Below are 230,686 nucleotides of genomic sequence, written 5' to 3'. Positions count from 1 at the left end.
GATTGGTATTTTTCAGCTACCGGGCGCTAATGCTTTGCAAGTGGCTGAAGACGTGCGAAAAACAGTGGCCAAAATGGCTCAAAAATTTCCTCCCGGTTTACAATACTCAATCCCATTCGATACAACCATATTTGTTAAAGCCTCTGTTGATGAAGTCTATAAAACTCTCTTTGAGGCCGGCATTCTCGTTCTTATTGTCATTTTAATTTTTTTGCAGAATTTCCGTGCCACGTTGGTGCCCGCCACAACCGTTCCTGTGACGATTATTGGTACTTTTATCGCCATGCTCTTTCTCGGTTTCAGCATTAACTTACTCACTTTATTTGCCCTGGTATTGGCTATTGGGATTGTAGTGGATGATGCCATTGTCATCGTCGAGGGGGTTACTCAGCATATTGAGCGTGGTTTAGCTCCTAAGGAAGCTTCCATTCAAGCCATGCGAGAGTTGTTTGGCCCTATTCTTGGCATTACTTTGGTTTTGATGGCTGTCTTTGTGCCCGCAGGCTTTATGCCGGGATTAACGGGTTCAATGTATGCGCAATTTGCTTTGGTGATTGCGGCAACGGCGTTCATTAGTGCTATCAATGCCATGACTTTAAAACCCACTCAATGCGCTTTGTGGTTAAAGCCAATCGACAAACACAGGAAAAAAAATGTGGTTTATCGTAGCTTTGATCGGTTCTACAATCCACTTGAAGCGACTTATATTCGCTTTATCGAGAGGCTAGTCCATCGAAGTGCTTTAGTATGTGTCGTTGGCATAACCTTAGTTGTTTTAGCCATTTATGGCTTAAGTCGTATTCCTACAGGATTTATTCCCATTGAAGATCAAGGCTACTTAATCATGAATGTTCTTCTACCCGATGGTGCCACTTTAAATCGGACGGAGGGTGTTCTCAATCAACTCAATGAACAAGTATCCAAGGTCGATGGCGTTGAAAATGTCATTGCCATTAATGGAATCTCACTTCTGGACAATAATAGCAGTCTCGCCAATGCGGGCATTTTATACGTCATGTTTAAAGATTGGAGTGTGCGAGGCAAATCTGAAGATCTGTTATCGTTATACAATAAACTTAATGACATTGCTTTGAAAACTATCAATGCCAAGGTCTTAGTCGTCGTACCGCCGCCAATTCAAGGCTTAGGTTTATCTGGTGGATTCCAAATGCAGGTGGAATTGCAGGATGGTTCTTTTGACTATCAAAAATTGCAAGCCGTTACTGATCAATTGGTCAGTCATGGCAACCAGCAGCAAGGTTTACAAAAGTTAATGACTTCTTTTCGAGCTTCGGTACCTCAAGTGGCTGCCCCGATTAATCGTAGCAAAGCGGAATCTTTAGGGGTGATGGTCGGTGATGCTTTTGATGCTTTGCAAACTTATTTGGGCTCATCTTATGTCAATCTGTTTACCAAATTTGGTCAGGTTTTTCAGGTTTATGTACAAGCTGAACCTGATTCCCGCATGACGATGGATGATGTGCGTAATTACTATGTGAAGAATCAATCCGGCGAAATGGTTCCTCTTGGAACGCTGACTGACATAAGCCCGGCATTGGGCCCTGCCATCATTTCTTTATACAATTTGTATCCTTCCAGCAGCATTAATGGAGCAGCGGCCGAGGGCTATAGTTCGGGACAAGCCATTACAGGCATGGAGAATTTGGCAAAACAGTTGCTGCCTTCAGGAATGTCTTATGAGTGGACTAGTACTGCTTACCAGGAAAAGCTTGCTGGTAATTTAAGCTATTTTATTTTTTTATTGTCTTTGGTTTTGGTTTACATGATTTTGTCAGGACAGTATGAAAATTGGCTAACGCCTGCAGCCATCCTTTTAAGTGTGCCCTTGGCATTAATTGGGACAGTACTTGCCCTTTCAGCCCTTGGTCTCGCAAATAACATGTACACTCAAATTGGCTTATTGCTGCTCATTGCATTGGCCGCCAAGAATGCCATTTTGATTGTTGAGGTCGCTCGTGAAGAGCGGCTGTTTCATAATAAATCCATCATTGAGTCCGCTGTTTTAGGGGCTAAAACTCGTTTTCGTCCAATTTTGATGACGTCATTTGCATTTATTATGGGAGTACTCCCACTGGTATTTGCCACAGGGGCAGGGGCTAATGCGAGACGCTCAATTGGAATTGCTGTTTGCAGCGGAATGTTAGCTTCAACTTGCCTCGCCATGTTGTTTGTTCCATCCTTTTATGTGGTCATTCAAACTTGGCAGGAACAACGGCAGTCAAAAAAAGCCAGGAGAAAGCTAGTTGAAAGCTCGGCTTCTCCGGAAAGCTGAACACTTTAATAATTCGATGAGAAGATTGATTTACTGTTAAGTTCAAGTTCCTCATTAAATCCAATTGCACTCTCAATGGGTGACTTGACAAACTCTTCACGGTGCATGGTTCTCAACAGGCTATGGTTGCCTAAATGTTTAAGGGAAATCACAATCCGGTTCTGGCGGGGGTCGTATTCAAAAATGACTTGGCCATAATTCTTTTTGTCATTAGAAAATTTTAAATGGGTAAGTTGTTTTAGTTGCTCCTCCATTTGGTGAAGTTCGACAAAGGCTTTATCAAGAGCGGTTTGATTTTGCCTGTATTCACCTTTTACCAGGTACTCGTTGAAACGATCTTTTCCATATTGTTGAATGAATTGCTCTACAAGTGGGCTGATAACTTCTTGATCGAACTGCTTGATTGCCTTCACAGAGTTTCTTTGGGCATTAGCGGCTAATATGCCTTCTTCCGTTTCAACTAGAAGTGAACCGGTTATGCTATCAAACTGTACTGCGCCGGTCACAGCTTTAAGCTTAACATTAAAGTCAAGAATGGAGGCGTAAACTTTGGCCGCAAAACTGCTAGCCCAATCTATCTCCCCTGGATGGAGCAAGTGATTCTTTTCATGCTCCTGACTTCTTGCCCCATAGCAAATACTAAGGGTTAAATTGAAACGTTGCTTACCGGAATCCATGATCAGAATATGTTTAATAAATTCTGCCAGTTGCTGAGCACTCAGTAATTTATGGGTTTTAAACACGTCTGTCTCATCAGATTCTGCATAGCAAAATTCAGTATCCTCTTTTTTCCCATGAGCAGCAATAATGATTTTATCATTCCCTTTTCGATGTTTAAGCCAAGCCTGCAGAGTTTTTAAGTCCTGCTTATTTAATGAGAAATGACTTGTTTTACCGTATTCAAGGGCCGATTGCATCAATTGCAACATAGTTACTTTGGGTTTCTTGATCAAAAAAGAAGGTTTATGTTTTCTCGCCAAAGCTTCGGATGATTGTTTACCCAAAACTTCAGGGTCAGCAAGATTAATGAATAAGATTTTCACGACATGGACTACTTGATACGACGATATTCAAGAATTATAGGAAGGCTATATTAAAGAAACCTTAAAAGAGGGAAAATTTTCGGCCTAAGAGAGTAAAAAATTGACTGTCCACTGTGCCAAAATCCTATCGTCGGCATTAAGTTTGAGCGAATTTAATCCCATTTCAGCTTTTTCTTTTCCCAAAAATTGCTGCCGCTGTTCGATTAGAGCTTTGGAATAAGCTTTTGTGAATTCGGGATGCCCTTGAACGGTTAACAGATTGTGCTTGACTTGCAACATATAAAACGGACAAAACGCACTGCCTGCAATAACCTCAGCTCCGAAAGGCAGTTCGATTACTTGATCTTGATGGCTAACCAACAAATGAAATTGCTCTTGCTGTGGAGTCATCCACGGTTTTGGGCGAAGCACTTGATTCACGGACATCCCAATACCCCAACCATTGGGTGAGCGTAAGACTTTACCACCTAGGGCTTTGGCAATCAGTTGATGACCAAAACAAATGCCAATGATTTTTTTACCAAGATCATGAAACTCTCTCACCACATTTTCCAGTTGTGCAATCCATGGATGACCGTCATTTACCCCATGACGACTGCCGCTTATCAAGTAAGCATCAGCTTCATTTGGGTCGGTAGGCAATTGTTCTTTAATAGCCTCGTAAGTGATGAAACTAAAATCCATTTTTGCTTGTTGAAGCCAATTCGAAAACATTTGAGGATAATTGCCATGTTGATGAACGAATTGCTCCTGCACGTGATCACACTGTAAGAGGCCTATTTTCATGATTCATGCCCAGGGATTAAAATCCCAAGGTTCAGATGTGAATGAAGCAAGTTCTCTTGCAGGGTCAATTGCATTCTCCTCTGATGGCTGCATTGAGGATGGTTTGGAAATGAAATTCATCTAAAGCCAGCGGATTAGTAGCTGCAGAAGGATCCGCAACAGCCATTTTGGCAATTCGCACTACCTGTCGTTCATCAATTTGAATTTCACTTAGAGAATGCTCAATTTTGAGTTGTTGCCGCAGGCTTAAAATCCACTGAAGAACATCATCAAAGCCATTTCCCAATTGCAGGTAAGAGGCGAGCCTTGAAATATTTTCTTCAATAGCAGGGCGATTGGCCAACAACACATATGGCATAAGAATGGCATTTAAACGTCCATGGTGGGCATCGTAGACTGCTCCCAATGGATGGGCGAGGGCATGCATTGCACCCAAGCCACGTTGAAAGGCAGTGGCACCCATCATAGAGGCAACCAGCATTTGGCTGCGAGCCTCTAAATTATGCCCGTCGTTGACCACTTCAGGCAGGGAATGTTTAATTAAGCGGATTCCTTCCATAGCAATTGCTTCAGCCATTGGATGATAACCAGGCGCACAGTAAGCTTCAAGGCAATGAGATAGGGCATCCATTCCGGTTGCCGCGGTGATGTTGGCGGGTAAATCGAGAGTTAACTCCGGATCTAAAATGACGAGGCTTGGCAGCATTTTGGGATGAAAAATGATTTTTTTCACCTGTTGATGGGAGTCAGTAATCACTGAGGCACGTCCCACCTCAGATCCGGTGCCTGCAGTGGTTGGCAAGGCAATTACTTTGGCGATGTGAGCTACCTTGGCTTTAGTCCAATTATCCCCCCGATCTTCAAAGTCCCATATGGAACCTTTTTGTGCCACCATAAAGGCAATGGCTTTGGCCGCATCCAAAGCAGAGCCTCCGCCTAAGGCAATGATGCCATCATGCTGTTGTTTATGGTAAAGGTCTACGCCATTCATTACGTTTTCGGCGGTGGGATTGGCTTTTACATCATGAAATACATCCATGTTTAACCCTACAGCTGAACAACTGTCCAATATATTGAAAGTCATCGGCAAGGTGGCAAGAAATGAATCGGTAACCAGCAAGGGCTTTCTCATTCCAAAATCCACACAGGCTAATCCTAATTCCTTGGCACGTCCTGCACCAACCCGTATGGTGGTGGGGTAATTCCAGTTTGCCTGTAAAGAAGTAGCCATCATTGCTCCTTAACTGATGATTTTGATGTGAAAGGATTTGGGTCTTGTAAGGGTTTCATAACCCAAATTCGATAAACTACAGCCGCGACCTGAGTTTTTAACACCTACCCAGGCAAGGGACGGGTCAAGGTAATCGCAACGATTGATGAAAAACGTCCCGGTTTGCAGCTCCTCGCCCAGGCGAATGCCGGCATCAATATCTTGTGTAAAGATTGCTGCTGTTAATCCAAAAGCACTGTCGTTCATAAGCTCAATGGCTTTTTCATCACTGTCAACCGGCATGATGCCAACGACTGGGCCAAATGTTTCCTCTGTCATTATTCGCATTTGATGATGAACTTGGGTTAAAATTTGTGGCGCTAGATAAGCAGTGCCCGGCTGGTCCATAGGAAATTCTAAAGGGTCGATATGGGCAATAGCTCCTGCTGCAATAGCTTCCTGAATTTGTCCGCGCACCCATTGCGCCGCCGATGGGCGTACGAGAGGGCCGAGTGTAGTTTCGAAATTATCAGGCCTCCCCAATTTATACTGTTTTACAAGGGATACTGCTTTTTCAACAAATGGCTCATACAATTCTTGATGGACATAAATGCGTTCAATGGCACAACAAGATTGTCCAGAATTAAAAAAAGCACCATCAATGGCAGTTTCTACCGCGTAATCCAGATTGGCATCTGCGCGCACGTAGGCAGGGTCTTTTCCCCCCAACTCAAGCCCGACAGAAAGAAAGCGCCCGGCGGTTGCTTTTTCTACCATGATGCCGCCTGACATTGATCCTGTAAATGAAACGTGATGAATGTCTTCACTTGCGAGGATCGTTTCCACATCAGCATGCTTTAAATGCAAATATTGAAAAACACCCTCGGGTAAACCCGCATGTTGAAATGCTTCAGCGAAGCGCTCTGCAACCAACGGGGTTTGCGCAGAATGCTTAAGAAGCACAACATTGCCGGCCATAATGGCGGGGATGATGGCATTTACCGCAGTTAAATAAGGATAATTCCAGGGAGCTATGATAAAACTTATCCCTAATGGTTCGCGCTGAATAAAGCGTAAAAAGCCTTCTTTTTTAGGCAGTTTAATGGGGGCTAGCGCTGATTTGGCGGCGGCTATCATGTATCGCCCCCGCTCCTCAAGGCCTTTCAGTTCAGAACTTGCGTAACGGATTGGACGTCCCATTTGCCAGCTGATTTCAATAGCGATTTCATCCTGATGCGCCATAAGAAAATCAATGGCTCGATGGCAAAGTCTTTCTCGTTCTTCAATGGAAGTTTTGCCCCAGGGTTTAAGTGCCTTTTGAGCCTTACTCAAGGCCCATTTGATTTCTGAAACCTTGGCAAAAGGACGCTCCAAATATAGAGAATTATCAATCGGAGAAAAAGTTTGCAGTAGTTGATCCATAGTTTAGTTTCATTTAAATGATTTCAAAATAACGATCCAATTCCCAATCGCTGACATGACGACGAAACTCACGCTCTTCCCATTCACGGGAAGCTACAAAATGATTGACAAACTCTTCACCGAACAATGAATGAGCTATCTTTGAGTGTTTTAAGCGCTGTGAAGCTTCCCAAAGAGTTCTGGGTAGGGCTAATTCCTCATCGTGTTGCTGCACATAGGAATTGCCTTGTGTTTGAGGGGAGGGTTCTAATTCCTGTTCAATCCCATATAGTCCTGAACCCAAGGCAGCCGCAAGTGCAAGATAGGGATTTGCATCAGCAGAACCAAGACGGTGTTCGATGCGTTGTGATTTGTCACTTCCGGGAATAACGCGCAATGCGGTGGTACGGTTTTCCACCCCCCAAGTAGCCTCTGTGGGTGCCCAAAAACCAGGAATTAAGCGCTTGTAGCTGTTTATCGTGGGTGAAATCAAGGCAAGAAATTCAGGCATCAATTTTTGCTGTCCCGCTAAAAAATGCCGTTGAATGGTGCTCATATTAAAAGAGTTTGCAGGATCATAAAAAGCTGAACCTGAGCCATCTTTGTACTGAAGTGAAGCATGAATATGGCCGCTTTGACCAGGATAATGCGAAGACCATTTAGCCATGAAAGTCGCCATCATATTATTACGTTGGGCAAGCACTTTCATAAACGTTTTGAACAAAGCCGCTTTATCGGCTGCTTTCTCGGCTTTGTCCACAGTAATGGCGGCTTCAATCACACCAGGCCCCGTTTCAGCATGTAGACCTTCGATGGGGAAATCCATGACTTCACCCATATCTAAAATAGCGTGGTAAAGCTCGGCATAAACGCTATTGCGAAGAATTGAATAGCCAAAAAAATCCGGAGTGATGGGCTTTAAATCATGAAATCTTTTTTGACGAATACTCTGGGGAGTTTCATCAAAGAGAAAAAATTCATATTCGAATGCGGCATGAGCTTCAAAGCCCATGGCAGCGGCTTTCTCAATGACTCGCCGCAACACAGCACGAGGACATATGGCTTCAGCACTTCCAGCAAATTCAGCCATAAAAAGCAATTGATTGTCTTCAAAAGGGAGTTCTCGACAGCTGTGGGGTATAATACGAACGGAAGTGTCCGGATAGCCGGTATGCCAACCGGTGTAGCGGCTATTGTCATACAATTTGTCTTTGGTATCCCAACCTAAAATTACATCGCAAAAAGTAAAACCTTGTTCTAAGGCTGAAAAGAATTTGCTACGACTCATGTATTTGCCAAGCATGACGCCATCCATGTCAAAAATTCCTACCTTGACGTGGGTTAAATTGCGTTCTTCAACAATTTGCCTGGCATCCTGTGCAGTAAAGACTTCTCGAGGGTTGAGCATTTGCAATTCCTTTGCATGATTAGATCAAAGATAATATCCCAGATTTCATCCAGGGATCCACTGCCTTTAGATGCAATTTGTTGTACAAGGGCTAAAGCTTCTATTTTAATCATTCTTATAATTAGCTAAGATGCAAACACCACAACCATGAGTCCGATTATCTGGACGTTCAAGGAGTTGCAGAAGTGCAGGGCAAGAATGAGATACTGAATACACAGCTTACAACCTTTACTATTGAAAATAACCAGAAGCTTGCAGAACTTAAAAGAAGTTTTCTCTTTTACATGAAGCAGGAGCCTAAAGGGAAGGGCTTACTAGGCCAGACGTTAACCTTTGTCCAACTGACCCATTCAGTGGAAGTTCAGCAACTTGAAAAAGATGTAGAAGGGGCTAGAAGCTGGAAGTCCATGCGTGCTGCATACAGCAAATTAGTAGAAAAAACAGTGGAATATGGCAAGGCCTTTGAGGCGACAGTACTGCAATTCTCAGTTGATGACCCCGAAAGCTATAAACGATTTGAACTGGCTGTGACGCATTATTTTAGGGCACTTGATGCCTGCCAAAATGCTCAGGAAGCTCTGGGTAAAAAATTAGAACAACAAGTTAAAAAAAATGATTTTGAGGAAAAACACCGGGATTTAGCTAAGGAAGTAACAGTCCTTACAACCCGTATTCAATCTTTTCAAAAGCAACTCGAAGAATTTACGCTTCATCTCATAGAAATACAGATGGAACAGCCCAAAGAGGGACGAAGGATTCCTTTGCAAGCCGCACTGCAAAACCTTAAAAAGGGTTATGAACGGGCTTATGATAATTCTTATGGCCTCAGTGGTTTTTGGAGATGGCTAAAAAATTTATTTCAAAAAAGCGATCGCATGCAGGAAATCAATTTTCTGGCGACACTTTCCGCTTTGCCTGATTGTTGTGATCCCGTCCGATACCAAGCAATGGCTTTGGTTCATAATAAGATCATTGAATCTGAATCTTTTGGTGGAGGCAGTAAGCTTAAGCAAATATTGGCCAATCTAAGTGGCATCCAACTTTCATATAATAAATCGGATCCCACCTTGGCCATTTTTCTGGATAAACATCAAGAATTGTATGGTCAAATGCCTGTAAGTTTGCAAGAGTATTACAATTCTCATCGAGGCGAATACAATCAAAAAGGGAGTGTGAGTTTTTTAAACTACGCGGTATAGAGTTTTTATCCGGATTTTTCGAAACCAATTACCTCCAGGGTAAGGGCAATTTGATGGGCGTAGGATTCTAAAAATTGAATCTGCTCTGGAGTAAAATAGTGTTTGTCGTTGGGTGTAATTTTTAAAACGGCAACTGGGTTTCGTAAGCCAATTAAAGGAAGATATAAAGCCTTGGCATCGGCTAATGTTTCGGTTGCAAATCCAGCCATTTCACCCATATCAAGCACCCACTTGGCAATGCTATATTCCTTCTCGTCTAAAGATTTCGTTTCAATGCCCCGAGTTGAGTAGCACTGGAAATGTCGGTTTTGAGGTATCAAAGCCAAAATTTGACTGTTAAAGAGATCTTCCATAGCTTTCAAGCCAATGCTCAACGCTTCTTCTACGCGGTGAACACTAGTCATTTGGCGGCTTAAAGCTAACAGGCCTGAGGTTTGATGTTGTAAAGTTCGGGCACTGGTGGCTTGCCGGCGAATGCGAATGGCGAGTTGGCTTATGATTTGAGTAATTAACAGCATAATCAGCAAGGTAAAGAAATACTGGACATCAGCAATGCTAAAACTGTAAAAAGGTGGAACGAAAAAAAATTTATAGGCCAGAACGCTTAAAATTGAACTGAATAAGGCAGGGCCAGCCTGACCAAAAAGAGCAATGATTGTGACCCCGAGGACATAAATCATGATGAGATTGCTGGCATGCAAATAGGGAAAAATTAAAAAATTAATGAAGGTTGCAAGAGCAATAATTACTAAAGGAATGCGATAGTTTTTCAACTTAAAAGGAGGCTTGGTTTTGACTTGGCGCCTTAATTTTAAACGGCCTAATTTACCCGTCATGACATAGATATCAAGCTCGCCACTTTCGCGAACCATTTCATCGGCTAAATTGCGAAAAAATAAATCTCGCCAGCGATTACGGATTGTTTTCCAAACCATGATTTGGGTCACATTTTTTTCTCGGGCAAAAGTCATGATTTCCTGAACGACATCAAATCCGGCTAAAACGGCTGTTTCAGCCCCCAACTGCTCAGCAAGACGTAAATTTTGAATTGCTAAAGGTAATATCTGTTCCTGTGCTTTAATGCTCGGCGTGGCCACATGTACGGCTATCCACTTGGCTTTTAAACTGACTGCCATTCTTTTGGCTGCTCGGATTAATTTTAGGGATTCACGTCCCGGGCCTATACAAACCAGAATTTTGCTCTTGGTTGGCCAAATGTGTTTGATCCCCTGAATTTCTCGGTAATTAAGCATTTGTTGGCCGACGTAATCAGCACTGATGCGAAGAGCCAATTCACGAAGAGCGGTTAAATTGCCTTTGCGGAAGAATCTTTCAATTGCAATTTTAGCTTGCTTGGGAACATACACTTTACCTTCCTGTAGCCGTTTAATTAACTCCTCTGGTGGTAGATCAATCAGTTCGATGCTGTCTGCCATTTCAAGCATTGAATCAGGCACGGTTTCTGTTATGCGCGTATTTACAATTTGTGCGACATCATTATTTAGGCTTTCAATGTGTTGAATATTAAGAGTGCTGTAAACATCAATGCCTCTATTAAGAAGCTCTTTGATGTCTTGCCAGCGTTTATTATGACGAAGACCGGGAGCATTGCTATGAGCCATTTCATCCACCAGAATCAACTCTGGATGACGAATCAGGGCGGAATCGAGATCAAATTCTTTTAGCTCTTTTCCATGGTAGAGAATATGTTGACGCGGTAGGATTTCCAGTTTTTTAAGGAGTTGTTCCGTTTCTGTCCGGCCATGGCATTCGACAATCCCTACAAGAACATCAACACCTCTTGCTTGAGCAGCTTGTGCATCGCTAAGCATGGCATAGGTCTTTCCGACACCAGCTGCTGCCCCAAGATAAATTTTTAACCTACCCTGCTGGCTTTTTATTGCCTCTTGCTGAATCTGTTTAAGGATTTTATCTGGATTGAGCCGTTGGCTGTGCATGCCTTTCTCCCAGCTCATCAAGAGCAAGATTCAATTGCAAAACATTAACCCGCGGTTCACCAAGAAATTCCAACCATCGTGCTGCCGTTTGCTTATCAACTAACTGTTGCAATTCTTGTTCCGAAACTCCTCTGGCCTTAGCAACACGGTGAATTTGATAATAAGCAGCCAGAGGGCTGATGTCTGGGTCGAGTCCACTTCCAGAAGCCGTGACTAAATCAACGGGGATTAAGTCCGTAGATAAAGCGCTTTGTTGCATGTGCCTAACTCTTAAATCGATTGTTTTAAGAAACTCAGGATTGGATGGGGCCATATTGGAACCAGAGGAATTTGCTGCATTGTAAGGAAAGGGAGCTGTGGCAGAAGGTCGACTCCAGAAATAGTGTGGGGCGTTAAATGTTTGCCCCAGCAAAGCAGAACCTACAATCTGGCCGTTTTTTTCAACTAGGCTGCCATTGGCCCGCCAAGGGAAGAAAATCTGGGCAATTGCTGTGACTAAAAGGGGATAAAAGATTCCCGTGAGTGTTGTTAAAAATAACAGCGCTAAAAGAGCGGATTTCAGCTGTTTAAAAAATTCCCTGATCATATTATTCCATTGGAGATTAATTTATTTGTCGCATCAGTGTTCATAATTGAACCAGACCAAATCAGGTTAAGCTTAAGGCTGCAATCAGTATCAGGTCTATTAGTTTTATTCCAATAAAAGGAACGATTAATCCTCCCAAGCCATAAATTAACACATTTCTTCTTAGCAAATGAATCGCTGAGAATCTTTGAGATTTAACACCGCGAAGGGCAAGCGGAATTAAGAAAATAATAATCAGGGCATTAAATATTACCGCCGAGAGAATGGCTGTTTCGGGTGTAGCAAGATTCATAATATTTAAGGCGTTCAAAGCCGGATAAGTGGTCGCAAAAGCAGCTGGTAAGATGGCAAAATATTTTGCAACATCATTGGCAATGCTGAAAGTGGTCAAAGCACCACGGGTAATGAGTAACTGCTTTCCAATTTCTACGACCTCCAGCAATTTGGTGGGGTTGGAATCGAGGTCGATTAAGTTACCCGCTTCTTTAGCCGCTTGGGTTCCTGTGTTCATCGCAACAGCCACATCGGCTTGTGCCAGGGCTGGAGCATCATTTGTGCCATCTCCAGTCATGGCAACCAAGCGTCCTTCCGCTTGCAGCTTACGAATCAATGCTAATTTATCTTCAGGTTTCGCATTGGCTAAAAAATCATCCACGCCTGCCTCAGCCGCAATGGCTGCAGCCGTTAGAGGATTGTCCCCTGTAACCATGATGGTTTTAATTCCCATGTGACGAAGCTGCATGAACCGTTCTCGAATACCCCCCTTGATGATGTCTTTTAAACGGATAACCCCAAGCACGGTTTTGCTCTCAACAACGACGAGAGCGGTTTCCCCATTCTGCGAAACTCTTTCGACCTGTTTCCTAACTGATTCATTTAAAGAGCTGCCCAATTGATTGAGATAAGTTTCAACGGCTTCGGCTGCGCCCTTAATGATTTCGCGATCAGGTAGTCTAACGCCGCTCATTCTGGTTTGCGCTGTAAAAGGAATAAAACTGGCTCCCAATTCATGCAGGGGCCTCCCTCTTAAGCCATATTTTTCTTTTGCTAAAATGGCGATGCTTCTACCCTCAGGCGTTTCATCAGCCAGAGACGACAACTGTGCGGCATCGGCTAATCTTTCAATGCTTATTCCTTCGGCAGGAATAAATTCCGTCGCGTGGCGATTTCCCAAAGTAATTGTCCCTGTTTTATCGAGAATTAAAGTATCGATGTCTCCGGCAGCCTCAACCGCTCGTCCTGAAAATGCGATCACATTGGCTTGAATCATCCGATCCATGCCTGCTATTCCAATGGCTGATAGCAAGGCGCCAATCGTTGTGGGTGCCAGACAAACAAACAAGGCAGCCAATTTTGGAATGCTGATTACACTGCCTGAGCCCGTTGCTTGTACACTAAAAATAGAGTAGGGAAGTAGGGTAGCACAAACAAGTAAAAACACGATTGTCAGTGCTGACAACAGGATAGTTAAAGCCAATTCATTGGGTGTTTTTTGACGTTTTGCACCTTCTACAAGAGAAATCATTCGATCTAGAAAGGTTTCTCCTGGATTGGTAGTAATACGAATGATTAGCCAGTCGGATATCACTTGTGTTCCGCCTGTGACTGCGTTGCGGTCACCACCACTTTCACGAATTACGGGAGCACTTTCTCCGGTGATTGCGCTTTCATTGACAGAGGCAACCCCTTCAATGACTTCCCCATCGCCAGGGATTAAATCTCCAGCCTCTACTAAAACTACATCATCCATCCTTAGGGCTTCAGATTTAACGACTGTAATGCGAGCATTTTTCATTGGTTTTGATAATTTTTTGGCATAAATATCATGTCTTGCTTCACGAAGAGATTGTGCTTGTGCTTTACCTCGACCTTCAGCCATGGCTTCAGCAAAATTAGCAAATAAAATGGTAAACCAAAGCCAAAGTGCAATCCCCAAAATGAATGAAGTGGAGTCTTCAGTATCTCCCCTTAATGCCCGGATAAAAGTGAGCGTAGTGAGAATTGCACCCACATAAACAGCAAACATCACAGGATTCCGAATTTGGTGGTGGGGGATAATTTTCGAAATGAGTTCCCTATTGCTGATTTAAGAATCGCAAAATCCCATAGTGACGTCTTAGTGGCCATAGCGGCTCCAAAGCAAAAGATGCTCAACAATCGGGCCTAATGCCAGGGCGGGTAGAAACGAGAGAGCTCCTAAAACAATAGTGATGGCCACCAGTAAAATAATAAAAAGAATGCTATTGGTTGGGAGGGTTCCAGAACCTGTTGGCACAATTTTCTTAGACGCTATCGAGCCGGCGATGGCAAGAATGGGAATAGCAATCCAATACCTTGAGATAAGCATGGCAATTGACCCGCAGATGTTGTAAAACGCAGTATTTGCATTTAAACCTGCAAATGCACTGCCATTGTTGTTTCCCATGGAAGTAAAGGCATAGAGTATTTCTGAAAAGGCATGTGCTCCAGGATTGGCCGTTGCTCTCAGCGCCACAGGGGTCAGGCAAGCTATGGCGGTAAAAATTAGCACGATAAGAGGCATAATCAAAACCACCAGCGCCGCCATCTTCATCTCAAAAACTTCAATTTTTTTTCCCAAATATTCGGGGCTTCTCCCGACCATCAAACCTGCAACAAAAACGCTTATAATAACCAGCATTAACATGCCATATAAACCGGAACCGACGCCGCCAAAAGCCACTTCACCTAAATGCATCATCCACAGCAATGCTAATCCGCCTAAAGGAGTGAAGGAGTCATGCATGGCATTAACCGAACCGTTAGATGCAGCGGTTGTGGCTGTTGCCCAAATTGCCGAATTGATGATGCCAAAACGAACTTCTTTACCTTCCATATTGCCGCCAGAGCTTAAATTGTCCTTGGGAGTTTGCTCAATGCGTAGTGGTTGAAAGGCAGGGTTCCCTTTTTGTTCCTCCGCAATGACCAGGAAGACTGCAGGAATAAATAAAATCAACATTGCGCTTAAAATAGCCCAACCTTGCGTTTTATCTTTGATCATCACCCCAAAGGTGTAGCAGAGAGCTGCTGGAATTAACAGGATAGCCAGCATCTCAAGAAAATTGGTTAGGGGATTGGGATTTTCGAAGGGATGGGACGAATTGCTGTTAAAAAAACCTCCACCATTTGTTCCTAATTGTTTGATGGCCACTTGCGAAGCAACAGGGCCTCCTGGGATAAGACTTGATTGCTGGATGGCTGTTTTTTGGACATTGGTATTGGGTTGGCCATTGGTGGAATTTGCAAACACTGGGCCTTCCGAGAGGGATTGCAGGGGATGGATGGTCTTATAGGGGTTAAAATTCTGGATGACGCCTTGTGAGCAAAGTATAACTGCAAAAATTAGAGACAGCGGTAGAAGGATGTATAGAATACTTCGGATTAAATCGACCCAAAAATTACCCAAATTTTCAGTCTGTGTCCGGCTAAAGCCGCGAATCAACGCTATCATTAAAGCCATGCCTGATGCGGGGGAGGCGAAATTTTGTACCGCAAGAGCAATCATTTGAGTGAAATAGCTTAAGCTTTTTTCTCCCGCATAAGCTTGCCAATTGCTGTTGCTGCTAAAACTAACTGCAATGTTAAGGGACAATTCAGGAGGAACATTAGGGAAGTGTTGAGGATTTAAAGGAAGGTAGGCCTGCAACCTCAGGATTAAATAAACGAACAACAAACTCAGAAAATTGAAAGCCAACATGGCATAGAGATAAGTGCGCCAATTCATTTCTTGTTCTGCATTTATCAAGCAGCACCGATACAAGAATCGCTCAAAAGGTCTTAAAATTGTATTTAATCCGCAAGGTTCATCAGCATAAACAGCGGCCATGTAACAGCCTAAAGGCTTAACGAGTAAAAAAAGAATTAAAAGATAAAAGAGAAGTTGGCCAATACCAAGGGTTGTCATTCAGAATCCATTCAAAAATCAAAATAATTCAGGTTTAAACAGCACTACAAACAAATAAACCAATAACAACAGTGCAATGATTCCACAAACCAGATAAAACGCCATTAATCACTCCTTGATAGGGCGTCAAGACATTTAATTAGTCCAAGGCTCAACGCATAAAAGGCAAAAGCTAAGAGGATCACCAGAAAGTCCATGCATCATCCCTTGAGCTTGGAGTTGTTCTTATGAAATTCTATTGTATCTTTTTTTAAAAGCAAAGTATTGTTAATAAAGCATCTATTCTTATAAATAAATGCTAGTTTATGGCTGGTTAACGGTTAAAAATTTTAATTGGACAGGGAACATGGGAAGCAATAAATGTATGAAGGCAATGCTGAAAAAATAATTAAGTTTACCCCGAGTCTATTTAAGACCTTGCTGGTTTTATTAATCATCCTCCCCATCATTAGTATGAGCATGGGGTTTGATTTAGGGCTGATTACCCACTCTCATATCCGACAAAGTCTTTACCTGGCTTTGTATCAATGGTCGATTGCACTCATTGCTGTAGTCATCCTATTGCTGTCAACCATTGATTATTTGTTGAGCAAAAATAATCTGATGTGGGTGCTTGGAACATCTTTTCTGTTCTCTGCTTACTTTTATATGTCTTCCATATTATGGAATACCTGGGTATATCAAAGTCTTTTAGACGCAGAAAACGTGCATGCCTATATTTGGCTTTTTGCAAACAGCCTAACGGGTGGTTTGCTTATAAGTGGGATGTTATTCCCCAAGGGAAGCAGCCAAAACAATATTCAAATTATTTTACTGATTTTACTTCTTCCGCTCAGTGAATATTTTTTAATAACTTTACTGCATGCGAGTCATCTATTTCCGATCATTGTTTTTCCTGAACACTTTATAAAAAATCCAACTGGATTCATTAATTTTGCTGTTCACATCAGTTTAATTTTAACAATTTTCTTTAAAAAAGTTTGCCAAAATCTAATTGCCAGAGGGATGGTTTATTACGCCTGGGGCCAGTGCATTATGTCTTTATACGTTACTTTCGGACTGGTCCGCCATTATGAAAGCAATTACTTTGGTTCCTTGTTTTTGCAATTATGCAGTTACCTTATGATTTTGTTTGCTTTAATATCTCGTTATGCGGCCAGTTATGCTCAGGCATTAAAAACCCAAGAAAACATACGCCAAGAAAAAGATAAATTTAAACAATTGGCTTCGCGAGATCATTTAACGAACCTCCACAATCGACGTGCTTTTGAAGAGACCGCTGAACGCCTGCTTGCGCTTTCCAAGCGACATCAGCGTCGTTCTGCCCTGTTGTTTTTAGACATTGATAATTTCAAAACCATAAATGATCAAATAAACCATGAAGCAGGAGATGAGGTTCTAAGGCAGATGGCAAATCGACTGAAGTGTCTTTTTCGTCAGGAAGACGTTTGTGCCAGATTGGGAGGTGACGAATTTGCTATTTTTATTCCCGAAATAATTAATGCGGCTTCTGTGAACCAAATCATCAGTAAATTAATGAAGCAATTATCCTATCCTTATTTTCTTGATGGTACCCAATTATCCGTAACGGTGAGCCTTGGCGTTGCCTTATATCCTGAAGACGGCGATTGCCTGCAAAGCCTGTTACAAAAAGCGGATGAGGCCATGTATCGAGTCAAATTAAAAGGCAAAAAAGGCTTTGCCTTTTACTCAGAAATTCATTGAGCTCTAATTTTGGAATTTGATCTCTAGTCTTTTAAAGGAATTTTTTTTCTTTAAGTCCTTCAATAGCAAGCGGCGAAAAGCTAAGTAATCCACTTCTAAAGCATGACGGGTATTTTGTTTATAATGGCTCTGCGTGTGCTTCAGTTCCTTTTTTATCTTATATGCTAAACGATTCGGACGCGCTAATTGCCCCGAAATGATTTTAGCGGCCATTTGCGATTGATAATCAGCAAGCGGCCAAATACAACCTTGCGGTTGCACGAGACCAATAAAAAATAAATTATCAAAATCGGGGTGAATCATTTTTCGATACAGTGGAATGTGAGTAATACTGCTGTAATCAATTAATTCTTTATTGAAGAAGGGAAAACTTATTTTGTATCCAGTGGCAAAAATAACTGCATCGAAATCATCTTGCTTGCCATCCACAAAATGGACAGTCTTTCCTTCAAAACGCTCAATTCCCCTTCTTGGATGAATTTTTCCATGCCTTATGAAATAAAGCAGTTCTGAATTGATCGTGGGATGGATTTCCAATGGTTTGCAACTTGGTTTTTGCAATTTATATTTTGGATAGCGCCCCTGCAGAATGCGAATGGCACCTTTTGCTAAATGTTGTTTTAACCAAAGGGGAATCCAGTTGATCTTGGAAAAAAGGATGTCAGTGGGCTTACCAAAAATAAATTTTGGGAAAATATGTTGGCCCCTGCGCATACTGATGCACGTTTTTGGTGAAATCCTTGCGATTTCCACGGCAATGTCACAAGCCGAATTGCCCCCGCCCACGACCAACACTCGTTTATCTTTAAATGGAGCTGCTCTTTTGTATTGATGAGCATGAAGGATTTCACCTGAAAATTGACCTGAATAAGAGGGAAATAAGGGATCCCAATGATGGCCGTTTGCTACCATAAGGTGATCAAAGATTTCTTCATGCACACCTTGCTCGTCGTGGTAAATGACCTGCCACTGCTTTGATGAGCAGGGATTAACTGCTTCAACCAGAGAGTTGAATTTTATAAAGGGTAAAATGCCAAAATGTTGTGCGTAGTCTTCAAAATACTTTAAAACTTGGCTGTGCGAGGGGTAGTCAGGGTAATCACCAGGCATGGGAAAATCTTCAAACTGAGACATGCGTTTGGAGCTGATGATGTGGGTGGTTTCATAGACACTGGAATGCTCGTTGCCCTCAGCAAATGCCCAGTTTCCTCCAAGCCTTGAGTTTTTTTCAAATACGGTGAATTGATGGACTCCTTCCTGAAGTAAGTTTTTGGCCGCTGCCAGGCCACAAGGACCTGCGCCGATGATGCAAACTCTTGTTGCTTTACGGGCTGATGAATTCATGATCACACAATTGTTGCAGAACGAAGTTCTTAGTTGATCCCTAGCTGTGCATCCTGGTCTTGCTCAGTGACTCAGTATGTTTCTGGTTAGGTTTATTAATCACTGCCAATACATTTTCAAGCATAATTTTCTGAATTTCTTTATGCTTGTCAATGGTAAAATGATTGACGTAGATGCCTTTTAGTTGGGAGACATCAAAATTGTTGATGTAGGTAAATTCCGGATCCTCAGCTTTCACTTTTAAGCCACTTAGCATGGGGACATATGCCGGTTTGTAGAGATTGAGCACATATTTAACATTAGGCGGAACTTTTACAGGGGAAACTGCATCGACTGTGATGAGCAAATCAACAGGAATATGGGCCTTATAGAGGTTTTTTGCGACTTTTATTTGTTCATTAGCGCCTAGGGAGTGGCCAATTAAAACAATGGGGCCTTCAAGGCTCTTATCCTTGCGATGTTGGATAATGTGATCGCTTAATTTATTGGCTTTATACCAAATTGTGCTGGCAGTTCGAACTCTGTATTGATTATCGAGTGTATTTTCAAGGCGGTTCATCCCGGTGCTAAAAATGCCTCCTATACCACGCATGGTGTATACTTGGCCTTTCTTGTACTTAACTCCAAGTTTATTTTCTGGTGGTGTTTGCGAAGCCAAATCCATACAACCAGCTGGAATAATGCTTAGCAATAGCAAGAAAACAGCAAGAATTGATTTTATTGTGAGCTGGCTTAAGGAGAGCATTTTTTATTTTTATTAGGCTTAGTCTTTTGAAATTCTACCTAAAATTTTTAAATACGTAAAACGACAAACAAGTTTGAAAGCTTGTCTATTCAATATTGTCTTTGCGGGAGACAATTTGCTAAAATAATGACTCTCAAAATGAGCAAGGATTAATATGGCTTTTTATTTGTTTCCAACTGAAATGTATGGGCGGTTTAAACAATATACGGCAATTTATAAGGGTTTATTTAAAAAGGAAGCAGAAGACATCAAGCCACTGGAAGACTCGTATGCTCTATATACTCACTGCACAAGGAGGTATTTCGGATTAGGGGCTCTATTGCGCTTCATTCCTGGCACCAACGCTTATAAAGCCAGCCAGCAGTTTTGCGACAAACTGGATTACTATCTTCAAAAGGCGAAGAAGGATTTAAACGATAAGACCTCTCTGGACAACAATTATTTTATTGAAACGTATAAAAAGATCTTTCAGGCTGGTCTTTCATCCTATTTTAGCTTCTCAACAGGTTTTTATAACTTCCTATTATCAACCATGGTGACCTTCCAAAGTGTGGGAGATACTCGCTGGGCCACCACTAATGGTGGATATTTAAAAAGCTTGTTTGCGCAAGCGCCTGTTATGATAACTCTATTCAAATTAGAAAATGGTGCATTTAAATTAAAACCAAAGGCTTTGCAAAGTTTAATCTGGTTGCTGTTTAATCCTTTGAGTTTGCTGCTAAATACGATTTCATTTATACGATATGGTTTGAATGCTCTTATTGATGTGGGAGCTCATTCAAACTCCTCATTATACCTAAAAATTTCTCGTGGACTTCTCAAAATTTTAGTCGATCTCATAGCTGCAATTGCTTATACCATCACCAGTTTAGTCAAGGTGATTGTTGATATCCCGATGCTATTGTTCATTCGACCTGTTCTTCATATAGTGTTTCATGTTGGTGAGTCTATTGCTGATACTATCCAACATAGAAATGAGAAAACCTTAATTCTTCCGCTTAGTGAGTTTCAAGATGCAAGAATGTTGAGGCGGCAGGCGAAAGGAAAGGAAAATATTGAGGCAGTAAGTAAACCTGAAAGTTATAAAACGGTCTATATGGGTATCAGTAAACAAGCGAGCTATGATGAGCATGGCAGCACGGGACAACTGATTGCTATTCGTGCTTCAAGCAAAAAAATTAAACAGACTGAGGGCTTATTACAGGTCATGAGTATGTTTCCTAAACAGCGGGATGATGAACCCTATCAGCAACAAGCGGTTGAGCAAGCTAAAATAGTGTTGGGATTGTCTTAGTCTATAATTGGAAGTTAGATTAAATATTTTTAGGAAATTAACTCCAGGAGAGGATGGGATGTCGGCTCAAGTCATTTTGAAAATGGGGAATCCAAGGCTTGCAAAACCATCTTCTCCGCTTGTCAATTTTGAACAACAAGGCCTGGATTACCCTAATCTTGCAAATCTGCTTAAAGACATGGAAGACAGCATGCATGAACACTGCGGCGTAGGAATTGCAGCTCCACAAATTGGCTGCAATATGCGCGTCATCATGTATGGTTTTGAAACAAATCCCCGTTATCCTAATGAAGGGCCGGTTCCTTTTACCATATTAATTAATCCCGTCATTGAAGCGTGTAGTAAGGAAACGGATGATGCATGGGAAGGTTGCCTAAGCGTTCCCGGATTAAGAGGTCTGGTTCCCCGTCCTAATTGGATTAAATACAAGGCTTTTGATCCATATGGAAACTCAATAGAAGGTATGGCTCAAGGCTTTCATGCAAGAATTATTCAGCATGAATGTGATCATTTGGATGGTGTTCTATTTCCTCAGCGCATTAAGAACCTGAAATTTTTTGGTTATGAGGATGAACTTAATATTTCCCTAATTTAAATTTGCTACTGTTTAATAAGGAAGCAATGGCTCGGATGGAACCGATCTTGAGTACTGTGGGTCGGAGTCTAGATGATCGCAAATGAGACAATAGAAAGTTGGATTAATGGCATAGGCAATTATGAATTGCAAAAAGACAGTCCCCAGGAACAAGTTGATGTGGGCTTTGCCATTGATCATTACCTAACAGCTGATGCTCAAAGAAAATTATATGCCGATTGCCATGAAGATCCTGAGCCTATGCAAGCCCGTGAGGCGTTTATTCGCTTTATTGCTACCAAATACCAAAATGTTAAACGCGATGAATCCCTGAAGGAAAAGACGGTTGATTTAGAAGCTTTCCTTGGAAAGGAAGGTCTTAAACTTTACAAAGCTGCGGTCGAAGAAGAGGGCAAAAGTAAGGCGTTTCGTGATGCCGTCTTTTTTAAATCCTTAAAACATTTCCCAGGAAAAAAATGGTCCAAAAGATTAATTTTATGGGTGGGTGGTCCTTCCAGTTCAGGTAAAACCTATGGTGCCAAAGGTGCTATTGAACACATGGACCGAGATATTTTGCAAAAAACGGATCAAGACGGAGGCAATGATGTTGTTTCCGTGGATGGTAGTTTTGAACGTGAAATTTCGCAAACACGGCAAATGGCTTTGCAATTTGCCCTGGCAGTTGGCTATAAAGGGATTCAAAACCTCCATGAGCACAGTAAAGCTCTCGTTGTTAAAAATCATGTCAAAAATGCGGCTTTAGAAGATGGACGATTGAGTTTGGTTATTCCGGATACGTTTGTCCGCTCCCCAGGTGGTGTAAAAGCAGATTTTGAAACCTATGAGAAATTAGATGCTGTCCAGGCATTTGCCGAAGTAAGAGAGGAGAAAGGTTTTCGCGATCGCTTTCAAACCTCCGTTAAAAAAATGGGGGATTCACGAGCCTGGAACAGCAAAGCATTCAACCCCGAACAGATTTCTTTGAATAATCGTGCAATCGGATGTGAATCTAAAGTTTATCAAGGTTCCTATTTTAAACTCGGCTTAAATGGCACTAAGCTGTTTAAAACCTATTATAAATACCGTAGCCGAGACAAAATCAATTTAACCATCATGAATGATCTGATTTATCTTGTGAGAGATGATAAAAATGGTTGGCGAGAGTGTGAATATCACGATAATCTGGACGCTAAACATGAGGGTGTGGATTTCCTGCGCATGACTGCGAGGGCCTATAATTACTGGAAAGCTAATCATGCCAATGAGCCTTTGGATCAGTGGTATAGCAAACATGGTAAAAGTCGACAAACTTTAACTCAGCAAGTAATCACCTGCAAAAAGAACCAAAAATATTTCAAACATTCTGCTTTATGGAATTTGCTAAATTTCAATGGCATACGTCCCAATTTCTTTAGTAATAAAGCTGAAAACAAGCGACGACTGCAACATCAAATTTCAGTGAATGAAGAAAGCATTGAAGCGCTTGAAAAAGAAATTGCCAAAATGAAAGATCTAGGCAAAGCAGAATCCCTGCAAAAGAAATTAAAACAATATCAATTGTTACAAAGAAACTTAAAGAGTTCTTTAGAGCAGGAAAATACAAAATCAGCAAAGCCAGCTCTGGAAAACATTATACAAAATTCTCCAGAGTTTATCCCTTATGTTGATGGTTATGTAGATATTCTCGCTGAAGAAAAAAAGGAACTATTAGAAGCGGACCAGTTCCCCATTGCCCAACCCAAGCCTGCGGTGATGGCCTCTGATTCCAGGGATACGGGCGAGTTCTTAGCTCCTGCTTTGGAAAAGAATAAAAGCCGCGTGCATTACGTCGATATTACCTCGGGAACCTCTCCCAGGGCGATGTTTATTGAGGAAAAATTTCGTGATCAAACGACTGGGGTTAAATTAACCGCCGTTGAGAAATCAGTTGCCCACGATCCAGAGTCCTTGTTTGAATATGCCTTGGTGATGGCAAGCCGTATGTTGCTCAGTCTAAATAAAGCACCTTCTTTGAAGGAACCTGTCCTACTTTTTGGTGGCGATAAAAAATTGCTGCCCTATTTATGGACTGCCTTAGTAGTTTTAGGTGAAAAATCAGCTCTTATGAAATTTGGCATCAAAGAGATTGCCATTGTTACCCCCTGTTTTTCCGCCGCACAAGAAATGCTAAACAAAAAAGAATTTAAGACAACATCCCTTCACGAAACGTTTTTTAAAGATCACGAAGATTTCGTCAATGCCAAAGCAAAGGAGCTGGATCATTTGCTGCGTTTGAAAGCGGATCCAGAAGCGCAGTTGAGTTTTCTGGGAGAAGGGCTTGCTCAAGCGACGCGACAGGCTTGGGGCGGTTAATCATTAGGATGAGAACTCAATTGTTTAAAAATTTGCTGAGTTCCGTGCAAAACACATCCACTTCTGTTTCAGTATTGTAATAATGTACGGAAGCACGAACGACAGCGGGTAAGTTTCGCTTAACCATATCCAGCCTGGAGTACTCTTGTAACGACAGAGACACATTCATTCGTTTCTTTCTCAAAAAATCTTGAATTTCCGCAGGAGATTTTTGCGTCGAACTAAAGCTGACAATTCCACATTGTTTCTGACCTAAATCATGAATTTTCACGCCTTTAAGATTCAGCAAGGTTTCGCGAAGCCGCTTGGCTAATTGCTGAATTCTAGCAAAAGTGGCTTCCAGATTTAGCGTCAACGCATATTGAATGGCTTCAGTTAAGCCAATTTTAGCAGCTACATTTTGTTCCCAAGTCTCAAAACGAAGGGCACTGGGTTCTAAAATATAGGCTTTATCGGAAATCCATTTAGCCGCATGGAGATCAACAAAGGGAGGACTGCACTGTTCAATAATGTTTCTGTTTGCATACAAAAAACCAGTGCCTCGGGGACCCCGTAAATACTTGCGACCTGTCGCACATAGAAAATCACAACCGATCTTCTTAACATCAATGGGCATTTGGCCAATGGACTGCGTGGCATCTAACAAAAAAGGAATCCTGGCTGCATTGGCGAGTTGCCCAACTTCTTCAGCCGGATTGACTAGCCCGCCTTGTGTCGGGACGTGTGTAATGGCAATCAATTTAACTTGCTTATTGATCTTCTTTGTTAAATCCGATACATCCAATTGACCACTGTCATCGTTTTCAATGACGTCAATGATGGCCCCGCTCTGCTTGGCTTGATGCAAAAAGGCTAGATAATTGCTGGCATATTCCGCCCTGGATGTTAATATCTTGTCTCCTGGATGAAATTTGAAGCTGTAAAAGGCCATATCCCAGGCTCGAGTTGCATTGTCCACAAATGCAATTTCCTCATGATCGCAATGAATCAACTGTGCAGCAACACGATAGAATTGTTTGAGCTTATCGGCAACGAGTGCCGCTGCTTCATAGCCTCCAACGTTTAATTCCAAGTCAAGATGGTTTTTAACCGCTTCAACAACTGTTTTCGTCGGTAATGCCGAGCCGGCATTATTAAAATGCAGAACTTGTAAGCATCCAGGCGTATCTTGTCTGAGTTGTTCGATGTTTAATTGGTTCATCAAAATAGCCTTGGCTAATGTATTCTTCGAAAGGATTGAGCAATATCTCGGCTTAAACGTGTAACATTTGAATTGACACTGCTGACTAATGATTCGACATTGATGATTTGAACCTTCTGACAATAATAAATGTTTTGTTTACTTATAAGATCATGGTCACTGTAAATGAGGTATTCAGCACGTAAAACACTATTTCCTTGAAAATCAATATCCAATTGAGTAATTTCAACCTGCAAGTGATAATTTGGTCTGAATTGATTGTCCCAGGGTAGGCTTTCAACGACTGCACCTGGAAGAAGAGTGCTGATATTGGTTTCAATGACTCTGCTAATGTTTTTGTTTAATGCTTCCGCCCATTGATGGAACTCCTCCATTTTCATGCGGTAAGGGGTAAAATGAATCATCAACTGTGGTCTTTCCACATAACCGGGGGTGCTGACTTCATCTATTCCAATGCGCAGTTCGCGATAGGGATGATGGTTTTCTTTGGCTGGGGGAATGGGGTTCAATACATAAAATTGAGCTTCTTTGCTCCGCCCGCAGCCCAAAAGGATAAAACAAAGACTGATTAATGCGACAAGTTTGCTCATGTTCACCGTTTACCTCGCAGCAAGGATTCCGGATAACGTGAAAGATAATCCGCCAAATTTTGAGTCGAATAAGCTGCATTGGATATTTGCTTCAAACTTAAATTGAGGTAGGCAATGACCCCAGGAACACTCTGATTTAAGTTTTGGGTGAACTGATCAATGCTTTGGGCCATTCTTTCTGCCGCTGCTATGCTGTCCCTTACCTCTTTTGAACGAACCAAGGCACTGATGTCTTCAAAAGTCTTTTTGGCAGCCTTTAACGCTTCATCCAGGGTTGTGTACTTTTCTATAGTATTTTGAGTTGGAAAGATTGGATAACCGTGATAGTAAGTTTGCTTAAATGTACGTGGGGATGAAGACTGAATCAATTCAACCTCAGCGACTCCGGTTATAAAATTGGGTTTGCTAATGTTGGCAACATATCCATTATTGATCAGGAGGTGAATGGGATCTTGGCTAAAGCCAAAGGTTTTCTCAACAAAGAATTGCACGTACACTGGAATACGAACTTGATTTCTTGCTTTGTTTTCTGTGATCTCAATCACCTTTACTTCACCAATTTTGACCCCTCGATAAGTTACAGGTGCGCTGGCTACCAAGCCTTTCAATGACCCCTTGAAAAACATGACAAAAGTTTGCACTTGCGAACGTTTATATTCTTCATAAAAAAAAGCGGCGCCCAGTAGCATCAAGCACAAGGCGCCTACTACAAAAACACCGACTAGAATGTAGAATCGTTCATGCCGCATTGTTATCCCTAAATCATAAAAGTAATGTACACACTGGCTATCACAAGCCAGAATGAACCTCGTGTCAAAATCCTGGAGACTGCTTTTCTCAGTGAGAGTTGCCTGATGGCAGCTTCATAATAATAATAGCCAGCTGTAAAACTCACAACGAGGCATAATATCAAAGTCTTAAACGCGCAATACATCAAATCAAATATTGTGGTTGAACTCGTTGCGTGGAGCAGGAATTCGTGAATACTGAAACCCAATACATGATGAAAGCTTAAATAAAAACTCAGTAAAATAACAGTGATGGCATAGGTGTATAACAGTAAAGAGGTTACATTCATTCCTGTAATAATTGGCCAGACATGATCTAAAATTACTTCTTCGGGAGTTTGTCTGTGCCTGCGCAGTCTGGTGTTAATTAGGTGTAGGGCCGCTTGCACGCAGAGAATAAAGCCCAAAATAAGAGGAAGTACTTCATGAGTAATGACATTCTGGGCAACCGGTAATGCCTTGTGATGCAAGTGAAAGGGGGCGAGGAGATAGTAGGCGGTTTGTGAAACTGAAAGACCAATTAATGCGCAAAGTAGCATCAGTGGAAGTACTAATCGCGCTCCAGAATAATACATAATTTCAACCATATTATTCCAGGTAATGGAAAGCTCTCCAAATAACACATCTTTTAAGCTATGAAATAAATGGCCAAAAAAACGAAAAACCAGAACTTGAGAATGAAGAAATTTTACAATGTGTAGGCCCAGGCGACGGAAGACATACATATTTAATCCTTTAAGAATACTGATGCTCGTTAGCATCGATTCTTCTTGTGCCGCTGAATAATCGGCTCTCTATGACCTAAATTCCTGAATTTACAGGATATCATGTTGATTGTTGAATTTATAGTTACAGCTCTTGATTAAAAAATACCCTAAATGGTCTTGTTTGGGGTATTATGTCCTATATTTACATATGTTAAGCAGTTTTGTATTAGGTGTATCCATGAGCGTGCTTTTTGATCAGGCTTGCAAAGCATTGGATGAGGATCCCAAGTCTCTTAATGAGTTTTTGAGTGAAACCACTTTCAGCAAAGTAGAAAAACAGACCCTGTGCTTAATTGCGGTCAAGGGCTATTGGCCAAACATCTATACTATTCCTGAAGAGTTAATTTACGATGACTTAATCATCGCCTGCCTCGAGCAGTCGTTTAGTTACGTTGAAGAAATGTCACCTGGGCATTTGACTCCTAAAATTATAGATGTGGTTAAGGAAAGGGTGCAAGAACTTGAGTTTCTTCCCTATTGGCTGCGGACGCCGGACATTTGTTTGAATGCTGTTAAAAAAAATTGGCAAAATGTTTCCATGGTACCGGGAGGCATGCTTTATGAAGAAGTTCATATTGAAGCCGTGAACAAAAACTGGCGGGCCTTTTTCTATTTAAAACAGGAAGCAAAGGATAATCCTTTAGTAATTGCCGCCTTCAAACAAAGCTGGACTCAGTTGAATTTGGTACTTCCAGAACCTTTTTCACCGCAAAATATACATTCATTTGCCATTGAACAGGATGCAAGCTTGCTGGAGTGGATACCGCCTGAATTTTGCAACCCTGAATTATTTATTCATGCAGTAAAGAAAAACCCTGAACACCTGAGATATGTGCCAAGAGGGATGATGTTTAAGGTCGGTGTGGAGTGGGTTAAAAGTGAAGCAATAGCTATTGGGTATCTTCCCTCTGCCTTAAGGCAAAAAATAATTGATGCTATTGGCCCGGAAGAACTTCTTCTGAAGGACTTTATGGTTGCACCTTTGCTGTTTGAATACGAAGCCTATCATCTCATAATTGAACAACTCTTGGCGCGGTGCGAACATTTGGTAGTGACAAAACCTCAAGCCCTGCAAGAAGATGCCGAGATTCGCGATTCCTATCTTGTTTATGCCAATGCCTCAAAACGTGTAGGCAAGACTTTGCACGTAGATGTCAATTTTCTGTCAAACTGTCTGGATTTATTAGCGACCAATAAGAATTTAAACCTGGTTGTCTTAGGTCATGATCCGTTTTTTGTTGGACAAAGAAAACTGGGGGGCTTGTCAAATCTGGAAATTGTACAGACTCTGAAGTCTAATGCGAACATCAGTCGATTAACTTTACTGACTTGTAATTCTGCCAAGGCGAATTTACTGGACAAAGAAAAAGAAATTAATCAGCGGCTAATTGCAAGAAGAAGTCAGAACAAACCCTCGGGAGTGGTTGCACTCATACTGATGTCTTCTTTACCTGAAAACGGCCACTATGAAAAAATATATGAATCGCTAAATTGTGAGGAAATGTTTGTCTGGGTTCAGGAAACCAGCAATCAAGTGCTGTTGTTTCAAAATAAAAGAGGGGACCAACTCCAAAGAATACTGTCGGATGAAGAGAGTAAAAAATTGCAAAGGGCCATCTACCCCAATGGAAAGAAAATTCCATTTCCGAAAAAAGAAGGGACTTTGACTTGCATACGAGGACGTGAAGAGAAACTCTCACAAAAAGAGTACATTGCCTTAACCAGAATCATTACTCAGGAAAAACCCTACAGCAAGACTCATTCTGAATACCGAAACAATAAACTAATCTATTGCTTTTTTAATAATGTTCAAATCGATGAAGGGGAATATAAAAAATTAAAGCCCTGTCTTTTGAAGGACATCATTGATTTGCTGCATTTAGCGAAGCTTTCCCAAACCGTCCACGTAAAAGCTTATAACAATGTTTTACATGTGCATACTCAGGAAAAACGGTTCGTTTCTGCTGTAAAAACCGCCAACTATGAGAGGGATTACAAAGAAAAAAACCGTTCTCTTTTTTTTAGCGGAATAAAAGGTAGTGTAAACACCGATGCTTTGGACGCGGAAATGGATAAAATGGTTAACAAGATTCTAGAAAGAGCAGGAGATATTTCCCCGAACCCTTCTCAGGAGGAGGAGCCATCGCAGGTCAAAGCAATTACTTACAAAATTAAAGCAGAAAGAGGAACTTAGTAAAAGTTTTTGCTAAAATGTCTTTTTTTCTTAATAAATCGTTAAGTTTTCGCTGGCATCATTCCATTTTCTTTTGACTGAGCACTATATGGATTCTTTAGAAGTCGCTAACTTTCTTATACCAGGCTATCACATCTTGTCAGTTAAACGGAAAAATGCCTTTATAACAAGCGAAGCTGGAAAGAAATTTACTGAGGCTGTGCAAAACATTACGGACGTCTGGAAGCGATACAAAGATTCCAGTCCCTGGTGGCGCCCCTTTATAGTTGACATCGAAACGGATTTAAAAAGAATTAAAGAAAATGCGGAAGCCACTCGAGCGGCATTGTTAGAACTAATAAAAGACAGCCCGGAATATCGAGAGGTTGTCGCTCAAATTTATCTCAAAGTATTGCCGCAAATTTGTCCAAATTTTGGCTTGCTAAACAGGGAAGAGCAATTGCAGCTTTCAAGGATGGATATATGCGAATCTTTGCAGCAGCTAGTTATCATTGAACAGCAAATTGGTGAAGTCAAATCTGAAATGTTCCAGCAGCAGGGAATGTATAGCCGTAGCTCTGAATCCTTGTTAGACAAACTTGAAGAGCTTCAACAGAAAAAAACAAGGTTCACTCATCATTGGCGAGAAATGTTTGCCACTTGTGAAGAAACAAGAGCATTGAGAGCGAGCATCGCTGAACAGCTTGAAAGAAAAAGAATTCTGAGTGCGGAAAAAAGAAAACAGCGTCTACAAACCCGTGCAGGAAAATTGGCAAAATTCTTTACATCCCGGGCCTCAGAGCAGTTAAGTACCCAGTTAATACAAGGTTATTCCAATGAATTGGAAAAACAACAGCCTAATTTCCGGGAACTGGAAAAGGAAGTTCTTGGTAACTTTATATTCCGCATTTTTCAGGATTCAACCAACCTGCCGTTTAATTATCTGGACCTCGAAGATTTGAATTTGCTGGTAGCCTACAGCTTGGCTGAACAGGTGCTAACTGATTTTGAGGCAAGATCGGGTGGAAAATTTAATCTCGATGGATGGTTAGAGTACTATGCACAGGAACTAAATAGAGTTTTGGAAGAGTCACTGAAAGGACGAAGGGTTTTGCGCTGGAAAAAATTGCAAACGGTGGCTCAGGGGCAAACAGAAATTCTTGGATCATTGTCTTATCTTTTTAAAAATGGAGCGACCGAACGATTTAAAGAGTTCATGAACAGACTGAGTGATGCCCATGCTTTCATTCAAGCTACAGGGTTTTCCACACAAAATGAGAGTTCATTTCTGGCAATTTTAGATCTTTATAACTATGGTCGCACCGCGAATCAAATTAAAGAAGGCAAAGATATTTTAACGAGCCTACTCAGTCCTTTTCGGCCTTTGTATGAGGAATATTACAACATTGCTCATTACGAGAAAGACCCCGTTTTGAAGATAGTAAGAACGGTTATGCCTCTAATCATCGTTTCTTTAATGATTGTGCTGGTTGCGGCATTGCTGTCTTCAATTGTCATTCCTGAAATTGCTTTTATTGTGATTTTAATTCCCACCATACTCCTTGGTTTAGCCCTGGCCAGTAAGTATGTGACGGTTAAGGAGGGCCTCTATAAGGAAGTGAGAGAGTCCTACTATGGTGGTGCTTTTGAAATTCCTGAATATCAAGTGAATGCGCGAATGATTCATAGTTTTGGTGGGGAAGAACCGGCAAAAACTGTTCGTAAAATTTACATTCAGGAGTTGCAACGTTGCGATGCCCTTGAGCGCTCTTTTCATGAGCGCCATGGCTTGCTGACGAACGATGAGCTAGAAGCCCGAAAAGCCAATTTGCTTTTAAGGCACACTTTGGCACTGGAATGGTATGATATTCATGATAATGTGGATAGCCTAGGTTGCGACAAAGTACCGCAAATTGCGTTTAACCGTCTCTTGGAGATAGGTAGACGTGATTATCAGAATTTCGAGGATGCTTTAGCTGAGGAGTTCCCGAAACTTCACCAACAAGTCAGAGACATTATTAGAGAGATAAAAGAAAGCTTATCTTCTGAAGAAGCCTCCCGAGAACAAGAAGAACGACCACAGGAAGAAGCCCCAGTGACCAGTGCCGGCACTCAGGAAACTACTCGGATGAATCATTTCAGAAGCAATTATGCGCCAACTTTATTCAAGCCTGTGAAATCGCTGGCATGTCATGAAAGGCTTAAAACTCTTGTTGCTTCTGCAGAAACGGTTGGTATGGCCATCTAGATGTGCAGCAGCTGGGATTCCTGCGTTGGCATGGGTTCCATTTGAATTAAAGTCTGTCTTATCCCCACCTCCGTGCAAGGCTTAGGGGATTTCCCTTTTATGCTTGGGTTATTTTCTGGCTGCGCCGCCTTTTGCGAAGAAGGGTTCGAGTTAGACAGTTGGGATAAGGCCGGTGAGACTTGAGGCTCGATTCTATGGTCCTTTTCATACTCTTGTTTAATGAATCTTAATTCCTCTTGTAAGATAGCTCTCGCCCTGGATTCATTCGCCTTTAAGAAAAAGCGTTTAAGAGTATAAACCAGACAAATTGCGCTGACTGCTGCAATCGTTAGAATCAATCCAGGGGGCAAAAAACACCAGGCAGCCATAATGCCAAGCAACAAGAGGGAAGAGGCTAGATTAATTAGCAAAGCATTTCTATGTTTATTAAATCCATACACGTGTCGTGCATAGGCTTGATGCTCGAGCATTTTGGTGCTTTCGTGAATTTTAAGGCGATTGTGAAACCTGAAATACTCTTGGCCAATATTAAACAGTTCTTTAATAACATCCATCCCGGAGGCCATAACGGATAATACAGCGACTAAGGGTGGCATTGGAGCTGCAATCATTATCCATAGAACATAAGCTGCACAATTAATACCCGCCCCAAGCAATAAAAAGATACTGTCCTGGTTTCTTTTGAACAATTTCCGCTTGGAATCGGTTTGGTTTTGCACCAAAAGAAAAACAGTGCTCAGGACGGTAAATGAGAATCCTAAAACAGGTAAACCAATAACTGAGGTTAATATTTCTTCAAGCCATTGCAGTAGGGGGGCAAGCGGAGGTGAAAATAGAAGGGCGGCTAAGACAATAATTCCTCCAATTGCTGCAAGTAACCAGGGCAGAAACCTTTTCCATGTTTTTCTTTTTATTAACTCCAAGATGTAGTCAATCTGTGGATGACCCTCGCGATTGAGTTTCTGTAAAAGCTTGTACATGCTCAAACTGAGATATTGCTGCCATTGAGCCTCAGGTATGTTTAAATTTCTGAGTATATCTTTAGTTTTTCTTTCAAGCTCAGGATTTTTAAGAATAATAATATGGTGATAATTGCGTTTTAACTCATAAGATCTTTCGCTGTAATATTCAAAGTGGGCTTTGAGGAGATGTGAATCAGCCCCGCTTAAATATTCCAGAATACAGCTCAAATCGTCGCTTAAAGTAGCCAATTTAAAACTTTGCCAAGTGAAATGCCGCAATTATAGAAAGACAAACTTAATGAATTATTAAGAAATTTCAATGCTGTATCATTTTATCGAACAGCTGAGCCACTATTTAACCAATTCTTTTAAAGTTTGCAAGTGGTCGGCTTCATGGGCGGGCTTATCCCAACGAATACGGTTAATGCGTGGGAAACGCAAGGCCACTCCCGATTTATGGCGGCTAGACCAGTTCACGGCATCAAAAGCAATCTCGAAAACCAAAGCTTTTTCAACTTCGCGAACAGAACCGAATTTTTGCAAGGTATGATGGCGAATCCATTTATCCAATTGATACAGTTCTTCATCTGTAAATCCAAAATAGGCTTTGCCGATGGGTAGAAGCATTCCATCCTGCCATAAACCAAAAGTGTAATCCGAGTAGAATGAAGAACGCTTTCCATGACCTCTTTGAGCATACATTAAAACCGCATCGATTAAATGCGGATCACGCTTCCATTTATACCACTGGCCTACAGGTCTACCCGCTATGTATGCACTGTCTTTACGTTTTAACATAAGTCCTTCAACGGCAATGTGTTGTTGGGCAAGGACAGTCTCCTTTAACTGCATAAGGCTTTGACTTTGCTCATAGGGGAGGAGCTCTGAAAGCATCATATTGCCGGGATTCGCCGCTGCGAACCAGATTTCTAGATGCTTACGTCGCTCTCTAAGAGGCAAAGCTCGCAAATCCTGTCCATTTAATTTAAGAATGTCATACAAGATAATAGCTGCCGGTTGTTCCTCTAATAATTTTTTACTCGGCTTTTTGCGATTTAATCGTTTTTGCAAATCATTAAAGCTGCCAATGGCATCCGCTCCCTGGATGACCAGTTCCCCATCCAAAACAATTTGACTATTGACCTCAGCTAAAGCATCAGGAAAAGAACCGCTAATCTCATCTCCGGTTCGAGAATATAAAGCCTTTCCTTGGGGAGTAGAGACGACTTGCACGCGAATGCCATCATACTTGTGTTCAACAAAAAATTTATCGGGAGTGATAAGCGCCAAATCTTTTTCCTTGAGTGGATGGGACAACATGACGGGGTGAAAAGAAGGGGTTAAGGAAGTATTGGGAAGGGTTTGCTTCCCTTCCAGCCAGGCAAATAATTCAATATAAGGAGGTTTTAAACTGTGCCAAACGTGTTCAATTTCCTTGAGGTCTGTTTGCCCATATTGAGCCAAGGCCTTTTTTAGAAAACGTGCTGATACTCCTATTCGAAGGCTACCTGTCCCTAGTTTCAACAAAGTCCAGCGTTCTATCGCATTGCTGCAATTGAGCAATTCAATTAAGTAGGTCGCCATAGAATTAGGGGGTAATCGTGCAAAGCTATGAATTATTTCACTTAAGCTGGGTAAATGGTGAGATTTAAAATCAGGCTCAGGCCAAAGAAGGGCGATTGTTTCGGATAAATCGCCGACGTAATCGCAGGAAAGTCCAAAAAGGTAGGGATCAATTCGCCCATCAATGAGCTCACGAATCAGTGAACGTTTAAAAGTGGGGAATTCTAAAGTATCGGCCAAAATGGCTACTGCATACCCTCGCTCCGGATCAGGGGTCGTTCTGAAAAATTCTTGTAATAAATCAAGCTTAGCTAAATGGCTGTAAGTAAAATAGAGACGATCCAATAAAATGGCAAACTCCTTCATTTCAATCTTCGTCCTCTTCATAACCGAGCAAATGCAAAGCCTTAGCCCGGTAACCTTTTCGTTGAGTCTGATAGACTAATGCTTCTTCCAAACCATGGGTTATCCAAATTTCCTGGGGGGCAATGTCGTCAATAGTCTGCAACAATTGGGGCCAATCAGCATGGTCGGAAATAATAAGGGGTAAGTCGACGTTTTTTTGCTTGGCACGTGCTCGAATCTGCATCCATCCGGAGGCATAAGCCTTAATCACTTCCCCAAAACGTCTTGTCCAACGATCATGCAATGCATTCGGTGGACAAAGAATGATTTTACCAGCTGACTCTTTGGCATTTAGAACATTGGCAGGTCTTAAATCTCCCAACTCAATACCAAGGGATTCATACAGCTCACACATTTTGATTAGAGCTCCATGCAGGTAAATAGGTTCTGTGTAATTGAGCAGGCGAAGGGATTTTATCAACCTTTGACATTTGCCAAGAGGGTATACAGCAATCAAATGTCCTATAGGAAAGTCATTCAGCGATTGAAATAACTTTGCTAGTTCATCTTCAATAGCAGGCTGCACGAAAATTGGTAAAGCAAAAGTCGCCTCGCTGATAAAAACATCACAGGGCATTGTTTCAAATTCCGTGCAGGTCGGATCAAACCGACGTTTGTAATCGCCAGAGTAAATGACGCGATTACCTAAATAATCCATTACAATTTGAGCGCTGCCAAGAACATGTCCGGCAGGAAGAAAGGAAATCTGGACCTGATTAATGGTCAAGGGTTGGCGATAGGGCAGGCTTTGTCCTTGCTCGAAACAGTTTTCTCCATATCGCAACCGCATAATCGCAAGGCTTTCACGGGTTGCCAAGATTTTTTTATGCCCGGGTCGCCCATGATCGCTATGAGCATGACTTATGATGGCAGTATGAACGGGGCTAAGGGGGTCAATATAGAAATCTCCGGGGATGCAATAAAGACCCTCGGATTTAATGGCAAACCATTGATGTGCTTTTAACATAAGCAGTTTACAAAGCCTTTACAGGATTAATCAGTTTAATGTTGCCATGCGCTTTCATTTTTTTCCTCATAATCATCCAGAGCCTTAATTAATCCCAGCAATACTTCAGCACTGGTTTCAAACATCGCTTTACACTGGGGGTCATTAATTTTTTTAATGTCTTCGCGAAGATGATCCACGTTTTCTTTAAAGCGTTGGCGCATGTTATGGATGTGATGAATGGGATTTGAGGTGTCCATAATGCCTCCTGCCAGAATTATTACTTTTATTAATTATAGTACTGAGGATTTTGGACTTGGAAACAGCTAATTTCTTTTTAGTAATTTTTGTAAATCCGGCCAGCGATAGCTATTGATGACATCATGGGCTTCAAGCCAGCCTCGACGCCCTTGAAAAATGCCCATTTGCATAAAATTTAATTCATGAGTACTGTGAGCGTCACTGGAAATGGCTATCTTTACCCCTCTAATTTTTGCTAATTTACAGTACACATCATTAATATCCAGACGATAGGGTTGCGCATTTAATTCTATAAAACAACCATTCTCCTTGGCGGCACAAAAAATTCGTTCAAAATCAATTGAATAAGGAGGGCGTGACTTAATTAAACGACCCGTGGCATGCCCCAAAATATTAAAATAGGGGTTGTCCATTGCTCTTAAAATCCGTTCGGTTTGTTTTTGCTCGTTGAGGCGAAACAGCGAATGAATAGAGCAGACAACGACATCAAGCTCCTTCAGCACATTGTTGGATAAATCCAGTGAACCGTCCTCAAGAATATCCACTTCAATGGATTTAAGAATCAGAAAACCATTCATTTTATGATTTAAGCGATCAATTTGGCGAATTTGCGCAAGCAAACGCTTTTCATCAAGACCATTGGTCATAGCCAGTCGTTTGGAGTGATCAGTGATGGCTAAGTACTCATAGCCGCGTTCAAACGCTGCGTTGGCCATGGCTTCCAGGCTTTCCTTGCCATCCGTTTCATTGGTATGGGAGTGTAAATCCCCCTTAATGTCTGCTAATTCGATCAAGCTGGGCAGATTGAGTGTTTTTGCCGCGTCAATTTCATGCAGTCCTTCGCGAAGCTCAGGTTCAATATAGGGTAAATTTAAATGCTTATAGATCTCTGCCTCTGTTTTTTGGGCGACTGCTTTCCCTGCTTTGAAAAGTCCTTGTGGATTTAAATTAAATGTTTGCTCTTTTGCGAGTTTCTCCAATTGTCTCAAGTGATGAGAATTACCTGTTGCATACAATAAATTGGCACCTAGAAGATCAAGTCCCGCAAAGTTAAAGATGGCATTTATACCGCACCAAAGGTTGACTTTGATGCAGTTTTTTTCCCGTGAAAGAAGATGAATCACTTGTGGAAAATTCAATATTTCCTCAATGACTCCTTCAGCCTGTTGGCTGCAGATGATAAAATGTAGCTGTTCAACCACTTCACAGCGGCGGCGAAAATCGCCGCAGCAGAGGACAAAATCAACTTCTTTGAGACTCAACAAACGGTCCTGCAGCAAAGTTACCACAGGAAGGGCATGATATAATCTTAGGAACTGCTTAGGATTTACCGGATTTTTTAGGTAATTTTTTATACGCTCGATGATCGCTTGGCTAAGCCAGGCCAATTCATTTAATCGACCTTCTTTAAAAGCGCTGAGCAACTCTTCGGCGCTATAAATGTTAAATTTTTTGTTCAGGATTTCGACTCTTTTTTTGCCTAATCCTGGAAGACTTGGGAGTTCATTAATGTTTTTGGTTGCTTGCTCTTTTAAACGTGGAAGTGTATTTTCAAAAAAAATTTGTTTGATGACAGAAGCAATTCCTTCACCTATCCAGGGAATGGACGTGAGTTTGAAGTTTTCATTGCTAAGCAGTTCAGACAGGTTGCTGGATAAAGCCATCACGGAGCGAGCCGCTCGACGATAGGCGCGAACTCGATAAGGGTTACTGCCAGAGGCTTCCAACAAATCGGAATATTGATACAGTTTTTCAGCGATTTCCTTATTGGTCTTATCCATGGCGATTGTTTATGAGATAACTCTCCTATAAGTATAATACTCACATCATTTTGCCTCAGGGTTTTCAGGTGGGTAATAAATTTGGATTGGGCGATGATTGCGATTGACCACAGCAAACGAAGTCAGTTTATGCTTGTTAGCGGTATTTTCATTCATAATGTGGTAAACCGGAATATGGCGAATTATTTCTGCATCGGCTATTAAAGACCGGTGGCAGCGCCAAGGAACCGCCTCGGCGCACATTATGGCAGGTGTTTTACTATCGGCTATCAAGGTATTTAATTCTTTGAGGGCAGCAAAAAATTCCTTGGTTTGCATGTAATCGGCATATCCTCTAAAACTGGCGTTGTGCCAACCTGTATTGATTGAATTTTTGCTGCCAGGACGCAAACCACCAAGGTTAAGCATATGGGTATATTGGATTCCTACTTTCCTCAGGGAGGATGCAAGTTCGTTTTTATTAAACCATGGCACATGTCGCGATTTCGGAACAGTGCGTACGTCCACTAAATGACTGATTTCATAACTCTGCAGGAGTTTAAGGAATTCATCCAGTGTTCGATTCGAATGACCAATGCTGTAAAGTCGTTTACTCATGGCAAATTTCCCTAAATTGCATCCCAGCTGATGATTTCGGCTTGAGCCTAATTAGCGTTTGAGTTAATTCTTTCTCCAATAACAGCCTGTTTTTCTCCAACTAATTCAGCAACTTGAAGCAGGAATTCCCTCTGTTTTAACATTTCCATCCCTGATTATTATTAATCATATACGAAGTGGGTGAATAATAATCTATTTGATCTTAATTAAAACCATGCAAACATCAAATCAACCAAGCTGTTCTTAAGCATTGTCAAAAAATTGAAGCTATATTTAAAAGAGAAAAAATAGGAGAAGTCAGAGGGAAGAAATGCAATTGGAAGCTTTTCAATACCTGGATGGTAGCGGCTGGAGCCTTAAATCTTTTCCGGATCTGGATTCTGAGAATACTCTGATCCTTGTTTTTGCCGCCCCAGAATTTGCCAGGAATGCAAAACCAATCCAAGAATTGCATCAGGCTTATCCAAAAGCAAAATTAATTGGTTGCTCAAGTGCTGGGGAAATTTTTGGACCCCATATATTTGATAAAAGCTTGTCGGTAGTCGTAATAAAATTTCAGCATACTGCAATTCAAATTGCAAAAGCCGAAGTAAAAACCATTGATGACTCCTTTTCTGCGGGGAAATCCATAACACAACAATTGATGGCTGATGATATAAAGAGCATTTTTGTTTTATCAGAAGGCTTAAACGTCAATGGCTCTGAGCTGGTTAATGGTTTAAATGCACCTTTTAACAGTGGAGAAAAACCGCTCATTACTGGAGGATTGGCTGGGGACGGCAGCCGTTTTAAAGACACCTGGACCATTTTTAATGGTGAACTCTTTAGCAATCATGTCGTTGCTGTAGCATTTTATGGCTCGCGTATTCACGTCGGCCATGGTTCGAAAGGCGGTTGGGATATTTTTGGCCCTGCCAGGAGAATTACTCGTTCTGAACGAAATATTCTTTATGAACTCGACAGTCAACCCGCCTTGGCATTATACAAAGAATATCTTGGGGAACGCGCTTCCGAATTGCCGGCGTCAGGACTTCTCTATCCTTTAGCAATTCAGGATATGAACAGCGAGGACAGAGTGTCCCTGGTGAGAACCATTTTAGGGATTGATGAGGAAAAACAAGCGCTTATTTTTGCCGGCGATATACCCACTGGTTATTACGCAAAACTAATGAGGGCCAATTTTGATAGACTCATCACAAGCGCTAATGAAGCTGGCGAGCTGGCGACTGAAAGCTTATTAGATGTTGATGAAAATGAAAAAAAACCATTTCTGGCTCTAAGCATTAGTTGCGTCGGGCGACGTCTGCTTTTGGGTGAGCGCACTGAGGAAGAAACAGAATCAACATTGGAAGCCCTTCCTTCAAAAGCTATCCAAGTGGGTTTTTATTCTTATGGAGAATTGTCTCCTTACGGTTTGGGAGATTGCAAACTGCATAACCAGACTATGACATTAACGACCTATTTTGAATCTTAGAAGAAAGCAATGGAAAACCAATATCATAAACTTCTACTCAGGCAGCTTGCCCGGGCTGAAACAAAACCTGATGAACTGCCTGACAGTTTAGACAAATGGCAGGCTTTTCTTTTTAGGATTAACAAAACTTATCAAGAGGCTGATCAGGAGCGTTACCTGCTTGAGCGGTCAATGGAAATATCATCTCGAGAAATGATGGTTTTGAATGAGAAACTGGAGCGTGCCCAACATGTGGCTCGCCTTTGTTACTGGCTTTACTCATCTGAACATGATGAGATTATCTGGTCCAGGGAAATCCATAGTTTAATTAAACTGGATTCAATGAAGACGCAAACGTTTGTCGAATTTTTAAAATTAGTACATCCGGATGATAGGGCAAAATTGCAAAAATTAGTCATTAAGGCATTAAGGGACAGGGTTAACTATACCTATGAAATGCGCTTGCTGGATACTTCCGGGCAATATCAGTGGTTTCGGACCATTGCAGAATGCCAGGGTGAGGGTAACCAATTATCAGGGGTATTAATCGACATTGATCGCGATAAGAAAAATGAAGAAAAAATTAAGGAATTAAGTCAGAAATTATTGATGACAGCCCATCGAGCAGGCATGTCGGAAATTGCCACTTCCGTCTTGCATAACATTGGCAATATTTTAAACAGCCTAAACATCTCCTTAAATATGCTTAAGGATAGTTTCCTCGAATCTTATTACTTAAAGTTGTTCAAAGTCATTGAAATGATTCGAAACAATCAACAAAACCTAGTGCAATTCTTGATGGAAGATCCTAAAGGGAAACTTATAGCAGAATACTTAATTGCCTTAGGTGAGGTGCTGGTAAAGGAGCGAAATAAAAATCTTGAAGAACTAACCAGCATTGAAGACGACTTGCAACACATTAAAGATATTGTTTCGATGCAACAAACTTTCAGTGGCGTTTCCGGGGTAATTGAAAAAATTTACATACCGGAATTGATTGAAACCGCTCTGCAAATCACTGCTAATCCAGGTAAAGATAAATTAATTCATTTTGAAAAAAACTTCATGGTTTCTTAGTTTGTCTTTGCTGATAAATCGAAGTTGCTGCAGATTTTAGTCAATATTATCCAAAACGCTAAAGATGCCGTTCATGAATCAACCAATAAAGATAAAAAAATTAAATTCGAAGTGAAACCAGAGAGTAAAAGTCATATTAAAATTCAAATCAGTGACAATGGGATTGGAATTTCCCCTGAAAATCTTGAACGGATTTTTGCCTTCGGGTTTACCACAAAACCTCACGGCCATGGTTTTGGGTTACACAGCTGTGCTCTGGCTGCAAAAGAAATGAACGGTTCTTTAAAAGCGGACAGTAAGGGGCCGAAAGAGGGCGCTATATTCATCTTAACTTTGCCTGCTAAAACGAAATCTGGGAGGGTTTTGCATGAGTGAGCTCGCACTTAAAATCATGATCATTGATGACAATCCAGCCATACATCAGGATTTTATTAAGGTACTCACCGCATCTTCAGAATCCAAAGTCTTTAATGATTTGGATAAACAGTTATTTGGTGAAAACAATGAAACTGCTGAGCAGGATCTGCTACCCGAATTTGAGATTGATACAGCTGATCAAGGCAAAGAAGGTGTTGAGAAAATTAAAAATGCAGCTCAACAAGGTAAACCTTATGCCCTGGCTTTTGTAGACATCCGCATGCCTCCAGGCTGGGATGGCTTAGAGACCATTAAACATATGTGGGAGATTGATAAAGAGATTCAGGTTGTGATTTGCACCGCCTATTCGGATTACTCCTGGGAAGAAACAGTACAGAAGTTGGGTGTAAGTGATAATTTATTGGTTTTGAAAAAGCCTTTTGACAAAGTGGCTGTACGACAACTTGCCTGTGCCTTAACTCGTAAGTGGCTTTTAGCCAAAGAATCTAAAAAACACACCGAAGCTTTAAAACAAATTGTGGCTGAGCAAACCCAATCCCTAAAACAGTCTTTATCTTTGCTTCGTGCCACGATTGAATCTTCGACAGACGGTATTCTGGTGGTTGATTTAGAGCAAAACATCGTTGATTACAATAAGCAATTTACTAAAATCTGGGAAATACCCAAGGTTATTTTAAAAGCAAAAAAAGAAAATTTGCTTTTCGAATATATGTTGGAAAAATTAAGGGCACCAGAGGAATTCCAGGGGCTCGTTGACCGTTTGCATGAAAAGATCAATGAAAGCAGCATTCAGGTTGTAAAATTTCGACAAGATAAAATAATTGAATGTTATTCTCAGCCTCATCGCATCAACAAGATAACAGTAGGGCGGGTTTGGAGCTTTCGTGACATTACTGAACGCGCTTATCTTGAAAAGGAATTGGAGCATCAAGCTACTCATGACTCATTAACTGACCTACCGAATCGAGTGTTACTCCATGACCGCATCCATCACTCCATTGCAACTGCCTCACGACAACAAAATTGCTTTGCTATTTTATTTTTTGACCTGGATCGTTTTAAATTAATCAATGACAGTTTGGGTCATGAATTCGGCGATAAGGTGCTGCTTGATGTCGCAAAACGATTATCCAATTCTTTACGGGCACAAGATACTTTGGCAAGAATTGGAGGGGATGAATTTGTCATGCTTATTCCTGATTTGGCAAAGGGAGAAGATGTTGTCACCCTTGCCCAAAAAATAATTAATTCTTTCAGCGAACCTTTTTTGGTGGAAGGACATGAGTTTATCCTCACAACCAGCATGGGCATCAGTATTTATCCGAATGATGCCAGAGATAACAATAGTCTTTTGAAAAATGCTGATTTGGCGATGTATCAGGCTAAAGAGCAAGGAGGAAATCAGTTTAAGTTTTATACCCCCGAACTGAATCAGCTGAGCAATATGCAGCTCGAACGTGAATCAGAATTGCGCCACGCCATTGCCAATCAGGAATTTTTTTTAGTCTATCAGCCACAGTTTGATATGCAAACGCATCAATTGCTCGGTATGGAAGCATTAATTCGCTGGCAACATCCAAAAAAGGGAGTGATACTGCCCATGGAGTTTATTCCAATTGCAGAAGCCTCAGGGCTTATTATTCCGTTAGGGGAGTGGGTCATTCGTGAAGCTTGCCATCAGATGAGGAAGTGGCAGAAGAAAAGACTCCCTTATGGTCGAGTTGCGGTAAATGTAGCCACGCAGCAATTGCGTCAAGCCAATTTTGCCCAAACTGTAAAATCGATTTTGCAGGAACATCATTTAAATCCTGAATCGTTAGAAATAGAGGTGACCGAAAATGTAGTGATTACCAATCCTGATGTTCAAAGAATGATTCAGGAGCTGAATAAAATTGGCGTCAAGATTGTGCTGGATGACTTTGGTACCGGTACTTCTAGTTTAAATTATTTGAAACAAATTCACATTGATAGATTAAAGATAGATCAATCCTTCGTCAAAAATATCGCCCAATGCCGGAGTGATGAGGTGATCATTGAGGCCATTATTGCCATGTCTCGCAGTCTTAATTTCAAAGTTTTAGCTGAGGGGGTAGAAAAAAAACAGCAAATGAAATATCTGAAAAATCACCGCTGCGATGAGGTTCAAGGTTATTTTTTAAGTAAACCACTTCCATTAGGCCAGATAGAAAAACTGCTGAAAGACATCGCTTCTGATAAAAATAAAGTGAATAATAGTAAACATTCTCCCAAGTTAAATGATGATTGATGAATTACCCCATCCTGGAAACTGTTCTCATTGTCCTTTTAACTGTTCTTTTAGTGAATATTGCTTTCCGTTTATTTCGGTTACCTTTAATCCTGGGTTATCTGGTGGTGGGTATTTTAGTGGGTCCTCACTCATTTGGCTGGATTCCTGATTCAAAAGCCATTAATTCTCTGTCTGAATTTGGTGTCGTATTTCTAATGTTTACGGTGGGTTTGGAATTTTCCTTTACCAAGCTGCTGGCTTTAAAATATGCGGTGTTTGTTCTCGGTGTTTTGCAGGTTTTACTAAGCATTCTCATCACTGCTGCAATTGGTTTAGGATTAACTTTATCCTTCATGCAATCCATTGCCCTAGGTTGCGTGGTAGCCATGTCTTCCACTGCTTTGGTGGTAAAATTACTTAATGAAGATTTTCAGATTCATACCAAGTACGGTTCAACAGCTATAGGTATTTTATTATTTCAGGATTTGGCTGTAATCCCAATTTTGGTCATCATTTCCAGCCTGACAAGTCATTATTTGGGAGCCCTATACTATTTTCTGCTCATAGCTCTGGGCAAAGCTGTAATTGCCATTGCGGTTATCCTTAGTATTGGCCGTTGGTTGTTAAGACCCTTATTTCATACGATTGCGGCTACCCGCATGACTGAGTTGTTTAGTTTAAGTGTATTGTTTGTCGCCATTGGTTCAGCATGGATTACTGCCAGGTTAGGCATGACTTTAGCTCTGGGTGCTTTTCTAAGTGGCCTTATGTTGGGTGAAACGCAATTTCGCCATCAAATTAAGCAGGAAATTCGTCCGTTTCGCGATGTGCTTTTAGGTTTATTTTTTGTTTCCATTGGCATGTTGGCTGACTTAAGAAACTGGATTGATGCGTGGTTTTGGATTGTGCTGCTGCTGTCTGCCTTGATGTTCGGTAAGACCATGCTAGTTGTTTTATTATGCCGTCTATCCGGTTTCGATGGGTACAATGCAATACGTACAGGAATTGTTTTAGGGCAGGGAGGGGAGTTTGGCTTTGCAATATTGAGCCTGGCTTTGACAAGTCATCTGCTTCCAGTGGATTATGGTCAAGTGGTGCTTGCTTCTTTGATCATTTCTTTCGCCTTCGCTCCTTTTATGATTCGCCACAACCAACAGATAGCCCAATGGTTTTTACCGAGCGCTTCCGCCTGGAATCAAGAAGAAACTGGTTATGAACTTAAACAACTCACCGCAAAGCTAAATAACCATGTGATTATTTGTGGTTTTGGGCGTGTGGGGCAAAATTTAGCTTATTTTTTAAATCGAATGGGTATCCCTTATGTGGCTTTCGATTTGGATCCAAGCATCGTTCACAATGCCACACTAGCGGGAGAATCAGTCATTTATGGCAACGTCACCCATCCTGAGCTTCTCACTGCAGCACAACCACAAAAAGCGGCGGCTGTGGTCATCAGTTTTGATGACGTGCAAACCTCTCTAAACCTCTTGCATCAGCTAAAGCAGTTCAAAATACCTATCTTAGTCAGATGCAAGGACGAAGCGGAATTTGCAATACTACGCGACAAGGGAGCTACACGAATTGTTACGGAAGTGTTTGAAGAAAGCCTGACATTGGTGAATTACCTGCTGCAAATTCTGCACATACCAAAAGAAAAAATTCAGCATGTCATTCAGCATGCGCGTGCAAATAATTATAAAATTATGTCCCACTTTTACCCAGGTTCATTTTTAAATGAGATGGGGGGCGGATTAATCTATGAGCATTTACGACCAGTATATCTTCCTGAACAAGCTTATGCCATTGCTCGGAGCATTGATGAATTGAATTTATCTAAAATAGAGGTTGTTGCGATCCGTCGAGAAAACCTTCACTTAAAGCCACAGTCAGACACAAGACTGCAAGCGGGGGATACATTAATCTTATACGGTTTACCAGATTATCTTGATGAAGCCGAAGCGATTCTTTTGCAAGGCTAATTCCAAATGACAGATTTGACAAGCGGATTGGCAACCGTTACAAATGGAAAATAACATTTTAAGTCGGCAATTATGGAATATAAAGATTACTACAAAATAATGGGACTTGATCGTAATGCCAGTCAAGAAGACATCAAGCGGGCTTATCGCAAATTGGCGCGCAAATATCATCCTGATGTCAGCAAAGAAGTAGGTGCCGAAGAAAAATTTAAAGAATTGGGTGAGGCCTATGAAGTATTGAAAGACAAGGAAAAGCGCGCCAAATATGATCGTTATGGACAATATTGGCAGCAACAAGGACAAGCTCGCCAGAGCCCTCCGGGCCAAGAACAGTATCAACAGTTTCATCCTGAAGATATGGCAGGTTTTGAGGATTTCTTAAATAGCATTTTTCGTGAGCGCTTTCATCAGGATAACACTTCTTCATTTTTTGATCAGGGAGAAGACATACATGCCAAGATTAATATCAATTTAGAAGACAGTTATCATGGCGCGGAGAAGACTCTGCAGCTGCAAACTCCTGTCGTGGACCAACGGGGCCAAGTACATTATGAACCGCGTGTCGTAAAAATAAAAATACCGAAAGGAATCGGCAATAAACAACAAATTCGATTAAAGGGCCAGGGTGGAAAAGGTCCCCACCAATCAGGTGATTTATACATTGAAGTGAACTTCAATCACCACCCTTGGTTTCATCTGCATAAGAAAGATATTCATTTGCAGCTACCGATTTCTCCCTGGGAAGCCGCTTTAGGGACTACGGTCAAGGTTCCAACCCTGGGTGGAGTGGTTAATTTAAAAATTCCGAAACTTTCACAGTCCGGTAAAAAAATGAGGTTAAAAGGTCGAGGGTTACCAGGTAACCCACCCGGAGATCAATACATTATATTGCAGATAGTAATTGAGCAAGTTGAAAATGAGCAGGCAAATCAGCTCTATGAACAATTGGCTTCTGTGAGTAAATTTAATCCAAGGGCGCATTTGGGAGTAAGTAATGACTAGGGAAAATAAAGAGTCAGGGGTTTTAGAAGGTGAGGATTTTTTCTACTTGTCATTACAACAAGTTAGTTGTTCTTTTGGAGTTTCCGAAAAAATAATTTTTGATATCCTTGATGAAGGAATTGTCGAAACTCAATTCAATGAAAACAAGGAGTTGCAATTTGATAGTGAAGCCATTGGCAGAATCCGCATGGTTTTGCGTTTGCATCAGGACTTAGGGGTGAACTTCCCTGGTGCTGCTTTAGCGTTGCAATTGCTGCAAGAAATTGAACGTTTGGAAAATTTACTTAGTCAGAAATAGGAGAAATAATGAGAAAACATGTGCAAATCGTGCTACTTGCTTTAATTGGTCTTATTTTGGTGGGCTGCAGCTTTACTAATGGCAGACCTGTTTTTACTCCCCGTCTTTCTGATGACGCCATTACAACATCAGTGCATCAAGCTTTTGTGAATAATCGAATTTTGAGCGATGCTCCTGTCCATGTTGAAACTCATCAAGGAAACGTTGTGTTAAGCGGTTATGTAAAAACGATCCGTCAAAGCGACACAGCCGCTGATGTAGCTGCTAAAGTTCCAGGTGTCAAATTCGTGCAAAATAATATCATCGTTAGAAAATAACTAAATTGAAATTGCATATTTTCGCAGTTCGTTCAGTTTATTCCGTAAAATTTGCGGAATAAACTGCACTGAAATTGGATGTATTATTTCTTTTTAGCAACAACTTTGAAGTGTACTTTCACATCGTCCTTCACTTCTTCAGTACTGGCCCAATCTCCTTGGCCTACTCCAAAAGTACTACGCTTTATGGTGGTATCTCCTTCTACAGTGGCTTTGTCGCCTGACAGTTGTTCCAGTTTAAAAGTTAATTTGACTGGGGCAGATTTATCGCGAATGTTTAACATGCCATCGGCTTCATAAACATTCTGCCCCAGTTTATTAAATTGATTTGCCTTAAATTCTGCTTTAGGGAACTTGGCTATGTTAAACCAATCTGCTGTTACCAAGGTGTCTTTTAGCTCGGCGTAAGAGGTGAATAAAGACGCCATATCTACAATAATATCTATACTTCCGGTTTTATAATCATCAGGATCAGCTATAATTTTTCCTGAAAATCGCTTAAATTCCCCCGAGACAGGAGCATTATTCTGTACTGCGGTAAAGGTCAATTTGCTTTCGGAAGGAATGATTTCCCACTCCGACAGCGCCGCATGACTGAAGAAAGAGTGCATGAAGAAGATAGAAAAAAGAAAACATTTCATTAGTTTATTTGTATTCATTAAAGCATTCTCCGTAAAATATCGTCTTTATCTATAAAATGATGCTTAAGAGCTGCTGCCGTATGTAAAACAATAAACGCGATTAAGCCATAAGCCAGATACTCATGAATTTCCTCAAATAAGGCCCTGGCGTTTTCATCGGGGGCAAGCAGATTGGGTAAAGTGAACAAACCAAAGAATGAAGCTGGTAATCCAGCCGCTGAAGTGATAGCCCACCCGCTTAAAGGCAAGGCCAACATGAAGACATAAAAAACCCAATGAACCGTTTTGGCTGCAATTCTCTCCCAAGTGGGCAAAAGAAGGCCTGGAGGAACATTCATTAAACGCCAAAATATTCTGATAATGGCTAATCCCAGCACTAAAAAACCATATTCCTTATGCCACCCATACCATTTTAGCTTTTGCAGGCTTATCGGCAGGTTTGTCATGTAAAAACCCATGATTAACAAAGCGATTATTAAGCCAGCAATCAGCCAGTGAAGGCTGATGCTAACCAGGCCATACCGCTCATTGCTGTTTCGGAGTTTCATGATTTTGCATCGATTGATTGTTAGTGTCGTCCGCCTTGTAAGCTTCCGCCTGAATATCTATATCCACTTCATCACCCAAATTGGGTAAAAAAGCACGCATGCCAAAATCGGAACGCTTTATTTTGGCGGTGGCTGAGAAGCCGACGGTTATTCGATCATTAATAGGATTTTTTCCTGCTTTGTTGAACGTTACATTCAAAGTGACGGGTTTGGAAATGCCGCGAAGATTAAGGACACCTTCCACTTTGGCTGAATTTTTTGACAGAACTGCAATTTTATTACTCACAAACGTGGCCATGGGATAATTTTTAACGTCGAAAAACAACTTGTCTTTTAAATGCTTATCCAACTCAGGTATACCGGTGATCACATCAGCGACATTAACTCTTGCTTCGACTTTACTGTTTTCAGGGTGCTCCTGATCCAGCAGCAAAGTCCCACTTGCATACCATTTGCCTGTTTGAGTGGAAAATCCTAAATGTTGAATACGCCAAGCCACATAGCTGTGTTGATTGTCAAGGATGAATTTTTCTGCTGCAGCTGCTGCTGCATAGGAACACCATGTGCAAGCAATTAACAGGATGAAGACGAATGAACGGCTCAATTTCCTTATCATAATAGCTCCAGAGGTAGAGTTACTGATTAATCATTGGTTATTTTTTTGCGGTCAGTTGACCGCCTACCAAGCGCTCACAAATGCCTTTAGGAAGAAAAATAAAAGCGTCTGCTTGGTTGTCTTTTGTTGATGAACCCGCACAAGAGGAAGTTGCCGTAGCACAATCATTCATCCCAGCTTTAACAACTCCATAGCATTTCTCCGTTGCCTGGTTATCTTGTTGTTCATTGGCTTGCAAAGCTTGTGTGGTTGTTAACATTAAAAAAGAAGTCATCGCTGCAACAACTAATTTATCTGTTTTACTCATTTGTTCCGTCCTTGAAAGTTATTCGTGATAATAATCCCGATTGTATCCAGCCCTTAAGCAGCGAAGCCGCCCGAAGGCCAACTTCTTCCTCTGCCATCCATTCGTTTAATCCAGCACAAATTTCAGCAAAATTAGCGCCTTTGACCAAGGCATTCAAGGCCCAACTTTCATCTTCTGCCAAGCAATAAAAACGGCTGCTGTAATTATGGCGCCAGATGACCCAAGTCGTCGATTCATTCTTTTTCTGAACTGGTTCTGGTTGTTTATTATTAGCAATAGCTTGCCAAATAGCTACTGTATTCCAAGCAAATTTCAGGAGATGCAGGGACGGATGGGGGGAAAATGTCATCTCAGCCCAGTGTTCCGGCTGAATGGCAGTCATGTGATCAATGGAGAGGACGGAAGCGTCAGTCGCATCAAAAGCAAGATTTAGCTGCCACTCAAATTGTGCAAGTTCGACCCAATGCGGCTGAGTGCTGCTGCATTCAGCCAAGTGAGTGCTTAAACAATCACCATACCAGCGAATGGAACGAAAGAAAGATGGATAGGCATCAATGTAGGAATGCGCTAATTGCAAAAATTGCTCATCACCGAAGTACTGACGGCAAACAGGATAGTTGCTGCTCAGACATTCTATTAACCGGCTTCGGTAAGCGTCACGGTATATGTCCAGACGTTGTGTGACCGTAATCATCCCTGAGTCAACAATAGCCTGGCTTAGAGCTAATTTTTCGCCGGTCATTAAATAAGCTTGAAAGGATTCTTGCAGACGTCCTAATTCGTTCATAATGCGGGCTCTTTGGCTAAAAAGGCGGTGGCAATCTCTTTGGCCTGGTTAAGTTCTGCAATCAGCTCATTTAAAGATGGAATGTTATCATCTCGTTCAATCATGGTAGAAATGACTCCGAAATATTGCAAAGATTGCGCATAAAGCTGCCAAACTTCCTGGCATACTGGAGCATCGTGCGTGTCAATAATGTAGTCACCATAATTTGAATGTCCGGCCAAATGAATTTGCGCTACTCGCTGTCGCGGTACTCCTCGCAGATAATCAAGGGGATTAAACTGGTGGTTAACCGAGCTCACGTATATGTTATTAACATCCAATAGCAAATGGCAGTCTGCCTGTTCGGCAATTTCTGCAATAAATTCCCATTCAGTCATTTCTGATTCATGAAAGCTTAAATAGCTGGAAACGTTTTCAATTAGAATGGGTCTGCCTAAGTAGTCTTGAACACTTCGAATTCTTGGGATGATGTGGTCGATTGCTTCCTCGGTATAAGGAACGGGAAGAAGATCATGCATATTTAAACCATTAATCCCTGTCCAGCAAAGATGATCCGAAATCCATTTTGCTTCAATACGATTTGCCAGCTCTTTTACTTGCCTTAAATACTCCCAGTCTAAAGGGTCTTTGCTGGCGATAGATAGAGAAACCCCATGCATCACTAAAGGATAATCCTGACGAATTTTATCAAGGTAGTAGAGCGGCTTACCGCCTGGAATTAAATAGTTTTCAGTTATTATTTCAAACCATTCTACGGCTGGGTTTTGTTGCACAATTTCTTCATAGTGCTCAGGCCGTAACCCAAGTCCAAAACCCAAGAAAGGCAATTTACCGTTTTCAAGTGAAGTCGTCATTTAGATTAATGGATTAGCCAGACATCGTCTGGCTAATCTCTCCTAATTATTGTGAGGAGCTGTCGGAATTGTCTGAACTGCTGCTGTTGTCGGAGTTATCAGAGTGATCGGAATGATCAGTCACAACAGTACCACCGGCTTTCTGGCACTCGTCCTTGGTCATCATGCTGATGCCTTGGCCTTTGCAAGAATTTTGACCTTTGCAGGAGTTGGTGGCGGTTTTACAAGCACTTTGACCTTTGCAAGAATTTACGCCTTTGCATTGGACTGTTTGTGCATCAGAAGATGCTTCAGAAGCATAAACAGGAGCAATAGCGAACATTGCTGCAGCACCCACAGCTAATGCTGCGCCAGTTAATTTGATTTTGTTCATAACAATTCCTTCGTTTAATGATAACCTAGATTGAACCAGTTAATGGTCCCCAGCGTGAATAGTGTAGAGACGAAAAATTCTCACTGTCAAGCGGCATTTAACAATTTTTATATTGTATACCAATAAGTTAAGATCATGACCAGAGTACTAGCATCCTGGTATATCAGGGCCGGGAAATCCACTCTCGCAAGCTTGCTTGCCTGAGAACTAATTCGATGCTTATCTCTTGGGATGATTTTGACGAAATCTTGAAAGCTCCGCTTGATTATGTTGAATGGTATAAGAGAGGCCAAGAATACTCTCAATCGGAATATGATAAATTGACTTATGTCTTAGCTGAACTTAAAACTCAAAATGAGGTGACTCATCCTGTTAACCAGTAATTCTTAAGACCTACTCCCTTTATTAGGAAGACTGCATCAGCAAATGGGTCAGTTTATTCACATTTGCTTTCATATTTCTGTGCCGTTGGATGTTTCCTTAAGGAGGCGAATGTTGCGCGACTACCACAAAAAGATGAAGCACAAGAAGATATACTGACTGAATTGAAGTTTTACTTAAAGCAGGCAAGAGCTTTATTCTTTGACGACGATCTGAAGCGCGACTCCGACTTCATTTTTAGCGGTCTTATGGATTTAGATAGACGGCTCATGCTGCTTAAGTATTGTTTACTCATTTGAATAAGAGTTACCAACACTGCTTTTAAATTCTTCGATGACAAACTCAGACAAATCGTGATGAATTTTTGTGTGTAGCTCGTCCCTCGAATACCGTTTTCTTTCCTGCTTAAAGAAAGTGTTTTTGCGTTCTTCAGGCTTTGTTGTATTTGATAATTCTATTATCTTGTCGATAAATTCATGTAAAGCCGGGAATTCGAATTTTTTATCTACTGATTCTTCAAAACAGCTAATCACATCGGCAATTTCTTGCTTAAGTTCAAAAGATTGTTTATGAAAATAAAGGTAACCTGTGATTAAATTATGGCAAAACAAGTTGAGGAGTTTAATTTTATCCATCACTTGTGGCTGACTTTGAAAGCTGTCTTTATACAGGTCAAATTTATTGGTGCCAACTGCATAGTCATACACACCATAAAGATGCCTATCGGTGAATTCACGTATTTCATTCTCCTTGACGGAGGAGTTTTTATTTTCGATTAAGAAAACAGACAAATTTTGCGCATGAATTCTCCTTTTCATACCTGCATCAAATACTTCATCCGCCTCATTTCTCAATTCAACAGGATGGGCTGCGCCCCCTATGAAAATGCAAAATACATCTTTCTCATCGATCAGTGAATTGATAAGGGAAGAAAACACTTCGTTAGGCTTGCGTATCCGATCCGCACTTCGCTGGAACTTTTCCATTCCACGAACAAGCTCCATCGGATCTTTGTAATCTGCATCCGTTTTATTGCAAAAAGGGTTGCTAATCACGTTTTCACAACCCATAACTTTAATTCCATGGTTAATGGCTGCCAAAATCACCGTGTATAAATTAATAGACACTTCTGATTTTTGTAATCCTGCAACTGACTTTAAAGGGTTTGAATGCTCTTGCTGTGCCTTGGCGAAAGCTTTGGCCATTTTATGATTATCCTCTTGGTTGAGGGCTTCGAAAAGCAATACCACTTTGCGTTTGGAGTGGCTTAATAAGTCAATATTAGCCAGAATGGCCTCATAACTGGGACTAACTCCATGTATTTCCCCAATCAGCAGGGCTGAGGTTTCTGGGTTATTCAAAGAAGTCTTAAGAAGGTTTCTAAAGGTTTTTGGTTTGTCAGAGGAAATTTGTCTGACAAGGTAATGACGGGTGACTGCCATAAGTTACAACTAAAGTACAACTAATGAATATATTTTGGACAATTTTTATAAAAATACAAGCTAATTTTTGAGCTGTATTGCTAAAAGCCAGCCAAAGAGCTGGCATTAATAGCTAAATCGGCAGTGTTTATTGATAGACAGCGAGTGCTGCTTGAATCGCTGGCCTTTCGGCAAGTGTTTGATACCATTTAATTAAGTTGGGAAACTGCTTGCCATCCAAGGGGCTTTGATAGAATTGTTCATAGCAATAAAGCCAGGGCCAAATAGCCATATCCGCAATGCTGTAATCCTCCAGTGCAATATGCTTATGTTTTGTTAATTGCTTATCCATAACCCCCATAAGTCGCTGAACTTCGTCGCCATACCGCTTCCGGGCATACGGCACTGGTTCAGGAGCATAACGATGGAAATGCCCATATTGACCAAACATTGGCCCAATATGGGCGGCTTGAAAAAAACACCATTGCAGAACCGTAAATTTCTCTTTTCGCTTTATGGGTAAAAACTGCTGATGTTTTTCTGCAAGATATTGCAGAATGGCCACACTTTCAAATAGATGAAAATCATCTTCCTCATCATAAAGAGCGGGTATTTTATTATTCGGGGAAATGGCTAAAAATTCGGGTTTAAATTGCTCCCCTTCAAAAATATTCACCAGCTTGATTTCATAAGTGGATTTAATTTCCTCAAGCATGATTGTGGGCTTAATGCCGTTTGGGGTTTTAAACGAATATAAAATATACATGGTGACCTCCTGTCAATTTTTGTGGGAATTCTGTATTATAAATGCAAGACGTTTCTTGCCCGCTAACCGATAGAAATCAGCATTCGACTTTAGACGGCATGTGGAGTAATCCAGCCCATGCTGAATGCTAAGAACAAGAATAAAAATAAAAGTAAAGATAACCCAATACGCCAAGTTAGTGCTTTGACCGTCCGTTTGGTTTTGCCTTCATCACGCACCAGAAAAATCAGGCTGCTACCTAAGGCAATGAGAATAATTAACATTACGATCAAGATAATGGCTTTGGTAAACATTTGTTATACTCCGCGAGCAAAAAATTGAAAATCGTACAGCTATTTTTGACAAAAGATAAAAAGATGTTGAGTTTAACCTGTTTCAATTACCGTTTCACGCCCAATTGGAAAATGTTTTTACTGACCATGTGTGCCATGTTCCTATTCACGCGTTTAGGATTTTGGCAGTTGCAACGCGGTTATGAGAAAAAGGACATTTTAAGTGCTGAAGCGCGCTTGGGTTCAGTCGCTCCCGTACCCTGGAATGAGCATAGCCCACTTCCCAAACAAGGGCAAAGAATTTTAGTCACCGGTACTTTATTAAATGAAACGTTTTTACTGGATAATCAATTTTATAAGCATCAGTTTGGCTATGACATTTTAAATCCTTTAGAACTTTCCTCAGGGGATGTAATTTTAATTGACCGAGGATGGATTGACGGTGATCTAACCAGACAAAAATTTCCCGAGGTGGTTATTCCCTCAGGAAACATAACTCTTCATGGAAGCGCTTATTTTCCCTCTGCAAAAAACTGGGTTCTTGGCCAAGTAATTGAAAAAAAGCAAGCCTCGCTCAGTATTATTGAGCGAATTGAAACGAAGACAATCAGCCAGGTTTTGCATAAAAATGTCTATCCGTTTATCATTCGCATGGGCAAAGAACAGGCAAACGGCTATGTGCGTGATTGGACGGTCGTCAGTATGACCCCTCAGCGTCATTATGCTTATGCTTTTCAATGGTTTGCCATGGCTTTTGTCACTTTAGTGCTTTTCGTTGCTTTAAATTTGAAGAAAACACATGAACACAGTAAAGCGTAACTATCTTATTTTATTCTTGTTGCTGTTGCTATTTGCTGCTCCTGGTCTGATAGCTTACATTTGCTACAGCCATCCGCAGTGGCTTGGTAGCACCCAAACGAATAAAGGTGAATTGCTGACACCACCGCCCAAATTTTTAGCCATGAGTCAAAATGCCAAATGGCGGTTGATTTTTTGGAATCCTGGAGATTGCAGCAGCGAGTGCATGATGCAGTTGGATAAAGTTGCTCGCATCCGTCTGGCTCTGGGCCGTCGGCTATACCAAGTGGAGCAATGGCTAATTTTAGATGAACAGGCTGCCGCTTTAAGTCCTCAGTTTGCAAGTACCCTGAAGGAGCAAGACATTGCAGTTTTACGCTTGAATGCAAAAAGCAAAACAGAAATGGCCATGCTTGAATCAGAGGCAAAAATCTTCATTGCCAATCCGGATGATTATCTTGTTCTGGCTTATAAAGCCAATGCCAAACCGGATGACATATTTCATGATCTCAAACATTTATTAAGTCTGGACAAGAGAAATGCTTAATCCTGTACAAGGAAAATTCATACGCTTAGTGGTTACAGTTGCAGTTGTATTGGCTTTATTTGTTGTAATGCTTGGGGCTTATACTCGATTAACCGATGCAGGCTTGGGTTGCCCGGATTGGCCAGGCTGCTATGGGCATATGGTATTACCAAAAGATCAGCAAAAACTGCAGTCAGCACAATATACTTTCCCCCAAATTCCACTTGAAACCCGGAAAGCATGGACCGAGATGGCTCATCGTTATGCCGCGGGAAGTCTGGCACTACTTATTTTTATTATTGCAGGCTATGCTTTTTGGCCGCGGAATCCTCAAGACAGATTCCCCTGGCAACTGCCTTTAGTCTTATTCATTCTAGTCTTTTTTCAAGCCGCTCTTGGAATGTGGACGGTTACCTTGAAATTATTGCCCGTGGTGGTAATGGGGCACTTGCTGGGTGGCATTTTGATTTTCTCTTGTTTGGCGCGCTTGCGCTTGCAATTAAGTTTTGTTCGTCCCCTTGCCCTTCCGCAGTGGCGTTTCTGGCTAGCTTTGGGGGTAGCAATCGTCTTTATTCAGATAGCTTTGGGAGGATGGGTGAGCTCCAATTATGCTGGCCTAGCCTGCATTGGCTTTCCCCAATGCAATGGGCAATGGTTGCCGCCTTTGCATTTTGCGCAAGGATTTAATTTATTTTCTCCTGTTGGGGAAAATTACCAAGGGGGATTATTGGATAATGACATCAGAATGACTATCCAATACATTCATCGTTTAGGAGCAATGATTACGGCTGCTTATGTATTTTGCATTGCCATCCTATCCGCTTTTAAAGTGAGAAAAACAAGTTTTAGGGTTTTTGCAATCCTGGCCATACTGCTTGTTTTAATTCAATTTACATTGGGTGTGCTGAATGTCATTTATTTACTGCCTTTAGGAATTGCCGTGGCTCATAATGGGGTAGCGGCTTTGTTGCTGGCGACCATGCTGATGATGCTCTACCTCACTCAAGGGAGACCTGCTAATGCCTGCTGCAACTGAGTCAAGTTATCACTTAAACTGGCGTGATTACCTAGAGCTTTGCAAACCACGGGTCGTAGCACTAATGTTATTAACCGTCATTGTCGGTATGTATTTAGCTACGCCTCATTGGATTCCGCTCTCTCTCCTACTGCCTTCACTTACAGGCATTGGCCTTTGCGCAGGAAGTGCAGCTGCCATTAATCATTTGGTGGATAAACGCATTGATTCCATCATGGCGCGAACCAGAAAAAGACCCATTGCCCAAGGTCGTGTTTCTGTAAAACAAGCGCTTTATTTTGCAAGCCTGATTGGTGGCTTGGGTTTGATGGTTTTAATTGTTTTTGTAAATAGCCTCACTGCAGTGCTGACTTTTATTAGTCTTATTGGTTATGCCGGTATTTATACCGGTTATTTAAAACGTGCTACTCCGCAAAATATTGTAATTGGTGGTTTAGCTGGAGCTGCACCGCCCATGTTAGGCTGGACAGCCGTTACCAATCAATTGGACCCACAAGCTTTATTGTTGGTTTTAATTATTTTCACCTGGACTCCACCTCATTTTTGGGCTTTGGCCATTTATCGATTTGAAGAATATAAAAACGCTGAAATCCCTATGCTTCCTGTGACCCATGGTATTGCTTTTACCAAATTGAATATTCTCCTATACAGCATTTTATTACTGGTAGTCAGTCTTTTGCCTGTTATTGTGGGTATGAGCGGTAAGTTGTATCTGATTGGCGCTCTAGTGTTAGGAGGGCGTTTTCTCTACTGGGCAGTAGTTTTATGGCGTAGGGAGCAGGCAGTCTTTGCCATGAGAACATTTCGTTTTTCTATTGTTTATTTAATGTCGCTATTTGCCTTTTTATTGGTTGATCATTATTTTTAAGGGGATCATATGTATATTGCCAAAATGAATCGACTAACGTTAGTAATGGGTTTTGTATTAGCCATTGTGGCTATTGCCGGAGGAATAGCCCTGGCTCAACATTTATCATCCAAAAAGAAGATTGATCCAAGTCAATTTAATGGAACTTTCCTGGAGGTTCCCCGCGAAATGAATGAATTTTCCCTCGTGGGCATCGATAATCAACCCTTTAATAACCAGAGCCTGCAAGGTCAATGGACGATGATTTTTTTTGGCTTTACCAACTGTGGCTATTTATGTCCAACCACAATGGCTGAATTGGGCAAAATGCAGCGTATCCTGGAGGAAAAGGGTGTACAGCCCTTGCCAAGAGTGGTCATGATTTCAATCGATCCTGAAAGAGACAGTTTGGAGAAATTGCATAAATACGTTAAGGCGTTCAATCCTCGTTTTTATGGTGCTCGTGGTTCTGATGAAATGATTAAGCAAATGACTCGTGAACTTGGGATTGCTTACAGTAAAATTGCGATGCCTAACAGCAGTGATCCTAAAAGTTATGATGTTCAACATAGTGGTGCAGTAATGCTATTTAATCCTCAAGGTGAACTGAATGCGTTCTTTACAACTCCTCATCAGGCGAATTTATTGGCAAAAGATTACCTACAGTTAATTTCTTAAGATTCAATAAGGATAAAGGTATCTGGACTGAAGGATACTTTTATCTAATTTAAGCTTGATGATGAGGCATAGATTTTTTCTTTTAGACTCAACAAAGCTCAAATTTTGAGCTAGGCTTTTCTATATCAAAAATAATAATTTAAGGAAAACCGGATTCATGAAAATTGCGATTTTATCTACTAATCCTCAACTTTATTCACATCAACGGCTCAAAGCAGCCGGAGAGGAGGCAGGTCATGAAATCCACATGATTAATCCTTTGTATTGTTATTTGAATGTTGCGACTTCAAACCCGCAAGTCCATTATCGTGGTGGTCATGCATTACCTAAATACGATGCGGTTATACCCAGAATTGGTGCATCCTTGACTTTTTATGGCACAGCCTTATTACGCCATATGGAAACAATGGGTATTTACACTCTGAATGAGTCCATTGCCATCTCGCGTTCGCGGGATAAATTTCGTGCTCTCCAATTACTGGCTCGTAAGGGCATCCCTTTACCCAGAACCAGTTTTGCACTCTCGCCCGATGATACAGAAGATTTAATTCATATGGTGGGGGGTGCTCCTTTAGTGATTAAGTTGTTGGAAGGTACACAAGGGAAGGGTGTTATATTGGCGGACAGTCATCAATCAGCGGTCAGTATTATCAATGCTTTTAAGGAAATGTCTACCAACATTCTGGTGCAAGAGTTCATTGAAGAATCAAGGGGCACTGACATTCGCTGTTTTGTCATTGGTGATAAAGTGGTTGCAGCAATAAAACGCCAGGCCAAGGAGGGGGAGTTTCGGGCGAACGTTCATCAAGGCGGCAAAGCCATAAAGGTAAAATTGTCTCCACAAGAGCGTGCAATTGCGGTGGCAGCAGCAAAAACCATGGGCTTAAAAGTCGCCGGAGTGGATTTGATTCGCTCCAATCATGGTCCTTTAGTGCTGGAAATTAACTCCTCTCCCGGTTTGGAAGGAATAGAGAAAGCAACACACATCAATATTGCAGCTAAAATTATACAATATATAGAAAAACATGCTAAACCCAAGACAATACATCAACGGTTCCAAGGATGAAAACAAGGCCAGCAATTAAAATCGCTAATGAAACAGTCAAGGCCGGAGAGGCGCGCTGCGTTAAACTCTCACTGGCTATGTTGTATACATCAGCAGCCATTGATATACCAGTTTATGTTTTTCATGGTAAAAAAGAAGGGCCTATTCTTTTTGTGACAGCTGCCATCCATGGAGACGAGATTAATGGGGTTGAGATTATTCGACGGTTGCACCACAACCCGAGAATAAAACGCTTACGTGGCACCTTAATTACAATCCCGGTAGTGAACGTTTATGGTTTTTTCTTGCATTCTCGCTATCTTCCTGATCGCCGCGATCTAAACCGCCAATTTCCAGGACGAGAAAAGGGCTCCATGGCATCTAAGCTTGCCAATTTAATCATGACGGAAATTGTCGAGCATTCAACTCATGGGATTGATCTTCACACGGGTGCGATTCATCGCTCCAATTATCCACAAACTCGATTTAGTCATCAGTGTGCGCAGTCGGCGAAACTAGCGGAAGCATTTGATGCTCCTTTGAGGGTAGCTGCAACCATGCGTGACGGCTCCCTGCGAGAAGCCACAGACAATTTGAATATTCCAATGATAATATATGAAGCCGGCGAAGCCTTGCGGTTTGATGAGTTTTCCATACGCATGGGTGTGCGTGGAGTATTGAATGTAATGACTTACCTCGAAATGTTTTCCCCTTCAATGCGTAAGGTTAGGAGAAGAAAAAAAGAGTTCATTTCTGCCATTGCAGAGTCAACCTTTTGGGTTCGAGCCCCTGAAAGCGGAGTAATGATCAGAACACAGGCTTTGGGAGAAAAGGTTGAAAAGGGAGAAATACTTTGTGTTATTGTCGACCCGCTGGGTGATAGTGAAACCAAAATTAAATCCCCCTGCAACGGAGTAATCATTGGAAAAACCAACATTCCTCTGGTCAATGAGGGGGATGCTATTTTTCATCTTGCTGTTTTTGAGAATTATGAAGAATTGCAATTGCCTGCTGAGGACATTGATGATTGGGATTAGGCTCTGGTCTTTTTCTGTTTCTGTTCACTCTTACCAGTCAACCAATCAGCACTAACTTCCAATTCTTCAGCTATTACGGTTAACAACTTACTGTCGGGTACGACCACACCATTCAAAAAAGCCTCTGCTTTGAATTTGGGAATTTTAACCAATTTGGCAAAAGCTTCAATTCGCTCTTCACTACGAGGCGGAACACCAATATTGTCGAGCTCTCGATTTAGACGCTCAGAAAATTGTTTGTTAGGCATGGCCACCTCAAATGATGTTTGGTTTTTATTTCTATAGCATAATTATATTTTTTTGCAAATTTTGTAAATAATCAAGGGGCTATAATTTTTCAAAAAAGAATTTATTAAGCTTGCTGCCCGCTTAGTATTTCGGCAAGGCCACTGACCCAGAGCTCATTTTCATTGAGTGAGGGGATAAGGGTTAGTTCTGAACCACCGAGGCGCTGCCATTGTTCTTTGGCACGAATGCCGATTTCCTCGAGGGTTTCAAGGCAATCAGTTACAAAAGAGGGGCAAGTAACGGCCACACGTTTGATGCCTTTTTGAATTAATTGCGGCAAAAATACATCCGTGTAGGGTTGTAGCCAAGCGGCTTTCCCAAGACGAGATTGAAATGCAACTGCATAGTCAGCTTCGTTTAAATTAAGCTGCTGTGCTAAGGCTTTGGTGGTCATATAACATTGAGCCCTGTAGCAAGTTTGATTGGCTGGGTTGATCTCTGGGCAGCTTCCGGCACATATGGATGAACAACCGTTATGAATAAGATGTCGTTCGGGAATACCATGATAGCTAAACAGTAAGTAGTCATGATCGGCTAGATAAGGTCGTATGAGAGCCGCTTGTGCTTTAATGAATGCGGGCTGTTGGTAAAAATCGCGAATGATGCGTAAATGGGGGAGAGTTTTTTTTGGCAGAAGAAGTTCCAATACTTTTTCAATCGCAGAACCGGTTGCTGCCGAAGAATATTGGGGAAATAAAGGCAGAACACTTAAGTGCTCATAAGTTTTTACTTCCTCTAACGCTTCTTGGATAGAAGGCCTGCCATAGCGCATTCCAAGAATCACTTTGTAATTTTCCCCTAACTTCTCTTGTAATTTTTCTTGAAGGCGAATGCTATGGACAAGAAGGGGAGACCCACCCTCATACCAGATGCTTTGATAAGCATGTGCTGATTGTTTAGGCTTAAAAGGTAAAATGAGGCCATATAGCAAAGCATAACGAAGAGGCGCTGGTAAATCGATTACTCTTTTGTCAGCAAGGAATTCTCTTAAATACCGTCTGACCGAAGTCTTATCAAAATTATCTGGGGTACCAAGATTAATAAGCAGAACTGCTTTTTTCATCATAAAACATCAGGACCAAAGGGGTCATAAAAACGACACAGCAGCAAAAGCTGCTGTATTACTGGTAAAGTTTAAGCGTTTGTTTCTTCACTGACTAATGCGATTACATTTGAAGCATGCAAACCACGATCACCTTTTTCGAGATCATAGCTAACTTGCTGTCCAGGAACAAGCGTCTTATAGCCTGTGCCACTGATCGCCGAGAAATGAACAAACACGTCTTCACCGCCACCTTCTGGTATAATAAACCCCCATCCTTTGGCGTTATTAAACCACTTGACTTCGCCGATAGCCATAACATCCCTCCTTTTGCTAAAGCCTATCAATCGTCAACAGCTTAAAGCGGTTGAGCAATTGCATTCATCCCTAAATGACAATTGTAAACCCAATTTTTCGGGTTATTTCAACATATCTTAAAACCAGGATAAGTCTCAATAGTTTTTTATAAAAAAATAGAATTCTTTACCTGGTGAATCAATAATTTTGCACTTTTTAACAAAGAAAGCAAATCTCAGAATGAATTTATTTTTGTTCTTCCTGTTAAAATGAATCCTGCTTACAATAAGTTTCAAGTCATTATTTTGAATAAAAATGAGTTTCCAAGTCGATAGTCGCATTCAGGAGAGTAGTTTTTTCTTAGTGGATTGGCCTTTATCTCGCCTGTTTCTGAAAAACAACAGCCATTTCCCCTGGTTGATTCTGGTTCCACGGGAAAAAAACATAACAGAAATCCATCAATTATCCTCAGAGAATCGCAGGCAATTAATGGATGAGATCACTGAGGCTTCCAGGGTATTACAGGCTTATTTTAACCCTCATAAGTTGAATGTAGGTTCATTAGGGAATATCGTTGCCCAGCTTCACATTCACGTTGTAGGTCGTTTCGAAGCGGATTTGGCATGGCCCCATGGAATTTGGCAACCCTTAGAAAAAGAGCAGGTTTATTCGCCTGGGGTTGCCGCTCAATTAATTAATGATTTACGTGATGTGGCCAGTTATTCGAACTGGGGAAGTGGTTTTTGATTTGGGAATATTTCTTCTAAAGACACAGAAAAACCATCTTCCCGAACAATCCGGGCATGTTTTCTCTGCAATTGCCTTGGCTCTTCGACACCACAAGAATGGCAAATTATTGCTACCTCATGAGCCATATTATTGGCATAATGAAATACACGTTCAGCCTTGTCTTCGACGACTAATCCTCGCTGAAGTCGGGGATTGTGTGTTGTTACACCCGTTGGGCAAGTATTCTTATGACATTGCATGGCTTGAATACAACCTAGTGCGAACATAAATCCACGAGCAGAATTGACGAAATCAGCGCCGGCGCAAAGAGCCCAACAAACGCCAGAGGGGGTTATTAGTTTACCACTGGCAATGACTCGTATCCTTTGGCGCAAATTGTACATGACTAAAATGTCTACCAATCTGGGCAAAGATTCTTGTATGGGAATACCCATGTAATCCATGAGCCCCTGAGGTGAAGCACCTGTGCCACCATCGGCACTATCTAAAGTGATGAAATCCGGGGCATACTTAATCCCTCGCTTATGCACGGCTTCACACAAATCATAAACCCAGTCATAGCTACCCAGTACAAATTTGCAGCCAACGGGTTTACCGGTTACTTCGCGTACGTGTTCAATGGCATCAAGCAAATCTTCAACATTGCTGATATCGATATGCCTGTTAGGGCTGATGGAATCTACACCTGGGAGAATGCCTCGGATTTTGGCAATCTCTTCGGTTACTTTAACCCCAGGAAGAAGGCCGCCTTTCCCAGGCTTCGCTCCCTGGCTCAGTTTAATCTCAAACATTTTTATGCAATCCAGGGCTGCCAATTCACGTAACCTGTCATCAGACAAATGTCCTTCCGCATCGCGAAAACCATATTTTGCTGTCCCAATTTGCGCCACAATGTCACAGCCGGCCTCCAAGTGATAGGGAGAAACTCCACCTTCCCCCGTATTTAGCCAGCAGCCGGCTTTTTTTGCCCCTTGAGCTAAGGCGCGAATTGCCGGTTTGGATATGGCTCCATAGCTCATGGCTGAAATATTAAAGATATGGGTGGAAGAATAAGGATGTCTGCTATAAGGTCCAATGACCATGGGCTGCATCGGAGCTTCATCGGTAGCCAAGGGTGGAAAGGGGGCACTGACAAAATACACCGTGCCGGTGTCGTGGAGAGGACGAGTAGAACCGAAACCTATGGTGGTATCGACGTTTTTTGCTGCGCGATAAACCCAGGAGCGATCAGCACGATTAAATGGCATTTCCTCGCGATCATTGGCAAAGAAATATTGTCTAAAAAAATCACCGAGAAATTCAAAGAAATAACGAAAATGTCCGATAACGGGGAAATTGCGCAGTACCGCATGCTTTCTTTGCGATCTATCCCAAAGATAAACAGAAAGGACTAATGTTACCAGAGCGACAATAAGAAGCAAAAGAACGAGCTCATCAACTTCCATCGCACGTAAAAAAAAGACGTCTTTCTTTCTAAGTACAATCGTTTCCACAATAAAATCCTATGCAAGCGCTAAACCAATTAATTATTAATGATGGCATAATGTGAGTCAGAAATCATGCAAGGGGCCGCAATGGCAGAAAACCTATCCATTCATTCTAGTCTATAATAATTTTTTTTTGCACGAATGATTTAGTGAGGTGATTTCTTGCAATGGCCAGCATCCAAGGAGATTACTAACGTCATTTATTGTTGTTCTGACCTAAGGAATTTGCACCACCCCGCGAGGGGTAAGCTCAGGCGCAAAATATGGTTTAAAAATAAGAATACTAGATGTGTTATTGTTCAAAACCCTTGTTTTAACAGTTAAGAAAACACAATCCACAGGAGCTTGGATGTTTTTTTTATTTGAACTCTGTTAAAGATTTAATTGGTATATACTTATAGTAACTAAATTGTGTGTGAGGGGGTGTGCCATGACAACTAATTCCTCATTGGCGAATCACCTATTGATAGCCATGCCCTCACTGATTGATCCTAATTTTAATCGAGCGGTCGTTTACATTTGTGAACACCATGTTCAAGGTACTGTAGGATTAATCATAAATCGACCAATGCAATACCCCCTGGGCCTGGTGTTTGAGCAGATGCAAATTGAGCCTGCACGTAGCGAGCAAAACCAAAAACCGCTTTTATTTGGTGGACCAGTGCAACCAGAACGCGGGTTTGTTATTCACAGGCCGATTGGCGTATGGCGCTCAAGCTTGGCGTTGCGCGACGACGTGACTGTAACCACTTCCAATGATATCATCCATGCCATCGCAGCTGATAAAGGACCAAAGGATGTTTTGGTTACATTAGGCTATTGTGGTTGGGGTGAAAATCAATTGGAAGAAGAGGTTATGAACAACAGTTGGTTAGTATGTCCATACACACCCGAACTGTTGTACGAGGTTCCTTTTGCTGAACGTTGGGAATACGCCGGCTCACTCATTGGTGTTAAGATGAGCCAAATGACTGCCGCTGCAGGACATGCTTAAGAACAAAGTTTACGCTGGAGTTTTTGAATGCCGAAAGATGTGTATTTAGGGTTTGATTTTGGCTATAAACGCATAGGCGTTGCAGTTGGCCAGAAAATTACCTCCAGTGCACGTCCTTTAACTACTTTGCAAGCAAGAGAAGGAGTCCCAAATTGGGATTTGGTAAACAAGTTAATCCAGGAGTGGCGTCCTGAAGCTTTAATTGTTGGTTTGCCCAGGTGTATCGATGACAGCGAGCAGTATACTACAGCCGCTTCACGGGAATTTGCAGCAGAGTTAGCTCAACGTTTTTCTCTACCGACTCATCTGGTTGATGAAAGATTGTCAACAGTTGAAGCAAGGGCGCAGTTGTTTGCAGAAGGTGGATATCGTAAAATCAAACAATCTCAGGTCGATAGCTTTGCTGCTTGTATTATTTTAGAGCAATGGCTGCAACATCCGCATGAAGACACATGAATCACTTTCTAGAAATTAGTCAATGCTCCAAGCAGTACATTGAACAACTGCTGCATCGGGCACTTCAATTTAAACAGACTAAGGTTTATCCTGATTACTCCTCACACACCGTGGCCAATTTATTTTATGAAAACAGCACCCGGACTCGTGTGAGCTTTGAATTAGCTGCAAAAAAACTGGGATTAACTGTAATTAATCTTGATTTACAAAGTTCTTCTGAAGCCAAAGGCGAAATTATTGAGGATACATTGCAAACTTTAATTGCAATGGGAATTGATCTCTTCGTAATTAGGCATAGCCTTGATGGCCTCCCTCAAGACCTGGCGAAAAACTTAGCAGATAATGTGCATCTCATCAATGCTGGTGACGGTAAGCATGCGCACCCGAGTCAGGCTATGCTCGATTTAATGACTATTTATGAGCAAAAACCCAATCTAGCAGAGCTAAAAGTTGCCATTGTCGGCAATCTTCGTCACTCTCGAGTAGCCAACTCTCTTCAATGTCTTTGTTCTGTTCTAGGTATCAATGATGTGCGGTTGATTGCCCCAGACATTTGGCAACCTCTAACTGTTCATCATGGCCGAGTGAGCAATTCTTTGGAGGAAGGTCTGAATGATGCTGATGTCGTCATCGGCTTAAGAGTTCAGAAGGAGCGCCTGCAGCAGAATGAAGAAATAAACTTGGAAACCTACCGCAAGCTTTATGCGCTAACCCAAGACAGCCTTAAATACGCGAAGCCCAATGCAATGATTATGCATCCCGGGCCTCTCAACCGCGGTGTTGAAATTGACAGCGATGTTGCGGATGGATCACAATCATTTATTTTGCAGCAAGTGAGCAATGGCGTGTTTATGAGAATGGCCATAATCGAAAGCTTAATTCAATCGCTTCCATAACGTTAAGGAAGGTCTTCACAAAGGAGTTGTGACCATGGGTGATAAAAAGCCGCTTGTTGTAATTACAGGAGCCAGCGAAGGGATTGGCCGTGCATTGGCCGGGAAATTTGCCGAAACAGGCCATCCTTGTCTTCTTATCAGCCGTCATATTCAACCCCTGCCCGAATTAAAAAACTATGAAGTCACCTATGCCCAGCTTGATGTCTGTGACTATGAACAATTTAAGACGGCTGTTTTGCAGGCTGAAAGCCGCTATGGTAAAACGGAATGCCTTATCAATAATGCGGGACTTATCCATGTTGGCGAATTTAGGGATATGCCGATTGAAAAAGCTCATTATGAAATGGATGTATTGCTCAAGGGAGTGGTAAACGGCATAAAAATTGTTCTCTCCGATATGTCTGCCAGGAAATCGGGAACAATCATAAACATCAGTTCGATTGGCGATAGAAAACCCGCAGCGCAGGGCGTTATTTATCACGCCAGTAAACACGCAGTCCGTTCAATAAGTGAAAGTTTGCAGATGGCAGAAGCAAAAAATCATGTTAGGGTGATGAATATTGCTCCCGGCCTAATTAAAACCAATATCCATGCTAAAATGGGAATTAGCTTCGAAAAATATTGCGAATTATTAGGCAATCCGAGTTTTATCATGCCAGAAGAGCTCGCTGAAATCATTATGTTTTGCTGGCGCTTGCCTCAAAGAATATGCATTCGTGATCTGGTGGTTATGCCTAGCGATTGCGATTATTAGTTTCTAAGGCTTCGTTGCTCTTCACCAGTTAAATCATTCTCAATGGATTGCGATGATCTTTCACTGGCAGCAGCAGAAAACAAAGTTTTTACGGTGCTGAACTTACTGGGCGCCCGAGCTGGTTCAATAATTTTTTCGAAGGAAGGAAATTCAATCTCATCGGCGGAAGGCTCTATTTTGGCATCAGCTATAATTGCTCTCACTGCGGAATGATTCTCTTGCTCCCTAAAATGCGATATGGCTCCATCCACTGCTTGATTGAAGGCCACTTTCATTTCTTCAAGTTCTTGTTTGGCTATAAAGGCATTCTCAACTTTTTGCACCCTTTCTGTTTTAAAGAAAGAACTGAATTGCGCAAGCCAGTTTAAAAGTCGATTCAATAAGCCATCATTGATTCTAATTATCTCATCTACTTCCTGGCCATATCGGTCTATGGCAGCAAGCTGATCATGAAGGCGTTGTACGTGCTCATACAATTGATGGTATTCCTCAAGAAGTTTCATTTTACCGTCAATATCTTGCTGAATTGCCGTGAATTCTTCAGCTGTAGCATGAACAATGGTCTCTGCAAGCCTGCTCTGTTGTTGCTCACTTGCTTCATCACCCAAGTAATCAGCCAGGGACTTACTTAATAAGGCTAAAGCTCGTTGCTTATCGCTTAAGTTCCTGTTGGCTGCTGCTAATTTGTCCTGTAATTGGGTAATAGCGCTAGGAGCACAGTCTAATGCAGCCTTTGTACAGACACTCTCCCAGGAATCAGGTAAATATTGTCTGGCAGTTTGCAATCGTTCCTCTGATACCAGGTAAGAACTGACGTAAGATAGCAAACGACCGGTTACCCTTACCGGAAATTGATAATTAGAATTTTCCAAATTGTTAACATTGCTAATCAAATCTTTTGCTGCCTCAGTACTGATTAACGCTTTATAACCATTAGGATTTTCATGCTTTAGTTCAGAGAAATATTGCTTGTTCGCTTTCAGGGATTCTTGAAAGCGTTGTGCATCGGCAATACTGTTTGTAAGCGTTTTTACCTGGGTTTGGGCTTCCTCAGCTATTCTGCGCGCCTCCATGAGAGCTGCAAATTGCGTTTTAAGGATATTTAATTCGCTAATGACATTGTGAACACGCTCTGAAATGGAAATTTCACTGGGTTGCAGCATCCTTAAAATATGTTCATTCACATGTTCAACAAGAGGTTTAGGAGCTTCGCTCACCTCTTCTTCGGAAATAATTTCAGGCTGGCTTTGAATCTGGGGGGAAGCCACAGAAGCGTTAATTTCTGCATTAAGTGGAGGAATATTGTGTTCTTGCAAGACGCTATTTTCTTCTCTACTGGATTCAACAACGAGATTCCCTGTGCCTTCATGTAAGCTTTCTTGCATTTGGCCTTGAGAGTCCTGGCCTTGTTTAATGGCATGACTCAGGGCTTCTGCAGTGTGTTTAATCTTGCCTAGCAGGGCATCTGTATCCACATAACCGGCAAATGAGCTGTAATCTTTTTGAACTTTTTTCTGGATGATTTTTATAGTCAAATACAAGTCCAGACAGAGCTGTAATGCTTGTTTTGGATTAGTCCCGCTATGCTGTGCTAACCAGCTTTCAGTTAAGCCAAGAAGCGCTGTTATTTGACTTTGTGCAAGGGGTATCTTCCACATGGATAGGTCTTTGTAGAACCAACCCAGGATTTTACTGGATTCCTCTATTAATCGGGCTTCCGACCCTTCTTTATTTGCAAGCTGTTCAAGATAATAGTCCAGGCTGAGTTTACCAAAGAGAATGGCTCCCATAGTTCTTTTTTGGTATTTTTCCCAGGTATTGAAATCTTCTTCATGGATGTCTAATAGTTGACTGATGTCCTCAACCTTATCCATATGTTTGTCAAGCAACAAGGCTGTAGCAATATAGGCATTTTCTTTTTCGGCAATACTTTTCCCGCGCCACTTTTCAAAAAAGGCTTTAAAGTGCGCTTCTCTTTTACTGGGGATTTCCGAGCCAGGCATTGCAGACCCTATACACTCTAATTTTACTGATGGCTTAATTATAGCTTTAAAAGCTTAACTTTATATTAACAATTTGTATAAAATAATCACCTAATTTAAGGCATGGTTAAATTTTGTTTAAAAGAGAATGCAAACTGCAAAGCTTTAAGGTTTACGTTTGGTTCATTGTTCATATCCGCTATTGTCCTGGCTACCTTTAACAAGCGATGATAGCTTCGGGCCGATAATTTTAACCGGCTTAAGGCTGAGGCTAAAAACAATTCTTCTTCTTTACCAAGAGCGCAAACCAGCTCGCATTCTTTGGGATGCAGTTGCGAATTCAAACAGTTTTGCCGCGTTTGCTGTATTTCGCGAATATGAGTTACACGGTCACGAATTTTGGGGCTTAGACATTCTGGAATCCCATTGTTTTTAATCAGTTCTTCCTGCGGGAGTGCTTGCACATTTATGTGCATATCAATTCTATCAAGAAGAGGGGCGGACAACTTGGAGATATAACGATTAATTCGCTCCGGTGTGCATATGCAGTTGGCTTGCGAATTACCCCACTGGCCACAAGGGCAGGGATTCATGGCGGCAATCAGTTGAAATTGCGCGGGAAATTCCATCTGCATGGCCGCACGGGAAATTGAAACGCTCCCTGATTCCAATGGTTGCCTTAATGTTTCCAAAACATGCTTGTGAAACTCGGGTAATTCATCAAGAAATAGCACGCCATGATGCGCCAGAGAAATCTCCCCGGGTTTCGGTGGATTACCTCCTCCAACCAATGCTACAGGGGAGGCAGTATGATGTGGGGAGCGAAAAGGAGGGCGCTTCCAGTTTTTAAAATCATAGCGGCTGCCGCGAATGGAGTTTATGGCTGCACATTCCAAAGCCTGGACATCATTTAACTCAGGCAGAAGTGTACTGAAGCGCTTGGCCAGCATGGTTTTACCGCTGCCAGGTGGTCCGCTTAGTAAAACGCTATGGCCACCACAGGCGGCGATCTCCATGGCTTGTTTTGCATGCTGTTGCCCTTTAATGTCAGACCAATCCAGTTTTTCCTCATGGGTTTGGCAAGAGGGTCTTGGGGACAATTTCCCTAAGGGGCTGTCTTGACATAAATAGCTGCAGACTTCGCGCAAAGTACAAGCTGATAAAACGCCAGCATAGCCCACTAATGAGGCTTCATCGGCATTGGCTGCTGAAATGATGAGTTTTTGTTCGTCTCGACACGTCGCCAATACAATGGGGATAATGGCCGGAACTGCTCTTAATTCACCACTTAAAGCCAATTCGGCTATGAACTCATGTGAAGCTAATTTTTGCAGGGGTATTTGGCCGGAGGCAGCCAATATGCCGATAGCGATCGGTAAATCAAAGCCGCTTCCTGATTTAGGTAAATCAGCTGGGGCTAGATTGACGATAATTTTGCGGCATGGAAATTCAAACTGACTGTTAATGATGGCACTGCGAACGCGATCCTTGCTTTCTTTCACCGCGGCTTCGGCAAGGCCAACAATGGTAAAGCCGGGTAAGCCATTGGACAAATGCACTTCTACAGAAACAGGTTGGGCATAAATACCCAATGCACTGCGCGTCTTGCTCACAGCGAGATTCATCTATCTTCCTGAATGGATTGGACTTTTATGGGAAGCTATTCTACGCTGTTTAAACCAATTGACCAGTGCTTATTTAATTTTTTTGTGTTCGGCGCTTAGCCTGTCAATTTCCAGTTGCAAATGGTCCAATTTTTCACGTGTCCTGGCCAGCACCTTCGTTTGCACATCAAATTCTTCCCGAGTCACCAGATCAAGTCGCGAAAAAGCGGATTGGAGAACTTCTTTGAATTTTTGTTGAATCTCTTTTTCAAAGTTTTGTAGACTTGTCGGTAGTGTGGCAAAGAGTTTTCTAGCTAAATCGTCAAAATGTTTTGTGTCAAACATGCAAGTCTCCTGCGTGTTTTGTTTTACATGGCCACAGTCTAACAAAAGTTAATGCTCTCAGTCATGTGTTTATCTGAGACAATTGAGGAATCATTATGAAAATGCTCACAGCGATAATCAAGCCCTTCAAATTAGACGATGTACATGAAGCGCTTATGGAAATTGGTGTGCCAGGAATTACTATTTCAGAAACGCGAGGTTTTGGGCGTCAAAAAGGGCATACAGAACTCTATCGCGGGGCGGAATACGTAGTGGATTTTTTACCCAAAATAAAAATTGAATTGGCTTTAGCTGATGATATGGTTGAGCGAGCCATTGATGCAATTTGTAAGGCCGCCTACACAGGAAAGATTGGGGATGGTAAAATTTTCGTATACGAATTGGAGCAGGCCATCCGCATTCGAACTGGGGAAGTTGGTGAAGAAGCGCTGTAAGTTTTTCCGAGGAGCATGGTTGTGGTTAAGGGGTAATGGTGAATCAGGAAGCGATTGATGCAGTAATTACCTGGGTAGATGGACATGATGAGCAGCACAGGCAAAAAGTAGAGCACTTTCTCAATCTCACAGGTCTAAGTAGAAATGACGAAGCGGCCCTTCCCACTCGGTTTAATCAACAGGGAGAAATTGATTATTGCCTTCGTTCACTGCTCTTTTTCGCCCCTTGGTTAAGAACCATTCACATTGTCACAGACAGCCAAACCCCTTCAATATACAAACAGGTGTCTGGCACCTGTTTGGCAAAAAAAATTAAGATTATTGATCATCAGGAAATATTTCCTGATGATGAGAAGTATTTGCCAACTTTTAATAGCTTGTCCATTGAGTCGGTTCTTTGGCGCATTCCAAACCTTACAAATTCTTTTATTTATTTAAATGATGATTGTTCTCTTATTCGACCAATAAACAAGAGCGATTTTTTTAGAGAAAACCGTGTTGTCCTACGTGGCGAATGGAAGATCCAAACAGAAAGAAAATGGCGGTCGCGCATTAAAAATTGTCTTCCAATATTATCTTGCGCTGAAAAACTTAATGAGCATCGGCGGCTGCAAGAGAATAGCGCAAAAATGGCGGGTTTTAATAAGCGCTTTTTTCATTTGCCTCATATTCCTTTTGCACTTAAAAGGGATGTCTTTGAGCAATTTTTTTTAAAACATCCACACTTGTTGACGAGTAATATTTCCTATAAATTCAGAAACGCCAAGCAATTTTGGCCTATTTCCCTGCTTATGCATTTAGAACTGCAAAATAAGCCGATAATTTTGGACAAAACACTTAAGGCAATAACAGTAAATGGCGCCTGTCATTCATTAGACAAAATCAAAAAAAGGTTATCGCAAGCAGATAAAAAGAAGGATGTGGCTTTCATTTGCATGCAAAGCATCGATGTGGCCAATCAAGAAGCCCAAAAATGGATGTTCAATTGGCTGGAACAAAGAATACCCAGTTTGGAATTCTTAGCTGATCATTACAAAAGCTTGTAAGTTCCTTTTCTAAACAACAAATAGGCATCCCCTTGTCGAAATTTTAATGTTTCGGAAGGAAATTTCTTTTGCAACATCTCCTTTTTTAAATGATGACCCAACCACACGATTGATTGGACTTGTGCATAGCGATAGCTGCTTTTATCCGTCGTGACTTGCAATGTAAACGCATGTTGATAGGAAGCGGGTAATTTTATGCGAATCATATTTAGAGCTTCAGGGATAGTAGGTTTATGAGTGATGAATACTAATTGTGCTTTCCCGATTGTATGGGATTGGTTTGGAATGAAAACGGCAATGGATTCCTGATTTAATTGTTTTGCCAATGCAATGGCAAGGGCAAATATTTTTTTTCTTGATAAAATTTGCAAAGGCGAGGAATAAAAGATTTGGGAGTTTTCTGCCGTTTGTTGTTTTTTATTAGCAAAATAGTATGCTCCCAGTCGATTTTTAAGCTCTCCTTGCTCCATATGCTGTGCTTGCAAAACTTCTATTGCTTCTCTTTCGAGGTTGATTTGTTCTTTGCCTTTTAGGCGTTCATAGGCTTTGGTAAAGTTGATGGTTCCCTGATTATTGGAATAAAAAAATTCAACGGCAGAATGTTTGGCAAAGACATCAGAGTCTGCAGATAACCATAGGCTGAAAGACAGCAATAATTGTAATAATGGATGCTTCATGGTTTGAATGCAGGCAATCAGTTGCTTAAATGATTAACAATAAAATTCCATTCGTTCTCCGCCACAGGCAAAACTGACAAACGATTGCCTTTGCGTAAGAGCAACATGTTTTCCAATTCTGGGTATTGCCTTAAGTTATCCAGAGAAATTGGTTGTTGGAATTTTCTCTTGAATTGGATATCAACCATATACCAGCGTGGATTGTCTTGAGTACTTTTGGGGTCAGGATGCTCGCTGTCGGGATCAAGAGCAGTGTAATCCGGGTAAGCTTCGCGCACAACCTCAGCAATGCCGACGATAGCAGGGGGGGTGCAATTGGAATGATAAAACAATACCTGATCACCTAGGCTCATTTCATTAAGCATAAAATTTCGCGCCTGATAGTTACGGACACCATCCCATTGAGTCGTTTGATTAGGTGCTTTTTTTAAATCATCAATGCTAAAACAATTGGGTTCTGATTTCATCAACCAAAAACGAGTCATTTTTTACTCCAATAAATTGCATTAGGGGTTACAACAGCCGATAAGGGAATATCCCAAGCTTGAGGCTCAATATAAAACATATGCTGAAACTCATAAGCGACGCCTATTAGCAGCGGGTGGGATTCATTTTCTAAAGTGCGATCATAATAGCCGGCACCCATTCCCAAGCGGGTGCAACGATCGTCAAAAGCCAGCAAGGGCATAAAGATAATATCTAAATCTCCAATGGCTATTGATTTATCCCGGGAGACCGCGGGTTCAGGAATACCGAAGCGATTTTCAATAAAGGATGTGGCTGGTGTGGCTGGTAAAAAGGACAATGTATTGTTTTCATTGAGAACTGGAAAGTAACAATATTTCCCATGCGACGAGGCCGAACGCCATAAGCCTCTTAAATCAATTTCCCCTTTTACCGGTTTGTAGAGACCAATATTTTTTGCGTAACGATACTCATCCAATGTACTGATGTGTTTGGAAACTTGAGCCGAGGCAATTTGTTGGTAATCGGAAGATAAATTTGCACGAATTTGTTTTAAGCTGCGTCTTAAGGCAAGTCTAAAACGGTTAGTCATTGGTTTATATCTCAGTTCTACTTTAAGCCCAAGTTATACTAGTTTACTCGCCTTGTTTAGAAAAGAATTTTTTTTTCTAATAAATCTAGTCATGATTGCAAAAATAAGGTATATAGCTGTCGAATTACACAGATGCTTTGGGGTTGATTTAAGGCCAGCCTTAACGGCATGAAATGACGGACTAACCTAAGAGAAATGGGTATGAGTGATATATTTGATGATGACGAAGATTTAGATGAAATTGAGCCCTTCGTAGATCCCGAGGAAGAATTAATCAACGCCGAGTCTGGTGAAAGCTCTACTTTGAGTGCTCGAAGGCGCCTTGAAAAAATGCTCGAAGAAAAAGAATTGATGGCGCAATTACGAGATGAGCTTGATGATTTTGCTGATGATTAATTCTTAATGACCCCGCTCATTTTTACTAATAGAAATGGGCAGGCTCTTATTCCTATGGATGACCGGATTCTCCTGGGGGAAGGCCTTTTTGAAACTTTGCGCATAGCGCATGCTAAACCTTGTTATCCCAAATTGCATTGGCAACGAATCAAGCAGGCGGCGCAATTTTTAAATATTCAGTTCGATGTTTCATTTGAATTATGGTTGGCAAAACTCCTGGAGTGCATCCAGATTCATCGACTCCAACATGGAGGGATAAAAGTTACTTTAAGCGGGGGTAGCGCACCTCGGGGGTTGACGCAATCCAGCGAGCAGCCACGATTAATATTTGATGCTTTTCAATATGCAAAAAATGCAAAAGCTCTGAAATTGATCAGTGCTCCCTGGCTTAGGGATAGCAATAATCCCATCTACCGCATCAAATCCATGTGTTACCTGGAAGCCGTTTTAGCTAGACGAGAGGCTGAAAAACAAGGGGCGGATGATGTGGTATTTTTTAATCTGGATAAACATGCCACAGAGACCTCAATAGCTAATCTTTTCCTCATTAAACAAAATCAAATTTTCACCCCCAGTCTCGAAAGTGGCGTGCTAAATGGCATAATCAGGCAGCGCTTACTAGCACTTAGTAAGGCAAATGCTATTGCACATTTTGAGTGTGAGTTAGACAAGATTCACATTGAACAAGCCGATGCCATTTTTATCTGCAATTCTTTACAGGGAATTCGCAATGTTGAGAGCTTTAACGAATGTTGCTTCAGGCTTGATCACCCATTGATTAATCTGATGCAAGATCTGTTGGCTAAGGACAGTTATGCCTAGGATCCTAGTCCATTTTCATTCGCTTATTTTGGTAATGTCGAACCAGCTTGAAAAGCATCACACCAATAATTAAAAAAACCAATAGTAAGATCCCTGAGCTTTTATATAAAGTATTTTGTTGCATCAAAACACCCATGCCGGCATAGCCGCAATAGGTGTATACAATTTCGGCCGGAGTTAAAAAAATCAAAGTGGTGATGAGATAATGACTGAATTTAATCCCTGTCAATCCTAAACCATAATTGACCAAGTTAAATGGAATAATGGGCACCAGACGAAGTAAGGCTACGAATTGCCAACCATTGTTTTCAACACCAAGAATGAGTTTGTTCATTCGTGGCCCTCTTTTTCCAGAGAACCAGTCGGTGGCCAGATGACGACTAATAAGGAAGGCCAAGGCCGCACCAAAACTTGCACCAATCAAATTTAATAGTGTTCCAAATGTGGGTCCAAATAAGGCACCACCTGTTAAAGTTAAAACCATGGTGGGTAAAAGTAGAATAGTAGCTATTCCGTAGATTACGATGAATAAAAATGGGGCAAGCCAGCCTAGATGCTTGATAGCATTCAAAATAGAGGGCGCATTTTGTTGAAAAAGATAAGCGCTAGCAATGAAGGCAGCAATAGCCAGTGCTGTACAGAATACTCTCATTAAAAACTATAGGTTAGCGGCATGCTCATCACTTTATTACAGACTATGTGTTTGAGCAAGCTGCATTGATTCAAGTGGCTAAAGCTTGAGGGGAGGGGCTAAGAATTAGCTTGCCCCTTTGCATAGCTTTCAGGAGCGCTTTCCTGAGGCTCTTTAGAAATTTGTGAACCAATTTGGGAGTTTTCCGCAAGAGGGGAAAAGAAGGTGGTCAGGTTGTGCACGGATGCAGGGCTATTTAGCTTAGATAAAGCTTTATTCCATGCAAAAAGCTGTTCTTCTTTTAAAAAACTCGATAAATATTCATTTAAAAATGCTTGTGCATCTGCGTAGTGTGAAGAAGATCTGTTATCGGTTTGCTCAACAAACAAAGCAAAGTAACAAACGGCTTCTTGTGAAAGTTCCTTAAGTTCCTGCAGGCGCTGTTCATAGTCTATTTTTGAACTTGCCTGATTCAAGTCATTTTGCCTTTCTTTGGCTTGTTTATGCAATTCTTTCGCAACTTCCAGGGGATTAGCTTCTGTTGATAGCTCAAGCTTATCAATCCTGGGTTTCACTTCTTCTAGGGACCAGTGAAAACTTCGTTTATGCAGCTCGCGAAGTTCAATTTCCCAGAGCTTGATAAGAACATCCCTGGCGCAGGTCTCTTTAAATGTAGGTAATAAATCGTATAAGGCAGAGGCAATTTGTGTTGGAGTGAGATCTGAACGTTTCAAGAAATGGTAAAAAAGGGATAAAGCTTCTTGATTGCATTCATTTTCAATATTCAAGTCATAACGAAGGTTGGCTTCATAGGCTTGTTTTACAAGTTGATGAACTTTATTAAACAAATCTTCAGTATTCTCTTGCGGAATTGCCGAGTCAGACCAAAGTTTCAGAATCTCTTCATTATAATAATGCGGTGGATTTTTAAACAATGCTTCAATGGGAGGTAAGAGTTCGGGTTGCACTGCTTTGATTCTCGAAAAAATCCAATCCATTTCATAAGGCTTGGGATCTTTCATATAATCCTTCAAGATCTCTCGTGCTTTTACAAAACCTAGTCGTTTGCCCTCGCTCATGGCGCCATTAATTAAAATTTCAGTGGCACAGCGCTCAGCGCGTTGATAAAGACTGGGTACTTTGGACCCATAAGAGTAAGGGGAAACGAGAGCATCACAGGCAGACGGTTCTTCAAAAAATTTATGGGAAGACTGTTTCCAAGTTCCAGTGATGTTAGTAGTTAAAAATTGTAAAACCAAATAGGCAATGCTTTTTGGAAACCAATCTTGCCTTTTGTCATGGGTTATTGCGGATTTCAAGGTAATTGCTAATTGCTCAGTGGCCAATCTGGCGATCTGTCGAAGCAGGGTGGAAGAACTAGGATTTAGGTAAGTAAAGATATCTTCTACAAGAGTCAGTGGGTTGTCGTAGTCTTTTGATTTAAATCTTGTCTGGTCCATTGTTGCTTCAAGCATTGGCAAGATTTTCTCTTTCACTTTTAAATGTGATTTATAGAGGGCATTAACCTCTCCTGAAGTATTGATTAGAGATTGAAATTGATTCTCATCAGTAACCAGAACAGCAATAAGATACAGTAACTCATAAAGCGTAGCATTAATGGGGTCTTCCTTAATCTCTCCCCTTGGTGCAACGAATTGGTCAAGCAAAGCTCGAGTCATGTAATAGGATTCAAAATATTCATGGGGTTGAGTGAAATCCTCAGTTCTCTCCTCCCTATGAAGATTGTAAAAAAAGCTCAGGCAGACTTGGGGAGCTTTATCAAATAGCTCCTCAAGATATTGGCGGTAATGTTCAGGTGCCAAGCGGTATTTTATTGCCTCAAGTCGCTTAAGGGCAATTTGGAGTTCGGCAATTTGGAGTTCATATAAGTCAGGATGTGGTCTTAAGCCGGTTTCCAGCTTTGCCAATGTACTTATACGATTGCTTACATCAAGTAAAGCTTCGGGAGAATCAGAAAACAGGGCTTGCTCAAAATCCTCATCCTTATCCAGCTTGAAGTCCTGGCTATCCCCGCTTTCTCTCTCAGCCAATTCAGCAGGATTTAAAATAACGAGTCTTCCAGGAGGTGTTTTAGTCAAAACTTGGCGTAATTTAGATCCTGCCATAGGATTTTCTTTTATAAAGCCTAAGTACAATAAAAAATTCCAAAACCAATCAAAGTGTGAGGTCCAACTCCAACCTTGATCATGTTCATCGCCTAACAAAGCATTCCTTTTTTTATTAAAATTGTAGAGGCATTGGTAGGGAAGCTTCTCATTATCGGAAAGTAAATCCAGTAATTCTTTTTTTAAGACCGTTCTGTCCGTTATTGTTTGCTCAAGCTCGCGCTTCCAAAATCTAATTTGCAGGCTGTCATGATTGTATCGGAGCATGTTTGACCCAAAAGTAAAAAATTCATTCAACTAAATCTTAACTCAAATTCCTTTGCCCAATCGTTAAGATATTGTAAGTTTTTGCATCAACTCTTTAGAGAAATAATTGAGTTAACAATAAATTGGGTTTTTTATGATGTTTTTTGCTTGTCATTTATTGCAATTTCAGGCAGATTAAAAGTTAGTGGTTATTTTTAAGCCGTCATGACTTCGTAAAATCAACGGTAAAAAATAAACCCTTAATAAAGCCTTAATTTTAATTTGTTAAGCTTCAAGCTAAGAATTGATTGCCGGAGGCTGTTATGGCAAATAGCACGAACCACATACTGGCGAAATTGAACCACTTAAGTTCCGTCGCTAAAAGCAAAGAGGTTGAACAAAAAACCTCTCCTGTCGCTGCGAAAGAAGTTATTGCCCCGAGTTCAACTACCGGATTGTCTTTTTCAGATCTCGTGAATGATTGTCTCACTAAGAAAGACAAGCATGATTATACGCCGCAATCTTAAGTTTTTTTCTTACAATTTTTATCTAGAGTCGCATAGGCTCTAGCTGTCTCTTGAATTCTCATTTCTGAACGATATACTGTTAATATATCAATCAAGTAGTTGAGGTGAGGTTTGTATGGCTGCTGGAGGCTTCGCTGACACCGCGCACTGGCGCGATTCCGCAAGAAGTGCTCGTTTTTTTATGGTTGATGCGCGTGCAGCATTCCCAATCTTCCTTTTTTTAATGCACATTCGCGTGTGGACTGGCATTCTGGTTTTGATTTCTGCCGTTTTTTTTGGAATCATTGAACATTATGGATTTACTGTGCCAGTATTCTTAAGATGGTTAAGAAGTTTTTTTGCAGGCCCTCTTAAAAGTTCTCAACCCTGGTGGCGCTGATGGATATAGATATACGTAAGGGCATGGCATTGATCGCTGCCAATATGAACGCCAAGTTTTATTTGAATGATCGTTTCGTGAGTTTTGAAGAAGTGTTTGCCGACACTGGATTATTGCCTGCAATTGCCAGACGGGCCGATCAGCTCTGTTCTCTTTGCTTAGGGTATGGGTTAGGTGTTACTTTTGATGAGGCCGAAAATGCAATGTTAGGCATTAGGGTGGTGTTTGACGAAGTTACTCCCAATTCCTTAAGACTGCTTTGTATGACCGATGTTTTAAATGAATTGATTCAAGGAGGGCCTAGTCGTGACTACACTCCCCTTGATGAGTTAATGTATGACTAGTAATTTGTAAAGAAAGTGCAAGTTTGCGCTTTCTTAAGTTTTTCTTAAGCTTATGAATGATAACCTACATTCATGAAAGCAGTAGTGGAGTAAAAACAAATGGCTAATATCCCTAAATCAACAGCAAGTTTGCTGCGTAATTTCGGAATCTTGGGGGGAGCTCATAAAGTAGCAACAACTGAAACCTTGCAAAATATCATTACTTCCTTGCAAGGGCTGGAATCCAAAGTTGCTGGTATTTGTGGATATAACTCTGCTGCACACAATTTAGAGGCCCAAAGGAATCTTGCAGATCTAATTGGAAAAATGCAAAACATCTCCACAAAACATCATGAAGCAGAGCAAGAAGAAATCCATTCTTCTACTTCAATTCAAAGTGCTCCTTAACCTCATTTAATAAACACAGTATGAATAGTATTCAACGTTTATGGTTGAATACTGTTATACTCTTTCTTATTTATCCCGTTATTTGCCAGCTTATGGTGTTAAGATTTTCTTTATGAAAGACAGATTAACAGAAGAACAAACTCAAGCCATTTTACAAGCTTTGGATGAGGCAATTGCCAAAGGTCCTTGGGAAGAATCCAACTTTTTGCGGGTGATCGGAAAAAATCTGCGGGAAATTCGCCAGAACTTTGCCAATCAGTTAGGGTTAAGTAACCAACATGAGGTGCAAAGCAAGAACGCCGATGCCCAAAATCAAAAGGAGCGGACCGGCCAGCAAGAAGTGTATATTAGTCTTTATTCAATGGATGGCAATACTTTACAAACTTGGGAACGCATTTTGGCCAATCTACCAAGGCAGATGATCTCTCGGCCCATCTATGAAAATGAGCAAGATGTAATAAATCATATAAAATCAAAAACAAACAGGGTAAATGAGGCTTATGTAGCAGCCTATGTCAGTAAAAGTGATATTCTAGAGGTGGCTGCGGACAAAATTTCAAGGGACAAGTTTGGCCGACCTCTTCTGTCCCTTAAAGACAGAAGCCTGAATCTGGACAACATTACCCGCTTCGTTCATATGTCAGGAACTTATCATTATACGAAAGGTCGATTAATAAAAAACACAACAAGCGGTGAAGGATAGTCGCAGCTGAATCAAACTGCGTATATACTTTTTTAATAGATGAGTTAGTCAATTTTAAGTAAGCGCATGGCACAACAACCACAGCAACAGGGTAGCGGTGATAACTCGATGGCTCCAGTGTGGATCATGGTCCTACTGTTTTTCACGCTGTTCTTTATTTGGAAATTAGGTCATCAATACATTGTCTCTTTTATTTTTTACCTGAATGTATTGCAGGCGAAACTAATTTCGTTCTTTGTTACCAGCCCTGATCTCGAAAGCAAAGTCTATTTAATGCAGACCATTGACCCAGCTACTGTTAACTGGGATCAATTCATTGAATTAACGCGCAGCGTTGGGGATTATATTCGCTACCCCATTGTAGTGCTGCTGGTATTCCTTTCCATCCTCCTGTATCGCTCAAATGTAACTCTTCGATTCAGAAGGGCCCATAACATGAAGACATTACGTGCACAAGAGCAGCATAATTGGCTGGCCATCATGCCGATTATTAAAGAAGATTTGGTGAGCATGGATATTAATAAAGGCCCCTGGGCCATGGCTCTATCTCCCATGGAGTTTGCTCGAAAATACAAATTGCTCAAAAAAGATGATGCCTTACTGGATAATCCAGTACCCGGTCAGGAAATGACAGCAGGAATTCGCAAAGGAGATGCTAAACGAGTCTTTACCTTACAACTCGGACCTTACTGGGATGGTTTTGAAAGATGCCCTCCACAAGCTTATGCACTCGCTGCAGCGTTCATGGCTCGCATGAATCGTGATAGAGGTTCTGCCAGTTTGATAATGGAATCACTGGATAAATCTTATGCAGCGGGAAAAATGGATTATTCTGTTGCTAAAGCAATTCTTAAGAAATATCAAAATGCTGAAAATGTGCAGGAAATTTTAAGTAAACATGCCTATCTTTTAACAGTGATGGCTTCTCTGCTTGAAGCTGCAAGGGAAGATGGAGTGGTACCAAGCTCAGAATTTTTATGGTTAAAGCCCATTGATCGCCGATTATGGTATATGCTTAATTGTGTGGGGCGCCAAACACCCTTTGTTGAGGTGGCTGGGCCTTTTGCTCATTGGCGTGCCGAAAAAGTTATGGGCAGACGCTCCTTAGTCCCCATGATAGATGAAGCCATTAAAGCATTGGAAGTTGCGGTGAAAGAAGTCAAATTAACACCCAAAGAGTTGCAGGAGTTAGAGCCATGATGCGTGGTATTGAGTCACGTCACGAAATTGACCCAACTCAGCTTTTGCGGGATACACGCACGCTGGGTCAACGTTTTGCGGATTTTTTTTCCGACACAACAAACGTGTCAATTGTCCTGGTGTCTCTGGCGGCTGTCTCCTATTATTTATCCGAAGTTTCAACATTAATGTTGGTTGTTGGGGCTCTGATTTTTCTTTATACCTATTCCTGTAAACAAAAATTGCCTTTTCGCCTGCCTAAAATTGCCAAGGTGAAAGACTACAATGACTTAAAACCTGGAATTGGTACTCCGAATACCGCGAGAGGCATTGCATTCTTTGGCAATGACCGGAAAACAAAAGAGGAACTGTGGTTTGCTAACGACGACTTAAGAACCCATGCTCTTATTTTTGGATCTACGGGTAGCGGTAAAACGGAAACCTTAGTTTCCCTAGCCTACAATGCCCTGGTTCAAGCTAGTGGTTTTATTTATGTAGATGGTAAAGGGGACAACTCTCTTTATGCCAAAGTTTTCTCAATGGTGCGCAGCATGGGCCGAGAAGACGATTTATTGCTCATCAATTTCATGACTGGTGCACGTGATATTGTGGGTCCTCAGGAAAGGCGCTTATCCAATACCCTAAACCCATTCTGCCAAGGCTCTTCTAGCATGCTTACTCAGCTTGTGGTCAGCCTGATGGGATCTTCAAATCAATCGTCAGACGGCGATATGTGGAAAGGGCGTGCCATCAGTTTCGTTGAAGCATTGATGAAATTATTGGTTTACATGCGTGATGAGGGGGCGCTTCTTCTTGATGCCAATACCATACGAAACTATTTTGATTTAGGCCGCCTCGAATCCATCGTGCTCGACAAAGTTTTTCCTCGAGATGAACAGGAAGCGGTGAATATAGAATCGGTGCCTAAATTAATCACCGATCCACTTCGAAATTATTTATTTAACTTGCCTGGTTATAATAAAGAGAAGAAAGGAAAACAAGTTTCACAAGTGCTGGAGCAACATGGTTTTATCACCATGCAGCTGGTTCGCGTCTTTTCATCTTTAGCTGATACCTACGGTCATATTATCCGTACTAATTTGGCCGAGGTGGATTTTAAAGACGTGGTACTCAATCGACGAATCCTTGTTGTGCTTCTACCTGCTTTGGAAAAATCCCCTGATGAATTATCCAACTTGGGAAAAGTCATTGTCTCTTCTCTAAAAGCCATGATGGCCGCAGGTTTGGGTGACCAGGTGGAAGGTGATTACCGAGATGTGATTGAGCGCAAGCCCACCAACTCGCCAACTCCTTATATGTGCATCCTGGATGAATATGGTTATTATGCGGTTCAGGGCTTTGCAGTGGTTCCTGCACAGGCACGTTCTCTGGGCTTCTCAGCCATATTTGCCGGGCAGGATTTGCCTGCTTTCCAAAAAGCATCCAAGGAAGAAGCTGCATCTATCGGTGCCAACACCAATATAAAAATTTGCATGAAGCTAGAAGACCCAACAGAAACCTGGGATTTCTTCACCAAAACAGCTGGGGAAGCTTATGTAACGAAGGTTGACTCATTCCAGACAAAAGAAACCAGTGTGGCAAACAGTTATCTGGATACAAAAAGTTCATCTTTTGAAAAACGGGCTCGTATCGACTTATTGGATTTGAAGGAGCAAACGGAAGGTGAGGCTCACATTTTCTTTAAATCTAAAATTGTTCGTGCGCGAATGTTCTATGCTAATCCAAAACCCGTTAAACAATTAAAGCTGAACCAATTTTTGAAGGTAGAGCCACCACCTGATGACTATTTAATGAAGCTGCAAAAGCAGTTATCGGGCTTCCAAAAGATTCTTGAAAGTGGTGATCTGAGCATTAACAAACTCGTTGAGACTGAGGAAATAAATTTAATCACCAAAGCCTTGCACGAGTCCAATATTCGCGAACCGATTGAACGCGGCGTGGCTGCTCTGTTGGCCTTTCATGGTCATAATGAACCGCCCCCTCTGGAAGAATTGGTTGAGGAAGAAGAGGAAGGGGCATTAACGATTTTTGCCAAACTTCGTCATTCAGCCAATGGTCTGCCAATACTGGTAAAAGACGTCGAGCAATTCTCGCAACCGCTATTACCTATTAATGAAACAAGAAATTACTTATCCACTATCGAGCGTGCTTCCGGGGCAAAAGATAAATACGCCGGTACGGTAGCCAATGAATTAATAAAAGACTTTCAAATGGCAACCAGTTATCCGCCTCAGGAAAGAGATGAAATTTCTTCTTCAGATTTGACGCAATTGATTAATACTTTGTCTGATAATATTGCAAGAGAACGAGAAAAGGCCCAATCCAAATCCTCTGAGGAATTATAAGGTAATTTTGCATTCCTAATTTCAAGGATTTGCTTCTTTTTATTCTCGAGCAGCTCGCACTCCAAAGACATAGACCTGGTTAAGACTATTCAAGTCTAAATTCAGGTCTGAATCACGCCTTTACTGTTCCTTAACCATCTAAACCACAGGAAATTACAAGAACATCTTGTAACGCGATGATTTGTATGTTTTTATTTGTTGGAGTTAAAAATCTAATTATTAAGAGGCTTCAGGTGAAACATTCGCGTCATCGCTTAATCAGTTTCTCTTTATTTTATGTTGCTTTATTGGCCTCACTTTTACTACAGGGCTGCCATAGGAGGCAGTATTTCGCTCCTGTCGGCGAGGATCCGCAGTTGCCCCGAAAAGTAGAAGGTGCTTCAGACAAAGCAGTTATTGGTTTGCAGAAGCGATTAAGCAAATGTGGGGCAAAAGTCATTACCATTGGTTCCGATTATTTAATCTCAATCCCTTCTGCCGCTTTATTTGCTGATCAATCTCCGAGATTAACTTGGCAGTCTTATGGTGTACTAAACAATGTGGTGTTATTTTTAAAACAATTTCGCAAGGTTGCCATTACGGTGACCAGCTACAGCAGCAAATACATTTCACCAAAACGCGAGCATGCCTTAACACTCGCAAGATCAAGGGCAGTAGGCGATTACCTTTGGTCTCAAGGGATTGATAGTCGTTTCATCTTTACAGTTGGGCTTGGCAGTGATAAACCTATTATGGCTTGGGCCGATGGCGGCGACAAATCACCCAATTCACGTATAGAGATTACGTTTAGAGATGCAATTATTTAGGTGGCGATGCAATGAGTCGAGAGGCTTGGAATAATATTATACAGTCTAAAGGATTTTATATCCGTAGCTACCGTAAAGGATTAACCTGGGTTATTCTATCGCTTGGCGTTAATTTAATTTTACTTCTTTCAATTTATTACGTGCATTTTAATGAACCAGAACCTGATTATTATGCAACGAGTGGGATTGCTCCGCCTGTAAAACTGACCTCACTCAATGAAAGAAATTATTCAAGTAATTATTTGCTTCCACCCGATCCTGTTGATGAAGACATGACGAGGGTCATACCGCAATAATCGAGGACATTATGGCTGAAGATGCTTTGACAACTGTGGCAATTAGAAACACGTTTTACCGTGATAGCCAACGGAAAGTGATGCTTGCTCTTTTGATTTCGGTCATACTGAATTTCATTTTGTCTTCTTTACTGTTTTATTTATTAACGCATCCTCCTGCTCCTAAATATTTTGCTACAAGCATTAATGGCCGTATTACACCTTTATACCCACTTAATGAGCCAAACCAATCCGATTCCGCCATTTTACAATGGGCAAACCAGGCTGCGATTGCTGCCTTTACTTACAATTTCGTGAATTATCGTGAGGAACTGCAAGCTTCTTCAGGTTTTTTCACAGCAGAGGGTTGGACTCAGTTTCTAAATGCATTGCAGGAATCCAACAACCTGGATGCAGTGAAGGCCAAAAAATTAATTGTTTCCGCTGTGGCTACTCGGGCACCAATCATTTTGCAGAAAGGCATTCTTAATGGCAGATATTCATGGCGTGTTCAAATGCCAATATTAGTCACCTATCAAAGTGCTAGTGAATTTTCCCAACAAAATAACGTCGTCACCATGTTAATAACCCGGGTGTCCACATTGAATTCACCTCGCGGTATTGGTATAGCTCAATTTGTTGTAGGTCCAGCTACTGGTGGGATAAGTTGATGAATAAAAATAATAAAACTTCAATTCTAAAGATTTTTATTTGTGTTTTTTTTATTCAAATTATTCCAGGTGCTTGTTTTGCAACTGATCAATCCGATTCGGCACAACAGGCATTACAGCAATTGCGGCTTTTACAGCAAAAATTATCTCAGGGGAATAATACTCAGGCTCCAGCTGGACAGGCACCAGCCAATGCCGTTCCAGCAAGTCCAGCAGTACAAGCGGCTGCGGCTAATAATCCGCCACCCAGACCACCTGCGCCTCAAGCGCCACCACCGGCTGAGAACAACGCAGCTCCAGTGATGACTCAGGCAGATAATGAATTAATTGACAGCCAAGCTTTTGAAACAGTAACAAGACAACTGTTTCCGCTAACACCTGAGCAAATCATGAGATTGAAACAAATTTATCATGCCTCTGAATACGCTCAGGCCGCAAGTGCTGGCACGCCGCCTAAGCCAACCGCTACTTCCCAGTTTGTAAATTTATCACCTGGCTCAACTCCACCTGTCATCCGCTTGTCTCAAGGATTTGTGTCCTCGTTGGTTTTTCTCGACTCCACAGGAGCACCTTGGCCAATCAGTGCTTATGATTTAGGCGATCCCTCTTCCTTTAATATCCAATGGGATAAAACTAGCAATACCCTAATGATCCAGTCTCTCAAACTGTATACTTACGGGAATTTGGCTGTGAGACTGCGTGGATTAAATACTCCCGTGATGCTCACATTGATTCCAGGTCAAAAGGCTGTGGATTATCGCGTTGATTTGCGAGTACAGGGATTAGGACCCAATGCAAAGGTAATGCCAATGGAAGAGGGAATTCCTCCTAGCGCAAGTGATATTTTATTACATGTATTAGACGGAGTACCCCCTCCCGGTAGCCAACGTTTGACAGTAAGTGGCGGCGACGCTCGAGCCTGGTTATTAAACGAGAAAATGTATGTCAGGACAAACCTCACTGTTTTATCACCAGGTTGGATAGGCAGCATGACCAGTGCGGACGGAATGCACGCTTATGAAATGCAAAAATCCCCAGTTTTATTGGTTTCTTGGCATGGGAAGGTCATGCAGCTTAAGGTAGAAGGGTTATAATCAAATGGCAGGTAGAAAAGACAATCTTAAGGCACTCTTTACCAACACACGCTCACGAGTAATTATTATTTTTACTGCGGTTTTGCTGATTGTGGCTGTAGTTGTTGGCGTGATTAAATTGCGTTCCTCCTCTCAGGTAGGTCCCGGTGCCGAGGCAACAGTTGCCGGTGTGCCCGGATCGATACAATCCATTCCTGGTGGTTTAAATCCCACTGCTCAATATGCAAAATTACAACAAGAACAAAATGTTAGCCAAGCCCAGTCAGCCCTTAAAACCGGAGGGAGCGCTATTCCGACCATCATTCGCTCACAAGCTTTGGGAGAAGGCGTGCAAGCGGTAGGTCCCCAAGGTGGAGAAGGCGGTGTTGGTTTTGCAACCTTAGCACGAGAAGATGAAGCAGGGGCACAGCGAAGCCTCTGGATTCAATCCCTACAAAGCAACAACTGCAATAAAGCGACGATGAATTCTGTGATGACCCAAGGCGCTACTATTACTGATTTGAAGGCAGCTTGTTCTTGCACTCAATTGCACGCAAATGGCTATCAACTGCAAGAATTGCAACAAGTATGCTCTTGTAAGGAATTACGTGCTGCAGGCTTTAACTCAAGGCAGCTTAAGGAAGCCGGTTTCAGTGCTGGGCGATTACGGTTATGCGGCTTTGACGCTTGTGAATTACGCAATGCCGGTTTTACCGCTCAGCAGATGAAAGATGGTGGCTTTACTGATGGAGAATTAAAGGGTGCGGGTTTTTCGGATAATGAAATTGCCCAAGCAAGTGGCCTACCTAATGGTATAAGCGATGCGGATGTGCGCAAAGCTGGATGTCAGGTGGATGCATTAAAACGTTTACGTGCGCAAGGTGTTTCAGCAGCTGCTATTCGCCGTATAAGTGGCTGCTCTGCTGAACAATTGAAGGCTGCAGGTTATACTGCACAAGATTTAAAAAATGCAGGATTTAGTGCTGCTGACCTTATTCGTGCCGGGTTTAGCCCTGCTGATCTGAGGAGGGCAGGTTTTAGTGCCAGGGATTTGCTAAATGCAGGGCTGACTCCTGAACAATTAAGTCAGGCTGGTTATACTCCTGCCGAAATCGCGACTGCTGAAGCAGAGTTACCTCCTGGCATAACTCCGGCTGATATCAAAGCAGCAGGATGTGATGTTGAAGCTTTAAAAAAGGAACGTTTAGCTGGAGTCAGCGCTAAGTTGATTCGTCAATATGCAGGTTGTAGCGCGCAAGCTTTAAAGGCTGCAGGTTTTACGGATCAAGATTTGGCAAATGCTGGCTTTACACCGGCGCAAATTGCTGCAGCCGCGGATGATAATAGTATTCGGGCTGCAGGTTGTGATCCTAATAAATTAAAAGTTTTGCTTGCTCAAGGTGTTACAGCCAAGAGGATTCGTGCTTTGAATGGTTGTTCTGCTGCTGCCTTGAAAGCTGCTGGCTTTAGTGCGGCTGCACTGAAAGACGCCGGTTTTTCTGATGCCGATTTAGCTAATGCTGGCTTCACTCCTGCACAAATTGCTGCCGCAAATCCTCTCATAGATGCCATTCGTGCAGCAGGTTGCGATCCTAACAAGTTAAGAGCGTTAAGATTGCAAGGAGTTTCAGCCAGTCAAATACGTGATTTGAATGGATGCAGCCTGGATGCGTTAAAGGCTGCTGGCTTTGATGCCAAATCTCTATCAGATGCCGGATTTACACCGGAACAGCTTTTAGCGGCTGGTTTTAGCCCGGATCAATTGCGTCAAGCTGGTATAACTACCGCGGCACTTGCTGCCGGAAGGACCGCCGATTGCAGTGTTGCCTCTCTAAGAGCTGCACGTGCGGCTGGTGTTTCCGCGGCAACGATAAAGCAGACACTCGGCTGCAGTGCTGCTGCCATGAAAGCAGCAGGTTATACGGCAGCAGAATTAAGAGCCGCAGGCTTTACTGCAGCAGAATTAAAAAATGCTGGCTTTAGTGCTGCTGATCTCAAAGCTGCTGGTTTTAGTGCAAGAGAATTGAGAGATGCAGGTTTCAGTGCTGCAGACCTTAAAAATGCTGGTTTTTCTGCTGCGGAATTGAAGGACGCAGGGTTTAGTGCTACTGATCTTAAAAATGCAGGCTTTAGTGCCAGTCAATTAAAAGCTGCCGGTTTTAGCGCTAAAGATTTGAAAGAGGCTGGTTTCAGTGCAACTGACCTTCGCCAGGCCGGTTATTCGGCAAAGGATTTAAAAGATGCAGGCTTCAATCAGGATGAATTAAAACAGGCAGGGTTTAGCGATGCTGAGCTTCAAAATGCCGGTTTTCCTCCTTCTCAAGTCGCCAGTTTGCAACAAGCTTCGGCTGGATCAGTAACCCCCTCGGCAGTTCCAGCTATCCCTTCAGTTCCTGGCGCGGAAAATCCTGCCAATCTGGCTGCAACAGAAGCCGCCAATGCCAGGCAATTGCAGTCCATCCTTGATCGACAAAACCGCCAGCTGGCGGATCAACGATATCAACAAAAAATACAACAACGAGTAAGTCAGATGATGGGTACTGCGAATCAATCCTTGCAAGCCTGGCAGAAAGTGGCGGTTCAAACCTATGCTTCTGGTAACGAACCGAAAGAAGAAAAGGCTGCAGCCGCAACGGTTACAACTACAGAACAGCAAACCACTACAACAGTACAGGCAACAAACCCAGGCGGCGGCGGACCGGCTGCGCAAAGAGCTATTATTAAAACTGGAGATGTTCTTTTTGCAGTAATGGATACTTCAGTCAATAGTGATGAACCAGGACCTATCTTAGCTACTATTGTTTCTGGCAAGCTTAAAGGAGCTAAGTTAATCGGAAGTTTTAATCTTCCAAGCAATGCCGACAAAATGGTCATAAGCTTTAATACCATGTCTGTTCCTGGGGCTCCGAAAACAACATCAATCAGCGCCTATGCCATTGATCCAAATACAGCAAGAACAGCACTTGCAAGCAGAGTGGATCACCATTATCTTTTGCGCTATGGCTCCTTGTTTGCCTCTTCTTTCCTGGAAGGATTCGGAAATGCTTTCCAATCAGCGAACACAACGGTGACGATTGGAGGAACAGGCGGTGGTGATAACATTACCGTCCAGAATGGCATTGGGCGTTCAGCTTTGCAAAATGCTGTCATTGGGTTGGCAACAGTCGGTAAAAGCTGGGGACAGGTTGCACAGCAACAATTTAGTACACCCACAACGGTGGAAGTTTATGCAGGCACTGGCTTGGGTATACTATTTACTCAAGACGTAACCTCATTTTAAAAACTAATGAGTAGGTAAGAAATGGCAGAAGATGACATTAATGAATACAACGAAGAGTATCACTTTTCGGATTTAGATGCTCTTGAACCTGAGCCTGGTGCTGAAGAAAGGGTTTCCACCACAACAGTTGAGAAGAGACAAACCAGTACAAATTTAAGACGTAATGCCATTATTGCCATTGTGGTTATTGTGCTCTTGATGCTTGCTTATAAATTTCTAGGGCCATTGTTCACCAAGAAGCCGCCGTCGGATCTTGTGCCTCCGATGAACACAACAGCTCAACCCATCACGCCAGCACCGACTGTAACAGATATTCCACCTGTTACTCAGCCCGCTGCACAGCCAGTACAGGAGCAAACGACCACTACTGTTTCTACTCAGTCATCGCCTGCTAATATCAGTAGTAATGAATTATCACAAATTAACCAGAGGCTATCTACCCTGGAGGCGAATCAACAGAATCTCCGTTCAGAAATGGACTCGTTAAACAATCAATTAGCCACTGTAAATTCCAATATTAATCAACTAGCTGATAAAATGGCTCAGCTTAACCAAACTTTTACAATTTTAGTCTCAAGAGTTGAACAACAATCCAAAGAACTGACTATACTATCAGTACGAGCTAAACCCAAAGTGGTGAAGCGCGTTGTGATAAAAACACCTCCGCCGCCAACCTATTTTATTCAAGCCGTGATTCCTGGGCGTGCTTGGTTAATTGCACAAAACGGGTCTACAATTACCGTAAGAGAAGGGACACGGGTTGCCGGTTATGGTGTTGTTAAGCTGATAGATTCTAGACAAGGAAGGGTCATCACTAGTTCTGGCAGAGTGATCAGATTTAGTCAGCAAGATAGTTGAGGCGCTTATGTCTGGTGGAAATAATGGCAATTCTGTAATCACTTGGCTTACAAACCAAGCCGATGTTTTAAATAATATTGCTAATAATCTTTTGCCAGTTGAAAGACTTGTGACAGGTGCGGCTTATCTGATTGGATTGGCATTTGCCTTTAAAGCCATCTACAGCTTAAAAACTTACGGCGAATCCAGAACGATGATGTCGAGCAATACAAGTATTAAGGAACCTTTAGCCTATTTATTAGTGGCGGGGGTATTTATTTGGTTTCCAACGGGTTTGGCAATCCTGTTACAGACTACTTTTGGTTCGTCTAATATATTGGCTTACGCTCCCGTAAATAGCAACAATCAGGCTATTACGGCTGTTTTTGGTAGTGGAAGCACGATAGGCAGACCACTTGCCATCATTATACAAACCATTGGTGTGATTGCATTTGTTCGCGGATGGGTATTAATTGCGCGCTCGGCTTCTCAAGGTCAACCACCAGGAGGTACAGGGAAAGGACTAATGCACGTTTTCGGGGGGATTTTAGCTATGAACGTTGTAGCAACGCTTCAAATCATCAATAATACGCTTTATGGTACAAGTTAATCGTTTTTAATAGGAGAAATGTAAGTGAATATGCCCTTAAATCTAAAGCAAAATGCTAAGCAGCTGCTTATGTTTATTGCTTGTTTGACTTTGATGATATTTGCAGGAGAAGCGCTTGCTGGAGGCAAAACGTTGGGAAATATGGCATCCAGTATCACTGGCTCATTTACAAGCATTGCCAAATTGATTACTGCAGGCTCCTACCTTGCGGGTCTAGGTTTTTCAATCGGTGCCATTATGAAATTTAAGCAACATAAGGATAACCCCACACAAATTCCAATTGGAACCCCAATTGCGTTGGTTTTTATTGCTGCTGCCTTGCTTTTCCTACCTTCCATTTTAGGTGTAGCAGGACAGACCATGTTTGGTGAAAGTGGTTCAGTAGCAGGTCCGTCTGGAACAATCTTTGGTAGTTCTTAATTGTTTTGGGGTACAAATCAGGAAGACATTAGGCCTTCCTGATTTTTTATGTGTATTTTTCTAGGGGCGAGTAGCAGTAAATGGCAGGAAAGCAAGAACGTGGCTCTTTAAAACTCATCGCCAGCCCTGGCTCCTGGCGCTTGTATTCGGCCAGAAAAGCGGATGAACGTTTTAAAACCTTTGAGTTGAAAGTATTTCAAAGGGATCGCTACACTTGTCAATTTTGCGGTTTTCAGGCGAAATTATTTCAGGAAGTGGTGAATCTGGATTATGATTTCACGAACAACCGCATGGCTAATTTGGCTACAGCCTGCTGCTTTTGCGCCCAATGTTTTTTTGTTGAATCCGTGGGGGTTGGTGGATACGGAGGCGGGACTCTAATCTATCTTCCGGAACTTACTCAACCTGAATTAAATAGTTTATGTCATGTGCTCTTTTGCGCGATTACCAATGACACAGGGTATAAGAGTAGCGCCCAAAACATATACCGAAGTTTTAAATTTCGTTCACAAATTGTTGAAGAGAAATATGGAGAGGGTACCAGTGACCCAGCAATATTTGGGCAATTAATCATTGATTCGGGGGTAACTCCCGAAGTCGCGGATAGCTTATTTCAGAACATACGACTATTGCCGTCTAGAGCTAAATTCCGCAAACAAATAGAACGATGGGCAGCGAGTGCCCTAGAGGAAATTACCGAGAATAAGTAACCAGTGTTGGCCGTAAATACTTGCCAACTGATGTAAATACACTGAATTCATTCTCATTTGGCAATGATGAGCTACAGTTACACTAAGGTTTCATTATTCTCATTCAAGTGTAAATAGTAGGAAATGACATGGCAAAATGGGTAGAGTCATTTTTTGAAGGGGTTGATACCTTCTTCGCCTGGTTAAGTACTTCGCTAAAGCAAACGACTGAATCCTATTGTGATTTAGAAACGGCAGACAGTCCAACGGTGCTTGTCAATCACGATGGTAGTTTATTATCAATTTTAAAGATCGAGGGGATTACTGCTCTTGCCGGAAGCGAAGAATTCGAACGCCTCGTTGAAGGCTTAAGTAATGCATTCCAAGCAGCTATGGGAAGGCCTGGTCATGCCTTGCAGGTTTATTTCAGCCACGATAAGCAAAATATAAAAAAGGTAATACAGGACATTTATGCTCCGGCCGAGTCAACTGCGAAAAGACTGGAGTTGAGCCTTGATGATCTCTTTAACGAACGGGTTAATTTCCTGGCTCAATATTGCGCTGAAGAACGAGTGTTTTTTGTTTTATACACGCGTCCATATAACTTGGCTCAAGATCAATTAAAGACAGCCAATAAAGCAAAAATGAAGATGCTTAAGGACATGAAAGCCCCTCCTTTTAAAAACACTCAAACGGTGTATGCGGCAATACCTGAGCTGCGTGATACCCATGATGCTTATGTTCGTTCCATAATGAATGATCTTGAATCCCTAAATATTTTTGCCCGATTAATGGAAGTGCATGATGCTGTTCATGCAATTCGAATGACTGCCGACCCTGATTTCACCGCCGATGACTGGAAAGCAACTTTACCCGGTGATCGTATAATTCCCCGCGAAATCAATGGCTTTGACGGAGATGCTTCTGATCTATTATGGCCCTCTCTATCCAAGCAAGTGATTCCTCGAGATGCAGAGGCCCTGGATTTGAGAACGGTTCGCGTAGGAAATAAAATTTATTCTTCCGTTTTCATTGATCTGTTTCCCAAAGACTTGCGCCCGTTTGTTAATCTATTTTCTCGTATTCTTCCTTCACACATTCCGTGGCGAATTTCGTTTCTGGCGGAAAGTGAAGGATTAAATACCCTCAAACTCAAAGGATTGCTGGCTGCAATTTTGAGTTTTTCATCCGCTCAAAATCGCCTAATTAGCGATTCGGTTAATTTGCTTAAATACTTACAGTTAAATACTGACGATGCCATAGTGAGACTTCGCGTTGTGGCTACCACTTGGGCCCCTGAAGATCAAATTCCAGTTTTAAGACGCCGTAGTTCCGAATTGGTAAAAGCCATTCAAGGATGGGGCTCGACAGATGTTTCAGAAATTTGTGGGGATCCCTTTGCCGGATTTGTTTCCAGCATGCTTGCAACCACGCTTCGAAGCGCTGCTGTGCCTTCCGTTGCCCCTTTGTCTCATATTATCGGTATGTTGCCAATTACCCGACCTGCTTCTCCTTGGGAGCAAGGTGCGCTGTTGTTTCGTACCCCGGATGGTAAACCTTGGCCGTTTCAACCCGGGTCAACACAACAGACAACATGGATTGATCTAGTCTATGCCCGTCCTGGTTCTGGTAAATCCGTATTGTCCAATGCCTTGAATTTAGCCCTATGTCTTTCTGGAGGATTAACACGCTTACCCAGGATTGCAATTATTGATATCGGACCATCAAGCAGTGGGCTTATTTCTTTGCTTAAAGAAGCCCTGCCTGCTTCCAAACGGCATTTGGTGGCTTATCACCGATTAAGAATGACTCCTGATTATTCAATTAATCCTTTTGATACCCAATTAGGTTGTCGCTACCCCACCGCATTGGAGCGCTCTTTCCTGGTTAATTTTCTAACTCTGCTGACTACTCCTTTAGGAGCTGCTAAACCCTATGATGGTATGGCCGATTTAGCGGGTATGGTGGTGGATGAACTCTATAAAAGCTTGGCAGACGAATACAATCCTACCCCCTATGCACCTGGAGTAGAGGAATTTATCGACAGTATTCTCGAGGAGATCGGTTTTGTCAGAGACTCGAAATCCACTTGGTGGGAAGTTACTGATGCATTGTATTCAGCAGGGTTTGCCCATGAAGCCATGCTTGCACAACGTTATGCCATGCCTTTGCTGGCGGATGCCGCATCCATTTGCCGAACTCCTTCCATTGAAGACTTGTATGAAAAAGTTACCGCCCCCACAGGGGAATCATTAATTAATGCGTTTTCACGAATGATTTCCGCAGCAGTCAGGGAATATCCAATTCTGTCGAGGGTCACAGCGTTTGACATCGGTGATGCCCGTGTTGTGTCTTTGGATTTGGATGAAGTGGCTAAGAGTGGTGGGGATGCAGCCGACCGCCAAACCGCTGTCATGTATATGCTTGCCCGCTACGTGTTGGCGCGTCATTATTACTTAACTGAGGAAAGTTTAGGCAATATCCCTGAGCAATATCAGGAATATCATAGGGACCGTATCCAGGAAATCAGAGAGGATCCCAAACGTATTGTTTATGACGAATTCCATAGAACTTCAAAATCTGCAGCAGTTCGAGATCAAGTTATTATCGACATGCGGGAAGGTCGTAAATGGAAGGTTCAAATTGCCTTGCTTTCACAATCCGTTGAGGACTTTGATGCAATTATGATTGATTTTAGTACGGCTATTTACGTCATGGATGCTGGTCCGTCACAAGCGGTGGAAAAGACAAGCCAAATTTTTGGTTTATCTAATACTGCGAAAACCGCATTGAGAACAAGGGTACATGGACCTCGTCAAGGGGGGGCAACGTTTCTTGTGCAATATGCCACGAAAAATGGGGTAAACGTTCAGCTGTTAACGTTAACTCTGGGTCCTGTTGAATTGTGGGCATTTAGTACTACTGCAGAAGACGCAACGGTGCGTAATCAATTGTATCGTCATTTGGGTCCAGCTGAAGCACGAAGGCTGCTAGCTTCCTTATTTCCAAATGGTTCCGTGGCAAAAGAAATTGAAATGCGTCTGGGATCCATGAAGCAAGGGACTGGGCTCATCGAAGAAGATGCCAAAGAGAGTGTTATCGAGCAATTAGTCGATGACATTCTAAATGCTTACGCCAAAGATCCAAACGTTAAAATGTTGGCTAAGGTTCATTGATGGTTATCTTCAAGCAACAGCCTTTAAGTTATAGCGATTGCCATAAGCAGCTCCAATCGTGCTGACATGAGGTAATTAAAGATTCGAATGTTGCACCGACCGCTATGGTAGGAGCCAATCTATGGATGCATTGCGTAATCAACGTCCCGACCCCGATGCTTTGCTGGCCAAAGTTAAGAACCAGGAGGCTCATGCATCCAGGGGGAAGTTAAGAATTTATTTCGGGGCTTGTGCTGGGGTCGGTAAAACTTACGCAATGCTTACTGAAGCCCGAAAATTAAAAATTGAGGGTTTTGATGTGGTGGTCGGTCTTCTCGAAACGCATGGCCGAAAAGAAACGGATCTTCTTCTTTCCGGTCTTCCAGTTTTACCTCGTAAAACAATTTCCTATCATGGTAAACCCATGCTGGAGTTTGATATCGATGCCGCACTCACAAGAAAGCCGCAACTGATTTTAGTGGATGAGTTAGCCCATTCCAATCTGCCAGGTTCAAGACATCCAAAACGCTGGCAAGACGTTCAGGAGCTACTCGAAGCAGGCATTGACGTATTTACAACGTTAAATGTGCAACATCTTGAAAGCTTAAATGATATTGTTGGTGGTATTACCAACATCCGCATTTCAGAAACCATCCCTGATACTATTTTTGAGCAAGCAGATGAAGTGGTTTTGGTGGATATAACCGCCGATGATTTGTTGCTTCGCTTAAAAGCAGGAAAAGTCTATCAAGGACCTCATGGGGAACTTGCTCAGAAAAATTTTTTCCGTAAAGGCAATTTAATTGCTCTACGCGAATTGGCTTTACGACGCACTGCTGAGAGACTTGAAGAGGATGTCCAAGCCTATCGTATTGAACAATCCATTAACAAAATTTGGAAAACGGATACGGCTTTGTTGGCTTGCATCGGTGAACACCCTGGAGCGGAATACGTTGTTCGCAGTACGGCTCGTTTAGCCAGTCAGCTCAATGCAGAATGGCATGCTATTCATGTTGAAACACCTGAATTGGTTCGTTTGCCACCCAACAAAAAACAGCACGCTCTTAAAGCCTTGAAATTAGCAGAAGAATTAGGCGCGACCACAGCCATCCTAACGGGTAGTGAGATTGCAGCTTCCATTATTTCCTACGCGAAAAATCAAAATTTCTCTAAAATTGTTCTTGGGCGAAGCCGTCCTGCATGGTTGGGCCGAAAATCCGTAAGTTGGCTGATTGCGCAATATGCTCCCGATTTTGATGTACTAATATTAGGTCATGTGCCGTCCAAAGAATCGAAGCCCTCGTCCAATTTAAGCCAGCTCAATATCAAAATAAAAAAGACAGGTCATGGCATCAACCGCTTCCTCATGGCTATTGCGGTGCCGTTGATAACTGCCTTGATTGCTAAAATAGTTCAACCTCTATTGAGTTCGTTTAATGTAGTGCTGCTCTTTTTACCTGGAATCATCTGGGTCAGTATACGTTTAGGGCGAGCGCCAGCGCTGCTTTCCTACGTGCTAATGATATTGTTGCTCGCTACCTATTTTATCCCTCTTAGCTACTCTTTATTGATTCATGATTGGCAGCAACTCATTTTATTAGGACTTTTTTTTGCTCTTTCCTTCCTCGCAGGGCACTTAACTGCGAATTTACGTTATCAAATCTTTGCTGCCGCGCAACGTGAGGCTCGAATGTATGTCCTGTATAAGTTTGCCAAGGAATTATCAGGAGCTTTGCAAGTTGAATCCATTTTAAAATCAACCAGCGTCTATATTCAGAGCGCGTTTAATGTGCGGGTCAGATTGCTGCTTCCTGACGAAGAGGGGCTTCTTAAGTTGCCTGTGGAGAATGATGTTTTATTGGCGGATGAAATGAAAGGCCTGGATTTGGGTATTGCGCAATGGGCTTTTGATCATGAGGAACCAGCAGGATTAGGGACTGATACCCTCCCAGGTAATAATTTCTTTTATTTGCCACTTGTTGCACCCATGCGAACTCGTGGTTTACTGGTGATTAAACCCAATGAAATGGATTGGTTAAAAGCGCCAGAAGAAAGGCAGAGGTTAAATACATTTGCGGCTCTAGCTGCTATAGCCCTGGAACGAGTTCATTTTATACAAATTGCTCAAGAAGCTTTAGTACAAATGGAATCAGAGAGAATAAGAAACTCTCTTTTAACGAGTTTATCTCGTGACTTGCAATCGCCACTTGACTCACTACGAAATTTAGCTGAGTCCTTAGTGAAATCGGATTCCATGTTGACCCCTTTCCAACAGGAATTGGCTCAATCCCTAAAAAGAGAAATTGCTCACCTGGCTGATTTGGTCAGTAACTTGTTGGATATGGCACGCATTAAAAGTGGGGAATTGAAATTAAATCTAGAATGGCGAAGCATCAATGAAATTATTGGCAAAGCTACACAAAATAATTCCTCTCATCCAACACCAGGGATAGAAACACAGATCCCTCAAGAATTACCTTTGCTTTACTTAGATAGTGTTCTCATAGAAAGAGTCATTAGCCTAGTGCTCGATAATGCTTGTAAATACTTCAAACCAGAAACCACATTAATTTTGGAAGTCACGAGAGATAATGACTATCTGCACATTATGGTATATGACAAAAAACCCGAACTTTCGAATGGAGAATCGAAATTGATTCTCGAGCATTTTAGGCAAGGATTTCGAGTTGATTTAGACATTGCCCTTTGTGGGGCCATTGTTGAAGCCCATGGAGGGAATGTTCGTTTAGGACACTCACCAGTAGGGGGAACCGCCGTTATCCTGTCCATACCTCTAAAACCCGCTCCCCAGTTTGTTATGGAGGCCATGAAAAACTGATTAATCTTTACTCAGAGAATAACAGTTGTTATCATGAGAGTTATGAAAGCCCTAATGAAAATGCTCCACTGCATGGTTATTTTGAGTTTGGTTTTATTTTCAATAAAACCATTGTTTAACTATAGTCATCAAAAGGCCACTACATCACCCAGCCAATATACAACGTCAAACAAATGTTCAGGCAGAACCCCAACGACTGTTTCCTACTGCCAAAATTCAAGCTGCTACACTTTGATTGAAAATAAACTGTTACAGAATCTTTATTTGCTTATCCTTACCGGTTTTTTGGTTTTTACATACAAGAATTTTGTTTCTTGTTTACCGAACTCTCGTCTGTTTAGACCCCCAATCCGTCTTTGTTAATGCAGTTATTTTATTGACCTAATGTATCAATGCTTTTGAAGAACTCTAATGCAGTTTATTCATTGCCAAGAGATTAGGTTGTATTGAACTTGATTAATAAGGAATTAAAATGAAACATTTTAAGGGTCTTATCGCGGTTTTTTTTGTCTTAATGAGTATTTCTCATGCAGGATGGTCTTTTTCACTTGGATTTGAAAGTTCAAATCCTGGCACAATTATAAATCTGATTCAAAATTATAATGCCTTTGTTTATTTGGCTTTATTTTTTGGTTTGGGCATTATGTTAGCGTTCACCCCTTGTGTATTGCCGATGGTGCCTATTTTATCAGGAATCATTGTAGGACAGCGTTCATTATCTGGCACTCAGGCGGTTAAACTATCCATCAGCTATGTGTTAGGTATGGCGGTTACTTATGCAACGGCTGGATTGCTCGCAGGCTATATGGGGAGTACCGTCCAAACACTGCTGCAACAGCCCATTGTCATTATTGCCTTTTCTTGTCTGTTCTTGCTAATGGCTATTTCAATGTGGGGTTTTTTCGATCTACGGCTTCCCAATGCCCTCAATAACCGATTGCAAATTTTATGTCGGCGTAATAATAAACCAAATTATGCTTCCGTAGCATTGATGGGTATTATTTCAACTCTGGTGGTATCACCTTGCGTGACTGCCCCACTAATCGCTGTTCTTTCTTACATCGCTCAAAGCGGCCAAGCCATGAAGGGAGGGTTGATTTTATTTGTTATGGCATTGGGGATGGGATTGCCGTTGATATTGGTTGGCGCAGGCCATGGTTCCTTGCTGCCCAAAGTAGGACCATGGATGACAAACATCAAAAGGTTTTTTGCGCTCATCATGATAGCTATGGCCATATGGATGTTAGGGCGCATACTGCCTGAGTCACTTACACAACTTTTGTGGGCAGGACTCCTCATTATTGGCAGCATTAGTCTAGGTACTTTGAAAACAGCTTCTACTAAGTCAGGCCATTTACTAAAGGGTTTTGGCGTTTTGCTGATTATAAGTGGAGCTATTATTGGCTATTCAGCAGTACCAATGATTAATACAAGCATGGCCTCGCCAAAAGCACCTTTTATTAAAGTTGATAATTTGCAAGACATAGAAAAACAGATAATTGCTGCCAAGCAGCAAGGTAAACCCGTTTTTCTGGAATTTTATGCAAGTTGGTGCAGCGATTGCCAAGAAATGGAGACCAAGGTATTTAACCAGTCAACTGTTGCTCAGGCGATGAATGGTTTGGTGAATTTGAAAGTAAACATCGGTGATAACACGGCAGAAGTTGCCCGGATTAAAAAAGCTTTTGCAATCTATGGCACGCCTACCATGTTATTTTATAACAACAAAGGAGAAGCCTTACCCAAGCTGAGTCTTGTAGGTTATGTTAATAAACAAACACTTCTTGAGGCACTAGATCAGGTGAAGCTCTCCTAAGGAAATGAGTCCACCCGGGGATTGGGTCCCCGGGTGATTGGCATTGAAGCAGCTGTGATAGATGACAGCCAAAATCGGGTTTCGCTTAACCCGTAACCGTTTCCTTCAATATAAAACCGGTCAAAATTCCTGGGCTGAAAGGGTTGATTTGATTTTGGGTTTTAAGTAAATAACGTCCAGAGTTGCCATTGACTTCAAACAGGATTTGCAAGCTTGCACTGTCTTCGCTATCAACCAAAACATTTACCTTTTGCAGCATTTTGAAAAATGCCCAAGGGCCTGTTTCTTCCAATTCAAAGTGATTGCCTTCGATGGAGTCCAAACGCAACTTGGCATCGCTCACAGGCCAGCTAAATTGCGTCAGTGATTCAGTGCTTTGATTATCCGTCAAAGTGGTTTTACCCAATGTTAGTTGCAGATTCGCGACAACTGGATCGAGGTTAATTTTTTGTAAGCTGAACTCAATTTTGCTCTTTTCTGCATCGGGAGTAAAAAACATATTGGTGATTACGTTTGCTCTTATTAGCTCATTGGTTAGATCGTTGGAAATGGGCATCACATAACCATTCACTTCCTTAGGTTGCCATTGCGGAGTGGAAGTATCCAGGAATGGTTTTAAATAATTGGCGACAAAACCATTTAACGTGCCATGTGGTGAAAAGAAATGATCGAAGTCATTAAGGCTGACTTCAATATTTTTTGAAGCATCAAGTGGGTATCGATTGGCAATGCTGTTTTGATATTCTTCGAAAACTATTTGTTGCCATTGGCGATTTATATATTGCTTACTTTCATTGATAAAAATAAACCAGGTATCATCCGCCACTTGTTTCACCCAGCTGGCAACCGGTTCAGGCAACTGTCGAGCTTTTTGATACAAGGTGCTTAGAGCGTCAGAAGAAGAACCGCCCTGGAAGCGGGCTTTTGTCAAATTAAAGGCGGTTTTACCTTGATCATTGACTAAAGACAGAGTAGTAAGGAATTTTTCCAACTCGTTGACGTCTTGATTTAGATCGTTGACAGCTGTGCCGCTGAGTAAATTCAGATTGGTAAATTCATTGGCAATTTTTTGATTGAATAAAGCCGAGTTTTCATTCGGATCAGGAGCAGTTTGCTTTTGAATCAGGTTGACCAGTTGTGACAAAGCATTACTGCGATGCAGCTCCTGGGTTAACTGGCGGCCTTGTTGATAATCTTGATAGTGTAATGGTTTTGTTCGACGTACGAAATTTTGCCACCAAGTTAAATACTCAAAGCAATAAGCTTGTTCAAGTTGTGCATGAAGTTCATTCAAATCCTGTCGAGCCAAAACCCAATTTTCACGTTGTAGTTGCGCTGCAATGCCTGGTAAGGATGCAATGACGGTCTTAAATCCTTCCTTGCTAAAGTAAGCGGGAATTTCCCGCGCTGCTAAATCAAACCCCTGGACGTTAATGGTTTGTTTGCTGCTTGGGAAATTATGTTTAGCCAGTGTGTAGTATAAATAAGTTGCAGGGAGGGCATTTAAGTAATTACGGGCATCTAAAACCAATTGACGATTGATTGCTATGGGCTGCATAGGTTGTCTAAGTGCGTGCTGGAGCAGAATCAAGCGTTTGTGCATGCTGTGTTCTTGATGATTGGCTTTCCAGTAGTCCTGAAACCAATGGGTTACTTCGGCTTCGGAAAAATATTGAGGCTCACCAAGCATCAAATAGATTTTCAATGCTTGATAACGAGCGGTTTGTGTTTGAGCAGGATCAAGTATCACATGTTCAACCGCAGACAATAATTCTGGTAAAAAATCTTCTTGCAGACGATGCTTGCTGTTGTTATACAATTGACTCTTTAATTGCTCAACGGAAGCTACAGAAAGAATGCTGTTGGGAATTTGTTGCAGCCTATTCACGGCTCGCGATAGATGATAAAGAGCAGAGGTTTTATCATTAGCCTGACCCAGGAAGGTTTCATAGGTAATAAGCTCCTTGCTGGCTTCATCCAATAGCCTTGATGTCTTAACGTGTTGTTTCACTACCCAGATGAGGGAGAGACTTAAGATACCTGCCCCCAAACCCAATAAACATTTTTGCGTGATGCTCGTTTGGGCAGTAAATCGCTTGGTTTGCTCTTGAAATGCATGAATGGCGCCCTCAATAAAATAAGCACGATAATTATTCGATTGCGGGAATTTATCCTGGACGCTCAGTGCATACTCGTGCTGAATTTTTTTATTCAACTTATCAACGGTCAAGCCACCTTGCTCGGCGCTGGTGAAATAAATGGCTTGAATACGGAACAATTGAACGGACAAATTTTGAATGATGCTTTGTATGGGAACTCGCAAGCTTGCCAACTGCAATGGAAATTCGCGAATGAGTGTTCGCTTAACCGTAGAGCGTGCAGGATGCAGTTTGTTAATAGTCTGTTGACTAAGTACTTCCAGCATTTGATCAAATTTATAGCGGTAATAATCAAGAAATTTATTTCTCTGAACGACGGTGCTTAAGGAAAAGCCCAACGGCTTGTTCAGATCAGTTAAGTGATCCGCTTGAAAGAAATCACAAAAACCTGACAAAGCATCGAGTTTGCTAAGAACAATTGCCACATCGACGGTGTATCCTAGGGCTTGGCCAAAACGTTCTAACAATTGCGCATGCGACTTGCAATGCTGGATGAGCTGCACGGGCTCTGTAAGTAATAATTCACTGCCATCCACACAAAGCATAAGACCAGTAATTCTAACGGTCTTATGGCAACGGTTTAGCTGTTTTAGGCTGTGATCCAGAAGTCTATCACTTTGATTAATCCAGGATTCACCAAGCTCGAGAATAACGCCATTTTGATTGTAGTAAAACTGAGCATTTACTTCTGTTTCTAACGGGTAGTGGTTAAGCTTTGTCTGGCGAAGTAAAGCGGATTTTCCCTGATGGGTTTTTCCTGTGAGAATAATAAAAGAGATGGCATTGTGTTGAGGTTTTAAATAACCAAGAATTTTATTCAATGCCCCACACAGGCTGTTTAAAGAGGTGTCCATCAGTCGTCCAGTCTAGCCGTTACGGTATGCCCAAATTGGACAAGTTTAGCTTGTTTTTCCAGGAGAAAATAGCTAATAAAATAGCCACCAGCCAAGATTGCCAAAGCAAGGAGGGAACCGGCAATTAATGGTTTATAATTTTTTGGGAAAGCATCCACTGTTTTAAAAGGCCGAAACAATTGGTGCGACTTGTTAACCCGATGCTGTTTGATTAATTCATATAATTCTTCAATTAAATTATCAAGAACTTGCCGGCCATCGGCTCGACCATGCTGCTCGCCCTCAAACCCTGTGATTAGGCAATAATAGGCTAGCTCAATTAAATCGAGATATTGGTTAGGCCTTTCCTTAATGTATTGGATAATATCGAAAAAACGTTTCTCAGGTCCAATCTCATCCTGTGACGAAGGCGTAAAAGCCTGAAATTCCGCTATCTTTCCATAAAGCCTTAGATAATTTTTACCGAGTAATTCGTCAATTGTTGCACAAAGAAGATAATGAGCAAGGGCATCCAATTCTTCACCGTAAGTCTTGCTATCAAGACGGCTATGAAAGGCACGTAACTCATGTTCAATGTTTTCGCGAATGCTGTTTATAGGGGGAAGAGAAGGGGTTAAGTACAATCGCTCTAATAAAGACAGCAATGGCCCGGCGGCAGCAACCAAAGGGTTGGTTGTAGAAGGAGCAATAAATAATTTAGAGCGAAAATAACCCTGAGGCATTTGCTGGGGGCCAGATAATGACAGTCGGTTCACAATAGAGGCCGAAAAGCGTTCGGCTGTCATGGCTTCACTCCAATATTTTTGAGTTTGACTTCTTTATTATTGACTCAAACCGTGGCCAATAGGGAGCATTGGCTGAGGTCGAGACTTCGAGCTAAAGATAATACGTTATCTAAAAAGTCTTGTCGATAACTGTTGGTAAAGGCAGAAAAGATTAGGTCAGTTTGTCATCCAATGTGTTCAGCTATTGTTTAGGAATAACTGACGAAAAATGTCGAAGTAGCCAATCTTCACCAAGAAAGGCTAAACAATCTTTTAAGAAATCAGCAAGTTCTTCCTCGTCAAGTACATGTTCGAGGCCGAAAGGTTCAATATGATGATGGAAATAGCCTTCAAAATAGAGTTTGCAAAATTCTACGTAATCCTTAGTGTGGAGAATAAAAGCATGCCACATGTCATCAAGAGGCAAAAGGGGGCCAAACAGAAAGCTGTCACGACCTCGATTTTTTCTGTAGAGATTGATCCACATCCAGCCTAACAAATCTGTGAAAATGGATTCGGCCTTTTGCAGGGAGACTGAGTAGCGTTGGCAATAATATTGAATGACTCGCTCATTTTGGTAAGCCAACAAATTGGGCAGTGGAGGTAATTTCATTATCCGCAACAAGCTTTCGTTAAGGACTTATTGGTTAAAGCAAGTACAATTTTACAAATCAGTTCTTCTTTGGACATCAATAGTCTCCCCAAAATGATAGGGCTGTCTATTTCAACAGGGTTTTAAACAAGAATCAATATTTTTTTATTCTAAAAAGACTAGCAGCATTGCAATGGATCAACTCTCTTAGACCTCACGGAGAACTTAATATTTTTAGTATGGCTGGCCACCAGGAACGGGTTAAAAATGTATAAGTCCCAATAATGATAAATGCATTCGCACAAGCAAGTAAACTGCCCGTAACATACTGATATAGGCCATGCAGAGATTGAGATTTACTCCTGACCATCAGCTCAATAACAACTAGATTAGGTAGATAGAAGAAAAAGGCCATAAATAGGTCAAAAGATCCATGAAAGTCTTTAGTATGTCCCCACCCATTGGTAAAAAAGAACCAAAATCCATAATCCATACGATAGAGCCAGGATGCTATTGCCAGTGAGAAAAGCCTTAGCGCCCAAATGCGATGTTTTGAAAACTCACACTGTTTGGCAAATCGCAGGGTTTGCAAGGCGGTGATAATCATCAAAATTCCGTAGCCGGCAAAACCGATGTCCATCACATAGCCACCTATCGTTCCGTGAGTAAAAATAAAAATCAGACCACCTATACCTGCTAGCAGTGATGCAGTGATATATGTTTTGCCAAACAGACGATGGAGCCACGGGAATTTTAGGCGTAATGGATGTGAGAATTGGATGAATCCTAGTATCAGGATAATACTTCCTGCAAGGAAATGAAGTGAAATCCCAGCAGTTGATAGCATTCCATTTGCATCATAGAGCTCGGGCAGTTTTTGATTCCACTCAAGTCCTTTACCTAGAAGCGCATTTCCCAGATAAAAAATAAAAATATATAAACCAAACAGAAACAAACTGCCCCAAACGGTTATCATAATAGCCGATACGTTAAAGCGCATCCAAGTATTCAGATCAGGAGAATGGGGATGGGTTGTTGAAATTTGGTTGATAATGATCTCCTCATACATCGAAAAAATAGTGAGCAATCCTATCAAATCTCTCATAAAAAGAAGATCTGAGTTTAGGCCAAAACTGTTACTACCTCAAATTCCCGTATGGATGTAAACAGGAGATTGAGAAGATACAATTGAGCGGCATAAAGATTAGTTATTTGAATTTCCAAGACGCATGAGTATTAATTAAGCTCTGTACAATTCATCCATCAAGATCCTTCTAACCAATTTTCCATAACGGAGGCTAAAATTTCAGGATTTTCCAACGGTACATAATGGGCAGAGTTGGGAATAATTCGGATCTCGGCTTTAGGAATTTCCGCCAGCATCAAGGCTTGCCTTTGAATGTTTATATTTTTATCTTTCTCTCCACGAATTAATAAAGTAGGGCAACTGACTTCATTTAAACGATTGAATTGATTTTCACAATGCATTAAGGCCTTTAATTGTTTGATGGCAACTTGAGGCCCTTCTTTTCGCATCATGGCGCATAACTGCCTTTTTAAATGAGGGTTCGTTTTGTTCTCAGGAGAGACGTCCACTTCATAATCTTTATTTATAAAGGTTTCGAATTCGCCTTGGGTAATTTGTTGGATATAACCCGAAAACAACTCTTTTGTTGAGTGCTTTAAATGTCCCGGAGCTGAGGAAATCAAGATTAATTTATTGCAGTATTTAGCCATTCCAAAATACATAGACAGAGCAATCCATGCGCCCATTGAAAAACCAATTAATATAACATCCTGCTGAATCGTGAGAGAGTATTGTTGAGCAAATTTTCCGATATCCTCACAAGTACTTACATTAAGTATTTGGATGTCGTAATTATTTTTAAACTCATGCAACAAGGGTTGCCATAAAGCTTCATTTCCGAGCAAACCAGGTATAAAGATTATTTTCTTCATATTGTTATGGATAACAGTGCGCCAAAAGCAATTATAGTCTGATCAGAAGCATACAAAACAAATCAGAAATCCGTGAACCCAATAATGAAACTTAAATCTGATTGTAGGAGATGCTCTAAAACTACAAATGTCATTATGAGCTCCTTTCTTTTAAAGTAAAACCCTTAGTTTTTAAGCTATTGGAGGCTGGAAGAGATTCCCCGGCCGTATGGATAAAATTGATCCGCTTAATGATGATGCAGCTGTTTTTTCGGAATGGCAACTTTATACCATTAGGTGAATTTTTATCTTGAGAAAAGTAACGCTTCACTCCACCTTTTGGCCACTTGGTTTGGAGCTGATTTTTGCCGGGTTAAGGTTGTTGGTGATGCGAGATACGGTTGTGTCCACTCGTCTTTGAAGCATGATTTCAACCATGACCGTTTCGTTGGGGTGAAGGATTTTGTTTATATCAGCCAGCGAGGAGTGAAAATCAAGTTCCTTATAATAGGCAAGGGCTTGAGCACTGGCTTCAGGACGCGCTTTAATACGAAAACCCAGTTTACTTTGCATTATTGGCGTATTAATTCCCGCTTCCATAATGTCGTAGTCCAGATAATAAGTGAGCTTTCCCCGATTATATTGATTTCGCTGTCGGTCTCCAAAGAATCCCGTGGGAAGCGCAAATTCACTGTATTTTGGGCCTGCAGTCAAATAGAGATCATAATCGTCAAGATGATTGCCGCGATCATCAATCAGGCGAAATGTAATCATAGAATAGCGATTGGTTATGTATTCTCGCTGATGGATCAATGTCTCCACTATTTCCCTTTGCTCTTTTTTCTGGGTTTCTTGAGTGAGCTTATCAAGCTCTTTTGCCAATGCATTATACGATTGACGATTCTTGACTTTAAGGCAGCGCAAGACCCATATAGCTGTGGGGTGGGTGGCTGCGTTATCCATAGTGATACTGCGGATAATTCCCATTCTTTTACCCGAATGCGAGCATCCAGGTAAAATACCAAATGCCATTGGCTTGGTTCTTGTCATTTTTGCGACAATAAGATTTTCCCCATTGTGCCCCACCTGATGTAACTTTAATCGACTGTAATTCATATTCGCAGATGCCACACGCACGACACCATCTGATCCGGCTTCTCCGGTGTAAGAATTGAGAGCATCATATAGTTGGCGATCTATTTTCTGACCTGTAAGTACAAAGGAATAGATGCCATTCGCAGTGCAATCATAATCAAGCCAACTTTCATTAAGTTCCCAACTCATGTCACTTCCGAGCTCAAGCCAATCCAGTACAAGCTGACCTGGTTCAATCCCTTCAAAAAAACTTTTGATACGACCTAGCCTGGATTTTCCCAGTTGAGCAAGTGCAGAACCGTGGTTTGGGGGAGCCAACATAATAAGATGGCTCAATGGACATTTGGCCAGATTATTCTTGAAATACAAATCCATCCATTTACGAATAATGGGCCCACCGGCTGAATGAGTGATGCAAGCAAAGCGCTCCCCATCTTTTAACTTATCAGCAATTTCGTCACGGATTGCATGGTCAAATGCACGAGCTATATCATCAACTCTTACCGAATCATCAAAGCTGATATAGTGGCCAAGATAAATATTGCCCACTTTAATATCCAGTCTTCCGTCTTTGCACTGACTTTCAAGCCATTGTGGCAGCTGTCCATAAGTATTGGTATGGGTGACGCTCCAACCATGAACGAAAATAACTATCATGAGTTTTGACCAGCAAGAGACATGAAATCGAAGGTATTGGATTATTTTACAAGAACATAGCCAAGTCAAATGGGAGTCAAAAATGATTTGTGGCTGGGATGAAATATTCGTAATTGGCCGCAGGCTTAATATACTTGGCCGTTCCTACTCAGGCTCAGATAAACATTTGGTGCTCAACCTGTTTGCCGGCAAGCACCAAATGGTCGTGCAAAAAATTTCAATTAGATATTTAAAGCATGATTTTTCAAAGTGGCAATTTTTTTATCGATTAATTGCAGGGAAGTGGTTTCACGCCAAGTACCCCAAAAATTATTGCGATGTTCAGAAAATAGCTTCAACTCTTTTGCCTGCTCTAACATAGAAATTTTGGCACTAAAATCAGGCTCAAGATCGACCTCCATAAACAAACGTTCACGAGCTTTATTGCGAAATAATTCGAGTGTATCAATCCATGTGCTCGTATTTTTAATGCCAAAGAACCGGTCGAAATTTGGATTTCTGTGACTGTTGAGTGCTTCAACCGTTCTAACCTGTTCATACAGATCAATGAATTCCTCAATGGTCAGATTAGCCTTGTTGATTTGTTTTAATAATTCCTGTTGTTTTTTCGTTTTTGTAGATTCTAAGTGGATGGCTTGAACAATCTGATCCGCTCTAGTTGATTCAAGACGACCACAGCTGATTCTAAAAGGAAGCTTCATTGCTTTAATCTGCATCGCTAAAGCTTCAAACTGTACCTGAGGCTCCTTGCCTTTAATGTCTTGCAAATTCGCACAAAAGGAGGCATCAAGGTTGTTAACCTGCAGATGCAGCAATAAGGATGCAAACTGGCGCTTTTGCTTTAAATCCACTTGCTGGTACCAGCCAAACATCTTTTCAACAATAAGAGTCAAGTTATTAATCTCAATTTCACCATAGACTTTTGATCTCTTCGCAGTTAAAGCATATAGATCATGATATAACTCAAGCATGGGCACCAGGCACTCCGCAACAATGCGCTTGTCTTTAGGATCGATTACTTCTTTATCGCTCGGGTCTTTTACAAACTCTCCGCCAGTAGTCGCCGTAAGGAACAATTTAGGGGCATAGATGATCATGGCTGCAGCCGCAGATTTATGCCCTTCATTTCGGTTTAAAAAATGGATCAACTGAGATTGTGTTGTGGGGCACAAACGGGCAAAAGCCATATTGGTTGCTTCGACAAAAAAAGCCGTCCTCTTATCATAACTGCCTTGGCTTGAAATGAAGCGATTGCCTTTTTCATCCACTTCCGTTTTAAATAAATGACAGCGCAAGGTCTGGGCAATGCGTGTTAGGGCAAGAACAGCGGGGGTTCCTGCACGATCTTCGGTTCGCAAAATTTCTGGTATGGCTTGAGACAATTTAGCCCGGTAAAGTTTAAAGGCGGTGACGCTCGCTTCGGCTGGTGCAACTTGCTGCGCCACTTCTTTTAATGTTTGGTATAACAGATCTATTTTTAAGTGAATTTCAGGGCTGTTACCGGTGATACTCACTGAAGAGTCCAGCGGGGCTGCACCAAAAATATCATAGCAATGATGAGCAAAAACGAGATCGGCCAATTTTGGATCGCTATGATAAGCTTCAAAAAATAAATCAAGTCCTCGTTTAATTCCTTCAAAGGGTATTTCGCCTTGAATGGTCTGCGCGATGTTGATCTCATCACATAAAGTCAGTAATTGATCACAAAGACTTAAAATTTCTTTATCAAAATCTTCTGGAGCGGGTCCACCAAATAATAGAAATTCAGTGGGTGAGCAATGGTAGTGCGTTGAGCCGCATAAAGCATATACAACTAAAGCCTCATCATGATCAACAAAACCATTGGCCTTATTAAATTCTTCCTCTGATGTTTCGGCAATAAGCTCTTTGTTTTCTGTAACTTTGAAAAAATTCTTATCTATTCTTATTAAAAAATTCCCGTCTTTATCTGCTTTAACGGCTTTTTTAATGACATCACCTTTACCAGCATCATGTAAGGCTAAATGCAGCATAAAGGCCATTTTTTGCTTGGGGTTGTGGTTGCTTAAGCCAAGCATAGCCTTGTAGTCATCACTCATTCCGGATTGACCTTTAGGGAAAGCAGAGGTCAGATTCCCCAGGAGTGTAGATTGAGCATACATTAAACTGTTGCCGGTGCGTTTAAACTCTAAACCAAGCTGGCCATTTTGCTTTAGCAATTCCCTTGCTCTTTCATTAGGCATTAACGATGAGCGGAAGCAGTGAAATAAAAATGTGGCCAAGGGTTTTTTATCTTCTTTTGATTTGGTTAGAGCTTCATTGAATTCGGGTAAAAGGTATTCAGCTGGTGTCACTTGCATGGCTTGCATGTATTCAGCAAAATCTTTCAGCCATTTGAAATGTATTTCTTCTAATGGCTGGCCATTTTCAGCCCATTTAATAAGGACCTCTAACAGGCTAATAAGGAAATTGGCCTGCTGCGGAGTGAATTTGGCTAATGAATAATGGTTTGCTTGACTGCCAAGAACATAAGACCGATCGCTGGATAATTCGTTTTGGGTTTGCAGCGCCAGTTGTTGCTGTAATTCTTTTAGGCAAAGGAGGTTCCATTTCTGTTGGATCTCAAGCTCTACACCCTGTACTCGCGTTACATCAGGTGCCACTTCCTTTTTAAGGTCAAAAAGCTCGGCCTTAAGGGACAAAATGCTTTTGTAATCAGCGAGTAATTTCGGCTGCTTATCTTCAGATAATGCTTCTATGGCTAAAACATTCAGCAGGGAGGTGAAGAAAACAACATCCAATTCTTTCCCATAGGTAAACTGCTGGTCCTCTGTGCCAATGGTCTTATCATGCGCTTGTTCAGGTACCGAAGCATCGATTAAAACCGCTGTATCCTCTTGCACGACTCTCATGCGAACCTGATTGGCTGGAATGGATTCAATGCTGGTGAATAACATCTCAGGACAAAGTTGGGGTAAATTAAGTGAATTGAAATGGCCATCAGCCAACAAGGTGGATAAAGTCGCAACGGCATCATGAGGCCAAAAGCTCTTGTATTTGGATTGTTTAAGAAAAGAAGTTATGGAAGACAGCAACGGCTCGGCCAATTCCCCGGCATAAAGGGCATAAGCGCGTGCCATAACATCTAAATTACTAAACCAGCTGTTTTGGTCAAATTTGGGTAGATTTCGTGTGGTACCTGATAAAACATGAAATGTTGAAGGGATTTGACTTAACGTAGAGATGACTGAAAACGCTTTTTCCACTTCAGTGCTGCGTTCATTGTAAGCGAGTGTTTTAAGTTCCTTGGTTTGTTCGACATATTCGGTCGCGGAATAGGGTTTATTCAATCCCATGGTCACTATTTTTAAGTTTGGACGTTCCTTGACGGGGATTAATTCTAACAGTTCACTTAATGCATCAAATGAAGAAATATTGATTAATCTTGCACCGTCTCGGGTAATAGACAAAAGAGGTTCCAACCATTGGCTGGCATTGTCTGGAGATGGAAGTTCGGCAAATGCCGGATTGATGTTTATAGAGCCGAAATAATCCTGCATTTCCCGGTTAGGATAAAACGCTTCACTTTTAGATGTTTCATCATAAAAGGTTTGCTGAACTTCATTAAAATGGTAATGACTCGTTTTTGGCCCAGCAATAATGCGAGGATATGCTTCCGTAGGCAATTTAAATTGGGTTTTTAACTGCTCAATCTGTTTGTGTAGATATAAAGCTCTAAGGCCGAACTTAGCATTTGGTTTTTGTACTGCCTTTTCATCACAGGGGATTTCGTCAGTTGTGACCAGGATGATTTCTGTATCGATTGGCAAAAGGGCTGAAACTTTGGCCTGCATCAGCAGGTGGAGGGTTGCAATTAAATCATCACCATCTTTTCCTGGATCGGTAAAAAAGATTATGGAATTGTTCACTTAAGATCTCCCTGTCGTAATTAAGTGCGGATTTCTACCATAGTTTTAATTAGAAATACAGAGTGACTAAATTAATTAAATAAATTCTATATATTGATTACATAAGAATAATTGATTTTACTTATCGGAGATTTTCTCCTAAAGTGAAAACGAAAGAGAACAAAAATTTGGAGAATCTTATGATTAGCGTAGGTAGCAAATTTCCTGAATTCCAATTAAAGGCAACGGTCAGTACTGAAATTCAAAAGGAATTTGAAGTTATTTCCGACAACAGTTACGTGGGTAAGTGGTTGGTGCTGTTTTTTTGGCCCAAGGATTTTACTTTCGTCTGCCCAACCGAAATTTCAGAGTTTGGCAAATTAAACGATCAATTTAATGAACGTGATGCTCAAATTTTGGGTGCTAGCATCGATAGCGAATTCGTTCATTTGGCTTGGCGAAAGCAGCACCCTGAATTGCATGATCTCCCTTTTCCTATGTTATCAGACATTAAACGAGAATTGAGTCAAGCTTTGGGTATCATCGATGAACAAGAAGGCGTTGCTCAACGGGCTACTTTCATCATTGATCCTGAAGGAATTACCCGCTTTGTTATGGTGACTGATTTGAATGTTGGCCGCAATCCACAGGAGGTCTTGCGCGTTCTCGACGCTTTGCAAACGGGTGAACTTTGTCAATGCAACTGGAAAAAGGGAGAGGAAACAATCAAAGTGGCATAGACGTGAGTCAAGGATTAGCAATGAGCTAACGTCTTGAAACCTATTCAAGACGTTACTTCAAAGCCTTAGCCGTGAATTATGAAGGAATTAAACCGCTTCCAGAATGGCAGCAACACCCATGCCGCCAGCGGTGCATATGGAAATTAAGCCTCTGCCTTTTCCAGCTTGATGCAAAACCTTGGCAAGACTGCTTACAATGCGGGCACCTGTGGCAGCAAAAGGGTGACCTAAAGCTAAACTCCCCCCTTTAATGTTCATCTTTTGGCGATCAATCTGCCCCAAAGGGTGGTCGAGATGAAGCACTCGTTTGCAATACTCTTCAGATTCCCAAGCTTTTAAAGTGCAAAGGACCTGACCAGCAAATGCTTCATGAATTTCATAAAAATCAAAATCCTGAAGAGACAGTTGGTTTCGCTGCAATAATTGACTAACAGCAATTGTTGGTGCCATCAATAATCCTTCACCGTGAACAAAGTCAACGGCTGCCACCTGAGCATCGACAAACCGGGCTAAAATAGGAAGATGAAATTGATTGGCTTTATCTTCACTGACTAGATAAACAGCGGCTGAGCCATCGGTCAAAGGGGTACTGTTACCGGCTGTTAATGTACCTTTGCCGCTTCTATCAAAAGCAGGTTTTAGTTTGGCTAATTGTTCAATATTAGTATCAGGTCTAAGAATGGTATCCCGTTTTAAACCCAGGTAATCAAAAACCAAATCATCATAGAATCCTTCTTCATAGGCCCGCCAAGCTTTTTGATGACTGTGCAAGGCAAGCTCATCCTGATCTTTACGGGAAATATTCCAGTCTTTCACCATTTTTTCAGTATGCTCACCCATGGAAAGGCCTGTTCTCGGTTCCACAACGGCAGGAAATTCTGGTTTGAAGTCTTTGAATCGAAATGAAAGTAATGTTTTAAATTTCTCCAGAACACCCTTGCTTTGTTTGGTGCGCAGCAATTTTTGTGTGAAGTTGTTGGGGAACATCACTGGAACATCACTGTTTGTGTCTACCCCACCGGCAATGCCGTCTTCCATTTGAAAATTGGCAATTTTAAGCGCAATTTGCAGGGTTGTCTCCAGGCTGGTGCCGCACGCTCGTTGTAAAGTATAGGCGGGTGTATGGGGATTGAGCTTACTGCCAAGCACAGCTTCTCTTGCCAAATTCCAGTTAAAGGGACTATTAATAACAGCGCCTAAGCCAACATCTCCTACGATTTTTCCAGCAAGTTGCATTTTGTCTACGAGCGCCTGCAGCGAAGCGATCAGCAGATCCTGGGTCGAAATGCTTTGGTATCTAGTCATGGATTTAACAAAAGGGGTGCGGATTCCTCCTGCAATATACACTGGCCTTGTTTTCATAGTTGTCCTTATGATGACGAAACGTCTAAAGAGGTAATCACCTGATAACCAACCAGCATCAGGTGAATGAAAATGATTCCACGACCTAAATCAATTTACAACCATACTTTTCATCAATATCTAATTTCAAGCTTTTCAGGTCGCTCCCGCTCATCGTTTGTTACTTTAAATAATAGGCACATGATGTCTGAGCGTGAGTAAATCCGGCGAGGATTTTCTTTTGGAAAGGTTCCATGGCTAAAAAAAGTCTGATGGAATTTTGGATTGTCTGGATCACCGAATTCAAATACGACAGCTTGTTGGCCATAAGCAACTTGCAATTGCAGTGCAATATAAGCCTCCAGGATTTCAGTTTGTAAGCCGTTTAAATCTTTCCTATCGAAGCGGCCCGAAACAAGATAAACCTGTAAAAAATCTTTCTTTTGACAAAGATATCCCGCATAAAAAACAGAACCATCGTAATCCAATTCGGGTAATGCCAATGAAGGATGACCATAACGGTCTTCCCAGTTAATAAATTGATAAAGAGCAGGGTTAAATACTTGCTTTAATCCTTCATAGCCATATTCACGTTCATAGGCATTTTTAACTCCTGTGACCAGTAAAAAATCCCCCCTCAGCAACCAAATGCGTTTTTCATTCAACTTCAAAGGTTTTGTTATCATTTGGATGTTTTCAAAGGCTGGATTAATTGATTTCTCATTGTCATAGAAGTATTTGGGCTTGATAAGAGGAATGTTTGAGGAAAGATAATGTTCAACCGTTGTAAGATTGAGTTGGTTAATGGCCAGTTGGCCAATTTCTTTTAGGAGGTGCTCATTATAAATTCTCATTTCTTTACTGGCTGGAAACGCAATGTCTCTAAAAAAAAGGGCTGAATCTTGCTCATCCTGTTTTCCAGGAAGAGTATCGTAAAATATGACTTCTTGCTTTCCGTAAGCATGAATAAATTTTGAGCTTAAAAAGGCTTCTAAAATCAGGACTTGCTCTGTGGAAAGGGGCTCAATGCTTTCAACGGTTCGACCCACTCGACTGAAGCGTCCACAGGATAAAAATACCTCAAGATAATGAGCTCGCTGGCAAATAAAGCCTGCATACCAAACTTTGTTCTCATGATTGTCTTCACCTTCCCAAAGGGAGAGGCGGCCAAGGCTATCAAAGCAGTTGCTGTGCAGCGTGCCCTGTAATTCTTGGCAGTCATAGTCCCGGGAAATGTTATTAATGCCCAATGCGATAACAAAATCACTTCTTAATACAAAGGTTCTTTTATCGTTCAAGGCTAGAGGGGACACGGAGTCTTTGAGGGCTTGAAAGGCCGGTTTGATTCCTTCTTCCTCTGCATAGGAGTGTTTAGGCCCAACGGGCGGAATATAACTCTGAATGTAACATTTAAATACAAACTCAAGAGAGGGTCGGTCAGCAAGGGCTGATAATTTCATGATGGATACTCTTTATTCACAAAAAATTTTTCGACAGCAAAGATTGGATCATCAATGCTGTGATGTAATGAAGCGCTTTGAAGTAGGCCTGAACACTGGTATTGGGAAGAGAAGAACGATTTAGCGCTAATTAACTTCTGCGCGACCCAACCTTGAAAACAGTGTCCAGGCTGAGCATCTTGTTGAGTTTTAAAGCGGTGTGATTCATAGCGTTTATTTCTACATACGACAAGAACAACAAGAAATAATAATGAGCAGTATGTCTCTAAAATAATTAAATTGCAATGAAATTCTAACCATTACAGGCCCTATCTTTTGTAAATCAAAAAATGTGTGAGCCAAAGAGTGCAGGTCAATTTCCCTGAATGAGTTTGGCCTCAGCATCTTTTTTCATCACAATGATGGTGATGCGGCGGTTGCCAGGATTAAGAGGATTTTTTTTGTCGAGTAAAACCGTTGAGGCATATCCAGTAATTTGGACGACTTTATCTTCTGACATGCCAAATTTAATGAGTGCACGACGAGCAGTATTTGCTCTTTGGGTGGAGAGTTCCCAATTGCTTTGCGTTAGATCCTCGGGGTTATGATAGGGATGGGCATCCGTGTGTCCCTGAATGCTTATTTTGTTAGGTACACCATTTATAATGGTGGCAATCTTTGCAAGAATTTGCAAAAGATTGGGGTCAATTTCATCGCTACCAATGTCAAACATGGGTTTGTTTTTATTATCAATTAACTGAATTCTTAAACCTTCGGAAACTTCATCAATGAGTAATTGTTTTTGCAAATCAGCCAAAACGGGATCTTTGGCTATGGCCGTCATAATATCCGCTTTTAATTGCTGTAATTGCTTGGCCTCCACATTTTGCTGACCTTGATTGCCGGTCGCAACTTGGCCATCCTTTTTTTTCATATCCTGACCTCCACCCTGGATTGTTTTGGTCCGTGCCCCCATGCTGTCTCCACCAATCAGTGCGATCTTTAGCGGTTGTTTAAAATAATCGGCCAGACCATCTTTTTGTGCTTTGTTTAATGATGCTAAAAGCCACATGAGTAAAAAGAAAGCCATCATTGCGGTAACAAAATCCGCATAAGCTATTTTCCAAGAGCCCCCATGGTGCTTATGCTGTTGCTTTTTGACTTTTTTTATTACAACTTGATTACTTGATTTATTGGGCATGAGTCATCTCAAGCTGCTTCTTGTTTGGGAACTTTTATATTCTCGTTGAGCTCGTTAAAAGACGGTCTTGCTGTCGAAAATAGAACTTTTCGTCCAAATTCCGTGGCAATAATGGGAGGATAGTTGTGTGCGCTGGCTATAAGCGTGACTTTGATGCAGTTAAGAATCAATAAAAAATCATTTCCTTTTTGTTCTAAGGCGGTTGCTAAAGGACCAATAAAACCATAGCCTAATAAAATCCCGAGAAAAGTTCCAACCAAAGCTTGGGCAACAAGAACCCCAAGTTCTGCTGGAGGAAGGTTAATGGATTCCATGGAGTGAACCACGCCAAGAACGGCGGCCACAATACCGAAAGCCGGCATGCCATCCGCCAATCGGGTTATGGCATTTACCGGAATCGATTCTTCTTGATGATAGGTTTCTATCTCACTATCCATTAGCAACTCCAATTGGAAAGGCTGCATGTTAGAAGTAATCATCAAGCGAAGATAATCACATAAAAATTCAATGATATGGGGTTTGGCCAAGATTTGTGGATACTCTTTAAAAATCGGGCTGTTTTCGGGATCTTCAATGTCATTTTCAAGAGACATAAACCCTTCTTGACGACCTTTGTTCAGTAAAGCATAGAGCAATCCTAACAGATCCTTATATAGGGTTTTGGAAGTCCCCCTTTTATTTAAAAATAAACCAGGTATAGCTTTGGCGATGGCTTTTAATACGGATAAATCATTGCCGACGATTAAAGAACCTATGGCCGCGCCGGCAATGATGAGTAATTCAATGGGTTGAAAAACGGCTGCCAAATGACCGCCAGCCAAGGCAAAGCCTCCAAAAACACAGCCTAAAATGATGCAATATCCAATCAAAATGAGCATGATATATCTCTATGCCAAAGTGCCCGGCAAGAGCACTTAAGATTTACATTGTTATTTTAAATAATCGTGTACGACCCGTCCGTAAGGCAAAGTTAAATCTGAGACAAAATGAACCCCATTAATGACTCGTTTGACCGGCAGCTTGGCAACAGGAGCTAAGGCGTGATGGCAAAGCTCCAACTGAGCAGGCCCTGTCCAAGCCCCTTTGATGGTAATGTCTTCAAGGTTGTATTCGACTAACTCACAAATTCGAACGCTGCCGTCCACATGCGGAATAATCTTAAGGAGATAAGTAGGCGCACCCAAAGCTTCAGCAATTTTGTGATTATCAAGACTCGTGTATTTGTACCCCATGGTGGCAGTAGCAATGCGGGTATTCCCGTAATCGAGAGTGCCCACCAATGTTTCTTTATGCACGCCAAGTGTTGGCGAAGCCAATTTTTTTGGAAATCCCCAGATTTCTCGACCCCCGGAAATTGGCGGTTGATCATCCAAATACATCGCATGGGTGTAGCCACCTTCCTTTCCTTTATAGCGAACAGGAATAACCTGGCCTGATTCCGTATAATCACCAAACCCGGTAGAGTCTGGCATGCGAATGACTTCAAATTTTACCAGTGGCTCGGTTACTTCCAAAGGGGCTGGGACAACTTCCCGCAAGAGATCGAGGTCGGTTTCATAGGTAATGATTAAGTATTCGCGGTTGATAAAGCGATAGGGGCCACGCGGATAGGACGGGCTACAGAAAGGCATGGCAAAAGCCTGCTCTCGAATTTGAGACTCCTTCATGGTTAACACTCCCTTATTGAGCAGTCCAAGGACTGTCCTTATCATTCTTGTGATTTATAAGGCAAAATCTATTCCATAAACCAACCATGGCTAACAATTAACGATTGACCTGTCAGCGCATTAGTAGGGAATGCTGCAAAAAATAAAGCGGTTTGCGCGACGTCATCCGTGGTTGTAAATTCACCATCGACGGTTTCCTTAAGCATAACTTTTTTAATTACATCCTCTTCGCTAATATTCAATTCTTTAGCTTGTTCTGGGATTTGCTTATCCACCAAGGGAGTACGGACAAAGCCTGGGCAAATGACGTTAGCGCGAACCCCGTGTGCCGCTCCTTCTTTGGCAACAACCTTGCATAGACCAATAAGCCCATGTTTTGCAGTCACGTAGGGGGCTTTTAACAGGGAAGCTTCTTTGGAATGCACGGAACCCATATAAATGATACTGCCGCCATTGCCAGCAGAGTACATGTGTTTTAAACAGGCTTTGGTTGTTAAAAATGCACCATCCAAATGAATGGCTAACATTTTCTTCCAATCAGAAAAAGGAAGTTTGTCCACTGCTTCGATGATTTGTATGCCGGCATTGCTAACGAGTACATCAACTTTGCCAAAGTGGTTGACCACTGCTTCTACGCCACGATTGACTTGCTCTTCATCCGTTACGTTCATGGCTACGGCCATGGCCTTATCCTCACCAATTTCATCGACTACCTTTTGGGCTTGATCATAATTTAGGTCAGCAATGGCAACTTTGGCTCCAGCTCGTGCGTAAACTATGGCAATTTCTCTACCGATTCCGCTAGCAGCACCTGTAACGATGGCAACTTTGTCATTTAATTGCATGGTACATTCCTTGTCCTGAATTATTCTTTTAAGATTATAACAGCGATTTTCCATTTTGCCTTAATAACTTCATAGTCTGAAACCCTATTATCAAGACAAAATGGAAGCTTTAGACACAGACTACTTAGGGATTAATAATAGTAATAAGGAGAATATCCAGGTCCATAATATCCAGTTCTGTAATATCCATTTCTGTAATATCTCCAATCCCTTCTTTCTTGTTGTTGACCGATTTGGTTACCGATTAAAGCACCAGCACCAGCACCGATCAAAGCTCCTGCAGGACGACCACCACTTACTGCATAACCAAGACCTGCTCCTGCTGCGGCACCAGTAGTTGTACCAACCTGAGTTGGGGTACAAGAAATTAAACCGGCGGTTGATAATCCTAAAAAACACATTGAAAAAATGAGTTTTTTCATGGTTAAGCTCCTTTTGATAGTTTGTCCTTCACTAGACATATTAGTACAAAAATAATTCAAATGCGCAAATTGTGATCAAAAAGAGCCGTGCGAAAATATGGCTAATGCTTATGCAGCTTGCTTTAAGGTTATGCTTTTTACCATGAAGAATTTTCTTTTGAACAACATGAATAAAGAAAAGCATTAATGAGGATAGCTAAACCAAACAGGCTTAAAATTTATAATCAAATGGAATTTAATCTATACTTAACCAGTAAGAAGACAAGCAAAAATTCAAGAGGGAAATTGCTGAGGTCTGCTTGAATAATTTTAAATAGATAGGGACGTCTATGAAAGGACATCACAATGGAATTGATTATGAATGTTTAGCTCAAAAGTCCAATGGTCGGTATGCGGCTGAATATCTTCTTATTTTTCATTATGAACAATACACCTATGTGGTTAAAAAATCAGTCGGCAAAACCTTTCCATCCAAAAAAGAGGCTGAAATTAAGGCCATGGAAATTGCTAAAATGCAAATTGAGAAGGGTTTTTTTTAACTGAATTGGACTGCATGACTAACAATTAGGTATAAATCATTCCTAAAATAGAAAAGGTAGTAGCTGTCTTAACTATTTCATATGGGCTTGCGGATTGAACGATTCATCATAGTGGTTCTGAAATCTGTTCAACATTACGGACAATGTTTTTGCTAATCGTTACCAAGGGTAAGTTATTTTCTCCCTTGCCAAAGGGTTCTTCCAATTCTTCAGACAAAATTTCCAAACCCAGCCAAATATAGACTATCATGACCATCACCGGGATGACTAAATAGCCAAAGGTATCAGACCAACCAAAAGGAAACAGCAGAACGTAAAATAATAATGCTTGCTTAACAAAATAGGAAAATGCCGGCGGGATAGGGGTGTTGGCAATTCTTTCACAACCCCCCACGGCATCGATAAGATTTACAATGTGAGCATCTAAGGCCAAGTATTGCTCAAATTGCAAACGTTTACTTTGACGTAGTTCGTTAATGATGGCGTACATGCGTTTTGTTATGAGCAGGATTGGATGTTGCGACTCAGAGTCAGGGATGCAAAGGGAAGTTAATTCTTTTTCTATTTGAGCGGTATTTTTGCGTAAATGAGCCGTAAGTATTAAAGGGAATTTACTTAAAAGTTGATAGAATTGTGTTTGTTGTTTTAATCCAATAAAAATATCAAACTTTTGCCCAAGGTTGCGGCAATTATTGGTAATTGTACCCCAAAGAATGCGTCCTTCCCACCACCGTGAATAACTGCTATTTACTCTAAAACTAATGATAACCGTTAAAATGAAACTGAATATTAAATGAAATTGGCCTAAATGATAGTCATGGGTGTTCTCAAAAAAATAAGCAATGGTAATGGCGTAGAGAACAATAATCCCGGTAATGGGCAATAGCTTTCGAAACACTTTTTCCTTATAAAATAAGAAAAGGTGGGGAATCCAGGTTAGGAGATTGTAGGATCTAAGTTTCATTTACTGTTCATTCCAAATCAAAAATCCGTTTGGAGTTAAGCGAGTTATAAAAAGACTTCTTGCCGTCTTTCTGCATCGATCATCGTTTGAGTTGTATTTGGCTTTTGGTCTCCCATTTAATCCCAATCAGTCAGTAAATTTCAAGTCAGCTGAAGCGAAAATAAATCGATTGAGCACTACGCCCATCAACCACTTCCAGAGTGATGATGTTGAATGCTGAGGTGGCATTGAAAACAAAACTATAATTTATGATCCAGGACCTAATGCACTGGCGGATTTTTGCTTTATAATTAATGAAGAAGCTTTGCCCATGACCCTTGAGAAATTATCCTTCCACCAGTAGTATTGGCAAATAATCTAAAAAAAAGAGGGCACTATGTTTCGGGGAAGTATCGTGGCGTTAGTCACGCCGATGACGGATGATGAGGTTGATGTCAAGGCTCTGCGCGAGTTGGTTGAGTTCCATATTTCAGCCGGCACCCATGGAATTGTGGCTGCGGGAACAACTGGCGAATCTGGAACATTGTCGCATGACGAGAAGCTTCTTGTAATCAAAACGGTCATTCAGCAAGCGAGGGAAAGAATTCCGGTGATTGCTGGAACTGCTGCCAATGCCACTAAAGACTGCGTGCGCTTAACTCAGGAAGCTATGGGTTGTGGTGCTCATGCTGCGCTAATTATGACTCCAGCTTACATCAAACCTACGCAAGAAGGTCTTTATCAACACTACAGCCAAATTGCCAATTCAGTGCCAATACCTATTATTTTGTACAATGTGCCCAGTCGAACAGCTTGTGATTTACTTCCTGAAACTGTGGCGAGGTTGGGTAAAATCTCCAACATCGTAGGCATTAAGGAAGCAACGGGACAAATGACTCGCTTGCAGCAAATATTACGTCTTTGTGAAGGAATGGACGTTTACAGTGGTGACGATGCTACTGCTGCGCAATGGATGCTTGCCGGAGCCAAGGGGGTAATATCTGTAACGACTAATGTTGCCGCAAGGCAAATGGCTAAGATGGCTGATGCTGCCTTAGACGATGATCATGCGGGTTGTGTACGTTTGAATGAACAGCTTTCCAAACTCCATGAATTGTTATTCGTTGAAGCAAATCCAATTCCTGTAAAATGGGCATTAAGTAAAATGGGTTTAATCAAAGATGAATTGCGATTACCCTTAACTTCTTTATCAGCCCAATACCATAGTGCTTTAGAGCAAGTGTTACGCGACTTGCAGCTTGTTTAATGAGGAAAATAGTTGTGAAAAAAATTGGTTTTTTGATGATTTCGATGTGGCTACTCACTGCATGCTCCAATTATGCCAGTAATGGTGAATCTTTATATTTGAAAAGCAGGAATGGAGCTGCTGTTGCGGTTCCACCACCCCTAACCGATAGCAACATCAGTCATTTTTATGATTTACCTCAGTCGAACCAGAACGCCAGAGTCAGTATTGCGCCTCCTGCTGACCCAACCATTACTGAACCGGCTACTTAACCAAAGGTGATTGCATGGCCAATGAATCAGACGAATTGTTAGTTATCCAGGAGCTTTCGGCTCGTTTAGTAGAAGCGCAACGCAGCATTCGTATTCTGGATAGCATCAAATGGGATGATTCAATCAAAAAGGACTTTTTCGCCAATAAGGGTCAAAAATTACCGAAGATTGATCGTGATTACTATCTTGCAAAACCTCTACCTTTTGATGCAACAGAAAAGCAGGATGAATTTCGTTTAATTTTGAGAGATGCTCAAAACCATTTAGGGCAATATTCGCCAGTGACGCGATTGATTAAAAGGCAATGTGAGGAATATGCAAGAGCAGTACAAATGCTGGATGCCCGAGGCACACCGACTTTTTGCGAGCTGGCCATGGAATTGTACGGCAGTCCTCATGACGCGTTCTATTCGGGTGGTCCTCGTTTGTCTGAACTGGGAACGCTGTTGTTTGATGTGTTAACTGCTCTGGATGTCCAACTCAAATCAGAGGCCGATGTAAAAAAATTCAGCCCTAAAGAAGCGCAGGATTTGTTGCAAGAACGGCTTAGTCAATTTTTCACCCAACACCCTGGCAAAGTTACCGTTCAAGTCAGTGATGACATGATTGCTGATGCAGCTGCTGGAGCGGACACCATCAAGCTGAGTCAACAAGCCATGTTTAGTGAACGGGATTTGAAATATCTTGAAGTGCATGAAGGCTGGGTTCATGTGGGTACAACATTAAATGGCGCAACACAGCCTTATTGCTTCTTTCTGTCAAAAGGCTCACCTTCAAGCAGCGTCATTCAAGAGGGTCTTGCGGTAATTACTGAAGTGGTGACCTTTTCGTCATATCCCGGTCGGGTGAGAAAAATTACCAACCGTGTTATCGCTTTGGATAAAGTTCGCGAAGGAGCTAATTTTATAGATATTTACCGCTATTTTCAGGAGTGCGGGCTAAATGAGGAAGACAGTTATAATCATACGGTGCGCGTATTTCGTGGCAGCACACCTGAAGGCGGGCCATTTACAAAAGATTTGTCTTACGCCAAGGGCTTTCTGCTGATTTACAATTACATGCGGTTTGCCATCAGTCAACGCAAGATTGAATCCATTCCTCTCTTATTTACAGGCAAGCTGGTTTTGGATGATTTGCCACTCCTGGCAGAATTGAAGGAGCGAGAGCTTCTTATTCCACCGGTATATTTGCCACCACCATTTAAAGATCTGGCGGCTTTAAGTGCCTGGATGAGCTTCTCACTGTTTTTAAACAAATTTAGTCTTTCAGAGATCCAGAAGAATTTTCGTTTTTTATTAATCTGATTTAATGAAGAGCTAGCCTGTTGAAGGCTAATTAGGCAGATGTCGTCTGAACATGTCTTGGGAGAAGGGAATGGGATTATTAATCGACGGGCGTTGGCATGATCAATGGTATGATACAAAAAAGACTGAGGGGAAATTCAAACGCGAACCCAGCCAATTTCACAATGAAATTCAAAATCAACCCAATGCCCGTTTTCCGCCAGAAAAAGGACGCTATCATTTATACGTTTCCCTGGCCTGTCCTTGGGCTCACCGCACCTTAATTTTCCGAAAACTCAAAAAACTCGAACATCATATCGACATCTCCATCGTGCACCCACATATGCTTGAACACGGTTGGGAATTTAAAACGGGTATGGGGGCGACGGGGGATAATTTGTATGGCTTGAATTATCTTTATGAGATATATACCAAGGCGGATAAAGAATACACCGGGCGGGTAACGGTTCCTGTGCTTTGGGATAAAAAAGAAAAAACCATCGTTAGTAATGAATCGGCAGAAATTATCCGTCAGTTTAACCATGCCTTTGATCATTTAACCGGCGATAAACAGGATTTTTATCCCGAAGAGCTGAGGGCGGAAATCGATGCCGTCAACGAAACAATCTATAACAACGTCAATAATGGGGTGTATAAATGCGGATTTGCAACCACCCAGGAAGCTTATGAGCAAGCTTATTACGAATTATTTGCGGTTCTTGATGAGTTAGAAAGCCATTTGGAACAGCATAATTATTTGGTGGGAGGGCGCCTGACTGAAGCAGATTGGCGTTTGTTTACCACCTTGATTCGTTTTGATGCGGTTTATTACGGACACTTTAAAGCAAATCAACAAAGAATTGCTGATTATCAGGCTTTGCAAAACTATCTAAAAAGCCTTTATCATCATCCCGGTATACGGGAAACGGTAAATTTTCTGCACATCAAACAACATTATTATTTTAGTCATAAAAACATCAATCCCACCCAGATAGTCCCGGTTGGGCCAAAACTCGATTTTGATGAACGTTAAATCAGTTTATCACCATGATTTAACAGGTTTTGGCTAAGTGCCTGATTGAGTTTTTGAAAAGCAAATTGATCTATTTGTTTCCATAAAAACCATTTATTGTTAAAATGCTTGCTCATATTTTTTAAATCTTCTGGAGTGTTACTGTGGGATTATTTTTCCGAAGGCAAATTGCTGCCCACCACAAGCTTTTGGAGGCTTTAAATGGTGAAACACTGACCCAAGCCTTTGTTGATTTACTCAATTCCTTTGGAATGGAACCAGCGCTTCAAACGGCCCTGCAATCCCGGCCTGGGTTTTTGTTGGAAACATTACTGAGCCAGAATAAATTTGCGTTTGTGCAAGAATTTCTTCAATGTGAGAAAATCAATAATCGTCATCAATTCATCACGATTGACGTGTATAAAAAAATTCTGTCCTCTCAAAACCACACATTAATAAACCTGTGTAGGGAGACTCTAAAGGTTTGCCCCAGCCAAAAACACAAGGCCTTAGTCTTATATCCTCTTATGACTGAGATTTTAAATAGAGTGCTTGATCACGATAAAACTCTGCACAATAAAGTGATGAAAGGTTGGCAACGGGTGAATCTTGATGAGTTGCTTGCCTTAAACCTCTTCTTGCAATTGGGACCTGAGGGTCATCAACTGGAGCATTATTTTAAAGGCGGTTTATTTGCCGTGAAGGATGGTGGACGACTAAAGCAATTCTTCCAAGCCAATATGAAATCTAAAGATCGCTCCCATGACTGCAGTCATCCATCCATTAGTCCCGTTCACTCAAATCAAGGTCAGTTTATTCCGGAGTTTCTCTTTGGAGACAGGAATATTGATTTCATACAGGGAAAGCAAATTTATAATCGGCTAAACAAATTGCAAAAGGCGGTCGAGCTCACTGAAGATTCCTATACCTGGTTTCAAGCCGAGTATGCTTCGCTGTTTGGCGAATCTATGTTGGAGAGAATTAAAAATTATTTAACCCACAAGTTGTGTTTTATTATCTATTGGCTTACTAGTAAAAACGTTGGTCCCTACGGACTTTCCGAATATAAAGAAAATAATGTAGCCATTTTGAGAGGAATTGAACCGGAGGATGAATCTGCTCCTTTCTACTCCGTGGCTATTGATGAGTCCGGATTTGAACACACTTTTCCCTTTATATCCTTTAAATGATGCTTAGCAGAATGCAGCGGTTTTAAAGATTATCTTAAATAAAGCTTTGGCCTAGCAGAAAGCAGGCCATTTGTGATTTAATAAGCTTATTTTTTCAACCTGTGAATGTGCCGATATGACTTTCGTCGTTACTGAAAATTGCATTAAATGCAAATATACGGACTGCGTTGAAGTGTGTCCTGTGGATTGTTTTTACGAAGGCCCCAATTTTTTGGTTATTCATCCGGATGAATGCATTGATTGTGCATTGTGTGAACCGGAATGCCCTGTTGAAGCCATCGTTTCAGAAGATGATTTGACTGAAGAGCAGAAACAATTTCAGGCTCTCAATGCCGAGCTGGCTAAAGCCTGGCCTAATATCACTTCCAAGAAAGAAGCCCCGGAAGATGCGAAATCCTGGGAAGGCGTTGACGATAAGCTGCAATACCTCGAAAAAGAGTGGCCGAAATAATTAGTCAGACTGGTGAGGCCATTGTCCAATGTGAGCGTGTCTTAAGCGATCATGGGAGATTGGCCACGGCTATTCCGGGTTTCAGTGCCCGACCCCAGCAAATTACCCTGGCAACAGCGATTGCAAGAGCAATTGCTGAACAAAGTACCTTGATTGCTGAGGCAGGGACTGGAACAGGCAAAACCTATGCTTATTTAATTCCCTGTCTCTTAAGTGGGCGAAAGGCTCTTATTTCAACCGCCACTAAAACTTTGCAGGATCAGCTTTTCCAAAAAGATTTACCCACCTTAATCAAAGCCCTGGGGCTTTCAGTCCTTGTCGAAAATCTTAAAGGGCGGGCGAATTATATTTGCCGCTATCGAACCGAACTCTTTGCACAAGAGGGCAGATTTAATCACCCACAGGCAGTGCACGATTTACTGTATGTAAGAGAAAAATTGCCGCAATTGCACAAAGGAGAACGAGGCGAATTACCAGAAATCAGTGAGGAATCACCCGTATGGCCTTATGTCACCTCAACCACTGATAATTGTCTGGGAAATGAATGTGAGTATTATGAGTCCTGCTTCCTGGTCAAGGCAAGAAAGAAAGCTTTGGACGCAGACATTGTTGTCATCAACCACCATCTATTTTTTGCTGACTCCCGTTTAAAAGAAGAAGGTTTTGGAGAGTTGTTGCCTGACAATGATGTGATTATTTTCGATGAGGCGCATCAATTAGCCGACATTGCCGTTCATTTTCATGGAGAACGAGTCGGAACACGGCAAATCCGTGATTTGATCGACGATTTATTAAAGGAATGGCCGATTCTCGATCTAGCGAATCAACCCCTGAAGGAATTCAGCCTAAAGGCGGATCGGCTTTTTGACCAACTGTTAATTGCAATTGGCAGTCAAGAAGAACGCATCTCCTGGGAGGTGATTGCACGCAATCAAGCCTTTAACCAGGCTTGGCATTCTTTGCTGGAATTGGTTGATTCCTTTATTGAATGCCTGCAAGCACATGATTTTGAAGCCAGCAGTGGATTGCTTCGTTGCAAAAAACGCTTTGAGGAATTAAAACAGCGTTTATCCCATTTTCAAACTGTGGACAAGCTACAAATTCGCTGGATAGAGCGCTTTAAGCATAGCCTGGTGTTTCAATCCACTCCTTTTGAAGTGGCTGATTCTTTCAGCAATTTACTTTCGCAAAGACAAAGCGCCTATGTGTTTACTTCTGCGACCCTCACCATGGCTTCTTCATTCGATTGTTTTATGAAACCCTTGGGAATAAGCAAAGCTGAAACGTTAATTTTGGCCAGCCCTTTTGATTATGAGAAACAAGCTTTGCTGTATTTACCACGAGGAATTCCCGATCCAAAGGATAAACAATATTACGATTTGCTGTTGGAAAAAGCTTTAACGGTTATTCATGCATTCGGCGGCCGGTGCTTTTTTCTGTTTACCAGCCACAAAGCATTAAAATTGGTTGCTCAAAGGCTAACCACTAATTTACACTACCCACTTCTGATTCAGGGAGAAGAAGCCAAGCCTATATTATTGGCGCGCTTTCGTCAGTTAGGTAATGCGGTACTGCTTGGAACCTCTACGTTTTGGGAGGGGGTGGATGTAAAAGGAGAGGCGTTATCCTGCGTTATCATCGATAAGCTCCCTTTTGATAGTCCGGCTGATCCGGTGAATCGCGGCAAGATGGCTTATTATAAATCACAAGGCTTGTCCGGTTTTGATGAGTTGACGCTGCCAAATGCTGTGTTGTCTTTAAAACAAGGCGTAGGCCGTCTGATACGCGATGTGACAGATCGAGGGGTTTTAATGATTGCAGATCCACGCTTGACCGGAAGAGAATATGGACGTCATATCTTTGCCAGTTTACCCGCATTGCGAAAAACTCGTGATGAACAAACGGTACTTACATTTATTAATCAACTAACATCAAACCATGAATCTTCTAGCCATTGATACCACTACGGAGAATGCCTCCATTGCCTTAAGTTTACATGGAGAAATCAAAACCATGGAGCAAGGCGCCCAACGCCAACATGCACAGCGAATTTTGCCAATGATAGAACAGCTTATGGCGGAGACGGATTGTGCATTGAATCAGCTTGATGGCATTGTTTATGGACGAGGCCCAGGCAGTTTCACAGGACTTCGAATTGCTTGCAGCATTGCCAAGGGTTTGGCCTATGCTTATGACCTCCCTTTATTCCCCATTAGTAGTCTTGCGGCGATTGCCGAACAGGCTTTTTCAACGTTTGAAACCACTGGTGCGGGGGTACTCAGTTTGATTGATGCCCGCATGAATCAGGTTTACTGGGCTTATTTTGAAAATCCTTCGCACGAAGCTGAGGAATTTGTAACAGATATTTCCCATATTACACTTTCATCCCGGGAAGAGGCCCTGTTGGTCGCTGGTGTAGGATTCGAACCCTATTTAGAACAATTGTCTTCAGACATTCAGCAAAAGCTAATTGGCCAAATGTGCATTTATCCCAAGGCGCGAGCGATGATTCAAATTGCAGAGCGTGGTAGAATCAAGGCCTTAAGTGCAGCTGAAGCCTCACCGGTATACATCCGTAATCAAGTAACTCAAGGAGAACCTCGTGGATAAGAAATTGTTGGAAATCCTTGTTTGTCCTCTGTGCAAGGGAAAATTAATCCTTAAAAAGAAAGAACTGATCTGTGCCTTTGATCGCATGGCTTATCCCATCCGGGATGGGATTCCTGTCATGATTGAACAAGAAGCGCGTTTAATACCCCTGGAAGAAAAAGAACAATTATGAAACAAAATTTTCATATTATTATTCCTGCACGCTACCAGTCTACGCGTTTACCCGGCAAACTTATGATGGAAGTTCAGGGATTAACCGTTCTTAAACGTGTTTATAAACAAGCTCTAAAGGCTAATCCAAAGTCCATCATAATCGCTACTGATCATGAGCTTATTGCCCAACATGCTGAAGATTTTGGTGCACAGGTCAAAATGACTTCACCCTATCATCAGACCGGCACTGATAGAATTGCTGAAGTTGCAGCGGATGCTCAATTTTCCAAAGAAGAAATCATTGTCAATGTACAAGGTGACGAACCTTTCATTTCACCTAAGCTGATTCAACAAGTGGCAAACAGTTTAGCCGGTTCTGACACAGCAATGGCAAGCTTATGTTGGCCCATTGAGACTCCTGAGCAGTTACTTAATCCCAATGTGGTTAAAGTCGTCAGAGATTACGAAAACAATGCTCTTTATTTTTCAAGAAGCGCTATTCCCTTTAACCGTGATTGCCCTAATGACAGCAGTCATGTATTCCGCCACATCGGTCTTTATGCCTATCGAGTTGGCTTTTTATTAGACTTTGTTAAGTGGCCAGCTTGTGATTTGGAGAAAGTTGAAGCATTGGAGCAACTTAGAGCCTTATGGAAAGGTTATAAAATTAGAGTTGAAACTGCGGTTGAACAGCCGTTGCAAGATATAAATACAGAAGAAGACCTGGCTTTAGCGAATCGATTGGCTTCCGAGTACTTCATGGATTAGGCTGGATCCTTTTAAAGCTATATCCTTGCGGCCGTAAAGCAAACCTGGTCTAAACTTGCAGATAGGAAATATTGGCTAGAGCGTTATATACCTCATTGCCTTTGGTTACCAATTCTCTTTCTGTTTTACAAGCCAGGGGCGTTACAAAAAAATGATGTCTGGTTTTGTCTGAATGTTTGAAGTAACTGCCCACTTGGTAAGTCAAGGCTTGCAATGACTTTAGGACATGCACTCTAATCCATTGAACAAACTTGTGCCGTTTGCCATTGGAGATATCCTCCATATGATCATTGTGCAGGTGCTCTTCTACATTTTGCCGCAAATGATCCAGGTAAAGCTGGTCCGTATAACGCCTGATTTCACGAGATATGTAACCTTGATTAACCTGATTAAATACTTGATGCATAGACAATAATATTGATAATCGCGGATCAATGAACTTTAACACCTCAGCTGGAACACGACTAAAATCATTTAATGACGAGAAATTTAAATTAAGCAAATGCAAGCTGTCATGGTTTGGATGATTTTTAATAAACTTGCCAAGAATACGTGTAAATTCCGCTTTCAGAGTTCCAAGAATAACAAGGGACGTTTTATAGGCTTCCGAGCACAATCTGGTTTCTATAACCTGACCTTGTTGAAGGGTATCACGGCAGCTAATAAGCCATCGCTCAGCACTTCTAAATGTTTTCTCAAAGCAATTTAGCCATTCCGCTAAATCACCACCGGAAACGCTATCAAGTTCTTCTTGGAGGAGGGATAATTGACGTAAAGCTTCGGCTGCTTTTTTGCTCTGGTGAATCATGTCTTCTTTAAATGGATTTAAATCATTTAAAACAACGGTGCTCATAGGAGTATATACAGACAGCAAATCATCTACCTCTCCGGAAAATTTAAGTTTGATTTCCTTTTTTGAATGATCAATTAGCTTGTCGAGTATGGAAAGTGAACGAATAAGTCGAAAACCTAAGGAGTTCAGGGATAAATTAGGTTCTTCCATAATACTGAAGAGTGTCTCACGCTGGGCTTGAAGGAGTCCTTCCTCACCGGGAGTTCTTGGGCTTTCTAAAACCCGTTCCCTTACTTTAACTGCAGCTTCGGCATGGTCTATGGCTATTTTCAAGCTCGTGCAAATGTCTTGTTTGCGTGTATTATATTCTCCAATGAGACGCTGAACTGAATCAGCCCCAGGAATCCTATTTAATTCTGTTTTAATTTCTTGTACTGCATTAAGAATGTTTTGCTGTTGAGATGTCACTGATTCTAAAACTTCGATCAGTTTCGAGATGATTTCGAAATCCAGGGATGAATTTTTTCTAGTGCGTAGAGAATCGGATAAACTTTGGAGTCTGGCGCGATTTTCCTTATGAGAGGTTTGATAACAATCGCTCAATTGTTGCAATTTTTTCTGATAGGCAAGGAGTTTGCTCCTGACTTCTTTGGCTTCAGTCACGACCAGAGGTTCAGGATAAATTAAGGAAAATAAGTTGATTTCACGCGTTAGAGCTTCTATTTGATCTTTTACTGCTTTTGAATGATGTTGCAAATCATTCTCAATTTCCTTTTCTTGTGTTTTTAGCACCTCAGACAAAGTATCATGCATTTTAATCTTATCAAGAGGGAAATCGGCAACTTTAGCCGCTGCATGATAAAATGCTGCAATTTGCTTTTTTAATAACACTGCATCATGGCTAGGTTGAGCATCAAACAAGGCAATCAAGCAGCCTTGAATGATGGTTTCTGTTAAAGGCTGCACACTAGCCTTAAAGTCTAAAATTCCTGTTTTTTCACCTAAATGATTGAGTAATTTGATGCGTAAATTTTTTACTGCAGCCGGATTGACTGGAAACTGTTTGGCTTGCAGTTCTTTAATCATTTCCTCAGTGCAATGAAGTAATTGTTTCTTTAAATAAATCGATTCAACGCTGCTTCGATCAGATAATATAATGGTTGAAAAAGTGCTCATAAACTTTTCCAGAGCCTGACTCAAACAATGCTGCGCCTGTTTAAAATGATTGTTTAGGGTTATAGGATCATCGCTGCTAGGACATATAATGTCACGACGAGTTAAAATGGCTAAATACAGTTGTTCTTTTACATCATTAATTTGCTGAATCTCTTTGATGGCTTCTGCAAGCTTGTTTCGTAAATCTGCGTAATAACCTGAAGCATTTTGGCAGGAGTACACTCTTTTGCTCAGCAGCGAGACAAGTTTGCCGCCTTCTTCACAATTATCATCGAGCTTTTTACATAGAGATTTTAAGACATAGTCAGAAGAATCCAGCTCCAGTTTGGACAGACTAAATACATGGCCTTTTTGTTCGATTTCTAACAATTGATTAAGCAAGGTTTCGATTTCAAGCCATTCTTCCTGAGTGCTTTCTGTCAAAGGGAGCTCTGGAATAACAGCTCGTTCCCTTTTATTTTGGATGCGTTTGCTGCTTTTTAAACTCAGATGCGTTTTGGGCTCTAAATTGAAATCGACTAGGTATTGCTTATTATTTTGAATCTCTTCTTCAAAATCCTTGATGGTTTGCAGTAATTGGGCTGCAGGAAAAACAGCTTTTTCTATATGAATGTTGGACAGTTTAAGATGCCCTGAAATGTTGTACGCCGTGGAAAGTTGCTGTAAATGCGTCAATATTAACTGACTTACTTCAGCTTCTAACGTCTCGAGTTGTTCCATGAGCTCAAGGCTGGAATTACTATTCTTAAATTGAGCATGGGTTAGCACATCAAAATAATTTTCCGGATAGGGCGCTACGTCCTTCAGGTAAAGAACAACATCCTGCATTTGCTTTAGACGAAGAAGAATTTTATCGTTCTCTTGCCACATATTAATTATATTCTGATGAACGTTTAATGCCGCAAAGGTAGCATTTAAAACTTAAGAAAATCTTAAATGGGTGGTCTTAACGTTGCCTAAGTCATGCTTTTGGGATAAGAACCCAATAAGTTCATCATCACCGAACGTTTCGCTAATTCTTCCAAGGCAGCTTGAATATGCGGCTCAGACTGATGTCCTTCAAAGTCAATGAAAAAGAGATAGCTCCAGTTCCGGTGTCGGTAAGGGCGTGACTCAATCAATGTCATATTTATTTTAAATTTCTCAAAGGGCATGAGTAATTGGATTAAACTACCCGGCTCATGAGGTGTCGAAATCACTAAGGAAGTTTTATCATGGCCGCTTGGGCCTGGGAGTTGTTGGCCGAGAATAATGAAACGAGTGGTATTGTTGGGATAATCTTCAATATGCTGATGAGATTTTCTCAATCCATATATCTCAATAGCTTTATCTCCGCAAATTGCGGCGGCTTCTGCTTCTTGAGACGCGAGTTGAGCTGCCAAGCCATTGCTTGTCACTTCTTTTAGAAGAACAGCAGGGTAATGTACACTTAACCAATGGCGGCACTGAGCTATCGTTTGTTGATGAGCGTAAATTCTTTTTAATGGCTTTTCGGGGTCTATGCGAGCGAGATGATGATGAATTTTTAGGCTGATCTCACCGCAAATTTGTACGTCACTGTTGATTAGGTTATCAAGAGTCAGGTTTACCATTCCTTCCGTACTGTTTTCAATGGGAACAACGCCATAATGAACATTGCCGCTTTCTACCTGCTTAAAGACTTCGGTAATGGAGTGTTCAGGCACCATAGTGACGCTTTCACCAAAGTGCTTTTCGACCGCCTGCTGACTAAATGTTCCTTCAGGACCTAAATAAGCAATGGATAGGGGTTGCTGCAGAGCCAGGCAAGCGGTCATGATGTCACGAAAAATTCGGGCTATTTCATGGTCGGGTAAAAGACTTTGGTTCTGTGCTACGATGGAACGTAAAATTTGAGCTTCCCGTTCGGGCCGATAAAAAATGGGTGTATGCTGTTGCTGTTTAACTTGGGCAACTTTCGCAGCGAGATCTGCCCTTTCTCTCAGCAGTTCTAAAATCTGCTTATCAATTCGGTCAATATCCACACGAATTTGGCCGAGTTTATCTTCAGCCTTCATTAGCCGCTCCAGGTACAGATTGTTGCTTATCAAGTCTTTTTTTACGCAAATACAGCAATCCAGCTGGAAATAGCATAATGACAATGCCAGTTGCAAAAATTATCCGGAAATGTCCTGCTCCACCCATATCCATACTACTCTCCGGCGGGATAAACCCAACAATCAGAGTGATAAGGCAACCACCTAAACCTAATATGCAAGTTAAATAGTAACCCAATCGGCCCCCAGGGATTGTAAAGGCGCGAGAGAGATGCTTGTATTTTTGCTTAAGAGCCCAGGCGGCAATGAACATCAGTACATACATCATGATGTAGAGTTCGGTGCTTAGATCAGTAAATAACCAATAAATGGCATTTACGCTGGGAAACAGTAGGAAACCACTGCATAGCAAGGTCACTAAAATGGCTTGAAGAATCAAAATACGTGAGGCAATCCCATGTGAGTTCAACCGATAAAGCCAATGAGGCAGAAAGCCATTATCGGCTGCCATTAACAGGCCTTTGGCGGGGGAAATGATCCAGTTAACCATGCTGCCAACACTGCCCAGGAGCAGCAAAATTATAATTAGGGGCATTAGACCGCTTAAATGATAAGCTTCAAAAAAATTGGTAAAAGCCTGCATAACTCCAGCTACCAGGGTAATTTTTTCCTGAGGCAGTACAAAAGCAATCGCTAAAGATCCTAAAATCATGGTGGTTAAAATTAGGATGACTGAAAAAAACATGGCCTTTGGAAAATTATGCTGTGGGTCTTTGACATTGCGAACATGTACAGCTGCTAATTCCATACCTAAAAATGAGGTCATGATGGCGGTCAGCGATACCCAGGATTGACTGTCCTTCCACTGCGGTAAAAGATGATGAGGGCTTAAATCAATGGCAATGGGATTTCCTTGCAACAGCCAAATGATGGCTAGAACTATAATCAAACCCATGGGTAAAATCATGCCAAAAACTGCGCAGAAACTGGCAAAGGCTGCGGAAGCACGAAGCCCTGAAAGACCTAAAAAGGTAAGTGACCAGAATACGACCAGAATGACACTGATTAAATAATATTTATTTTGAGCCAGTGCAGGATCGACGAGATAGGCCAATGTCCCTGCTATAAAAGATAAAATTGTGGGATACCAAACCATGGTATTGATCCACTGCAGCCAAATGGTTAGAAAAGCTATACCCTCACCAAAGGCATGCTTAACCCAACTATAAACACCGCCTTCTTCATCAGGCCATGTAGAAGATAATTCTGCGGAAACCAAAGCCACAGGAATTAAAAATACAATCGCAGAAAAGATAAAAAAGAAGATCAATGAAGAACCAAAAAGCGCGGTCGCAGGCAAATTGCGGATGCTATCGATGGCTCCGGTGATGAGTAAAACCAGGGCGAGTACAGAAATTTTCTCCGAAGACCATGCTTTCATATGTCCGATTCCAACAAGAGATTGGCAAAAAGATAGGCATTATAAAGTAATGAGGCAAGACCTGAAAAGACCTTTAGAAGACAGCTTTTGAAAAATATATTACAAATCAAAAAGTTAACAAATTTGTAAAATAATTATCGAACTGTTCTTGTTTATTAAATTTTTTTTTGTTAAAAAACCTTCTTTTAATCAATGAGAGGGAAATCTATGTTCAGAATGTTTACAGATCGTTTCAATCGGGCCAGCATTGTTAATGCAGGCGTTCAAGGCCTTCAGGTGACGGCAGCGATTGCGGCTGCTTACGGCATGTTGACCAATCCACAATCCAGTCCTGAGTTCGTTCTTGATATGGCAACCCATATAGTCACCTATTTAGCATTGCAGGAAAGGCCTTCTTTTGCCGCATCAAGTGCATCGACTTTGTTGAATGCTTCTCGTCTCGGGGCTATCTATACCTTGTTAACTACCGCAGGGGGGTTGGGTGCTGCTGTAGAAATGACGGATGCCGTCGTTCATGCCATTGGTCTTGCGTTGACTGTAGGAAATTTTGCAAGTCCAGAGGAAGAGGTTAGAACTCCAACCCCTGCTAATTAGCTGCTTGCCCGTGCACGGTGATTATCAGGCGCCGTGCATCGGCTTCGTTGCGGTGCTCGCACAAATAAATACCCTGCCATTGCCCCAAAGCCAGTTTTCCATCTTGCAGAGGTATGGTCAGACTGCTCCCTATTATTACATTTTTTATGTGGGCAGGCATGTCATCTTCCCCTTCTATGCTATGTTCATATCGCCTTCCATCCTCAGGGATTAATTGATTAAAGAATCGCTCCAAATCCCTGCGCACTTCGGGGGATGCATTTTCATTGAGGGCTAATGATGCAGAAGTGTGTTGAAGAAAAATATGGACTAAGCCGATTTGCAGTTTAGGCATTTTGATCAAGCAGGTCTTAACTTCATCCGTTATCAAATGAAATCCTCTGGCTTTTCTCACTAAATTGCACTCCGTTTGCCAATATAATGTTTTCTGTTTATCCATGACGATAACCATCACGACAGGCTGGGGAGGTATGGCTGGTTCGATTGCGTTTTTCCCATTCCTCGACGGTGTACAAATGCAAACTTAAAGCATGCATCCCATTGGCTAATTCTTCAGCCAAAAGACGGTTAATCGCACGATGGCGATTAATTCTGGTTAGATCCTTAAAGTGATCACTCACCATCAAAAGTCTGAAATGCGTTTCAGAACCCTCAGGGACGTGATGTTTGTGCGATTCATTTTCCACACTTAAATAATTAGGTTGAAAGGATTGTTGCACCAATTTCAATATTCGTTCTTTTCGTGACATGAGCGATAACTAACACGGGGTATTTCAAATAAGTATACAGCAAAATGATTTGAGCCTTAAATTGTGTTATCTTTAGCATGCAGCAAGTCAACAGGAAATACGAATGTTAAAGAAAGGTTTCACACTCATTGAATTAATGATCGTCATTGCAATTTTAGGAATCCTCATTTCCATAGCCATTCCGGCTTATCACCAGCATATTGTCCGGGCCAAGGTTATTGAAGGGTTAAATTTGGCCTCTCCCGCCAAAGTGGCAGTAGCCGAAAGCGCAATGTCTCATCAAACTCTTCCCGCAAATCAAGAAGTCACAGGTTATAAGAGCCCCAATGCAACGGCCAATGTAAAATCGATTAGCATCGGCGATAAGGGAGTGATCACAATTAGCTATACACCGGAAGCCGGGGATGGAACTCTTTTTCTAGTTCCCACTATGCAAGCAAATGGAGAAATTACGTGGGAATGTAAAGGAGGTACCCTTGGAGAGGAATATCGACCTTCAGGCTGTCGATGAGCTATGTCTGTTTTACCCACTTAGGCCGTGACGGGTAAGATTGTACATGAGCTGGGAATTCCGCGGCCAAGCCGCGGAAGGGAATTTGAAATTAGTCCAATTGCCAGGCTTAAACTTTTTCCAACATTTGTGTAACCAATTGATTTTTAAGTTTCACATAAATGGGGAGCCCATGTTGATAAGGAGGATAAGCTTCTCCCTGAATTAATGGCTCAAGATAACGACGGCATTCTTCCGTGATTCCCATGCCATCTTCGCGAATGAAAGACTCTGGCATGGTTTTTTCTTTATTGGCAACATCAGCGAGAGGAACATGGCCGATGGACCAACGGTAAGGAGAATCTTGTTCGCGTTTGATAATGGGCATGATGGCATTATGGCCGGCTAAAGCCAATTCAACTGCGGCTTTACCCAAGGCGTAAGCTTGTTCCACATCCACTTGAGAGGCAATGTGTCTTGCTGCGCGCTGTAAATAATCAGCAACAGCCCAATGATATTTATAGCCGAGTTCACTTTTGACCAACTGGGCAATAACAGGGGCTACCCCACCTAATTGCGCATGCCCAAACGCATCTCTTAATCCTGCATCGCTTAGAAATTGTCCATTTTCATTACGAATGCCCTCTGAAACAACCACTACGCAATAACCGTATTTTTTTACACAGCCATCGACTTTTTGTAAAAATTGTTGTTGATGGAAGGGGACTTCGGGGAAAAGAATAACATGTGGAGGATCATTGGGATTTTTTCCGGCAAGTCCACTTGCAGCAGCTATCCAGCCAGCATGCCTTCCCATGACTTCAAGAATAAATACTTTGGTTGAGGAAGCCGCCATGGAAGCCACATCATATCCAGCTTCAAGTGTGGATATTGCAATGTATTTGGCAACAGAGCCAAAGCCAGGACATGCATCGGTGAAGGGAAGATCATTATCCACAGTTTTGGGGATGCCGATGCAAGTAATGGGATAACCCATTTCACTGCTTATTTTTGAAACCTTATGAGCCGTATCCTGTGAATCGCCGCCGCCATTGTAAAAAAAATAGCCTATATTGTGAGCTTTGAAGACTTCGATTAGGCGCTCATATTCAGCACCGCTGTCTTTCAATTTGTAACGACAGGAACCGAATGCTCCGGAGGGAGTGTGCAGCAGTTTTGCAATGTCTTCGTCAGTTTCTAATGACGTATCGATTAAATGCTCATTGAGAGCTCCAATAATGCCGTTTTGGGCCGCAAAAATTTTTCCAATCTTTTCCGGATGTAAGCGTGCGGTTTGAATAACCCCACAAGCCGAGGCATTAATAACAGCGGTAACCCCCCCAGATTGCGCATAGATTGCATTTTTGACTGACATGATTTCTCCGTGATTAAATTCAGTTAGATGGGTGCGTCTGATACAGATTGTCAAATTCGTCGATGACTTCGTCAATACTTTGAATTAATTCTGCAAAGACATTTTTAAGTTCATCGGCATGTTTTGCAGTCTTGGCCTGTTTTTCAAGACGAATCACTTGCGTTTGTAAATGTGGAACCCCACAAAAACAACAAGCTCCATGCAGTTTATGAGCAGCACTTTCAAGGCCTTTAATATTGTTATCGTGAAGTAACTGGATAAATTCCTCACGATTTTTGCGCAATTCTTCTACAAATCGGCGAAGAAATTCTTCTGCCAAGGTTTGATTCCCAGAAACCTTCTGTACGCATAAATGCCAGTCAATGGCAGCGGATTTGGATTTGTTGATAATGCGCAATAAACTATTGAGTAGCTGCTTTTCATCGATGGGTTTTTGCAGACAGTAATCGACACCAGCTTTTTTAAGTTTATCCTTGCCAAGATGGCTGCTGTCGGCGCTAATGACAATTATCGGGGTTTGTTTATTTAACATGGATTGATGCCGAATGAGCCGAGCTGCTTCAAGCCCATTCAGTTTCGGCATTTGCAAATCCAGTAAAATCACATGATAGCGCTTACTCTGACAGGCTGTAACTGCTTCTTCACCATCATCCACAATTTCCATATTGCAATGCTCTTGTAATAAGGAAGTCAATAACATTCTATTCACTGGATTGTCTTCGGCAATCAGTACATCAGGTCGTGCAATCCGCAACTGAGAGCGGAGATTATCCAGTTCATGGTTGCTTGAGGTTTGTGAGACCTCGTTCAATACGGATTCAATCGTTTCATGCAATTTTTGAATGCTAATGGGTTTGAACAAGAAGCCTTTCGCACCCAAGGCTTGCGGATTATGAATTACCCATTTGGAGACCAGCACAAAAGGAATGGTTTTCTTTCTTAACACTTGTGCGACTTGTTTTTCACAACCTTCATTCACATTGATGAAAGCGAGGGAGCAATCGCTGTGCTCTTGAAAGGCTTTTTCAAGCTGATTAAAGGCCGTAATGCGGATGCATTCTATGCCCCAATATCCAAGGCCATTGCACATGGCCTCAAGGTATAGGGGATTGTCGTCAAAACAAAGTACTTTCAGATGGTCGAAACGGTGACTTTGCTCTTTTTCGACCTCGTAAGCCGCCAATTTTTCAAGTTTCATCGTGACTGAAAAGGTTGAGCCTTTGTTCAGTTCGCTACTCAGGCTGATTTTACCTTGCATTTGCTCAGCCAGTTTTTTACAAATAACCAAACCTAATCCTGAACCGCCATAGCGTCTGGTGATGCTGGTATCTGCCTGATTGAATGCATTAAATAGCTTGGGTTGATCTTCGGCAGAAATGCCGATTCCAGTATCGCTAACTGACAGACAAATGCTGTAATCTTTGTCAGATTCTTGTTCAATGGAAGTACGAATGAGTACATAGCCATGATCGGTAAATTTAATGGCATTATTAACCAGGTTACTGATGATTTGCTTGATGCGGATGGGATCGCCTAGGACTTTTCGCGGAACATTGATTTCAGTAGCAGGAATCAAATCTAGCCCTTTTTTATGAGCATTGGGCGCCGACAAGGCCAGCACTTCATCAATGCAGGCGCGAATGTCTAAAGGAATACAATCCAAATGCAGTTTACCGGCATCCATTTTTGAGTAATCAAGTGAATTAGTTTCGACTTAATCTGACACAAGTACTTGAAAAAGAGAGAGTTTCCGGTTTTGATAGAAGTGCGAACTTGAAACAAAACCAAAAGGAAAACTCTCATGATAGATAATACAGTTAAAATTATTAAACATAAAGTTGGCTTATTAAACCTTGCTGAAGAATTAGGGAATGTATCTAAGGCATGTAAAGTAATGGGCTTATCCAGAGATACATTTTATCGCTATAAGTCGGCAGTAGAATCGGGAGGAGTTGATGCTTTATTCGATCAAAGCCGAAGAAAACCTAATCTAAAAAATAGAGTAGAAGAAGCAATTGAACTCTCGGTAAGGGAGTATGCGATCGCATTTCCAGCCCATGGTCAGCTTCGTACGAGCAATGAGCTTCGTAAACGGGGTATTTTTGTTTCTCCAAGTGGAGTTCGTAGCATTTGGCTGCGATATGAGCTTGCCAATTTTAAAGACCGCTTAAAAGCATTAGAGGCTAAAGTAGCTTCTGAAGGAATTATATTGACGGAAGCGCAGGTCGTAGCTTTGGAGAAAAAGAAATTTGATGATGAGGCATGTGGTGAAATCGAAACAGCACATCCTGGTTACCTCGGCTCGCAAGATACTTTTTATGTGGGTACGCTTAAAGGAGTCGGTCGCATTTATCAGCAAACTTTTGTTGATACCTATAGTAAAGTGGCATTTGCCAAGCTTTATACGACTAAAACGCCAATTACTTCAGCAGATTTACTGAACGATAAGGTTTTACCCTTCTTCGAACAACACGATTTACCTATACTGCGTATTTTAACAGATAGGGGTACTGAATATTGTGGCAAGGTAGAACAGCATGATTATCAGCTTTATTTGGCAATTAATAACATTGACCATACAAAGACAAAAGCAAATTCACCCCAAACAAATGGGATTTGTGAACGTTTTCATAAAACGATTTTACAGGAGTTTTATCAAGTAACATTCCGAAAGAAAATTTACGAATCAATCGATGAATTGCAAAAAGATCTGGACGAATGGATGGATTACTATAATAATCAACGTACTCATCAGGGTAAAATGTGTTGTGGACGTACTCCAATGCAAACTTTGATAGAGGCTAAACAAATCTGGATGGAAAAATTTATAAACTAAATTTGACCTGACAGACACTTCTTAAAAACCGGTAACTGTCAGATCAAGTTGGAACTACTACAAATCAAGAATATCATTGATGATTGTTAATAAATCCTGCGCTGATGATTTAATGGTTTTGACATAATCCATTTGCAAGCTATCAAGCTTGGATTCCAACAAGACATTGGTAAATCCAATCACACCGTTCATGGGATTCCTGATTTCATGGCTCATATTGGCAATGAATTCGGATTTCTGGCGACTTTTCTCTTCGCATTTTTTCTTTTCTAAAGATAATTCAATATTTTTTTCTTCCAATAACTCCAAACTTTGCTGCAAATCTTCTGTTGCTACTTCAATGTGGTGATTTAAATCCCTAATGGTATTTAAATATTGCTTTTGCAGATGGGCGCAACCTTTTTCTACGATTCCAAGCTCGCCTGGAGTGCCTACACTGATGTGCGTTTCAAATTCATTGCTCAATATTTGTTTCATGCTTCGACGCAATCTCGATATGGGTAGGTAAATGCGTCTAGATAGGAAAAAATGAATGGTTAGACTGATAAGAAGACCCAAAAGAGTAATAAAAATGGTCACGATGTACATCTGATATTGCTTTATCAGCATGGACTGCGTATCTATATCAAGTGATAGCCAACCAAGAATATCATCGGCTTGCAGAGCCATTAAGTAGGGCGATTTATTGAAAGGGCTTGTGGTGTAAAGGTTGTATTTTGGAATGGTGATTGGGGCTACAAAGTTAATGGTATAGGGTTTGGTTTCCTTGCTTTCTATATAATCGCCAGTAAATTTTAGAGGCTTAAATGGTTTTTGTATGGAATGTTTGCCGCCACGATAAGCTACTAATTGCCCCTGCGCATTGTAAAAAGCTATTGCTTTGACTTCAGGGCTGACGATGGATGCATTGATGAGCCCTTGCAACGTTCTCATGTCATTACGCATCATGGCAAATTGGGCGGCGGGTAAAAGCTGGCGAATATAGGCTTCACCCATTTTTGACATTTGCTGGTGCAAGTCTTTGTTGAATTGTCCATTGTAAAACACGGCGAAGAGTAGCGCGACTAAAAAAACAGGGATGAGAGTTGTGATGCGTAATTGGTATTTGATGCCCAGTCTTTTCATAACCTGCACCTGTTATCACAGCAATTTAACGTCTTTGGCACGGCAATTTCCTATGAGCTGTCTAGAAATTTCGATGCAATTTGGCCAAGGCAGCGCCGTTAGCATTCACCTTTTTAATGCACCATGATTAAGCTTAGCAAATTTAAAAACAAGATTTTGCAATAAGCAAGTAAGGAAGCCTAATGTTTATTTGCGTTGATATTAAAGTGGGCTATTATATACCCATTCAAAATGAATGGTATAGCGCAATCTCGGCTTCTGTCAGCAGATCCTGCCGCAGCTGTAACTCTTATGTACGCTTCGTCAATGCATGACTGATTCGCCAGATGCCTACAACGGAGCGTTAAATGGTTGTCAGAACTCGATTTGCCCCCAGCCCTACAGGTTATTTGCATGTAGGCGGGGTACGTACCGCTTTATTTTCCTGGTTGTATGCAAAACATCATCAGGGGCAATTTATTCTTCGCATTGAAGATACGGATCAAGAGCGTTCAACCGCAGAGTCTGTCAAAGCCATTTTAGATGGTATGGCATGGTTAGGACTTCATGCAGACGAGGGTCCTTTTTACCAAACTCAACGTTATGATCGCTATCGAGAAATAGCCCAACGTTTACTGGAAGAAGGCAAAGCTTACCGTTGCGAATGCAGCAAAGAACGTCTTGAAGCCTTGCGAGAAGCACAAATGGCGGCTAAGGAAAAGCCGCGTTATGACGGTCACTGCCGCGATAAACATTTGGCTGCTTCCGACCAACCTCAGGTTATTCGCTTTAAAAATCCACACACAGGCGTGGTGTCATTCAGTGATGAGGTTTATGGCGATATTCATATTGAAAACAGTGAATTGGACGATTTGATTCTGGTGCGTTCAGACGGCCATCCTACCTATAATTTTGCAGTAGTTATTGATGATTGGGATATGCAAATTACCCATGTAATCCGTGGCGATGATCACATCAATAATACACCTCGCCAAATAAATTTATTCAAGGCATTAGGAGCGCCTGTCCCGGTATTTGCGCATTTGCCAATGATTCTTGGAGACGATGGCAAGCGTTTATCCAAACGCCATGGTGCTGTCAGTGTCCTCCAGTTTAAAGAATTGGGATTTTTGCCGCACGCCTTATTAAATTATCTGGTCAGGCTCGGTTGGTCTTATGGGGATCAAGAAATTTTCAGCCTTGAAGAAATGATCAACCATTTTGATCTGCAGAACGTCAGTCGTGGCGTATCCAGTTTTAACTATGAAAAGTTGTATTGGTTAAATCAACATTATCAAAAAAGCGATCCTCCTCAGGAAGTCGCGAAAGCTTTGCAATGGCATTTCCAACAGCGAGGAATTGATCCCGAAGAAGGACCGGATTTAGCCGATTTGGTCAGTATTCAGGCCGAACGATGCAAAACATTAGCTGAAATCTGTGAAAAAAGCCTTTATTTTTATCAAGACGAAGTTGAATACGATGAAGATGCGGTCAAAAAGCATCTAAGACCCGTTATCTTGCAACCTCTCGAGGATTTATACGGGCGCTTTAACCAGCTGCAAAGTTGGGATAAAGACAGTTTACAAAGCTGCATTAACGACGTCAGCGCTGCCTTTGATATAAATCTTGGTAAAATCGCGCAACCCTTGAGGGTGGCTGTTACCGGGAGCAGCATGTCTCCTTCCATAGACATGACGCTTACTTTGTTAGGTAAAGAGAGAACCTTGGCGCGCTTAAAGAAAGGTCTTGAAAGAATTCGTGAGCGAGCATCACAGAGCCCTTCCTGAATCAGATTAGGTCTGTTCCTAAGCTGCGCCCTTGCGCAGCAATTTAATTTAATCCCCACTCAGCTGATACACTTAAAGAGTAGGAATAAATTAAAGGTTAAAAGTGAGAATGAAAAATATTGCGGCCACTGAAGCACCGCAAGGTTTTCTCTACATCCCTGATTTCCTTAAAGGCAATGAGGAAGAAGAGCTCATTACACAGATAAAAAATCTGGAGTGGGAAGAAGTCCGTATGCATGGTGTAACAGCCCGAAGGCGGGTGGTTCATTTCGGCTTAAACTACACCTATGACAATCGCAGCATTAGCCCAACGTCTGCCCCACCTGTTTTTTTGGATTTTGTATTGGAGAGGGCCGCTCACCTGCTCCGAATAAAAACTGAAGAATTGGCAGAAATTTTAATCACTGATTATCCAGCAGGAGCTGGCATAGGTTGGCATCGAGACGCTCCTATGTTCGATAAGGTTTTTGGTGTTTCCTTATTAAATCCATGCACGATGAAGTTTCGACGCAAGCGTGAAGATCATTATCAGTTGTTTAAAATGCCATTGGCTCCCCGCTCGGCTTATGTATTATCTGGCTCGGCTCGTTGGCAATGGCAGCACCACATTCCCTTGGTAAAAATGCAACGTTATTCAATGACTTTCCGGACATTACGCCCTGAACGCTAGGTAATTTGTTCTTCAATGGGCATGTAGTTGGCATTCTTTGGATGATAACTGTCTCTTATTTCAAAATAGGAGGAGGGGATGATTTCCAGTTGTTTGATGTCATCCAGACGCAAATTGCGCCATTGTGGAATCCCGCCGGAAACGCTGCCGCCTGCAATTTGAAAACAATGAAGATGCTCATGACCTCCTAAAATGCCGATTAAATAAGGCTCAACAACCCGCCATTGCTGATGATATAAGACAAGCACCAGGGAATGGCTTCGGATGGCATTTGCAAGAATCTCTTTGACTTTGTTTATCATTGCCTTATCTTTATTGCAAGGTTTTGGTCTATATAGATAGTGTAGTTGCTTGCAATTTTCTTGACTTATTCATATTCATGCGAGAACTGGCATTTAGGAAATAAATATGGCGCAAACATTAAATCAGGAAATTCATCTGTTTAACCAAGCGGCTCTAAAGCAAGAATTAACCGCTGCGTTAATCATTGAAGATCAGCTTGAAGCGATTACCAACGATGTCGTCGATGCCAATCCTTCGGAGGCTGCCAAGGAACTGCAAGTTAAAATTCTGTCTTCCGCTCAGCAATCGATAACTCAAATGCTGCAAGCGGATTCAAGAGAAGCGTTTCTGCTGCATCAGCACCGTCTTCAGCATCTTCTGAATCAAATTAAAAGCGAACTAAATTTAAACGATCAATTGGATGAAGCGCTTGAGGATTACCGTTTTTATCATCACATTCATCAGTTTCTAACCAAGGCAGATACGGTTAATACCAGCCTGATGAATGTCAATTTGCCCGAATGGTTCAAAAAACACCCCTTTTATCCAAAATGGAAAGTGGAGCTTGATTTTTTAAGTGAAGAAACGAATCCCCGCATCTTTGATACGCATCGAAAACTATTGCTGGAAGAATTAGTGGTTAATGAGTCTTACGAAAATTTAGCCACTACAGCATCAATGGCCTTAATTGAGCAAAACATGCGATTACTAAATGGTGCACGCTTGTCTTATCTGAAGGAAAAAAGCAATCGCAACGAATTACTTAAGGATATTGCCTGGATCACCTTAGGTGTTGTCCTTGTTTCAAGTGCTGCAGTTTTAGGGCTTGCTTTTCCACCCTTGATTGTCCCAGGAATCATTATAGGAACTTTGGTTTTGGGCTATGGCGCCCTGGATTTTGCCAAGGAGAGTAAGAGTTTGTATTCAACAATGCAGGGTCAGCATTTGGGTGAACGCGAGCCTTCGAAGTCCACTCTAAATGAATTAACTGAATTGGAGAGACAACTTAGAGGCCCGCAAAGCAATTTTATAAACAGACAGCAGCTGCAAAATCGAAATTGGTCAAAGGAAGAAAAATGGGTGAAAGGGGCAGGCTATGCCTCTTCAGCCGCTGGATTTATTTTGGCTGCAGCGGCTTTGTCTCTTGTTTTTCCTGGACTGGGAGTACCTCTAGCCGCCATTGCTACGGTTTTCTTGTTATCCGTGGCTGTTGCGGTGATTGCGGCAGGACTTTTAAGTTTTCGAATTGTTAAGGAAAGAAAGGCCATCAATGAATTACAAGAGCAACTCAAAGCGGAAACGGTAGGCGATGATAAACTCTTGGAACAACTAAAGACAATCCAACCTGAAATTCAATTAAGCAGTACGGCAAAAGTATTAAAAGAGGAACAATTGCATCAAAAAGACGTTGTAAAAAGAACAAGTCCTGTCTCTCCCGATTTAGACGATGAGGAAGAAGAGGGAGACAATCCAAGAGGTAGAGAGGAGGAGGGAGAGAATCCCATTTCTTTAGAGGGAGAAAGGAATGAAGTAGAGGAAGAGACGATTCCAGAAGACGATTCAAAGGAGGGGGATGAGGATGAGGAAAGGAATAGAGTTTAGGCTAGATTGTAAGGGTTAAGGATAGCACCCTCGAAATCTCAATTAAGTTGCAATAACTGCGAATTATTTTTTAAGTTAAAAGAATGGTCTGCTGATTAAAATTTTAAACCCCTTAACATTCCCTTAAGGAAAAAAAACTACTATTGCATCTATTTTGCTCTGTTAGTTTAAATATGATAATTCTCTACATTCCTTTTGCTAAGGACGAAGCGGGTGATTTAAGCCAGGCAGCCGAGGCTTGGGTAATAAACCATAGAAATAACTCCATTGAATCGATCATGGTTATTCACCACCAAGATGAATTCCGCAGAGCTGAAATACTTTATGCCAGTTCCCTTTACGTGCTCGCCCATGGTTGTGATGATGTAAATATGATTGCTAATCACATCGATGAAACCAAAGGCCAACGAATATCCATATCCACGCTAACGGATCGGTTTAACCAGGATATTTTAGCCATCGCTCACAGCATTGGCTTCATTCACATTTATTGCTGTGGAACAGAGCAAGACAATGAGTTACGAGCGAGACAGTTCCAGTCTGGATACCTAAGGGCAGAAAATAGTCCGATATATTTTTATAAAGGAACAGTATTCTCTCCAGATGCTAGAGGCATGTTATGGTCTTTTGCAGAGAACCATTTTCAACGTGCTGAAAACCGGAGGCGAACCCTGTCCCAGGCCAAAAAAGCCGAAGAGAAAGAGGTAATTCCACCCAAGTTAAGACATCTTTATTCTATGTTTCAAAAAGCAAAAGAAACAAGGCATAAACATTATATTGCCCGATGTAAGAAACATAGGCTGCATTTTTTTGACAATAAAAGGCAAATACAGAGCCTGGATGATTTTGAAGAGCCTTCGGTCTCTGCTTCCGCATGCTAAAAAATAACCATTTGATTGACTTGATGAGCAGTTAAATGCCTTTATGAAAACTCATTTACATTACAGGAACATCTATGTCTAAATTTTATGACAATCAAATAAAACGACAAATGGATTTACAATCCTTTTTTGGGGAATCTCTTGGCAAGGAATTTTCAGAATTGATTCATCGGCAAAGGCAACATTTGGATTTTTTTCTCAAATCCACTTCACCCATGGAAGCTCAACAGCAACTGCAAGCTTATACATTCATGTATCAACAACAACAGCGCCTGCTGCATCTTAGTCTTTTTTCCAGTCTGATGCCCATATACCTTCCCGATTTAGAGGCGCAGGAAATTAAAGATGCATTGAATGAGAAATTCTCTAAAACAGGTATTGAAACAAAAAATTTTGAACCCTCATACCAGCCCGTCTTCAATGCAGAATTTGATGATTTTTATCAGGAGTTACCCGCCCATCCTTTTGATGAAGAGCTTATACTTACATCTTCTGGTTCCGGTTTGCCACTGCTGGAACTTCCTCCCGCTGAGGATTGCGTCTATCCCTCAACTTTGCCACAGTATTCAGGAAGCAACCCCTTGGGATTTTTTGCCTTACCCTCCTCTCAACCTGCCCCTGTGCATCTTCCGAAAGAACAAGATGAGGAAAAAAAATGCCTTACTAACCCTGGAGAACCGTCCAGAGCTTTGTCAGCCAACAAAAGGCTAAGTAACCGAGAAATGGCTACAGAGGAAGTACTTGCTAAAATGGAAGTTTTAAGGAATAAACGGCAAAAGAAAGGACTCAACCAAGAAGAGAGGCAAACGCTTCGCAGATATAGCAATATGATTTCGGCTCGTGAATCACGAGAGCGCCGGGCAAAAAGTTTAGAAAATATTCAAGGGCAACTTGCGGAAGAGGTGAAAAATCGAAAAGAACTCGAGCAGAAAAATGAACGCTTGTTCCATCAATTGAAAGCTGATGTCCAGCTTTTAAGTTTACTCCTTGGCACTATTCCGGAAACATCAGTGGCTATACCAGCTATCGAGAAAAGATTAGCAGAGCTAAATGCAGTGATAGAAGAAAAGTTACAGGAGGATAGCCCTAGGGATGGACTTAGATCTGACTTTGTTTAAGCTCTTGAATTTCTAATAAAAAAGACTATGCTGTAGGTAATGTGGGCCGTTAGCTCAGCTGGTAGAGCAGGAGGCTCTTAACCTCTGTGTCATAGGTTCGATCCCTATACGGCCCACCATTCCTGTTATCCTGTTCTTTAATCTAGCCATTTAGGATACAATGTGACAGTTGTTTCACACTTAGTTTTCTCTTTTTATGAATCAAAATAATGAACAAAAATCCCAAAGCAAAGGCCAGCAATTCGCGTATTTGCTCAGCCAAATAATTTTTATGGGACGATGGATTCAGGCTCCATTATATCTTGGCTTGTTATTGATATTGATGGCCTATGCTTATCGCTTCATTGCCGAGCTCTTTCATTTAATGGGTCATATCCATTCCGCTGACAATACCGAAATCATGTTAGGCGTTTTGGATCTCATTGATGTGGTCATGATTGCTAATTTATTAATTATGGTCATTATGGGAGGGTACGAAACGTTCGTTTCAAAACTGAATTTGTCCAATCATCCGGATCAGCCCGAATGGCTGGATCATATTGATGCTGGAGCAATGAAAATTAAATTAGCACTGGCTTTAATAGGAATTTCTTCCATTCATTTACTCAGGACGTTTATTGATCCAGCCACTCAAAGTACCATGAGTGTCATGTGGCAGGTAATCATTCATTTGACTTTGCTACTATCAGCTCTTGCTATTGCCTATACCAACAAATTGCTTGCGCAGACTTAGCTAAATTTGCCTGATAGCAGACAACAATTTTTAAATTTCTTCTGGCTTCCACAAGGGCAGGGTGCATTGCGGGGTGTTTTAGGCTGCCTAGGGAGGTTTTTTCCTCCTGGTTGGCCACTGGTATAAAACCATAATCCTTCTTGGCATTCAAATTCGCTCAACTCATGAATGCTTTCAAGCTGATCTCCCTCTTTAAATCGAGCCTTGAATTCAACCCAGCCCTTATTGCTGTCTAGAGGATCCAGATAAGAGCGAATCACTTTTAAATCCAGCCATTGAACTCGCCTCGCCCAAGTTGCCGCTTCGATTTCATGAAAGCCCTGTAAGGCGGACCCACGCATGGTTTGTTTTATATAATCTATATTGGCCCGAGTGTAAGCTGTATAACGAGAACGCATCAGTACTTCTGGGGTTTTGGCATTTGCCTTCCCTGTCAGGTATAAGCCACAGCAATCATCATAATTTTTCTTTGAACCACAAGGACATAAATTCATAAAACCCCTTTATAAAATCAAGTATCGGCTTCCTAGAAAAAGAAGAGCTAAGTATAATCGCGCCACCAACGCGCTGCGAAGCAAAATGTGTATAAGGAATATTAAAACATGATTATATTGTACCAATTTCCAGGCATGTGGGGTTTGCCCAATGCAAGCCCTTTTTGTGTCAAACTGGAAACTTATTTGCGCATGGCCGAAATTCCCTATGAAATTCGTTTTGTAATGAATCCCAAAAAATCACCCAAAGGTAAATTGCCTTTCATCAAAATGGATGGGGAACCTTATGCCGATACAGAATTGATTATTAATCACTTGCAAGAAAAATTTGGCTATCCTCTCGACAGGCATTTAAACCATGAACAAAGAGCGTTAAATTTGCTTTTAGAGGCTACATTTTGTGAGCGTCTTTACTGGATAATGCTCTACTTTCGCTGGTTGGATGAGAGTGAGTGGGCTCATGTAAAGCAAGCTTTTTTCGCCAAAATACCCGCTTTTTCCAAGTGGTTTTTACCTTGTATGGTACGCAAAAACATGATCAAAAGTTTAAAGAGTCAGGGTATTGGTCGTCACACTCCTCAGGAAGTTCAGGAGATGGGTTATAGATCCCTTGATGCGGTTGCTGCCATTCTTGCGGATAAAAAATATTTTCATGGGGATGAGTTAACAACAATCGATGCCACAGCTTTCGGTTTTTTGTCGAATATTTTATGGCTACCCTTTGAAGATCCCTTAAAAAAACATGTCCAACAACATCAGAATTTACTGCATTATTGCGATAAAATTTGGACGAATTTCTACCCTGAAATGCCTAAGCCTTTTAATCTGTTTTGATCGTTGAAGGGATAATCTCCAGTTATTCTCTTTGATTTTTCTGGCAATAGGTAGTCTGTGCTTGACTTTGCAATGAGAAATTTATTTGTTAAGATTTACTGGTTTAAATAATAATTGAGGTCAAATATGCCAATCATAAACAGTACTCGCGTGCAGAAAAAAGAAAAAATTAAGGCTGAGATCAGTAGTGAGATTTTTGACATGATCAATGAGTATTGCACTTGGGCAAACATCGATGACGTTGGTTTTTTTATTGAAGAAGCCGCAAGCTTTGTCTTTGCTAAAGATCGTGATTGGAAACAGTATAAAAAAGCTGCTAAAAAACGTGCGGAAACGACTCAAGCTTGAAACCATAAAGGCGCGCATTAGCCGCCTTTATTCCCTTTTCCTAGGGGTGTGACCTCGCATTAATGTAAGAATATTTCTGAGCACTCTCTTTATATGGTCAATTTAAAATCACATGGCTCTTTTTGTTTTCAATTAATTCATGTATAATTCATTTTTAAATTATCCCAAGTGAATAGAATTAAGGTGAAAGTATGCAATCCAAATCCGAGACTTTTAATGAATTACCACCAGAACTTAAAATTGAAACCGCTCAAAATTTATCCAACCGTGATTTAGTAAACTTAGCTCAGACATCAAAATATCATTTGGCTTTGTTTAAACCGGTGATTGATGTTCGTAAATTATTGCATCATGTGACCCGCGGGGAACATGATGCGGTTAAAGCGATGTTAAAGCAGGACATAAATTTAATGTTTAAACGGGGCAAAGTGACCGATTGTTCTGGGCGAGAATTTGAGAACATAAGTGGCTTTGAATACGCACTGTGGGCTCTGGATAAACACATGTGGGCAGCAATGATTGCGTGCATCCCTCAGGATGAAGAAGGCAAAAAGGTATTTGCACGATTGTATGCTCAATACAACAAAGTGAACACGGAGGGAGTCACTTATAGGCTTAATGGAAAAACAATCACTGAACAGCATTTTGATTTCGAAAATACCATCATTAAAGAACTGCAAACGCAAGTAGATTCAATCAACGCGCCAGGAGCTAAAAATTGGGAAGACATAGATAATCAGTGGCGAGAAGGTGTAGGTAGTGCCGAAAATCTTTTTCCTATGCATGTTGTCTATGAGTACTGCTCTAATGAACCTTTTTATCCTGTGCCGAAATTTACCTCGCAGCCTAAATCATCAAAGCAGTTTTATAATTGGATAACTAAAAAGGATGAAAATTGGTTTAGTGTTGATTCTAAGTTGTCGGTTGATTTTGCTATATATAAGGGGCGGTGGGGGGTGCCTGCCGGCGGCCGCTGGGGGCGTGGTGTGCTAGACGATTTGGATGCCATGACGGCATTATGTAAAGTAAGAACAAACGATTTTATCGATCTCAAATCGCAACTTGAAGACCAGATGACGCTAGATAATCATCACCAAGTGTCTCAGATTTGACCGAATTGACATCATGTCGATTAAGCAGTTCGGCGGCGTAAGCCGCCACATGCTTATCCCAGCATGAGTCCAAAAACCATAAAAGCAAGTCCTGGTATAACCAGTGTGCTGCTGTTCTCACCCACCACAGACACCATCGATGCAAGTAACTGATGATGCGCCGGGGAGAAACCCCATCTTTGACCATCCAGTTAACTTGCTCGCGCGCTTTGCGCAATGTTCTTGCATGAGGAACAATGTGTGTTTGCAAAAGAGGCTGCTTTTCGGGTTGCCAAATTGTCTCTACCCCCCCCGATTTGGATTGATTTTGTTCAACTTGCTCCGTGTTAGGAACGTTTACAACAGCCTGTGTCATTGTGGTGTTATCCAAAGGTTGCGTCTTTGGATATTGGATGCCTAAAAAATGGAAGCCTTTATCAATTGACCCAATACGCGTTTTTTTACCGGACAAGCGTAGGCGCCTTTCCTGTAATACTTGCATTAGACGCTGTTTACAGCGATTGAGACTGCGCTTGGTTTGGCACAGGATAAGAATGTCATCCTGATACCGAAAGTAAGCCACATCCATTTCATTGAATGCGTCATCGAGTGGTTTTAAATAAAGGCCACTAAAAAATTGGGATAAAGGGCCGCGTAACGCAATGCCTGTATCTGGATTCTTATAACCTCTTGGTGTTTCAATTGGATTGACTATAATGCGTTCCAACATCAAATTCAGTTTAGGATCATGGTAATGTGCCTGAATATCCTTGACTAATTGATGATGTGAAATAGATTTATAATACGATTTAATATCCGCGCGAATAAGGTACTTTGGCCTCATCTCTTCAAGAACTTTTTTCACTTGCTCCGTTGCATACTTTACCCCGCTTGGACCATGAAGGTGATAACAATTAGGGTTCATGACAAAAGGAAATGTGGGTTTTAATTGGTGCAGCAAAACATGTTGCAGGATACGGTCGGAAAGATGGAGTTGGTCAATCATTTCCTCTGGAAAATAACAACGCTTAAGAAATCGTGGTGTATAACTGCCATCGATTAGGGCATGAACTCCTTCAACTAGCCAATCATCTAATTCTCGTGCTAAAAAATGAATATCATGGTTATGGTGGGCGTGATGTTTTTGTTTATGGATCTTGGCAAACAGTTTCCGGCCTATATCCAGCATTGAAATCAGATCCCAGCGTTTCATACTTTATTTCTATCCTTGCTTCATCCAGGAATCCATTTATCTGTTTTTATTAATGGAACACCCAATAACGAGTCCTCCAACTTGACTGCTAAACCAGGTATTATATTATCGCCATTTTAAAACGGATTTGTAGTAATTGATATGGCTGAAGTGATTGCTGTAAATGGTGATGAATTAGTGTTGCAAGTACGGGTTAAACTTGATGGCTCCATGCTGAATATGGAGGAGGCCATTCAATCCGCAGTCAATGAAGTGGGGAGTCTTGCAACAGCAGAGGCATTAAAGCGGTTTGATACCACTGGGGCACCTATTCAAATAGGCAATGTTCGGATGACAAGCAAGGGGAAAGTCCGAAAATGTTATGAGACACCTTATGGTGCTGTTCATTTGGAGCGTTACGTTTATCAAACCTCATCTGGAGGAAAAACCTACTGTCCTTTAGATGAACGAGCACGAACTCTTATCAGTTCAACGCCACGCTTTGCTAAACAAGTTTCTAGTAAATACTCACAACTCAGTGCACAAGAGGTCATGGATGATTTTAAAACCAATCATGGCCGTCCAGTAGCCCGTTCTTTTCTACAAAATATTGTGGATGTGGTGGGCTCAATTGCTCAAGCTGTGGAAGCAGACTGGATGTATGAAACGCCTAAAATTGATGACGTCGTTAGCACGGTATCTGTGAGTCTTGATGGTACTTGTGTGCTCATGGTCAATGAAGGTTGGCGAGAAGCCATGACAGGAACAATTACTTTGTATAATAAGATTGGAGAACGATTGCATACTATTTATTTAGGGGCAGCGCCAGAATATGGCAAGGCGAACTTTTTGGAGCGTCTTGAGCGAGAGGTGTACCGCATTAAATTGCAATACCCTAACGCAACCTATGTGGGTATTGCTGATGGTGCACGAGTGAATTGGGATTTTTTAGAGAGCCATACCCAATATCAAGTGCTCGATTTTTTTCATGCAACTGAATATCTTGCACAAGCTTCTCATGCCATGCATCCAATCGATACTTCACTGCGGAAAATTTGGCTCGATTTAGCCTGTCACCGATTAAAACATGAGTTTAATGCAGCCTCCCAATTGCTTAGTGAAATGAGTAACATGCTACCCAATAGACAAAAACAGGGGCTTGTTGACAAACTAAAAAGTGCAATTACTTATTTTAAAAATCAAAGGCAACGAATGGATTATAACTTTTATCAAATGAACAATTTGCCCATTGGCTCGGGGGTTACCGAAGCGGCTTGCAAGACTCTCATTAAACAACGCCTCTGCCAATCAGGAATGAAGTGGAAAAATCAGGGTATTTCAATGGTTCTGCATTTAAGAGCGCTAATATCAACCAAAGGTCGGTGGGAACAATTTTGGGAGCGTATTAATCAAGCAGGTTTGATCGGTCTGGCAGAAATTTGCTAATTATTTATAAGAAACAAAACAGTACATTAATTCGAGGTCATACCCTTTCCTAGATGCAATGACTACAGTTTAAGACTAATCCATAACAGAAAATCCATTTTCTGTTTGTTTTCTAAATTAATTGTTACCACATTTTTGCCAAGTGTTTGCTCGCTGCACTAAAGGAATCCGAACAGAAACGTATTACTTGCGAGTAATCCTGATGAGAACAATGTGTACACAAACATTCCACGATTTTTTCGACGGCCTCTTTTTCTGAGGTTCCGTTTAAGCGAATTAAAGGGTTTTGATTTAACAGCGCTCCAAAAGTAAACAGATACCTTTCTGGGCTTGGTATGTTCTTGCTGAAATGGCTATAGGCAATCAATGGCGAGGTCTTCCCTTGATTGAGTAAAGGAAGAAAGCAGTGCAATAAATCGGCATACTGTGTCGACAATTTTTCAAGCCTCAAACTCGGGTTTGGGACTAGGCCATCCCTGCTCGCGGGGGCTAGTTGTGCGGCTCTTTGGAAACATGAGATTGCCAGGTTGAACGAAGGATGTGGTACTGTGGATTGTCCATTGGATTCTTGCGATTTCAGGGCTGCTAAAAGCAACACATGGCCTAATTTTTCAAAATTCAAAGCCTTTTGCCCTTCCTGGGAAATGGTTGCATGAGTTCTCGCGTAAGACTCTTTCCATTCCTCTAACTTTTGATAAATGCTTTCGCTGTCATTGCGATAATCAATTGCAGGTTTTTGGGCTAATTCGCTGCTTGAGTGAACAGAAAATTGAAATCCAGTGTTTGAATGAAATTCAGTAACGGGTGACATTGGGGTTGATAAAAGAGTAAGGGCGCTGGCAATTTGCATGAGCTCTGGGGAATCAGATGTTTTTTCTGTGACAGTTGCGGCAGTTGTGGCTTTTTGATGAACCTCATCCATCGCCAAAGAAGGCTGGGCAGTTTCTCTGCCTTCAACTTCCCGGGAGCGCGCTGGCAATTGGCTGCTCATTTTTTTTCTGGGTCGTGAGCTGTGCTTTTCTTTTTGGGCTTTAGCACTTTCTTTTGCCGGGATTTCCTTTTCTTCGTGAATGATAATTTTCTTGCGTTTTTTCTGTGCTTGCTTTTCTAATCTACGGTCACGGGTTGCCGTTAATTCCCTGGTGGCCGGCTTGGGCTCTGGGGCTTGGATTTTAGCAAGTAAGCCTTTTGCTTCTTCCAATCGGTTTTGAATGTGATTGCGGAATTCAGTTCCAAGTCCCAGATGTTCATCGTAATTTCTGCGATAATTACTAAGAATCAACTGTGAAAAATCGTTATATTTCTGAATTACTTCCTTCAAGGCATCCACAACATTTGCTCCTTGATTAGCCGCTAATTCTTTTTGAATGAAAAAAAACTTCAATTCAGCATAATGAAAATTGAGTTTCTTCTGTAAAAAAATGCCTTTGAGGTTTTGTTGTGAAAGCTCGCCTAAGTTAAAGGGAGGGATTAAGGAAATGGCTTTAAGTACATGTTCGTAACATGCATTTGCTTTGCCTAGCAAAGTTTTAATGGAACTTAACTCACTGGCCTCTTTTATTGAATAGGCATAATCCACGTAACTTTGAGCGATGGTAAAAAGAACATTAGAGCAATTAAGCAGTTCCTGGTGACCTGCTTTATTCAATTTCTTAATTTCTTTCGCAGGAACCTCTTCGAAAAGTTTTAAGTTGTCTTCTAAAGCTTTGATGTCTTTCTTTTGTAGGAATTGTTCATAATTACGCGTGACTTGTGCTAATAATTGTTCTAATTTCATTACGAATCCTAGGGGATTAAAAAGCAAAGACCGTCATTATATGGTTAATTTATTAACGCAAGCTTAAGTAATGGAAAGGGATCTTAAATCCACAATCTCAAGGAAATCTCTTCAAGATTTGGATGCAATAGGAAATACATGGCTAAATATTTCCATCGTTTAAGATGTGATAAATATGCGTATTTTCATAAAAATTGCTTGACAGTCTTAGATGCTCTCATTAAACTTCGATTCTCATTTCGGGGCTATAGCTCAGCTGGGAGAGCGCTTGCATGGCATGCAAGAGGTCGGCGGTTCGATCCCGCCTAGCTCCACCATCATCAAGTAATTGATGATGGGTAACGTTCCAGGTCCCCATCGTCTAGAGGCCTAGGACATCGCCCTTTCACGGCGGTAACGGGGGTTCGAATCCCCCTGGGGACGCCATTTTGGCGTGAACGTTATATAATTTATTAATCTAGGTCCCCATCGTCTAGAGGCCTAGGACATCGCCCTTTCACGGCGGTAACGGGGGTTCGAATCCCCCTGGGGACGCCATCTATTTGGCATAGTTAATCCACTTATCCAAAATTTTCAGCTCGGTGACCAACTGCCTATCTTCGTTTTTTGTAATGAATTGAATTGGCTCGCTGCCACCTTCCGATGCCTAACCAGCAACGATGTAAAACTTAAACTGTTATTTGCGACGGAGCGCTTAAGGCTTCCCCCAAATGCGTATAAAGAATAAAAACCCTCAATGAAAATTATTGTTCAGATGAGGACAGCCAACTCTTAATGGCAATTTTGGTCTCGGCAATGACAGTGAGCAATTGCTCAAAAAGATCTTGCCGTCTCTTGGAGTAACCTGCCTTGCAATATCGTTCAAAGTACTGACAGGCATATTGTAATTTTACTGTGCCGCAATAAAGAGCGCTGCTTTTTAGTTTATGAGCAATTTTTTCAGCATTAGTCCAGTTGTTGTCCGCATGGGCTTTCCGAAGAGCGCTTTCTTCTTGTTGCAGGTTGTCAAAAAGCAATAATTCCAAGATTTCGCGCATTGCAGCTTTAGAGCCGGAGTTGGATAAGGCAATATTTGCATCGAGTAGAGGAAAATTTTGCAACTCGAAAAGCCCAGTCTCTGTATTCGGGAGATCTGAGCCCAAAAATTGTTGCTCTTGATGAGGGGCAGGAGCCAAAAAACTGCTTACTATTTCTTGTAGTGTAGTTCTGGAAAGGGGCTTGGTCAGAATCTTATTCATGCCTGCTTGCAAACATTCTTCTTCAATTTTTTCGACAGCGTGAGCTGTTAGGCCGACGACTGGAATACTGTAATTTTTATGGTTTTGAGGAAGTGAACGAAGCCAATGAGTAAGCTCCTGTCCTGACATGGTAGGTAAACCGATGTCAGTGATGATTAGATCATAGCGGTTAACCTCGATTAATTTCATCGCTTCTTCGGCATCCATCGTTGAGGTGCAATGATAGCCTAACTGTGTGATTAAAGATTCGGCGATGCGTAAGGCAACGGTATTGTCTTCTACCAAAAGAATATTTGCCTTTCCATTAAATAGTGGTTTAGGTTCTTGAGAATCTTTTTCCTCACTCATGAATTCAAAAGCGGGTAAAATTTTCCCTCGCTTCACCTTCAGATTGAAACTAATTCGAGTGCCGACTGTGGGTTCACTTTCAAGCTGGATTTTACTATCTAGGAGCTCGAGGTAGTTTCTAACAATATGCAGGCCAACGCCATGGCCATCGTATTTTCCTTTATAAGATGGATTCACTCGGAAAAATCGTTCGAATACTTGTTGTTGCAATTCCGCCGGTATACCAATGCCGGTATCCCAGATTACAAATTCCAATAATTGCTCATCATTTGCATCGGAAATTTTTTTAACCTGGATGCCAATTTTACCCTTGTCTGTAAATTTAATTGCATTACCAATGAGATTAAGCAAAATCCTGACAAGTTTGGTTCTGTCGGTAATGATGGCATTGCGGATGGCTGGATCAAAATCAATATCCAAATCCAATTGCTTAAGCTTCACAGTAGGCAACTCAAGATGAATCAGGTTTTTTATGCTCTGGTATAGATCAAATTCTTCTTCCACGAGACGATTTTCAGTGCTCTGACTGGCAGCAATGATATCAAGTACACTGTTTAGCAGACTGAGAAGTTGCTCGCCACTTTCATGCACCCAATGCGCATATTGCTTCTCTTCCGGATCCTCAAGCCGCTCTTCCAGTAATTTGGAAATACCGATAATGCCACTGACAGGAGTACGGATATCGTGGCTCATATTGGTGATGAATTCGGTTTTTGCCCGATTCGATAACTCCGCTTGTTCCTTAGCCTTCGCCAAAGATTTTTCCATTTTTATTCGATCAGTGATATCGATGTAAATGCCAAGGACCCCGGTGACTTCACCGTTTTTATTGATAAGTGGCACTTTGCTTGTACTTAGAATTCGTTCTGTTCCGTCTGTGAGTCTTTGACATTCTTCGATATTAATTCTCGACTCTTTGTTTTCAATGATTTTACGATCATCGGCCCGATAACTTTGGCTGTTCTCTTCAGAAACAGGCAGTTCAAAATCGGATTTGCCAATGACCTCTTCTTTTGAATGCAAGCCTAGGGAATTTACGAAAGCCATATTACAGCCCACGTAAGTTAAACTTTTATTTTTCCAAAAAATTTGAGCAGGAAGATAATCGATTATGGTATTGGTTAAGTTATCCTGATTGGCAAAATCTTCCCTTTGTTTCTTTGGCAATACCATAATCTTCCCTAATATGCATGGTTAATTATTCGCTGGATGCTTATTTTTAACCTGATTTGTGCAGTTGTTAGCCGATTGATTATTATTAAAACTACTAGGAGGATTAGTATAAAAGAAAGTATCCCTTTTGTCAGATATGCTGCTTAATTGCTCGGGCACAGTGGGACTAATTTCTTCCACGGAGGAGCTGCTGAGCTCCTTTTCCTGTTTGTCTTTCTGCGGACTAATTTCTTTCAAACGTTCAAAGGTATTCAAAGTGCAGGTATTAGGTTCGTCTGGGGCAGGTTTGGAATGAATCTCATACCGCGCCATGTCCAAAACTCCATTTTTGACATAAGTAATGCCGTTTTCAGTGATGCAATTTTCTCCCAGGAGTAACTGGACCGCTTCATCACCAACATTTAAGACATTGCTTACCTTGCCAGGAAAACAGTACAAGATGTTGTTATACATAAATACGATGGAGCCGCGAAATTCCGTTTGCGTTTTCATCTTGGCCAGAACCTCTCCGGCCCAACCGCAGTATTCAAAGCGGCCGGTTTCGGGCTGATGCTGTTCCAGCTTGCCTGACAAGCCGTTTAGCGCTTGTTCTCCAGGTTCTCCCGTTTGTTCTGTCGTGGAAAACCATGACCAAAAACGCTTGGCTTCGCCTTCAATTCGGGGCTTAATCATGGTTTTGATGTAATCGTCCGTAATGGAATTTAAAATTTCACGAGCTTGCTCTGGGGTTTCGCTGGAGGCCATAATGGTATAGGCTCCATGGGTCAGAATGTAATCCTGTTCGAAGTTTGGTTTATCAACCACCGGCATCATGCAGGGAAACATCCCATCCATTACAATGGCCGAAAAGGGTTTGTCGCTTTTGGGTTGCGTATCTTTGTATTTCAAGGCCAGGCAAGGTTGATACCGTACTTCCATTGCTACCGGAAATTTATCTTTCAAATCTTGCGGAATCAGCGTTTGGTAGCTGGTGGCATTAATAACAAAATCATGTACAGAAGCTTTGTTATTGGCATCGCAGATTACTGTTTGCTCAGTTTCTGTTTTACGAGTCTCGGTTACTTTATAATTGCAAACAATATTTACACCGGCTGCTTTTAATTTATTAAGAAAAGCATTACGGAGGCGATCTCCGAGAATAATACTGGGCTCGTCTAGATTCATAGCCATTTCTATTTCATCAGTATAACCTTCACCACTCATGTCAATGTGTTGTGCCTCGGGCGACTCACGACAAACCGTTTCAAAGGTTTCCTTATCTACTTTAGAGGCATGGCCTAAGGCATCAATTTTACCAAGGGCATAGATGGATTGTGAGTGGGGAACGACGAACTCCGGGAACTCCTGACAGAACCTTTCGAAAGTTTCCAGGCAGCTTTCGCGGGTAGCTGGGGAGCGCGGATAATGAGGGCCTTTGTGTAGCCTAATACCAAATTTGCCAGAAATTCCACTGAGGATCTGGCTATTTCGCTCATAAATTGTAACTTTACAGCCAAGCTTAGCGAGTGATAAGGCCAGGTAACATCCGTACCAGCCTCCACCTATTATGGCTATGTCTTTGTTCTTGAGTTCATTTATTGGCATACAGAAACTTTTTAAAAAATATTAATCTATCAACATGTAAATATATTATACAATAACCGAAAGCATTTGTATCCATTATTTACATTTGGACTTCTATTTTGCACAGAGGATTTTGATAATTAATATTTTTATAAGAACCCTAAAGTCTCTCGAAGATAGTTCGGGTATTGAATCCAAATAGGCGCTCATGCATGCGATAGGCATACTCATCAGTCATGTTGGCGATGTAATCACAAACCACACGATAGGCGGCTTTTTCATCTGAAGCTTGTTGAAAGAGTTCACGATTTTTGCTGTCTAGCAAGGTACTGGCATTGGAGCTAATCGCTTCAAATAATCTCAAAACCACGGTTTGTCCGCCATACTCAAAAGTACGTGCTTCTTGTGAATCAATCACATGCTGGTAAATTAAATTTTTTAAATAATTAAGTAAGGCAGACGCTTCAGGAAGTAACATCAAATTATACTTAAGCAAAGGATCTTTGAATTCTTCATTGCTAATGGTGATGCGAGTGGCGGTGATGAAATAATTAACCATTTCACCAATGGCTTGTTTGCATTGATGAGCCCGAGGGCTAAACAGTGAATCAATGAGCCTGTCTTGAGTTTCTGTCAAAGGGGTTTCAGCCAAAAGCTGGCGAAAAATGGCACCGTCGAATTGTTCGCGATTGATTAAGCGTAAATGGATGGCATCTTCTAAATCATGTACTCCATAGGCGATGTCATCGGCTGCATCCATGATTGAACAATCGAAACTTCGATAAGCAGCCTTGCCATGTTCTTTTAGCTTGGGTGCTTTAAGCAAGGATTGGAAGAGGCTTTTATCGTTTTCGCTAAAGGGTGAGAGAATCCAATTGACTTCCTCTTGCTCACTTTCAAAGTAAGCCTTTGGTGGTAACCAGTCGTTAACCCGAATGGTTTTATGCGCTGATGTAGACGCTTGCGGTAACTGAAAGGCCACAACTTGAGCACGATTTACCGGGTATTTCATAACACCCAGCAAGGCTCTTCTGGTTAAATCCATGCCGTAAGGGCCATAACTGTCTTCTGTTTTAGTCAATAAACGCAAAGTTTGACCATTGCCCTCAAAGCCTCCATGATTTCGCATCATATAGTTCAAAGCCACTTCACCCCCATGACCAAAAGGCGGATGGCCGATGTCGTGCAAAAGACAAATCACAGAAATTAAATCATCATTAGGGAGTAAACCGCTTAACCCATTGCCAGCATGATTCATTGCCAAATTACGAACGATGCTGCGTCCTATGGAGGCGACTTCAAGGGAATGGGTGAGGCGGGTTCGATGAAAATCACCTTCATCGGTGCCTAAAATTTGTGTTTTACGCTGCAAGCGACGAAATGCCGGAGAATGAATGACCCTGGTTCTGTCTCTTTCATAGGGATCTCGATGATCCTGGAGACCTCGCTGATGAATTTGACCAGAGCGTCTATGAGTCCACATACTAACTACTAAACATGCAAATCCAATAATGTATGCGATTATTTGCCTTAAAACAACTCTGCCAAGGCATTGAATTGGTTATATCAGCCTGGATTCAACGAATTCACTAAAGTTTTTTTAATTTTTAAAGATAAAAGTAATATCCCGTAAAATAACAAGGGCCTATTAAATCATCCGATTAAAGGCACGATAAGGGAGAACTCAAATGAATAACAACAAATTCTTTGTAGTTTGTCTTTGCGTAAGCGGACTTTCAGCTTGCACTTCAATGGGAGACAGCGGCAAATACATCAATTATCGCAGTGAACCTGCCTTTCTGTACCAAAACAATCTTTACTATGAAAGTGTGGGTACTGATTATAATTATGATTATCGAGCTGAAAGAGGGCAAGTGAGAGTTCCCAATTCCTATCACGTCGGACCTGATCATTCTCCCGCCTCTTTCAAGGATATTGATAGAACCTGGGTTAATCAACAAAGCCCGCAAGGTTACACCATTCAAATCTCAGAAGGGGAAAAAGCCTCTCAAGTGGCGAAGCAATTGTATAAAGCTCCAAAAAATGATCGAACAGCCCAGATTCAATCCCAGGGTAGCAATGGCCAGACTTACTACAAGGGAGTCTATGGCAGTTATAACAGTTATGAAGACGCGCAAAAAGCGCTTAATAGTTTGCCTCCTGAATTAAAAGCAGGTGCGAACATTAAGAATTGGGGGGCAATACAAAGTTCTTCACAATGAGCTCATTTGGTAGCGATCACAACCATTACTTTAACAACACCCGCGGTTTCAGTCCGCTCGGCGCTTAATTGCTTTAAGGTAATGGCGTAATCGCTACTTAGTGTCCACAACCAGGACAGAAAGGCTATATATGGTACCTGTTCAAAGGTAAGTTCAATGTCGCCTGAGGAAATTTGCTGCAACTGGTGCACAAAGGGCCGAAGGTCATTGTTGCTCAATTGACTATCAATTAAAGCCAATAATTTGGCTTGATTAATTGCTTGCGGGGTTTTTTTATTTTTGGGTTGGCGACTAACTTGCTCCATCCACGCCAAGGTTTCTTTTTTTTCTCGAAGTTGAGAGGTTTTGCTTTCTACAGTCGAGGTTATTGGCGAATAAATCAGAATATAAATCAGATAAAATATGAGGCAGATGGCCGCTATGGACAACATCCAGCGTTCTCGCTCATTGAGGTTACTCCAATAATGGCTAATCACAGGCTAAGCTCCAAAGTAGCTATCACTTTATTCTCCTCCGTCGATGCTTGTGTTTGCCGCACTTTGATTTTGGCTTGCTGCAAGCGATTCTGTAAATCTTCGAGCTCAGCGAAATTGGCAGTAGCCAAGGTGACCAATAGCATTTGGTTTTGAAAGCGAATTTGCTCAAAAGTTATGGTTCCAGCCTTAAAGGATTTGGCCAAGGTATTCGTTAAAATCCAAAAGGTTTGATCATTGCTATTTTGATTCGCTTTTAGCAATTGCGAGATGCGGAATTTTGGGCTTACCACTTGTTGCGCCTGAGGAAAGAATTGATGATAGATATTGGCAATTTTACTGTCCACATGAGTCATTTCCTGATTGATTTGATGCAGTGACCAGGCATTAAAACCCAGGACGCTTAACAGCCAAATTACAGTCATTGCAGTGGCGGCCAGATACCAGCGCCGTAATGCCGTTTGCGTGCCGCCATGCGCCATTTCTCCTTGACAAAGATTAATGGATTTTGTTTTCTGCAGGCGCTGTGCAAGCCACAGGTATGAAGATTGATGAGTGTCAATGACCTCTCCATGATCCGGTATTAAATCTGGATTGCTGTCATCAAACTTGAAAATGCTGTAGTGATTTTCCACAGAAAGAGGGTTGAAGAACAAAGGCATCAGATCCTGACCTAAAGCGCCCTGGAACTCTTTTTCATTCACCAGTATATAAGAGGGCAGAATGGCAATCTCATGTGGGGCGAGACCAAACCAGTCAATGCTGATGTGATCAAAATCAAGATCATGTTCATCAAATTTTGCAATTAAATCGGCTAGATAGTTTTTATCGCCCACCACAATGAGATATTCCCCATGGCTGTAGTGAGTCCGGTCGAAGGCAAAATGCAATGAATTAAAATTTTGCGCCAATTTATCTTCCAGCGCAAAGGGGATTGCTGCCCGAGCTTTTTTTTCGCTGATCCATGGCATTGGAAGTTTATGGATGCTAAACGAGGAAGTGGGTAAAACGACAAAAGTCTGGCAATTCTTTTGCAGCGCTTTTATTTCTTGAATATTGCGTTCAGCCAAGGGAGCTATCACTTGACCGAGTTGGTCAAGACTTAAACTCAAGCAAGCATTTTCATTGAAGTGATCAATAAAAAGAAAGCACGTAGCCATGACGTCCCTGATAAAAAATGTTCTCCTTTCCCAAAAGCGAATTGAGAAAGGAGAAGATGCGTTAAAAGCAGCTTACACGTAAGCGTATTTTCTAACAACCGTAGCAGCAGCCCATTGTTGCTTTAACTGTTGAGCGAGCAAGTAGACCACCATCGCATATTGCGGGCTATTGTTGTAACGGGTAATGACGTAAAAATTTGGATAAGCAAGCCAGTATTCAGCACCATTTTCGCTATTAAGTTCAATCAGGCCTGCTTTTTTCGGAGGATGCAAAGCAGCGGTGAGCGGTTTGACGCCAGCAGCCGTCAATTGTTGCCATGGATAGGCGGCTGCTTTGTTCATGGTATTGATTCGTTTGTAGAGATTGCCCTCAATTTTGGCAGGTTGTGCAACTCCCTGATTCATTTGCCAGCCGTGCTTTTTAAAATAATTGGCAATACTTGCAATAACTGCCTCATCATCGTTCATTAAATCTTTTTTAGGATTGCCCGTGAAGTCAACGGCATAATAACGGTAACTGCTTGGCATAAATTGAGGTTTGCCCATCGCACCCGCATAGGAACCCATGTATTCAGTTGGCGAGACTTTATGCTCTTTGCAGAGTAAAAGATACTGCTCAAGCTCTTTGGTAAAGAATGCAGAGCGTTTGGGGTAATTAAATGCCAAAGTGGATAAGGCATCGAGAACCCGATAATTCCCCTGCTTCTTGCCGTATAAGGTTTCTACACCAAGAATGGCTACAATTATATTTGCAGGAACGCCGTATTTTTTTTCAGCTTTCTCCAGTATTTTTGCGTTACTCTTCCAAAAATCAATTCCTTGCTGAACACGTTCCTGGGTCAAAAATAATTGTTTGTATACATCCCAGCTTTTTTTCTCATAAGGCTTTTCCATGGAATCTATAATTTGCGGTTGCAATTGAACTTGACTTAAAACCGCGGTTAGATCTTTTTTATTAAATCCGTGATCGTGGGTCATTTTGTTAATAAACATTTGCACGTCTTTGCGCTGAACAAACGAGCTGTCTGCTTGCACACTTGTACCAAGGCATATGGCAATAAGCAGCAAGCAAAACTTATGTAATTGTCGCATCAGTGATCCTTTGAAATCAAAATTGAGAGTTTAGTCTAAAAAAAAATCAGCAGCAAATGGTTCAAAATTTTTTTGTTTCTTGTGCCATGGTTCCTCGTTAAAGGAATCGCTGCAATTTATCAACCAGATTAAATAAATGCCAACATTGCCACTTTCTGGATGCTAATAATTCAGCTAAAATAAGCTATTTTATAACTAGGTTTTGTCAGTTGAGCGATTTAACGCGAATTCGTAACTTTTCTATTATTGCCCATATCGATCATGGTAAATCAACACTTGCTGATCGTTTTATTCAGCTGTGTGGGGGATTGTCAGATCGAGAGATGGCTGAGCAAGTTCTTGATTCAATGGATATTGAGCGGGAACGCGGGATTACTATCAAAGCACAGAGTGTATCTTTAAACTACAAAGCTCGTGATGGTAAGACTTATCTGCTAAATTTTATCGATACTCCAGGACACGTGGACTTCAGTTATGAAGTTTCTCGTTCCCTTGCTGCCTGTGAGGGAGCCATTCTGGTTGTGGATGCAGCCCAGGGCGTTGAGGCTCAAACCGTGGCCGTTTGCTATACCGCCATTGATCAGAACCTTGAAATTCTTCCTGTGTTAAACAAAATTGATTTGCCCCAGGCAGAACCTGAGCGGGTTATCAGTGAAATTGAAGACATCATTGGCCTGGAAGCTCATGATGCCATCCGCGTTAGCGCCAAAAGCGGATATGGGGTCGAAGACGTGCTTGAAGCCCTCGTGGCACGCATCCCTCCTCCCGAAGGTGATGTGGATGCTCCTCTACAGGCCTTGATTATTGATTCATGGTTTGACAGTTATCTTGGCGTGGTGTCTTTGGTGCGTATCGCCCATGGTTCTCTTAAGAAAGGGGATAAATTGCGCGTCATGTCCACCGGGAAAGCCTATGAAGTCGATCAGGTGGGGATTTTCACACCCAAACGAACCAAAACAGAACTTCTTAAAGCAGGAGAGGTGGGGTATGTGGTGGCTGGGATCAAGGACATCCAGGGAGCTCCCGTTGGTGATACCTTAACTTTGGAAAAGCATCAGGCACAAACTCCTTTACCTGGTTTTAAAAAGGTTAAACCCCAAGTTTATGCAGGTCTTTTCCCGATAAGTGCTGATGATTTTGAAGCGTTTCGCGAAGCATTGGCTAAGCTCAGTTTGAATGATGCCTCCCTCTTTTATGAGCCTGAGTCTTCTGAGGCATTGGGATTTGGCTTTCGTTGCGGCTTTTTGGGTATGCTGCATATGGAGATTATTCAGGAGAGACTGGAGAGAGAATACAATCTGGACTTAATCTCAACTGCTCCAACGGTCGTTTACCAGGTGGTAGATACCAAGGGAGAAACATTGATGATTGATAATCCCTCACAGCTTCCTCCGCCTCAGCAAATCAAACAAATGTTTGAACCGATTGTTCGAGCGAATATTCTTGTTCCCCAAGATTACTTAGGACAAATCATCAGCCTTTGTGTGGATAGGCGTGGAGTGCAGGTTAATATGACCTACAGCGGTCGCCAGGTGTCTGTTTCTTATGATTTACCCATGAGCGAAGTGGTTTCAGATTTCTTTGATCGATTAAAGTCTGTCAGCCGAGGTTATGCCTCTTTGGATTACAATTTTGTTCGTTTCCAGGAAGCTGATTTGGTCAAGATGGATGTACTAATTAACAGCGAACGCGTGGATGCTTTGGCTGTGATTGTCCATCGTTCGGATGCTTATAGCCGAGGAAAAGCCCTCGTTGAAAAAATGCGTGATTTAATACCTCGTCAAATGTTTGATGTGGCGATTCAAGCCGCTTTAGGCAATCACATCATTGCACGCCAGACTGTGAAAGCATTGCGCAAAAACGTCACCGCCAAATGTTATGGAGGAGACGTGACTCGCAAGAGAAAACTGTTGGAAAAACAAAAAGCGGGTAAAAAACGCATGAAACAGGTTGGGCATGTTGAAATTCCGCAAGAAGCTTTTATGGCTGTTTTCCAAACCGAAAGAAAAAAATAACAGGAACAGTTAATTATGAATTTCGCTTTATTATTGGTCATTCTTTCCTTGGTTAGCGGAGTAATTTATTTATTGGATATACTTTACTTCGCCAGGAGACGTAAACCCGATGAAAAACCTGGGCGTATAATCGAGTACTCCCGTTCTTTTTTCCCCGTTTTTATTCTGGTTCTGTTGTTACGGTCTTTTCTCATCGAGCCTTTTCGCATTCCTTCCGGTTCACTGGAGCCAACCTTGCTCGTGGGGGATTTCGTAGCTGTTAATAAATTCGCCTATGGCTTAAGGCTACCTGTTTTGGAAACTAAAATTTTACCTATTTCTGATCCCAAAGTTGGGGATGTGGCCGTTTTTCGTTGGCCACCTGACCCCAGCTATGATTACATTAAGCGCGTAGTAGGTATTCCTGGTGATAAAGTGACTTACCATAACAAAGTCTTAAGTATTAATGGTAAGGAAATGAAACAGACTTTTGTTGAATATACTACGGATGAGAGTTCTGGGCGCGCTGTTGCTAAATATCGGGAAAATTTAAATGGTGTCGAACATAATATTTTTGTAAGACCTGACGTTCCCGCAGAGGATTTTGACGTGGTTGTGCCCGAAGGCCATTATTTTATGATGGGCGATAACCGTGATGACAGCGCTGATAGTCGCTTTTGGGGCTTTACCCCTGAGTCGTATTTGCGTGGGAAGGCCTTTTTAGTCTGGATGAGCTGGAATGGAAAGACCGACAGCGTGCGATGGTCAAAACTAGGACGGCCAATCCATTAGTTAGGGATGTCAATTCGAGGTTTTAATATTGGTTCCAATTGATTTGCAACGCCTAAGCCGCCGCTTAGGCTATAGTTTTAAAAATGTGTCTCTGCTAAAGCAAGCTTTAACTCATTGCAGTGTCGGTACAGACAACAATGAACGCTATGAATTTTTAGGGGATTCTATTTTAAGTTTTGTGATCGCCTATGCCCTGTTTCAACAATTTCCAGAACAAACAGAAGGTCAGCTGAGTCGTTTGCGGGCCTTTCTCGTCAAAGGCGAAATGCTTGCAGAAATTGCAAATGAGCTGCAACTTGGCGATTATTTATTTCTCGGCCAAGGTGAACTGAAGAGTGGAGGTTTTCGCAGAGCGTCTATTCTTGCAGATGCCTTAGAGGCTGTTATCGCCGCGGTTTTTTTAGACGGGGGGATAGAAGCCAGCCGTGACCTGGTGCTTAAGTTATACCATTCGCGACTAGAAGATTCCGCTTTACACGATAATTTGAAAGATGCCAAAACTCAGCTACAGGAATATTTACAAGCATCTAGAAAGCCACTGCCTGAGTACAGTCTTCTCAGAGTCGAGGGAGAAGAGCACGAGCAGATATTTCACGTTTCTTGTAAAATAAGCGGTATTAAGGAGTGTTCTGCAGGCAGTGGCCCTAATCGACGAAAAGCTGAACAAGAAGCTGCAAAAAAACTTCTGCAGCAATTAAAGGCTCAGTGATAATCCTTTTCTATCCTAAGCAAATTGCCTGCGGAGTACTTAGCGTTATGGCATTTGCTCATTGCAAATTAATGGGAACTGGGTAACTATCATTGAAATGCCCCTTGCTCTGCGATTGCCATGAATAAACAGGCAGCCTTTGTATTTTTATTGTTTACTCTCACCACAGGATGCCCCTGGTTTTCAGTGCCAGCGACTGCCAAAACCTCAATTTCCGTTAAGGATGTTGCCAGCAATACCCTGAACGTTGTAGCGGATCATTTGAATGTCCCCTGGAGTCTCGATTTCTTACCCGACGGCAAGTTGTTATTTACTGAGCGTTCAGGAACAATCAAACTCCTCGATTTAAATGATCAGAACCACTCACCGAAATTGGTGGCTCGAATTAATGAGGTATCCAGCATTGGTGAGGGGGGATTGCTGGGTTTGGCCGTGCATCCAAATTTTGGCTACAAACCTTTCATATATCTTTATTACAGTTACTCAAAGCAAACTCATTATTTTAATAAAGTGGTGCGTTTTCAATGGGATCATTCCCAGTTGAGTAATCCAAAGACACTCGTCGATGAAATTCCAGCCGCAGCGATTCATAATGGTGGGCGATTGCGCTTTGGCCCGGATGGTTTACTCTATATCACTACCGGTGATGCCAATCACCCGGAAAATGCGCAAAATTTGCAGTCATTATCAGGAAAAATTTTAAGAATAGATGCTGATGGCCATATTCCTAAAAATAATCCTTTCCCCAATTCGTTGATATATTCTTATGGCCATCGCAATCCACAAGGTTTGGCCTGGGATGACCATGGTCAACTCTGGGCTACCGAACATGGACCCAGGGCACATGATGAAATAAATTTAATTAAACCGGGAGCTAATTACGGCTGGCCAGAGATCATTGGCCAAGAAGGTAAAGGGGGCATGCAAACTTCTATTTTACAAAGCGGAGTAGAGACATGGGCACCTTCCGGAGCCGAATTTTATCATGGCATATTTTATTTTTGTGGTTTGAGAGGGCAAGCGCTGTTTGCCTTCAATGTCAAAACAAAAGAATTAAAAAGCTATCTGCAAAATAAAGTAGGGCGGCTCCGTGACATTCGTTTGGGACCGGATGGATTGTTTTACGTTGCAAGCAATAATCGGGATGGTCGAGGCTTTGCCAGAAAGGAGGATGATTTAATCCTGGCTATTGATCCTAAGCAATTAAATTAATCCAAAAACTGTTTAGAATCCTTCACCTATAATAAAGGATATGGATTACATAAGGGATTGCCGATGGGTCTTCATGAGTATCATCAAAAAAGGGATTTTAAAAAAACCCCCGAACCTAAAGGTGAGGTTCACGCGCAAGATCATCATCTTTTCATTATTCAAAAGCATGCCGCCAGCCACTTGCACTATGATTTTCGAATTGAGCTTGATGGAGTCCTTAAAAGTTGGGTTGTGCCGAAGGGACCCTGTCTTGATCCTGGCGTCAAACGTTTAGCCATGCATGTTGAGGATCATCCCATTGAGTACGGTTCTTTTGAAGGCATCATTCCTCAAGGAGAATATGGTGGTGGTACAGTCATGCTTTGGGATAAGGGAGAATGGTTTCCTCTGGATGATGATCCACGCAAGGCTTATGAAAAAGGGCATCTGCGTTTCGAATTGAAAGCTGAAAAGCTCCGCGGACGTTGGGATTTAATTCGCTTCAAAAGAGAAGATAAATCCTGGTTTTTAATAAAGTACAACGATGAATTCGCGAAACCATTTCAAGAATATGATATTACCCTTGAGAAACCCAATAGCGTTCTTACGAGCCGAAGCATTGATGATATCGCTCAAAATTACGATAACATTTGGACGCGGGAGGAGGGACTGGTTCAAGCTGCTTCCAAACCGGTTAGTGAGCGCGAAATTGAAAAGCGTTTGCCAGCAGGATTGAAGGCCGCTTCCTTTCCCAAACAAATTTCACCAGAATTGGCTACCTTGGTGGATAAACCACCTAAAGGTGAGGATTGGCTCCATGAGATTAAGTTGGATGGATACCGCATCCTTGGTTTTAAAGAGAATGGAAACATTCGTTTAATGTCCCGCAACCATATTGATTGGACAGGGCATTTTAAAAACGTCGTTGAAGAATTAACAAAACTACCTTATCGCTCGGTTGTATTCGATGGAGAAATCATTCTGCTTGACGAAAAAGGACACTCAAGTTTTCAATTGCTGCAAAATTCATTGAAGGCGGACAAGGATTATCCTTTTATTTACTACATTTTTGATGTGCTCTATTTTGACAAATATGACTTAAGAAAACTGTCCCTTCTCGAGCGGAAAGACATTCTGCGTGAACTGATACCTTATGGCCATTCAACCCTCCGCTACAGCGACCACATCATAGGTCAAGGTGATGAAGTGTTCGAAAATGCTTGTCAATTGCAGTTAGAAGGGGTCATTTCAAAAAATATTCATAGCAGTTATCAAGAAAAACGTTCTAAATCATGGCTTAAAATTAAGTGCAACCACCGTCAGGAGTTTGTCATTGGTGGTTATTCCAAGGCAAAAGGCGCGCGGCAATATTTTCGTTCCCTCTTTTTAGGTGTGTATGACGATGAAGGAGAGCTCGTATACTGTGGTAATGTGGGTACGGGTTTTTCCGATGAATCGTTAAAACAAGTTTACCAAAAACTACAGCCATTGATTAGCGATGATATGCCCTTTAAAATCAAGCCAAACGACAGCAAAGGTGCTGTCTGGGTGAAGCCAAAACTGGTAGCAGAAATTGAGTTTAGCGAATGGACTTCTGAGAATAAGTTGAGACATCCGAGCTTTAAAGGTTTACGCGAAGATAAAAAAGCTTCTGCTGTTAAACGGGAAACCCAAGTGGAGGTAAGCCGAGTGGAAAAGGAGCCTCAATCAAAGGATGCTGTCAAGTTATCAAATGCCCATAAAATTCTTTACAAAGAAGACCACATTACTAAACAAGATCTTTACGACTACTATGATGAAATCAGCGATTTTATTCTGCCTTATGTAACCAATAGACCGCTTACCTTAGTTCGATGCCCAAGTAATTATGAGAAATGTTTTTTTCAGAAACATTATTATAAAGCTACTCCGAAAGCCTTGTTGGCAGTCCCCATTAAAAATTTAAATGGCGGCGAGATGGAGGATTACATCTTTTTAAATGATAAAAAAGGTTTATTAAGTCTTGTGCAAATGGGTGTTTTGGAAATTCATCCATGGGGCAGCACGATAGAAAACGTTGAATGTCCCGATGTGATTACAATCGATTTGGATCCTGGGCCTGACGTCTCCTGGAAACAAGTCGTTGAGGCCGCCTTTGAAATTAAACAGCATTTGGAAGAGTATCAATTAACCAGTTTTGTTAAAACCACCGGCGGTAAGGGGCTTCACGTGGTAATTCCTGTTGAACCTGAATATGAGTGGGATGAGGTTAAGAATTTTACCAATGTTTTTGTAGAGGTTATGGAAAGGTTAAATCCAGATGCTTACGTTACGAACATGGCCAAAGCAAAACGAAAAGGAAAAATTTTTATTGATTATTTACGCAATCAAAGAGGGGCGACAGCCATCGCAGCATACTCTTCAAGAGCAAGACCGCACGCTCCAGTCTCAACCCCTCTGCACTGGAATGAGCTCAGCGATAACATTGAGGACAACTACTTCACCATTCGAACTTTGCCCGCGCGTTTAAAACAATTAACAGAAGATCCATGGAAGGATTTTTGGAAAATAAAGCAATCACTCAGATTAAATGAATTGTAGTTGCTAAATTGTGCTATAACCTGCAGACCCTTGGCCTAACCAAAACGCCATAAGATTTCCTGTGCATTCAAAGGCATGGATAATTCCCTAGTGAGTGCAATTATTTTGCTGTTATTGCTGGCATTAATTTCGATTTCAGTGCAAGTAAACACGTTTGTACAGGCAAAATAGCGAGGAGATCAATAAAAAAAGTTGGAAGAACGTGCTCATTTGGAAATTCCATTTTCAAATTACACAATGTGAGTTCAATGAAAACATAATATCGCAGTTTAAGGCCTCATCACAGATTTTTAGCCTGTCTAGAACATTCTTTGTTTTTCCTCAAAGATGGATCCTTGTGCATTTCTTTCAGCCAGTTTTAACAATCCCTCTTTTATTTTATTGATTGGGGAGGTTAATTGTTTCTCCACTTGCTGTTCGTAATTTAAATCAAAGGCGGTGATCACAGCATTTTCAATGATTAAGGATGAGGCAAGTTGCTTGAGAACCTTAGTAAAGGTGATAAGACTTTCTGCAAAAATAAAAGGGACATCAAGTAATGAATCTCCAAGAGGAATAACAAAGGGAGATAATTGGTCACCCGGATAAAAGCAGGGGGTGGTTAGACGAGGAGCAAATTTGAATGTGGATGTAATTTTTTTATCAGGGTGCTTTTTTGAAGGTGCATGAAAAAAACGGATGCTGTCTATTTTTTCGTTATTGAAATGTAAAGAATAATGGTCCTCCATCAAAGTTGCCATTTTTTGAACATCATCAGGAGTGGCATTGTCAGGACATTGAAAATATAAATTTTGTTTGCTATTGCTTGATTCCCAATCAAAATGATAAAAAACAGGCAACACAAAAAAAGGCCAACCAAGGCGATGTAATTTTAGTAGGAGTGATAAATCTTCAATGACAGTATTTTTCGCCCACTTAATTCCGCTTCCATCCTTTAAAGAATAATCAAATCTAGCCATTGCGAAAGTAAAACTGAAATCGGATAAGGGAGTTATTTGAAAAGCTGGTTGCTGTAATGTTTGATTGATATTTTTGATAACAGCCCTTTTGCTACCGGTGCAATCAAATACCAAATCCGCGGCTATGATTTCAGAATCCGTCAAATCTAAAGGATTAATCAATTTTATCAAGGTATGACCCACACAGGTTTCAAATTTTTTTCTTATGCAATTAATGTTTAGCTGTTGAACGTAGGCATAGAGTTGTTTTTCTAAATTTCTAATGTAATTTGCAGAGGAGCCATATTCATTGGGAATCGTGATGGTTAGAGGAGAAATCGCCGCATTAACCTGTTCGAATACTTCCCTATTAAACTCACCTGAGCGGATATAGTTGCCTATGCGAGGACCAACCAGGGTCAAATGTTTAACGCCCAATAGGCTTAACTTGATGCAAGTTATCATAGCGGCAGGGCCGTCACCCACAACTACTATTCTACTTGCATTTATTTTTTGAAAATTTGGCATGAATACACAACTAAGAGACCTAAATTAGGCCAAATTTAGCAGAAATACAGAAGTTTCTCAGTATTCAAGAGCATAGCCCTGGGATTAACGGTATAGCTATGCGTTCTGTCACTGAATCCCTGAGAGTTCAGCCTTTGCTGATACTCACAGGAGTGAATTTATGAAAATTGGGTTGAGCAAGCCTGTTAATAATTACTTAAGTTTTATTCCTTATAATCGCGGATTTTTCAAGCAATCAGTCATCTTATATCTTGAATTGATTATATTTGCATCAAAATGATTAAATGAGTCATACGGGAATGTAATTATGGGACTAGAAATCAACTTACAATTAGGCAAATGGGCCAAACAAAGAACTCAACAACTAGTTCCTTTTAGTACCAACAAAGCTGGAGCTACTGTTGAACAGTCACTGCTTTTGGGTATGGTACGCCGCAAGCATCCTAAATTGATGAAACACCAAATCGCAAGTTGGAGCGTTAGTCCAAACCCGGCCGATAATGTTGAAGATCATCACAACAGGTTCATAGGTTTTACTGATAATGTGGGTTATCGCCACATTGATACCTTAGGGAATTTCACGTTCTGGATGCGAAGTGCAAGACTGAAAACCGGAGCAGGGTGGCATAGCGATGGTACAGTAAAAACCTTTTTTCATGATGTAGAAAATAATGCAAAAAACAGCATTAAATATGGCATCGGTAATTGCGGAGAGCTAAGCGCTATTGCTTTCCTTTTGTTATTGGAGTGTCCATTAAAATATGTAAAAGGTGAGTACATTAGGGTTGAAAAAATCAACATAACCTACCCTGGCGATCACTGCTTTGTCATTATTGGTCGTGAAGCCAGTTCTGATCTTAGAGATCCGAGTACGTGGGGGCCTGATGCTGTCATTTGCGATCCCTGGGGTAACATTAATGTGGCTGTTCAAGGACAACTTAGCAAAAAAAGGTCAGCAAGAATACCCATATTTAATTACATTCTAGACAATTTAGCGGATAAGGATCTGCTGTTTAGAGCGCTGGACTATAATGTTGGTGCAGGGCACTCTGGCCGGTGGAAGATGAAAAATAGAGGGGATCTTCGCTTTTGTTCTGATTATTCCAGTAAACCGCAAAATATCCCTTTTTTTAATACTGGAGGTTTTAAACTCAATGCTTCGTCAGCTGGTGGGGCAAAAGAGGATGAGCGAGTGGTCCCTCTTTCAAGCATTTCAAATTGAATCTTTAAACTTCAAATCAGTTCAATCAGCAATGTATTAGACTTAAGACTTGCGCTCACCGTTAGCGTCATCGTTTTTTTGTGCAATACTTCAAATAGGCGACTCAGGGAGGAGGATACTATGCCAATTTTAAAATCAATTTGCTTCACTGCTTTGTTCATAGTGACTTGTTCAGCTTCAGCGGCTCAAATGGTACCTTGTTTTGATGAAGCTAAAATTAAACCCATTGTGGAAGATTTGCACCACGCTTTGCAAAAGGATTTTTGCGCTCAAGGAGTTCTGCCGTCTGACTTGCAATGGGTTACTAAAACAGCCTTGCCGCAAGTGATGAATAAATCATTTTTGGGAGTGGAGCCACCGCCTAACTGGCAAAGCCTGACGGATGAAATCGTGCAAGATTGTTTTAAAGAGGGAAATTTATGTAAAAAAGAAAGCCAAAGGCAATTTGTGGAATGTTTACAAGTTAAAAGTCCGGCTATTTTTTTACAACTGGGGCCCTGGATGGCGGATAATTGCAAAGTATTAAATCAGGAAATCGTCGAAAACTGGCCCAGGAAAAAGGAACAAGTACTTGATTTAATCAATCAATTCCAGCAACAAACACAAACAAAGAAAGACAATCAAGTCAAACCAAATAGCTAAGGACAAAGTATGAGAACGATTTTAATTACAGGAAGTAATCGCGGCATTGGCTTGGAACTGGTGCGGCAATTGAGTCAGAAGGGCGAGAAGATTTTTGCCACTTGTCGGGAGCCGGCCGCTGCTTCCGAATTATCTGACTTGGCCAAGCAATACAGCAACATTTCGATTTATCCCTTAGACATCAGTCGTGATGAAAGCATTAAAAACTTATTTGATGAACTACAAGGGGAATCATTGGATTGGCTCATCAATAACGCAGGCATTAGTGGCGAGTCCGGAGTCACGGTGGGTCATATAGATCGCGATAATTTTTTGAACGTCATGAACATCAATTGCTTAAGTCCTTTGAAAGTCAGCGACACATTCCTCCCTTTGTTACACAAAGGTAAGGAAAAGCTAATTATAAATATAAGCTCAAGAATGGGAAGCATTGGTGATAATAGCTGGGGAAGAAGCTATGCCTATCGCGCCAGTAAAGCCGCTTTAAATTGTGTCATGCGTTCATTTGCTTTGGATGTGGCCGAAAAAGACATTAAAGTCATGCTTCTGCACCCCGGTTGGGTGAAAACAGATTTAGGAGGCAGCAATGCTGAAATCAATGTTCACGACAGTGTAGCATCCATGTTAAACGTGATTGAACTCTATAAGAAAGACAGTCATGGCGAAACGTTGCGAAGCTATACGGGTGAGATAATTCCATGGTAATTGCAAGTTAGGCATATTACTGCTCTCTCTTCTGGTTGCTAACTCTGGTTGATGGGATTAATATCCATTCCAACAAAAAATTTAGCTAAAACAACTGCTAAGCGTTTCGGTTAGGGATAGTCCCGTCCATTTGAGGAAGAAAGATGAACCACAAAGTTTTTGTAAATCGTATTTTGAACATGAAGAAGATCAAATACATTGGCTTAGATATGGATCATACGCTTATACGTTATAACACGAGGAATTTTGAGGCCTTGGTCTATGAATTAGTGGTTGAGAAATTAATAAAAAATAAAAACTACCCTACTGACATCCGAAAATTTAAATTTATTTTTGACGATGCGATTCGCGGCTTAATCATCGACAGCAAAAATGGCAATATTTTAAAATTAAGCCGCTATGCTGCAATCCGACAAAGCTATCACGGGACTAAAGAAATCAGCTTTGCTGAGCAAAAAGAAATTTATCGCAGTATTTATGTGGATTTAAAAGATCCAAATTACATCGCCATCGATACTTCATTTTCCATTGCTTTTTGCGTTTTATACAGCCAGTTGATTGACTTAAAAGACGAACGCCCACATGATTTGCCAACCTACAGCGGCATTGCTTTGGATGTTTTAAGCTCGGTTGATGAAGCGCATGCGGATGGCAGTTTAAAGCGCTTTATTGCTGATAATCTAGAACATTATGTCCTGCGGGAAAAAGAAGTAGTAGAAGGACTAAAACGCTATATGCGCTATGGCAAAAAATTCTTTCTGCTGACCAACTCTGAATTTAAGTACACTGATATTTTACTCAGTTATGCTTTGACCCCTTTTATGAAAAGAGGCGAAACCTGGCTAGATTTATTTGAATACGTCATCACTTTGGCTCACAAGCCACGCTTCTTCTATGATAATTTGAGATTTTTGGCCGTTAACCCAAAAGATGGAAGCATGACTAACACTTATGGGCCCATTACTCCAGGTGTTTATCAAGGTGGAAACGCCAGAAAATTCACGGAAGATCTTGCAATCAATGGCGATGAAATTCTATATCTTGGGGACCATATTTATGGCGATATTTTAAGGTTGAAGAAAGATTGCAACTGGCGGACTGCCTTGGTTGTTGAAGAGCTCGGCCAGGAAATTGAATCGCAGAAAAAAGCCCTGCCTATCGAGCAGAAAATTGTTGAGGCGATGAATGTTAAAAAAGTTCTCGAGCAGAAAAACATTGATCTTTATACCAGAAGCATTGATGAGGAAACTAGAAAATACGATGAGCAAATAGCTGAATTTCAAAATCAAATATCAAGCCTGGATAAGGAAATTTCAAAACTGCTGCGAGATGAGCAAAAATTCTACAATCCACATTGGGGGCGAGTATTCCGTGCAGGGGCGGAAGAAACTTATTTTGCCTATCAGGTTGAGCGTTTTGCTTGCATCTACATGGAAAAATTTTCAGATTTACTAGAGCATTCCCCGATGACTTATTTTCGTGCCAACCGCCGATTAATGGCCCATGACATGGATATTTTATCCCAGCCCCTATTGTTTTAAAGCCAGCAAGGATTGAAGAATTCATTCTGGGAAGCTTCTTGCTAACCTAAATAAACCTTTGCAGCCATCTTGCAATCAGGAAGTAAACTGCTTCTTGTCGCCTGCAAAACCGGTTTTGCAAGTACCTCGATTTTAATTCGGAATGCCTATGTGTTAGATTTAATTTAGGATGCATTAATGGTTTTGCACCATAGGATTTTGTTGGAAGATCCAACTTCCTCCAGGATTGGCGTTTCATTCAGAATTGTTGTTCTATTCCATAGGGAGTGTTTTGATGCGTTTAAGAAAATTATTTGCCGCCATAGTAGGTCTTTGCAGCTCTTACGCCGCTACTCCAGCAACCGATGCCAGTACCAGTTTGCATTTGGATTGGCTGGATAGCAGCGTTCAGCCAAGCCAGAATTTTTTCGCCTATGCGAATGGCACCTGGCAGAAGCAAAATCCCATTCCCCCAGAGTACGAAGCCTGGGGAGCATTCCATATTTTGAATGAAAAAGTTCAAAATACCATTCATCAAATGCTCATTGCTGCAGCCAATGATAGACAGGCCAAACCCGGAAGCATAGAGCAAAAAGTTGGCGATTTTTATTACAGTGGCATGGATGAGGCACTTATCAATAAAGTTGGCGTAAGCCCGCTAAAACCTGAATTTGACCGGATTGCGGCCATCAACAGCGAGAGCGAATTGCAAGGCGTCATCGCCCATTTGCAGCAAATAGGTGTGGATGTTTTATTTGGTTTTGGGAGCATGCAGGATTTTAAAAACAGCAATGAGATGATTGGTGCGGCCATCCAAGGAGGCCTTGGTTTACCGGATAGGGATTATTACCTCAAAGACGATAAAAAATTTGCGGATATCCGCCAAGCCTATGTTGATCACATGCAGAAAATGTTCGTGTTGTTAGGTGATAAAGCGGATGTGGCCGCTAAAGAGGCCCAACAGGTCATGGCCTTTGAAACCACTCTTGCCAAAGCTTCACTGAGCCAAATTGAATTACGTGACCCCTATGCGATTTATCATCCCATGGATGAAAAACAATTGCAGGCGGCTACACCTCATTTTTCCTGGTCTCGATATTTCGTCGACATTGGCCTTCCGCAATTGAAATCAATTAACTTGGCAACTCCCGAATTTTTTAAAACAGTGAATGAACAATTAACTGCATTGTCTTTGGAAGACTGGAAAACTTATTTGCGATGGCACTTAATCGACAGTTTCGCATCCTATTTGTCGAAACCCTTTGTTGATGAAAACTTTCGCATGGTTTCAGCAATCAATGGCGCGGAAAAACAACTGCCGCGATGGAAGCGGGTGGTGAAGACAGAAAATGGTGCATTAGGTTTTGCCATTGGCAAAATGTATGTCGAGAAGTATTTCTCTCCCGAGTCGAAACAGAAGGTATTGGAAATAGTACAAAACATTCGCCAAGCTTTGAAACAAGATTTGCAAAGCTTAAGCTGGATGACACCAGCTACTCGACAGGCTGCTCTTAAGAAATTGGATTTAATGGAAGAACGGGTTGGTTATCCTGAAAAGTGGTGGGACTATTCAAGCCTTAAAATTGACAGAGGCCCCTATGTTCTAAATGTGATACGCGCCAGTGAATTTTTAGTCAAACGAGATTTGAATAAAATAGGTAAGCCGGTCGATCGCACGGAATGGCAAATGACACCGCAGACCATTAATGCTTACTATGATCCTTCAATGAATAATATCAATCTTCCTGCCGGCATTTTGCAGACTCCCTTCTTTGATCCCAAGGCGCCTGCAGCCGTAAATTACGGGGCCATTGGCTTCATCATTGGGCATGAAATGACCCATGGCTTTGATGATAAAGGGGCGCTTTTTGATGGTCATGGTAATCTTAACAACTGGTGGAGTCCGGAAGATTTAAAGAAATTCCAAGCCGCTACTAATTGTATTGCAGAGCAGTTTTCCCATTATAAAGTAAATGGCGATTTGTCTGTTCAAGGCAATCTGGTTGTGGGAGAAGCCACGGCAGATTTAGGTGGCCTAACTCTGGCTTATCATGCATTCCACGCATCAAAAGATTACAAAAATGCCAAAACCATTGCGGGCTTTACTCCAGACCAGCAATTTTTCCTGGGTTCGGCGCACATTTGGGCGAGTAACATCCGTCCTGAGCAAGCCAGGAATATGGTAACCACCGATCCCCATCCTCCCATGACTTATCGGGTGAATGGTACTTTAGCCAATATGCCGCAATTTCAGGCGGCATTCAATCTTCCCGAAAACTGTCCAATGGTTAATAAAAATCGTTGCGTGATTTGGTAAAGGCAAGGGCTGCTGAGATGATTCGTTTCAGTAGCCAACCTCATTCATCTGCATTCAGGTATCGTTTTTCCAGCGACGAACGGCATGGACATCGATGTCAAATAAATCCAGAACACGGCCGGCAGTGTGATTGACAATGTCATCAAGACTTTGAGGCTGATTGTAAAACGCTGGGACAGGAGGAGCCACAATAGCCCCCATTTCGGTTACTTTTTTCATATTTTCAATATGTGCTAAATGCAATGGTGTTTCTCGTGCCAATAGAACCAATTTGCGACGTTCTTTAAGCACCACTTCCGCAGCACGGGTTAATAAATTGGAGCTCAGGCCGTTTGCTATGCTTGCAAGCGTTTTCATTGAGCAAGGGGCTATGATCATCCCCAAAGTTCTATAAGAGCCACTGGAGAGTGAGGCAGCCACATCATCGATACGATAAGTTACATCCGCCAAATCGGCTAATTCTGTCGCGGATAAGTGGCTTTCATAAGCACGGGTCAGCTGGGCTGCTTTGGAAATTATTAAATGCGTTTCAAACTCAGTATCAGCCAACAATTCCAGGAGCCGGATGCCATAAATTATCCCAGAAGCTCCTGAGATCCCTATAATGATGCGCTTTTTCATGGTGCGAGTGAAAGATTAAATTGGATATTATTTTAACATGAAAAGTTTCAGCCATATATGCGCTAGCTATTTCCTTTATGGACGAATTGCATGCCATTTTCCGAAAAAATTTTTTGTTGTACTTCTTTTGGCAGCATCGCATTTTCAATGAATGCAACGCTTTCTTCCATACTCTCCATGGGATAATCCGTTGCGAAAAGGATTCTATCTTCCCCCATGGCTTTGATGACATAGTGAAGTGCAGGGACATAAAATCTCCCTGAAGTAGTGATGTAAACGTTTTCTTTCAGTACTTCTGATGGAATTCGCTGTATTGCAGGACGGCTGGATTTCAAATCTGGGTATCGATACATATGATCCAGGCGTTCCATGAGGAAAACCAGGGTTTCACCTAAATGTCCAAGAATTATTTTTAATCTTGGGAAGCGATCAAATACACCAGAAAGAATCATACGCATTAGGCAAAGTGCCGTGTCAAATTGAAAACCCACGGCACTTCCTGCAAGCGCGAATCCATATTTAGCGAACTCTTTCATCGTTGGAACTGTAGGATGGATGTAAACAGGAACATTTAAAGATTCTGCGGCTTCCAACAAAGGCCAATATTTCCTGTTGTCGAGGTATTCATCTGGGCCAAAATTTGAATGGGTTAACCAGCCAATGAACTTTAATTCGTTAATGGCCCGAATCAACTCTTTAACTCCTTCCTCCACTTCATAAGGCGCAATGGCGGCAAATCCTCGAAAGCGTTCCGGAAAAGCTTCAATGGCTTCGAAGAGAACATCATTTGCATCACGTGCGAGTGAAGGGGCTTGCTTAGCATCCTCTGCTGAGCTATCCACACCAGAAGGGACTGATAAAGACAATATCTGGATGTCGATTTGGTTTTTATCCATTTCTGCTACCCGGCTCTTACCGATGCCTAATAAGGCTTTAACCAGCTTCTCAGGGTGAAACAAGCTGACTTCTTGGCTGAATTGAACAGTAAAACTGTCAAGGGAATTTTCATGAGCCACGATATTAGCCGGGCTGTTTTTCTGACTTAAATAGGTGATGCATTTCTGCGTGTAAAAATGGTTTTCGAAATCGATTTTTTTCATGACTGTCCTTAAGCGCCATTAGTTTAAACTTCTAATGAGAAATTATTCTCTCCCTAGTTGTTTCATTGCGGCTGAAGTTTCCGAATACAGGGTATGCATCAACTGCTCAGTTTCCATTTCACGAATCAGCTTAAATCCTTGTCCTGCCCATAAAGATAAAAATTGTGGCTCTTGCAATTCAGCGGCTTTTCTTCTGATGTCTCTCGTTAGGGCATTTTGCAGAGGAAAAGGGAGAATGGCGTCTTGGTCTTGCTCAACCTCAAGCATAAAGCGATTAGCAATTCCTCGAGCATACCGTCCCGAAAAGGCATTGGTTAATCGTGTGCTGTCATGAGGTGAATTTAATAAAGCTTGGCGATATGATGTGGATGTGCCTGCTTCTTTACACAATAAAAAGGCAGTACCTAACTGCACAGCATCAGCCCCCAATGCCAGTGCTGCTGCTATGCCCTGACCATCCATAATGCCGCCGGCTGCGATAACAGGAATATCCAAATTACTTAGTATTCGAGTGAGGGCGAATGTCCCAAGGAGCGAATCTTGCTTCTTTAAAAAAGTTCCACGATGTCCGCCTGCTTCAATACCTTGCGCAACTACGGCATTCACTCCTGCATTTTGCAAGGCAAGCCCCTCCTCAAAAGTCGTAGCTGTGCCCATGGTTAAAATATTAAGTCGCCTACATTCCCTAATAATATCAGGACTGACCAGTCCAAACGTGAAGCTAAAAACTGCTGGCTTTATTTTAAGAATGACATCCATCTGCCTTTCAAAATTCTCCGCAAAAGGGGGGGGCAAAATTGGGTTCAGGGAGATTAAGTTCTTTACGATATTTTCCTGTAATCTGGAGAGCTTTTTTGAGTTGTTCCGGATTAATTCGACAAGGGGGGCTAGGGGCGAATAAATTAATTGCAAAAGGTCCAGAAGTTAAATCACGAAGCCTGCGAACCTCCTCCTCTATTTGCCCGGGAGGCAAATAGGCTGCAGCAAAAGAGCCTAAGCCCCCTGAGTTAGTCACTGCGGCAACCAGTTCAGGAGTGGATGGGCCACCGCCTAAAGGCGCAAGTATAAGCGGCCATTTGATGCCCAAATGCTGACGAAAGTAATTTTGACTAAATTCCATAACCGCACAATCCTAATTCCTTTCAATAACCTTAGCTTGTTACTGAATAAGAATCCACCAGATTGAGAGGTGAAAACCATTAGTGAGATTGGATAAAATCAGAATTGTGCCAGTATGGGCGTCTGTTAACCATTATATTGCTTGGAGACATAGCAATCTTAAAACAAGAAATTGCGTGTTATAATTTATCTGTAAGAAAGCCCGGAAATTGAAAGCTTAATGTGCAATGCACAAAGAGCCGGGAAACGAATGAAAAAGTAAAATGTATTGAAAGGATGACTGTATGTTCGGTGATCGCATAAAAAAAGCTTTGATTGATGCAGGATTACAAACCATTCCTGAAGATGAGTCTGTGCCACTTACACAAGTTGGCCTGGATAATTTGGTTCTGGCATTACTGGTGGTCGAGCTGGAACACGAATTTAAAATTCAAATTCCAATTATCCCTTTAGTAAAGGAAAAATTCAGCTCCATTTCGAGTATTCAAAATTATCTCATTGAGCTGGGTGTGCAGTAAAATCCGGCATACCAGCTAATGATAGGCCGACAAGGGCATTGGATTTATGGATTATTGCTCAAGTTCATCGGCTACGGTTAACCATTCTTGCTCAGCGGCGGAAAGTTCTTCTTTCATTGCCCTTTGCTGTTTAAGCAAACCTTGCAATTTCTTTTCTTGGCCGGTTTCATACAAGGAAAGATCAGCCAGTTTATGTTCCAGTTCCTGTAAGCCTTCATGGAGTTGATTCACCATTTGCTCTAATTTTTTCATACGGTTTTGCAAGGATTTTTTCTCGCGGTAACTGGTATTGGCCACACTTGCATGTTCTTTTTTAGGCTCGCGATTTTGCAGCCAGTGGTAATAGTCCTCTAAATCACCTTTAAATTCCCGCACCTCTTTTGCATAGACCAGGTAAAAATTATCAACTGTGGTGCGTAGAAGGTGCCTGTCATGAGAAATTAAAATCATTGCCCCTTCATAGCTTTGCAAAGCTATCTCAATCGCGGCGCGCATTTCCAAGTCGAGATGGTTGGTGGGCTCATCCAGCAATAATAGATTGGGTTTTTGCCAGACCAGTTTGGCCAAGGCCAGCCTTGCCTTTTCACCGCCTGAAAAATAATGGATGGGCTTTTGCGCCATGTCTCCGATGAAATTAAATCCGCCAAGAAAATCTCTGATCTGTTGTTCCTTGGCTTCTGGCGACAAATTTTGAATGGTTTGGGTTGGGCTTAGGCTGTTATCCAAATCTTCAAGTTGATGTTGGGCATAGTAGCCAATATGAAGATGTTGGGCGCGGTGGATGGTTCCAGCCAATGGCGAAAGACTTCCAGTTAGCGTTTTAATAAGAGTGGATTTACCTTGCCCATTAGGTCCTAGCAATGCCACCCGATCGCCAAGGCTGATGTTCAAATTTAAGTGTTTAAGAATGATTGCTTCATCGGAGTATCCTGCGCTGACCTGACTGCAATGAATTAAGGGATTGCTTGCTCGTGGACAGGGATAAAAATTAAAGGAAAAAGGCGAGTCTACTTGGGCTTGAGCGATTAAATCCATTTTTTCAATGGCATTTAATCGGCTCTGGGCTTGCTTGGCTTTGGAGGCCTTGGCACGAAAGCGGTTGACATAGGCCATCATGTGGGTAATTTTTTGTTGCTGCTTTTCATACATCATTTGCTGCAAGGCTAATTGCTGGGCTCGAGTTTGTTCAAATCGGCTGTAATTTCCCCGGTACAAATTCAACTTTCGTTGTTCAATGTGCAGAATGTCGGTCACGATGGCATCGAGAAACTCTCGATCATGGGAAATGAGCAGAATGCTGCTGGGGCATTGTTTTAGCCATCGCTCCAACCAAAAAATTGCTTCCATATCCAGGTGGTTTGTTGGTTCGTCGAGAAGCATGAGATCAGCAGGTTTCATGAGGCAACGGGCGAGACTCAAGCGCATGCGCCAACCACCGGAAAAGCTGTTGACTGATTTAGTCTGTTCCTCTTTTGAAAACCCAAGCCCTGCCATAATGGCCGCAGCTTGTGCTGGCTTGCTGTAGCCACCAGTTTGTTTTAACTGTTCATGGCAAAGGAGCACTTCAGCATGTTGTTGATGTGTCTCCGCTCGCGCCAGGCGCCGCTGCAGGGCAATGTATTCCTCATCTCCTGCAAGAACAAAATCGAGGGCTGTTTCTTCACTATCAGGCAGTTGTTGCGAAAGATGGCTAATTTTCAGTTGTGGATTGACAATGTATTCACCACTATCGCATTGTAATTGACCCAATATAAGGGCGAACAGGCTCGATTTCCCACAGCCATTATGCCCCACCAGGCCAACTTTTTGTTTTTCAAAGAGGGTAGCACTGCTGTTTTCCAAAAGGATTTTATTGCCTCGGGCCAGACTAATTTGATTAAACGTTAACATGAGCTTAAAAAATCAAATTCAAGATTAGAGTATAGTAGCACGACTTAGTGTGCAAAATTGAATGAAGTGCGTTTAAGATAAGCAAGAAATTAGTGACTATACACTGACTTGGCTTGTAAGTACGCCCAAAGGTGCTTCCTGAGCACGGCGCGCTCTAACTGGGACAAATTGAGTGTTGTGCTCTGAGCTTGTTGAATGAGCAAGCTCATCTGCTAGTCATTTCAGACATTGGATTGTATCGAACGAGAACTCCACGTACACTGAATTTTTTATAAATTCAGATCCATCCATGAAAAAAGCCGATAGCTTTTACAACTTAGAGACAATAGGGGGTGTTCTTTTATTTATTGCTTCAGCACTTGCAATAATTGTGGCTAATTCACCCTATTACAATGCCTATGACAATTTTTTCAGGGTTATTTGTGGGGTTGCAATTGGGGGCTTATCCATAAAAAAACCGCTTCTCTTATGGATTAATGATGGGTTAATGGCAATCTATTTTTTATTAATTGGCCTTGAAATCAAACGGGAAATTAATCGGGGAATTTTAAGTAATAAAGCCAACATCATGGTTCCTGCGTTTACGGCATTAAGTGGCTTACTCTTTCCAGCACTGATCTTTATTTTCTTTAATGCCCATAATCCAGCCTATCTTAAGGGCTGGGCAATCCCTACTGCCACTGATATTGCCTTTAGCTTAGCCATCGTGTCTCTTTTAGGCTCGCGGGTCCCTTTCTCACTCAAAATTTTACTGACGGCCATTGCTATTTTTGATGATATGGCAGCAATCTTCATTATTGCTTTGTTTTATACCGAAAACTTGTCGTTACTTTCACTTTCGCTGGCTTTGTTGTTTACTGTTATTTTGATTTGCTTAAATTATTTCAAATGCCGTTATCTTTCGGTGTTCATGTTTTTTGGATTACTACTATGGATTGCAGTATTAAAATCGGGTGTGCATGCAACCCTTGCGGGAATTGTAATTGCCATGACGATTCCCGATGAGGGTAAACAATCCATGCTAACCCGTTTGGAAGATGGCTTGCATCATTGGGTTGTTTTTTTAATCCTTCCTGTATTTGCCTTTGCCAACTCAGGCGTGACTTTTATAGGGCTTGATTTATCGATGTTTCTCCATCCAATCGTTTTGGGGGTTGGCCTAGGGTTATTTTTTGGCAAACAATTCGGTATTTTTATTTCTTTAGGTTATTTTGTTAAATTCAGGCAGCTCCTTAAAGCAGACAAGGTAAAACTCACCCAAGTTTATGGCATCGCACTCATTTGTGGGGTTGGTTTTACCATGAGTCTTTTTATCGGCAGCTTGGCGTACCAAAATAATGATTCCGCTTTAATATCCATGGTTAAAATCGGGGTAGTCCTTGGTTCTTTTCTATCTGGATTAACTGGGTTTTTGCTATTAAAAAGCGCTTCTGCCAAACCCTAACCGGAAAACAATTCTTAACAGGGGCAACCTGCTTAAGAAAAATAGCGATTGCTAATGAAGTATTTGCTATTGTTGTAGCAGTGGCAATAAGGGTATGACTGCGCTATGTTGTCTCCAAAAATAGCAATAGATTACCCCTGTCTACTCCTTTCGCCCCCTAAGAATCCATTTCGAAGAGCAATTAGGTAACAACTAAACTTAGGCTTTTTGCCAGCCGATGCAGATATAACGCATACAGCCATTTGATGCAAGCATGCTGAGGCAATGCTAGATGAAGCATTAAATACTATAATTTCAGCAATACTGTTGGGTGCTAGGGCCTTCAATATATTTGCAGAAGGGTTGCCATTTCAGCATGTTCTGTGTTTTGTTTTTACCCAAGGAAGGAATACGGATGTGAATGAGGACAATTACAAGCAAAATCCCAGAGGATTTGGTTTTAAGGAATTAGACGAGGATTTTCACGGAGGAATAAGTAATGCAACGATTTCATAATATTTTATTCGTCAGCCATGGAGTGAGGGATGAAACAGAAGCTTTACAGCTGGCAATTAAATTGGCTTTAAAGAACGAAGCCCAATTAGGTATCTTAATTAGTTGTCCTCCCTTTCCTGACACGTTAAGTGAATACAAATCTTCTTATGAAGAATCATTGATTGAAAAAATGAACAAAGCCATTCGATTGGCAAAATCAGGACTTGGATTTTCCAAAAAGAAAATTCCCATCGATATTGAAGTGGAGTGTGGTACCACACCCGATATCCGGATTATTCGTCATGTTCTTAAGCATTCTCATGATCTCCTTATTAAAGCTGTTGAAACAGAGGGGATAAAAGGCTTTAAATCCCTTGACATGGAATTGTTGCGCAAATGCCCTTGTGCCTTATTTCTTTATCGCCCTCTTAAACACTCGTTAGAGGATATACGAATTGCAGTCGCAATCGATCCCAGAGATGAGGAACCTGCCGCACAAGATTTATCAATTCGCTTACTGGAGCTTTCTCATTCATTGAGCCGCTTTTATCAGGGAAAATTAAGCATTATTTCATGCTGGGCGTTCGCACTGGAAAACTATTTGCGAGACAGCGTCTGGATAAAAGTATCTAAAGAAGAGCTTGAAAAAATCGTCCTCGAAGAACAGCAAGCCCAAGGTTTGTTACTGCGAGACTTGATTAAACGGTCGAAAATTCCTGAGGAATACCAAATTGAGCATCAAAAAGGCCAACCCGAAGAGGTTATCCCCGCGATCATAAGTCAAAAAAGCATTGACATTTTAATAATGGGCACGGTCGCCCGCACGGGCATACCAGGGTTTATGATTGGCAATACAGCAGAGAATATTCTCCAGAAAATTGATTGCTCACTGCTGGCATTAAAGCCTATTGGGTTTGTATCTCCGGTCAAAGCCTACTGATCCTGAAATTATCATGGCAGACCCACAAAACAGCTACTCAGAACCTTACTGGCATGAGCTATCAACCGAAACAATTCTTAAGACATTAAACTCTTCAGAATTCGGTTTAAGTGAAGAGGAGTCTCAAAGGAGATTGAAGGATTATGGCCCCAATCGCTTAGCTGAGCCCAAAAGAAAAAGCACAGTTTTCCGCTTTGTTCTCCAGTTTCATAACATACTTATCTATGTATTGTTAGCTGCTGCGCTTGTGACCTCTTTCTTACAGCATTGGATGGATACTGCCATTATTTTAGCCGTTGTTGTCATCAATGCCTTAATAGGTATTATCCAGGAAGGCAAGGCAGAAAAAGCATTGGATGCCATTCGAAAAATACTTCCCTCTACTGCAGCGGTCATAAGGAACGGTGAACGAATACGCATTCCTGGAGAAAAGCTTGTACCAGGTGACATTATTTTTCTGGAAGCAGGGGATAAGGTGCCTGCTGATGTGCGTTTAATCAAATCTCATGGGCTCACCATACAGGAAAGCATATTAACCGGAGAATCGGTCCCAGTGGAAAAAACCATTCATCCTGTTTCAAGGGATGCCCCATTAGGGGATAGGACGTGCATGGCCTTTAGCGGGACTTTAGTAACAAATGGGCTAGGTAAAGGCATTGTTGTAGAAACAGGCTCCACTACTCAAATTGGATATATTGGCGGGTTACTATCTAAGGTAGAATCACTAACTACCCCCTTAATTATACAAATGGGGCTATTTGCAAAATGGCTCACTTTATTTATTTTATTCATTGCCAGTATTCTTCTTGCCTATGGTTATTTTGTTCAACATCATCCATTTGCTGAATTGTTTATGGTGGTCGTTGGCCTCTCGGTTGCGGCTATCCCCGAAGGCCTTCCCGCGGTACTTTCCATTACTCTGGCCATTGGTGTACAGGCCATGGCGCGACGACATACCATTGTACGCAGGCTCCCCGCTATTGAGACCCTAGGCTCAGTATCGGTTATCTGTACTGATAAAACCGGTACGCTGACCCAAAATGAAATGATCGTTTCATCGGTCTTAACCAGCAACCACTTGTTTAGCCTGGATGGCATCGGTTATGAACCTCAAGGGAAAATTACCTTAAAGGGACAAGTGATTGACAACAATGAGCATCCTCTGCTTATGAAACTCGCACGTGCTGCATTGCTTTGCAATGACGCAGCGCTTCATGAGCAGGAAGGAAACTGGATTGTAGAAGGTGATCCCATGGAAGGTGCTTTACTTGCATTTGCAGCTAAGGCTGGACTCATTCTATATGAAGAAAAAAAATCTTGGGTGCGCACGGATGTGATTCCCTTCGATGCCCAGCATCGTTTTATGGCTACTTTAAATCACGACCATTTAAAGCATGCCTTGATTTTTGTTAAAGGTGCTCCTGAGCAAATTTTAAAGATGTGCCAAAATCAACAAAGCCAAGGGAGTGACGTAGAGTCTCTGGATAAGATGTACTGGGAAGAGAAAATGGAAGAGATGGCCTCAGGAGGGCAGCGTGTACTGGCGGTTGCAGTTAAAAAAACCAATCCGGAACATACGGTTTTGGAGTGTTCTGATGTACAGGGCAGTTTGACTTTACTGGGGATGGTGGGCCTTATTGATCCTCCAAGGCCTGAATCCATTTTAGCGGTGGCGCAATGTCATGCAGCGGGTATCGCAGTCAAAATGATTACCGGGGATCATGCCAGCACCGCGCTTGCCATTGGCCGGCAAATAGGTCTTAAAAATGCGGATAAGGTATTAACAGGTGTTGATTTGGATGACATGAGTGATGCGATTTTGCGACATGTTGTACTGGACAGCAACATTTTTGCCCGCGCAAGTCCTGAACATAAATTAAGACTGGTCATGGCCTTGCAATCAAATGGCATGACCGTGGCTATGACAGGTGATGGGGTGAATGATGCTCCAGCATTGAAGCGGGCGGATGCGGGAATTGCTATGGGAAAAAAGGGCAGTGAAGTTGCAAAAGAAGCAGCTGAGTTTATACTGACTGATGATAATTTCGCCTCTATTGTGGCGGCTGTGCGGGAAGGGCGTACAGTCTATGACAATCTTAAAAAGGTAATTAGCTGGACGTTACCTACGAATGCCGGTGAGGCAATGACTATCATATTAGCCCTGCTCTTGGGTCTGCGTTTACCGGTAACAGCAATCCAAATTTTATGGGTTAATTTGATTACTGCCGTGACTCTTGGCATCGCTCTCGCCTTTGAACCCACAGAAGAAGGGACCATGCATCGTCCGCCTCGTCTTCGGTGTGAACCTCTGTTAACGGGAAGTTTGGTATGGCATATTATTTTTGTATCCACTCTATTTATCTTTAGCGTTTTTGGCATCTATTTTTATGCACTCGATCGCGGTTATTCCCTTGAGTTAGCACGCACAATCGCGTTGAACACTCTGGTTGTGCTTGAAGTTTTTCATCTATTTTATATTCGTAACATTTACAGCACATCCCTTACATGGAAAGCAGTACGAGGAACCAAAGTGGTCTGGATGGCAGTTATTGTGATTGTTGTGGCACAATTGTCCATAACCTATTTTCCCCCATTACAAACAGTATTTGTCACGGAAAGTATTCCCTTTATGGATGGGGTCCTTATTGTCACAACTGGTGCATTATTTTTCATCGTGATTGAAATTGAAAAACAACTTCGTTTTAGAGTACTGGCGATAAGCCACATCCGTGCAGGAGAAAATACTCTCAATAAGGATTAGATATCGCTTGGTTTGAAAAACGTTGCATACTAATTCTTCCTGGATTTTAGGAGGCGTCTTTGAATGGCAACATTTTTCCATACCAAGCATCCGTTTATTTCCACATGACGTTACAATGTTTGGCACTGGCCGCTTTAAGCATATTAATCAAGGGTAGGGCACGATGGGATAAGCTGATTTCTGGCTCGTCATCTTCTTTTTTATTGGCTGTTGAGACTTTGGAAACATGAGATTTTTCTCTCTCAATACCCTCTTGCAGGCGAGTCAGTGCTTGGGGAACATCTTCTGCCAGGATGGCACCAGGCACCTGCCCACTGTGTCCCATCAATTTAAGTAGATGTTGTGCAATATGGCCGAACATGACAATGTTTTCGTAGGCATCGCTGTAAAACGTAACAAGCATAATTCCTTTTCCTTACTGATTTAAATTATCGAGCAAAAATGATTTTACATGGCTATCATACTGCAAATTAAAAAAGGTATATAATAATGACAATTTATTGTCAGGTTGAAAAATGAAAAAGCAAGATTTTTACTTTGATTTACCTGAGGAATTGATTGCCCAATATCCTCTAGCCAATCGGACCGATTCAAGATTATTAGCCTACAATCGGCAAACCGGTGAATACAGCCACCAACAATTCAAAGACCTAGGCCAATTTTTAAGGCCTGGGGATCTGTTGGTCATGAATAATACCAAAGTGATCCCTGCGCGTTTGTATGGGCACAAAGGCAGCGGTGGCAAAATTGAACTGTTGATTGAACGCTTTCTGGAGAATAATTCTTTTTTAGCGCATATTAAAGCCAGCAAAGCGCCCAAGGCAGGAAGTATTCTTTACCTGGATAAGGGATGGCAAATCGAAGTCCTGGCTAAAGAAGAGGATTTATACCGCTGCCGTACCTTAGGGGATACAGACAGTATGTTGCAAGACATTGGACATATTCCACTCCCGCTATACATTACAAGACCTGACGAATCTCTGGATCAAGATCGCTATCAAACGGTTTATGCTTTGCATCAGGGTTCTGTAGCTGCTCCGACGGCTGGGCTTCATTTTGATGAAGTGTTGTTAAAGAAATTGAATGAGCAGGGAATTAATCTGGCTTATTCGACCTTACATGTAGGGGCGGGAACCTTCAGGCCTGTTCGCTGCGACAACATCAAAGAGCATAAGATGCATCAGGAGCAATTTAGCATCAGTGATGAGCTCGCGCTGGCCGTTAACGAGGCTAAAGCCGCAGGTCATCGTGTCATTGCTGTAGGAACAACTGCATTAAGAAGCCTTGAGAGTGCGGCTGAGGGGAACAAACTTATCCCCTGTGAGGGGGATACTGACATTTTTATTTATCCAGGCTATGAATTTAAAATTTGTGATGGCTTAATTACGAACTTTCATTTGCCTGAATCCACTCTTGTTATGTTGGTTTCAGCTTTTATTGGCCATGCAGAAACCATGGCGCTTTACCAAGAGGCCATTGCGAGACGTTATCGTTTCTTCAGCTATGGTGATGCTACTTTATTGCTGTAAAAAGGATTAATAGATGCATAAGCTTGAACAACCATTGCGTTATTTGCCAATTCTCACCACTGAGGCCGGGAATTGCCTAACCATGGCTAATTGGCAGGAAATTGGCATTCACGATGCGGCTTATCAATTGTCCAGCTTGTTATTGAAGCCCGGGATACAGCTGCTTCAGAACGTTGAAGCTTTGAGGGATTATACCGGTTGGCAAGGAGCAATCATTCTGGATGCCAGATTTGAAAAAGCCAACCGGGAGGGTCTCTATTCAATTCGCTCTCCTTATGATGGAAACATTCTGAAAATCAGCAGTGAAGAGCTTCTCACTCTTATGATGCAATTGCAGGTTGACTGGATTTTATTACCTGCTGATTTTGACTTAACTTTGCTTTCCTCTCTACACCACAGCACACCGTTTTTAATTTCAAAATCAACCCGTGATTTGACGGCGGGACATAGATTTGGTCTTTACCGTAGTTATAATGGTGAAAATGCGCTGCAAGATTTTCTAAAGACCCAAGGCTTAACATCTGAATCCAATTTACGAAGTGTTAAGGTCAATGAACTGGTTGTTCTTGAGGGTTTGAATATTTTGCTGAGCGATTCACCGGCAAAATTAGCATATCTTGGTCAGGTTTATAGCCACACCGGCATCCTTAACTTGCAAGAGATCCATATGGCTCATCAACATAGAGCTATTGATGAGGAGTGTTCCTGTCCCACTTGCGAACAAGGCTTGACCCGTGCTTATCTGCATCACTTACTTGCCCAGACACCTTTACTGTGTCAGCGCTTTCTAATCCAACACAATGCTCATTATTTTCAAAATTATTTGAATTCTTGCATGTCTAATAAAATTACTTAAGCCGGTTCATTTACCTGAAGAGCAAATCTAGATATGATGTCACCCACCTTGCGCTGCCCATTGGGCAGCGTAGCCATTAAATATCAAATTTCAGGAGAATGGTATGAGTTTTTTTATTAGCGATGCGCTTGCTGCAGCACCCACAACTCACGCAGCACAGGCTGATGGATCTTTCTCGCTGATTATGATCGTAGCTATTTTTGTGCTGTTCTATTTTATGTTGATTAGACCACAAAATAAACGCGCCAAAGAACATCGTGAAATGCTTTCAAAATTAAAGAAGGGTGATGAAATTGTGACCTCCGGGGGCATTTTGGCGAAAGTGGTCAATCTGGATGAGCAATACATCAGGGTAGCTCTGTCGGAAGGTGTTGAGATCAGTATCCAACGTAATGCAGTTAGCGCCATTTTGCCTAAAGGCACTCTTAAATCCCTTTAAGGTGGACTAGGGAAAGAATATGCAGAATAGAAATCCCCTCTGGAAAAATTTATTATTGGTCATCCTTGTGGTAGCAGGCCTTATTTATGCCGTTCCTAATTTGTACAGTGAAGATCCTGCCGTACAAATTTCTTCGCAGAATACGGTCGATATGGATGCTTTGGGCCAACAGGTCAAGGCCGTTTTGGATAATGCCAAGATTAAATACAACTCGCTTAGCATTTCCAACGACAACATTGAAATTCGCTTTGCATCAACCGACACGCAATTGTTAGCCCGTGACAGCATTAAGAATGCTTTGGGTTCCCAATACACAGTGGCCTTAAATCTAGCGCCCACAACACCAGCATGGATGAGCCGAATTGGCGCTGAGCCGATGAAGCAAGGATTAGACTTGCGCGGTGGAGTTCATTTTCTGCTCGAGGTGGATGTTGATAGTGTCGTTGGCCGTCGTTATGAAGGCTTGATGAAATCCATTGGCCAGGATTTGCGTGAAGCAGGGATTCGATATACAGGAATTCGTTATATTGCTGATAAAGGTATCGACGTCCGTTTTCGTGATGACAATACTTTAAATAATGGTTCAGTTGAGCTTAAAAATAAATATCCAAACCTGCTAATCAGTAAATCGGATGTAACCACATCTCTTATGGCAGCGCTGTCCCCCACAGAATTGAACAGCATACGTCAAAATACAATTGAACAAACCATGGGTATTTTGAGAAATCGTGTGAATGAGCTTGGCGTAGGCGAGGCCGTGGTTCAACAGCAGGGCGCTACTCGTGTTGCCGTTGATTTACCTGGTATCCAGGATGCGGCTCGTGCCAAAGAAATACTTGGTGGAACCGCTACTTTGCAATTTTATTTGGTGGATCAAGAGAATGATCCTCAAGTGGCTAAGCAAACCGGCGTTATTCCTGTAAACAGTAAATTGTACAACATGGACGGGCAACCCATTTTACTCAAACGGCAAATCGTCTTAAGTGGGGATTCCATCACCAGTGCGGTTTCAAGTTTTGATCAACAAACCGGAACACCGGCAGTGCAGGTGCAATTGGGTGGTGGGGGAGAAAGTTTATTTACCAAAGTTACCCGGGAAAACATAGGCAAGCGCATGGCCATTGTTTATGTTGAAACAAAAACCAATACCTATAACGTGGGTGGGGTTGAGAAACGGGTAGCCCAACGTGAGGAACGTGTGATTAGTGCTCCCGTCATTCAAACTGCCCTAGGGAATAACTTTCAAATCACGGGACTGACTGACAGCAAAGAAGCGAGTAATCTGGCTCTGCTTTTGCGCGCAGGAGCATTACCGGCTGTAATATATCCTGTTGAGGAACGGACCGTGGGACCTTCCTTAGGAAAGGAGAATATTCATCGCGGATTAGTATCACTTGAAGTTGGCATGGGTTTAATTCTGCTTTTGATGTTGGTCTATTATCACTTTTTTGGTCTTGTGGCTGACATTGCTTTATTTTTAAACCTTATCATGCTGGCGGCTTTAATGTCTTTAATTGGTAATACATTAACCCTCCCGGGTATAGCTGCATTCGTACTCACAGTGGGTATGGCAGTCGATGCTAACGTTCTCATTTATGAACGAATCAGAGAAGAGTTGCGCAACGGTCTTTCTCCGCAAGCAGCCATTCACGCAGGCTATGACCGAGCTTTCGCAACCATTGTCGATGCCAACGTAACCACATTAATTGTTGGGCTCATTCTTTTTGCCATTGGCAGCGGCCCCATACGTGGTTTTGCGGTGATATTATCCTTAGGCTTATTAACTTCCATGTTGACGAGTATTACCTACACGCGCGCTTTGGTTAACTGGTATTATGGCGGCCGAAGTGTGAAAAAACTTTCAATCGGTATTTAAGGCGAGACTTAGATGGAATTTTTTAATCCAAATTCAAAAATAGACTTCATGGGCGCCCGAAAGTGGACTGCCCTGTTGTCAGCGCTTATTTTTATTATATCAATTATGGCTCTGCTGGTTAACGGCTTGAAATGGGGGCTGGATTTCACTGGTGGTACGCAAATTGTCATTTCATATCCCCAAGCAGCCAATCTGGAAGGCATACGTGAAAACCTCTACAAGGCTGGCTTTAAAGAAGCGCAAGTGATCAGCTATGGGACTTCTAAAGATGTTTTAATCAGCATTGCTCCGCGTCCCGATGTTAACCAAAGTACCACAGTTGATCAGGTCATGGCGCAACTACCTGGAGCTATCAAGCAACGTGTTGATTTTGTTGGGCCGCAGGTCGGTCAGGAATTAGCCACCAAAGGTGCTTTGGCCGTAATTGTTTCCCTATTGGCAACTATGATTTACATCGGCATGCGGTTTGAATATCGTTTGGCCGTGAGTTCTGCTGTGGCTCTGATTCACGACCCAATTTTAATTCTCGGTATTTTTGCAATATTCGGTATTGAATTTGATTTAAAAGCTTTGGCAGGTCTACTCGCCGTTATTGGTTATTCTTTGAACGATACCATTGTGGTTTTTGATCGGGTGCGTGAAAATTTTGTTAAAATTCGTCGTGCATCCCCTTTAGAAATCATGAATATTTCCATTAACCAAACACTTTCTCGTACAATTATGACTTCCATGCTTACTTTGTTCGTGGTGGTGGCTCTATTTGTTTATGGTGGGGAAACAATTCGAGGCTTTGCACTCTCATTAATCATTGGTATTGTCGTTGGTACTTACTCTTCTATTTATGTGGCTGGAGCGTTGGCTGTTGCCATGGGACTTGATAGAAAGGATTTTCTCCCTTCCCAGCGAAAAGAAATTGATGACAGGCCCTGATTGCCAACTCACTTATGCCTTTCGTCATTGCAGAAGCGGTGACGAAGGGGTTTTCTAAATGAAGTAGTCAATGAAGTTAATTTGAAACACAATGTCATAATTTTCACTTAAACCGTCACGATTTATCCTTCGGGCGGGAAATTGAGAAAACTATTGATTACGACAGCATTGCCAATTGTTTTAGGTAAAAATGTGAAAAAACTTTTTTGCGAATTGATTTGAAGTCAAGACTATCGAATTTAAAATATTTCAATTATCATATCAGTCCTACTCCGTTTTCCCTCCCATTTGTCCTTGTGGATAATTCCACGATTCTTTCAGTGCCCCAGGCTCATTTAAAATGTAAAACACCAATAAAATCCTTGACTTTAAAGGAAGCGAGGAAATTTTCGCGACTAAAGTTATCCCCAAAAACTGTGAATAACTTTGTGGAAAGAACATGAAAACTTATGATTCTCTTCCTTTTTTTAAGGTGATTAGAAATAAGTCTTTGTGGCCATTGATGTCTTTTGCCACATACATCTAAAAACTTCAATGATTAATGCGGTACATCACGGTGGGGCTGGCAACTGGAGGGAATAATTAAATCAAGCTTGGCTAAAATACCATGTATATCTCGTAGGAAGAGTATGCAGCCTTACCTCACTATAGTTTGGCTGCCTGACCGGGTTTAAGATCAATCAAGAGAACTAGGCTAGTAGAGCATCAATTTTGGCTGCGCAAATAAAATCATTGTGGGTTAAGCCATTTAGAGCGTGGGTCATGAAGCGCACATGGCAGTAGTTGTAACCCATTTCCAGATCAGGATGATGGTTTTCAGAATTGGCAATCCAGGCAATGGCATTTACAAAAGCCATCGTTTCATAAAAATTAGCAAAGCTAAACGAGCGCTTGATTTCCTTATGTCCTTGTTGCACTTCCCAGTTTGAATTTAATTGTGGCATTAAATTCTGGATTTGTTCGGCAGTTAAAGCCTGCCCAATGCCCTCGCAGGCTTCACAATGTTTTTGGCTCAAATCGGATTTCATCGCTATTCTCCTTTTAAATTAGACAGGCACCGGCCAAGAGTGTTAATAAACCGTCTATTTTGCTCTTTGGTTCCAATGGTTAGGCGTAAATGATGAGGTAAGCCATAGGCTTGCAATGGCCTTAAGATAATGCCCTCTTTTAACAATGCTTGATAAAGCATAGAAGCATCCATGCGGCAATCAAAACATATAAAATTTCCATAGGAAGGAAGGTAAGGTAGTTCGAGTGCTTCAAGGCCACGCTGCAATTCCTGCATGCCTTCCTGAGTACATTCCAGGGTATTGCGGATAAAATCCTCATCAGTAAGTGCGGCGCTGGCGGCTTGCAAAGCCGCCTGATTAATGGCAAATGGAAGCTGAACCTTCCACAGAAGTTCAGTAATGTCTGGGCAAGCAATTGCATAGCCTAACCTCAATCCGGCAAGGCCATAAACTTTAGAAAAAGTGCGGGTAATAATCAAGTTGGGAAATTTAGCCAATAAGGCTATGCCATTTGTTTCCTGGTAAGAAGAAGCATACTCATGGTAGGCTTCGTCCACAACAACAATGGTGCTTTCAGGGACTTGGGACAAAAGTCTTTCAATGTCATTGTATGCTGTAAAAATCCCTGTTGGATTGTTTGGATTAGCTAAAAACAGGATTGCCGTATTTCTTTGGCTTGCCTCAATCATTGCATCAATGTCCACTTGCCAATCCCGTTTCAAAGGAATTTTTTGAACGGGCACTCCTAAAGTTTGAGCCTGGATCTCATAGGAAATAAATGCTTTATCGTGAACAACAATTTGCTTACCAGAATGCAAAGCAAAGACAGTAATGAACAATGAAAACAGCAAATCCGAGCCGTTGCCAAGGGTAATCATGTGCTTGGGAATGCCTAGTTTATCACCCAATTGTTCCCTTAAGGGATGATTGATGGGCGATGGATAATTTGCAATATCGGTAAAGGATAAATTAGCCAAAGCTTCAGTTACTTTTTCACTGCATCCGTAAGGATTTTCGTTGCTGGCCATTTTTATAATGTTTGGAATGCCTTGCTCTTTTGCTAATTCTTCAATCGGCTTGCCTGGAATATATGGTTTTAAGGTTTGAATACCAAGATGGGGTAGCTGTTGATAATCACAAGACAACGGAGTCTCCTTGAGTCCGAAAGAATTTGATATTACCTAAGTAATGTAAAAAATAAAATGCAATCTATGATTTAGCAGGATTTTTGTTCGAAATTGCAAGACCTGAGAGCGGGCGATGCTAGAGGGCACAAATACGATAAGCTATTGGAAAATAAATTTTTTATATTAAAAATGAAATTAATCCAAGGATTTTCCTTCATTGAATTACTACTGACACTAAGCATCATCTCGGGCATTTCTTTGGCGTTATTGCAACAGCAAGTCCAAATTGAGCAATTGTTAAAACAGGCTTTGTATAGAGCTCAGGCCTCTTTGCTGCTTGATAATAATGCAGATCGACTAATGTCAGGTCAGTCTCTCAGCCATCCTGAAAAGCCCTTTAAGTTAACCATGACTAAAACCACAGCAGAAGTTCTGCTTAACCTAAATTGGGGTTTTTCAAAGCAATCAAATTGTTGCATGCTTCAGCGAAGCTTGGCTTTGGATTAATGATTCATCAAAGGGGGATTGGCTTAGTTGAACTGCTGTTAAGCCTGTTTTTAGCAAGCGTGTTAATCTGTCTTCTCATTGAACATTATATCAATGCTAAAAAGCACTATGAACAGGGAAATAAACGTCTTGAACAGGCTTATGAATTATCCATGCTCGAAGAGTTATTTAGAAAGAGCATACAACAGGCAGGGTTTAGTCCCTGCCTGAGCATGCCTTACCTCAATGCCAACAGCGGAGACCCAGGTGAAAAAATAAAATCCATTGAGATCACTGGAGGTCAGAATACCAACTTGCGTATCAATCGAATGAGTGAACATTTTAGCAGGGTTTTCCAAATGGCAAGTGATGAGCTGTGGATTATTCCCGGTGAGGACTATGAGAAAGATGAATGGATAATTATTGCTGATTGCTCTCACATGGAGGTTAAACAAATTGCTTCAATAGCCGCAAGCAATAATAAAAAATTAATTAGGTTAAAAAAACCATTACAATTCTCCTATACAATGCCCGTATACCTTGGGCAATGGATTTCAGAGCAATATTTTATAAAAAATAATACTTCTGGAGAAAATACACTGTATTATCAAAATGGAAGCCATAGCGAGGAGTTGAGTAGCATCGTTCAAAGCCTTTCTGTGGTTCCTATTGATCGGAGCAATGCTAATTTAATCCAGGTCAGTCTAGGTTTGAAACAAGAGCATGTGCTCCTTGAAATAAAAATTCGTGCCTCATGAAAGAAAGGGGGATTATTTTATTAAGCACGTTGCTCATGCTCTCGCTGTTGTCTCTGCTCATCATTTCCCATATGGGAAATTTTTTTTTATTTTACCGAAGCTTAAACCAATATATTTTAAAAAAAGAAATGTTTTATAAGCTGGAATTTCAAGCGGCTAAGTTAGCAAAAGGAAACTGGAAAATTGGGCAAGCCTGTGTTTTGGAGGAACAAGATCCCAATTCCATGATGAGCAAAGTAGCAGCACAAGGATGTTCGCTGGGAGACGAAGGCAGTAATTATTTCTATTTGATTGAACAGCTGGGCTTTTTCCCCTGTTTACAAAGTCAGTTGTCCAATCAAGCGGTCAGTACCAGGCATTTCAGGGTAAACATTCTAAGCAAAAAACCTTTTTTTGCTTTTTTGCAATTACGCGTCAGCCGCGCAATCCCTGTAGTGGAATGCCCTAGTCATTCGATTCAGAGAATAGCTTTGGGTATTTTAAGTTGGCGTTTTCTCGACAATTTCTCTTAGTTTCATCTTAAATGTTAATGTCTTGCGACATAATTTTAATTTCATTGTCTACATGACGCGCAATGACCAGAGTGTACTCAGGAACCTCAAGCCAGGTAGTTGTATCTTCAGTGAGGGGTTCTGAGGCAATAATGATGCTTGATTTTACTGGTCCCCATTTCATTTTATATTCATTATCATAATAGCCGTAACTGTCGCCATAGGTATACCAAAGCGAATGGTAGCCTGCATGCGTTAGGGATGCGCTTTTGGGGTGCCAGCCGTAATCGAGAACGAAACGGGTGGCGGCAATGAATTCCCCATTTGTGATAAACAAGTTAACGGGGGAATTGATTTTTATATTTCTTTTACTTCTTGCTCTTTGCACAATTTTTAATGTCTCAATGATGGCTCTTGCGATTTCTTCCGTTTCATAATTGCCTACAGGATTGGCTAATTGTGATAAAAAGATGGCATAGATCCATTCGCTATCGGTGGTTCCTGTAATGTCCTTCCTGAAATCAGGATTAATATACTCTAACAAGTCATAGCGCATCAGTGGAAAATTGCTGAGTGCGCCATTGTGAGCCAAGGCCACATTCGAACCTGGGAAAACAAAAGGATGTACATTCTGATTTGAAATAATCTGCCTCTCATGATAAGAAACCCCACGCAAATGCGCCACCAGACAATGAGGTGAAATTTTTGAGGCCAAATTTTTTAAATTTTCATCATAAAAAGGCAATTGTGGTGTTTTGTACACATGAGGGAATTTGGGATTATGCGAAGTATTATCCCAAGCAGCAATTCCAAAACCAGCTAAATTCAACAAGTGCGACATGTATTTGGGGTGATAGCTTTGTTTAATAAAGGAATTATCTGGCTTATAAAGCAATTCCTCGACCAAAATGGGTTTACCTAAATAAGATAATATTCTGCACATGATTTTTACCTATTATAGGCTTCAATATGAAGCCGGATATCCAGTTTATCGATGGATTTTTCTAAAGCGACCAGCGAGGTGCAAATTAAAGAATACAATTTATACCAAATTTGTGGCTTTTCGTTCTGTAGGTGTTCCAAAACTGTTCCAGAGAGCCTAAGCAGGATGGCTTGTTCACAGGTTGTAAACGTCACGGTATAGGAGGAATCACTATCGACACAAGCCACTCCCGCAAAGAGAGTGCCTGGACCAATAACCGATAATTTAGCCATTTTATTATCATGTACAATACTGGATTGCACAGCGCCATATACAACGATATAGCAGGAAGCTCTCTTTTCCCCTTCATGAATTAATTTGCAATCCTTATTAGCCTCAAGCAATTCCATGTGATTAAAAAGCTCATTCAGTTCGGCTTCAGTAAAAAATTGAAAGATTGGCTCTTGCCATAGCTGTTCTTTAACCACGCTTGCTTCTTCAAAACTGACCAGTTTTGGCTGATTGAAGGTATTAACAAATTTGGCAAATAATGACAAACTGGCCATCTCGGAATTTTTAATGCGGTCTGTTACTTCATCATGGATTCTTTTTAAGCGGCAACAAACCTGTCGCGACAAGGCATTTAAAATTTTATATTTAATAATTGGATAACAGGTGGTTAAAAGCTCAAAATAAGTATTATTTATCATTAAGCATTGCACCTCAGTTTTGGCTTGAGCTGAGGTAGGACAGGGTACTTTTTCAATAAAACTGATCTCACCTAAAAAATTACCCACACTTAAAGTTTCAATATTGGTTATTCCCTGCCCCAAGATTCTTGCTGTTACGTAAACTTCTCCATCAATGATGATGTATAGAAATTGGCTTTCTTTTCCTTGTCGCAAAATAACGTCATCGGGTTTGAATTCTGTAACCTGGCTGTGTTTTATTAGTACATCCAATTCATCCTGAGTGAGAAACTTTCCTATGTTGCTGCCTTCAAGCTTGAAGAGTAAGTCTTTTATTTCAGTAGGACTCTGCATGGTTAAGCAAAGGTTATTCATCATACTACCAGCTCCATCTATCCTATTGTAGTTATTCAAAATGATAGTAAAATTTAGGCTATATTAAAAAAATAGTACATTTTTTCGGTTAAATTCAAATAAATAGAAAAGCTGCATGAATTTGGCTGTAGGATTGGCATTATCAATGGCTAGAAATGAAATGGAAATACTCGTATTCAGCCCTTTGTTAAACGGCATGATTAAAGACAGTCCTCTACATAATAGACCTGGGGTTCTTGACCTGCATACATTCTGGTGATGCGTTTACCGTTCGTTTCAAATCGCAAAGCCTGCCGTTTTCCATCGGCTGAATAAGTAAAATAATGGCCTTTTTCTTCATAGCGGTGTGGCTCAATGTCCAATTTTCCCTGATATAAACTTCGCAGCTTGGTTTCACTATCGCCAATGTGAGCACCGGCTGTAGTAGAAATGGCAACTGTGTTCACGTTGATGCGAACGATCTGCCCATGGGAAATCATTAACGATAACCCTTTTATTCCCTTAATGGTTTCCGTGTAGCATTCATTGTTTTCATAGACGTCAGGTTTGTGTCTCGAGAGAGAAATACCTTTTATTTGTGCGGCTTCTTTAAGACTCATTCCAATTTTAAGGGGGCCTAAGCCTTCTGGTGATAGCTTCCATTGTTTAACACTCACCCCGATGGCTAATGCGGTATTAACAATGCCGACGATTAATAAAATTAATCCGAGCCGAGTTTTTAAGGCCATAATTACCCTCATGAAACGATGGTTAAGGTGATTATTAGACCATCGTTTCAGGGCAGGATCAATTAAGCATCTCTGGCTTTATACTTATAGGGGGCGTAGACAGGTTTCCAAATATGGCTGCGAATACACTGCTCAATCTGCTCGTCACTCATACTCTCGGCCAAATTGGATTTAACCGCCTCTTTAGCTACCGCAAAAGCAACTTGGTAAGAAACCTCTCGTACTTCAGTCAGCGGGGGTAGTAGATTGGCTTTCGGATCTGTTTTGGCCGGTGAGCAAGAGGCCAAGGCTTTAGCGGCAACCATGAACATTTTGTCCGTCACTCGTTTCGCCTGGACTGAAATCAGACCAAGGCCCATTCCAGGGAAAATGTAAACATTATTGGTTTGATCCACGCGAAACATTTTCCCGTCTTTGACAATACTGCCAAAGGGGCTGCCAGTACCAATTACAGCACGGTTATCCGTCCATAACATCAGGTCGGCCGGTACTGCTTCACTGTGGGTGATGGGATTGGATAAAGGCATAATAATGGGTTGTTTAACGTGTTTTGCCATTTCTCTGACAATGGTTTCGGTAAATAACCCTGGCTGACCTGACACTCCAACCAGTGCGTTGGGATGAACATTTTTTATGACATCTTTGAGACTTATCATATTGCCGGATTCGCATTTCCAGTGAGCAACCACTTCCCTGGATTGCAGCAGCTTTTGCTGAAAAGGCAGTAAGTCTTTCATTCCCTCAACCAGTAAACCATTTCTGTCAATCATATATACGCGAGAGCGGGCTTCTTTTTCAGAAATCCCATCTTCAACCATTGCATGAATGATCAATTCAGCAATTCCACACCCTGCTGAGCCTGCACCTACGATTACAATTCGTTGTTCCTTAAGCTGGATACCTGTTACCTGAACAGCGGAAAGGAGGGTGCCTGTTGCAATGGCTGCGGTACCTTGAACATCATCATTAAAGGTACAAAGTTCATCTCGATAGCGATCCAGTAAACGGGTGGCATTTTGCAAAGCAAAATCTTCCCATTGCAAAAGGATATGTGGAAAACGTTTCTTTAAAGCCTGAATAAATGCTTCAATGAAGTCATCGTAGTCCTGGCCTCGAATTCTTTCATGACGCCAACCAATGTACAAAGGGTCAACCCTTAACTCATCGTTATTTGTTCCGGTATCAAGCAATACTGGTAATGTTTGAGAAGGATGAATTCCTGAGCAAGCGCAATATAAAGCCAACTTCCCAATTGGAATACCCATACCACCAGCACCTTGATCCCCTAACCCTAAAATGCGCTCACCATCCGAAACCACAATGGCTTTAACTTGATCAAAGCGGGGGTTCGCCAGGATTTTATCAATACGGTCACGGTCAGGATAGGAAATAAAAACCCCGCGGGGCCTCCGATAAATGTGGCTAAATTGCAGACAGGCATCACCTACGATGGGGGTATAAACAATGGGCATAATTTCGGTGATATGCTCGCAAAGCAGACTATAATAAAGCGTTTCATTTGAATCTTGTAGATCACGCAAGTAGATGTATTTTTCCAGTTCGCTAGGTTTGCTTTTAAATGCAGCATAGGAGCGAGCCCGTTGTTCTGAAATATTGCTTACTTCAGGAGGAATAAGGCCAAATAAACCAAACTCTTCGCGTTCTTTATGGCTAAAGCCAGTACCTTTATTGAGAATGCTATTGAGAATAAGAGGATAATCCTTAACGTATACTTCGAAATACAGCTGGCCGTTTTCGTCAATCTTGCTTTCATAATCCATATTCGCTCCTCCTGGCTGTCTAATAGCATTATAGCCAAATTGTTTTTAAAATATGGAGCAATTTGGAGCCAATGATCATGCCTGCCTACGGCTGACCTCTGGCCCCTGCATCGCATAAGTTATTTAAGAAATCGTACACTGCGACAGAGTTTCCCTGAGTGTCGCTGCTAGTGGCGGATGGTCTGGCACAGAGCAAGCAACACCTAAATCTAAGTAGTTCTGATGAATTTGCTCGACGTATCTTTTAAGTCCCACATGACCACCAGAATAATCCCAGGCGCCAATATCAAAACCAAGGCCTGTCGAGGAAAGCAGAGGAAACCAGGTACTCTTTTCAAATATTAAAGTACGCAAAAAAGGTTTTGTTCCTTCGATGAGAGTATCGAGTCTCTGGCAATAGCCCTGCGCGTAGTAGGCTGGAAGAAAACGCTGAGTAAAGCCAATAACCTGACTGAAGAGTAAATAAAGTTGGTTCCCCGACCAAAGATAAAATTGTTCATCGTAGATTTTTAATGATTCAATTAAGTGCTGCGGATTAAAAAATGTTTCCTTCATCGATAGGGCGGTAAAATTTTCTCTAAAGACCTTTATTGCCTGACCCAGGGGGGATGTGAAGTCAAATGGGTTATCCAATAAAGCCAGTATGTCTTTGTTCGGGCTTTTAGTGATGATTTGAATCAGCGCACTGAAATCATAGGGTTTCTGCTTAGGTAATCCATTGGGGAATAGTTTTTTAAATTGTCTCGCTTTTTTAGCCAGTCCATCTGGAATTGTGTCAAAATAAGGCTCCATTTTTTTCCACAAAACCACGTCGTGGGAGAGTAAGGCGGCTTGAAAGGGGGTGACCTCTCTGAAAATACGGCCGGAGTAATCCATGGCCGTGGCTCTGGTACTTAGCCTATCGGGACAAGTTTCTATCATAGACAGAGCCTCTTTTTCTTCACCGCGAAGAATATGGCTGTTTAGCTTTGCAACTGCTGCTTTTTCTTTTTTAAAGTCATCTTTAAAGAATTGACAAAATTTTGATGAGGTTAGGGATAACCGGGCCTTGGATACATTACTCAGAAAGCAATTCATATGCATCATAAACACTTCTGGGGGGAGGTCAGAAAGTACAAGTGACGATGAATTGGAAATATCATCCATTTTAATGCTGGAAGTACCTTCATCAACCTCATGCTCTTTACTGTGGACTGTCTCGGTTATGCTTTTTTTACGATTCATTCTTCTGTTAAAAAACACCTGAATAAGTTTATTATTAATTTAATCACTGCAGATTGCACATGCTGAAGTATGGTCATGGAAAAAATTAATTTGATATGGACATTTAAACTTAAAGCACGCTAGATACCGATTTAGCGTGCAAGATGGCTTGAATTTTGCCTTAGTCTTGCTATGGATTTAAAGCTAAAAAATTAGGTAAGGTGAAAATGATTGTAGAATATCGAAAAGGTTGTTCTACTAAAATGCTGGTGTAACAGGGATGTCGTTCATGATTCGAGAACGTTTAGCATCGTTTCAGTATTGGCCCCATGTAATAACAATAAGCCTCCTACTCTTGGCGTATGGAGGCTATCGTTATTTTGCCTATTATTTCACCTGGTCAAATGATGCCTACGTGTCCGCTAACATCGTCAATATGGCTTCTCAGGTTGCAGGACCCATTAGCGATATTTATGTCGTTGAAAACCAGACGGTTAAAAAGGGGCAACGGCTTATTGACATTGATCCAAGGCCTTATAAATACGCCATGGATAAGGCATTAGCCGATTTAAATGTCGCCAAGCTTAATTATAAAAATGAAAAACTGGCCATTGAGGTTGCAAAGGAAAAACTGCAACAAAACCTCTCTTTGGTTTCTTTGAGTCGCGACCATTATCAACGCTATCAAAAATTATTAAAACAAGGAGCGTTGCCTGAAATTCAGGTCATAAACATCGAAGCCAAAATTAAAGAACAGGAAGCCATGGTGTTGGCAGCCGCGCAAGAATTACGAATTGCCGAACAAAATTTCGACAACAACGCAGTGCTTGCGGCGCAGGCGAAATACAACAAAGCGAAATATCTATACGACCAAACAAGAATTGTGGCACCTGCGGATGGATATATTACTAACTTCAACTTGAGGAAGGGACAATATATAAAAGTCGGCGAGGGCTTATTTGCCCTTGTTGAAACCAGGCAGTGGTGGGTAGAAACTCGATATCGTGAAACCGCAATTCGTTTGATTCAACCAGGGGATAAAGTAAGAATTACCATTGATATGTATCCTGGTAAAGTGTTTCATGGGCATGTGAACAGCATTGGCTGGGGAATAAATCGAGTGCAAGCAGGGCAAGTTGCACCTTCAACACTGGCTTATCTTGAAGCCACAGAGGATTGGATTAAAATTGCTCAGCGCTTTCCCGTTCGTATATACATTGATGATCCAAGCCCAGAGTATCCTTTAAGAATTGGGGCAAGCGCCACTACCCTTACATATTCCAAGAGGTAAATAAGAATTTTAAGAACCATTACTTCCAATACCATTGAAAATCGAGCGGCGTTACGCACTGCAATTGCAACGGTTAGCGCCATCCTGCTTGCTTTTGCCTTTCATCTTGACAAGCCTTATTGGGCGGGAATGACCGTTGTTATTGTAGCTAATTTATACGTGGGCAGTATCATTGATAAAGCGATCCTTAGAATTGTCGGTACAATCATCGGAGTGTGGATTGGCTATATTTTAGCAAGTATGGTGGCGGACAGTTTTTTTCTTTATCTGACGGTCAATTTGCTGTTAATCACTGTCGCTGTCTACTATTACAACTTCAGTTCCTATGCCTATGCCTTTTTGCTAGGAGCTCTTGGTGCATTCATCGTCATTGCGCAATTGGCTATTAATCCTCAAGATGCATTCTACGTGGCAGTCTGGCGACCTATTGAAATTGGACTTGGGGTTATTGTTTCTGCTGCCGCTGCTTTTTGTCTTTTCCCTAATACCATTCGTGACAATGTCAATAAGGAAGTTTCAGGGATTTTTAACTCCTTTCGCATGCTTTTAAATCACCTGGAACAATCTTTGACGACTGGAGTTCCTTCTTTAGGGGATGTGGAAAAGGAAAACCTGCAGTGGAAAAAAACAATCAAAAAAACCACTGAACTGTTAGGATTCATGCGACGTGAATTTAGCATCAGTCGGGAAAGAATTGATCAATTTCGCGTATTGCTGGAATTGTTCTTTGAATTGGCTCGCGGCATCAGTTATTTCAATGTTTCCTATCATTCTTCCCAAGACATTTTAACTTCACAGGGGGACATTCAACAGATTTTTTCGGCCCTCCAACAGGATCTGACTACTTTGGAAAGGGCTTTTTACAGTGAGCTTAAGCAAGCCGAATTTCTGAGAGGTGCTGAAGCACTTGATGCTTTTCGTTTAAAAATTGAGAACGATGAGGGACTTAAAACAGGATCGAAAGCGTTTTTACATCTCTTGTCTTTAGTCGAACAGATAAATAGGACATTTCAGAATCTGGAAAATATTTTCATCAAACATGAGCAGTTAAATAACACAGAAAAAAAACTAATCAGCAGTCAACAATTGCTAAGCAGTGATCCGGAGATCATTAAGCACAGCATTAAAGCGGGGTTGGCGGCGATACTTGCCTTGGTATTTTGGATAATCAGCGATTGGCCAGGCGGATTAAACGGCATTATCAGCAGCATTGTTATTTCAATCCGCAAAGATCTCTTTGAAATGAAAAACATCAGCCTCTATCGAACCTTAGGCTGCTTGCTTGGCGGGTTTGTCGCGCTATTTCCCTTGCTGTTTTTCTCCCTCAACCTGTATGCCTTATTGTTTATACTTTTCTTTCCAGTTTGGGCTTTCAGTTATTTAACGTTTAAATCAAAAAAGTACAGCTACATAGGCCTGCAGGCTAATATAGCTCTGGTTATTTGTCTGGCCCAGGCCGGAGGGCCACCCACTGAGTTGTGGCCGCCTTTGGAGCGATTTGGCGGTATTTTAATTGGAATTTTTGCAAGCTTTCTGGTTGCGAATGTGCTTTGGAGAGCCCATCCACTTACCCTCTTTAGTAAAAACATTAAAAAAATATATGGCTATTTGTCTACAAACATGAAGAATTTATTTACAGGCGAAGGCAGCTTGTACGATTTAACCAATGTGTTTTGGCTGACCCGGAATTTAATGGAGTCTTTGCAAGAGGAACATTTTAAAGCAAGCCAACAGGCAATATTTGATGAAAACCAGAAGCATTATACGAAGTTGACTGTTCTTCAGGCCACTCTAACCCAAATTTATAATAATATTGATATTTCAAAAGCCCATCAATACGCACAAACCATTGAAGCGGAAAAACAAGTGCTTGCCATTGAACAAGGCCTAATAGCACTGTATCAGGAACATAACTTAAGCCATTTGGCTGAAGGAATTGAACAAATTAATCAGCATCTGTCGCAGATCAATTTAGCATTGGTTTTTGAGGATCATTCCATGGAAGCGGAACAGTTTATTAGATATTTCAAAACCTTTAAACAATTGTTAATTTTGCGTTCGGAGTTATTGCTTTAGCTGAGAAAGTATTGCACTTTCCCAGCTTCAGAATTTATATGTGGGATTCCAAACGTGGTTCTTCTGGCGGTTGATGAAGATGGGCTTGCCCAAATTCTTGTTTCAACCCTTGAATAAATTTTTGAGTGCTTGTTTGTTCATTACGGAATTCAGCTCGAAAAATATTTCTGTGTTGTGAAAGAACTTTCGCAATTGGGACTGTTTCATTGGACCGTCTGTCCATGAATTTCAAGGATTTTTCCCAATCCTCAATGACGTCCTTAATGCTTATGGGCTCACCTCTTTGGTAAGCTTCATGTAAATTGCTCTTCAACATTTCCAAGGCTTTGACTTTTGCGTCAGAGCTGGTTAGAAAAATATTCCAGTTTGTTTTGTTTAAGGCTTCAATGTGTTGATCAATTCTACTTTCTATGGTTTTTATGATCTTGTATTCAGGATCATTGCTGAGATGCTGTTCAATAATATCATCGTAATAACTAACTGGATGGCTATCATTCCTTACTGCAATGCTGCTAACAGCTATAGCAGGGTTAACCCTTTCCTTGTACTGCCCAATTGCCTGAAGAACATTTTCATTGTCATCAGCCACGATCACACTCTTTGCCCAGTCAGGTTTATGTCGGAGGAATACATCAAGCATTAAGGCTTTGGTGTGTGCGAAATTTTGCCTTTCCGCATGACAGTCCCCTAATACTTTACCAAAGGAGCTTCGCTCAAACATTTCATCAGGTAGAGGAGTTGTTTCATCAGCTTCTGCAGGAATTCTATTATAGGCTTCTACCGCATGCCTAAAGCTGATACCCGGTTCACAGCTGTCCGCTGAATAAGTCATTACATCTTGAATAAAAGGGATTTCTTCCTGTTTGGATTTCAAAAAATCATCGAATGGTTTGCCGAGGAATTTTCCTTTATAGCCACCCTCTATAATGGCTGAATTCAGCGTGGCGGTATTTTCTGCCGACATATGCGACCATACCAAATCCATGGGTGTAATCACGCCATGGACTGTGAAACCCTGAGCTTGCAGCCGCTGCACAAGCTTTACTCGGTCTTCAACTTCAAGTTTTCTAAATCGCATGTCGGTAAAAAGATAGACATCCTGAATGCCATTCTTTTTAAGGGAATTTAATAAATTTTCATTAAATGTATCGTCAAACAACAAGGTATGATCAACGTCTAGAAGTGCTACAGGTCTACCCATGGTTTTATCTCAAAACTTGGCTGTATATCTACTATAAACGAAAATTCTTAAGGTAAGCTTAGGGAAGGCCATGAAATTGTTTAAAAAAATTAGCAGAAAAGAATACAAAAATTCAATTATCTAGGAATAAATCCTGTGTAGGTAATTTAATTTATTTAAATGTAAATTCAAATTTAAAGAGTAAAACTCAAAATAAAAAGTCTGAATTTTTCTAAAGAGTGCCTTAACATCCATGCAAGACCTTTTACAATTTCTTTGACTAAAAAAGTATTAGCTTATACTATTTCCCCCCTCTTAAAATTGCGTAAAAGGATAATAAGGAGATAGCATGATTATAAGAACCAAACAATTTAAAAGGGTCTTTAATGATGACCTATTTCCCGCAAATGAAAGCGAGCGATACGTATATAGCATGGCGATTGCTGGTTCTATATTGAGGGATTATAAAGGTGTACCAACATCAAGAGATCCAATCATTGTGGAAGGGGGGAAACATAGATTGCATCTACGCTATATTTGGACGGCGTTTATGGTTTATGGAGAGGAATCACCAAAAAAATTTAAAAGATCCGCTATAAAGATGTCCAAATATTTTTCTGTTAATACAGAAATGGAAATAGGACTTTTTTGGGATACCTTTAAAGAAAACTCCTTGTACAAAACTGTTTTTAGACTAGATGATACTTTTTTCCCACGTTCTGATGAGCCACCGCTGACACTGAATGATTATCCTATAGCCTTTTATAAGCATTTTCCAGATACAGTACGAACTATTGAAGAGCAAGAGGCTTTTTTGTTGAGGGAAAAGGCTGAAGCAGAGGAACAGGAAAAAAGAAACAAAGAAATTAGAAGCAAAATCCTAGAAGAACGACAGCGAAATATCCCCCATAGACCTCTACATAAAATATTAAATGGGGAACTTTTTCCTGAAAAGTTTTCTCCTCCAGGTAGTTATAGATATAACGAAGATCGGATTAAGTATTCACTGTCTTTAGCTTTATCGGTTCTACTGCAGTTAAAAGAACCACCAACAGAAGAAAACCCAATCGTTTTACGTTGCGAGGATATTGAACAGTCCATACATGTATTGATTGCATTTCTAGTACTTGGTATTTATAGTCAGAATGGTCATTTGGGTCCGAAATTTAAGTTTGATTCAAGCAGTATACATCTTGAGGGTAGGTTGGCTGAATACATCTCCACCCATCGTGTGTATGTAAATGGTCGTTACTATAATACACTCGATAGCGACGCAAAAGCTGTTGATGAAAAGGTTCAGGATTATTTCATCAGAAATGTAAATTTACAAAATTTTCCTGAGCAATATGAAGGAATTTCTGTTACCGATTTCGAGGTTATTGAACAAGAAGTTTTAAGAGCTAAACAAGAGAAAGAAGAAAAACGCGTGAGAGAAGACGAGGAACGCGCGCGCGAAGAAGAAAAGAGAACTGAGGAAGAAAAAAGAAGACAAATTGAAAGGGAAGAATTAAGAAAAATAGAAATTGAACAGGAAAAAATAAAAGAAGAACAACAAAGACTCTATGAAGCAAAATTTCAAGTAACGTTTGAATATGATAGGATACGGCAAGAGAATGATAAGCTTCGAACTGAGAATACTAAAAAACTTTTTAATGAATTATCTAAGGAGAATCCCAGCTTTTTTGTAATTGGAGGATTGATAAATGAGGGAGTAAACATCAATAGTACAAACCACAATAAACAAACCCCTTTGATGTTCGCCTTATATTCGGAAAAATTTACTGTTGCTGAACTGTTGTTAAGGCATGGCGCTGATCCAACCATTCGTGATGCCTCTGGAATGCAAGCTAAGGATCTAGCACCAGAAGGTTCCGCATTACAAGAATTAGTTATTAAAAATCAATGTCGAGGACAGTTAAGTCAAGTAGTTTCAATCGAGGCACAAAAGGAACAACAGATTGTTTGCTTACATTTCTCTTTTTTGAACGAGGCCGAACAGGTAGATGCGAAGTTAAGTACAATAAAAGGACAACTACAAAGTGGAGTAGACATCAATTTTCAAGGTTCAAATGGTTATACTGCATTGATGTTTGCTAGTGAAAATCAAAATGAGCAGCTTGTTCAGTATTTGTTAAATGAGGGAGCTTCTCCACTCATTACCAATGATTATGGTCAAAAAGCCAGTGATTTAGTGACGCAAAGTTCTCCATTATATGAGCTTTTAAAAAAAGCGGAAATGCGAGTTGAGTTAGAGAAATTACCGGATCGTGAAAAATATAGTATTTTGCTGTGTGAAAAAGTTAAGTCAAGAAACGTATGTGCTCAAGAGATTGATGAATTGGTTGATTCTGGTGCTGATCTCAATTATCAAAATTCAAAGGGGTATAGTGTTTTAATGTTAGCAGTTGATGCTGAACAGGATCGAATAACTGAATATTTATTAAGATGTGGAGCCAATCCATTATTAAAGAATACAAAAGGAAAAACAGCAAGACAACTAGCTTCAATGAGCTCCCCTATTTATAACCTACTTAAAGGTTATGAGTTACTATTTGCTGCAACACTTAATGATTTACCTAGAATTAAATTCTTGCTTCGAACGGATACCTTAATAATTGATTTCCAAGGGGAGAATGGGTTTTCAGCCCTCCTAATTGCTGTTGAGCAAGGATTTGCTGAAATCGTTGAGTATTTATTAAAGCAAGGAGCCAGTTTCGAGGTTACTTTAGATAACGGGCATGGAGTTTTTGACTTAGCCACGGATGAAACAATTATTAAAATGCTTCAACATAGAGAAAATATGTTTGTTGAACCCGTGGAGCAAGAGCCTGAAGAAATTGACACTGAGAAAAAATTTAATAAACATTCATTCTTCAATCAATCAACTCCAACCTTGGATGACGAAACTAAAATAACGAGCTTAATAGTGTAACTAAATGTCAGATTAGAGGGCGATGAAGCTCATATTACTCAGCTGCAATTGGTCAATATGACTGATGGTTATTTATTATGACCCAGGGGAATCCCTAGTTAAGAGAGTAGAAAACGCCGAAGGACAATAATTTAAACAATGGAAAAATTATCAGCAGAGAAATTAATATAATTTTGTTAATTCAAGGACTGGTCCAAAGGTAGCCATTGGATATTGGAAATGAGGTTTTCGAGAATGTAATGAAGAGAAAATTAGGAATGGACTTCAATAACACAAAATAAATTTGCCACAGGAGTGGAGTTTATGAAAAAAGATGAAAAACTGAACTACTGGTTTTGTTGAGCAAGGAATGAGTAAGTGGGAAAATATAGTGATTTTAGTATTAGATTACTTTATGAAGTAAATAACCAAATCCCTAGTGTGCGCCAATTAAAAGAGCTCCTTGTAAAAGGTGCTGCCATTAATTATCAAAGTATCGAAAATGGCTATACAGCTTTGATGTTTGCTGTGATTAATCAACATGATCGAATAACTGAATATTTACTGCGTCAAGGAGCTAATCCTTTTATTAAAAATCATAGGGACAAAATTGCAAGTGAATTAATTCCTCAACAGGCTTCAATCTATCCCATCCTTAAAGATTACGAATTATTGTATGCAGCCCGCATTAATAATCTGGAAGCTGTACAGTCAACAATTAAAGACGGAGCACTAGTTAATTTTCAAGGTCCTGGTGGATATACATCGATTATGTTAGCTGCAAAGTATAAATTTATTGATTTGTTTGAATATCTTTTTCTGCAAGGAGCCGATTTGACATTATTAAATTCAGAAGGAAAAGGCATTTTTGATTTAACTAAAGATTCAACTTTAATTTCATACCTTCATAGTATTACCGAGTGTAGTTTAGAATTGCAGTCACAATCTCAACTCGCTAATGAAAAAAAAACACATCGTTTTTTTCCAGTAAGCATTGATCCCCTTCATGCATAAAGAGGGAAAATATTTGCTTAGGAAAGATATTGAATAAAAAAGAAGATCAGGAAGTCAAAGGACTAACCTAGCTCATAACTACCCATTTAACTTACGGGAAATACGTCATGGTAAAAAAGAATTCTCTCTACATATCAAAAGCCTTTCTAGCTGAAATAAACAAAGAACACAGAAAGCCGGACAAAATAAAACAATACCTCGCTGATGGTGCAAATATAAATTATCAGAACGAAAATGATGGGTATACAGCTTTAATGATAGCCGTTGATAAAGACGATGAACCATTAGTTACTTACCTATTACAGCAAGGTGCCAATCCACTAATCAAGAATCATCACCAGGAAATTGCAAGTGACCTTGCGTTAACCCATTCACCTATTTATCACTTGCTCAAAAATCATGAGCTCTTATTCGCAACACTGCAGAATGATATAAGGGGCGTGAAAGCGGCACTTGCAGCAGGAGCGAATATCAATTTTCAAGGACCCGGCGAATATACTGCTTTAATGATTGCTGCTGAACAAGATCTTCTTGAAATAGTAGAACTGCTGATAATTAGTGGGGCTGATATTTCACTAGAGCGCAGTGATGGCTGGGATGCTCTTTGCCTCTCAAAGGGTGGACTTGTTTATAAGACACTAGAATATGGAAAACCATTCACCCCTGAGCAAAAGAAGAAAATGATGGAAGATGATGATGAGGATGAAGAGCGTTTTGAAAAAGGACGTTTAAGAGCCTTGGCGGACAGAAAAGGACAGCCTTTTGCTTTAAACCAGTTAAAGATGCACCCCATGGACGGTGTTTTTAAACCTGCTCCAACAGCATCACAATTTGCTGAACTTGAGCAGCATTTTGGTCATCCGCTACCTGCAAGTCTTAAAGAAATATTGACTCATTATAATGGGTGTTTTCCGCTCCTCAATTACTACGGGGATGATGAATATAGTTCAATTAGTTTTTTTTATGGTTTGGATGAAAATAGGGATTCCCCAGCCAATATATGGTGGTCCATTGACAGTTTTTCTAAATACTTAGGACGAGAAACTTTACCTTTTGCGGAAGATAGGTATGGAGGAGTTTATTATTTGAAGTGGGTCAAAGGTAAGGCACAGGTTTGGCTATTTCAATATGGAGACCAACCCTTTGATCATGAGGATGATAATTATACAATGCCAACTGCTTACAACCTCATCAGTGAATCTCTAGATGCATTATTGGAGTCTTTATATGCAGTCCAAGATTGAACAGGAAAATAATATTCAACAAACAAAAGAAAAAGCTAATTTAAAATTAAAGCTAACAACTTATAGCTGTTACTTTGAAGTGCAATTAAAACATGGGGATTTTGGTAAGAGTCGCGAGAAACATAATAATATTTGTAACAAATTATTATTGAAGCAGATTGAGGAATTAAATAAGGAAGGGATTCAACTTTGTGCTGAAATAAGTAATGATGCTCTAGTAAAAAAAATTTGCTTACAACCAAATGATCCTCCTCATCCATCACTAACATGGGAGCATTGTCACTCTCAGACGGCCAATGGAAAAGAGGGAATTATGCGCTTGGTTCCAAAAAGTCAACATAAATCAGGCTCTGAATATTGGAGAGTCTTTCATCCTGACCATAAAAATCGTGGTGGGTATCATGAGTGGGCTAAACCTAATGGTGCTCCCGTGAAGAAGCCAAAAAACTACCCAAAGGATTTTAAATTCCAGGACATACCAAATCTAAAGCCTGAAGAGTTATCTGATGCTTTTTTGGTGGCTGTAAAAACTAATAGAAGCAAAAAATTTTTTGACTTAATTGATCGAGCAAAACAACTTATCTCTGAGGAAGAGCTGGGAACCATCTTAACCAAATTTTATGTAGTAGGTTCTAAGGGAAAAAAGGAGACCTTGCTACATCTTGCGGCAGTTAATAATAATGTAGAAATTACATCTAATTTATTAACTCACTTTATCCAAACACCAAATTTTTCACAAGTGGTTAATTATCAAGGTAATACACCTGCGCATATTGCAGCTGAAAATAATCGGCCATTACTTCTAAAAAAACTTTCATTAGTTGGAATAGATTTAACAATAAAAAATAATTGCCAAAAAACAGTTTTTGATATAGCAAGCGAAAGAAAGTATTCCTCTTGTTTACGTTATTGTACATCCTCTGATTATCAATCCTCCACACAGACCGAGTTATCAGAACAATTTGAAAATACAAAAGAGCAAAAACAGAATCCACCTAAGAAATCTATTTGTGATCCTCAATTTACCTATGGTGGTAATACCAGACATCAACCAGATGTAAATAATTCATTCTGTCCCCCTAACTCTCAAAATTCAGTAACTACGTTGACCCGTACTAAAAATTTCAGAGAGCTAATGGGATTACCTGCCCAACCAACCAAGGAAGGGCTCGCGGCTCAAGAAGCCAGAGACCTCGAACGTTTAAAGGAGAACCAAGCACCACGAAAAACCTTCAGAGAGCTGATGGGATTACCTGCTCAACCAGCCAAGGAAGAGCTCGCGGCTCGAGAGGCCAGAGATCTCGAGCGATTAAATGCGAGCCAAGTACCACGGAAAACCTTCAGAGAATTGATGGGGCTTCCTGCCCAACCAACCAAGGAAGAGCTCGCGGCTCAAGAAGCTAGAGATCTCGAGCGTTTAAATGAGAGCCAAGTACCACGGAAAACCTTTAGAGAATTGATGGGGCTTCCTGACCTACCAACTAATGAAGAGCGTGTGTCGCGGGAACCCAGAGATCAAAAAATTAAAAAAGAGAACACAACTCCTCCTAACAAGGAAGGTTTTATTGTGAGTCTTCAAAAAAATAAGGAGGATTTTAAAGCAGGAAACTCAATAAATATTAATAAATCATTACCCCAAAAGGCTTTGGCAAACAAACTCTCGAGGAATTGCGAAACAGTTTTACCTGCTGCCAAACCATTGCCTAATAAAAATTCATCGGCTTTGGCAACATCAATAGCTTTGCAAAAAATTATCAATGATCGTATCGAGAAACAGAACAAACAAAAGCAGGAATCACTATGTAATGAAAATAAAACATTAATGCAACCAAAATCACATCAACAACTACCAAAAAAAGAAGAACGAAATAACTCAATCACAACAGCAAAAGATGTACAGTCCCAAGTGATTCAGCCACGTGTCCAGCAATATACTCAGCCACGTGTCCAGCAATATACTCAACCGCGTGTCCAGCAATATGCTCAGCCGCGTGTCCAGCAATATGCTCAGCCACGTGTCCAGCAATATGCTCAGCCACGTGTCCAGCAATATTCTCAGCCGCGTGTCCAGCAATATGCTCAGCCACGTGTCCAGCAATATGCTCAACCTCGTGCCCAGCAATATTCTCAACCACAAGCTCAGCAACGAGCTCAGCAACAAGCTCAGCAACAAGCTCAGCAGCGAGCTCAGCAACAAGCTCAGCAGCGAGCTCAGCAACAAGCTCAGCAGCGAGCTCAGCAACAAGCTCAGCAGCGAGCTCAGCAACAAGCTCAGCAGCGAGCTCAGCAGCGAGCTCAGCAACAAGCTCAGCAGCGAGCTCAGCAGCGAGCTCAGCAACAAGCTCAGCAGCGAGCTCAGCAGCGAGCTCAGCAACAAGCTCAGCAGCGAGCTCAGCAACAAGCTCAGCAGCGAGCTCAGCAACAAGCTCAGCAGCGAGCTCAGCAACAAGCTCAGCAGCGAGCTCAGCAACAAGCTCAGCAGCGAGCTCAGCAACAAGCCCAGCAAAAGGCTCAACAGCAGGCTCAACAACGTGCTCAACAGCAGGCTCAACAGCAGGCTCAACAACGTGCCCAACAACGTGCCCAACAGCAGGCCCAACAGCAGGCCCAACGAGCTGCTGCTGTAAGATCTGCTCATCAAGCTGCATCTGTGCGAGCTGCCCAACAACAAGCTCAGCAACGGGCTCAACAAACTGCAGCTCAAAGAGCATATAGGCGCTAAAATGATCTCCCGGTTTGTGATAGATAACGTACTTTATCCATCAAAAACTGGGTATAATCAGGAAAAACAGAAATGAGACCCTATGAATTTCCTGGATGAGCCAAATTCGAAAAATCGAAAGTTTGTGATGGATAAGATTTTTTTACCCCTTGGATGTTCATTTTGATGCCAATTAACTTTCTGCTTGGTTGACTTATTATTACTCAGTGCATGTGAAAGGTGCTCCTGAGAAAATTGAACAAGCCAAGATAAAAAACTTAAGTAAATTTATCGATAGTTGGACGCCCGCTGTTTAGCAAGCATTTTCAAAAGCATTTATGTAAAACCATTTCAGAGAAAACGGGTAAACCCTACAAAGCTACTTCTATTAATAGAACGATGGCCACCATTCGACATGTGGGACGATGGCTACATCAACAACGCCCCTTATTAGCAGGAGATCCATTAGCGCAAGTCAAAGATCTACAAACCGATGCACCCGATTGGATTGGACTAACATCGCGTCAATTAATGAGACTCAAGTCTGCTTGTGAACAATACATTAAAAGCTGTACCCGGAAAAATCAAAACCCATTAATGGAAACAGTACTTTATTATTTGTTATTAGGTACAGGGCTTCTCAGTCATAGAATTCCTTTACCACGAGAGAGTAGGCGTACTTGGATCAATACTTAGAAAAAAGAGAGCCTAAAGAAGATGGGCCGTTGTTTAATACTCGATATGGAACACGCTTGCAAACGTTAGATGTTTATAGAATGTGCCAGCGAGTTTTAAATAGGCTTTGGCGTTTTTGCCCGAGAATGAGAAATTTGCATTTACGCCACATAAACGGAGGCATACCTTTTTAAAAAAAAAGTTACCGATAAATATGGAGTTCATTTTGGGGAATTAAGCGGCAATGTTTCAATTAAGGAAATTTTTCGTTATGCCAAGCTTAATCAGTCGGAGATGCAGGCGACGGTAGAAAGTCTTTTTGAGAGTTAAGCAGTTGGTTATAAAACAGAGAAGGTGAAATGAAATTTGCATGTAATATAAATAAAACAGATCAAGTTAACCGGACAATAATTGGGGCGGCACTTTGTATTTCAATCACCCCTCCTCAATAGCCTTAGCTATCATATGTTCCACTTCAGGAGAGCGGACTACCACAACGTTTGTACCTTTACCGTCGGATGTTAACGGTTCAATCCAAGCATCACCAAAAGAAATATCAGCAGTTCCAGCCATGGCATAATCGCAGTAATTGCATTTATTTAGCAGACGCAGCTATAGCATCGGCTGAATTACTAAAAGATAAAAGTATTCTGGAGCATCCTGATCCTTAGGTGTTGCCACAGAAACAGCTGTGTTTAAACATCTATTTGCTTGATATTACTCGCAAAATGTTATTGGCGCGGTACCAAAGACCATGAAGTGGATGTAATAGCACAGATTGGTGATCAAATAATTCCTTTAGAAGTCAAATACCTATCACAACATACGAATGCCAAAGCATTGAAAAGATTGTTAGAACTATGTAAGAAAAAAAATATTGCACATGGTTATGTAGTAACTGACGTTAGATGACTTTTGTATTATGAAAAACCTACCAGAAATTACGACAAATGTTATGCAGATACCCGCACCATTACTTTGTTACTGGTTGGGAGAATCAGAATTAAAGCAGACATTTTGCTTTAATTAGTTGATAACTTGAGCCATCAAAACATTTTTTGAACACGCAAAGGATAAGGCAAGGAATTAAAACACATTTTTAAGCGTTCAACTATACTTCATACACACGCAACCTAATGAGCTAAAATGTATAAAGAATTAATTGCTTCTATCATAAATAATCCCGCTTTGGTATCGGGTTTTATAGGGGTGATTCTAGGATTTTTTTCATCCTTACTTACGTCTATTTATGTACAGCGCTCTGTAAATAAGAGAGAGAGGCAACAACTATTGTTGTCCAAATTGGAGGAGTTGTACCTCATTACTGAAAGAATGAACTTCCAATTTTTTTCTGATTTAATTAGGGTACAAAAAAAATGGGATAGGGTGCCATTCACCAGTAATTATGATTTAGAACCATCTCCTTTAAATCTCTTTGAAATGTTACTGAATATATATTTTCAAGAATATAAGAGTACTTCAGCATCAGCTCTTAGACAGTTTTATAAATCAAGAGATGATTTCACTAAGGCAGTTAATTCTGTTTATTCAGCAGGTGTACTTGATGATTCAGAAAAGGAAAAAAAATTTATTGAATTAGGTTTATTGCTGAATCAGCTACGCAGCTCGCTTTCTAATATACAACAAGAAATTTCCTTGCTAGCAAAAAAAAATTTTTACTGACTATATAACTAGTTAATTCAGGCAGGGTTCTTCGTGCGCGGTGACATTAGTTTATTTCATCAACATCTCTCTATTTTGGGGCCAAAATGCTTGGAAAACAGAAGCATTAGTGAAACAAAAATGATTATAGTTTTAGATACCTTTAGACTGGCAACAAAGTTTTTACGAATGAAATTATAACATTGAGAATTTCATGATTATTATTAGAAAGACGATACATTTACAATTGAATCCATCTAGTAATGTAGCCAATGTTAAGGATCTGGCATATATTTGTCTATTAACATTGGAGCTACACTACGAAAGTACAAAAAATAAAGCTAAGTCCTTACCCACTTCTGATTAATTTCGAAATTTACCTTATTATTTGCATTCCTTGCGTTGGTGATAATAATTGCAAAAAACACAATAATCATTACGGCAAAAGGTATAAAGTACAAAATAAGCATTTTTTAAAACAAGCATAGAAATTTTCATTTAAATGGTTTTTTTACAGAGTCACTCCATTACCAATTCAATCTTCAGCAAATTTGCTGAATAACCGTATCATTCATTACCTCGAGCGAGCAGTTGCTCTCGTTTTTCCATTGGGTTTTCATGGTCTTCGGATTTTCCCAGACCGTTCGACCTATTTGTGTATCAATATGCAGGTAGTATTTCAGAACATCGCAAAACTATCGTAAAAGTTCCACTACAAGCATCACTTTTATCGATGTCAAACCCAGAGTAGTTGAATGTAATATTGCGGGAACGAGCCAATAATTCTAAAGTAGATACCTCCAATGCTCTGCCACAAGCAATGCTAACGACGTTGTAGCTGGGTTTACAACCAACCCGCTCAATTAGTCTCCTCATGGCGGGCAGCAAGGAGTAGGAAAGGCGAAAGTGGATGAGATTAAATAAACCTGGGTTAGGGAATCGATTAAAAATAGGCAGCATGGCATCAATAAAAAACAAAATGGATTATTATTGTACATACAATTGGCTTTAATAACAATTGAGCTTAGCTCAAGCTATTTAGGTTAGGCCACTTCCGATTAGCCATATAAGCTTGGATTGCTGCTAATTTCTGCCTTAACTGTTATTAATCAATCAAAGCCTCACTTAGCTGGACTAAGGCAGAAATCAAGTTAGACAGTGAGTTCAGAAAAATTATCAAAATAATGTCGGACTTTTTCGCCGATCTCAGGATGCTTTAGCGCATATTGGATTGTGGCTTTTACGAAACCAAATTTATCACCACAATCGTAGCGTTTCCCCTGAATTTTATAGCCAAATACTTCTTGCACATTGATGAGTTGCTTTATGGCGTCAGTGAGTTGAATCTCATCATTTTTACCCGGGGAAATGGTTTCCAAAAATGAAAAAATTTCAGGATTAAAGATATAACGGCCTACGACACCTAAAGAAGAAGGGGATTCCTCCGGGGCAGGCTTTTCAACGATTCCATTGATTTCATAGTAGGTTTCAAAGTATTGAGAGACGGAAATCACACCGTATTTATTTGAGTCTGCCAAATCAATTTTTTCAATTGCAAGTATATTTGCTTGGGTGTTTTGATAAAGTGCTGCCATTTGACCTAAACAGTTTTGCGAATTGCTCATGATCAAATCATCAGGCAAAATCACTGCAAACGGCTCATCATTAATCACATGCTTGGCGCATCGGATGGCATCGCCTAACCCTTTGGGTTCAGGTTGCCTGATAAATGTGCATCTTATAGGAGCGGGCAAAAAGTTAATGGTAGACAATAAAGAGTATTTACCCTCTGTGCTTAAACGATTTTGGAGTTCATAATTGACATCAAAATGGTCTTCGATTGCTCGTTTGGAGCTGTTGGTAATAAAAATGAGTTCTGAAAATCCTGCTTCAACGGCTTCCTCAACAGCATACTGAATAATGGGCTTATCAACGACCGGTAGCATTTCCTTAGGGTTTGCCTTTGTAGCAGGTAAAAATCGACTTCCTAAACCGGCAACCGGAAAAACAGCCTTTTTTAACTTCTTGACCATGTTTATCTTCCTTGAGAAATCAATTAAGGGCAATGTAGATAGGCATAAATGGCAACAGTAAACGGATATTACGATCTGCTGTTTTCATTACAAAAGCCGTTCATGCACCTTAAGCTAGTAGCTATTATTACATAAAAAATTAAGAAAGCGTCAATTAGCACAGAGACCATTAGGGAAATCAGTTATCCACTAGCGAGAAACCACAGTAATTTTGCAGAAGAAAACCATGTGCCCATATGAAGAGAAGTCATTTAAGCCAAATTGTCGGAAAAGTTGAAGAACTGAAATTGGCAAAACCTATGCAAAAGCATCTATTATTTAATTAGTACTCTGTTCAGTGGTTTCTTTAAGGACAAGAATAGGGAGGAATGATGACCGCTCAAACGCATGCAACCAGTGATCATGGAACGATAAAAAAATGGGCAGAAGTTCGAAATGCCAAACCCGCAAAAGTCAAAGGTGCCGGCCATAACGGCAGCGAATTACTCAGATTTGACTTCCCAGGCTACACAGGCAAGGATCTGGAGGAAATCAGTTGGAGTAAATGGTTTGATATCTTTGATGAGAATGATCTTGCTCTTATTTATCAGGAAGAAACTGCTGATGGTAAAAAAAGTAATTTTAATAAAATTGTAAGCAAGGAAACAGCCAAAAACATAAAAGGTTGATTGAAAGAATTTCATCCCATTCTATAAATTCACTGAGGTTTCACTCAAAAGAGCGTGAAACCTCCCATCTCATAACAAGCTTAAATAACTCTTGCACTAAACCCTAATATTGCAATACTCTCACTAATAAGATGATGTAATGTAAGGAAAAATACATAATTCCATTTGAAAGCTGATCTTGGAGGAATCATCAGCAAGTTTGCGTCTTTATAAAGCTGACTCAATATAACTTCTCCATAGTTTTCATGATTAAGTCTCAATTTTTGTCATATGTTAAGGATAAAGGGAATGATAAAAAATATATTAATTACAGGAGGTGCTGGATTTATAGGCTCCCATCTGGCAGATGAACTGATTGCACAAGGATACAAAGTAAGAGCCTTAGACAATTTGTCTGAGCAGGTGCACGGTCCAAACGCTAAACGCCCTGAATATTTGCATCGAGACGTGGAGCTTGTTGTCGGGGACGTTAGGGATAAGGCAGCAGTAAAAAAAGCCTTGCAAGACATTGATGCTGTGTTTCATTTTGCGGCTATGGTCGGTGTTGGGCAAAGCATGTATCAGATAAAAAATTACACCGATGTCAATAATCTTGGGACAGCTGTATTGCTCGAAGCCCTTATCGAATCCCCAGTAAAAAAATTGGTCGTCGCATCCAGTATGAGCATTTATGGAGAAGGTCTATATAAGACAGCCACAGGCCAATGCATTGAAGAGTGTGAGCGAAATCTTGAGGATTTAAAAAAGCAACGATGGGAACTGTATGATGGCGAAAAAAATCCCTTGATGCCTATAGCCACTCCCGAACACAAAAAACCCTGCCTCTCATCCGTATATGCACTGTCTAAATATGATCAGGAGCGTTTGTGCCTAATCACCGGCAAAGCTTATAACATTCCCACTACCGCCTTAAGATTTTTTAATGTGTATGGCACCAGACAGGCACTGTCCAACCCATATACCGGGGTATTAGCCATTTTTGCATCCAGGTTACTGAACGATAATGCCCCCTTAATCTTTGAAGATGGCATGCAGAAACGAGATTTTGTACATGTTAAGGATGTCGCCAGGGCTTGCAGGTTCGCTTTGGAAAAACAGGCATCCAGTGGTGAGGTGATTAATGTAGGAAGTGGTAACCAATACAGCATTTACGAAATCGCCGAAAACCTTGCGCGCGTAATGAACAAAGAAATCAAAGCTCAAGTTACGGGTAAATACAGGGTCGGAGACATCCGCCATTGCTTTGCTGATTTAACCAAAGCCAAGTTGTTATTAGAGTATGAACCTTGCATCAAGTTTGATGAAGGACTGGCTGAACTGTCCCAGTGGCTTAAAGGACAAATAGCCATTGATCATGTAAGTAAGGCTACCAGTGAGCTGGCTTCACGAGGTTTGACTGTTTAGAGAATGGAGTCCTTATGAACAATACAATTAAAAATGAAAAATATACCCTCATCACTGGTGGAGCAGGATTTATAGGCGTTAATTTAGCTGACAAACTTCTTAGTCTTGGTAGAAGGGTTGTAATTTATGACAATTTATCTCGGTCGGGGGTGGAAAAAAATTTGCAGTGGCTTAAGGATAAGCATGGAAATAAAGCCATCGCCCAGATCGCGGATATTAGGGATAAAGCGTTCCTTCAGCAGTGTGTAAATGATGCAGAACAAATTTTCCATTTTTCAGCGCAGGTGGCAGTAACCTCTTCCCTCACAGATCCAGAAAATGATTTTGAAGTGAATTTAATCGGAACCTTCAATTTATTGGAGGCCATAAGAAATTCCTCCCAAAAACCTCCCCTGATATTTACCTCCACGAACAAGGTATATGGCGATTTAAATGATTTGAACTTTATTTCTGATGAAACCAGGGTTTATCCGGAAAATAAAAGCGTTCACCGGCATGGTATTGATGAGAGCCGCCCGCTAGATTTCCATAGCCCATATGGTTGTTCAAAAGGTTCTGCTGATCAGTATGTGCTGGATTATTCAAGGTGTTATGGGCTTAAAACCGTGGTTTTTAGAATGAGCTGTATTTATGGCCCCCATCAGTTTGGCAATGAAGATCAAGGTTGGGTGGCTCATTTTCTAATCAGCGCATTGGAAAACAAACCAATCGTAATTTACGGCAACGGCAAACAGGTAAGAGACATCCTTTTTGTAGAAGATTTAGTCGAAGCATTTTTGCTGGCAGAGCAGAATATCGATAAAACGTCAGGGAAGGTGTTCAATATTGGTGGGGGGCCTAACAATACGGTAAGCCTCATTGAAATCATTAATTTAATACAGAAAGCAACAGGAAAGGAAATAGATTTTACTTTTGAAGAATCGAGAGTCGGTGATCAACAGTATTACGTCTCAAACACTTCCAGGTTTCAAATGGAAACGGGTTGGTCTCCAAAGACTTCAGTGCTGCAGGGTGTAGAGAAATTGTTATTTTGGCTGAGTAAATCAAGAAACATCAGCCTGCCAAAAAGTAAATTTTTATCAGAAGCAATGGTTGAATAAATGGAAACGTCCTTAATAGAAAAAATTAATAAAAAAACAGAGTCAAAGACCTCAATAATGAAAGCAGCAGTTATAGCCGCACCTGAGACAATAAATACGGTTATGGTTGCAATTCCTGAGCCTAAAGCAGGTGAGGTAAGAGTCAAACTCGAGGGGAGCGGGGTTTGTGCTTCAAATACTCCCGTTTGGGAAGGAAGAGATTGGTTTTCTTATCCTATCGCAGCCGGTAATCCCGGTCATGAGGGTTGGGGAGTGATAGACGCAGTAGGGCCTGGAGTAACCGGCCTCTCAGTGGGTGATCGCGTAACCTGCCTATCCTACAATGCCTATGCAGAATACGATATAGCAAAAGCCGATGAAGTCATAATTTTGCCAGATTTTTTAAGCAATAAACCATTTCCAGGCGAGGCTTTAGGTTGCGTAATGAATATCTTTAATCGCTGTGATATTCACGCTGGCCAAACAGCAGCTGTGGTTGGTACAGGCTTTTTAGGTCTTTTGCTGATTCAGTTATTAAAATCAGCCGGCGCAAACGTAATTGCCCTATCCAAACGTCCATTTTCATTGCAATCGGCAGCGGCTGCCGGGGCAGACCAAGTCATAGCGATGGACGGCCATTATGAAGTGATTGAGAAAGTGAAACAATTAACCAGCGGTAAATTTTGCGACCGGGTTATTGAAGTAACTGGCAAAGAATGGCCGTTAAATCTGAGCATTGAGCTAACTGCTGAAAGAGGAAAGCTTATTGTTGCTGGTTTTCACCAGGATGGCATGCGGCAAGTCAACATGCAGTTGCTGAACTGGCGGGGAATAGACATGATTAATGCCCATGAAAGGGATCCCAGGCAATACGTAAAAGGAATACAAAATGCCATCAAAGCCATTGAAGAAGGAAAAATGGACCCCTTTCCTCTGTTTACCCATTCTTTAAATTTGGATGAAGCAGAACAAGCATTCAGTATGCTAAGTAACAGACCCGAAGGCTTTATCAAAGCCCTGCTGGTTAATGAGGTGGCAAAATGACAGCAACAAGCCGGTCTGAAAAAAGACTTTCTCTAGGTTTTATTGGTGTAGGCTGGATTGGTCGAAGCAGAATGGAAGCGCTTATTCATCAAGCTAAGGTTGACCCTTTGGTCATCGCCGAGCCTTGCAGGCAGAATGCAGCTGAGGCACTTAAGTTAGCAGCAGGCGCCAAACTTGTGGATTCACCGGATGAAGTATACAAGCATCAACAGTTGGATGGAATTGTTATAGCCACACCAAGTGCTATGCATGCTTCCCAATCCGTGGAGGCTTTGAAAGCAGGCAAGGCGGTGTTTTGTCAAAAACCCTTGGGCAGGACGTATGAAGAAATTGAGCAAGTGATACAAGCCTCGAGAGAAGCGGACAAGTTGCTTCATGTCGATTTATCTTATCGTCATACAAAAGCCTTTCAGGCGGTTTATGAAACGGTTAGTCGTGGGGAAATCGGCAGAATTCATGGAGTGAACTTGATATTTCATAATGCCTATGGCCCTGATAAACCCTGGTTTTATGACCTTAAACAATCCGGAGGTGGTTGTATAATCGATTTGGGCGTACACCTTCTGGATATGGCCTTGTGTTGCTTGGGTTTTCCTGAAATCATCAGTTTGAACAGTAATCTTTACAGCAAAGGATTTAGGTTAAAACCTCATGAGGAAACGGTAGAGGATTTTGCCAAAGTATTTATGCTTACTGAGCATGAGACTACCATCAGCCTTGATTGCTCATGGCATTCTTCTGCAGGGCAGGATGCGATCATTGAGGTGGTCTTTTTTGGCAGCGAAGGCGGTGTGTCCTTTAAAAACGTCAATGGTTCTTTTTATGACTTTAAGGCCGAGAAATACCATGGGACCCATAGCCAAAACCTTGTTCAATCAGCAGATGACTGGAGTGGGAGGGCAGGCGTGGTGTGGGCAGAAAAACTCGCAGCTGGACAGGGTTATGATGAGGCTACTGCCAATGAGTATTTAAAAACCGCTCTGATAATTGACAGAATTTATGGAAGATAAAATTAAAATATTAATGACTGCCGATACAGTTGGAGGAGTATGGACTTATGCCTTAAGCCTTTGTAAAGGTTTACTGAATTACAATGCGGAAATCCATTTGATGACGATGGGCGGCAATCCTGACAAACAGCAATTGGAAGAGGCAAATCGATTATCCAATGTGTATTTGTACTGCAGTGATTATAAACTGGAATGGATGGATGACCCCTGGGCCGATGTGAAGCTCGCAGCCGAATGGATAAAGTCAGTATATGACAAAATCAATCCTGATATCATTCATTTTAACAACTTCGTGGATGTAAACCACAATTGGTCATGTCCTGTCATTACTGTATTTCATTCCTGTGTCCATACCTGGTGGCGGGCTGTGAAAGGAGAGGATGCACCTCCTGAATGGGAGAATTATAAGCAACTAGTTAAAAAATCCATTTCCTCATCCGATATTGTAATTGCTCCCTCAAGGGCCATATTGAATGAGGCGCAAGCTGTGTATGGAAAAATCCCCAGTTCAAAAGTAATTTATAATGGCAGTGATTTTTGGCTGTCAGAACAATCGAGAGAAAAGGAACCCTTCATCTTAACTGCGGGACGTGTATGGGATGAAGCTAAAAATATCTATGCGCTCTCGGAAATTGCTGATGAGCTTGATTGGCCTGTTTATATAGCAGGGAATAATATAAATCCATCCAATGCTAAGGTTAAGATTCCAGAAAATGTGCATTTTTTGGGACCGCTTTCTCATCAGGACTTACAGGTTTACATGCAAAGGGCAGCGATCTTTGTGATGCCCGCGCGTTATGAACCCTTCGGCCTTGCGGTACTTGAAGCGGC

The 230,686-nt window shown here is 41.4% G+C and carries 205 protein-coding genes, 4 tRNA genes and 3 pseudogenes (2 of these 212 running past the window's edge); 118 read left to right on the top strand and 94 right to left on the bottom strand.

Annotation, left to right across the window (positions count from 1 at the left end):
* Positions 1-2,293, top strand: the 3' portion of a protein-coding gene (locus tag EL203_RS10895; RefSeq protein ID WP_058471959.1) for an efflux RND transporter permease subunit. It extends 902 nt beyond the left edge of the window; 2,293 of the gene's 3,195 nt are visible here — the last part of the coding sequence; its start codon lies beyond the left edge, outside the window; it ends in the stop codon at positions 2,291-2,293.
* A gap of 5 nt (positions 2,294-2,298) precedes the next feature.
* On the opposite strand, the gene EL203_RS10890 is transcribed toward EL203_RS10895, so the two are convergent.
* From EL203_RS10890 to EL203_RS10870, 5 genes are all read right to left on the bottom strand, one after another.
* A complete protein-coding gene (locus EL203_RS10890; protein ID WP_058471960.1) occupies positions 2,299-3,336 on the bottom strand; it encodes a hypothetical protein in 1,038 nt (345 codons plus the stop codon).
* An 84-nt stretch (positions 3,337-3,420) separates the two neighbouring features.
* Entirely contained in the window at positions 3,421-4,122 is a 702-nt protein-coding gene (locus tag EL203_RS10885) for a glutamine amidotransferase-related protein (protein ID WP_058471961.1), read from the bottom strand.
* A 64-nt stretch (positions 4,123-4,186) separates the two neighbouring features.
* Entirely contained in the window at positions 4,187-5,356 is a 1,170-nt protein-coding gene (locus tag EL203_RS10880; protein ID WP_058471962.1) for an iron-containing alcohol dehydrogenase, read from the bottom strand.
* 6 nt (positions 5,357-5,362) lie between these two features.
* On the bottom strand, positions 5,363-6,754 hold the full coding sequence (locus EL203_RS10875; RefSeq protein WP_058471963.1) for an aldehyde dehydrogenase family protein: 1,392 nt from the start codon (positions 6,752-6,754) through the stop codon (positions 5,363-5,365).
* 13 nt (positions 6,755-6,767) lie between these two features.
* Positions 6,768-8,141: a glutamine synthetase family protein gene (locus EL203_RS10870; RefSeq protein ID WP_058471964.1), complete on the bottom strand. Its 1,374-nt coding sequence runs from the start codon at positions 8,139-8,141 to the stop codon at positions 6,768-6,770.
* 185 nt (positions 8,142-8,326) lie between these two features.
* Between EL203_RS10870 and EL203_RS10865 the strand changes: the two genes are divergently transcribed.
* Positions 8,327-9,340, top strand: coding sequence for a hypothetical protein (locus EL203_RS10865; RefSeq protein WP_058471965.1), 1,014 nt, complete (start codon positions 8,327-8,329; stop codon positions 9,338-9,340).
* A 5-nt stretch (positions 9,341-9,345) separates the two neighbouring features.
* On the opposite strand, the gene EL203_RS10860 is transcribed toward EL203_RS10865, so the two are convergent.
* From EL203_RS10860 to EL203_RS14780, 5 genes are all read right to left on the bottom strand, one after another.
* Entirely contained in the window at positions 9,346-11,298 is a 1,953-nt protein-coding gene (locus EL203_RS10860; RefSeq protein WP_058471966.1) for a DUF4118 domain-containing protein, read from the bottom strand.
* Positions 11,270-11,884 (bottom strand): potassium-transporting ATPase subunit KdpC, encoded by a 615-nt coding sequence (gene kdpC / locus EL203_RS10855; RefSeq protein WP_183145248.1) that lies wholly within the window; start codon positions 11,882-11,884, stop codon positions 11,270-11,272. The genes EL203_RS10860 and kdpC overlap by 29 nt, the downstream gene beginning before the upstream one ends.
* A 61-nt stretch (positions 11,885-11,945) precedes the next feature.
* Complete coding sequence (kdpB, locus tag EL203_RS10850; protein WP_232003939.1) at positions 11,946-13,910, bottom strand: potassium-transporting ATPase subunit KdpB; 1,965 nt, start codon at positions 13,908-13,910, stop codon at positions 11,946-11,948.
* Positions 13,911-14,000: 90 nt separating this feature from the next.
* Positions 14,001-15,806, bottom strand: a complete 1,806-nt coding sequence (gene kdpA / locus EL203_RS10845) for a potassium-transporting ATPase subunit KdpA (protein ID WP_058471968.1) — start codon at positions 15,804-15,806, stop codon at positions 14,001-14,003.
* An 18-nt stretch (positions 15,807-15,824) separates the two neighbouring features.
* On the bottom strand, positions 15,825-15,911 hold the full coding sequence (locus EL203_RS14780; protein WP_082647200.1) for a potassium-transporting ATPase subunit F: 87 nt from the start codon (positions 15,909-15,911) through the stop codon (positions 15,825-15,827).
* Positions 15,912-16,166: 255 nt separating this feature from the next.
* Between EL203_RS14780 and EL203_RS10835 the strand changes: the two genes are divergently transcribed.
* Positions 16,167-17,531, top strand: coding sequence for a GGDEF domain-containing protein (locus tag EL203_RS10835; RefSeq protein WP_058471969.1), 1,365 nt, complete (start codon positions 16,167-16,169; stop codon positions 17,529-17,531).
* Between the two features lie 3 nt (positions 17,532-17,534).
* Here the strand turns inward: EL203_RS10835 and EL203_RS10830 are convergent, their stop codons facing one another.
* On the bottom strand, positions 17,535-18,875 hold the full coding sequence (locus EL203_RS10830; protein WP_058471970.1) for a flavin-containing monooxygenase: 1,341 nt from the start codon (positions 18,873-18,875) through the stop codon (positions 17,535-17,537).
* Between the two features lie 40 nt (positions 18,876-18,915).
* A complete protein-coding gene (locus tag EL203_RS10825) occupies positions 18,916-19,620 on the bottom strand; it encodes a hypothetical protein (RefSeq protein WP_058471971.1) in 705 nt (234 codons plus the stop codon).
* A 154-nt stretch (positions 19,621-19,774) separates the two neighbouring features.
* On the opposite strand from EL203_RS10825, the gene EL203_RS10820 reads away from it, so the two are divergent.
* The 3 genes from EL203_RS10820 (at position 19,775) to EL203_RS10810 (ending at position 23,840) form a co-directional block, all read left to right on the top strand.
* Positions 19,775-20,914, top strand: a complete 1,140-nt coding sequence (locus tag EL203_RS10820; RefSeq protein WP_058471972.1) for a hypothetical protein — start codon at positions 19,775-19,777, stop codon at positions 20,912-20,914.
* Positions 20,915-20,972: 58 nt separating this feature from the next.
* Positions 20,973-21,509 (top strand): peptide deformylase, encoded by a 537-nt coding sequence (gene def, locus EL203_RS10815; RefSeq protein ID WP_058471973.1) that lies wholly within the window; start codon positions 20,973-20,975, stop codon positions 21,507-21,509.
* Positions 21,510-21,581: 72 nt separating this feature from the next.
* Complete coding sequence (locus EL203_RS10810) at positions 21,582-23,840, top strand: hypothetical protein (protein WP_058471974.1); 2,259 nt, start codon at positions 21,582-21,584, stop codon at positions 23,838-23,840.
* A 16-nt stretch (positions 23,841-23,856) separates the two neighbouring features.
* Here the strand turns inward: EL203_RS10810 and EL203_RS10805 are convergent, their stop codons facing one another.
* From EL203_RS10805 to EL203_RS10790, 4 genes are read right to left on the bottom strand one after another with little or no spacing between them, the layout of a single operon-like run.
* On the bottom strand, positions 23,857-25,041 hold the full coding sequence (locus EL203_RS10805) for an aminotransferase class V-fold PLP-dependent enzyme (RefSeq protein ID WP_058471975.1): 1,185 nt from the start codon (positions 25,039-25,041) through the stop codon (positions 23,857-23,859).
* Positions 25,042-25,055: 14 nt separating this feature from the next.
* The gene (locus EL203_RS10800) at positions 25,056-25,631 is read right to left on the bottom strand and encodes a PqiC family protein (protein ID WP_058471976.1); all 576 of its coding nucleotides are present in this window, start codon (positions 25,629-25,631) and stop codon (positions 25,056-25,058) included.
* A 2-nt stretch (positions 25,632-25,633) separates the two neighbouring features.
* Entirely contained in the window at positions 25,634-26,380 is a 747-nt protein-coding gene (locus EL203_RS10795) for an MlaD family protein (protein ID WP_082647201.1), read from the bottom strand.
* 8 nt (positions 26,381-26,388) lie between these two features.
* Entirely contained in the window at positions 26,389-27,144 is a 756-nt protein-coding gene (locus EL203_RS10790; protein WP_058471977.1) for an ABC transporter permease, read from the bottom strand.
* A gap of 220 nt (positions 27,145-27,364) precedes the next feature.
* Between EL203_RS10790 and EL203_RS10785 the strand changes: the two genes are divergently transcribed.
* Both EL203_RS10785 and EL203_RS10780 read left to right on the top strand, forming a co-directional pair.
* Entirely contained in the window at positions 27,365-29,380 is a 2,016-nt protein-coding gene (locus tag EL203_RS10785) for a hypothetical protein (RefSeq protein ID WP_058471978.1), read from the top strand.
* Between the two features lie 88 nt (positions 29,381-29,468).
* Positions 29,469-31,607 (top strand): hypothetical protein, encoded by a 2,139-nt coding sequence (locus EL203_RS10780; RefSeq protein WP_058471979.1) that lies wholly within the window; start codon positions 29,469-29,471, stop codon positions 31,605-31,607.
* On the opposite strand, the gene EL203_RS10775 is transcribed toward EL203_RS10780, so the two are convergent.
* The 6 genes from EL203_RS10775 to EL203_RS10750 all read right to left on the bottom strand — a co-directional run bounded on the left by EL203_RS10775 (position 31,604) and on the right by EL203_RS10750 (position 38,122).
* Positions 31,604-32,818 carry an APC family permease gene (locus EL203_RS10775; RefSeq protein WP_126320119.1) on the bottom strand — a complete coding sequence of 405 codons (1,215 nt, stop codon included), beginning with the start codon at positions 32,816-32,818 and terminating at the stop codon, positions 31,604-31,606. The genes EL203_RS10780 and EL203_RS10775 overlap by 4 nt on opposite strands.
* Before the next feature lie 102 nt (positions 32,819-32,920).
* Positions 32,921-34,498 (bottom strand): cisplatin damage response ATP-dependent DNA ligase, encoded by a 1,578-nt coding sequence (locus EL203_RS10770; RefSeq protein WP_058471981.1) that lies wholly within the window; start codon positions 34,496-34,498, stop codon positions 32,921-32,923.
* Position 34,499: 1 nt separating this feature from the next.
* Positions 34,500-35,504 carry a ligase-associated DNA damage response exonuclease gene (locus tag EL203_RS10765; protein WP_058471982.1) on the bottom strand — a complete coding sequence of 335 codons (1,005 nt, stop codon included), beginning with the start codon at positions 35,502-35,504 and terminating at the stop codon, positions 34,500-34,502.
* A gap of 35 nt (positions 35,505-35,539) precedes the next feature.
* Complete coding sequence (locus EL203_RS10760; RefSeq protein WP_058471983.1) at positions 35,540-35,743, bottom strand: hypothetical protein; 204 nt, start codon at positions 35,741-35,743, stop codon at positions 35,540-35,542.
* A 66-nt stretch (positions 35,744-35,809) separates the two neighbouring features.
* On the bottom strand, positions 35,810-37,525 hold the full coding sequence (locus tag EL203_RS10755; RefSeq protein WP_058471984.1) for a DNA polymerase/3'-5' exonuclease PolX: 1,716 nt from the start codon (positions 37,523-37,525) through the stop codon (positions 35,810-35,812).
* A 45-nt stretch (positions 37,526-37,570) separates the two neighbouring features.
* Entirely contained in the window at positions 37,571-38,122 is a 552-nt protein-coding gene (locus EL203_RS10750) for a DUF488 domain-containing protein (RefSeq protein WP_058471985.1), read from the bottom strand.
* Between the two features lie 310 nt (positions 38,123-38,432).
* Between EL203_RS10750 and EL203_RS10745 the strand changes: the two genes are divergently transcribed.
* The 8 genes from EL203_RS10745 (at position 38,433) to EL203_RS10715 (ending at position 46,874) form a co-directional block, all read left to right on the top strand.
* On the top strand, positions 38,433-39,596 hold the full coding sequence (locus EL203_RS10745) for an FIST signal transduction protein (RefSeq protein WP_058471986.1): 1,164 nt from the start codon (positions 38,433-38,435) through the stop codon (positions 39,594-39,596).
* A 9-nt stretch (positions 39,597-39,605) separates the two neighbouring features.
* Positions 39,606-40,652, top strand: coding sequence for a PAS domain-containing protein (locus EL203_RS10740; protein WP_232003938.1), 1,047 nt, complete (start codon positions 39,606-39,608; stop codon positions 40,650-40,652).
* 24 nt (positions 40,653-40,676) lie between these two features.
* Positions 40,677-41,027: an ATP-binding protein gene (locus EL203_RS14610; protein ID WP_232003937.1), complete on the top strand. Its 351-nt coding sequence runs from the start codon at positions 40,677-40,679 to the stop codon at positions 41,025-41,027.
* A complete protein-coding gene (locus tag EL203_RS10735) occupies positions 41,020-43,296 on the top strand; it encodes an EAL domain-containing protein (RefSeq protein ID WP_058471987.1) in 2,277 nt (758 codons plus the stop codon). The genes EL203_RS14610 and EL203_RS10735 overlap by 8 nt, the downstream gene beginning before the upstream one ends.
* Positions 43,296-45,257 carry a cation:proton antiporter domain-containing protein gene (locus EL203_RS10730; protein ID WP_058471988.1) on the top strand — a complete coding sequence of 654 codons (1,962 nt, stop codon included), beginning with the start codon at positions 43,296-43,298 and terminating at the stop codon, positions 45,255-45,257. The genes EL203_RS10735 and EL203_RS10730 overlap by 1 nt, the downstream gene beginning before the upstream one ends.
* A gap of 72 nt (positions 45,258-45,329) precedes the next feature.
* Positions 45,330-46,259: a DnaJ C-terminal domain-containing protein gene (locus tag EL203_RS10725; RefSeq protein ID WP_058471989.1), complete on the top strand. Its 930-nt coding sequence runs from the start codon at positions 45,330-45,332 to the stop codon at positions 46,257-46,259.
* Positions 46,252-46,557, top strand: a complete 306-nt coding sequence (locus EL203_RS10720; RefSeq protein WP_058471990.1) for a chaperone modulator CbpM — start codon at positions 46,252-46,254, stop codon at positions 46,555-46,557. Before EL203_RS10725 ends, EL203_RS10720 begins: the two co-directional genes overlap by 8 nt.
* 8 nt (positions 46,558-46,565) lie before the next feature.
* Positions 46,566-46,874: a BON domain-containing protein gene (locus tag EL203_RS10715; protein ID WP_058471991.1), complete on the top strand. Its 309-nt coding sequence runs from the start codon at positions 46,566-46,568 to the stop codon at positions 46,872-46,874.
* Between the two features lie 83 nt (positions 46,875-46,957).
* On the opposite strand, the gene EL203_RS10710 is transcribed toward EL203_RS10715, so the two are convergent.
* From EL203_RS10710 to EL203_RS10665, 10 genes are all read right to left on the bottom strand, one after another.
* A complete protein-coding gene (locus EL203_RS10710) occupies positions 46,958-47,533 on the bottom strand; it encodes a YceI family protein (RefSeq protein WP_058471992.1) in 576 nt (191 codons plus the stop codon).
* A complete protein-coding gene (locus EL203_RS10705; RefSeq protein WP_058471993.1) occupies positions 47,533-48,063 on the bottom strand; it encodes a cytochrome b in 531 nt (176 codons plus the stop codon). Before EL203_RS10705 ends, EL203_RS10710 begins: the two co-directional genes overlap by 1 nt.
* Positions 48,041-48,676 carry a YceI family protein gene (locus EL203_RS10700; RefSeq protein WP_058472270.1) on the bottom strand — a complete coding sequence of 212 codons (636 nt, stop codon included), beginning with the start codon at positions 48,674-48,676 and terminating at the stop codon, positions 48,041-48,043. The genes EL203_RS10705 and EL203_RS10700 overlap by 23 nt, the downstream gene beginning before the upstream one ends.
* Before the next feature lie 40 nt (positions 48,677-48,716).
* A complete protein-coding gene (locus tag EL203_RS10695) occupies positions 48,717-48,938 on the bottom strand; it encodes a BufA1 family periplasmic bufferin-type metallophore (RefSeq protein ID WP_375232610.1) in 222 nt (73 codons plus the stop codon).
* A gap of 40 nt (positions 48,939-48,978) precedes the next feature.
* Complete coding sequence (locus EL203_RS10690) at positions 48,979-49,773, bottom strand: HvfC/BufC N-terminal domain-containing protein (protein ID WP_058471995.1); 795 nt, start codon at positions 49,771-49,773, stop codon at positions 48,979-48,981.
* The gene (gene bufB, locus EL203_RS10685; protein WP_058471996.1) at positions 49,770-50,627 is read right to left on the bottom strand and encodes an MNIO family bufferin maturase; all 858 of its coding nucleotides are present in this window, start codon (positions 50,625-50,627) and stop codon (positions 49,770-49,772) included. The genes EL203_RS10690 and bufB overlap by 4 nt, the downstream gene beginning before the upstream one ends.
* Before the next feature lie 46 nt (positions 50,628-50,673).
* Positions 50,674-51,000, bottom strand: a complete 327-nt coding sequence (bufA2, locus tag EL203_RS10680; protein WP_232003936.1) for a BufA2 family periplasmic bufferin-type metallophore — start codon at positions 50,998-51,000, stop codon at positions 50,674-50,676.
* Positions 51,001-51,668: 668 nt separating this feature from the next.
* Positions 51,669-52,823 (bottom strand): hypothetical protein, encoded by a 1,155-nt coding sequence (locus EL203_RS10675; protein WP_058471998.1) that lies wholly within the window; start codon positions 52,821-52,823, stop codon positions 51,669-51,671.
* Positions 52,824-52,950: 127 nt separating this feature from the next.
* Positions 52,951-53,568, bottom strand: coding sequence for a glutathione binding-like protein (locus EL203_RS10670; protein WP_058471999.1), 618 nt, complete (start codon positions 53,566-53,568; stop codon positions 52,951-52,953).
* 89 nt (positions 53,569-53,657) lie between these two features.
* On the bottom strand, positions 53,658-53,861 hold the full coding sequence (locus tag EL203_RS10665) for a twin transmembrane helix small protein (protein ID WP_058472000.1): 204 nt from the start codon (positions 53,859-53,861) through the stop codon (positions 53,658-53,660).
* A gap of 63 nt (positions 53,862-53,924) precedes the next feature.
* On the opposite strand from EL203_RS10665, the gene EL203_RS10660 reads away from it, so the two are divergent.
* The 7 genes from EL203_RS10660 (at position 53,925) to EL203_RS10630 (ending at position 59,807) form a co-directional block, all read left to right on the top strand.
* Positions 53,925-54,659: an SURF1 family protein gene (locus EL203_RS10660; RefSeq protein WP_058472001.1), complete on the top strand. Its 735-nt coding sequence runs from the start codon at positions 53,925-53,927 to the stop codon at positions 54,657-54,659.
* Positions 54,640-55,185 (top strand): hypothetical protein, encoded by a 546-nt coding sequence (locus EL203_RS10655; protein WP_058472002.1) that lies wholly within the window; start codon positions 54,640-54,642, stop codon positions 55,183-55,185. Before EL203_RS10660 ends, EL203_RS10655 begins: the two co-directional genes overlap by 20 nt.
* Positions 55,178-56,200, top strand: coding sequence for a COX15/CtaA family protein (locus EL203_RS10650; RefSeq protein WP_058472003.1), 1,023 nt, complete (start codon positions 55,178-55,180; stop codon positions 56,198-56,200). The genes EL203_RS10655 and EL203_RS10650 overlap by 8 nt, the downstream gene beginning before the upstream one ends.
* Positions 56,184-57,068: a heme o synthase gene (cyoE, locus tag EL203_RS10645; RefSeq protein WP_058472004.1), complete on the top strand. Its 885-nt coding sequence runs from the start codon at positions 56,184-56,186 to the stop codon at positions 57,066-57,068. The genes EL203_RS10650 and cyoE overlap by 17 nt, the downstream gene beginning before the upstream one ends.
* 9 nt (positions 57,069-57,077) lie before the next feature.
* The gene (locus EL203_RS10640) at positions 57,078-57,725 is read left to right on the top strand and encodes an SCO family protein (protein WP_058472005.1); all 648 of its coding nucleotides are present in this window, start codon (positions 57,078-57,080) and stop codon (positions 57,723-57,725) included.
* A 157-nt stretch (positions 57,726-57,882) separates the two neighbouring features.
* Positions 57,883-58,791, top strand: a complete 909-nt coding sequence (gene rimK / locus EL203_RS10635) for a 30S ribosomal protein S6--L-glutamate ligase (protein WP_058472006.1) — start codon at positions 57,883-57,885, stop codon at positions 58,789-58,791.
* On the top strand, positions 58,788-59,807 hold the full coding sequence (locus EL203_RS10630; protein ID WP_058472007.1) for a succinylglutamate desuccinylase/aspartoacylase family protein: 1,020 nt from the start codon (positions 58,788-58,790) through the stop codon (positions 59,805-59,807). Before rimK ends, EL203_RS10630 begins: the two co-directional genes overlap by 4 nt.
* Here EL203_RS10630 and EL203_RS10625 read toward each other — a convergent pair.
* From EL203_RS10625 to EL203_RS10615, 3 genes are all read right to left on the bottom strand, one after another.
* Complete coding sequence (locus EL203_RS10625) at positions 59,804-60,055, bottom strand: hypothetical protein (protein WP_058472008.1); 252 nt, start codon at positions 60,053-60,055, stop codon at positions 59,804-59,806. The two genes, EL203_RS10630 and EL203_RS10625, sit on opposite strands and share 4 nt — an antisense overlap.
* Before the next feature lie 104 nt (positions 60,056-60,159).
* Positions 60,160-61,158, bottom strand: coding sequence for a ferrochelatase (gene hemH, locus EL203_RS10620; RefSeq protein ID WP_058472009.1), 999 nt, complete (start codon positions 61,156-61,158; stop codon positions 60,160-60,162).
* Between the two features lie 71 nt (positions 61,159-61,229).
* Positions 61,230-61,454 carry a cold-shock protein gene (locus EL203_RS10615; RefSeq protein WP_058472010.1) on the bottom strand — a complete coding sequence of 75 codons (225 nt, stop codon included), beginning with the start codon at positions 61,452-61,454 and terminating at the stop codon, positions 61,230-61,232.
* A 295-nt stretch (positions 61,455-61,749) separates the two neighbouring features.
* On the opposite strand from EL203_RS10615, the gene EL203_RS10610 reads away from it, so the two are divergent.
* Complete coding sequence (locus EL203_RS10610; protein WP_058472011.1) at positions 61,750-62,181, top strand: HIT domain-containing protein; 432 nt, start codon at positions 61,750-61,752, stop codon at positions 62,179-62,181.
* On the opposite strand, the gene EL203_RS10605 is transcribed toward EL203_RS10610, so the two are convergent.
* Complete coding sequence (locus tag EL203_RS10605; protein WP_232003935.1) at positions 62,154-63,677, bottom strand: FMN-binding glutamate synthase family protein; 1,524 nt, start codon at positions 63,675-63,677, stop codon at positions 62,154-62,156. The two genes, EL203_RS10610 and EL203_RS10605, sit on opposite strands and share 28 nt — an antisense overlap.
* A 424-nt stretch (positions 63,678-64,101) precedes the next feature.
* On the opposite strand from EL203_RS10605, the gene EL203_RS10600 reads away from it, so the two are divergent.
* From EL203_RS10600 to EL203_RS10585, 4 genes are read left to right on the top strand one after another with little or no spacing between them, the layout of a single operon-like run.
* Positions 64,102-64,665: a YqgE/AlgH family protein gene (locus EL203_RS10600; RefSeq protein WP_058472012.1), complete on the top strand. Its 564-nt coding sequence runs from the start codon at positions 64,102-64,104 to the stop codon at positions 64,663-64,665.
* Between the two features lie 27 nt (positions 64,666-64,692).
* Complete coding sequence (ruvX, locus tag EL203_RS10595; protein WP_058472013.1) at positions 64,693-65,121, top strand: Holliday junction resolvase RuvX; 429 nt, start codon at positions 64,693-64,695, stop codon at positions 65,119-65,121.
* Positions 65,118-66,017 carry an aspartate carbamoyltransferase catalytic subunit gene (locus tag EL203_RS10590; protein ID WP_058472014.1) on the top strand — a complete coding sequence of 300 codons (900 nt, stop codon included), beginning with the start codon at positions 65,118-65,120 and terminating at the stop codon, positions 66,015-66,017. The genes ruvX and EL203_RS10590 overlap by 4 nt, the downstream gene beginning before the upstream one ends.
* 34 nt (positions 66,018-66,051) lie before the next feature.
* On the top strand, positions 66,052-66,771 hold the full coding sequence (locus tag EL203_RS10585) for an SDR family oxidoreductase (RefSeq protein WP_058472015.1): 720 nt from the start codon (positions 66,052-66,054) through the stop codon (positions 66,769-66,771).
* Here EL203_RS10585 and EL203_RS10580 read toward each other — a convergent pair.
* From EL203_RS10580 to ubiK, 3 genes are all read right to left on the bottom strand, one after another.
* Positions 66,768-68,774, bottom strand: coding sequence for a hypothetical protein (locus tag EL203_RS10580; protein WP_058472016.1), 2,007 nt, complete (start codon positions 68,772-68,774; stop codon positions 66,768-66,770). The genes EL203_RS10585 and EL203_RS10580 overlap by 4 nt on opposite strands.
* A gap of 95 nt (positions 68,775-68,869) precedes the next feature.
* Positions 68,870-70,378, bottom strand: coding sequence for a YifB family Mg chelatase-like AAA ATPase (locus EL203_RS10575; RefSeq protein WP_058472017.1), 1,509 nt, complete (start codon positions 70,376-70,378; stop codon positions 68,870-68,872).
* A gap of 69 nt (positions 70,379-70,447) precedes the next feature.
* Positions 70,448-70,702 (bottom strand): ubiquinone biosynthesis accessory factor UbiK, encoded by a 255-nt coding sequence (ubiK, locus tag EL203_RS10570; RefSeq protein WP_058472018.1) that lies wholly within the window; start codon positions 70,700-70,702, stop codon positions 70,448-70,450.
* Between the two features lie 95 nt (positions 70,703-70,797).
* On the opposite strand from ubiK, the gene EL203_RS10565 reads away from it, so the two are divergent.
* Both EL203_RS10565 and EL203_RS10560 read left to right on the top strand, forming a co-directional pair.
* A complete protein-coding gene (locus EL203_RS10565; protein WP_058472019.1) occupies positions 70,798-71,136 on the top strand; it encodes a P-II family nitrogen regulator in 339 nt (112 codons plus the stop codon).
* 38 nt (positions 71,137-71,174) lie between these two features.
* Positions 71,175-72,182 carry a capsular biosynthesis protein gene (locus EL203_RS10560; RefSeq protein WP_162262757.1) on the top strand — a complete coding sequence of 336 codons (1,008 nt, stop codon included), beginning with the start codon at positions 71,175-71,177 and terminating at the stop codon, positions 72,180-72,182.
* Here EL203_RS10560 and EL203_RS10555 read toward each other — a convergent pair.
* From EL203_RS10555 to EL203_RS10545, 3 genes are read right to left on the bottom strand one after another with little or no spacing between them, the layout of a single operon-like run.
* The gene (locus EL203_RS10555; RefSeq protein WP_058472021.1) at positions 72,167-72,859 is read right to left on the bottom strand and encodes a hypothetical protein; all 693 of its coding nucleotides are present in this window, start codon (positions 72,857-72,859) and stop codon (positions 72,167-72,169) included. The two genes, EL203_RS10560 and EL203_RS10555, sit on opposite strands and share 16 nt — an antisense overlap.
* Before the next feature lie 17 nt (positions 72,860-72,876).
* The gene (locus tag EL203_RS10550) at positions 72,877-73,344 is read right to left on the bottom strand and encodes an EVE domain-containing protein (RefSeq protein ID WP_058472022.1); all 468 of its coding nucleotides are present in this window, start codon (positions 73,342-73,344) and stop codon (positions 72,877-72,879) included.
* Positions 73,341-73,916, bottom strand: a complete 576-nt coding sequence (locus tag EL203_RS10545) for a 5-formyltetrahydrofolate cyclo-ligase (RefSeq protein WP_058472023.1) — start codon at positions 73,914-73,916, stop codon at positions 73,341-73,343. Before EL203_RS10545 ends, EL203_RS10550 begins: the two co-directional genes overlap by 4 nt.
* A 201-nt stretch (positions 73,917-74,117) precedes the next feature.
* Here EL203_RS10545 and EL203_RS10540 point away from each other — a divergent pair, with 201 nt between their 5' ends.
* Together EL203_RS10540 and EL203_RS10535 are read left to right on the top strand one after the other, a co-directional pair.
* On the top strand, positions 74,118-74,312 hold the full coding sequence (locus tag EL203_RS10540) for a PA3496 family putative envelope integrity protein (RefSeq protein ID WP_058472024.1): 195 nt from the start codon (positions 74,118-74,120) through the stop codon (positions 74,310-74,312).
* Positions 74,313-74,318: 6 nt separating this feature from the next.
* Positions 74,319-75,134 (top strand): aminotransferase class IV, encoded by an 816-nt coding sequence (locus EL203_RS10535; RefSeq protein ID WP_058472025.1) that lies wholly within the window; start codon positions 74,319-74,321, stop codon positions 75,132-75,134.
* A gap of 4 nt (positions 75,135-75,138) precedes the next feature.
* Here the strand turns inward: EL203_RS10535 and EL203_RS10530 are convergent, their stop codons facing one another.
* Together EL203_RS10530 and EL203_RS10525 are read right to left on the bottom strand one after the other, a co-directional pair.
* Positions 75,139-75,786 (bottom strand): TVP38/TMEM64 family protein, encoded by a 648-nt coding sequence (locus EL203_RS10530; protein ID WP_058472026.1) that lies wholly within the window; start codon positions 75,784-75,786, stop codon positions 75,139-75,141.
* Positions 75,787-75,884: 98 nt separating this feature from the next.
* On the bottom strand, positions 75,885-78,158 hold the full coding sequence (locus EL203_RS10525; RefSeq protein WP_126320118.1) for a hypothetical protein: 2,274 nt from the start codon (positions 78,156-78,158) through the stop codon (positions 75,885-75,887).
* Between the two features lie 302 nt (positions 78,159-78,460).
* Here EL203_RS10525 and EL203_RS10520 point away from each other — a divergent pair, with 302 nt between their 5' ends.
* From EL203_RS10520 to dsbD, 19 genes are all read left to right on the top strand, one after another.
* The gene (locus EL203_RS10520; RefSeq protein WP_058472028.1) at positions 78,461-78,664 is read left to right on the top strand and encodes a hypothetical protein; all 204 of its coding nucleotides are present in this window, start codon (positions 78,461-78,463) and stop codon (positions 78,662-78,664) included.
* A 115-nt stretch (positions 78,665-78,779) separates the two neighbouring features.
* Positions 78,780-79,043, top strand: coding sequence for an IcmT/TraK family protein (gene icmT, locus EL203_RS10515; RefSeq protein WP_058472029.1), 264 nt, complete (start codon positions 78,780-78,782; stop codon positions 79,041-79,043).
* A complete protein-coding gene (locus EL203_RS10510; protein WP_058472030.1) occupies positions 79,043-79,387 on the top strand; it encodes a type IV secretion IcmS family protein in 345 nt (114 codons plus the stop codon). The genes icmT and EL203_RS10510 overlap by 1 nt, the downstream gene beginning before the upstream one ends.
* A 99-nt stretch (positions 79,388-79,486) precedes the next feature.
* Complete coding sequence (locus EL203_RS10505) at positions 79,487-79,774, top strand: hypothetical protein (RefSeq protein ID WP_058472031.1); 288 nt, start codon at positions 79,487-79,489, stop codon at positions 79,772-79,774.
* 112 nt (positions 79,775-79,886) lie between these two features.
* Positions 79,887-80,477: a Dot/Icm secretion system protein IcmQ gene (gene icmQ / locus EL203_RS10500; RefSeq protein WP_058472272.1), complete on the top strand. Its 591-nt coding sequence runs from the start codon at positions 79,887-79,889 to the stop codon at positions 80,475-80,477.
* Positions 80,478-80,543: 66 nt separating this feature from the next.
* Positions 80,544-81,677 (top strand): type IVB secretion system coupling complex protein DotM/IcmP, encoded by a 1,134-nt coding sequence (gene icmP / locus EL203_RS10495; RefSeq protein ID WP_058472032.1) that lies wholly within the window; start codon positions 80,544-80,546, stop codon positions 81,675-81,677.
* Complete coding sequence (locus tag EL203_RS10490) at positions 81,674-84,022, top strand: TraM recognition domain-containing protein (protein WP_058472033.1); 2,349 nt, start codon at positions 81,674-81,676, stop codon at positions 84,020-84,022. Before icmP ends, EL203_RS10490 begins: the two co-directional genes overlap by 4 nt.
* Before the next feature lie 233 nt (positions 84,023-84,255).
* On the top strand, positions 84,256-84,828 hold the full coding sequence (gene icmN, locus EL203_RS10485; protein ID WP_058472273.1) for a type IVB secretion system protein IcmN/DotK: 573 nt from the start codon (positions 84,256-84,258) through the stop codon (positions 84,826-84,828).
* 11 nt (positions 84,829-84,839) lie between these two features.
* Complete coding sequence (icmM, locus tag EL203_RS10480) at positions 84,840-85,124, top strand: type IVB secretion system protein IcmM/DotJ (RefSeq protein ID WP_058472034.1); 285 nt, start codon at positions 84,840-84,842, stop codon at positions 85,122-85,124.
* Positions 85,125-85,135: 11 nt separating this feature from the next.
* Positions 85,136-85,774: a type IVB secretion system apparatus protein IcmL/DotI gene (locus EL203_RS10475; protein ID WP_058472035.1), complete on the top strand. Its 639-nt coding sequence runs from the start codon at positions 85,136-85,138 to the stop codon at positions 85,772-85,774.
* Positions 85,774-86,868 (top strand): DotH/IcmK family type IV secretion protein, encoded by a 1,095-nt coding sequence (locus EL203_RS10470; RefSeq protein ID WP_058472036.1) that lies wholly within the window; start codon positions 85,774-85,776, stop codon positions 86,866-86,868. Before EL203_RS10475 ends, EL203_RS10470 begins: the two co-directional genes overlap by 1 nt.
* A 4-nt stretch (positions 86,869-86,872) precedes the next feature.
* A complete protein-coding gene (gene dotG, locus EL203_RS10465) occupies positions 86,873-90,127 on the top strand; it encodes a type IVB secretion system protein DotG/IcmE (protein WP_058472037.1) in 3,255 nt (1,084 codons plus the stop codon).
* Between the two features lie 21 nt (positions 90,128-90,148).
* The gene (icmG, locus tag EL203_RS10460) at positions 90,149-90,985 is read left to right on the top strand and encodes a type IVB secretion system protein IcmG/DotF (RefSeq protein WP_058472038.1); all 837 of its coding nucleotides are present in this window, start codon (positions 90,149-90,151) and stop codon (positions 90,983-90,985) included.
* Between the two features lie 7 nt (positions 90,986-90,992).
* Positions 90,993-91,574, top strand: a complete 582-nt coding sequence (locus tag EL203_RS10455) for a hypothetical protein (protein WP_058472039.1) — start codon at positions 90,993-90,995, stop codon at positions 91,572-91,574.
* A 30-nt stretch (positions 91,575-91,604) separates the two neighbouring features.
* Complete coding sequence (locus EL203_RS10450) at positions 91,605-91,994, top strand: hypothetical protein (protein ID WP_058472040.1); 390 nt, start codon at positions 91,605-91,607, stop codon at positions 91,992-91,994.
* 80 nt (positions 91,995-92,074) lie between these two features.
* Entirely contained in the window at positions 92,075-92,704 is a 630-nt protein-coding gene (gene icmJ / locus EL203_RS10445) for a type IVB secretion system protein IcmJDotN (protein ID WP_058472041.1), read from the top strand.
* Between the two features lie 128 nt (positions 92,705-92,832).
* The gene (locus tag EL203_RS10440; protein ID WP_058472042.1) at positions 92,833-95,859 is read left to right on the top strand and encodes a type IV secretion protein IcmB; all 3,027 of its coding nucleotides are present in this window, start codon (positions 92,833-92,835) and stop codon (positions 95,857-95,859) included.
* A gap of 121 nt (positions 95,860-95,980) precedes the next feature.
* Complete coding sequence (locus EL203_RS10435; RefSeq protein WP_058472043.1) at positions 95,981-98,677, top strand: DUF4118 domain-containing protein; 2,697 nt, start codon at positions 95,981-95,983, stop codon at positions 98,675-98,677.
* A gap of 472 nt (positions 98,678-99,149) precedes the next feature.
* The gene (gene dsbD / locus EL203_RS10430; RefSeq protein ID WP_058472044.1) at positions 99,150-100,493 is read left to right on the top strand and encodes a protein-disulfide reductase DsbD; all 1,344 of its coding nucleotides are present in this window, start codon (positions 99,150-99,152) and stop codon (positions 100,491-100,493) included.
* 85 nt (positions 100,494-100,578) lie between these two features.
* Here dsbD and icmF read toward each other — a convergent pair whose 3' ends face one another.
* From icmF to EL203_RS10395, 7 genes are all read right to left on the bottom strand, one after another.
* Positions 100,579-103,506: a type IVB secretion system protein IcmF gene (icmF, locus tag EL203_RS10425; protein ID WP_058472045.1), complete on the bottom strand. Its 2,928-nt coding sequence runs from the start codon at positions 103,504-103,506 to the stop codon at positions 100,579-100,581.
* Positions 103,506-104,291, bottom strand: coding sequence for a type IVB secretion system protein IcmH/DotU (icmH, locus tag EL203_RS10420; RefSeq protein ID WP_058472046.1), 786 nt, complete (start codon positions 104,289-104,291; stop codon positions 103,506-103,508). Before icmH ends, icmF begins: the two co-directional genes overlap by 1 nt.
* A 181-nt stretch (positions 104,292-104,472) precedes the next feature.
* Complete coding sequence (locus tag EL203_RS10415) at positions 104,473-104,883, bottom strand: glycine-rich domain-containing protein (RefSeq protein WP_058472047.1); 411 nt, start codon at positions 104,881-104,883, stop codon at positions 104,473-104,475.
* 193 nt (positions 104,884-105,076) lie between these two features.
* Positions 105,077-105,967 (bottom strand): DUF2306 domain-containing protein, encoded by an 891-nt coding sequence (locus EL203_RS10410; RefSeq protein WP_197723114.1) that lies wholly within the window; start codon positions 105,965-105,967, stop codon positions 105,077-105,079.
* A 158-nt stretch (positions 105,968-106,125) separates the two neighbouring features.
* Entirely contained in the window at positions 106,126-106,821 is a 696-nt protein-coding gene (locus EL203_RS10405) for an alpha/beta fold hydrolase (protein ID WP_058472048.1), read from the bottom strand.
* A gap of 306 nt (positions 106,822-107,127) precedes the next feature.
* Positions 107,128-108,552 (bottom strand): phospholipase PlaB, encoded by a 1,425-nt coding sequence (plaB, locus tag EL203_RS10400; protein ID WP_058472049.1) that lies wholly within the window; start codon positions 108,550-108,552, stop codon positions 107,128-107,130.
* Positions 108,553-108,773: 221 nt separating this feature from the next.
* Positions 108,774-112,460 carry a hypothetical protein gene (locus EL203_RS10395; RefSeq protein ID WP_058472050.1) on the bottom strand — a complete coding sequence of 1,229 codons (3,687 nt, stop codon included), beginning with the start codon at positions 112,458-112,460 and terminating at the stop codon, positions 108,774-108,776.
* Positions 112,461-112,639: 179 nt separating this feature from the next.
* Here EL203_RS10395 and EL203_RS10390 point away from each other — a divergent pair, with 179 nt between their 5' ends.
* The gene (locus EL203_RS10390) at positions 112,640-113,179 is read left to right on the top strand and encodes a peroxiredoxin (RefSeq protein WP_058472051.1); all 540 of its coding nucleotides are present in this window, start codon (positions 112,640-112,642) and stop codon (positions 113,177-113,179) included.
* A gap of 87 nt (positions 113,180-113,266) precedes the next feature.
* Here EL203_RS10390 and EL203_RS10385 read toward each other — a convergent pair whose 3' ends face one another.
* The 7 genes from EL203_RS10385 to EL203_RS10355 all read right to left on the bottom strand — a co-directional run bounded on the left by EL203_RS10385 (position 113,267) and on the right by EL203_RS10355 (position 120,094).
* Positions 113,267-114,541, bottom strand: coding sequence for an acetyl-CoA C-acetyltransferase (locus EL203_RS10385; RefSeq protein WP_058472052.1), 1,275 nt, complete (start codon positions 114,539-114,541; stop codon positions 113,267-113,269).
* Positions 114,542-114,654: 113 nt separating this feature from the next.
* A complete protein-coding gene (locus EL203_RS10380; RefSeq protein ID WP_058472053.1) occupies positions 114,655-115,980 on the bottom strand; it encodes a hypothetical protein in 1,326 nt (441 codons plus the stop codon).
* A 352-nt stretch (positions 115,981-116,332) separates the two neighbouring features.
* Positions 116,333-117,160, bottom strand: coding sequence for a flagellar motor protein MotB (gene motB / locus EL203_RS10375; protein ID WP_058472054.1), 828 nt, complete (start codon positions 117,158-117,160; stop codon positions 116,333-116,335).
* An 8-nt stretch (positions 117,161-117,168) separates the two neighbouring features.
* On the bottom strand, positions 117,169-118,038 hold the full coding sequence (gene motA, locus EL203_RS10370; RefSeq protein WP_058472055.1) for a flagellar motor stator protein MotA: 870 nt from the start codon (positions 118,036-118,038) through the stop codon (positions 117,169-117,171).
* A gap of 51 nt (positions 118,039-118,089) precedes the next feature.
* Positions 118,090-118,827, bottom strand: a complete 738-nt coding sequence (locus EL203_RS10365) for an acetoacetate decarboxylase (RefSeq protein ID WP_058472056.1) — start codon at positions 118,825-118,827, stop codon at positions 118,090-118,092.
* A gap of 68 nt (positions 118,828-118,895) precedes the next feature.
* Complete coding sequence (locus EL203_RS10360; protein WP_058472057.1) at positions 118,896-119,672, bottom strand: 3-hydroxybutyrate dehydrogenase; 777 nt, start codon at positions 119,670-119,672, stop codon at positions 118,896-118,898.
* Between the two features lie 131 nt (positions 119,673-119,803).
* Positions 119,804-120,094: a glycine zipper domain-containing protein gene (locus EL203_RS10355; RefSeq protein WP_058472058.1), complete on the bottom strand. Its 291-nt coding sequence runs from the start codon at positions 120,092-120,094 to the stop codon at positions 119,804-119,806.
* A gap of 329 nt (positions 120,095-120,423) precedes the next feature.
* On the opposite strand from EL203_RS10355, the gene EL203_RS10350 reads away from it, so the two are divergent.
* Entirely contained in the window at positions 120,424-120,633 is a 210-nt protein-coding gene (locus tag EL203_RS10350) for a hypothetical protein (RefSeq protein ID WP_058472059.1), read from the top strand.
* Positions 120,634-120,739: 106 nt separating this feature from the next.
* Here EL203_RS10350 and EL203_RS10345 read toward each other — a convergent pair whose 3' ends face one another.
* On the bottom strand, positions 120,740-121,597 hold the full coding sequence (locus EL203_RS10345) for a bestrophin family protein (protein WP_058472060.1): 858 nt from the start codon (positions 121,595-121,597) through the stop codon (positions 120,740-120,742).
* Between the two features lie 376 nt (positions 121,598-121,973).
* Here EL203_RS10345 and dapA point away from each other — a divergent pair, with 376 nt between their 5' ends.
* The 10 genes from dapA to kdsB all read left to right on the top strand — a co-directional run bounded on the left by dapA (position 121,974) and on the right by kdsB (position 130,561).
* Positions 121,974-122,843 (top strand): 4-hydroxy-tetrahydrodipicolinate synthase, encoded by an 870-nt coding sequence (dapA, locus tag EL203_RS10340; RefSeq protein ID WP_058472061.1) that lies wholly within the window; start codon positions 121,974-121,976, stop codon positions 122,841-122,843.
* A 14-nt stretch (positions 122,844-122,857) separates the two neighbouring features.
* Positions 122,858-123,094 carry a hypothetical protein gene (locus tag EL203_RS10335; RefSeq protein WP_058472275.1) on the top strand — a complete coding sequence of 79 codons (237 nt, stop codon included), beginning with the start codon at positions 122,858-122,860 and terminating at the stop codon, positions 123,092-123,094.
* Between the two features lie 14 nt (positions 123,095-123,108).
* Positions 123,109-124,398: a flavohemoglobin expression-modulating QEGLA motif protein gene (locus tag EL203_RS10330; protein WP_058472062.1), complete on the top strand. Its 1,290-nt coding sequence runs from the start codon at positions 123,109-123,111 to the stop codon at positions 124,396-124,398.
* Positions 124,399-124,468: 70 nt separating this feature from the next.
* Positions 124,469-125,410, top strand: a complete 942-nt coding sequence (locus tag EL203_RS10325; RefSeq protein ID WP_058472063.1) for a glutathione S-transferase family protein — start codon at positions 124,469-124,471, stop codon at positions 125,408-125,410.
* Positions 125,411-125,553: 143 nt separating this feature from the next.
* Positions 125,554-126,579, top strand: coding sequence for a hypothetical protein (locus EL203_RS10320; RefSeq protein WP_058472064.1), 1,026 nt, complete (start codon positions 125,554-125,556; stop codon positions 126,577-126,579).
* Positions 126,580-126,694: 115 nt separating this feature from the next.
* A complete protein-coding gene (gene fdxA, locus EL203_RS10315) occupies positions 126,695-127,030 on the top strand; it encodes a ferredoxin FdxA (protein WP_058472065.1) in 336 nt (111 codons plus the stop codon).
* Positions 127,018-128,988 (top strand): ATP-dependent DNA helicase, encoded by a 1,971-nt coding sequence (locus EL203_RS10310; RefSeq protein WP_232003934.1) that lies wholly within the window; start codon positions 127,018-127,020, stop codon positions 128,986-128,988. The genes fdxA and EL203_RS10310 overlap by 13 nt, the downstream gene beginning before the upstream one ends.
* Positions 128,969-129,640: a tRNA (adenosine(37)-N6)-threonylcarbamoyltransferase complex dimerization subunit type 1 TsaB gene (gene tsaB / locus EL203_RS10305; RefSeq protein WP_058472066.1), complete on the top strand. Its 672-nt coding sequence runs from the start codon at positions 128,969-128,971 to the stop codon at positions 129,638-129,640. The genes EL203_RS10310 and tsaB overlap by 20 nt, the downstream gene beginning before the upstream one ends.
* Positions 129,633-129,812, top strand: a complete 180-nt coding sequence (locus EL203_RS10300) for a Trm112 family protein (protein WP_058472067.1) — start codon at positions 129,633-129,635, stop codon at positions 129,810-129,812. Before tsaB ends, EL203_RS10300 begins: the two co-directional genes overlap by 8 nt.
* Positions 129,809-130,561: a 3-deoxy-manno-octulosonate cytidylyltransferase gene (gene kdsB, locus EL203_RS10295; RefSeq protein ID WP_058472068.1), complete on the top strand. Its 753-nt coding sequence runs from the start codon at positions 129,809-129,811 to the stop codon at positions 130,559-130,561. Before EL203_RS10300 ends, kdsB begins: the two co-directional genes overlap by 4 nt.
* Positions 130,562-130,610: 49 nt before the next feature.
* On the opposite strand, the gene EL203_RS10290 is transcribed toward kdsB, so the two are convergent.
* From EL203_RS10290 to EL203_RS10280, 3 genes are all read right to left on the bottom strand, one after another.
* Positions 130,611-133,400 (bottom strand): hypothetical protein, encoded by a 2,790-nt coding sequence (locus EL203_RS10290; RefSeq protein ID WP_058472069.1) that lies wholly within the window; start codon positions 133,398-133,400, stop codon positions 130,611-130,613.
* Between the two features lie 86 nt (positions 133,401-133,486).
* Positions 133,487-134,566: a prephenate dehydratase gene (pheA, locus tag EL203_RS10285; protein WP_058472070.1), complete on the bottom strand. Its 1,080-nt coding sequence runs from the start codon at positions 134,564-134,566 to the stop codon at positions 133,487-133,489.
* Positions 134,556-135,986, bottom strand: coding sequence for an APC family permease (locus tag EL203_RS10280; protein ID WP_058472071.1), 1,431 nt, complete (start codon positions 135,984-135,986; stop codon positions 134,556-134,558). Before EL203_RS10280 ends, pheA begins: the two co-directional genes overlap by 11 nt.
* A gap of 207 nt (positions 135,987-136,193) precedes the next feature.
* Between EL203_RS10280 and EL203_RS10275 the strand changes: the two genes are divergently transcribed.
* A complete protein-coding gene (locus tag EL203_RS10275; protein WP_058472072.1) occupies positions 136,194-136,580 on the top strand; it encodes a hypothetical protein in 387 nt (128 codons plus the stop codon).
* Here EL203_RS10275 and EL203_RS10270 read toward each other — a convergent pair.
* Together EL203_RS10270 and EL203_RS10265 are read right to left on the bottom strand one after the other, a co-directional pair.
* Positions 136,573-137,019 carry a secondary thiamine-phosphate synthase enzyme YjbQ gene (locus tag EL203_RS10270; RefSeq protein ID WP_058472073.1) on the bottom strand — a complete coding sequence of 149 codons (447 nt, stop codon included), beginning with the start codon at positions 137,017-137,019 and terminating at the stop codon, positions 136,573-136,575. The two genes, EL203_RS10275 and EL203_RS10270, sit on opposite strands and share 8 nt — an antisense overlap.
* The gene (locus tag EL203_RS10265) at positions 137,012-137,329 is read right to left on the bottom strand and encodes a BolA family protein (protein ID WP_058472074.1); all 318 of its coding nucleotides are present in this window, start codon (positions 137,327-137,329) and stop codon (positions 137,012-137,014) included. Before EL203_RS10265 ends, EL203_RS10270 begins: the two co-directional genes overlap by 8 nt.
* A 103-nt stretch (positions 137,330-137,432) precedes the next feature.
* Between EL203_RS10265 and EL203_RS10260 the strand changes: the two genes are divergently transcribed.
* Positions 137,433-137,840: a pilin gene (locus tag EL203_RS10260; RefSeq protein WP_058472075.1), complete on the top strand. Its 408-nt coding sequence runs from the start codon at positions 137,433-137,435 to the stop codon at positions 137,838-137,840.
* 109 nt (positions 137,841-137,949) lie between these two features.
* On the opposite strand, the gene EL203_RS10255 is transcribed toward EL203_RS10260, so the two are convergent.
* Together EL203_RS10255 and EL203_RS10250 are read right to left on the bottom strand one after the other, a co-directional pair.
* A complete protein-coding gene (locus EL203_RS10255) occupies positions 137,950-139,194 on the bottom strand; it encodes a 6-phosphofructokinase (RefSeq protein ID WP_058472076.1) in 1,245 nt (414 codons plus the stop codon).
* Positions 139,195-139,213: 19 nt separating this feature from the next.
* Positions 139,214-140,893: pseudogene (locus tag EL203_RS10250) on the bottom strand (ATP-binding protein); the annotation flags it as partial.
* 102 nt (positions 140,894-140,995) lie between these two features.
* On the opposite strand from EL203_RS10250, the pseudogene EL203_RS10245 reads away from it, so the two are divergent.
* Positions 140,996-142,055: pseudogene (locus tag EL203_RS10245) on the top strand (IS481 family transposase).
* A gap of 38 nt (positions 142,056-142,093) precedes the next feature.
* On the opposite strand, the pseudogene EL203_RS10240 reads toward EL203_RS10245, so the two are convergent.
* A pseudogene (locus EL203_RS10240) lies at positions 142,094-143,155 on the bottom strand (histidine kinase dimerization/phospho-acceptor domain-containing protein); the annotation flags it as partial.
* A 347-nt stretch (positions 143,156-143,502) separates the two neighbouring features.
* Between EL203_RS10240 and gltX the strand changes: the two are divergent.
* The gene (gene gltX / locus EL203_RS10235) at positions 143,503-144,921 is read left to right on the top strand and encodes a glutamate--tRNA ligase (RefSeq protein ID WP_058472078.1); all 1,419 of its coding nucleotides are present in this window, start codon (positions 143,503-143,505) and stop codon (positions 144,919-144,921) included.
* A gap of 109 nt (positions 144,922-145,030) precedes the next feature.
* Complete coding sequence (locus EL203_RS10230) at positions 145,031-145,591, top strand: alpha-ketoglutarate-dependent dioxygenase AlkB (RefSeq protein WP_058472079.1); 561 nt, start codon at positions 145,031-145,033, stop codon at positions 145,589-145,591.
* On the opposite strand, the gene EL203_RS10225 is transcribed toward EL203_RS10230, so the two are convergent.
* The gene (locus EL203_RS10225) at positions 145,588-145,893 is read right to left on the bottom strand and encodes a WYL domain-containing protein (RefSeq protein WP_058472080.1); all 306 of its coding nucleotides are present in this window, start codon (positions 145,891-145,893) and stop codon (positions 145,588-145,590) included. The genes EL203_RS10230 and EL203_RS10225 overlap by 4 nt on opposite strands.
* Positions 145,894-145,999: 106 nt before the next feature.
* Here EL203_RS10225 and EL203_RS10220 point away from each other — a divergent pair, with 106 nt between their 5' ends.
* From EL203_RS10220 to EL203_RS10200, 5 genes are all read left to right on the top strand, one after another.
* Positions 146,000-147,475 (top strand): hypothetical protein, encoded by a 1,476-nt coding sequence (locus EL203_RS10220; protein ID WP_058472081.1) that lies wholly within the window; start codon positions 146,000-146,002, stop codon positions 147,473-147,475.
* 173 nt (positions 147,476-147,648) lie between these two features.
* Positions 147,649-148,356 (top strand): hypothetical protein, encoded by a 708-nt coding sequence (locus EL203_RS10215; RefSeq protein WP_058472082.1) that lies wholly within the window; start codon positions 147,649-147,651, stop codon positions 148,354-148,356.
* Between the two features lie 74 nt (positions 148,357-148,430).
* A complete protein-coding gene (locus tag EL203_RS10210) occupies positions 148,431-149,474 on the top strand; it encodes a bZIP transcription factor (RefSeq protein ID WP_058472083.1) in 1,044 nt (347 codons plus the stop codon).
* Positions 149,475-149,517: 43 nt separating this feature from the next.
* Positions 149,518-149,593, top strand: a tRNA-Lys gene (locus EL203_RS10205).
* Between the two features lie 77 nt (positions 149,594-149,670).
* The gene (locus EL203_RS10200) at positions 149,671-150,207 is read left to right on the top strand and encodes a TIGR00645 family protein (protein WP_058472084.1); all 537 of its coding nucleotides are present in this window, start codon (positions 149,671-149,673) and stop codon (positions 150,205-150,207) included.
* Here EL203_RS10200 and EL203_RS10195 read toward each other — a convergent pair.
* Positions 150,204-150,701: a YchJ family protein gene (locus tag EL203_RS10195; protein WP_058472085.1), complete on the bottom strand. Its 498-nt coding sequence runs from the start codon at positions 150,699-150,701 to the stop codon at positions 150,204-150,206. The two genes, EL203_RS10200 and EL203_RS10195, sit on opposite strands and share 4 nt — an antisense overlap.
* A 108-nt stretch (positions 150,702-150,809) precedes the next feature.
* Between EL203_RS10195 and EL203_RS10190 the strand changes: the two genes are divergently transcribed.
* The 3 genes from EL203_RS10190 to EL203_RS10180 all read left to right on the top strand — a co-directional run bounded on the left by EL203_RS10190 (position 150,810) and on the right by EL203_RS10180 (position 152,995).
* The gene (locus EL203_RS10190) at positions 150,810-151,535 is read left to right on the top strand and encodes a glutathione S-transferase family protein (protein ID WP_058472086.1); all 726 of its coding nucleotides are present in this window, start codon (positions 150,810-150,812) and stop codon (positions 151,533-151,535) included.
* 126 nt (positions 151,536-151,661) lie between these two features.
* Positions 151,662-151,883, top strand: a complete 222-nt coding sequence (locus EL203_RS10185; protein ID WP_058472087.1) for a hypothetical protein — start codon at positions 151,662-151,664, stop codon at positions 151,881-151,883.
* A 191-nt stretch (positions 151,884-152,074) separates the two neighbouring features.
* The gene (locus EL203_RS10180) at positions 152,075-152,995 is read left to right on the top strand and encodes a hypothetical protein (RefSeq protein WP_058472088.1); all 921 of its coding nucleotides are present in this window, start codon (positions 152,075-152,077) and stop codon (positions 152,993-152,995) included.
* On the opposite strand, the gene EL203_RS10170 is transcribed toward EL203_RS10180, so the two are convergent.
* On the bottom strand, positions 152,934-154,187 hold the full coding sequence (locus EL203_RS10170) for a reverse transcriptase domain-containing protein (protein ID WP_232003933.1): 1,254 nt from the start codon (positions 154,185-154,187) through the stop codon (positions 152,934-152,936). The two genes, EL203_RS10180 and EL203_RS10170, sit on opposite strands and share 62 nt — an antisense overlap.
* Positions 154,188-154,328: 141 nt before the next feature.
* Between EL203_RS10170 and EL203_RS10165 the strand changes: the two genes are divergently transcribed.
* Complete coding sequence (locus tag EL203_RS10165) at positions 154,329-155,612, top strand: ISKra4 family transposase (RefSeq protein ID WP_058472089.1); 1,284 nt, start codon at positions 154,329-154,331, stop codon at positions 155,610-155,612.
* A 124-nt stretch (positions 155,613-155,736) separates the two neighbouring features.
* On the opposite strand, the gene EL203_RS10160 is transcribed toward EL203_RS10165, so the two are convergent.
* Complete coding sequence (locus EL203_RS10160) at positions 155,737-157,389, bottom strand: hypothetical protein (protein ID WP_058472090.1); 1,653 nt, start codon at positions 157,387-157,389, stop codon at positions 155,737-155,739.
* Between the two features lie 241 nt (positions 157,390-157,630).
* Between EL203_RS10160 and EL203_RS10155 the strand changes: the two genes are divergently transcribed.
* The 3 genes from EL203_RS10155 to EL203_RS10145 all read left to right on the top strand — a co-directional run bounded on the left by EL203_RS10155 (position 157,631) and on the right by EL203_RS10145 (position 157,926).
* Positions 157,631-157,706 (top strand) — tRNA-Ala (locus EL203_RS10155).
* Positions 157,707-157,739: 33 nt separating this feature from the next.
* Positions 157,740-157,815, top strand: a tRNA-Glu gene (locus EL203_RS10150).
* Positions 157,816-157,850: 35 nt separating this feature from the next.
* Positions 157,851-157,926, top strand: a tRNA-Glu gene (locus tag EL203_RS10145).
* Positions 157,927-158,132: 206 nt separating this feature from the next.
* On the opposite strand, the gene EL203_RS10140 is transcribed toward EL203_RS10145, so the two are convergent.
* The 3 genes from EL203_RS10140 to EL203_RS10130 form a co-directional block, all read right to left on the bottom strand.
* The gene (locus EL203_RS10140) at positions 158,133-160,148 is read right to left on the bottom strand and encodes a PAS domain-containing hybrid sensor histidine kinase/response regulator (protein ID WP_058472091.1); all 2,016 of its coding nucleotides are present in this window, start codon (positions 160,146-160,148) and stop codon (positions 158,133-158,135) included.
* Between the two features lie 21 nt (positions 160,149-160,169).
* Positions 160,170-161,732, bottom strand: coding sequence for an FAD-dependent oxidoreductase (locus tag EL203_RS10135; protein ID WP_058472092.1), 1,563 nt, complete (start codon positions 161,730-161,732; stop codon positions 160,170-160,172).
* Positions 161,733-161,871: 139 nt separating this feature from the next.
* Positions 161,872-163,194 carry an anti-phage deoxyguanosine triphosphatase gene (locus tag EL203_RS10130; protein ID WP_058472093.1) on the bottom strand — a complete coding sequence of 441 codons (1,323 nt, stop codon included), beginning with the start codon at positions 163,192-163,194 and terminating at the stop codon, positions 161,872-161,874.
* Positions 163,195-163,399: 205 nt separating this feature from the next.
* On the opposite strand from EL203_RS10130, the gene EL203_RS10125 reads away from it, so the two are divergent.
* Positions 163,400-163,933, top strand: a complete 534-nt coding sequence (locus EL203_RS10125; RefSeq protein ID WP_058472094.1) for an SPOR domain-containing protein — start codon at positions 163,400-163,402, stop codon at positions 163,931-163,933.
* Between the two features lie 2 nt (positions 163,934-163,935).
* On the opposite strand, the gene gspM is transcribed toward EL203_RS10125, so the two are convergent.
* The 3 genes from gspM to mltB form a co-directional block, all read right to left on the bottom strand.
* Positions 163,936-164,409 carry a type II secretion system protein GspM gene (gene gspM / locus EL203_RS10120; RefSeq protein WP_058472095.1) on the bottom strand — a complete coding sequence of 158 codons (474 nt, stop codon included), beginning with the start codon at positions 164,407-164,409 and terminating at the stop codon, positions 163,936-163,938.
* Complete coding sequence (gspL, locus tag EL203_RS10115) at positions 164,406-165,566, bottom strand: type II secretion system protein GspL (protein ID WP_058472096.1); 1,161 nt, start codon at positions 165,564-165,566, stop codon at positions 164,406-164,408. The genes gspM and gspL overlap by 4 nt, the downstream gene beginning before the upstream one ends.
* A gap of 72 nt (positions 165,567-165,638) precedes the next feature.
* Positions 165,639-166,658 (bottom strand): lytic murein transglycosylase B, encoded by a 1,020-nt coding sequence (gene mltB, locus EL203_RS10110; RefSeq protein ID WP_058472097.1) that lies wholly within the window; start codon positions 166,656-166,658, stop codon positions 165,639-165,641.
* Between the two features lie 179 nt (positions 166,659-166,837).
* Between mltB and lepA the strand changes: the two genes are divergently transcribed.
* The 5 genes from lepA to ligD all read left to right on the top strand — a co-directional run bounded on the left by lepA (position 166,838) and on the right by ligD (position 173,924).
* Positions 166,838-168,673: a translation elongation factor 4 gene (gene lepA / locus EL203_RS10105; RefSeq protein WP_375232611.1), complete on the top strand. Its 1,836-nt coding sequence runs from the start codon at positions 166,838-166,840 to the stop codon at positions 168,671-168,673.
* A 15-nt stretch (positions 168,674-168,688) separates the two neighbouring features.
* Positions 168,689-169,444 (top strand): signal peptidase I, encoded by a 756-nt coding sequence (gene lepB, locus EL203_RS10100; protein WP_058472099.1) that lies wholly within the window; start codon positions 168,689-168,691, stop codon positions 169,442-169,444.
* A gap of 25 nt (positions 169,445-169,469) precedes the next feature.
* The gene (rnc, locus tag EL203_RS10095; RefSeq protein ID WP_082647203.1) at positions 169,470-170,153 is read left to right on the top strand and encodes a ribonuclease III; all 684 of its coding nucleotides are present in this window, start codon (positions 169,470-169,472) and stop codon (positions 170,151-170,153) included.
* A gap of 120 nt (positions 170,154-170,273) precedes the next feature.
* Positions 170,274-171,365, top strand: coding sequence for a PQQ-dependent sugar dehydrogenase (locus EL203_RS10090; RefSeq protein ID WP_058472101.1), 1,092 nt, complete (start codon positions 170,274-170,276; stop codon positions 171,363-171,365).
* Between the two features lie 63 nt (positions 171,366-171,428).
* Positions 171,429-173,924 (top strand): DNA ligase D, encoded by a 2,496-nt coding sequence (ligD, locus tag EL203_RS10085; protein WP_058472102.1) that lies wholly within the window; start codon positions 171,429-171,431, stop codon positions 173,922-173,924.
* 299 nt (positions 173,925-174,223) lie between these two features.
* Here the strand turns inward: ligD and EL203_RS10080 are convergent, their stop codons facing one another.
* Positions 174,224-175,390 carry a hypothetical protein gene (locus EL203_RS10080; RefSeq protein ID WP_058472103.1) on the bottom strand — a complete coding sequence of 389 codons (1,167 nt, stop codon included), beginning with the start codon at positions 175,388-175,390 and terminating at the stop codon, positions 174,224-174,226.
* 307 nt (positions 175,391-175,697) lie between these two features.
* On the opposite strand from EL203_RS10080, the gene EL203_RS10075 reads away from it, so the two are divergent.
* The 5 genes from EL203_RS10075 to EL203_RS10055 all read left to right on the top strand — a co-directional run bounded on the left by EL203_RS10075 (position 175,698) and on the right by EL203_RS10055 (position 181,796).
* Positions 175,698-176,612, top strand: coding sequence for a hypothetical protein (locus EL203_RS10075; protein ID WP_058472104.1), 915 nt, complete (start codon positions 175,698-175,700; stop codon positions 176,610-176,612).
* A gap of 120 nt (positions 176,613-176,732) precedes the next feature.
* The gene (locus EL203_RS10070) at positions 176,733-177,254 is read left to right on the top strand and encodes a hypothetical protein (protein WP_058472105.1); all 522 of its coding nucleotides are present in this window, start codon (positions 176,733-176,735) and stop codon (positions 177,252-177,254) included.
* A gap of 9 nt (positions 177,255-177,263) precedes the next feature.
* Positions 177,264-177,959 carry an SDR family oxidoreductase gene (locus EL203_RS10065; RefSeq protein ID WP_058472106.1) on the top strand — a complete coding sequence of 232 codons (696 nt, stop codon included), beginning with the start codon at positions 177,264-177,266 and terminating at the stop codon, positions 177,957-177,959.
* Positions 177,960-178,138: 179 nt separating this feature from the next.
* Positions 178,139-179,500: an HAD-IG family 5'-nucleotidase gene (locus EL203_RS10060; protein ID WP_408610128.1), complete on the top strand. Its 1,362-nt coding sequence runs from the start codon at positions 178,139-178,141 to the stop codon at positions 179,498-179,500.
* Between the two features lie 274 nt (positions 179,501-179,774).
* Positions 179,775-181,796, top strand: a complete 2,022-nt coding sequence (locus tag EL203_RS10055) for a M13 family metallopeptidase (RefSeq protein WP_058472108.1) — start codon at positions 179,775-179,777, stop codon at positions 181,794-181,796.
* Between the two features lie 54 nt (positions 181,797-181,850).
* On the opposite strand, the gene EL203_RS10050 is transcribed toward EL203_RS10055, so the two are convergent.
* The 4 genes from EL203_RS10050 to EL203_RS14685 form a co-directional block, all read right to left on the bottom strand.
* Positions 181,851-182,417: a UbiX family flavin prenyltransferase gene (locus tag EL203_RS10050; RefSeq protein ID WP_058472109.1), complete on the bottom strand. Its 567-nt coding sequence runs from the start codon at positions 182,415-182,417 to the stop codon at positions 181,851-181,853.
* A 62-nt stretch (positions 182,418-182,479) separates the two neighbouring features.
* Positions 182,480-183,517, bottom strand: coding sequence for an amidohydrolase family protein (locus EL203_RS10045; protein WP_058472110.1), 1,038 nt, complete (start codon positions 183,515-183,517; stop codon positions 182,480-182,482).
* A gap of 42 nt (positions 183,518-183,559) precedes the next feature.
* Positions 183,560-184,276, bottom strand: coding sequence for an NAD(P)H-dependent flavin oxidoreductase (locus EL203_RS10040; RefSeq protein ID WP_058472111.1), 717 nt, complete (start codon positions 184,274-184,276; stop codon positions 183,560-183,562).
* A gap of 7 nt (positions 184,277-184,283) precedes the next feature.
* A complete protein-coding gene (locus EL203_RS14685) occupies positions 184,284-184,637 on the bottom strand; it encodes an NAD(P)H-dependent flavin oxidoreductase (RefSeq protein ID WP_058472112.1) in 354 nt (117 codons plus the stop codon).
* Between the two features lie 283 nt (positions 184,638-184,920).
* Here EL203_RS14685 and EL203_RS10030 point away from each other — a divergent pair, with 283 nt between their 5' ends.
* Positions 184,921-185,154, top strand: coding sequence for a phosphopantetheine-binding protein (locus EL203_RS10030; RefSeq protein WP_058472113.1), 234 nt, complete (start codon positions 184,921-184,923; stop codon positions 185,152-185,154).
* A 51-nt stretch (positions 185,155-185,205) separates the two neighbouring features.
* On the opposite strand, the gene EL203_RS10025 is transcribed toward EL203_RS10030, so the two are convergent.
* Positions 185,206-187,044, bottom strand: coding sequence for an ABC-F family ATP-binding cassette domain-containing protein (locus tag EL203_RS10025; RefSeq protein WP_058472114.1), 1,839 nt, complete (start codon positions 187,042-187,044; stop codon positions 185,206-185,208).
* 289 nt (positions 187,045-187,333) lie between these two features.
* On the opposite strand from EL203_RS10025, the gene nhaA reads away from it, so the two are divergent.
* From nhaA to EL203_RS10005, 4 genes are all read left to right on the top strand, one after another.
* Positions 187,334-188,488 (top strand): Na+/H+ antiporter NhaA, encoded by a 1,155-nt coding sequence (nhaA, locus tag EL203_RS10020; RefSeq protein ID WP_058472115.1) that lies wholly within the window; start codon positions 187,334-187,336, stop codon positions 188,486-188,488.
* Between the two features lie 264 nt (positions 188,489-188,752).
* A complete protein-coding gene (locus tag EL203_RS10015) occupies positions 188,753-188,983 on the top strand; it encodes a hypothetical protein (RefSeq protein ID WP_058472116.1) in 231 nt (76 codons plus the stop codon).
* Complete coding sequence (locus EL203_RS10010; RefSeq protein ID WP_058472117.1) at positions 188,967-189,902, top strand: universal stress protein; 936 nt, start codon at positions 188,967-188,969, stop codon at positions 189,900-189,902. The genes EL203_RS10015 and EL203_RS10010 overlap by 17 nt, the downstream gene beginning before the upstream one ends.
* 13 nt (positions 189,903-189,915) lie before the next feature.
* Positions 189,916-192,663: a cation-transporting P-type ATPase gene (locus EL203_RS10005; protein WP_058472118.1), complete on the top strand. Its 2,748-nt coding sequence runs from the start codon at positions 189,916-189,918 to the stop codon at positions 192,661-192,663.
* Positions 192,664-192,757: 94 nt separating this feature from the next.
* Here EL203_RS10005 and EL203_RS10000 read toward each other — a convergent pair whose 3' ends face one another.
* Entirely contained in the window at positions 192,758-193,066 is a 309-nt protein-coding gene (locus EL203_RS10000; protein ID WP_058472119.1) for a DUF1840 domain-containing protein, read from the bottom strand.
* A gap of 112 nt (positions 193,067-193,178) precedes the next feature.
* Here EL203_RS10000 and queA point away from each other — a divergent pair, with 112 nt between their 5' ends.
* From queA to secF, 5 genes are all read left to right on the top strand, one after another.
* Positions 193,179-194,192: a tRNA preQ1(34) S-adenosylmethionine ribosyltransferase-isomerase QueA gene (gene queA, locus EL203_RS09995; RefSeq protein ID WP_058472120.1), complete on the top strand. Its 1,014-nt coding sequence runs from the start codon at positions 193,179-193,181 to the stop codon at positions 194,190-194,192.
* 13 nt (positions 194,193-194,205) lie between these two features.
* Complete coding sequence (locus EL203_RS09990) at positions 194,206-195,048, top strand: tRNA guanosine transglycosylase family protein (protein WP_058472121.1); 843 nt, start codon at positions 194,206-194,208, stop codon at positions 195,046-195,048.
* A 103-nt stretch (positions 195,049-195,151) separates the two neighbouring features.
* On the top strand, positions 195,152-195,487 hold the full coding sequence (gene yajC / locus EL203_RS09985) for a preprotein translocase subunit YajC (protein WP_058472122.1): 336 nt from the start codon (positions 195,152-195,154) through the stop codon (positions 195,485-195,487).
* A gap of 19 nt (positions 195,488-195,506) precedes the next feature.
* Positions 195,507-197,363 carry a protein translocase subunit SecD gene (secD, locus tag EL203_RS09980; RefSeq protein ID WP_058472123.1) on the top strand — a complete coding sequence of 619 codons (1,857 nt, stop codon included), beginning with the start codon at positions 195,507-195,509 and terminating at the stop codon, positions 197,361-197,363.
* 12 nt (positions 197,364-197,375) lie between these two features.
* Positions 197,376-198,293, top strand: coding sequence for a protein translocase subunit SecF (gene secF / locus EL203_RS09975; protein ID WP_058472124.1), 918 nt, complete (start codon positions 197,376-197,378; stop codon positions 198,291-198,293).
* 689 nt (positions 198,294-198,982) lie between these two features.
* Here secF and EL203_RS09970 read toward each other — a convergent pair.
* Together EL203_RS09970 and hisC are read right to left on the bottom strand one after the other, a co-directional pair.
* Positions 198,983-199,321 (bottom strand): 4a-hydroxytetrahydrobiopterin dehydratase, encoded by a 339-nt coding sequence (locus tag EL203_RS09970; protein WP_058472125.1) that lies wholly within the window; start codon positions 199,319-199,321, stop codon positions 198,983-198,985.
* Between the two features lie 2 nt (positions 199,322-199,323).
* Positions 199,324-200,448 carry a histidinol-phosphate transaminase gene (gene hisC, locus EL203_RS09965; RefSeq protein WP_058472126.1) on the bottom strand — a complete coding sequence of 375 codons (1,125 nt, stop codon included), beginning with the start codon at positions 200,446-200,448 and terminating at the stop codon, positions 199,324-199,326.
* A gap of 171 nt (positions 200,449-200,619) precedes the next feature.
* Here hisC and EL203_RS09960 point away from each other — a divergent pair, with 171 nt between their 5' ends.
* From EL203_RS09960 to EL203_RS09950, 3 genes are read left to right on the top strand one after another with little or no spacing between them, the layout of a single operon-like run.
* Positions 200,620-200,937 carry a type IV pilus modification PilV family protein gene (locus EL203_RS09960; protein ID WP_126320117.1) on the top strand — a complete coding sequence of 106 codons (318 nt, stop codon included), beginning with the start codon at positions 200,620-200,622 and terminating at the stop codon, positions 200,935-200,937.
* Positions 200,937-201,674, top strand: coding sequence for a hypothetical protein (locus tag EL203_RS09955; RefSeq protein WP_058472128.1), 738 nt, complete (start codon positions 200,937-200,939; stop codon positions 201,672-201,674). The genes EL203_RS09960 and EL203_RS09955 overlap by 1 nt, the downstream gene beginning before the upstream one ends.
* Positions 201,671-202,186 carry a hypothetical protein gene (locus tag EL203_RS09950; RefSeq protein ID WP_058472129.1) on the top strand — a complete coding sequence of 172 codons (516 nt, stop codon included), beginning with the start codon at positions 201,671-201,673 and terminating at the stop codon, positions 202,184-202,186. Before EL203_RS09955 ends, EL203_RS09950 begins: the two co-directional genes overlap by 4 nt.
* A 7-nt stretch (positions 202,187-202,193) precedes the next feature.
* Here the strand turns inward: EL203_RS09950 and EL203_RS09945 are convergent, their stop codons facing one another.
* The 5 genes from EL203_RS09945 to EL203_RS09925 form a co-directional block, all read right to left on the bottom strand.
* Positions 202,194-203,108 carry a class II glutamine amidotransferase gene (locus EL203_RS09945; protein WP_058472130.1) on the bottom strand — a complete coding sequence of 305 codons (915 nt, stop codon included), beginning with the start codon at positions 203,106-203,108 and terminating at the stop codon, positions 202,194-202,196.
* Positions 203,109-203,113: 5 nt separating this feature from the next.
* Positions 203,114-204,154: a cyclic nucleotide-binding domain-containing protein gene (locus tag EL203_RS09940; RefSeq protein WP_058472131.1), complete on the bottom strand. Its 1,041-nt coding sequence runs from the start codon at positions 204,152-204,154 to the stop codon at positions 203,114-203,116.
* Positions 204,155-204,351: 197 nt separating this feature from the next.
* Positions 204,352-204,879 (bottom strand): hypothetical protein, encoded by a 528-nt coding sequence (locus EL203_RS09935; RefSeq protein ID WP_058472132.1) that lies wholly within the window; start codon positions 204,877-204,879, stop codon positions 204,352-204,354.
* A gap of 62 nt (positions 204,880-204,941) precedes the next feature.
* Entirely contained in the window at positions 204,942-206,660 is a 1,719-nt protein-coding gene (locus tag EL203_RS09930) for an NAD-dependent malic enzyme (protein ID WP_082647204.1), read from the bottom strand.
* 123 nt (positions 206,661-206,783) lie between these two features.
* On the bottom strand, positions 206,784-207,884 hold the full coding sequence (locus tag EL203_RS09925; RefSeq protein ID WP_058472134.1) for a hypothetical protein: 1,101 nt from the start codon (positions 207,882-207,884) through the stop codon (positions 206,784-206,786).
* A gap of 268 nt (positions 207,885-208,152) precedes the next feature.
* On the opposite strand from EL203_RS09925, the gene EL203_RS09920 reads away from it, so the two are divergent.
* Together EL203_RS09920 and EL203_RS09915 are read left to right on the top strand one after the other, a co-directional pair.
* The gene (locus EL203_RS09920) at positions 208,153-209,154 is read left to right on the top strand and encodes an HlyD family secretion protein (RefSeq protein ID WP_058472135.1); all 1,002 of its coding nucleotides are present in this window, start codon (positions 208,153-208,155) and stop codon (positions 209,152-209,154) included.
* Positions 209,155-211,230 (top strand): FUSC family protein, encoded by a 2,076-nt coding sequence (locus EL203_RS09915; RefSeq protein ID WP_082647205.1) that lies wholly within the window; start codon positions 209,155-209,157, stop codon positions 211,228-211,230.
* Positions 211,231-211,264: 34 nt separating this feature from the next.
* On the opposite strand, the gene EL203_RS09910 is transcribed toward EL203_RS09915, so the two are convergent.
* Positions 211,265-212,431, bottom strand: coding sequence for a hypothetical protein (locus EL203_RS09910; protein WP_058472137.1), 1,167 nt, complete (start codon positions 212,429-212,431; stop codon positions 211,265-211,267).
* 328 nt (positions 212,432-212,759) lie between these two features.
* Between EL203_RS09910 and EL203_RS09905 the strand changes: the two genes are divergently transcribed.
* The 5 genes from EL203_RS09905 to EL203_RS14605 all read left to right on the top strand — a co-directional run bounded on the left by EL203_RS09905 (position 212,760) and on the right by EL203_RS14605 (position 220,976).
* Positions 212,760-215,342 carry an ankyrin repeat domain-containing protein gene (locus EL203_RS09905; protein WP_058472138.1) on the top strand — a complete coding sequence of 861 codons (2,583 nt, stop codon included), beginning with the start codon at positions 212,760-212,762 and terminating at the stop codon, positions 215,340-215,342.
* A 357-nt stretch (positions 215,343-215,699) separates the two neighbouring features.
* Complete coding sequence (locus EL203_RS09900) at positions 215,700-216,335, top strand: ankyrin repeat domain-containing protein (protein ID WP_058472139.1); 636 nt, start codon at positions 215,700-215,702, stop codon at positions 216,333-216,335.
* Between the two features lie 107 nt (positions 216,336-216,442).
* Complete coding sequence (locus EL203_RS09895; RefSeq protein ID WP_058472140.1) at positions 216,443-217,579, top strand: ankyrin repeat domain-containing protein; 1,137 nt, start codon at positions 216,443-216,445, stop codon at positions 217,577-217,579.
* On the top strand, positions 217,563-220,301 hold the full coding sequence (locus EL203_RS14435; protein ID WP_170166124.1) for an ankyrin repeat domain-containing protein: 2,739 nt from the start codon (positions 217,563-217,565) through the stop codon (positions 220,299-220,301). The genes EL203_RS09895 and EL203_RS14435 overlap by 17 nt, the downstream gene beginning before the upstream one ends.
* Positions 220,302-220,679: 378 nt before the next feature.
* The gene (locus EL203_RS14605) at positions 220,680-220,976 is read left to right on the top strand and encodes a hypothetical protein (protein WP_232003932.1); all 297 of its coding nucleotides are present in this window, start codon (positions 220,680-220,682) and stop codon (positions 220,974-220,976) included.
* A 414-nt stretch (positions 220,977-221,390) separates the two neighbouring features.
* On the opposite strand, the gene EL203_RS09870 is transcribed toward EL203_RS14605, so the two are convergent.
* Positions 221,391-221,528, bottom strand: a complete 138-nt coding sequence (locus tag EL203_RS09870) for a Coenzyme F420 hydrogenase/dehydrogenase, beta subunit C-terminal domain (protein WP_082888216.1) — start codon at positions 221,526-221,528, stop codon at positions 221,391-221,393.
* A gap of 573 nt (positions 221,529-222,101) precedes the next feature.
* Between EL203_RS09870 and EL203_RS09860 the strand changes: the two genes are divergently transcribed.
* Complete coding sequence (locus EL203_RS09860; RefSeq protein ID WP_058469861.1) at positions 222,102-222,638, top strand: hypothetical protein; 537 nt, start codon at positions 222,102-222,104, stop codon at positions 222,636-222,638.
* 1,130 nt (positions 222,639-223,768) lie between these two features.
* Here EL203_RS09860 and galU read toward each other — a convergent pair.
* Positions 223,769-224,650, bottom strand: a complete 882-nt coding sequence (gene galU / locus EL203_RS09855; RefSeq protein WP_058469860.1) for a UTP--glucose-1-phosphate uridylyltransferase GalU — start codon at positions 224,648-224,650, stop codon at positions 223,769-223,771.
* A 371-nt stretch (positions 224,651-225,021) separates the two neighbouring features.
* On the opposite strand from galU, the gene EL203_RS09850 reads away from it, so the two are divergent.
* The 6 genes from EL203_RS09850 to EL203_RS09825 form a co-directional block, all read left to right on the top strand.
* The gene (locus tag EL203_RS09850) at positions 225,022-225,318 is read left to right on the top strand and encodes a hypothetical protein (RefSeq protein WP_122224880.1); all 297 of its coding nucleotides are present in this window, start codon (positions 225,022-225,024) and stop codon (positions 225,316-225,318) included.
* Positions 225,319-225,606: 288 nt separating this feature from the next.
* The gene (locus EL203_RS09845) at positions 225,607-226,722 is read left to right on the top strand and encodes an NAD-dependent epimerase/dehydratase family protein (protein WP_058469858.1); all 1,116 of its coding nucleotides are present in this window, start codon (positions 225,607-225,609) and stop codon (positions 226,720-226,722) included.
* A 14-nt stretch (positions 226,723-226,736) separates the two neighbouring features.
* On the top strand, positions 226,737-227,822 hold the full coding sequence (locus EL203_RS09840; RefSeq protein WP_058469857.1) for an SDR family NAD(P)-dependent oxidoreductase: 1,086 nt from the start codon (positions 226,737-226,739) through the stop codon (positions 227,820-227,822).
* Complete coding sequence (locus EL203_RS09835; protein ID WP_058469856.1) at positions 227,823-228,845, top strand: MDR/zinc-dependent alcohol dehydrogenase-like family protein; 1,023 nt, start codon at positions 227,823-227,825, stop codon at positions 228,843-228,845.
* Positions 228,842-229,855, top strand: coding sequence for a Gfo/Idh/MocA family protein (locus tag EL203_RS09830; RefSeq protein WP_058469855.1), 1,014 nt, complete (start codon positions 228,842-228,844; stop codon positions 229,853-229,855). Before EL203_RS09835 ends, EL203_RS09830 begins: the two co-directional genes overlap by 4 nt.
* A protein-coding gene (locus EL203_RS09825) for a glycosyltransferase family 4 protein (RefSeq protein ID WP_058469854.1) crosses the window boundary here: on the top strand, positions 229,845-230,686 show its 5' portion. Its footprint extends 271 nt past the window's final position; 842 of the gene's 1,113 nt are visible here — the first part of the coding sequence; it begins with the start codon at positions 229,845-229,847; the stop codon falls past the right edge of the window. Before EL203_RS09830 ends, EL203_RS09825 begins: the two co-directional genes overlap by 11 nt.

Origin of the sequence: Legionella jordanis, from assembly GCF_900637635.1 — a bacterium.
GTDB classification, from domain to species: Bacteria; Pseudomonadota; Gammaproteobacteria; order Legionellales; family Legionellaceae; genus Tatlockia; species Tatlockia jordanis.
Note: the sequence above shows the minus strand (reverse complement) of the source record. Positions and strands in the feature narration are given on the sequence as shown.

Bases quoted from the DNA above. Each gene is read 5' to 3' on its own strand.
- EL203_RS10885 (WP_058471961.1), bottom strand. From the start codon at position 4,122: ATGAAAATAGGCCTCTTACAGTGTGATCACGTGCAGGAGCAATTCGTT.
- EL203_RS10880 (WP_058471962.1), bottom strand. From the start codon at position 5,356: ATGATGGCTACTTCTTTACAGGCAAACTGGAATTACCCCACCACCATA.
- EL203_RS10875 (WP_058471963.1), bottom strand. From the start codon at position 6,754: ATGGATCAACTACTGCAAACTTTTTCTCCGATTGATAATTCTCTATAT.
- EL203_RS10870 (WP_058471964.1), bottom strand. From the start codon at position 8,141: ATGCTCAACCCTCGAGAAGTCTTTACTGCACAGGATGCCAGGCAAATT.
- EL203_RS10860 (WP_058471966.1), bottom strand. From the start codon at position 11,298: ATGCACAGCCAACGGCTCAATCCAGATAAAATCCTTAAACAGATTCAG.
- kdpC (WP_183145248.1), bottom strand. From the start codon at position 11,884: ATGATCAGGGAATTTTTTAAACAGCTGAAATCCGCTCTTTTAGCGCTG.
- kdpB (WP_232003939.1), bottom strand. From the start codon at position 13,910: ATGTTTGCTGTTTATGTGGGTGCAATTCTCACTACGCTCACTTTTATC.
- kdpA (WP_058471968.1), bottom strand. From the start codon at position 15,806: ATGACAACCCTTGGTATTGGCCAACTTCTCTTTTATCTTTTAATTCTT.
- EL203_RS14780 (WP_082647200.1), bottom strand. From the start codon at position 15,911: ATGGCGTTTTATCTGGTTTGTGGAATCATTGCACTGTTGTTATTGGTT.
- EL203_RS10835 (WP_058471969.1), top strand. From the start codon at position 16,167: ATGTATGAAGGCAATGCTGAAAAAATAATTAAGTTTACCCCGAGTCTA.
- EL203_RS10830 (WP_058471970.1), bottom strand. From the start codon at position 18,875: ATGAATTCATCAGCCCGTAAAGCAACAAGAGTTTGCATCATCGGCGCA.
- EL203_RS10825 (WP_058471971.1), bottom strand. From the start codon at position 19,620: ATGCTCTCCTTAAGCCAGCTCACAATAAAATCAATTCTTGCTGTTTTC.
- EL203_RS10820 (WP_058471972.1), top strand. From the start codon at position 19,775: ATGGCTTTTTATTTGTTTCCAACTGAAATGTATGGGCGGTTTAAACAA.
- def (WP_058471973.1), top strand. From the start codon at position 20,973: ATGTCGGCTCAAGTCATTTTGAAAATGGGGAATCCAAGGCTTGCAAAA.
- EL203_RS10810 (WP_058471974.1), top strand. From the start codon at position 21,582: ATGATCGCAAATGAGACAATAGAAAGTTGGATTAATGGCATAGGCAAT.
- EL203_RS10805 (WP_058471975.1), bottom strand. From the start codon at position 25,041: ATGAACCAATTAAACATCGAACAACTCAGACAAGATACGCCTGGATGC.
- EL203_RS10800 (WP_058471976.1), bottom strand. From the start codon at position 25,631: ATGAGCAAACTTGTCGCATTAATCAGTCTTTGTTTTATCCTTTTGGGC.
- EL203_RS10795 (WP_082647201.1), bottom strand. From the start codon at position 26,380: ATGCGGCATGAACGATTCTACATTCTAGTCGGTGTTTTTGTAGTAGGC.
- EL203_RS10790 (WP_058471977.1), bottom strand. From the start codon at position 27,144: ATGTATGTCTTCCGTCGCCTGGGCCTACACATTGTAAAATTTCTTCAT.
- EL203_RS10785 (WP_058471978.1), top strand. From the start codon at position 27,365: ATGAGCGTGCTTTTTGATCAGGCTTGCAAAGCATTGGATGAGGATCCC.
- EL203_RS10780 (WP_058471979.1), top strand. From the start codon at position 29,469: ATGGATTCTTTAGAAGTCGCTAACTTTCTTATACCAGGCTATCACATC.
- EL203_RS10770 (WP_058471981.1), bottom strand. From the start codon at position 34,498: ATGAAGGAGTTTGCCATTTTATTGGATCGTCTCTATTTTACTTACAGC.
- EL203_RS10765 (WP_058471982.1), bottom strand. From the start codon at position 35,504: ATGTTAAAAGCACATCAATGGTTTGCCATTAAATCCGAGGGTCTTTAT.
- EL203_RS10760 (WP_058471983.1), bottom strand. From the start codon at position 35,743: ATGGACACCTCAAATCCCATTCATCACATCCATAACATGCGCCAACGC.
- EL203_RS10755 (WP_058471984.1), bottom strand. From the start codon at position 37,525: ATGGATAAGACCAATAAGGAAATCGCTGAAAAACTGTATCAATATTCC.
- EL203_RS10750 (WP_058471985.1), bottom strand. From the start codon at position 38,122: ATGAGTAAACGACTTTACAGCATTGGTCATTCGAATCGAACACTGGAT.
- EL203_RS10745 (WP_058471986.1), top strand. From the start codon at position 38,433: ATGCAATTGGAAGCTTTTCAATACCTGGATGGTAGCGGCTGGAGCCTT.
- EL203_RS10740 (WP_232003938.1), top strand. From the start codon at position 39,606: ATGGAAAACCAATATCATAAACTTCTACTCAGGCAGCTTGCCCGGGCT.
- EL203_RS10735 (WP_058471987.1), top strand. From the start codon at position 41,020: ATGAGTGAGCTCGCACTTAAAATCATGATCATTGATGACAATCCAGCC.
- EL203_RS10730 (WP_058471988.1), top strand. From the start codon at position 43,296: ATGAATTACCCCATCCTGGAAACTGTTCTCATTGTCCTTTTAACTGTT.
- EL203_RS10725 (WP_058471989.1), top strand. From the start codon at position 45,330: ATGGAATATAAAGATTACTACAAAATAATGGGACTTGATCGTAATGCC.
- EL203_RS10720 (WP_058471990.1), top strand. From the start codon at position 46,252: ATGACTAGGGAAAATAAAGAGTCAGGGGTTTTAGAAGGTGAGGATTTT.
- EL203_RS10715 (WP_058471991.1), top strand. From the start codon at position 46,566: ATGAGAAAACATGTGCAAATCGTGCTACTTGCTTTAATTGGTCTTATT.
- EL203_RS10710 (WP_058471992.1), bottom strand. From the start codon at position 47,533: ATGAATACAAATAAACTAATGAAATGTTTTCTTTTTTCTATCTTCTTC.
- EL203_RS10705 (WP_058471993.1), bottom strand. From the start codon at position 48,063: ATGAAACTCCGAAACAGCAATGAGCGGTATGGCCTGGTTAGCATCAGC.
- EL203_RS10695 (WP_375232610.1), bottom strand. From the start codon at position 48,938: ATGTTAACAACCACACAAGCTTTGCAAGCCAATGAACAACAAGATAAC.
- EL203_RS10690 (WP_058471995.1), bottom strand. From the start codon at position 49,773: ATGAACGAATTAGGACGTCTGCAAGAATCCTTTCAAGCTTATTTAATG.
- bufB (WP_058471996.1), bottom strand. From the start codon at position 50,627: ATGACGACTTCACTTGAAAACGGTAAATTGCCTTTCTTGGGTTTTGGA.
- bufA2 (WP_232003936.1), bottom strand. From the start codon at position 51,000: ATGAACAAAATCAAATTAACTGGCGCAGCATTAGCTGTGGGTGCTGCA.
- EL203_RS10675 (WP_058471998.1), bottom strand. From the start codon at position 52,823: ATGGCAGTCACCCGTCATTACCTTGTCAGACAAATTTCCTCTGACAAA.
- EL203_RS10670 (WP_058471999.1), bottom strand. From the start codon at position 53,568: ATGTATATTTTATATTCGTTTAAAACCCCAAACGGCATTAAGCCCACA.
- EL203_RS10665 (WP_058472000.1), bottom strand. From the start codon at position 53,861: ATGTTTACCAAAGCCATTATCTTGATCGTAATGTTAATTATTCTCATT.
- EL203_RS10660 (WP_058472001.1), top strand. From the start codon at position 53,925: ATGTTGAGTTTAACCTGTTTCAATTACCGTTTCACGCCCAATTGGAAA.
- EL203_RS10655 (WP_058472002.1), top strand. From the start codon at position 54,640: ATGAACACAGTAAAGCGTAACTATCTTATTTTATTCTTGTTGCTGTTG.
- EL203_RS10650 (WP_058472003.1), top strand. From the start codon at position 55,178: ATGCTTAATCCTGTACAAGGAAAATTCATACGCTTAGTGGTTACAGTT.
- cyoE (WP_058472004.1), top strand. From the start codon at position 56,184: ATGCCTGCTGCAACTGAGTCAAGTTATCACTTAAACTGGCGTGATTAC.
- EL203_RS10640 (WP_058472005.1), top strand. From the start codon at position 57,078: ATGTATATTGCCAAAATGAATCGACTAACGTTAGTAATGGGTTTTGTA.
- rimK (WP_058472006.1), top strand. From the start codon at position 57,883: ATGAAAATTGCGATTTTATCTACTAATCCTCAACTTTATTCACATCAA.
- EL203_RS10630 (WP_058472007.1), top strand. From the start codon at position 58,788: ATGAAAACAAGGCCAGCAATTAAAATCGCTAATGAAACAGTCAAGGCC.
- EL203_RS10625 (WP_058472008.1), bottom strand. From the start codon at position 60,055: ATGCCTAACAAACAATTTTCTGAGCGTCTAAATCGAGAGCTCGACAAT.
- hemH (WP_058472009.1), bottom strand. From the start codon at position 61,158: ATGAAAAAAGCAGTTCTGCTTATTAATCTTGGTACCCCAGATAATTTT.
- EL203_RS10615 (WP_058472010.1), bottom strand. From the start codon at position 61,454: ATGGCTATCGGCGAAGTCAAGTGGTTTAATAACGCCAAAGGATGGGGG.
- EL203_RS10610 (WP_058472011.1), top strand. From the start codon at position 61,750: ATGAGTTTCCAAGTCGATAGTCGCATTCAGGAGAGTAGTTTTTTCTTA.
- EL203_RS10600 (WP_058472012.1), top strand. From the start codon at position 64,102: ATGACAACTAATTCCTCATTGGCGAATCACCTATTGATAGCCATGCCC.
- ruvX (WP_058472013.1), top strand. From the start codon at position 64,693: ATGCCGAAAGATGTGTATTTAGGGTTTGATTTTGGCTATAAACGCATA.
- EL203_RS10590 (WP_058472014.1), top strand. From the start codon at position 65,118: ATGAATCACTTTCTAGAAATTAGTCAATGCTCCAAGCAGTACATTGAA.
- EL203_RS10585 (WP_058472015.1), top strand. From the start codon at position 66,052: ATGGGTGATAAAAAGCCGCTTGTTGTAATTACAGGAGCCAGCGAAGGG.
- EL203_RS10580 (WP_058472016.1), bottom strand. From the start codon at position 68,774: ATGCCTGGCTCGGAAATCCCCAGTAAAAGAGAAGCGCACTTTAAAGCC.
- EL203_RS10575 (WP_058472017.1), bottom strand. From the start codon at position 70,378: ATGAATCTCGCTGTGAGCAAGACGCGCAGTGCATTGGGTATTTATGCC.
- ubiK (WP_058472018.1), bottom strand. From the start codon at position 70,702: ATGTTTGACACAAAACATTTTGACGATTTAGCTAGAAAACTCTTTGCC.
- EL203_RS10565 (WP_058472019.1), top strand. From the start codon at position 70,798: ATGAAAATGCTCACAGCGATAATCAAGCCCTTCAAATTAGACGATGTA.
- EL203_RS10555 (WP_058472021.1), bottom strand. From the start codon at position 72,859: ATGAAGCATCCATTATTACAATTATTGCTGTCTTTCAGCCTATGGTTA.
- EL203_RS10550 (WP_058472022.1), bottom strand. From the start codon at position 73,344: ATGACTCGTTTTTGGTTGATGAAATCAGAACCCAATTGTTTTAGCATT.
- EL203_RS10545 (WP_058472023.1), bottom strand. From the start codon at position 73,916: ATGACTAACCGTTTTAGACTTGCCTTAAGACGCAGCTTAAAACAAATT.
- EL203_RS10540 (WP_058472024.1), top strand. From the start codon at position 74,118: ATGAGTGATATATTTGATGATGACGAAGATTTAGATGAAATTGAGCCC.
- EL203_RS10535 (WP_058472025.1), top strand. From the start codon at position 74,319: ATGACCCCGCTCATTTTTACTAATAGAAATGGGCAGGCTCTTATTCCT.
- EL203_RS10530 (WP_058472026.1), bottom strand. From the start codon at position 75,786: ATGAGAGTATTCTGTACAGCACTGGCTATTGCTGCCTTCATTGCTAGC.
- EL203_RS10525 (WP_126320118.1), bottom strand. From the start codon at position 78,158: ATGCTCCGATACAATCATGACAGCCTGCAAATTAGATTTTGGAAGCGC.
- EL203_RS10520 (WP_058472028.1), top strand. From the start codon at position 78,461: ATGGCAAATAGCACGAACCACATACTGGCGAAATTGAACCACTTAAGT.
- icmT (WP_058472029.1), top strand. From the start codon at position 78,780: ATGGCTGCTGGAGGCTTCGCTGACACCGCGCACTGGCGCGATTCCGCA.
- EL203_RS10510 (WP_058472030.1), top strand. From the start codon at position 79,043: ATGGATATAGATATACGTAAGGGCATGGCATTGATCGCTGCCAATATG.
- EL203_RS10505 (WP_058472031.1), top strand. From the start codon at position 79,487: ATGGCTAATATCCCTAAATCAACAGCAAGTTTGCTGCGTAATTTCGGA.
- icmQ (WP_058472272.1), top strand. From the start codon at position 79,887: ATGAAAGACAGATTAACAGAAGAACAAACTCAAGCCATTTTACAAGCT.
- icmP (WP_058472032.1), top strand. From the start codon at position 80,544: ATGGCACAACAACCACAGCAACAGGGTAGCGGTGATAACTCGATGGCT.
- EL203_RS10490 (WP_058472033.1), top strand. From the start codon at position 81,674: ATGATGCGTGGTATTGAGTCACGTCACGAAATTGACCCAACTCAGCTT.
- icmM (WP_058472034.1), top strand. From the start codon at position 84,840: ATGAGTCGAGAGGCTTGGAATAATATTATACAGTCTAAAGGATTTTAT.
- EL203_RS10475 (WP_058472035.1), top strand. From the start codon at position 85,136: ATGGCTGAAGATGCTTTGACAACTGTGGCAATTAGAAACACGTTTTAC.
- EL203_RS10470 (WP_058472036.1), top strand. From the start codon at position 85,774: ATGAATAAAAATAATAAAACTTCAATTCTAAAGATTTTTATTTGTGTT.
- dotG (WP_058472037.1), top strand. From the start codon at position 86,873: ATGGCAGGTAGAAAAGACAATCTTAAGGCACTCTTTACCAACACACGC.
- icmG (WP_058472038.1), top strand. From the start codon at position 90,149: ATGGCAGAAGATGACATTAATGAATACAACGAAGAGTATCACTTTTCG.
- EL203_RS10455 (WP_058472039.1), top strand. From the start codon at position 90,993: ATGTCTGGTGGAAATAATGGCAATTCTGTAATCACTTGGCTTACAAAC.
- EL203_RS10450 (WP_058472040.1), top strand. From the start codon at position 91,605: ATGCCCTTAAATCTAAAGCAAAATGCTAAGCAGCTGCTTATGTTTATT.
- icmJ (WP_058472041.1), top strand. From the start codon at position 92,075: ATGGCAGGAAAGCAAGAACGTGGCTCTTTAAAACTCATCGCCAGCCCT.
- EL203_RS10440 (WP_058472042.1), top strand. From the start codon at position 92,833: ATGGCAAAATGGGTAGAGTCATTTTTTGAAGGGGTTGATACCTTCTTC.
- EL203_RS10435 (WP_058472043.1), top strand. From the start codon at position 95,981: ATGGATGCATTGCGTAATCAACGTCCCGACCCCGATGCTTTGCTGGCC.
- dsbD (WP_058472044.1), top strand. From the start codon at position 99,150: ATGAAACATTTTAAGGGTCTTATCGCGGTTTTTTTTGTCTTAATGAGT.
- icmF (WP_058472045.1), bottom strand. From the start codon at position 103,506: ATGGACACCTCTTTAAACAGCCTGTGTGGGGCATTGAATAAAATTCTT.
- icmH (WP_058472046.1), bottom strand. From the start codon at position 104,291: ATGACAGCCGAACGCTTTTCGGCCTCTATTGTGAACCGACTGTCATTA.
- EL203_RS10415 (WP_058472047.1), bottom strand. From the start codon at position 104,883: ATGAAATTACCTCCACTGCCCAATTTGTTGGCTTACCAAAATGAGCGA.
- EL203_RS10410 (WP_197723114.1), bottom strand. From the start codon at position 105,967: ATGAGAGATTTGATAGGATTGCTCACTATTTTTTCGATGTATGAGGAG.
- EL203_RS10405 (WP_058472048.1), bottom strand. From the start codon at position 106,821: ATGAAGAAAATAATCTTTATACCTGGTTTGCTCGGAAATGAAGCTTTA.
- plaB (WP_058472049.1), bottom strand. From the start codon at position 108,552: ATGATAGTTATTTTCGTTCATGGTTGGAGCGTCACCCATACCAATACT.
- EL203_RS10390 (WP_058472051.1), top strand. From the start codon at position 112,640: ATGATTAGCGTAGGTAGCAAATTTCCTGAATTCCAATTAAAGGCAACG.
- EL203_RS10385 (WP_058472052.1), bottom strand. From the start codon at position 114,541: ATGAAAACAAGGCCAGTGTATATTGCAGGAGGAATCCGCACCCCTTTT.
- EL203_RS10380 (WP_058472053.1), bottom strand. From the start codon at position 115,980: ATGAAATTATCAGCCCTTGCTGACCGACCCTCTCTTGAGTTTGTATTT.
- motB (WP_058472054.1), bottom strand. From the start codon at position 117,160: ATGCCCAATAAATCAAGTAATCAAGTTGTAATAAAAAAAGTCAAAAAG.
- motA (WP_058472055.1), bottom strand. From the start codon at position 118,038: ATGCTCATTTTGATTGGATATTGCATCATTTTAGGCTGTGTTTTTGGA.
- EL203_RS10365 (WP_058472056.1), bottom strand. From the start codon at position 118,827: ATGAAGGAGTCTCAAATTCGAGAGCAGGCTTTTGCCATGCCTTTCTGT.
- EL203_RS10360 (WP_058472057.1), bottom strand. From the start codon at position 119,672: ATGCAATTAAATGACAAAGTTGCCATCGTTACAGGTGCTGCTAGCGGA.
- EL203_RS10355 (WP_058472058.1), bottom strand. From the start codon at position 120,094: ATGAAAAAACTCATTTTTTCAATGTGTTTTTTAGGATTATCAACCGCC.
- EL203_RS10350 (WP_058472059.1), top strand. From the start codon at position 120,424: ATGAAAGGACATCACAATGGAATTGATTATGAATGTTTAGCTCAAAAG.
- EL203_RS10345 (WP_058472060.1), bottom strand. From the start codon at position 121,597: ATGAAACTTAGATCCTACAATCTCCTAACCTGGATTCCCCACCTTTTC.
- dapA (WP_058472061.1), top strand. From the start codon at position 121,974: ATGTTTCGGGGAAGTATCGTGGCGTTAGTCACGCCGATGACGGATGAT.
- EL203_RS10330 (WP_058472062.1), top strand. From the start codon at position 123,109: ATGGCCAATGAATCAGACGAATTGTTAGTTATCCAGGAGCTTTCGGCT.
- EL203_RS10325 (WP_058472063.1), top strand. From the start codon at position 124,469: ATGGGATTATTAATCGACGGGCGTTGGCATGATCAATGGTATGATACA.
- fdxA (WP_058472065.1), top strand. From the start codon at position 126,695: ATGACTTTCGTCGTTACTGAAAATTGCATTAAATGCAAATATACGGAC.
- tsaB (WP_058472066.1), top strand. From the start codon at position 128,969: ATGAATCTTCTAGCCATTGATACCACTACGGAGAATGCCTCCATTGCC.
- kdsB (WP_058472068.1), top strand. From the start codon at position 129,809: ATGAAACAAAATTTTCATATTATTATTCCTGCACGCTACCAGTCTACG.
- EL203_RS10290 (WP_058472069.1), bottom strand. From the start codon at position 133,400: ATGTGGCAAGAGAACGATAAAATTCTTCTTCGTCTAAAGCAAATGCAG.
- pheA (WP_058472070.1), bottom strand. From the start codon at position 134,566: ATGAAGGCTGAAGATAAACTCGGCCAAATTCGTGTGGATATTGACCGA.
- EL203_RS10280 (WP_058472071.1), bottom strand. From the start codon at position 135,986: ATGAAAGCATGGTCTTCGGAGAAAATTTCTGTACTCGCCCTGGTTTTA.
- EL203_RS10275 (WP_058472072.1), top strand. From the start codon at position 136,194: ATGTTCAGAATGTTTACAGATCGTTTCAATCGGGCCAGCATTGTTAAT.
- EL203_RS10270 (WP_058472073.1), bottom strand. From the start codon at position 137,019: ATGGATAAACAGAAAACATTATATTGGCAAACGGAGTGCAATTTAGTG.
- EL203_RS10265 (WP_058472074.1), bottom strand. From the start codon at position 137,329: ATGTCACGAAAAGAACGAATATTGAAATTGGTGCAACAATCCTTTCAA.
- EL203_RS10260 (WP_058472075.1), top strand. From the start codon at position 137,433: ATGTTAAAGAAAGGTTTCACACTCATTGAATTAATGATCGTCATTGCA.
- EL203_RS10255 (WP_058472076.1), bottom strand. From the start codon at position 139,194: ATGTCAGTCAAAAATGCAATCTATGCGCAATCTGGGGGGGTTACCGCT.
- gltX (WP_058472078.1), top strand. From the start codon at position 143,503: ATGGTTGTCAGAACTCGATTTGCCCCCAGCCCTACAGGTTATTTGCAT.
- EL203_RS10230 (WP_058472079.1), top strand. From the start codon at position 145,031: ATGAAAAATATTGCGGCCACTGAAGCACCGCAAGGTTTTCTCTACATC.
- EL203_RS10225 (WP_058472080.1), bottom strand. From the start codon at position 145,893: ATGATAAACAAAGTCAAAGAGATTCTTGCAAATGCCATCCGAAGCCAT.
- EL203_RS10220 (WP_058472081.1), top strand. From the start codon at position 146,000: ATGGCGCAAACATTAAATCAGGAAATTCATCTGTTTAACCAAGCGGCT.
- EL203_RS10215 (WP_058472082.1), top strand. From the start codon at position 147,649: ATGATAATTCTCTACATTCCTTTTGCTAAGGACGAAGCGGGTGATTTA.
- EL203_RS10210 (WP_058472083.1), top strand. From the start codon at position 148,431: ATGTCTAAATTTTATGACAATCAAATAAAACGACAAATGGATTTACAA.
- EL203_RS10200 (WP_058472084.1), top strand. From the start codon at position 149,671: ATGAATCAAAATAATGAACAAAAATCCCAAAGCAAAGGCCAGCAATTC.
- EL203_RS10195 (WP_058472085.1), bottom strand. From the start codon at position 150,701: ATGAATTTATGTCCTTGTGGTTCAAAGAAAAATTATGATGATTGCTGT.
- EL203_RS10190 (WP_058472086.1), top strand. From the start codon at position 150,810: ATGATTATATTGTACCAATTTCCAGGCATGTGGGGTTTGCCCAATGCA.
- EL203_RS10185 (WP_058472087.1), top strand. From the start codon at position 151,662: ATGCCAATCATAAACAGTACTCGCGTGCAGAAAAAAGAAAAAATTAAG.
- EL203_RS10180 (WP_058472088.1), top strand. From the start codon at position 152,075: ATGCAATCCAAATCCGAGACTTTTAATGAATTACCACCAGAACTTAAA.
- EL203_RS10170 (WP_232003933.1), bottom strand. From the start codon at position 154,187: ATGAAACGCTGGGATCTGATTTCAATGCTGGATATAGGCCGGAAACTG.
- EL203_RS10165 (WP_058472089.1), top strand. From the start codon at position 154,329: ATGGCTGAAGTGATTGCTGTAAATGGTGATGAATTAGTGTTGCAAGTA.
- EL203_RS10160 (WP_058472090.1), bottom strand. From the start codon at position 157,389: ATGAAATTAGAACAATTATTAGCACAAGTCACGCGTAATTATGAACAA.
- EL203_RS10140 (WP_058472091.1), bottom strand. From the start codon at position 160,148: ATGGTATTGCCAAAGAAACAAAGGGAAGATTTTGCCAATCAGGATAAC.
- EL203_RS10135 (WP_058472092.1), bottom strand. From the start codon at position 161,732: ATGCCAATAAATGAACTCAAGAACAAAGACATAGCCATAATAGGTGGA.
- EL203_RS10130 (WP_058472093.1), bottom strand. From the start codon at position 163,194: ATGTGGACTCATAGACGCTCTGGTCAAATTCATCAGCGAGGTCTCCAG.
- EL203_RS10125 (WP_058472094.1), top strand. From the start codon at position 163,400: ATGAATAACAACAAATTCTTTGTAGTTTGTCTTTGCGTAAGCGGACTT.
- gspL (WP_058472096.1), bottom strand. From the start codon at position 165,566: ATGGCTACGTGCTTTCTTTTTATTGATCACTTCAATGAAAATGCTTGC.
- mltB (WP_058472097.1), bottom strand. From the start codon at position 166,658: ATGCGACAATTACATAAGTTTTGCTTGCTGCTTATTGCCATATGCCTT.
- lepB (WP_058472099.1), top strand. From the start codon at position 168,689: ATGAATTTCGCTTTATTATTGGTCATTCTTTCCTTGGTTAGCGGAGTA.
- EL203_RS10090 (WP_058472101.1), top strand. From the start codon at position 170,274: ATGAATAAACAGGCAGCCTTTGTATTTTTATTGTTTACTCTCACCACA.
- ligD (WP_058472102.1), top strand. From the start codon at position 171,429: ATGGGTCTTCATGAGTATCATCAAAAAAGGGATTTTAAAAAAACCCCC.
- EL203_RS10080 (WP_058472103.1), bottom strand. From the start codon at position 175,390: ATGCCAAATTTTCAAAAAATAAATGCAAGTAGAATAGTAGTTGTGGGT.
- EL203_RS10075 (WP_058472104.1), top strand. From the start codon at position 175,698: ATGGGACTAGAAATCAACTTACAATTAGGCAAATGGGCCAAACAAAGA.
- EL203_RS10070 (WP_058472105.1), top strand. From the start codon at position 176,733: ATGCCAATTTTAAAATCAATTTGCTTCACTGCTTTGTTCATAGTGACT.
- EL203_RS10065 (WP_058472106.1), top strand. From the start codon at position 177,264: ATGAGAACGATTTTAATTACAGGAAGTAATCGCGGCATTGGCTTGGAA.
- EL203_RS10060 (WP_408610128.1), top strand. From the start codon at position 178,139: ATGAAGAAGATCAAATACATTGGCTTAGATATGGATCATACGCTTATA.
- EL203_RS10055 (WP_058472108.1), top strand. From the start codon at position 179,775: ATGCGTTTAAGAAAATTATTTGCCGCCATAGTAGGTCTTTGCAGCTCT.
- EL203_RS10050 (WP_058472109.1), bottom strand. From the start codon at position 182,417: ATGAAAAAGCGCATCATTATAGGGATCTCAGGAGCTTCTGGGATAATT.
- EL203_RS10045 (WP_058472110.1), bottom strand. From the start codon at position 183,517: ATGAAAAAAATCGATTTCGAAAACCATTTTTACACGCAGAAATGCATC.
- EL203_RS10040 (WP_058472111.1), bottom strand. From the start codon at position 184,276: ATGGATGTCATTCTTAAAATAAAGCCAGCAGTTTTTAGCTTCACGTTT.
- EL203_RS14685 (WP_058472112.1), bottom strand. From the start codon at position 184,637: ATGGAATTTAGTCAAAATTACTTTCGTCAGCATTTGGGCATCAAATGG.
- EL203_RS10030 (WP_058472113.1), top strand. From the start codon at position 184,921: ATGTTCGGTGATCGCATAAAAAAAGCTTTGATTGATGCAGGATTACAA.
- EL203_RS10025 (WP_058472114.1), bottom strand. From the start codon at position 187,044: ATGTTAACGTTTAATCAAATTAGTCTGGCCCGAGGCAATAAAATCCTT.
- nhaA (WP_058472115.1), top strand. From the start codon at position 187,334: ATGAAAAAAGCCGATAGCTTTTACAACTTAGAGACAATAGGGGGTGTT.
- EL203_RS10015 (WP_058472116.1), top strand. From the start codon at position 188,753: ATGCTAGATGAAGCATTAAATACTATAATTTCAGCAATACTGTTGGGT.
- EL203_RS10010 (WP_058472117.1), top strand. From the start codon at position 188,967: ATGCAACGATTTCATAATATTTTATTCGTCAGCCATGGAGTGAGGGAT.
- EL203_RS10005 (WP_058472118.1), top strand. From the start codon at position 189,916: ATGGCAGACCCACAAAACAGCTACTCAGAACCTTACTGGCATGAGCTA.
- EL203_RS10000 (WP_058472119.1), bottom strand. From the start codon at position 193,066: ATGCTTGTTACGTTTTACAGCGATGCCTACGAAAACATTGTCATGTTC.
- queA (WP_058472120.1), top strand. From the start codon at position 193,179: ATGAAAAAGCAAGATTTTTACTTTGATTTACCTGAGGAATTGATTGCC.
- EL203_RS09990 (WP_058472121.1), top strand. From the start codon at position 194,206: ATGCATAAGCTTGAACAACCATTGCGTTATTTGCCAATTCTCACCACT.
- yajC (WP_058472122.1), top strand. From the start codon at position 195,152: ATGAGTTTTTTTATTAGCGATGCGCTTGCTGCAGCACCCACAACTCAC.
- secD (WP_058472123.1), top strand. From the start codon at position 195,507: ATGCAGAATAGAAATCCCCTCTGGAAAAATTTATTATTGGTCATCCTT.
- secF (WP_058472124.1), top strand. From the start codon at position 197,376: ATGGAATTTTTTAATCCAAATTCAAAAATAGACTTCATGGGCGCCCGA.
- EL203_RS09970 (WP_058472125.1), bottom strand. From the start codon at position 199,321: ATGAAATCCGATTTGAGCCAAAAACATTGTGAAGCCTGCGAGGGCATT.
- EL203_RS09960 (WP_126320117.1), top strand. From the start codon at position 200,620: ATGAAATTAATCCAAGGATTTTCCTTCATTGAATTACTACTGACACTA.
- EL203_RS09955 (WP_058472128.1), top strand. From the start codon at position 200,937: ATGATTCATCAAAGGGGGATTGGCTTAGTTGAACTGCTGTTAAGCCTG.
- EL203_RS09950 (WP_058472129.1), top strand. From the start codon at position 201,671: ATGAAAGAAAGGGGGATTATTTTATTAAGCACGTTGCTCATGCTCTCG.
- EL203_RS09945 (WP_058472130.1), bottom strand. From the start codon at position 203,108: ATGTGCAGAATATTATCTTATTTAGGTAAACCCATTTTGGTCGAGGAA.
- EL203_RS09940 (WP_058472131.1), bottom strand. From the start codon at position 204,154: ATGATGAATAACCTTTGCTTAACCATGCAGAGTCCTACTGAAATAAAA.
- EL203_RS09935 (WP_058472132.1), bottom strand. From the start codon at position 204,879: ATGGCCTTAAAAACTCGGCTCGGATTAATTTTATTAATCGTCGGCATT.
- EL203_RS09930 (WP_082647204.1), bottom strand. From the start codon at position 206,660: ATGGATTATGAAAGCAAGATTGACGAAAACGGCCAGCTGTATTTCGAA.
- EL203_RS09925 (WP_058472134.1), bottom strand. From the start codon at position 207,884: ATGAATCGTAAAAAAAGCATAACCGAGACAGTCCACAGTAAAGAGCAT.
- EL203_RS09920 (WP_058472135.1), top strand. From the start codon at position 208,153: ATGATTCGAGAACGTTTAGCATCGTTTCAGTATTGGCCCCATGTAATA.
- EL203_RS09910 (WP_058472137.1), bottom strand. From the start codon at position 212,431: ATGGGTAGACCTGTAGCACTTCTAGACGTTGATCATACCTTGTTGTTT.
- EL203_RS09905 (WP_058472138.1), top strand. From the start codon at position 212,760: ATGATTATAAGAACCAAACAATTTAAAAGGGTCTTTAATGATGACCTA.
- EL203_RS09895 (WP_058472140.1), top strand. From the start codon at position 216,443: ATGGTAAAAAAGAATTCTCTCTACATATCAAAAGCCTTTCTAGCTGAA.
- EL203_RS14435 (WP_170166124.1), top strand. From the start codon at position 217,563: ATGCAGTCCAAGATTGAACAGGAAAATAATATTCAACAAACAAAAGAA.
- EL203_RS14605 (WP_232003932.1), top strand. From the start codon at position 220,680: ATGGCCACCATTCGACATGTGGGACGATGGCTACATCAACAACGCCCC.
- EL203_RS09870 (WP_082888216.1), bottom strand. From the start codon at position 221,528: ATGGCTGGAACTGCTGATATTTCTTTTGGTGATGCTTGGATTGAACCG.
- EL203_RS09860 (WP_058469861.1), top strand. From the start codon at position 222,102: ATGTATAAAGAATTAATTGCTTCTATCATAAATAATCCCGCTTTGGTA.
- galU (WP_058469860.1), bottom strand. From the start codon at position 224,650: ATGGTCAAGAAGTTAAAAAAGGCTGTTTTTCCGGTTGCCGGTTTAGGA.
- EL203_RS09850 (WP_122224880.1), top strand. From the start codon at position 225,022: ATGACCGCTCAAACGCATGCAACCAGTGATCATGGAACGATAAAAAAA.
- EL203_RS09845 (WP_058469858.1), top strand. From the start codon at position 225,607: ATGATAAAAAATATATTAATTACAGGAGGTGCTGGATTTATAGGCTCC.
- EL203_RS09840 (WP_058469857.1), top strand. From the start codon at position 226,737: ATGAACAATACAATTAAAAATGAAAAATATACCCTCATCACTGGTGGA.
- EL203_RS09835 (WP_058469856.1), top strand. From the start codon at position 227,823: ATGGAAACGTCCTTAATAGAAAAAATTAATAAAAAAACAGAGTCAAAG.
- EL203_RS09830 (WP_058469855.1), top strand. From the start codon at position 228,842: ATGACAGCAACAAGCCGGTCTGAAAAAAGACTTTCTCTAGGTTTTATT.